The 206,221-nt window shown below is 63.0% G+C and carries 192 protein-coding genes, 3 pseudogenes and 1 riboswitch (1 of these 196 cut by a window edge); of the genes and pseudogenes, 105 read left to right on the top strand and 90 right to left on the bottom strand.

The annotated features are described in order from the left end of the window. Window positions 1-488 (bottom strand): annotated as a pseudogene (locus MKD49_RS21330) (NAD(P)(+) transhydrogenase (Re/Si-specific) subunit alpha); the annotation flags it as partial. A 166-nt stretch (window positions 489-654) separates the two neighbouring features. Between MKD49_RS21330 and MKD49_RS21325 the strand changes: the two are divergent. The 9 genes from MKD49_RS21325 to bfr all read left to right on the top strand — a co-directional run bounded on the left by MKD49_RS21325 (window position 655) and on the right by bfr (window position 6,114). Next, window positions 655-1,143 (top strand): NUDIX hydrolase, encoded by a 489-nt coding sequence (locus MKD49_RS21325; RefSeq protein WP_252697289.1) that lies wholly within the window; start codon window positions 655-657, stop codon window positions 1,141-1,143. 56 nt (window positions 1,144-1,199) lie between these two features. Then, complete coding sequence (gene mnmA, locus MKD49_RS21320) at window positions 1,200-2,306, top strand: tRNA 2-thiouridine(34) synthase MnmA (protein WP_039785924.1); 1,107 nt, start codon at window positions 1,200-1,202, stop codon at window positions 2,304-2,306. 219 nt (window positions 2,307-2,525) lie between these two features. Beyond that, window positions 2,526-2,714, top strand: a complete 189-nt coding sequence (gene hemP, locus MKD49_RS21315; RefSeq protein WP_008325641.1) for a hemin uptake protein HemP — start codon at window positions 2,526-2,528, stop codon at window positions 2,712-2,714. 98 nt (window positions 2,715-2,812) lie between these two features. Then, window positions 2,813-3,133, top strand: a complete 321-nt coding sequence (locus tag MKD49_RS21310; RefSeq protein WP_088754613.1) for a hypothetical protein — start codon at window positions 2,813-2,815, stop codon at window positions 3,131-3,133. A gap of 46 nt (window positions 3,134-3,179) precedes the next feature. Then, window positions 3,180-3,407: a bacterioferritin-associated ferredoxin gene (locus MKD49_RS21305; RefSeq protein ID WP_034332014.1), complete on the top strand. Its 228-nt coding sequence runs from the start codon at window positions 3,180-3,182 to the stop codon at window positions 3,405-3,407. Between the two features lie 9 nt (window positions 3,408-3,416). Further along, window positions 3,417-4,115, top strand: a complete 699-nt coding sequence (locus MKD49_RS21300; RefSeq protein ID WP_034332015.1) for an energy transducer TonB — start codon at window positions 3,417-3,419, stop codon at window positions 4,113-4,115. A gap of 95 nt (window positions 4,116-4,210) precedes the next feature. Further along, window positions 4,211-4,942, top strand: coding sequence for a MotA/TolQ/ExbB proton channel family protein (locus MKD49_RS21295; protein WP_252697288.1), 732 nt, complete (start codon window positions 4,211-4,213; stop codon window positions 4,940-4,942). Then, window positions 4,942-5,358: a biopolymer transporter ExbD gene (locus MKD49_RS21290; protein WP_034332017.1), complete on the top strand. Its 417-nt coding sequence runs from the start codon at window positions 4,942-4,944 to the stop codon at window positions 5,356-5,358. The genes MKD49_RS21295 and MKD49_RS21290 overlap by 1 nt, the downstream gene beginning before the upstream one ends. A 276-nt stretch (window positions 5,359-5,634) precedes the next feature. After that, complete coding sequence (gene bfr / locus MKD49_RS21285) at window positions 5,635-6,114, top strand: bacterioferritin (protein ID WP_008325625.1); 480 nt, start codon at window positions 5,635-5,637, stop codon at window positions 6,112-6,114. Between the two features lie 108 nt (window positions 6,115-6,222). Here the strand turns inward: bfr and MKD49_RS21280 are convergent, their stop codons facing one another. Next, window positions 6,223-6,837 carry a glutathione S-transferase family protein gene (locus MKD49_RS21280; protein WP_252697287.1) on the bottom strand — a complete coding sequence of 205 codons (615 nt, stop codon included), beginning with the start codon at window positions 6,835-6,837 and terminating at the stop codon, window positions 6,223-6,225. Between the two features lie 241 nt (window positions 6,838-7,078). Here MKD49_RS21280 and purB point away from each other — a divergent pair, with 241 nt between their 5' ends. The 6 genes from purB to MKD49_RS21250 all read left to right on the top strand — a co-directional run bounded on the left by purB (window position 7,079) and on the right by MKD49_RS21250 (window position 12,730). After that, window positions 7,079-8,446 (top strand): adenylosuccinate lyase, encoded by a 1,368-nt coding sequence (purB, locus tag MKD49_RS21275; protein ID WP_034332021.1) that lies wholly within the window; start codon window positions 7,079-7,081, stop codon window positions 8,444-8,446. Window positions 8,447-8,751: 305 nt separating this feature from the next. Next, on the top strand, window positions 8,752-9,276 hold the full coding sequence (locus MKD49_RS21270; RefSeq protein ID WP_039786260.1) for a cytochrome b: 525 nt from the start codon (window positions 8,752-8,754) through the stop codon (window positions 9,274-9,276). Between the two features lie 64 nt (window positions 9,277-9,340). Further along, on the top strand, window positions 9,341-9,913 hold the full coding sequence (locus MKD49_RS21265; RefSeq protein ID WP_252697286.1) for a YceI family protein: 573 nt from the start codon (window positions 9,341-9,343) through the stop codon (window positions 9,911-9,913). A 120-nt stretch (window positions 9,914-10,033) separates the two neighbouring features. Then, on the top strand, window positions 10,034-10,606 hold the full coding sequence (locus tag MKD49_RS21260) for a YceI family protein (protein WP_034332026.1): 573 nt from the start codon (window positions 10,034-10,036) through the stop codon (window positions 10,604-10,606). Between the two features lie 220 nt (window positions 10,607-10,826). Further along, a complete protein-coding gene (pdxH, locus tag MKD49_RS21255; RefSeq protein WP_034332028.1) occupies window positions 10,827-11,462 on the top strand; it encodes a pyridoxamine 5'-phosphate oxidase in 636 nt (211 codons plus the stop codon). 59 nt (window positions 11,463-11,521) lie between these two features. Further along, a complete protein-coding gene (locus MKD49_RS21250; RefSeq protein ID WP_252697285.1) occupies window positions 11,522-12,730 on the top strand; it encodes a class I SAM-dependent methyltransferase in 1,209 nt (402 codons plus the stop codon). 102 nt (window positions 12,731-12,832) lie between these two features. On the opposite strand, the gene msrA is transcribed toward MKD49_RS21250, so the two are convergent. Then, complete coding sequence (gene msrA, locus MKD49_RS21245; RefSeq protein WP_252697284.1) at window positions 12,833-13,366, bottom strand: peptide-methionine (S)-S-oxide reductase MsrA; 534 nt, start codon at window positions 13,364-13,366, stop codon at window positions 12,833-12,835. Window positions 13,367-13,571: 205 nt separating this feature from the next. Between msrA and MKD49_RS21240 the strand changes: the two genes are divergently transcribed. Further along, on the top strand, window positions 13,572-14,081 hold the full coding sequence (locus MKD49_RS21240) for a flavin reductase family protein (RefSeq protein WP_034339252.1): 510 nt from the start codon (window positions 13,572-13,574) through the stop codon (window positions 14,079-14,081). Window positions 14,082-14,173: 92 nt separating this feature from the next. Here the strand turns inward: MKD49_RS21240 and MKD49_RS21235 are convergent, their stop codons facing one another. The 10 genes from MKD49_RS21235 to MKD49_RS21190 all read right to left on the bottom strand — a co-directional run bounded on the left by MKD49_RS21235 (window position 14,174) and on the right by MKD49_RS21190 (window position 24,248). Continuing rightward, a complete protein-coding gene (locus MKD49_RS21235) occupies window positions 14,174-14,923 on the bottom strand; it encodes an OmpW family protein (RefSeq protein WP_121043043.1) in 750 nt (249 codons plus the stop codon). Window positions 14,924-15,321: 398 nt separating this feature from the next. After that, window positions 15,322-16,377 (bottom strand): L-threonylcarbamoyladenylate synthase, encoded by a 1,056-nt coding sequence (locus MKD49_RS21230; protein ID WP_252697283.1) that lies wholly within the window; start codon window positions 16,375-16,377, stop codon window positions 15,322-15,324. Window positions 16,378-16,389: 12 nt separating this feature from the next. Further along, window positions 16,390-17,595, bottom strand: coding sequence for a 5-(carboxyamino)imidazole ribonucleotide synthase (locus MKD49_RS21225; RefSeq protein ID WP_252697282.1), 1,206 nt, complete (start codon window positions 17,593-17,595; stop codon window positions 16,390-16,392). Continuing rightward, window positions 17,592-18,089 (bottom strand): 5-(carboxyamino)imidazole ribonucleotide mutase, encoded by a 498-nt coding sequence (purE, locus tag MKD49_RS21220; protein WP_034331809.1) that lies wholly within the window; start codon window positions 18,087-18,089, stop codon window positions 17,592-17,594. Before purE ends, MKD49_RS21225 begins: the two co-directional genes overlap by 4 nt. Before the next feature lie 12 nt (window positions 18,090-18,101). Then, window positions 18,102-18,998, bottom strand: a complete 897-nt coding sequence (locus tag MKD49_RS21215; protein ID WP_134135463.1) for a phosphoribosylaminoimidazolesuccinocarboxamide synthase — start codon at window positions 18,996-18,998, stop codon at window positions 18,102-18,104. 102 nt (window positions 18,999-19,100) lie between these two features. Next, window positions 19,101-20,165: a class II fructose-bisphosphate aldolase gene (gene fba / locus MKD49_RS21210; protein WP_006461735.1), complete on the bottom strand. Its 1,065-nt coding sequence runs from the start codon at window positions 20,163-20,165 to the stop codon at window positions 19,101-19,103. Window positions 20,166-20,191: 26 nt separating this feature from the next. Further along, window positions 20,192-21,625 carry a pyruvate kinase gene (gene pyk / locus MKD49_RS21205; RefSeq protein WP_252697281.1) on the bottom strand — a complete coding sequence of 478 codons (1,434 nt, stop codon included), beginning with the start codon at window positions 21,623-21,625 and terminating at the stop codon, window positions 20,192-20,194. 189 nt (window positions 21,626-21,814) lie between these two features. Next, window positions 21,815-23,005, bottom strand: a complete 1,191-nt coding sequence (locus tag MKD49_RS21200; protein WP_034331814.1) for a phosphoglycerate kinase — start codon at window positions 23,003-23,005, stop codon at window positions 21,815-21,817. A gap of 122 nt (window positions 23,006-23,127) precedes the next feature. Next, window positions 23,128-23,451: an AzlD domain-containing protein gene (locus MKD49_RS21195; RefSeq protein WP_039789151.1), complete on the bottom strand. Its 324-nt coding sequence runs from the start codon at window positions 23,449-23,451 to the stop codon at window positions 23,128-23,130. Beyond that, window positions 23,448-24,248, bottom strand: a complete 801-nt coding sequence (locus MKD49_RS21190; protein WP_252697280.1) for an AzlC family ABC transporter permease — start codon at window positions 24,246-24,248, stop codon at window positions 23,448-23,450. The genes MKD49_RS21195 and MKD49_RS21190 overlap by 4 nt, the downstream gene beginning before the upstream one ends. 210 nt (window positions 24,249-24,458) lie before the next feature. Here MKD49_RS21190 and MKD49_RS21185 point away from each other — a divergent pair, with 210 nt between their 5' ends. The 5 genes from MKD49_RS21185 (at window position 24,459) to MKD49_RS21165 (ending at window position 27,799) form a co-directional block, all read left to right on the top strand. Beyond that, a complete protein-coding gene (locus MKD49_RS21185; protein WP_252697279.1) occupies window positions 24,459-25,379 on the top strand; it encodes a branched-chain amino acid transaminase in 921 nt (306 codons plus the stop codon). Window positions 25,380-25,446: 67 nt separating this feature from the next. Further along, on the top strand, window positions 25,447-25,647 hold the full coding sequence (locus MKD49_RS21180) for a zinc-finger domain-containing protein (RefSeq protein ID WP_008325571.1): 201 nt from the start codon (window positions 25,447-25,449) through the stop codon (window positions 25,645-25,647). 68 nt (window positions 25,648-25,715) lie between these two features. Continuing rightward, window positions 25,716-26,150, top strand: a complete 435-nt coding sequence (locus MKD49_RS21175) for a nuclear transport factor 2 family protein (RefSeq protein ID WP_039789157.1) — start codon at window positions 25,716-25,718, stop codon at window positions 26,148-26,150. Window positions 26,151-26,208: 58 nt separating this feature from the next. Continuing rightward, the gene (locus tag MKD49_RS21170; protein ID WP_039789159.1) at window positions 26,209-27,201 is read left to right on the top strand and encodes a YheT family hydrolase; all 993 of its coding nucleotides are present in this window, start codon (window positions 26,209-26,211) and stop codon (window positions 27,199-27,201) included. After that, window positions 27,194-27,799, top strand: a complete 606-nt coding sequence (locus tag MKD49_RS21165; RefSeq protein ID WP_252697278.1) for a DUF2946 family protein — start codon at window positions 27,194-27,196, stop codon at window positions 27,797-27,799. The genes MKD49_RS21170 and MKD49_RS21165 overlap by 8 nt, the downstream gene beginning before the upstream one ends. An 18-nt stretch (window positions 27,800-27,817) precedes the next feature. Here the strand turns inward: MKD49_RS21165 and MKD49_RS21160 are convergent, their stop codons facing one another. Further along, on the bottom strand, window positions 27,818-29,362 hold the full coding sequence (locus MKD49_RS21160; protein WP_252697277.1) for a M48 family metalloprotease: 1,545 nt from the start codon (window positions 29,360-29,362) through the stop codon (window positions 27,818-27,820). Window positions 29,363-29,509: 147 nt separating this feature from the next. Between MKD49_RS21160 and moaC the strand changes: the two genes are divergently transcribed. Further along, window positions 29,510-30,016 (top strand): cyclic pyranopterin monophosphate synthase MoaC, encoded by a 507-nt coding sequence (gene moaC / locus MKD49_RS21155; protein WP_039789163.1) that lies wholly within the window; start codon window positions 29,510-29,512, stop codon window positions 30,014-30,016. A 104-nt stretch (window positions 30,017-30,120) separates the two neighbouring features. On the opposite strand, the gene MKD49_RS21150 is transcribed toward moaC, so the two are convergent. The 6 genes from MKD49_RS21150 to recA all read right to left on the bottom strand — a co-directional run bounded on the left by MKD49_RS21150 (window position 30,121) and on the right by recA (window position 36,074). Then, a complete protein-coding gene (locus MKD49_RS21150) occupies window positions 30,121-30,627 on the bottom strand; it encodes a pilin (RefSeq protein ID WP_121043020.1) in 507 nt (168 codons plus the stop codon). Window positions 30,628-30,829: 202 nt separating this feature from the next. Continuing rightward, window positions 30,830-31,564 carry a TerC family protein gene (locus tag MKD49_RS21145; RefSeq protein ID WP_121043018.1) on the bottom strand — a complete coding sequence of 245 codons (735 nt, stop codon included), beginning with the start codon at window positions 31,562-31,564 and terminating at the stop codon, window positions 30,830-30,832. 181 nt (window positions 31,565-31,745) lie between these two features. Further along, complete coding sequence (gene sucD / locus MKD49_RS21140) at window positions 31,746-32,627, bottom strand: succinate--CoA ligase subunit alpha (RefSeq protein WP_013232695.1); 882 nt, start codon at window positions 32,625-32,627, stop codon at window positions 31,746-31,748. Window positions 32,628-32,727: 100 nt separating this feature from the next. After that, the gene (gene sucC, locus MKD49_RS21135; RefSeq protein ID WP_121043016.1) at window positions 32,728-33,888 is read right to left on the bottom strand and encodes an ADP-forming succinate--CoA ligase subunit beta; all 1,161 of its coding nucleotides are present in this window, start codon (window positions 33,886-33,888) and stop codon (window positions 32,728-32,730) included. A 522-nt stretch (window positions 33,889-34,410) separates the two neighbouring features. Continuing rightward, the gene (recX, locus tag MKD49_RS21130) at window positions 34,411-34,875 is read right to left on the bottom strand and encodes a recombination regulator RecX (protein ID WP_121043014.1); all 465 of its coding nucleotides are present in this window, start codon (window positions 34,873-34,875) and stop codon (window positions 34,411-34,413) included. Between the two features lie 149 nt (window positions 34,876-35,024). After that, on the bottom strand, window positions 35,025-36,074 hold the full coding sequence (gene recA, locus MKD49_RS21125; RefSeq protein ID WP_034341268.1) for a recombinase RecA: 1,050 nt from the start codon (window positions 36,072-36,074) through the stop codon (window positions 35,025-35,027). Between the two features lie 460 nt (window positions 36,075-36,534). On the opposite strand from recA, the gene MKD49_RS21120 reads away from it, so the two are divergent. The 6 genes from MKD49_RS21120 to MKD49_RS21095 all read left to right on the top strand — a co-directional run bounded on the left by MKD49_RS21120 (window position 36,535) and on the right by MKD49_RS21095 (window position 42,210). Continuing rightward, entirely contained in the window at window positions 36,535-38,163 is a 1,629-nt protein-coding gene (locus MKD49_RS21120) for a response regulator (protein ID WP_121043012.1), read from the top strand. Between the two features lie 2 nt (window positions 38,164-38,165). Then, the gene (locus MKD49_RS21115; RefSeq protein WP_252697276.1) at window positions 38,166-38,771 is read left to right on the top strand and encodes a sensor histidine kinase KdpD; all 606 of its coding nucleotides are present in this window, start codon (window positions 38,166-38,168) and stop codon (window positions 38,769-38,771) included. A 390-nt stretch (window positions 38,772-39,161) separates the two neighbouring features. Continuing rightward, a complete protein-coding gene (locus tag MKD49_RS21110; protein ID WP_121043010.1) occupies window positions 39,162-40,148 on the top strand; it encodes an aliphatic sulfonate ABC transporter substrate-binding protein in 987 nt (328 codons plus the stop codon). Window positions 40,149-40,152: 4 nt separating this feature from the next. Next, a complete protein-coding gene (locus MKD49_RS21105) occupies window positions 40,153-41,049 on the top strand; it encodes an ABC transporter permease (protein WP_252697275.1) in 897 nt (298 codons plus the stop codon). Window positions 41,050-41,068: 19 nt separating this feature from the next. Next, window positions 41,069-42,052 carry an aliphatic sulfonate ABC transporter substrate-binding protein gene (locus MKD49_RS21100; RefSeq protein ID WP_121043006.1) on the top strand — a complete coding sequence of 328 codons (984 nt, stop codon included), beginning with the start codon at window positions 41,069-41,071 and terminating at the stop codon, window positions 42,050-42,052. Continuing rightward, window positions 42,049-42,210, top strand: a complete 162-nt coding sequence (locus MKD49_RS21095) for a hypothetical protein (RefSeq protein WP_252697274.1) — start codon at window positions 42,049-42,051, stop codon at window positions 42,208-42,210. The genes MKD49_RS21100 and MKD49_RS21095 overlap by 4 nt, the downstream gene beginning before the upstream one ends. 259 nt (window positions 42,211-42,469) lie before the next feature. Here the strand turns inward: MKD49_RS21095 and MKD49_RS21090 are convergent, their stop codons facing one another. Together MKD49_RS21090 and MKD49_RS21085 are read right to left on the bottom strand one after the other, a co-directional pair. Further along, the gene (locus tag MKD49_RS21090; RefSeq protein ID WP_252697273.1) at window positions 42,470-43,432 is read right to left on the bottom strand and encodes a Tim44 domain-containing protein; all 963 of its coding nucleotides are present in this window, start codon (window positions 43,430-43,432) and stop codon (window positions 42,470-42,472) included. A 214-nt stretch (window positions 43,433-43,646) separates the two neighbouring features. Further along, a complete protein-coding gene (locus MKD49_RS21085) occupies window positions 43,647-44,069 on the bottom strand; it encodes a hypothetical protein (protein WP_121043002.1) in 423 nt (140 codons plus the stop codon). 299 nt (window positions 44,070-44,368) lie between these two features. Here MKD49_RS21085 and MKD49_RS21080 point away from each other — a divergent pair, with 299 nt between their 5' ends. From MKD49_RS21080 to MKD49_RS21060, 5 genes are all read left to right on the top strand, one after another. Then, entirely contained in the window at window positions 44,369-45,079 is a 711-nt protein-coding gene (locus MKD49_RS21080) for a response regulator transcription factor (protein ID WP_252697272.1), read from the top strand. Between the two features lie 49 nt (window positions 45,080-45,128). Then, window positions 45,129-46,730, top strand: coding sequence for a sensor histidine kinase (locus MKD49_RS21075; protein WP_252697271.1), 1,602 nt, complete (start codon window positions 45,129-45,131; stop codon window positions 46,728-46,730). Window position 46,731: 1 nt separating this feature from the next. Then, window positions 46,732-47,016: a DUF4212 domain-containing protein gene (locus MKD49_RS21070; RefSeq protein WP_209533552.1), complete on the top strand. Its 285-nt coding sequence runs from the start codon at window positions 46,732-46,734 to the stop codon at window positions 47,014-47,016. Next, window positions 47,006-49,057 (top strand): sodium:solute symporter family protein, encoded by a 2,052-nt coding sequence (locus tag MKD49_RS21065; RefSeq protein ID WP_121042996.1) that lies wholly within the window; start codon window positions 47,006-47,008, stop codon window positions 49,055-49,057. Before MKD49_RS21070 ends, MKD49_RS21065 begins: the two co-directional genes overlap by 11 nt. Window positions 49,058-49,305: 248 nt before the next feature. Continuing rightward, window positions 49,306-50,685: an MFS transporter gene (locus tag MKD49_RS21060; RefSeq protein WP_252697270.1), complete on the top strand. Its 1,380-nt coding sequence runs from the start codon at window positions 49,306-49,308 to the stop codon at window positions 50,683-50,685. A 105-nt stretch (window positions 50,686-50,790) separates the two neighbouring features. Here the strand turns inward: MKD49_RS21060 and MKD49_RS21055 are convergent, their stop codons facing one another. The 4 genes from MKD49_RS21055 to MKD49_RS21040 form a co-directional block, all read right to left on the bottom strand. Further along, window positions 50,791-51,726 (bottom strand): transglutaminase family protein, encoded by a 936-nt coding sequence (locus tag MKD49_RS21055; protein WP_252697269.1) that lies wholly within the window; start codon window positions 51,724-51,726, stop codon window positions 50,791-50,793. Window position 51,727: 1 nt separating this feature from the next. Next, window positions 51,728-54,229, bottom strand: a complete 2,502-nt coding sequence (locus MKD49_RS21050; protein ID WP_252697268.1) for a circularly permuted type 2 ATP-grasp protein — start codon at window positions 54,227-54,229, stop codon at window positions 51,728-51,730. A 93-nt stretch (window positions 54,230-54,322) separates the two neighbouring features. Next, the gene (locus tag MKD49_RS21045) at window positions 54,323-57,715 is read right to left on the bottom strand and encodes a DUF2126 domain-containing protein (protein ID WP_252697267.1); all 3,393 of its coding nucleotides are present in this window, start codon (window positions 57,713-57,715) and stop codon (window positions 54,323-54,325) included. Between the two features lie 238 nt (window positions 57,716-57,953). Then, on the bottom strand, window positions 57,954-59,180 hold the full coding sequence (locus MKD49_RS21040) for a polyhydroxyalkanoate depolymerase (RefSeq protein WP_252697266.1): 1,227 nt from the start codon (window positions 59,178-59,180) through the stop codon (window positions 57,954-57,956). Window positions 59,181-59,515: 335 nt separating this feature from the next. On the opposite strand from MKD49_RS21040, the gene MKD49_RS21035 reads away from it, so the two are divergent. From MKD49_RS21035 to MKD49_RS21015, 5 genes are all read left to right on the top strand, one after another. Further along, complete coding sequence (locus MKD49_RS21035; RefSeq protein WP_034338352.1) at window positions 59,516-60,172, top strand: glutathione S-transferase family protein; 657 nt, start codon at window positions 59,516-59,518, stop codon at window positions 60,170-60,172. 86 nt (window positions 60,173-60,258) lie between these two features. Then, window positions 60,259-60,702: a cupin domain-containing protein gene (locus tag MKD49_RS21030; protein ID WP_252697265.1), complete on the top strand. Its 444-nt coding sequence runs from the start codon at window positions 60,259-60,261 to the stop codon at window positions 60,700-60,702. Between the two features lie 258 nt (window positions 60,703-60,960). Further along, on the top strand, window positions 60,961-62,388 hold the full coding sequence (locus MKD49_RS21025; protein WP_034338355.1) for a circularly permuted type 2 ATP-grasp protein: 1,428 nt from the start codon (window positions 60,961-60,963) through the stop codon (window positions 62,386-62,388). 1 nt (window position 62,389) lies between these two features. Continuing rightward, complete coding sequence (locus MKD49_RS21020; protein ID WP_034338357.1) at window positions 62,390-63,394, top strand: alpha-E domain-containing protein; 1,005 nt, start codon at window positions 62,390-62,392, stop codon at window positions 63,392-63,394. A gap of 171 nt (window positions 63,395-63,565) precedes the next feature. Further along, window positions 63,566-64,444 carry a peptidase gene (locus MKD49_RS21015; protein ID WP_204726069.1) on the top strand — a complete coding sequence of 293 codons (879 nt, stop codon included), beginning with the start codon at window positions 63,566-63,568 and terminating at the stop codon, window positions 64,442-64,444. A 160-nt stretch (window positions 64,445-64,604) separates the two neighbouring features. On the opposite strand, the gene purM is transcribed toward MKD49_RS21015, so the two are convergent. After that, a complete protein-coding gene (purM, locus tag MKD49_RS21010; RefSeq protein ID WP_121042984.1) occupies window positions 64,605-65,648 on the bottom strand; it encodes a phosphoribosylformylglycinamidine cyclo-ligase in 1,044 nt (347 codons plus the stop codon). 104 nt (window positions 65,649-65,752) lie between these two features. Between purM and MKD49_RS21005 the strand changes: the two genes are divergently transcribed. The 5 genes from MKD49_RS21005 to folK all read left to right on the top strand — a co-directional run bounded on the left by MKD49_RS21005 (window position 65,753) and on the right by folK (window position 70,459). Beyond that, complete coding sequence (locus MKD49_RS21005; RefSeq protein ID WP_134135485.1) at window positions 65,753-66,835, top strand: AI-2E family transporter; 1,083 nt, start codon at window positions 65,753-65,755, stop codon at window positions 66,833-66,835. A 123-nt stretch (window positions 66,836-66,958) separates the two neighbouring features. Beyond that, on the top strand, window positions 66,959-67,675 hold the full coding sequence (gene hda, locus MKD49_RS21000; RefSeq protein ID WP_034338369.1) for a DnaA regulatory inactivator Hda: 717 nt from the start codon (window positions 66,959-66,961) through the stop codon (window positions 67,673-67,675). After that, window positions 67,672-68,355 (top strand): HAD family phosphatase, encoded by a 684-nt coding sequence (locus MKD49_RS20995; RefSeq protein WP_034338372.1) that lies wholly within the window; start codon window positions 67,672-67,674, stop codon window positions 68,353-68,355. Before hda ends, MKD49_RS20995 begins: the two co-directional genes overlap by 4 nt. Then, window positions 68,352-69,968 (top strand): polynucleotide adenylyltransferase PcnB, encoded by a 1,617-nt coding sequence (gene pcnB, locus MKD49_RS20990; protein WP_252697264.1) that lies wholly within the window; start codon window positions 68,352-68,354, stop codon window positions 69,966-69,968. The genes MKD49_RS20995 and pcnB overlap by 4 nt, the downstream gene beginning before the upstream one ends. A 5-nt stretch (window positions 69,969-69,973) precedes the next feature. After that, entirely contained in the window at window positions 69,974-70,459 is a 486-nt protein-coding gene (gene folK / locus MKD49_RS20985) for a 2-amino-4-hydroxy-6-hydroxymethyldihydropteridine diphosphokinase (RefSeq protein ID WP_121042978.1), read from the top strand. 15 nt (window positions 70,460-70,474) lie between these two features. Here folK and MKD49_RS20980 read toward each other — a convergent pair whose 3' ends face one another. From MKD49_RS20980 to MKD49_RS20940, 9 genes are all read right to left on the bottom strand, one after another. Continuing rightward, a complete protein-coding gene (locus MKD49_RS20980; RefSeq protein WP_252697263.1) occupies window positions 70,475-71,737 on the bottom strand; it encodes an EAL domain-containing protein in 1,263 nt (420 codons plus the stop codon). Further along, window positions 71,715-72,890: a chemotaxis response regulator protein-glutamate methylesterase gene (locus MKD49_RS20975; protein WP_252697262.1), complete on the bottom strand. Its 1,176-nt coding sequence runs from the start codon at window positions 72,888-72,890 to the stop codon at window positions 71,715-71,717. The genes MKD49_RS20980 and MKD49_RS20975 overlap by 23 nt, the downstream gene beginning before the upstream one ends. Then, entirely contained in the window at window positions 72,887-73,876 is a 990-nt protein-coding gene (locus MKD49_RS20970) for a protein-glutamate O-methyltransferase CheR (RefSeq protein WP_371925500.1), read from the bottom strand. The genes MKD49_RS20975 and MKD49_RS20970 overlap by 4 nt, the downstream gene beginning before the upstream one ends. A 4-nt stretch (window positions 73,877-73,880) precedes the next feature. Continuing rightward, a complete protein-coding gene (locus tag MKD49_RS20965) occupies window positions 73,881-74,456 on the bottom strand; it encodes a chemotaxis protein CheW (RefSeq protein WP_121042974.1) in 576 nt (191 codons plus the stop codon). A 75-nt stretch (window positions 74,457-74,531) separates the two neighbouring features. Further along, the gene (locus MKD49_RS20960; protein WP_252697261.1) at window positions 74,532-76,352 is read right to left on the bottom strand and encodes a methyl-accepting chemotaxis protein; all 1,821 of its coding nucleotides are present in this window, start codon (window positions 76,350-76,352) and stop codon (window positions 74,532-74,534) included. A 41-nt stretch (window positions 76,353-76,393) separates the two neighbouring features. Then, entirely contained in the window at window positions 76,394-78,598 is a 2,205-nt protein-coding gene (locus MKD49_RS20955; RefSeq protein ID WP_252697260.1) for a chemotaxis protein CheA, read from the bottom strand. Then, window positions 78,595-78,909: an STAS domain-containing protein gene (locus tag MKD49_RS20950; RefSeq protein ID WP_252697259.1), complete on the bottom strand. Its 315-nt coding sequence runs from the start codon at window positions 78,907-78,909 to the stop codon at window positions 78,595-78,597. Before MKD49_RS20950 ends, MKD49_RS20955 begins: the two co-directional genes overlap by 4 nt. A 42-nt stretch (window positions 78,910-78,951) precedes the next feature. Then, a complete protein-coding gene (locus MKD49_RS20945) occupies window positions 78,952-79,320 on the bottom strand; it encodes a response regulator (protein ID WP_039785198.1) in 369 nt (122 codons plus the stop codon). 17 nt (window positions 79,321-79,337) lie between these two features. Next, window positions 79,338-80,450: a chemotaxis protein gene (locus MKD49_RS20940; RefSeq protein WP_252697258.1), complete on the bottom strand. Its 1,113-nt coding sequence runs from the start codon at window positions 80,448-80,450 to the stop codon at window positions 79,338-79,340. 424 nt (window positions 80,451-80,874) lie between these two features. Between MKD49_RS20940 and MKD49_RS20935 the strand changes: the two genes are divergently transcribed. Both MKD49_RS20935 and panB read left to right on the top strand, forming a co-directional pair. Next, window positions 80,875-81,516, top strand: a complete 642-nt coding sequence (locus MKD49_RS20935; RefSeq protein ID WP_204726072.1) for a deoxynucleoside kinase — start codon at window positions 80,875-80,877, stop codon at window positions 81,514-81,516. 7 nt (window positions 81,517-81,523) lie between these two features. Beyond that, complete coding sequence (panB, locus tag MKD49_RS20930; RefSeq protein ID WP_121042966.1) at window positions 81,524-82,351, top strand: 3-methyl-2-oxobutanoate hydroxymethyltransferase; 828 nt, start codon at window positions 81,524-81,526, stop codon at window positions 82,349-82,351. Between the two features lie 97 nt (window positions 82,352-82,448). On the opposite strand, the gene dnaJ is transcribed toward panB, so the two are convergent. From dnaJ to MKD49_RS20900, 6 genes are all read right to left on the bottom strand, one after another. Then, on the bottom strand, window positions 82,449-83,576 hold the full coding sequence (gene dnaJ, locus MKD49_RS20925) for a molecular chaperone DnaJ (RefSeq protein ID WP_121042964.1): 1,128 nt from the start codon (window positions 83,574-83,576) through the stop codon (window positions 82,449-82,451). A gap of 252 nt (window positions 83,577-83,828) precedes the next feature. Continuing rightward, a complete protein-coding gene (gene dnaK, locus MKD49_RS20920; protein ID WP_252697257.1) occupies window positions 83,829-85,766 on the bottom strand; it encodes a molecular chaperone DnaK in 1,938 nt (645 codons plus the stop codon). A gap of 155 nt (window positions 85,767-85,921) precedes the next feature. Further along, window positions 85,922-86,491, bottom strand: coding sequence for a nucleotide exchange factor GrpE (gene grpE / locus MKD49_RS20915; RefSeq protein WP_039785190.1), 570 nt, complete (start codon window positions 86,489-86,491; stop codon window positions 85,922-85,924). Window positions 86,492-87,092: 601 nt separating this feature from the next. Continuing rightward, window positions 87,093-88,202: a ferrochelatase gene (gene hemH / locus MKD49_RS20910; RefSeq protein WP_034341062.1), complete on the bottom strand. Its 1,110-nt coding sequence runs from the start codon at window positions 88,200-88,202 to the stop codon at window positions 87,093-87,095. A gap of 44 nt (window positions 88,203-88,246) precedes the next feature. Next, on the bottom strand, window positions 88,247-89,893 hold the full coding sequence (recN, locus tag MKD49_RS20905) for a DNA repair protein RecN (RefSeq protein ID WP_204726073.1): 1,647 nt from the start codon (window positions 89,891-89,893) through the stop codon (window positions 88,247-88,249). Between the two features lie 79 nt (window positions 89,894-89,972). Continuing rightward, window positions 89,973-90,890 (bottom strand): NAD kinase, encoded by a 918-nt coding sequence (locus MKD49_RS20900; RefSeq protein ID WP_039785185.1) that lies wholly within the window; start codon window positions 90,888-90,890, stop codon window positions 89,973-89,975. A gap of 36 nt (window positions 90,891-90,926) precedes the next feature. Here MKD49_RS20900 and MKD49_RS20895 point away from each other — a divergent pair, with 36 nt between their 5' ends. Continuing rightward, the gene (locus tag MKD49_RS20895) at window positions 90,927-91,655 is read left to right on the top strand and encodes an HAD family hydrolase (RefSeq protein WP_252697256.1); all 729 of its coding nucleotides are present in this window, start codon (window positions 90,927-90,929) and stop codon (window positions 91,653-91,655) included. 71 nt (window positions 91,656-91,726) lie between these two features. Then, the gene (gene hrcA / locus MKD49_RS20890; protein WP_034341051.1) at window positions 91,727-92,755 is read left to right on the top strand and encodes a heat-inducible transcriptional repressor HrcA; all 1,029 of its coding nucleotides are present in this window, start codon (window positions 91,727-91,729) and stop codon (window positions 92,753-92,755) included. A gap of 120 nt (window positions 92,756-92,875) precedes the next feature. Here the strand turns inward: hrcA and fur are convergent, their stop codons facing one another. After that, entirely contained in the window at window positions 92,876-93,301 is a 426-nt protein-coding gene (gene fur, locus MKD49_RS20885; RefSeq protein ID WP_034341048.1) for a ferric iron uptake transcriptional regulator, read from the bottom strand. 212 nt (window positions 93,302-93,513) lie between these two features. Here fur and MKD49_RS20880 point away from each other — a divergent pair, with 212 nt between their 5' ends. The 5 genes from MKD49_RS20880 (at window position 93,514) to MKD49_RS20860 (ending at window position 96,584) form a co-directional block, all read left to right on the top strand. Beyond that, window positions 93,514-94,062 (top strand): outer membrane protein assembly factor BamE, encoded by a 549-nt coding sequence (locus MKD49_RS20880; protein WP_134135512.1) that lies wholly within the window; start codon window positions 93,514-93,516, stop codon window positions 94,060-94,062. 45 nt (window positions 94,063-94,107) lie between these two features. Beyond that, window positions 94,108-94,914: a 4-hydroxy-tetrahydrodipicolinate reductase gene (dapB, locus tag MKD49_RS20875; protein ID WP_252697255.1), complete on the top strand. Its 807-nt coding sequence runs from the start codon at window positions 94,108-94,110 to the stop codon at window positions 94,912-94,914. Between the two features lie 159 nt (window positions 94,915-95,073). After that, entirely contained in the window at window positions 95,074-95,769 is a 696-nt protein-coding gene (locus tag MKD49_RS20870) for a MotA/TolQ/ExbB proton channel family protein (RefSeq protein WP_034341031.1), read from the top strand. A gap of 32 nt (window positions 95,770-95,801) precedes the next feature. Then, on the top strand, window positions 95,802-96,245 hold the full coding sequence (locus tag MKD49_RS20865) for a biopolymer transporter ExbD (protein WP_034341028.1): 444 nt from the start codon (window positions 95,802-95,804) through the stop codon (window positions 96,243-96,245). A 12-nt stretch (window positions 96,246-96,257) separates the two neighbouring features. Next, window positions 96,258-96,584: a barstar family protein gene (locus MKD49_RS20860; RefSeq protein WP_252697254.1), complete on the top strand. Its 327-nt coding sequence runs from the start codon at window positions 96,258-96,260 to the stop codon at window positions 96,582-96,584. Window positions 96,585-96,659: 75 nt separating this feature from the next. Here the strand turns inward: MKD49_RS20860 and MKD49_RS20855 are convergent, their stop codons facing one another. The 6 genes from MKD49_RS20855 to MKD49_RS20830 all read right to left on the bottom strand — a co-directional run bounded on the left by MKD49_RS20855 (window position 96,660) and on the right by MKD49_RS20830 (window position 102,466). Further along, complete coding sequence (locus tag MKD49_RS20855) at window positions 96,660-97,481, bottom strand: phosphodiesterase (RefSeq protein ID WP_252697253.1); 822 nt, start codon at window positions 97,479-97,481, stop codon at window positions 96,660-96,662. Continuing rightward, on the bottom strand, window positions 97,478-98,572 hold the full coding sequence (locus tag MKD49_RS20850) for an ABC transporter ATP-binding protein (protein WP_252697252.1): 1,095 nt from the start codon (window positions 98,570-98,572) through the stop codon (window positions 97,478-97,480). Before MKD49_RS20850 ends, MKD49_RS20855 begins: the two co-directional genes overlap by 4 nt. Next, window positions 98,569-99,372 (bottom strand): ABC transporter permease, encoded by an 804-nt coding sequence (locus MKD49_RS20845; RefSeq protein ID WP_121042949.1) that lies wholly within the window; start codon window positions 99,370-99,372, stop codon window positions 98,569-98,571. Before MKD49_RS20845 ends, MKD49_RS20850 begins: the two co-directional genes overlap by 4 nt. A 9-nt stretch (window positions 99,373-99,381) precedes the next feature. Continuing rightward, window positions 99,382-100,272 (bottom strand): ABC transporter permease, encoded by an 891-nt coding sequence (locus MKD49_RS20840; protein ID WP_121042947.1) that lies wholly within the window; start codon window positions 100,270-100,272, stop codon window positions 99,382-99,384. Between the two features lie 21 nt (window positions 100,273-100,293). Further along, window positions 100,294-101,301 (bottom strand): ABC transporter substrate-binding protein, encoded by a 1,008-nt coding sequence (locus tag MKD49_RS20835; protein ID WP_034338144.1) that lies wholly within the window; start codon window positions 101,299-101,301, stop codon window positions 100,294-100,296. Between the two features lie 67 nt (window positions 101,302-101,368). After that, window positions 101,369-102,466, bottom strand: coding sequence for a substrate-binding domain-containing protein (locus MKD49_RS20830; RefSeq protein ID WP_252697251.1), 1,098 nt, complete (start codon window positions 102,464-102,466; stop codon window positions 101,369-101,371). 523 nt (window positions 102,467-102,989) lie between these two features. On the opposite strand from MKD49_RS20830, the gene leuS reads away from it, so the two are divergent. The 17 genes from leuS (at window position 102,990) to MKD49_RS20745 (ending at window position 120,670) form a co-directional block, all read left to right on the top strand. After that, window positions 102,990-105,638: a leucine--tRNA ligase gene (leuS, locus tag MKD49_RS20825; RefSeq protein ID WP_252697250.1), complete on the top strand. Its 2,649-nt coding sequence runs from the start codon at window positions 102,990-102,992 to the stop codon at window positions 105,636-105,638. A 28-nt stretch (window positions 105,639-105,666) separates the two neighbouring features. After that, complete coding sequence (gene lptE / locus MKD49_RS20820) at window positions 105,667-106,212, top strand: LPS assembly lipoprotein LptE (RefSeq protein WP_252697249.1); 546 nt, start codon at window positions 105,667-105,669, stop codon at window positions 106,210-106,212. 18 nt (window positions 106,213-106,230) lie between these two features. Next, the gene (holA, locus tag MKD49_RS20815) at window positions 106,231-107,250 is read left to right on the top strand and encodes a DNA polymerase III subunit delta (protein ID WP_121042941.1); all 1,020 of its coding nucleotides are present in this window, start codon (window positions 106,231-106,233) and stop codon (window positions 107,248-107,250) included. Window positions 107,251-107,324: 74 nt separating this feature from the next. Continuing rightward, window positions 107,325-108,593 carry a glutamate-5-semialdehyde dehydrogenase gene (locus MKD49_RS20810; RefSeq protein WP_034340111.1) on the top strand — a complete coding sequence of 423 codons (1,269 nt, stop codon included), beginning with the start codon at window positions 107,325-107,327 and terminating at the stop codon, window positions 108,591-108,593. 20 nt (window positions 108,594-108,613) lie between these two features. After that, a complete protein-coding gene (locus MKD49_RS20805) occupies window positions 108,614-110,032 on the top strand; it encodes an AAA family ATPase (RefSeq protein ID WP_252697248.1) in 1,419 nt (472 codons plus the stop codon). Between the two features lie 60 nt (window positions 110,033-110,092). After that, window positions 110,093-110,653, top strand: a complete 561-nt coding sequence (locus MKD49_RS20800; protein WP_252697247.1) for a DUF4276 family protein — start codon at window positions 110,093-110,095, stop codon at window positions 110,651-110,653. 1 nt (window position 110,654) lies between these two features. Continuing rightward, window positions 110,655-111,080, top strand: a complete 426-nt coding sequence (locus MKD49_RS20795) for a CopD family protein (protein WP_008325441.1) — start codon at window positions 110,655-110,657, stop codon at window positions 111,078-111,080. Window positions 111,081-111,146: 66 nt separating this feature from the next. Further along, the gene (locus tag MKD49_RS20790) at window positions 111,147-111,752 is read left to right on the top strand and encodes a 2-hydroxychromene-2-carboxylate isomerase (protein ID WP_121042939.1); all 606 of its coding nucleotides are present in this window, start codon (window positions 111,147-111,149) and stop codon (window positions 111,750-111,752) included. A gap of 99 nt (window positions 111,753-111,851) precedes the next feature. After that, window positions 111,852-113,108 carry a class I SAM-dependent RNA methyltransferase gene (locus MKD49_RS20785; protein ID WP_252697246.1) on the top strand — a complete coding sequence of 419 codons (1,257 nt, stop codon included), beginning with the start codon at window positions 111,852-111,854 and terminating at the stop codon, window positions 113,106-113,108. Between the two features lie 181 nt (window positions 113,109-113,289). Then, window positions 113,290-113,703: a DoxX family protein gene (locus tag MKD49_RS20780; RefSeq protein ID WP_252697245.1), complete on the top strand. Its 414-nt coding sequence runs from the start codon at window positions 113,290-113,292 to the stop codon at window positions 113,701-113,703. A 195-nt stretch (window positions 113,704-113,898) separates the two neighbouring features. Next, window positions 113,899-114,756: a dioxygenase gene (locus tag MKD49_RS20775; RefSeq protein ID WP_134221339.1), complete on the top strand. Its 858-nt coding sequence runs from the start codon at window positions 113,899-113,901 to the stop codon at window positions 114,754-114,756. A gap of 56 nt (window positions 114,757-114,812) precedes the next feature. Further along, entirely contained in the window at window positions 114,813-115,724 is a 912-nt protein-coding gene (locus MKD49_RS20770; protein ID WP_121042932.1) for a LysR family transcriptional regulator, read from the top strand. 325 nt (window positions 115,725-116,049) lie between these two features. After that, the gene (locus MKD49_RS20765) at window positions 116,050-116,586 is read left to right on the top strand and encodes a 2,4'-dihydroxyacetophenone dioxygenase family protein (protein ID WP_252697244.1); all 537 of its coding nucleotides are present in this window, start codon (window positions 116,050-116,052) and stop codon (window positions 116,584-116,586) included. Between the two features lie 11 nt (window positions 116,587-116,597). Continuing rightward, a complete protein-coding gene (locus MKD49_RS20760) occupies window positions 116,598-117,332 on the top strand; it encodes an SDR family NAD(P)-dependent oxidoreductase (RefSeq protein WP_134221338.1) in 735 nt (244 codons plus the stop codon). A 239-nt stretch (window positions 117,333-117,571) separates the two neighbouring features. Further along, the gene (locus tag MKD49_RS20755; RefSeq protein WP_121042928.1) at window positions 117,572-118,861 is read left to right on the top strand and encodes an MFS transporter; all 1,290 of its coding nucleotides are present in this window, start codon (window positions 117,572-117,574) and stop codon (window positions 118,859-118,861) included. A 95-nt stretch (window positions 118,862-118,956) separates the two neighbouring features. After that, the gene (locus MKD49_RS20750) at window positions 118,957-119,682 is read left to right on the top strand and encodes an SDR family NAD(P)-dependent oxidoreductase (protein WP_252697243.1); all 726 of its coding nucleotides are present in this window, start codon (window positions 118,957-118,959) and stop codon (window positions 119,680-119,682) included. Between the two features lie 193 nt (window positions 119,683-119,875). Then, complete coding sequence (locus MKD49_RS20745) at window positions 119,876-120,670, top strand: IclR family transcriptional regulator (RefSeq protein ID WP_204726083.1); 795 nt, start codon at window positions 119,876-119,878, stop codon at window positions 120,668-120,670. A gap of 27 nt (window positions 120,671-120,697) precedes the next feature. Here the strand turns inward: MKD49_RS20745 and MKD49_RS20740 are convergent, their stop codons facing one another. After that, entirely contained in the window at window positions 120,698-122,326 is a 1,629-nt protein-coding gene (locus MKD49_RS20740) for an alkaline phosphatase (RefSeq protein ID WP_252697242.1), read from the bottom strand. A 354-nt stretch (window positions 122,327-122,680) separates the two neighbouring features. Between MKD49_RS20740 and MKD49_RS20735 the strand changes: the two genes are divergently transcribed. Further along, window positions 122,681-123,883 (top strand): ammonium transporter, encoded by a 1,203-nt coding sequence (locus tag MKD49_RS20735; RefSeq protein WP_039789938.1) that lies wholly within the window; start codon window positions 122,681-122,683, stop codon window positions 123,881-123,883. A 458-nt stretch (window positions 123,884-124,341) separates the two neighbouring features. Here MKD49_RS20735 and MKD49_RS20730 read toward each other — a convergent pair whose 3' ends face one another. Continuing rightward, on the bottom strand, window positions 124,342-124,536 hold the full coding sequence (locus MKD49_RS20730; protein WP_252697241.1) for a hypothetical protein: 195 nt from the start codon (window positions 124,534-124,536) through the stop codon (window positions 124,342-124,344). Between the two features lie 262 nt (window positions 124,537-124,798). Further along, window positions 124,799-126,841 (bottom strand): hemagglutinin repeat-containing protein, encoded by a 2,043-nt coding sequence (locus MKD49_RS20725; RefSeq protein ID WP_371925499.1) that lies wholly within the window; start codon window positions 126,839-126,841, stop codon window positions 124,799-124,801. Between the two features lie 148 nt (window positions 126,842-126,989). Here MKD49_RS20725 and MKD49_RS20720 point away from each other — a divergent pair, with 148 nt between their 5' ends. Further along, the gene (locus tag MKD49_RS20720) at window positions 126,990-127,745 is read left to right on the top strand and encodes a hypothetical protein (protein ID WP_252697239.1); all 756 of its coding nucleotides are present in this window, start codon (window positions 126,990-126,992) and stop codon (window positions 127,743-127,745) included. Window positions 127,746-127,831: 86 nt separating this feature from the next. Here MKD49_RS20720 and MKD49_RS20715 read toward each other — a convergent pair. Both MKD49_RS20715 and MKD49_RS20710 read right to left on the bottom strand, forming a co-directional pair. After that, window positions 127,832-128,979, bottom strand: a pseudogene (locus MKD49_RS20715) (MFS transporter). A 47-nt stretch (window positions 128,980-129,026) separates the two neighbouring features. After that, window positions 129,027-129,392: a RidA family protein gene (locus MKD49_RS20710; RefSeq protein ID WP_121042911.1), complete on the bottom strand. Its 366-nt coding sequence runs from the start codon at window positions 129,390-129,392 to the stop codon at window positions 129,027-129,029. Window positions 129,393-129,498: 106 nt separating this feature from the next. Here MKD49_RS20710 and MKD49_RS20705 point away from each other — a divergent pair, with 106 nt between their 5' ends. Further along, complete coding sequence (locus MKD49_RS20705; protein ID WP_121042909.1) at window positions 129,499-130,317, top strand: TrmB family transcriptional regulator; 819 nt, start codon at window positions 129,499-129,501, stop codon at window positions 130,315-130,317. A gap of 72 nt (window positions 130,318-130,389) precedes the next feature. On the opposite strand, the gene MKD49_RS20700 is transcribed toward MKD49_RS20705, so the two are convergent. The 3 genes from MKD49_RS20700 to MKD49_RS20690 all read right to left on the bottom strand — a co-directional run bounded on the left by MKD49_RS20700 (window position 130,390) and on the right by MKD49_RS20690 (window position 132,944). Further along, a complete protein-coding gene (locus MKD49_RS20700) occupies window positions 130,390-131,418 on the bottom strand; it encodes a methionine synthase (protein WP_252697237.1) in 1,029 nt (342 codons plus the stop codon). 26 nt (window positions 131,419-131,444) lie between these two features. Continuing rightward, window positions 131,445-132,428 carry a DUF1852 domain-containing protein gene (locus tag MKD49_RS20695; protein WP_252697236.1) on the bottom strand — a complete coding sequence of 328 codons (984 nt, stop codon included), beginning with the start codon at window positions 132,426-132,428 and terminating at the stop codon, window positions 131,445-131,447. A 300-nt stretch (window positions 132,429-132,728) separates the two neighbouring features. After that, on the bottom strand, window positions 132,729-132,944 hold the full coding sequence (locus MKD49_RS20690; protein WP_121043094.1) for a hypothetical protein: 216 nt from the start codon (window positions 132,942-132,944) through the stop codon (window positions 132,729-132,731). Between the two features lie 410 nt (window positions 132,945-133,354). Between MKD49_RS20690 and MKD49_RS20685 the strand changes: the two genes are divergently transcribed. Next, the gene (locus MKD49_RS20685; RefSeq protein ID WP_051156653.1) at window positions 133,355-134,107 is read left to right on the top strand and encodes a GAF domain-containing protein; all 753 of its coding nucleotides are present in this window, start codon (window positions 133,355-133,357) and stop codon (window positions 134,105-134,107) included. Between the two features lie 53 nt (window positions 134,108-134,160). On the opposite strand, the gene MKD49_RS20680 is transcribed toward MKD49_RS20685, so the two are convergent. The 5 genes and pseudogenes from MKD49_RS20680 to MKD49_RS20660 form a co-directional block, all read right to left on the bottom strand. Next, a complete protein-coding gene (locus tag MKD49_RS20680) occupies window positions 134,161-135,294 on the bottom strand; it encodes a bifunctional diguanylate cyclase/phosphodiesterase (RefSeq protein WP_252697235.1) in 1,134 nt (377 codons plus the stop codon). 230 nt (window positions 135,295-135,524) lie between these two features. Beyond that, window positions 135,525-135,803: pseudogene (locus tag MKD49_RS20675) on the bottom strand (GAF domain-containing protein); the annotation flags it as partial. Between the two features lie 165 nt (window positions 135,804-135,968). Then, window positions 135,969-137,537 (bottom strand): methyl-accepting chemotaxis protein, encoded by a 1,569-nt coding sequence (locus tag MKD49_RS20670; protein ID WP_209579969.1) that lies wholly within the window; start codon window positions 137,535-137,537, stop codon window positions 135,969-135,971. A 375-nt stretch (window positions 137,538-137,912) separates the two neighbouring features. Then, the gene (locus tag MKD49_RS20665) at window positions 137,913-139,073 is read right to left on the bottom strand and encodes a zinc-dependent alcohol dehydrogenase (RefSeq protein ID WP_252697234.1); all 1,161 of its coding nucleotides are present in this window, start codon (window positions 139,071-139,073) and stop codon (window positions 137,913-137,915) included. A gap of 67 nt (window positions 139,074-139,140) precedes the next feature. Next, on the bottom strand, window positions 139,141-139,329 hold the full coding sequence (locus MKD49_RS20660) for a hypothetical protein (protein WP_121042897.1): 189 nt from the start codon (window positions 139,327-139,329) through the stop codon (window positions 139,141-139,143). 330 nt (window positions 139,330-139,659) lie between these two features. On the opposite strand from MKD49_RS20660, the gene MKD49_RS20655 reads away from it, so the two are divergent. Next, entirely contained in the window at window positions 139,660-139,878 is a 219-nt protein-coding gene (locus MKD49_RS20655; protein WP_252697233.1) for a hypothetical protein, read from the top strand. A 350-nt stretch (window positions 139,879-140,228) separates the two neighbouring features. Here the strand turns inward: MKD49_RS20655 and MKD49_RS20650 are convergent, their stop codons facing one another. Beyond that, window positions 140,229-140,459, bottom strand: coding sequence for a hypothetical protein (locus tag MKD49_RS20650; protein ID WP_121042893.1), 231 nt, complete (start codon window positions 140,457-140,459; stop codon window positions 140,229-140,231). A gap of 429 nt (window positions 140,460-140,888) precedes the next feature. Between MKD49_RS20650 and MKD49_RS20645 the strand changes: the two genes are divergently transcribed. Further along, on the top strand, window positions 140,889-141,095 hold the full coding sequence (locus MKD49_RS20645; RefSeq protein WP_145606995.1) for a KGG domain-containing protein: 207 nt from the start codon (window positions 140,889-140,891) through the stop codon (window positions 141,093-141,095). Between the two features lie 89 nt (window positions 141,096-141,184). Next, the gene (locus tag MKD49_RS20640) at window positions 141,185-141,676 is read left to right on the top strand and encodes a ferritin-like domain-containing protein (protein ID WP_252697232.1); all 492 of its coding nucleotides are present in this window, start codon (window positions 141,185-141,187) and stop codon (window positions 141,674-141,676) included. Between the two features lie 67 nt (window positions 141,677-141,743). Here the strand turns inward: MKD49_RS20640 and MKD49_RS20635 are convergent, their stop codons facing one another. The 3 genes from MKD49_RS20635 to MKD49_RS20625 form a co-directional block, all read right to left on the bottom strand. Beyond that, the gene (locus MKD49_RS20635; RefSeq protein ID WP_121042891.1) at window positions 141,744-142,169 is read right to left on the bottom strand and encodes a DUF4399 domain-containing protein; all 426 of its coding nucleotides are present in this window, start codon (window positions 142,167-142,169) and stop codon (window positions 141,744-141,746) included. Between the two features lie 141 nt (window positions 142,170-142,310). Next, complete coding sequence (locus MKD49_RS20630) at window positions 142,311-142,883, bottom strand: hypothetical protein (protein WP_134135554.1); 573 nt, start codon at window positions 142,881-142,883, stop codon at window positions 142,311-142,313. An 11-nt stretch (window positions 142,884-142,894) separates the two neighbouring features. Then, on the bottom strand, window positions 142,895-143,857 hold the full coding sequence (locus tag MKD49_RS20625) for a ZIP family metal transporter (protein WP_252697231.1): 963 nt from the start codon (window positions 143,855-143,857) through the stop codon (window positions 142,895-142,897). A gap of 360 nt (window positions 143,858-144,217) precedes the next feature. Between MKD49_RS20625 and MKD49_RS20620 the strand changes: the two genes are divergently transcribed. From MKD49_RS20620 to MKD49_RS20610, 3 genes are all read left to right on the top strand, one after another. Beyond that, on the top strand, window positions 144,218-145,120 hold the full coding sequence (locus MKD49_RS20620) for a manganese catalase family protein (RefSeq protein ID WP_034337736.1): 903 nt from the start codon (window positions 144,218-144,220) through the stop codon (window positions 145,118-145,120). A 94-nt stretch (window positions 145,121-145,214) separates the two neighbouring features. Further along, on the top strand, window positions 145,215-145,727 hold the full coding sequence (locus tag MKD49_RS20615; RefSeq protein ID WP_209579973.1) for a ferritin-like domain-containing protein: 513 nt from the start codon (window positions 145,215-145,217) through the stop codon (window positions 145,725-145,727). Between the two features lie 58 nt (window positions 145,728-145,785). Beyond that, the gene (locus MKD49_RS20610) at window positions 145,786-146,178 is read left to right on the top strand and encodes a hypothetical protein (RefSeq protein ID WP_252697230.1); all 393 of its coding nucleotides are present in this window, start codon (window positions 145,786-145,788) and stop codon (window positions 146,176-146,178) included. Here the strand turns inward: MKD49_RS20610 and MKD49_RS20605 are convergent. Continuing rightward, entirely contained in the window at window positions 146,151-148,121 is a 1,971-nt protein-coding gene (locus tag MKD49_RS20605; protein WP_209568100.1) for a bifunctional diguanylate cyclase/phosphodiesterase, read from the bottom strand. The two genes, MKD49_RS20610 and MKD49_RS20605, sit on opposite strands and share 28 nt — an antisense overlap. Window positions 148,122-148,458: 337 nt before the next feature. Here MKD49_RS20605 and MKD49_RS20600 point away from each other — a divergent pair, with 337 nt between their 5' ends. Next, window positions 148,459-151,440, top strand: coding sequence for a PAS domain-containing protein (locus MKD49_RS20600; protein ID WP_252697229.1), 2,982 nt, complete (start codon window positions 148,459-148,461; stop codon window positions 151,438-151,440). On the opposite strand, the gene MKD49_RS20595 is transcribed toward MKD49_RS20600, so the two are convergent. Together MKD49_RS20595 and MKD49_RS20590 are read right to left on the bottom strand one after the other, a co-directional pair. Further along, window positions 151,441-152,355 (bottom strand): IclR family transcriptional regulator, encoded by a 915-nt coding sequence (locus MKD49_RS20595; RefSeq protein ID WP_252697228.1) that lies wholly within the window; start codon window positions 152,353-152,355, stop codon window positions 151,441-151,443. Beyond that, window positions 152,352-153,143 carry an IclR family transcriptional regulator gene (locus MKD49_RS20590; RefSeq protein WP_252697227.1) on the bottom strand — a complete coding sequence of 264 codons (792 nt, stop codon included), beginning with the start codon at window positions 153,141-153,143 and terminating at the stop codon, window positions 152,352-152,354. The genes MKD49_RS20595 and MKD49_RS20590 overlap by 4 nt, the downstream gene beginning before the upstream one ends. A gap of 345 nt (window positions 153,144-153,488) precedes the next feature. Between MKD49_RS20590 and MKD49_RS20585 the strand changes: the two genes are divergently transcribed. The 4 genes from MKD49_RS20585 to MKD49_RS20570 all read left to right on the top strand — a co-directional run bounded on the left by MKD49_RS20585 (window position 153,489) and on the right by MKD49_RS20570 (window position 157,934). Next, complete coding sequence (locus tag MKD49_RS20585) at window positions 153,489-154,448, top strand: MBL fold metallo-hydrolase (protein ID WP_252697296.1); 960 nt, start codon at window positions 153,489-153,491, stop codon at window positions 154,446-154,448. Between the two features lie 52 nt (window positions 154,449-154,500). Beyond that, window positions 154,501-156,246: an FAD-dependent oxidoreductase gene (locus MKD49_RS20580; RefSeq protein ID WP_252697226.1), complete on the top strand. Its 1,746-nt coding sequence runs from the start codon at window positions 154,501-154,503 to the stop codon at window positions 156,244-156,246. Between the two features lie 43 nt (window positions 156,247-156,289). Next, window positions 156,290-156,517 carry a DUF2783 domain-containing protein gene (locus tag MKD49_RS20575; protein WP_121042872.1) on the top strand — a complete coding sequence of 76 codons (228 nt, stop codon included), beginning with the start codon at window positions 156,290-156,292 and terminating at the stop codon, window positions 156,515-156,517. 67 nt (window positions 156,518-156,584) lie between these two features. Beyond that, on the top strand, window positions 156,585-157,934 hold the full coding sequence (locus MKD49_RS20570) for an MFS transporter (RefSeq protein WP_252697225.1): 1,350 nt from the start codon (window positions 156,585-156,587) through the stop codon (window positions 157,932-157,934). 77 nt (window positions 157,935-158,011) lie between these two features. Here the strand turns inward: MKD49_RS20570 and MKD49_RS20565 are convergent, their stop codons facing one another. Next, window positions 158,012-158,362, bottom strand: a complete 351-nt coding sequence (locus MKD49_RS20565) for a type II toxin-antitoxin system ChpB family toxin (RefSeq protein ID WP_252697224.1) — start codon at window positions 158,360-158,362, stop codon at window positions 158,012-158,014. Continuing rightward, window positions 158,356-158,607, bottom strand: coding sequence for an AbrB/MazE/SpoVT family DNA-binding domain-containing protein (locus MKD49_RS20560; RefSeq protein ID WP_204726104.1), 252 nt, complete (start codon window positions 158,605-158,607; stop codon window positions 158,356-158,358). The genes MKD49_RS20565 and MKD49_RS20560 overlap by 7 nt, the downstream gene beginning before the upstream one ends. A 312-nt stretch (window positions 158,608-158,919) precedes the next feature. On the opposite strand from MKD49_RS20560, the gene MKD49_RS20555 reads away from it, so the two are divergent. Both MKD49_RS20555 and MKD49_RS20550 read left to right on the top strand, forming a co-directional pair. Further along, window positions 158,920-160,665, top strand: coding sequence for an ABC transporter permease subunit (locus tag MKD49_RS20555; protein ID WP_134224015.1), 1,746 nt, complete (start codon window positions 158,920-158,922; stop codon window positions 160,663-160,665). Between the two features lie 14 nt (window positions 160,666-160,679). Continuing rightward, complete coding sequence (locus MKD49_RS20550) at window positions 160,680-162,023, top strand: nitrate/sulfonate/bicarbonate ABC transporter ATP-binding protein (RefSeq protein WP_121042868.1); 1,344 nt, start codon at window positions 160,680-160,682, stop codon at window positions 162,021-162,023. Window positions 162,024-162,074: 51 nt separating this feature from the next. On the opposite strand, the gene MKD49_RS20545 is transcribed toward MKD49_RS20550, so the two are convergent. Then, on the bottom strand, window positions 162,075-163,721 hold the full coding sequence (locus MKD49_RS20545) for a methyl-accepting chemotaxis protein (RefSeq protein WP_121042866.1): 1,647 nt from the start codon (window positions 163,719-163,721) through the stop codon (window positions 162,075-162,077). Between the two features lie 327 nt (window positions 163,722-164,048). Beyond that, window positions 164,049-165,503, bottom strand: coding sequence for an MFS transporter (locus MKD49_RS20540; RefSeq protein ID WP_252697223.1), 1,455 nt, complete (start codon window positions 165,501-165,503; stop codon window positions 164,049-164,051). Window positions 165,504-165,632: 129 nt separating this feature from the next. Here MKD49_RS20540 and MKD49_RS20535 point away from each other — a divergent pair, with 129 nt between their 5' ends. The 3 genes from MKD49_RS20535 (at window position 165,633) to MKD49_RS20525 (ending at window position 169,033) form a co-directional block, all read left to right on the top strand. Next, window positions 165,633-166,589 (top strand): LysR family transcriptional regulator, encoded by a 957-nt coding sequence (locus MKD49_RS20535; RefSeq protein WP_252697222.1) that lies wholly within the window; start codon window positions 165,633-165,635, stop codon window positions 166,587-166,589. A 22-nt stretch (window positions 166,590-166,611) separates the two neighbouring features. Continuing rightward, window positions 166,612-167,004 carry a VOC family protein gene (locus MKD49_RS20530; RefSeq protein WP_252697221.1) on the top strand — a complete coding sequence of 131 codons (393 nt, stop codon included), beginning with the start codon at window positions 166,612-166,614 and terminating at the stop codon, window positions 167,002-167,004. 145 nt (window positions 167,005-167,149) lie between these two features. Further along, a complete protein-coding gene (locus tag MKD49_RS20525; RefSeq protein ID WP_252697220.1) occupies window positions 167,150-169,033 on the top strand; it encodes an AI-2E family transporter in 1,884 nt (627 codons plus the stop codon). A 111-nt stretch (window positions 169,034-169,144) separates the two neighbouring features. Here MKD49_RS20525 and MKD49_RS20520 read toward each other — a convergent pair whose 3' ends face one another. The 7 genes from MKD49_RS20520 to MKD49_RS20490 form a co-directional block, all read right to left on the bottom strand. Beyond that, window positions 169,145-170,359, bottom strand: coding sequence for a VWA domain-containing protein (locus MKD49_RS20520; RefSeq protein ID WP_252697219.1), 1,215 nt, complete (start codon window positions 170,357-170,359; stop codon window positions 169,145-169,147). Between the two features lie 13 nt (window positions 170,360-170,372). Then, window positions 170,373-172,853 (bottom strand): DUF5682 family protein, encoded by a 2,481-nt coding sequence (locus MKD49_RS20515; RefSeq protein WP_252697218.1) that lies wholly within the window; start codon window positions 172,851-172,853, stop codon window positions 170,373-170,375. A gap of 19 nt (window positions 172,854-172,872) precedes the next feature. Continuing rightward, complete coding sequence (locus tag MKD49_RS20510; RefSeq protein ID WP_039789468.1) at window positions 172,873-173,964, bottom strand: AAA family ATPase; 1,092 nt, start codon at window positions 173,962-173,964, stop codon at window positions 172,873-172,875. An 88-nt stretch (window positions 173,965-174,052) separates the two neighbouring features. Further along, the gene (locus tag MKD49_RS20505; RefSeq protein WP_252697217.1) at window positions 174,053-175,627 is read right to left on the bottom strand and encodes a DUF5691 domain-containing protein; all 1,575 of its coding nucleotides are present in this window, start codon (window positions 175,625-175,627) and stop codon (window positions 174,053-174,055) included. Then, the gene (locus MKD49_RS20500) at window positions 175,624-177,042 is read right to left on the bottom strand and encodes an SWIM zinc finger domain-containing protein (RefSeq protein WP_209579994.1); all 1,419 of its coding nucleotides are present in this window, start codon (window positions 177,040-177,042) and stop codon (window positions 175,624-175,626) included. The genes MKD49_RS20505 and MKD49_RS20500 overlap by 4 nt, the downstream gene beginning before the upstream one ends. A gap of 351 nt (window positions 177,043-177,393) precedes the next feature. After that, on the bottom strand, window positions 177,394-179,256 hold the full coding sequence (gene ilvD, locus MKD49_RS20495) for a dihydroxy-acid dehydratase (RefSeq protein WP_209579998.1): 1,863 nt from the start codon (window positions 179,254-179,256) through the stop codon (window positions 177,394-177,396). 198 nt (window positions 179,257-179,454) lie between these two features. Beyond that, a complete protein-coding gene (locus tag MKD49_RS20490) occupies window positions 179,455-180,897 on the bottom strand; it encodes an MFS transporter (protein ID WP_252697216.1) in 1,443 nt (480 codons plus the stop codon). A gap of 409 nt (window positions 180,898-181,306) precedes the next feature. Here MKD49_RS20490 and MKD49_RS20485 point away from each other — a divergent pair, with 409 nt between their 5' ends. Both MKD49_RS20485 and MKD49_RS20480 read left to right on the top strand, forming a co-directional pair. Next, window positions 181,307-182,260 (top strand): 2-hydroxyacid dehydrogenase, encoded by a 954-nt coding sequence (locus tag MKD49_RS20485; RefSeq protein ID WP_134135567.1) that lies wholly within the window; start codon window positions 181,307-181,309, stop codon window positions 182,258-182,260. Window positions 182,261-182,328: 68 nt separating this feature from the next. After that, window positions 182,329-183,249 (top strand): LysR family transcriptional regulator, encoded by a 921-nt coding sequence (locus tag MKD49_RS20480; protein ID WP_121042852.1) that lies wholly within the window; start codon window positions 182,329-182,331, stop codon window positions 183,247-183,249. A gap of 2 nt (window positions 183,250-183,251) precedes the next feature. Here MKD49_RS20480 and mntP read toward each other — a convergent pair whose 3' ends face one another. The 4 genes from mntP to MKD49_RS20460 form a co-directional block, all read right to left on the bottom strand. Next, window positions 183,252-183,833, bottom strand: coding sequence for a manganese efflux pump MntP (gene mntP / locus MKD49_RS20475; protein WP_134135569.1), 582 nt, complete (start codon window positions 183,831-183,833; stop codon window positions 183,252-183,254). 8 nt (window positions 183,834-183,841) lie between these two features. After that, window positions 183,842-184,022, bottom strand: a riboswitch (yybP-ykoY riboswitch). 151 nt (window positions 184,023-184,173) lie between these two features. Then, window positions 184,174-184,875 carry a hypothetical protein gene (locus tag MKD49_RS20470; protein WP_252697215.1) on the bottom strand — a complete coding sequence of 234 codons (702 nt, stop codon included), beginning with the start codon at window positions 184,873-184,875 and terminating at the stop codon, window positions 184,174-184,176. Then, window positions 184,851-186,203 (bottom strand): DUF6402 family protein, encoded by a 1,353-nt coding sequence (locus MKD49_RS20465; protein WP_252697214.1) that lies wholly within the window; start codon window positions 186,201-186,203, stop codon window positions 184,851-184,853. The genes MKD49_RS20470 and MKD49_RS20465 overlap by 25 nt, the downstream gene beginning before the upstream one ends. A gap of 190 nt (window positions 186,204-186,393) precedes the next feature. Further along, entirely contained in the window at window positions 186,394-187,323 is a 930-nt protein-coding gene (locus tag MKD49_RS20460) for a cation diffusion facilitator family transporter (protein WP_252697213.1), read from the bottom strand. Window positions 187,324-187,590: 267 nt separating this feature from the next. Between MKD49_RS20460 and MKD49_RS20455 the strand changes: the two genes are divergently transcribed. Together MKD49_RS20455 and MKD49_RS20450 are read left to right on the top strand one after the other, a co-directional pair. Continuing rightward, on the top strand, window positions 187,591-189,228 hold the full coding sequence (locus MKD49_RS20455) for a DUF342 domain-containing protein (protein ID WP_252697212.1): 1,638 nt from the start codon (window positions 187,591-187,593) through the stop codon (window positions 189,226-189,228). A gap of 111 nt (window positions 189,229-189,339) precedes the next feature. Continuing rightward, on the top strand, window positions 189,340-189,738 hold the full coding sequence (locus MKD49_RS20450; RefSeq protein ID WP_121042840.1) for a hypothetical protein: 399 nt from the start codon (window positions 189,340-189,342) through the stop codon (window positions 189,736-189,738). 21 nt (window positions 189,739-189,759) lie between these two features. On the opposite strand, the gene MKD49_RS20445 is transcribed toward MKD49_RS20450, so the two are convergent. Next, the gene (locus tag MKD49_RS20445; RefSeq protein WP_034331884.1) at window positions 189,760-190,608 is read right to left on the bottom strand and encodes a LysR family transcriptional regulator; all 849 of its coding nucleotides are present in this window, start codon (window positions 190,606-190,608) and stop codon (window positions 189,760-189,762) included. 124 nt (window positions 190,609-190,732) lie between these two features. Here MKD49_RS20445 and MKD49_RS20440 point away from each other — a divergent pair, with 124 nt between their 5' ends. The 5 genes from MKD49_RS20440 to MKD49_RS20420 all read left to right on the top strand — a co-directional run bounded on the left by MKD49_RS20440 (window position 190,733) and on the right by MKD49_RS20420 (window position 194,354). Continuing rightward, a complete protein-coding gene (locus MKD49_RS20440) occupies window positions 190,733-191,746 on the top strand; it encodes a bile acid:sodium symporter family protein (RefSeq protein ID WP_134135574.1) in 1,014 nt (337 codons plus the stop codon). A gap of 126 nt (window positions 191,747-191,872) precedes the next feature. Next, the gene (locus tag MKD49_RS20435) at window positions 191,873-192,244 is read left to right on the top strand and encodes a VOC family protein (protein ID WP_252697211.1); all 372 of its coding nucleotides are present in this window, start codon (window positions 191,873-191,875) and stop codon (window positions 192,242-192,244) included. Between the two features lie 123 nt (window positions 192,245-192,367). After that, a complete protein-coding gene (locus MKD49_RS20430; protein ID WP_166675034.1) occupies window positions 192,368-193,117 on the top strand; it encodes a YafY family protein in 750 nt (249 codons plus the stop codon). A gap of 115 nt (window positions 193,118-193,232) precedes the next feature. Beyond that, a complete protein-coding gene (locus MKD49_RS20425) occupies window positions 193,233-193,655 on the top strand; it encodes a DUF2325 domain-containing protein (RefSeq protein WP_252697210.1) in 423 nt (140 codons plus the stop codon). Between the two features lie 177 nt (window positions 193,656-193,832). Next, window positions 193,833-194,354, top strand: a complete 522-nt coding sequence (locus MKD49_RS20420; RefSeq protein WP_252697209.1) for a hypothetical protein — start codon at window positions 193,833-193,835, stop codon at window positions 194,352-194,354. A 98-nt stretch (window positions 194,355-194,452) separates the two neighbouring features. On the opposite strand, the gene MKD49_RS20415 is transcribed toward MKD49_RS20420, so the two are convergent. From MKD49_RS20415 to MKD49_RS20405, 3 genes are all read right to left on the bottom strand, one after another. Beyond that, window positions 194,453-195,277, bottom strand: a complete 825-nt coding sequence (locus MKD49_RS20415) for a diguanylate cyclase (RefSeq protein WP_252697208.1) — start codon at window positions 195,275-195,277, stop codon at window positions 194,453-194,455. 250 nt (window positions 195,278-195,527) lie between these two features. Next, on the bottom strand, window positions 195,528-197,096 hold the full coding sequence (locus tag MKD49_RS20410; protein ID WP_252697207.1) for a methyltransferase regulatory domain-containing protein: 1,569 nt from the start codon (window positions 197,094-197,096) through the stop codon (window positions 195,528-195,530). Between the two features lie 54 nt (window positions 197,097-197,150). Further along, window positions 197,151-197,585, bottom strand: coding sequence for a nucleotide pyrophosphohydrolase (locus MKD49_RS20405; protein WP_252697206.1), 435 nt, complete (start codon window positions 197,583-197,585; stop codon window positions 197,151-197,153). Window positions 197,586-197,744: 159 nt separating this feature from the next. Between MKD49_RS20405 and MKD49_RS20400 the strand changes: the two genes are divergently transcribed. The 5 genes from MKD49_RS20400 to MKD49_RS20380 all read left to right on the top strand — a co-directional run bounded on the left by MKD49_RS20400 (window position 197,745) and on the right by MKD49_RS20380 (window position 201,770). Continuing rightward, on the top strand, window positions 197,745-198,338 hold the full coding sequence (locus MKD49_RS20400) for an attG domain containing protein (RefSeq protein ID WP_121042828.1): 594 nt from the start codon (window positions 197,745-197,747) through the stop codon (window positions 198,336-198,338). Window positions 198,339-198,739: 401 nt separating this feature from the next. Next, window positions 198,740-200,392: a PAS domain-containing methyl-accepting chemotaxis protein gene (locus tag MKD49_RS20395; protein WP_252697205.1), complete on the top strand. Its 1,653-nt coding sequence runs from the start codon at window positions 198,740-198,742 to the stop codon at window positions 200,390-200,392. Window positions 200,393-200,576: 184 nt separating this feature from the next. Beyond that, window positions 200,577-200,786, top strand: coding sequence for a hypothetical protein (locus tag MKD49_RS20390; protein ID WP_034331894.1), 210 nt, complete (start codon window positions 200,577-200,579; stop codon window positions 200,784-200,786). An 81-nt stretch (window positions 200,787-200,867) separates the two neighbouring features. Continuing rightward, window positions 200,868-201,494 (top strand): trimeric intracellular cation channel family protein, encoded by a 627-nt coding sequence (locus MKD49_RS20385; RefSeq protein WP_134221302.1) that lies wholly within the window; start codon window positions 200,868-200,870, stop codon window positions 201,492-201,494. A 123-nt stretch (window positions 201,495-201,617) separates the two neighbouring features. Continuing rightward, window positions 201,618-201,770 (top strand): hypothetical protein, encoded by a 153-nt coding sequence (locus MKD49_RS20380; RefSeq protein WP_166675032.1) that lies wholly within the window; start codon window positions 201,618-201,620, stop codon window positions 201,768-201,770. Between the two features lie 123 nt (window positions 201,771-201,893). On the opposite strand, the gene MKD49_RS20375 is transcribed toward MKD49_RS20380, so the two are convergent. Together MKD49_RS20375 and MKD49_RS20370 are read right to left on the bottom strand one after the other, a co-directional pair. Further along, entirely contained in the window at window positions 201,894-202,931 is a 1,038-nt protein-coding gene (locus MKD49_RS20375) for a TRAP transporter substrate-binding protein (protein ID WP_252697204.1), read from the bottom strand. Between the two features lie 79 nt (window positions 202,932-203,010). Continuing rightward, window positions 203,011-203,760 carry an SDR family NAD(P)-dependent oxidoreductase gene (locus MKD49_RS20370; protein ID WP_252697203.1) on the bottom strand — a complete coding sequence of 250 codons (750 nt, stop codon included), beginning with the start codon at window positions 203,758-203,760 and terminating at the stop codon, window positions 203,011-203,013. A 284-nt stretch (window positions 203,761-204,044) separates the two neighbouring features. Between MKD49_RS20370 and MKD49_RS20365 the strand changes: the two genes are divergently transcribed. Further along, window positions 204,045-204,932 carry a LysR substrate-binding domain-containing protein gene (locus MKD49_RS20365; protein ID WP_252697202.1) on the top strand — a complete coding sequence of 296 codons (888 nt, stop codon included), beginning with the start codon at window positions 204,045-204,047 and terminating at the stop codon, window positions 204,930-204,932. Between the two features lie 130 nt (window positions 204,933-205,062). Next, window positions 205,063-206,221, top strand: the 5' portion of a protein-coding gene (locus MKD49_RS20360) for a transketolase (protein ID WP_252697201.1). 845 nt of this gene lie beyond the right edge of the window; the window shows 1,159 of its 2,004 coding nt (coding positions 1-1,159); the start codon lies at window positions 205,063-205,065; its stop codon lies off the right edge, out of view.

Here is a 206,221-nt window from a genome sequence, read left to right as displayed (position 1 = left end):
TTGACGGTACCGGCGGCGGTCATCAGCATGGGCATGAAGCGTTGATAGGTATTGGCGGCCATCAGCACGGCCTTGTAGCCGGCAATGTTGGCCTGCGAGGACAGCACGTCCAGCGATTGCGCACGGGTGGTGCGGGGCGCGGCTTCGAGAGCGAAGGCGGTCAGGCCGGCGGCGGCCATGGCGGCGATGTTGTCGGCATCGAAGGGGTTCAACATGCCGATGACCACGGTACCCGGTTGCAGGCGAGCGCGTTCGGCCTCATCGGGGGCGCGCACCTTGAGCAGGATCTCGGCGGTATAGACCGCTTCGGCACTGCCGATGCTGGCGCCGACGGCCACATAGGCCTCGTCAGGAATGCTGGATTTGACCCCGGCGCCGGACTCCACCATCACTTCGTGCCGGGCCGCCACCAGTTTCTTGACGGTTTCGGGGGTGGCGGCGACACGGGTTTCTCCGTCCCGGCTTTCGGCGGGGATCGCTATCCTCATTCCTGACTCCTTTTTTGTGGATTCTTGGCCCAATCTTACACGACTCGCCTTGTCCGGCGAGAAATTGGCGGACAGGCAAGAAAGCCCGGCGATCCCTTGCCGTGGCGGCTCGCGCGCTGAAGAGTCGGCCCTGACAGGGTAAAATGGCGGATTCACGAGGTCATCTATGTCTGAAGTCTGGAAACCCTCTGTCACCGTAGCCGCCATCATCGAGCGCGACGGCCGCTTCCTGATGGTGGAAGAGCACAGCGCCGGCGGACTGCGCATCAACCAGCCGGCCGGCCACCTGGAACCGGGCGAGTCCCTGATCGAGGCCGCCGTACGCGAAACGCTGGAAGAATCGGCGCATGTCTTCACACCGACGGCGCTGGTGGGGACTTATCTTTCACGCAACGTCTCGTCCTCGCGCGGCGGCCTGTCGGTCACCTACCTGCGCTTTGCCTTTGCGGGAACGGTCGGCGAAGCCCTGGACCGGCCGCTGGACGAGGGCATCGTGCGGGCCGTCTGGATGACACGCGACGAACTGGCCGCCTGCGCCGAACGACATCGCAGCCCGTTGGTGTTGCGTTGCGTGGACGATTACCTGGCCGGCCAGCGCGCACCGCTGGAACTGGTGCATACGGATCCCAGCGCCATCGGCGCCCTGCCCGGCTGACTCGGGCGCATCACTTGGCGGACCTCTTTACGAGGGCCGCATTGAACGGAAACAACATGAGCAAGAAAAGAGTAGTCATCGGCATGTCGGGCGGCGTGGATTCGTCGGTTTCGGCATGGCTGCTGAAGGAGCAAGGCTATGAGGTCATCGGCCTGTTCATGAAGAATTGGGAAGACGACGACGATTCGGAATACTGTTCCACCCGGGAAGACTGGATCGACGCGGTCAGCGTGGCCGATGTGGTCGGGGTGGATATCGAGGCAGTGAATTTTGCTTCCGAGTACAAGGATCGCGTCTTTGCCGAATTCCTGCGCGAATACCAGGCCGGGCGCACGCCCAATCCTGACGTGCTGTGCAATGCCGAGATCAAGTTCAAGGCCTTCCTCGACCACGCCATGAAGCTGGGTGCCGACCTGATCGCGACCGGTCACTACGCGCGCGTGCGCCAGGGGCCGCAGGGCGACTTCCAGTTGCTCAAGGCGCTCGACGCCAGCAAGGACCAGAGCTATTTCCTGCATCGCCTGAACCAGGAGCAGCTCTCGCGCACGGTGTTCCCCCTGGGCGAGATCCACAAGACCGAAGTGCGCAAGATTGCCGAGCAGCTGCAACTGCCAAACGCGAAGAAGAAGGACTCGACCGGCATCTGCTTCATCGGCGAGCGCCCTTTCCGTGAATTCCTGAACCGCTACCTTTCCTACAAGCCCGGCCCCATCAAGACCGCCGACGGCCAGACCGTGGGCGAGCACGTGGGCCTGTCCTTCTATACGCTGGGCCAGCGCAAGGGGATCGGCATCGGTGGCCTGAAGGCGCACCAGAATGCCGATGGCCATGGCGATGCCTGGTACGTGGCCCGCAAGGACGTGGAAAACAACACCCTCTACATCGTCCAGGGGCATGACCACCCCTGGCTGCTCTCGCCGACCCTCTCGGCCGGCCAGATCAGCTGGGTGGCAGGCCATGCGCCGCAACTGCCGGCCTTGTCGGCCAAGACGCGCTATCGCCAGGCGGATGTTCCCTGTGGTTTTGCCGATGCCGGCAGCAGCTTCTCGCTGGCCTTCGACACCCCGCAATGGGCGGTCACGCCGGGCCAGTCGGCAGTGCTCTATGACGGCGACGTCTGCCTGGGGGGCGGCATCATCGAAAGCGGCGCACTGCCGGATTAAGATTTCATAGAGGCAACTATCGGATGCCCCGCGCGCGATCTTCGCGCCGGGGCCTTTTCTTTTGGGCAAGCTTGACAGCCTTGATAGGCTGGAAGTGTTTCCTGCACGACCCTAAATGATAAAAATTATCAATCACACCGATAAAAGGGCTTGCAATCCCGCCGCAAATCGCAAATAATCTAAATAAGAATTGTTCGCATTTAATAGGAGGTGATTGTAATGAGCCAACTGAACGACAACAGCATGGACCGTCGCAACAAGCCGGGCACGACCGCCAACGGAACGCCGATCACCCGCATCAAGAGTACGGACCTGTTCCGTCAGATGCGCGAGCTTGAGATTGATCACGGCGGTCGCATCTACAAATTGCGTCTGACCCAGCTGAACAAGCTGATCCTGACGGCGTAAGCCGGCAGTATCAAGACAAGGTGGATCCATAAACAGGCCAGCCAGCGTCGTTCGTCATGACGCACCGCCAGCCAAGCTAGCCCAGCGAGGAGAGTTTGATGGTCAACGAGAACATGACGTCCACGTTCGTGGAACCGAGCAACGCACCGGCCCAGCCTGAACTTCTGGTGTCCGCCGTGCTGCATCTGATGTCGCACTACACCGCCAACAACAGCCAGGAAACGCAGAGCTGCGTGAAGCTGGCCTCGGTGATCGAAAGACACCTCAAGGCCCTGGCGGACCTGCCCAACCTGGCACCGGTGCTGCGGGCCACCTGCCAGCAGCTGTCGGAACAATGGGCACATGTAGTGGAACGCACGATGCCGCCGCAGGAAAAATTCAACTTCTTCTCGCGCATGGTTGCAGGAGCGAGAACTTAGCCATCGTCAAGTCAAGAGCCTGATGAAGCAGGCAGCAAGGCGTAAAATGATCGTATGTGTTTGTAACAACATCTCTGAAGGCAAGATCCATCAGGCGGTCGATGCAGGCGTGTCGTCCATGGCCGAGCTGCGCAAGCAGCTTGGCGTGGGCACCTGCTGCGGCAAGTGCCATTCCTGCGCCAAGAACGTCCTGCGCGAATGCCTCAGCAGTTCCCGTCAAACACAGCAAGGTGTGCGTCCGGTAGTATTCCATCCGTCACTGGCCGCTGCCTGAACCAGATCAATGAACGCCATTTCACCGTCTCTCATGAGTGTCAGCCCACCCAGCGCCCTGATGCGCCAGGTACGCAAGATCGGCCCGCTGGGCCTGATCATCCTGTTGCACATCGCCTTTTTCTGGGCGTTGCAAAGCGGCCTGGTCCACCAGGTCGCCAGCGCCGTTCCCAAGGAAGTCATCGCCACCTTCATCGTCCCCGAGAAGGCCCCTGAGCCCGCGCCGCCCAAGGCCGAGCCGGCCCCGCCCAAGCAGGTGAAGATCGTCAAGAAGGTGGTGGCACCGCCCAAGCCGGTTCCCGTCACCGAAACGCCGGCACCAACTGCCATCACTGCACCGCCCCAGCCGCCGCAACCGGCCGCACCGGCTCCGCAGGTGGCTGCCGAACCGACGCCGGCCCCGGCCGCCCCGCCTGGCCCGGTCCTGCCCAAGCAGATCACTTCCGGCATCGAATACATCGAGAAGCCGAACCCGACGTATCCCAGCGTCTCGCGCCGCATGGGTGAAGAAGGCGTGGTGGAATTCCGCGTGACCGTCAACACCAGCGGCCGTGCCGAAAAGGTCGAGATCACCAAGTCCTCGGGCTATTCGCGGCTGGACGATGCCGCCCGCAGCGCCGTGATGCGCGCCGTCTTCAAGCCTTACATCGAGAACGGCAAGGCCATCACCGTCAGCACGGTCGGCAGCCTGGCCTTCCGCCTGAACTGAGCAAAGCATCTCGCCTGGCCGGGTCTTGCCCGGCCAGGCAGTCATTTCGTTTCATCATTCCCCTCATCTGATAGCCAAAAATAGAAGGAAACATCATGGAAGTTAGTCCGTACGGATTGGAAAGCCTCTGGGCCCAAGGCGATTTCGTTACCAAGGGCGTCGCCGTCCTGTTGCTGGCCATGTCGATCGCGTCCTGGTACGTGATCTTCACCAAGGCCTTCCAGCTGCTGCGTTTCCGCAAGGCCTCGGCTGCCGCCGGTCACCAGTTCTGGGATACCACCAGCCTGCCCGAAGGCGTGGCCACCCTGGGCCATGACAATCCCTTCGCCGAAGTCGCCAAGGCCGGTGTCACTGCCATGAGCCACCACACCGCCCACAAGGGCCACCTGCACGATCAACTGTCGGTGAGCGACTGGGTCACCCTGTCGCTGCGCCAAGCCATCGATGAAGCCTCCGGCAAGCTGCAGACCGGCATGGCCGTGCTGGCCTCGGTCGGCTCGACCGCACCGTTCGTGGGCCTGTTCGGCACCGTCTGGGGCATCTACCACGCGCTGGTCTCCATCGGCACCACCGGCCAGGCCAGCATCGACAAGGTCGCCGGCCCGGTCGGCGAAGCCCTGATCATGACCGCACTGGGCCTGGCCGTGGCCATTCCCGCCACCTTCGGCTACAACGCCCTGGTGCGCGGCAACAAGACCACCATCGCCAAGCTCAACAAGTTCGGCTTCGACCTGCACGCCCTGTTCGTCACCGGTGCCCGCGCCGCCGGTGAAGACGACCAGCCCAATGGCGGCAAGGCCAAGCTGACCGCAGTCGGGAGGGCATGATGGGTATGGGTTCCCTGTCCGATTCGGACGACGATTTCAATCCCGAGATCAACACCACGCCGCTGGTGGACGTGATGCTGGTCTTGCTGATCATCTTCATCATCACCATCCCGGTGATGAACCATGCGGTCAAGATCGACCTGCCCAAGGCCAGCAGCCAGCCGGACCAGGTCAAGCCGGAAAGCATCAACCTGTCCATCGATGCGGCCGGCAACGTGTTCTGGAATGAAGAAAAGATCGACAGCAGCGAACTGAGCGCCCGCATCGCCGTGGCCGCCCAGAAGCAGCCGCAACCGGAAATGCACCTGCGCGCCGAGCGCACCACCCAGTATGAAAAGGTGGCGCAGGTGATGTCGGCGGCGCAGTCTGGTGGGCTGACCAAGATCGGTTTCGTGACGGATCCTGACAAGAAATAAACTTCAGCAGTCGCTAAACCCAAGGGAGGTGCCACCCCGGCACTTCCCGGCAAGCCCTGCCCCACGGGCCTGCAACCGAAAACCTCCCTCGCCTGGCGACGGAGGTTTTTTGCTTTTTCCTTCATACGCCAACCAAAGTAAGAATGATTACCGATAATTCTTGCTGAACAATGCAGGCATCTGGACTATGATCCGTCGGTCCGCGGTCAGGCAGCTATACAGTCACCCATAATTAACGCGGTTTTCCTCTTACATCAATTTTTAAAGGTAATCCCCATGAAAGGCGATCCCGCAGTCATCAAGTTGCTCAATGCTCAACTGACCAATGAGCTCACGGCCATCAACCAGTACTTCCTGCATGCCCGCATGTACAAGCACTGGGGCCTGGACAAGATCGGTGCCAAGGAATACGCCGAATCCATCGGCGAAATGAAGCACGCTGACAAGCTGATCGACCGCATCCTGATGCTGGACGGCTTGCCCAACCTGCAGGCGCTGCACAAGCTGATGATCGGCGAGAACACCCAGGAAATGCTGCAGTGTGACCTGAAGCTGGAGCAGGCTGCCCACAAGACCGTCAAGGAAGGCATCGCCACCTGCGAACAGCATGGCGATTACGTCTCGCGCGAACTGTTCCAGATGATCCTGGACGACACCGAAGAACACATCGACTGGCTGGAAACCCAACTGGACCTGATCGACAAGGTCGGTATCCAGAATTACCTGCAAAGCCAGATGTCCCCGGCCAGCGAGTAATCGCAAGCAGTCCAAGGCAAACAAAAAGCGCGCTCCTCGGAGCGCGCTTTTTACGTCATCACCAAACTTGGTGAAAGACCGATGGCGAAGGGCCCATGGCCCTGCACCTCACAGATGCGGTACGGTTTCCTTGAAGCTGGCCCGTTCCGACACCTTGTCGAACAGCCGTGACAGTTGCGGATAATCCTCGCGCCAGGCCAGGTCCGGGAAGCGGAACGCCAGCCACCCCAGCGCACAGCCCACGGCCACGTCTGCCAGGGTGTAATGGTTGCCCACGCAGAAGGGCTTTTCGCCCAGGCCATCGGCCATCGCCTTCAACGAAGCTTCCACCTTGCTCCACTGGCGCTTGATCCATTCCGGGCTCTGCTGCTTGGTCGGACGCAGGGTCTTTTCCAAGCGCACCAGCACGGCCGCATCCAGGGCGCCATCGGCCAGCGCTTCCCAGCACTTGATCTCGGCGCGCTCGCGGCCATTGGGCGGCAGCAGCTTGCCGACCGGCGTCAGGGTGTCGAGATATTCGACGATCACCCGCGAATCGAACATGGCACCGCCATCATCCATCAGCAGGCAGGGCACCTTGCCCAGCGGATTGCTTTCCTGGATGGTGGTCGATGCACTCCAGACATCTTCCAGGATGAATTCGTAATCGATCTTTTTTTCGGCCATCACGACGCGCACCTTGCGCACGAACGGACTGGCATTGGAGCCGATGAGTTTTAGCATAGCGTGTGGAGTAATAATCTCATTCGATTATAACATTCGCATTTCCTGACAAATTTATGAAGAATCGCGCCAGGAACGGAATGCAACGGTCCATCAGGACTGGGCCGGACGGGAAAATTGGGCCAGCCGGCGTGCCGATGGTAAAATGCCGGGCTCAGGCGATTCGGGTTTTGGCATAAAAGCCTGCCAAAACTCGCCAATCTTCAGTCAACGCATCTCTTCCGTTTCCATCGTTTCCATCATGTCCCTCTCCGCTCTCTCGGCCCTGTCCCCGCTGGACGGCCGCTACGCCTCCAAGACCGATCAACTGCGTCCGCTGCTGTCTGAAGCGGGCTTCATGCACCATCGCGTGAAGGTCGAGATTGCCTGGCTGCAGGCGCTGTCCGAAGCTGGTTTCGCCGAGATCAAGCCGTTCTCGCCTGAGGCCCGCGCGCTGCTGGACAAGCTGGCTGCCGACTTCACCGAAGCCGACGCCGCCCGCATCAAGGAAATCGAAGCCGTCACCAACCACGACGTCAAGGCCGTGGAATACTGGCTCAAGGAACAAGTGAAGGATGTGCCCGAACTGGTGGCCGCCTCCGAATTCATTCACTTCGCCTGCACCTCCGAAGACATCAACAACACCTCGCACGGCATGATGCTCAAGGCCGCGCGCGACACCGTGCTGCTGCCCTCGCTGCAAGCCGTGATCGCCAAGCTGACCGCCCTGGCCCACGAGCACGCGGCAGTGCCGATGCTCTCGCGCACCCACGGCCAGCCGGCCAGCCCGACCACCCTGGGCAAGGAAGTGGCCAACGTCGTGGCGCGCCTGCAACGCGCCGCCAAGCGCATCGCCAGCGTCGAGATCCTGGGCAAGATGAACGGTGCCGTCGGCAACTACAACGCCCACCTGTCGGCCTATCCGCAGACCGACTGGGCGGCCTTCTCCAAGGAAGTCGTGGAAAAGCGCCTGGGCCTGACCTTCAACCCCTACACCATCCAGATCGAGCCGCACGACTACATGGCCGAACTGTTCGATGCCGTGGCCCGCACCAACACCATCCTGCTGGACCTGAACCGCGACATCTGGGGCTACATCTCCCTGGGCTACTTCAAGCAGCGCACCAAGGCCGGCGAAATCGGTTCCTCGACCATGCCGCACAAGGTCAACCCGATCGATTTTGAAAACTCCGAAGGCAACCTGGGCATGGCCAACGCCGTCCTGAAGCACCTGGCCGAGAAGCTGCCGGTGTCGCGCTGGCAGCGTGACCTGACCGACTCCACCGTGCTGCGCAACATCGGCGTGGGCTTCGGCTACACCCTGCTGGCCTACGACAGCTGCCTGCGCGGCCTGAACAAGCTGGAAGTGAATCCGCAACGCCTGGCCGACGACCTCGACGCCACCTGGGAAGTGCTGGCCGAGCCGGTGCAGACCGTCATGCGCCGCTATGGCATCGAAAATCCGTATGAGCAGCTGAAGGAACTGACCCGCGGCAAGGGCATTTCCAAAGACGCGCTGCGCGACTTCATCAATGGCCTGGCCATCCCGCAAGAAGCCAAGGACCACCTCCTGGCCATGACCCCGGCCAACTACATCGGTACCGCCGTGGAACTGGCCAAGCAGATCTGATAGTTCATATCAACGATCAGCAAAATGCACGAATGGCGCACAGCAATGTGCGCCATTTTTCATTTGTGCGGCCACAATCCTGAATCATTGTTAGGATTACTCGCAAAAACGGATGGCTGAAGTGCCATTTCGGCGAGTAATGCGAGCAGCGAAAGCTCTTTATACTCAGCAGGGTCAAAAAGAGTGGCATGATCGCTTGCCGCCCGGAATCTTTGCGGATTTCGCGACGCCAGCCCGGCCTGCCCGCCCTGCAGAACCATTGCAGAGCCAGCCGCTCCAAACGCCACCCACGCTCGCCACATCCTATGGAACGCTACACCAAACCCGCCGTGCTGCTGCACTGGCTGATTGCCCTGTTGATCATCTCCGCCTTCGGCCTGGGGCTGACCATGGTCGACATTCCCGGCCTGACCCCAACCAAGCTGAAGTATTTTTCCTGGCACAAGTGGCTGGGGGTGACCGTACTGGCGCTGGTCTGCGTTCGCCTGCTGTGGCGCCTCACGCACAAGGCCCCGGCCTATCCGGCGAACATGCCGGGCTGGCAACAGTCGGCGGCACACGGGCTGCACCTGGGCCTGTACGTGCTGATGTTCGCCATTCCCGTCTCCGGCTATTTCTACAGCCTGGCCGCCGGCGTACCGGTGGTCTACCTGGGCGTAGTGCCGCTGCCGGTGCTGATTGCCCCGAATCCGGAGTGGAAGCCGCTGCTCAAGGCCACCCACTACTGGCTCAACATGACCCTGCTGGCCGCCTTTGCCCTGCACGTGCTGGCCGCGCTCAAGCATCAGTTCATCGATCGTGACAATATCTTCAAACGCATGCTGCCCTGATCCCCTGCACGCCGCACGCTACGCAAGATCATTCATATTGCTCGTTTTTTTTACGGAACCCGACATGACCTCCACTCGCTCCACCCGCTTCCTCAAACCCACTCTGCTGGCCTTGGCCGCTGCTGCCTTCACCCTCTCCGCCCAAGCAGCCCCGCTGAAGGTGGATGCCGCCAAGAGCAGCGTCACTGCCACCTTCAAGCAGCTCAACGTCCCGGTCGATGCCAAGTTCAAGAAATTCAACGCCACCATCGACTTCGACGCGGCCAAGCCGGAACAAGGCAAGGCGTCGGTGGAGATCGACGTCGCCAGCTTCGACCTGGGTGAAGCCGAGTACAACAAGGAAGTGCAAAAGAAGGAATGGTTCAACGCCGCCCAATACCCCAAGGCCAGCTTCGTGGCCAGCAGCATCAAGGCCGCTGGCGCCGGCAAATATGACGTGGCCGGCAAGCTGACCATCAAGGGCAAGAGCACCGATGTCAGCTTCCCGCTGACCGTCAAGAAGGACGGAGCCGCCCAGGTCTTCGACGGTGCCCTGCCCATCAAGCGTCTGACCTACAACGTCGGTGAAGGCGAGTGGAAGGATACCGGCATGGTGGCCGATGAAGTGACGATCAAGTTCCACATCGTGGCCCAGTAATTCGTAGCAACAGCATCAGCAGCCTCAACAACATCAATAAAAGTCGTTCCGCGCCATGACGCACCGCCCTGCAAGGGGCGGGCTCCCCTGCGGTTTTTTTCACTCAAGGAATCCAAACAAATGAAACTGAATCACCTCCTGCTCGCCCTGGTCGCCGCCGGTGCCGCCGTCTCCGCCAACGCTGCCGACACCTACAGCATCGACCCCAGCCACACCTACCCCAGCTTCGAAGCGGACCACATGGGCGTGTCCATCTGGCGCGGCAAGTTCGACAAGACCAGCGGCACCGTGACCCTGGATCGCGCCGCCAAGACCGGCACCGTCGACATCACCATCGATACCGCCTCCATCGACTTCGGCATGGCCAAGATGAACGATCACGCCAAGAGCGCCGACATGTTCGACGTCGCCAAGTACCCGACCGCCCAATACAAGGGCAACATCAAGTTCAACGGCGACAAGCCGGCCACCGTCGAAGGCGAACTGACCCTGCACGGCGTGACCAAGCCGGTCACCCTGACCCTGAACAAGTTCACCTGCATCCAGCACCCGATGCTCAAGCGTGAAGTGTGCGGCGGCGATGCGTCGGCCTCCTTCAACCGCGCCGACTTCGGTATCGACTACGGTGCCAAGTATGGTTTCTCGATGGAGACCAAGCTGGCCATCCAGGTCGAAGCCGTCAAGACCAACTGATCCTGCCCGCGCTTGCCTGAAGCGGCCGGACCTGGTCCGGCCCCGGCAAACCACGAAAGCCGATGCGATAATGCATCGGCTTTTTTATTGGCGCGCCTTGCTTGCGATCATGGAGCAAGCGGCCGCCAGGCCGCACAATGGCTCGCATTCGCCGTTTTGCTGCTCTGCAAAACATTTTGAAACGCGCTAATCTAGCGCCACTCCCCAAGGAGCAAGAAGCATGTCGTTAGCTGACCTACGTAAAGACTACAGCCGCGCCAGTTTGTCCGAACTCGACACTGCCGCCGATCCCGTTGACCAGTTTGCAGTCTGGTTCGACGAAGCGACCAAGGCGCAGATCCCCGAGCCCAACGCCATGAGCGTGGCCACCGTGGGGGCTGATGGACGGCCGTCGTCGCGCATCGTGCTGATCAAGCAGTTCGATCAGCTGGGCTTTACCTGGTTTACCAATTACGACAGCCGCAAGGGCGTCGATGTGGCGGAGAATCCGTACGTGGCGCTGCTGTTCCACTGGGTCGAACTTGAACGCCAGGTCCGCATCGAAGGAAAGATCGAGCGCGTGACAAAGGAAGAGAGCGACGCGTACTTCTACAGTCGCCCTCTGGCCAGCCAGCTCGGCGCGATCGCCTCGCAGCAGAGCCGGACCGTGGCCAGCCGCGAGACGCTGGAACAGCAATATGAAGCAACCAAGCAGCAATTCGGGGACCACCCGACCCGCCCGGAACATTGGGGCGGCTACCGGGTGATTCCCGATCGCATCGAATTTTGGCAAGGCCGCCCCTCCCGCATGCACGACCGCGTGCTCTACACGCGCTCCGATGATGGCCAGTGGCAACGGCAGCGCCTGCAGCCCTGAGGACATCGCACGATGCCTGGCAGGGCCGATCAGCATTCATCACTGACGCGGAGGACATCGTGTTTTGGGAAAAGAAGCTAGACGCCTGGGTAGAAAACATTCGCAATGTGTCGGCCCTGCCACTGCGGCTGGAGCTGTGGAACGGACAGCATTACGACTTCAGCAGCGGTACGCCTGAAGTCACGCTCAAGGTTCCGCACGCTTCAGCCATCACTTCACTGCTCAAGCCGTCGCTGGCCAACCTGGGCGAGGCCTACGTCGAAGGCAAGATCGAGGTCGAGGGCAAGGTCAAGAGCATCATCCAGGTCGCCAACGGTCTGGCTTCCAACACCCTCAAGGCCGAGGGCCGGCTGGGCCGCATGGTGCGCAGCGTGACGCACACCAAAAAGCGGGACGCCGAAGCCATCCAGTATCACTACGACGTTTCCAACGATTTCTACAAGCTGTTCCTGGACGAGAACATGGTGTATTCCTGCGCCTACTTCGAGAACGGCGACGAGGATCTCGCCACGGCCCAGCTCAAGAAGATCGACCACATCCTGGAGAAGATCCAGCTCAAGCCCGGCCACACATTGCTCGACATCGGCTGCGGCTGGGGTGCGCTGGTCTTGCGGGCGGCGCAGAAATTCGGTGCGCGCTGCGTGGGCGTGACGCTTTCCAGGAACCAGTACGCCCTGGCGCGCGAGCGGGTGGAAGCGGCCGGGCTCGGCGACCGCATCGAGATTCGCCTGCAGGACTACCGTGACGTCACCGGCACCTTTGACCGCATCACCTCGGTGGGCATGTTCGAGCATGTGGGCATCAAGAATTTGCCGACGTATTTTGCCCAGATCAGGAAGCTGCTGGCCGATGGCGGCATGGCCATGAACCACGGCATCACCAGCACCGACATCGAGAATGGCGAGTCGCCCTATGGGGCCGGTGAATTCATCGACAAGTACGTATTCCCCGCCGGCGAACTGCCGCACATCAGCACGGTGCTGCGGACCATGCAGGAAGGCGGCCTGGAAGCCTTCGACGTCGAAAACCTGCGACGCCACTATGCCCGCACCTGCAGCCTGTGGGCCGACAATTTCGAAGCCAACGCCGACGCCATCCACCGCGTGACCGACGAGAAGCGCTACCGTATCTGGCGCGTTTACCTGGCCGGCAGCGCCTACGGTTTCGAACGCGACTGGATCTCGCTGTATCAGGTCATCTGCATCAAGGCCGGCCGCAGCGCACAGCAGCTGCCGTGGTCGCGCAAGTACATCTACGCACAACAATAAGCATTCGCCAGCCCCATCAAGCAACGGGCCTGCCCTTTCTTGGGCAGGCCCGTTGTGCGTTGTACGCCTTGTACGTGGAACCTCGTCACACGCAGCGGGAATTTATTCCGGCTTGCTCTTCTCGGCAAACACCTCCCGCAGCTTAGCCACCTTGGGCGCCACCACGAAGGCGCAGTAGCCCTGGAAGGGATGCTGCACGAAGTAGTTCTGGTGATAGTCCTCGGCGCGATAGTAGGTCTGCGGCGGCGACAGTTCGGTCACGATGGGCGCATCCCACACCAGGGCCATCTCGGCGATGATGTGGCTGGCCGTCTCGTGCTGGGTCTCGTCCTGATAGTAGATGACTGAACGATACTGCGTACCGACGTCATTGCCCTGGCGGTTCAGCGTGGTCGGGTCATGGATGGTGAAGAAAATTTCCAGAATCTCGCGGAAGCTGATCTGCTGCGGATCGAAGGCCAGCTTGACCACTTCCGCATGCCCGGTCTGGCCGCCGCACACCTGCTCGTAGCTGGGATTGACCACACTGCCGCCGGTATAGCCGGACTCCACCGACTGCACGCCCTTGACCTGCTGGTACACCGCTTCCAGGCACCAGAAGCAGCCGCCGCCGAGTACTGCAATTTCCGTGGCCATGATGTTCTCCCGTTAAGTTGCTTGTTATAAAACTTTACTCCAATTCAGCACCTCAAGTGAGGCCGATGTGAAGCATTCTCAAGCCATCCAAGCCCAGCCCGCACGGCAAGACTGCCCGCGATCCGTTATCATGTGCATCTCCGCGCATTGACCGGCTGGCCGCAAGGCGCCCGCCGCAGCGCTTCGACCTCCAAGCAGACTCCCGATGCACACACGCTTTCCCCGCGCCGAAGCGCGTCAGTTCGACGCGGCGCATTTCCGCCAGGCCCTGTCGCAGTTCGCCACGGGCGTCACCGTCATCACCACGCGGCTGGCCGATGGCAGCCTCCTGGGACTGACCGCCAGCTCCTTCAATTCGGTTTCGCTGGATCCTCCACTTGTGCTGTGGAGCCTCGGCACACGCGCCAACAGCCTGCCGGTGTTCTCCGGCAATTCGCATTACGTGATCAACATCCTCAGCGCCGAGCAGGCGCATCTGGCGCAGCAATTCGCCAGCAAGATGGAGAACCGCTTCGAAGGCGTGGCCTACACGCTCTCGCGCACCGGCCAGCCGATTCTGGATGGGGCCTCGGCCTGGTTCGAATGCCACAACCGCAGCCAGTATCCGGAAGGCGACCACGTCATCTTCGTGGGCGAGGTGGAACATTGCGAAGTCGACCCGCAGGCCGCGCTGGTCTTCCACAATGGCCGGTTCACGAAGACTGAAGCTTTCTGAACAGCGCGTCTGCTGTGCTTTGAGGCAGCTGCCCAAAAGAAAATGGCACCCGGATTGCTCCGGGTGCCATTTTTTTCAGCAGCGTTCCGGTCTTAGAACTTGTAGCCCACCGACAGGAAGCTGACGATCGGGTTGATCGTCAGGCTGGTGCTCGAGTGCGTCGTGCCACCTGCTGCAGCGGGCAGCTCGGTGGTGATGTCGGCATTGGTCTTGAGCGGGATGTAGGACACGGACAAGCCCACGGACCAGTTCTTGTCGAAGTTGTAGTTGGCACCCACGGTCAGCACCGGGGCCCACGACGAGCTCAGGGCGGCACTGGACTTGGCGCTGGTGACGGCGCCATTGGTGTACTTGCTGGAGATGGTGCGCTGGAAGTTGTTGCTCAGTTCGATGTTGTCATACCAGACATAGGTCACGCCGGCACCAACGAAGGGGCGGAAGGTGCTGTTGGCATCACCGAAGTGATACTTGGCGACGATCGCCGGGCTCCACTGCTTGGCCTGCCCGATCTGACCCACACCGGCCAGCGTGCCGGTACCGTCGAGCTTGAAGGTCGGCGGAATGCCCAGGTCGGCGGTCAGCGAGAAGTTGTCCGTCAGGAAGTGAGTGAAAGCGATGCCCAGGGTATCGGCGCTATTGACGGTTGCGCCGGAACCGGCGATCGGACCAGCGCCCGGACCGTCGTTCTTGCGCAGGGTTTCGCTGGAATCCTGGGGTGCCAGATGGAACCAGCCGAGATTGATGATATTGCTGCCCGCGGTCTGCGCCATGGCCGGTGCAGCGCACGCTGCCATCACGGACAATGCGGCGAGTTTGGGCAGGAAGGAAAATTGTTTTTGCATTGCTGTCTCCAAGAGTTGCGGGCAGTGCCCGGATTTTTTATTCCCGATGTCTGGCGATAGACGGGATTGCTGTCACGGCTGGTTACCGTTTTTCATTATTCAACGTAATCCTGCGTAACTGGTCCGTACGTGGTTTTTACGCTGACGAAACAAAAAGAACGCGCGTGCTATTCGGTGGAGATACTATGCCAGCTTTGTCACATTTTGTATAGAACATGTGAAGAGCACGATAGTGCATGTCTGCTTTTGGCAACCGCGTACTGACTGGCGAGTCAGTACTGGCATAGCAGGATGGGCGATGGCGGGAAGCACAAGTCAGCAACGTCGCACCGACCGATCATTGGCGGAGTGCCAAATGACCGGCGTTGCGGACGATCAGACTTTGGTTGAGCCGCCGTTCAGTCCTGGATCAGGCGCGCCAGCAAACCCTGCGAATCGAAGGCCGCGCGGCGCAGGCGGTCGTTGACGCCTTGCCAGTCTGCACTGAGGGGCAGAGATTCCACCACGATGAGGTCTGCGCCGGCATGGTCCATGTCGCGCAGGGCGGCATAGAGATCGTGGGCATAAGCATCGGCAGTGAGCGGCATGGGCCGGATCACTGTGACGCCGGGCACACCATCACCCCGGAATTCACGCTGGATCAACGCGACCTTCTGACCGATGCCAGCCAACTTGCCCAGGAGCGCTGGCAGCTCGGCCGACGCAACCTGCACCACCGGCGTATGCGGTGCGTAGTGCGCATCGAGCGTACCTGATGCGCGCGGTGCAGTGGCGTCGGGCGTGGCCAGGGGCACACCGAGCACGGCAGCGATACGATCCGCGCTGATCTGGCCGGGGCGCAGCAGCACCGGACCATGGGTCTCGATGCGGGACAGATCGACGATGGTGGACTCGATGCCCACTTCGCTCTGTCCGCCGTCGAGCACGTAAGCCACCGGGCTGTCGGCATTGCTGCCGAATTCCTCGCGCACGTGCTCGGCGGTGGTCGGACTGACGTGTCCGAACTTGTTGGCCGAGGGACCGGCGATGCCGCCTTTGCCGCCGCGGAATTCGCGCAGCAGCGCCTGCGCCACCGGATGCGAAGGGCAGCGCACGCCCACCGAATCCTGGCCACCGGCCACGGCATCGGGAATGTGCGCAGCGCGCTTGAGGATCAGCGTGAGCGGACCGGGCCAGAACGAGGCAATCAGGCGCCGCGCTTCCACCGGCACCGACGCGGCCCAATAGCCGATATCGGCTTCCGGTGAAACGTGCACGATCACCGGATGATTGGCAGGACGTCCCTTGGCCGCATAGATGGCAGCAATGGCGGCCGGGTTTTCGGCGTCACCGCCGAGGCCATAGACGGTCTCGGTCGGGAAGGCCACCAGTCCTCCCTGCTCCAGCTTGCGCGCGGCGTGCATGATGGCCGCGACATCGATGGGCACAGTGGAAGAAGCGCGCTTGTCGTTCATCGCCGGCCTCGCTTACAGCGTGATGCCGAGGATGGCGCAGGCGGCTGCCAGCTGGCGCTGTGCATCGGCCAGCGTGGCACCGGTGAAGGTGACATGGCCCATCTTGCGGCCCCGGCGCGCTTCCGCCTTGCCGTACAGGTGCAGGTGCGCGCCGGGCAGGGCCAGCACCTGATCCCAGGCCGGCTCGCGCTGCGCGTCCGTGTCACCCTCATACCAGACATCGCCGAGGATGTTCAGCATCACCGAGGGCGAATGCTGGCGCGTATCGCCCAGCGGCAGGCGCGCCATGGCGCGGGCTTGCTGTTCGAACTGGCTGGTGACGCAGGCATCGATGGTGTAATGGCCGCTGTTGTGCGGACGCGGGGCCATCTCGTTGACCACCAGCGCGCCATCGTCCAGCACGAAGAACTCAATGCAGAGCACACCGACGTAGTGCATCGCGCCGATGATCTGCAAGGCCGCCTGCTGCGCACGCGCAGCGGCATCGGCCTTGATGTTGGGACCGGGCACGGTGGTGGTGAAGAGGATGCCGTCACGATGCACGTTCTCGGCAATCGGATAGACCACAGCCTGGCCATCATGGCCGCGCGCCACCAGCACCGAGACTTCATAGGCCAGCGGCAGCATCTTCTCCAGCACGCAGGTCACGCCCTTCATGGCGGCGAAAGCGGCGCGCACCTCGTCGACAGTGCGCACGCGCACCTGGCCCTTGCCGTCATAACCCATGCGGGCCGTCTTGAGGATGCCCGGCAGCAGCTTGGCATCGAGACCATCGATATCGGCCTCGCTGTTGATCACCAGGTGCGGAGCCGGCAGCACGCCGGACTGCGATCCGCATTCGGTAAAGAAGGCTTTCTCGGCAGTACGGTGCTGCGCAATCGAGACGCCGGAAGCCGCCGGTGCCACGAAGGTCTGTGCTGCCAGCGTGGCCAGGCTCTTGGCCGAGACGTTCTCGAACTCGGTCGTGATGGCCGCACACAGCGCCCCCAGTTCGGCCAGCGCCGCACCATCGTCGTAGGCGGCGTTGATGAGGCGGTCCGCCACCTGCCCGGCCGGGCAGTCGGCATCGGCTTCCAGCACGGCGACCTTGAAGCCCATGCTCTGCGCCGCATGGGCGAACATGCGGCCGAGCTGGCCACCGCCCATCACGCCCAGCCAGGTGGCCGGCGTGGTCGAGGGAACGGCGGGACGAAGAGTGGAGGCGGACTGCTGGGTCATACAGGCAACTTCATGTCGAGGGCGACTTGCGTCTGGGTCTTGCGGAAGGCTTCCAGCTTTTCAGCCAGGGCCGCGTCAGTGGTGGCCAGCATGGCGATGGCCGACAGCGCCGCATTGGCGGCACCGGCTTCACCGATGGCATAGGTGGCCACCGGAATGCCCTTGGGCATCTGCACGATGGACAACAGCGAATCCTCGCCACGCAGATACTTGGAAGGCACCGGCACACCCAGCACCGGCACGATGGTCTTGGCGGCGATCATGCCCGGCAGGTGTGCAGCCCCGCCGGCACCGGCGATGATGGCGCGCAGGCCGCGCGTGCGGGCGCTCTCGGCGTAGGCGAACATCTGGTCCGGCATGCGGTGCGCGGAGATCACCTGGGCTTCGAAGGGCACGCCAAAGTCCTTCAGGATGGCGACCGCATTCTGCATCACCTCCCAGTCGGAGGACGACCCCATGACCACGCCGATCAACGGTTTGACAGTATCGTTCATGTCCGGTCCTCGTCAGTCCTTGAGCTTCTCGCCGGTAAGGCGTTCCAGCGCCTCGCGGTACTTGGCACCGGTCTTTTCGATCACATCGGCCGGAAGCGCCGGTGCCGGCGGGGTCTTCTGCCAGCCCTCGACGGTTTCCAGGTAATCGCGCACGAACTGCTTGTCGAAGGACGGCGGCGAGATGCCGACCTGGTAGCTGTCCGCCGGCCAGAAGCGCGAAGAGTCTGCAGTCAGCACTTCATCCATCAGGTGCAGCACGCCGTTGTCATCCAGGCCGAATTCGAACTTGGTATCGGCGATGATGATGCCGCGCGTGGCCGCATAGTCAGCGGCTTCCTTGTAGAGCTGGATGGCGACGTCGCGGATCTTGTGGGCCAGTTCGGTGCCGATGCGCTTTTCGGTTTCTTCGAAGCTGATGTTTTCGTCGTGTTCGCCCAGGTCGGCCTTGGCGGCCGGGGTGAAGATCGGCTGTTCCAGCTTGGAAGCCTGCTGCAGGCCGGCCGGCAGCTTGATGCCGCAGATCGCACCGGTGGCCTGGTAATCCTTCCAGCCGGAACCGATGATGTAGCCGCGCACCACGGCTTCCACCAGGATGGGCTTCAAGCGCTTGGCCACCACGGCGCGTCCGCGCACCTGCTCCACTTCGGCCGGGCTCACCACGGACTCGGGATCGACGCCGGTCAGGTGATTGGGCACGATGTGGCCCAGCTTCTCGAACCAGAAATCGCTCATCTGGTTCAGGACCTTGCCCTTGCCGGGGATCGGTTCGTTCATGATGACATCGAAGGCCGAGAGGCGATCGGTGGTCACGATCAACAGCTTGTCGTCACCGACGGCATAGTTTTCACGGACCTTGCCTGTGCCCAGCAGCGGCAGGGAAGTGATCGAGGATTTGTAGAGACTGCTCATGGTGGTCTTCTCGTAAAGTCAAAAACCGGAACCGCCATTTTCAGGGCGATTCCGGTCGGTGGGGCCTTGCGTCCGGCGTAGGCCGTTCAGCGGCTTGCGTGCTTACTGGACGATCTGCGCCAGTTCGCCGCTCTTGTACTTCTCGGCGATCTTTTCCAGCGAGACCGGCTTGATCTTGCCCGCCTGGCCTTCGCAGCCGAAGGACAGGAAACGTGCCTTGCAGACCAGCTTGGCGGCTTCGCGGGCTGGCTTCAGGTAGTCGCGCGGGTCGAACTTGGACGGGTTCTCGAACAGGTAGCGGCGGATCGCACCGGTCATGGCCAGGCGGATGTCGGTGTCGATGTTGATCTTGCGCACGCCGTGCTTGATGCCTTCCTGGATTTCTTCGACCGGCACGCCGTAGGTTTCCTTCATGTCACCGCCGAATTCGCGGATCTCGGCCAGCAGTTCCTGCGGCACCGACGAAGAACCGTGCATCACCAGGTGGGTGTTGGGGATGCGGGCGTGGATTTCCTTGATGCGATCGATGGCCAGGATGTCGCCGGTGGGCTTGCGCGAGAACTTGTAGGCACCGTGCGAAGTACCGATGGCAATCGCCAGTGCGTCGCACTGGGTGGCCTTGACGAAGTCGGCAGCCTGGTTGACGTCGGTCAGCAGCTGTTCGCGGGTCATGGTGCCGTCAGCACCGTGGCCGTCTTCCTTGTCGCCCTTCATGGTTTCCAGCGAACCCAGCACGCCCAGTTCGGCTTCGACCGTCACGCCGATGGCGTGCGAGAACTCGACCACCTTGCGCGAGACTTCGACGTTGTACTCGTAGCTGGCCACGGTCTTGCCGTCGGCTTCCAGCGAGCCATCCATCATCACGGAGGAGAAACCGGACTTGATGGCCGCCATGCAGACCGCCGGCGACTGGCCGTGATCCTGGTGCATCACCACGGGGATGTGCGGATAGGCTTCCACGGCCGCCGAGATCAGGTGGCGCAGGAAGGCTTCACCCGCGTACTTGCGGGCACCGGCGGAGGCTTGCATGATCACGGGCGCGCCGACTTCATTGGCGGCTTCCATGATGGCAGTGACCTGCTCCAGGTTGTTGACGTTGAACGCCGGCAGGCCGTAACCGTTTTCGGCGGCATGGTCCAGCAGTTGACGCATGGATACGAGAGGCATGATGAAAACTCCAGAACGATGAAAAATCAGTACTCGCCAACGCGCAGGATCTTCAGCGCATTGGTGCCGCCGACCTGGCCGATGGGCTCGCCCCAGGTCACGACGATCAGGTCACCCTTCTGTACCACGCCTTGCGCCAGCAGCAGATCCTGGGCGCCCTTCAACATGGCTTCGGTGTCGGGCGCCTGGGCCAGTTCCAGCGTATGCACGTTGCGGAACAGCGAAGCCTTGCGGCGCGTGGCGACATTGGGGGTGATCGCAAAGATCGGGATATCGATGTTGTGACGGCTCATCCACAGCGCCGTCGAACCGGATTCGGTGAGCGCAGCGATGGCCTTCACGCGCAGGTGGTGTGCAGTAAACAGCGCGCCATAGGCGATGGACTGGTCCACGCGGGTAAAGCGCAGGTTCAGGAAATCGGCGTCCAGCTGCACGTTCTCGGAGCGCTCGGCTTCCAGGCAGATGGCCGACATGGCTTCCACGGTTTCCACCGGATACTTGCCGGAGGCGGTCTCGGCCGAGGTCATCACGGCATCGGTGCCATCCAGCACGGCGTTGGCCACGTCCGAGACTTCGGCGCGGGTCGGCACGGCGTTGACGATCATGGACTCCATCATCTGGGTCGCGGTGATGGTCAGCTTGTTGGAGGCGCGCGCCATCTTGATCATGCGCTTCTGCAAACCCGGCACGGCGGCATTGCCCACTTCCACGGCCAGGTCGCCACGGGCCACCATGATGCCATCGGAGGCATCCAGGATTTCCTGCAGCAGGGGGATGGCTTCGGCGCGCTCGATCTTGGCGATCATCATCGGCTTGTGGCCGAAGGGCTCACCGGCCACGTTGGACAACTGGCGCGCCATTTCCATGTCGGTGGCGTTCTTGGGGAAGGACACGGCCACGTAATCGGCCTGGAAGCTCATGGCGGTCTTGATGTCGTCCATGTCCTTGGCGGTCAGCGCCGGTGCGGACAGGCCGCCGCCCTGGCGGTTGATGCCCTTGTTGTTGGACAGCTCGCCACCGATCTTGACCACGGTGTGGATCTCGTTGCCGATCACGCGCTCGACCTTGAGCACGATCAGGCCATCGTTCAACAGCAGGATGTCGTTGCCCTTCAGGTCACGCGGCAGAGCCTTGTAGTCCAGGCCCACCCGTTCCTGGTTGCCCATCTGGCAATCGGAATCGAGGATGAACTTGTCGCCGTTGGCCAGCATGATCTTGCCATTCTCGAACTTGCCCACGCGGATCTTGGGACCTTGCAGGTCGGCCATGATGGCGACCTTCTTGCCGCATTCGTCGGCCACTTCGCGCACCAGGGTGGCGCGGTCGATGTGGTCCTGCGGCTTGCCGTGCGAGAAATTGAGACGCACGACGTCAACGCCGGCGCGGATCATGCGGGTCAAAGTGTCACGGTCGCTGGAAGCGGGACCGATGGTGGCGACGATTTTTGTTGCTCTGGACATGAATACCTTCTGGTTGCGACTTGGTGATAGAAGCCCGCTGCCCGGCCCGATGCAGGGCCGATCAGGCGGAGAGCTTCCGCCCCGAACGCGCGTCTCGGACGCGTTCATCATTGGTGGTGCTACAGACTCAGAATTCGGATGGAACAGCCGGGCGCTGCGCCCGGCAACAGGGCGCAGCGCCGGTGAAGCTTACTGCGCGCGTTGCAGCAGGATCTCGACAGCCGGCAGGGTCTTGCCTTCCAGGAATTCCAGGAAAGCGCCACCACCGGTGGAGATGTAGCCGACCTTGTCGGCAATGTTGTACTTGGCAATGGCGGCCAGGGTATCGCCGCCACCGGCGATCGAGAAGCCGGACGATGCCGCGATGGCCTTGGCCAGGGTTTCGGTGCCACGGCCGAACTGGTCGAACTCGAACACGCCCACCGGGCCGTTCCAGACGATGGTGCCGGCGCGGCCGAGCTGTTCAGCCAGGACGGCAGCGGTCTGGGGGCCGATGTCGAAGATCATGTCGTCGTCAGCCACATCGGCAGCCGCCTTCACGGTGGCTGCAGCGGTCGGGGAGAATTCCTTGCCCACCACGACGTCCGTGGGGATAGGTACCGAAGCGCCGCGCTTGGCCATCAACTCGATGATGGCCTTGGCGTCGTCCACCAGGTCCGGCTCGGCCAGGGACTTGCCGATCTTCAGGCCGGCCGCCAGCATGAAGGTATTGGCGATGCCGCCACCGACGATGAGGTTGTCGACCTTCTCGGCCAGGGTCTTCAGGATGGTCAGCTTGGTGGAGACTTTGGAACCGGCCACGATGGCCACCAGCGGACGGGCCGGCTGGTTCAGGGCCTTGCCCAGCGCATCCAGCTCAGCGGCCAGCAGCGGGCCGGCACAGGCGACGGGGGCAAACTTGGCCACGCCGTAGGTGGTGGCTTCGGCGCGGTGCGCGGTACCGAAGGCGTCATTGACGTAGATATCGCAGAGCTTGGCGATCTTTTGCGCCAGCTCGTCGCTGTTCTTCTTTTCGCCCTTGTTCAGACGGCAATTTTCCAGCAGCACGACCTGGCCGGGCTGCACGTCCACGCCATCGACCCAGTCGGCGACCAGCTTGACTTCACTTCCCAGCAGCTCGGAGAGGCGCTTGGCCACCGGGGCCAGCGAATCTTCGGGCTTGAACTCGCCTTCGGTCGGACGGCCCAGGTGGGAGGTCACCATCACTGCAGCGCCTGCCTGCTGGGCATCGCGAATGGCCGGGACCGAAGCGCGGATGCGGGTATCTTCGGTGATGTTGCCGGCATCATCCTGCGGGACGTTCAGATCGGCACGGATGAAGACGCGTTTGCCTTGCAATTGCTTGGCAGAAATCAAATCGCTCAGTCGGTTGAATTTCATAGGTAGGAATTCGAAGAAGGGGGCGAAAAACGCCGTATTTTACTCCAGCCTGACCCGCTCCTGACGGCTTTTTGGCAGCCTCAACAACATCCGGAGCGCATCCTGGCGCTCTGCGCGAAACTTCATAGCAACCAGCGCAGCAGTGTAAAGAGTGACATTCCTGCCACAATAGTTCCCAAAAGATGACGCGTTGCCGCAAAGAAAACGCCGGCACCGATGCCGGCCAGCAACTTCGGGTTGGCCAGGCTCATCTCGATGGCCCCGCCTGAAGTCACCAGATCCGGGAAGATGATGGCCGCCATGGCCGCTGCCGGCGCGTAGCTCAGGGCATGCTTGACGCGCGGCGGCAGCTTGACCGCATGGCCGAACAGGAAGAAGCCGCTGCGGGTCACCACCGTGGAGATGGTCAGCAGCACGATGGCGCCCCAGACATACCAGTCGCTCATGCCGTCGCCTCTGCATCGCCCTCACTGCCGCTGCCGGGCAGCAGCTTGTCGGCCAGCATCGCCGCCGCCATGCCCAGCACCATGGCCAGCAGCAGGCCCAGCCGGTACGGCAGGTCCAGCGCCAGCACCGCCACCGTACCCGACACCACCACCCCGGCCAGGGCCGGCAGGCTGCTAGTCATGGGGATCATCACGGCGATCAGGGCCAGGGTGCCGGCAAAGCCGATATTCCAGCTTTCCGGAATCTGGCTGCCGAGGAGGATGCCGATGGTCGCGCCGAGCTGCCAAGCAACCCAGCCCGGATAGCAGATCGCCGCAAAATAACCGATCTTGCCGGCAGGTTGATGAAAAGTAGACGGAGGATAGCGCTGCGGAAAGAAGGCCATCGAGATATCGCCATTGAAGAAGCCGTACCAGACCCGGCGATACCAGGGCAGGTGTTCGAAATGCGGTGCCACGGCCGCCGAGAAGATCACGAAGCGCAGGTTGACGATCATGGCGGTGAAGAACACCACCAGCAGCGGCACTCCGGCCGCCAGCAGGGGCAGCGCCGCGAACTGGGCCGACCCGGCATAGACCAGCAAGCTCATGCCCAGCGACTGGTAGATCGTCAGCCCCGACTTGACCATGGCCATGCCCGAAACCATGCCCCAAGCCAGCACGGCGGGAATGGTCGAGGCACTGGCGCGCCAGCCTTCCTGGAAGGCTTCCTTCTCGATGCGGCGGGCAGCGTCAGGGTCGTGCGCGGGGGGATTGCTCCCGGCCCCTGATCGGTCCTCGCCTGTCTCCTTCTGCATTGTTCTTCCGTGGCGATTGAAGAAGCGGCCAGCCGCAAAGGGTCGGCGCGCGTGATGTTGTATGCATTTTCACTCAGTCTTTTCATTCTACAGATGAAAGTTTTTACTCGCGTGAATCCGCTAAAATGGTGCTCTTTGTTCAGTTCGATTTGTCAGAACGGAACAATCCATTTCGGGAAGTTTGCATTCACCGCACACAGGGAGACCACCATGTCCATGGCTGACCGCGACGGCAAGATCTGGAAGGACGGCGCACTGATCGATTGGCGAGACGCCACCATTCACGTACTGACCCACACCCTGCACTATGGCATGGGTGTCTTCGAAGGCGTGCGGGCCTACAAGACCCCGGAAGGCACGGCCATTTTCCGCCTGAAGGAACATACCCAGCGCCTGTTCAACTCGGCCAAGATCTTCCAGATGGAAGTGCCGTTCGACCAGGCCACCCTGGCCGACGCGCAGTGCCAGGTGGTGCGCGAGAACAAGCTGGAATCCTGCTACATCCGCCCGCTGATCTGGATCGGCTCGGAAAAGCTGGGCGTTTCCGCCAAGGGCAACCAGATCCACGTGGCCATTGCAGCCTGGCCGTGGGGTGCCTACCTGGGCGAGGACGGCATCAACAAGGGCATCCGTGTGAAGACCTCTTCCTTCACCCGCCACCACGTCAACGTCTCGCTGGTGCGCGCCAAGGCCAGCGGCTACTACATCAATTCCATCCTGGCCAACCAGGAAGCGCTGGCCGATGGCTACGACGAAGCCCTGCTGCTGGACACGGAAGGTTATGTCTCCGAAGGCTCGGGTGAAAATGTCTTCATCGTCAAGAACGGCAAGATCTATACTCCCGACCTGGCCTCCTGCCTCGATGGCATCACCCGCGACGCCGTGCTGACCATGGCGCGCGACCTGGGCATCGAGGTCATCGAAAAACGCATCACCCGCGACGAGATGTATTGCGCCGATGAAGCTTTCTTCACCGGCACCGCCGCCGAGGTCACGCCGATCCGCGAACTGGATCGCCGCGTCATCGGCAACGGCGGCCGTGGCCCCATCACCGAGAAGCTGCAGACCCTGTTCTTCGACGTGGTCTCGGGGCGGGCACCGCAGTACAAGCACTGGCTCACGCTGGTGTAAGGCGCGGCCGGATCAGCGCAGATTTTCACGTAACAACTTCAGTCAATTGCAAGCAACGGAGAACAAGATGAGCCAAGCTCAAGCATCGCAGGGCGTGATCCTGCTCGAAGGCAAGGACCTGCCGGCCCACTGCCCCAACCCCAGCATGTCGGCCTGGAACTCGCACCCGCGCGTGTTCCTGGAACTGGACGCGCACGGCGCGGCCAAATGTCCGTACTGCGGTACCCAGTACCAGCTGAAACCCGGTACCGTGGTCAAAGGCCACTAACATCGAGCTTTCGCACCAGACACGAGAGGGCCCACAAGGCCCTCTTTTCATCTGATCCGGAGATTGTCATGCCCCGCAACAAACTGATCCATGGTTCGCCCGATGAAATCGAAGCTGCCTACTACGACGCCCTGGCCCGTGCCGACCTGGAGGCGCTGATGGACCTGTGGGCCGATGACGAGGAAATCGTCTGCATCCACCCCGGCGCACAACGCCTGGTCGGCCACGCAGACATCCGCGCCGTATGGGAAGACATCCTTTCCAACGGCGGCCTGCACATCCGCCCGCGCCAGTTGCACGCCACCCAGAACATGATGACCGCCGTGCACAGCGTGGTGGAAGACATCGACCACGGCGGCGACCCGCAGCAGGATGTGCACGTCATCGCCACCAACGTCTACCTCAAGACCGCCCTGGGCTGGCGCATGGTGATGCATCACGCCTCGGTGGCGCCCGGCGCGGCACCGGTGGAGCCGGTGATCAGCGGGGCCATGCTGCATTGACGGCGGCCTGATTTATCCACAGGCGCTTGCGCCATCCGATTCCGAGCAAGGCTGCATCATGCTTTACGTCCCGCCCCGCTGGCTTCCCGGCGGCCATCTCCAGACCATCTATCCGTCCACCTTCCTGCCCAAGCCGAAGGTGGCGTTCCGGCGCGAGCGCTGGGAAGCGCCCGATGGCGATTTCATCGACATCGATTTCGTCGATGGCCAGCCGGGACGGCCGCTGCTGGTGCTGTTCCACGGGCTGGAAGGCTCGTCCGACAGCCACTACAGCCGCGCGCTCATGGCCGAGGTGCAGCGGCGTGGCTGGCATGGGGCGATTCCGCATTTTCGCGGCTGCTCGGGAGAGATCAACCTGGCGCCACGCTTCTATCACTCGGGCGATACCGCCGAGCTGGACTGGATCATCCGCCGCCTCAAGCTGCGCCAGCAAGACCTGGCGGCCACGCACCTGTATGCCTGCGGCGTCTCGCTGGGTGCCAATGCCCTGCTGCGCTGGCTGGGCGAATCCCAGCACGAGGCCGAGATTGTCGACGCCGCCTGCGCGGTGTCTGCCCCGCTGGACCTGGCCGGGGGCGGTGCGGCGCTGGCCAGTGGTTTCAACCGGCTCTATACCTGGGTGTTCCTGCGCACCATGCGGCCCAAGTGCCTGGCCAAGCTGGACCAGTTCCCGGGCCTGTTCGACCGCGAGGCCCTGCTGTCGGCGCGCGATCTCTACGCCTTCGACAACGTCGTCACCGCACCCCTGCACGGCTATCGCAATACCGACGACTACTGGGACCGCGCCAGCGCCAAGCACATCCTGCACGACATCAGCGTGCCCACGCTGGTATTGAATGCGCAGAATGATCCCTTCCTGCCGGCGCGCCACCTGCCGCGCTCGGCGGCACCGGAAGTGGTGCTGGAATATCCCGAACAGGGCGGCCATGTCGGCTTTGCCGCGGGTGGGCCGCCGGGCAGCCTGGCGTGGCTGCCGCAGCGGCTGCTGCATTTCCTGGAAGGCAAGGCGGAGAGCGCCTTCGTGGCCCGCGCGGAGTTGGCCCATGGATGAGATCGTCCGCCAGGCCATGGCCCGTTGGCCCAACGTGCCGTACTGCTTCGGCTGGCTGCGGCTGGATGCGCGCGGACAATGGCGCATGCGCGACGAAAGGGCACAGCAACTGGAACTGCCGGGAGACCCCATCCGCCACCCTGCCCTGCTGGCCTTCATCGACCGCAACTACGCCTGCGACGATAGCGGCCGCTGGTACTTCCAGAACGGGCCGCAGCGGGTGTACGTGGATCTGGAGTGGATGCCGCATATCCTGCGGACCCAGCCGGGCGCGGATGCGCTTGTGCCCTCCCTCATCCTGCATACCCACGCCGCGGTGGAACAAGTCGATGCCGCCTGGATGGATGAACGCGGCCGACTCTACCTGCGCAGCGGCGAGATCATTGCCGGCGTCGATGACCGCGACCTGGCCACCCTGCTGCCCTGCCTGCATCACGCCGGGCAAACAGATGAAGAGGCCCTGCTGCGCTGGCTGGAGGGCACTGAGGATTTGACACTTTCCTTCACCTGGAACGGGCAGGACCTGCCGCTGCAACGCATCGCCAGCGATCAACTGGAACAAACCTTCAGATTCGTCTGTAGCCCCCGTCCCGCCTGACTTTCCGGCGGGCAGGGGTCAGCGGTCTTTGAGCTCCTTCTGCTCATCCTTCCAGCGCGCCTTCCATTCGCGCTCGCGCGCATCGATCTGTGACTGATCGTAGAAAGTCGCATCCGGTGCCTTGCGCGCAATCCCCAACTGATCGATGGCCGCCAGCAGGCTCCCGTTGAGTGCATAGGATTCGGCCAGCGCCAAATGCTGCAGGGCCTGCTTGCCCTGCGCTGCGTAGACCTTGGCCAGCAGCTGCTGCACCTGGGCATCCGAACGATACAGCTGCGCTTGGTCGCGCAGGTAGGCCACGGCCTGGTCGTAGCGGTTGGCGGCGATCAGGGCATCGGCGTACTGGCGCGCGACGCTGCGCGAGATCGGGTACTGCTGGCGCATGCTCTCCGCCACCTGCAGCGCCTGCTGGGTCTGCTTGCGGGCGATCTTGATGTCGATGTCGAGGCTGCCGAAGAAGATGCCGGTCTTCATCGGGATGGCCGCTTCCTGGGCCTCCTTCAATGCGGCCTCGGCCTGCTCGAAGCGGTTCTGGCGGTAGTAGGCGAAAGCCAGGCCATACTTGGCGGCGGCCGTCATCAGCTTGGTATTGCCTTTGGCCTGGTCGGTGAATTTGGCGACGTTGTCGCGCAGGCCCTGCACGCTGTCATTCTGCAAGACCTGGGTACGGGCGCGCGCCAGCTGGAATTCCGGGTTGTCCACGCGCTGCTTGTAGCGCTGGTCGCGGATGCGGGCCTGGATGTCGGCGATACGCTCGGTGGTCAGCGGGTGCGTCATCAGGTAAGGCGGCACGGCATCGCTGTAATTGCGCGAGGCCGTCTGCAAGCGGCCGAAGAAGGTCACCATGCCCGACGGATCGAAGCCGCCATCACGCATGATCTGCAGGCCGATGCGATCGGCCTCGCGTTCGGCATCGCGGCTGAAGTTGAGCTGGCGCTGCACGGCCAGGCCGGTGCCGCCCATCATGGTGGCCATGGCGGCATCGCCCCCGGCCTTGGAGACCCCGGCCAGCGCGCCCAGCACGATGGCCGCCAGCTGGATCATGGAATTCTGCTTCTGCTGGCCCAGCATGCGGGCGATGTGGCGCTGCGCCACGTGGCCGATTTCGTGCGACATCACGCCGGCCAGTTCGGATTCGGACTGCGCCGCCAGCACCAGGCCGCTGTTGACCCCGATGAAGCCGCCCGGCAGCGCGAAAGCGTTCAGCATGGGATCGCGCACCATGAAGAACTGGAAATCGAAGCCAGCCTCGCCGCGTACCTCAGGATGAATGGAGACCAAGTTCTGGCCGAAATTGTTGAGGTATTCCGAGATCGGGCCATCGTCGACATAATCGCGGTCGGTGCGGATGTCGCGCATGATTTCTTCGCCCAGCTTGCGCTCCATCAGCGGCGACAGGCCTTCGCGTTCGGTATCGCCCAGGGTCGGCAGGCCTTGCGCCACGCCGGGATGCGGCAACAGCGTCAAGGGAGCGGCCGGCAGCAGCAGGAAGGTGGCACTGAGCGCACGCATGAGCAGACGGCGCAGGGGGCGGCGGGAAAGTTCAGGAACGGTTCGTTGCATGGACCCAGTCATCGATGGCAGACACATGGTGAAAGCAAGACAGCGGCAGCGGTGCAGGCGGTGCACAGCTCTGCGCTGGCGGCAAGCCGCAGGCTGCCTGCTATGATACCCGCTCCTTTCCCTTCATTTCATCATCAGCGAACCAGCATGAGCACATCCGGCGACTCCGCGCCCAACGGCGGCCTCACCCATTTCGACCAGGGCGGACAAGCGCACATGGTCGATGTCGGCGCCAAGAACGAGACCCATCGCGTGGCGCTGGCCACCGGCGTGATCCGCATGCAGCCGGCCACACTGGCCATCATCGAATCGGGCACGGCCAAGAAGGGCGACGTGCTGGGCATCGCCCGCATCGCCGCCATCATGGCGGCCAAGCGCACGGGCGACCTGATCCCGCTGTGCCATCCGCTGGCCTTGACGCATGTGTCGGTGGAGTTCGAGACCGATGCGGCCAGTTCTTCCGTGCGCTGTACCGCGCGAGTGGAAACCTTCGGCAAGACCGGGGTGGAGATGGAAGCGCTGACGGCCGTGCAGGTCGGGCTGCTGACCGTCTACGACATGAGCAAGGCGGTCGACAAGACCATGGTCATGACCGATATCTGCGTGACCGAAAAGCGCGGGGGCAAGAGCGACATCAGCATGGCGCGCCCTTGAAGCAGCACGCTGCAGCAAATTCGCTGTGGACAAGACAAATCAAAAATGACAAACGCGCCCGAGGGCGCGTTTTTTCATGCTGCCTGCGCTGCTGCAAGCGCAGATCAGCCGCGGCAGTTGGCCGGTGCAAACTTGGCCGGCAGCGTACCGGCGACGAAGCCGGTATTGGCGGTAGCGCCTTCGGGCGTGGCGGCCTGCTTCACATCCTTGGCAGCGCATTGCCACTGGATGGTGCCGGAGGCGATGGTGGGGGTCAGCGTGAGCGTGCCGCCGTCGCCCACGCGCGGGCTGTAAGTGATGGTGATGACACCGCCCACGCCGCGCTTTTCCATCGGCGAAACTTCGATCTTGCTGACGTTGTCGGTCGGGGTGAAGGCCGGCAGGCCCAGTTGCGCCACGGTGAAGACGCCGTTGTTGGAGCTGATCTGCTCGGTCACGGCCAGCTTGTAGGGTTCGGCCAGGTTGAAGCCTTCCGAGACGCGCGCGCGGGCGATGTAGTCCTGGTATTGCGAGGCGCCCAGCATCGCAAGAATGCCGACGATGGCCAGCGTGACCATCAGTTCGAGCAGGGTGAAGCCTTGTTGGGGGCGACGGGTGACGACGGGTTTCATGGGATCCTCGTAAAAATGAAAAGGGCGTTGCCAGTATCGGCAGCGCCGGTCATGCGTACCAGCGAAAAAATTGCAAAGCTATCAGGTTTGTCGTGCTGCGGCGCTGACCTGGCTCAAGCACGGCCGGGTATCGGGCGCCGCGGCACCGGTTCTGGTGTGCAGCGTGCCGGCCATCCCCATGGCCTGCACGCGCCTTTGCCGCTCAGGCGGCCGTTTTCTGGCGCTCCTGCTTCCTGCGCTTGAGCGTCAGGCCGGTCAGCACCACACCGAGCGCACCGACCAGGCCGGGCAGGCTCAGGTGCACCGCAGCGCCCGGCAACACGAATTCGGTGTCGCCAATGAAGCCCTCGATCCAGCCCTGTACCGCGACATCGCTGAAGATCATGCCACCGGCGATGTAGCCCAGCAAGGCTGCACCCAGGGTGACGATGACCGGGAATTTCTCCATCAGCTTCAACACCAGGGTACTGCCCCAGACGATGATGGGGATGCTGACCACGATGCCGAATACCACCAGCAGCAGCTGGTGCTCACCGGCCGCTTGCTCGGCGGCGCTGGCGATGGCGATCACGTTGTCCAGGCTCATCACCAGGTCCGCCACGATCACGGTCTTGACGGCGCCCCACAGGCGGTCGCTGCCGTTGATGTCGGTGTGCTCATCGTCTTCGTTGAGCAGCTTGATGCCAATCCACAGCAACAGGATGCCACCGATCAGCTTGAGGAATGGCAACTGCAGCATCGTCACGGCGAAGGCGATCAGGGCGATGCGGATACCGATCGCACCCACCGTGCCCCAGACGATGCCCTTCATGCGCAGCTTGTCGGGCAGATTGCGGCAGGCCAGGGCGATGACGATGGCATTGTCGCCACCGAGCAGGATATCGATCAGGATGATCTGCACCACGGCGACCCAGTTCAGGTTGGCCAGGAATTCCATGCATGTCCTCTTGGAAAAACAGCGCCTCGGATCGGGCGCATGGCTGGAAGACCGCGTTATGCGCGGTTAGTGCCTCCCATCGGGACGGCTTGCCAGAAATGACATGGGGAGCCGGAGCTCCCCATGCTGGTCTTGCGGTACTGCTTTACTGCCGTGGCTGAGCGAGTCAGCCCGTGGTCAATTACAGCACCGACTTCAGCAGACGGCCCATTTCGGACGGGTTGCGGGTGACCTTGATGCCGCACTCTTCCATGATGGCCAGCTTGGCTTCAGCGGTGTCAGCACCACCGGAGATCAGGGCACCTGCGTGGCCCATGCGCTTGCCCGGGGGCGCGGTCACGCCGGCGATGAAGCCAACCACCGGCTTCTTCATGTTGTCCTTGATCCAGCGTGCAGCGTTGGCTTCGTCAGGACCACCGATTTCACCGATCATGATGACGGCGTCGGTGTCCGGATCGTCGTTGAAGGCCTTCATGACGTCGATGTGCTTCAGACCGTTGATCGGGTCGCCACCGATACCGACGGCGGAGGACTGGCCCAGGCCCAGGGCGGTCAGCTGGCCCACGGCTTCATAGGTCAGGGTGCCCGAGCGGGAAACCACGCCGATGCGGCCCTTCTTGTGGATGTGGCCGGGCATGATGCCGATCTTGATTTCGTCCGGGGTGATCAGGCCGGGGCAGTTCGGGCCCAGCAGCAGGGTCTTGGAACCGGCCTTGGCCATGCGGTCCTTCAGGGCCAGCATGTCACGCACGGGGATGCCTTCGGTGATGCAGATGGCCAGGTCCAGCTCGGCTTCGACGGCTTCCCAGATGGCAGCAGCAGCGCCGGCGGGCGGCACGTAGATCACGGAGACAGTGGCGCCGGTGGCGTTCTTGGCTTCGGTGACGTTGGCATAGATGGGGATGCCTTCGAAGTCTTCACCGGCCTTCTTCGGGTTCACGCCTGCGACGAAGGCATTCTTGCCATTCGCGTAGTCGCGGCACATGCGGGTGTGGAACTGGCCGGTCTTGCCGGTGATACCTTGGGTGATGACCTTGGTGTCTTTGTTGATGAGGATCGACATTTCTCTTCCTTGACTGTGATGCCTGCGCCGCGGGCGGCGCCTGGGCTGCAATCGCTTGCAGCCGGCGGCTCGCGCCGCGCAGGCTTGCGTGTTGGGTTACTTACTTGGCAGCTGCCACGACCTTTTGGGCGGCTTCTTCCATGGAGTCGGCCGAGATGATCGGCAGACCGGAATCGGCCAGCAGCTTCTTGCCCAGGTCTTCGTTGGTGCCCTTCATGCGGACCACCAGGGGCACCTTCAGCGAGACGGCCTTGGAAGCCGCGATCACGCCTTCGGCGATCACGTCACAGCGCATGATGCCGCCGAAGATGTTGACCAGGATGGCCTTCAGTTCGGGGTTCTTCAGCATGATCTTGAAGGCTTCGGTGACCTTCTCGGTGGTGGCGCCGCCGCCCACGTCCAGGAAGTTGGCCGGCTCGCCGCCGAACAGCTTGATGGTGTCCATGGTGGCCATGGCCAGGCCGGCACCGTTGACCAGACAGCCGATGTTGCCGTCCAGGGAGATGTAGGCCAGGTCGAACTTGGAAGCTTCGACTTCAGCCGGATCTTCTTCGTCCAGGTCGCGGTAGGCGACGATTTCCGGGTGACGGAACAGGGCGTTGGAGTCGAAGTTGAACTTGGCGTCCAGGGCGATGACCTTGCCGTCGCCGGTCAGGATCAGGGGGTTGATTTCAGCCAGGGAAGCGTCGGTTTCCCAGTAAGCCTTGTACAGGCCTTGCAGGTTCTGGCGAGCAGCCGGGATCGATGCGGCAGGCACGCCGATCTTGGCAGCCACGTCGTCGGCTTGGGCGTCGGTCAGGCCATCGATCGGGTCGATGATGACGTTGTGGATCTTTTCCGGGTTGCTGTGGGCAACTTCTTCGATGTCCATGCCGCCTTCGCTGGAGGCCATCAGGACGACCTTCTGCGAGACGCGGTCGGTGACCAGGGAAACGTACAGTTCCTTCTTGATGTCCGCGCCTTCTTCGATCAGCAGGCGACGCACCTTCTGGCCTTCAGCGCCGGTCTGGTGGGTGATCAGCTGCATGCCCATGATCTGGTTGGCGTACTCCTTGACCTGCTCGATGGACTTGGCCACCTTCACGCCACCGCCCTTGCCGCGGCCGCCTGCATGGATCTGGGCCTTGACGACCCACACCGGGCCGCCGAGCTTCTGGGCAGCCGCTTCGACTTCGTCGACCGACATGCAAGGAATGCCGCGCGGCACGGTTACGCCGAACTGGCGCAGGATTTCTTTACCCTGATACTCATGGATTTTCATGGGAGCTTCCCTTTAGACACTGAATGAATGAAACTTGCCGGATTGAAATTCGGAAGCCGGCATTGAGCCGGCCGACCAGAAAGCAGACTGCAACCCGCAGGCGGGGGTCGCATCCGTTGCCGGATGGAGTCGGGCGCAGGCGTGAGCTGCGCGGGTTGCGAGTGAATTCGTCGAATTGGGCATATGCATGCCGTCTGCTTTAGTTGGTCTGATAGTCGAAACGCACCAGCTTGCGCCGAAGCGTTCGCATTATCCATTCCTGCTCCTGACGTGGGCCTTGCACCGTTGCGCCGTTTTAACAAACCGGCAACACGCGGTATCTCCTCAGGCTTGCGCGCCGCAGCAAAAACTTCCGAATTCTAGCACACGACAAACGGCCTGTTGGCCGGTAGCGCTAACACCGGGCGCAATGCGCAGGAATTACCATCGGGCAGGACAAGGCCGCACGCCGGTGGGAGATTTCGAGGAAAACGCGGGAAAAATGTGCTTGGCCGGGCCGGCCCTGCTGGATGCAGCTTGGGTTCAGGCGGATTCTTCGTCGTCGGCCCAGGCGGTCTGGAAGGCTTCGCGGATGCTGCGATGGGAAAAACCGCGCTGCTGGAGGAAGCGCATCTGTTTGGCGCGGGTCTCGGCATCCTCGGGAGGTGCGGCGTACTTGCGGCGCAGCACCTGCGCGGCACGCTCGCCCTCCCCGGCGGCCAGATCGGCCTTCAGTTCGGCGATGGCTTCACCTTCAATGCCATGGCCGTGAAGTTCGGAGATGATGCGCTGATTGCCGTAGCGCGCCGAGCGGCGATGCACGAGCGATTCGGAAAAACGTTCCTGGGAAAGGAAACGGGACTGCTCCAGCCATTGCAGGAGCTCTTCGATGTCATCGCCCTCTTGCGCGTAAGGGGCAAGCTTACGCGCAAGTTCCTGGCGACTATGCTCACGTGAAGAGAGATATTTGAGCGCCCTTGCTTTCAGGCTGATCGGCGGTCTTGGCATGTTGCGAACTTGCTGTACTGCGGTATTACCTCCCCCTGAGACCGCCAACACAGCACGGCACCAGCGAGATAAACAAGCCACCATCACGACACCCAGGGCTCAGGCAAACCCTGTCGCCGCGATGGCGCTTGAATCCTTTAAGCGCGGATTCAGGAAGCCTTGGCTTCCGCTTCGCCACCGGCCAGTTCCGGCACGCCCAGGGCGACACGGACCTTGTTCTCGATCTCGCGAGCCAGTTCCGGATGTTCCTTCAGGTAGTTACGGGCATTGTCCTTGCCCTGGCCGATGCGCTCGCCGTTGTAGCTGTACCAGGCACCGGACTTCTCGACCACCTTGTGTTCCGAACCCAGGTCCAGGATCTCGCCTTCGCGGGAAGTGCCTTCGCCATACAGGATGTCGAAGTGGGCTTCGCGGAACGGGGGCGCAACCTTGTTCTTGACGACCTTGACCTTGGTTTCGCTGCCGATGACTTCATCACCCGACTTGATCGAACCGGTGCGGCGGATGTCCAGGCGCACGGAAGCGTAGAACTTCAGCGCGTTACCGCCGGTGGTGGTTTCCGGGTTGCCGAACATGACACCGATCTTCATGCGGATCTGGTTGATGAAGATCACGGTGGTGTTGGTGCGGTTGATGCTGCCGGTGAGCTTGCGCAGCGCCTGCGACATCAGGCGGGCTTGCAGGCCCGGCAGGGAATCGCCCATGTCGCCTTCGATTTCAGCCTTGGGGGTCAGCGCGGCCACGGAGTCGACCACGATCAGGTCCACCGCACCGGAGCGCACCAGGGCGTCGCAGATTTCCAGGGCTTGTTCGCCGGTGTCGGGCTGCGAGATCAGCAGGTCGTTCAGGTTTACGCCCAGCTTTTGCGCGTAGGTGACATCCAGCGCGTGCTCGGCGTCGATGAAGGCGCAGGTGCCGCCCAGTTTCTGCATTTCGGCGATCGATTGCAGGGTCAGGGTGGTCTTGCCCGAGGATTCGGGACCGTAGATTTCGATCACGCGGCCGCGCGGCAGGCCGCCGATGCCCAGGGCGATGTCCAGGCCCAGGGAGCCGGTGGACACGGACTGGATTTCCTCAGCGATGACGCCATCTTCCATGCGCATCACCGAGCCCTTGCCAAACTGCTTTTCAATCTGTGCCAACGCGGCGGCCAGCGCCTTGCTCTTTTCAGAGTTGTTCGCAGCTTTTTTGTCGTCCATAAATCTCTCTCGGCAAAATGTCGTGAAGACGGGTGTCAGGGGGAGTCTTGCTGATGTTGCTTGAATGTTGCTTGGATCTTGCTCGCGGTGGCTGGCCATCGCTGGCAGGCCGCGGGTGTTGCCCGGGGGGCAGTGGATGACCGCCCCGATAGAGCGATACTGTATAAAAAAACAGTGCTTAGTGCAAGCGTTTTTGTCGGCCCTAATTCCATCCGTGGGCGAAAACCACAATTATACGAGAGCCCGCCCCGCCAAAAACTTCATAAATCGCAGACGAATGATGCATGGAAGGAAAAAAAACGGCACACTCGCGAGTTGGGGGGAATAATTCGTCAGCAATGGCTTAATTGGCAACAATAGTCGTCATCTTGCACGATATTGCGCTGCGGCAATTATTCAGCCCACGGCATTCCGCAATCCCGAACAGATCGCCTTACAGATCGCTTTACAGACCGTTCTCATGAGTTTAGTGCCCTTCAGCCACATCAGCGCCCTGCGCTGCCTGGTCATCGACGACATGCCGACGATGCGCCAGAACATTCGCATGCACCTCGGGCAGCTCGGCGTGACCAAGGTCGACCAGGCTGCCACGCCCGATGAAGCCATCCGCTTCGTGCAGTCCGGCACCTATGACCTGATCATCTGCGACTACAACCTCAACAAGGAAAGCAACGGGCAGCAGCTGCTGGAGTTCTTCCGCACCCAGAACATGCTCTCGCCGACCTGCATGTTCATCATGGTGACGGCCGAGAGCGGCTACAACCTGGTGGCCAGCGCCGCCGAGTTCCAGCCCGACGCCTACATGTTGAAGCCGCTGACGGCCAGCCGCATCGCCGAACGCGTGGACCGCCTGCTGGAAAAGCAGCACGCCATGCTGCCGGTGACCGAGAAGATGAAGCGCAAGGACATCACCGGCGCCATCATCGAATGCGACAACGTGCTCAAGTCGGCGCCCAAGTGGATCGTCGAGATCATGAAGACCAAGGGCACGCTGCTGATCGAACAGCGCCGCATCGACGAAGCGCGCGAGGTCTACAAGCAGGCCCTGGCCATGCGCGACGACCTGGTGTGGGCCAAGATCGGCCTGGCCCGCTGCAACATCGTGGCCGGCCAGATGGATGATGCGCGCGTGATCGTGCAAGACGTACTGGCGCAGAACAAGCAGTTCATCGCCGCCTACGACCTGATGGCGCAGATCGACGAAGCCCAGGGCAACCAGGAAGGCGCGCTGGAGGCGCTGACCAAGTCTTCCGAGATCATCCCCTCGGCGCGCCGCAGCCGCCTGGTGGGCGACGTGGCCTACCGCAGCGGCCATCTCGACCAGGCGCGCGAGGCTTATGACAAGGTGCTGAAGCACACCAAGGGTTCGCTCACCGCGCAACCGACCGACCTGCTCTCGCTGGCCCAGGTGCACATCGACAGCGGCGACCCGGATGCCGCGCTGCGTTTGCTGGAAAGCGCGCCGCGCCGCTACGAGGAATCCAACCTCTTCGTCTCCGCGCAGGCCGCCGTGCAGGCCCAGGCCTACGTCCAGCTGGGCGACACCATCTCGGCCCAGCAAGCCTTCGAGACGGCCCGCCAGGCGGCCGGCAAGGAAGCCTCGGACACCGCCACCCTGGCGCTGGCCAAGGCCGCCTTCTCGATGGGCAAGGATGAGGAAGGTGCCAAGCTGATCGCCGAGGCGGTCAAGTCCGACCACGAGAACAAGACCCTGCAGATGCTGGCGCGCAAGGTGCTGGCCGATACCGGCCGCGCCAACCTGGCCGAAGAGCTCATCGACGGTGCCGTCAAGCACTGCATGAGCATCATCGCCGAAGCCAATGCCCTCATGCGCAGCGCCAAGCCCGACGAGTCGCTGGCGCGGCTGGAAGAGGCGCTGGCCAGCATGCCGGAGAACACCGGCGTGCTGCTGGCGGCCGCCCAGCTGCATCTGCTGTGGATGAGCCAGCGCGGCTGGAACGAAGAATACGTCAAGCGCGTGCGCCGCTACCTGGCCACCCTGGACCGCCTGATTCCCGGCAACGATAGAGTCGCGAAGATGCACAAATTCCTGCGCGACACCCTGACCAAAGTAGCCCCGAAGAGCTGACCATGGATCCCAAGCTTGCCGCGATCATCATTCACGACATCAAAAACTCACTGGGCGTGCTGGAGGGGGAATTGCGCCGCCTGTCCGACGACGTGCCGCGCGTCCAGCAGGCCCATGTCACCTGCCTGGCCCTGCAGGAAAAACTGATCGCCTTCCTGACCCTCTACAAGGCCGATTCCCAGGGCCTGCGCGCGCAGGTCGAGGCGGTCTCGCCGCTGGACTTCCTCGATGCGCTGGTGCGCGAGCACGGCGTCTCCCGCAGCAGCGACATCACCCTGCGGGTGGACGAAACCGACATGCCGGTGATCGGCTTCTTCGATGAACACCTGGTGGCGCTGGCGCTGGAAGCGGCGCTGCAGAATGCCAGCCGCTTTGCTCGCTCGCAGATCGCGCTGGGCTGCCGCAAGCATCCGGAAGGCGGCGTGATCTTCACGGTGCGCGACGATGGCCCCGGCATCGGCACCCAGGAAAAGAAGCCGTCCACCGGATTGGGCATGGATCTGTGCAATGCCATTGCCACCGCCCACAACAAGGAGACCCGGCATGGCGAAGCGCGCCTGTCCAATCATCCGGATGGTGGTGCGCTGTTCGAACTGTGCCTGCCGTAAATCGATGAGGCGCGTACGGAGACGCATCTTCTCCGTGGCCTCATCGTCCGCCTCGTCCTCCTCTCTCTGCCTGGCCGGTCTGCCACTCCTGCAGCGGACTACATGACTGAAGGGCCGCATCCCGTCTCCTCTACACAACTGCATCTGTACATCTCTGCACCTCTGCACCTCTGCATCTCTGCATGAGGACATGACGGCCATCGGCCGCCATGGAATGCCCCCCGTTCGGGCCTGCGGCCACATGCGCCGCCCGCATATGCAAGCGCGAAAATAGTCGTTCTTCCGCCAGAGCTTCGTCCTTAGAGTGTCGGTTTGTCCCGCCTGTGCGGCCGGCCATGGCCGTGCTGCGCCACCTCGTGCGGGGCGATCCAACCAAGTGAGAACCCATTCATGCAACGCAGAGACTTCCTGCGCCTGGCCCCCGCCGCGCTCGGCGCTACCGTACTGGGCAGCGCGCCCCTGCTGGCGCGTGCCGCACAGCCGCCCAAGACCATCCGCCTGGACTATGCCTACTACTCGCCGCCCAGCCTGGTGCTGCGCAAGTTCGGCTGGCTGGAGGAAGACCTCAAGGCGCAAGGCACGGAAGTCAAATGGGTCCTCAGCGCCGGCAGCAACCGCGCGCTCGAATATCTCAACAGCGACAGCGTGGACTTCGGCAGCACCGCCGGCCTGGCTGCCCTGCTGGCACGGGCCAACGGCAATCCGGTCAAGGCGGTGTACATCTATTCGCGTCCGGAATGGACGGCGCTGGCGGTGGGCAAGGAGTCGACGGTGAAGTCCATCACCGAACTCAAGGGCAAGAAGATCGCCGCCACCAAGGGCACCGATCCGTATCTCTTCCTGCTGCGCGCACTGCATGAGAATGGCCTCAAGAAGAGCGACGTCGAAATCGTCCACCTGCAGCACGCCGATGGCCGCGCCGCACTGGAACAGGGCCGTGTGGCCGCGTGGGCCGGGCTCGATCCCCATCTGGCTGCCAGCGAACTGGAAGCCGGATCACGCCTGATCTACCGCAACGTCAACTTCAACACCTACGGTTTCCTCAACGTCAGCGACACGTTCGCCGCCCGTCATCCGGACCAGGTCAAGCGCGTGCTCGCCGCCTATGAACGTGCGCGCACCTGGATCATCGCCCATCCCGATGAGACCGTGGCCCTGCTGTCGGAAGAGTCCAAGCTGTCGGCCCCGGTGGCGCGCCTGCAACTGAAGCGCAACGATTTTTCCCAACCGCAGATCGGCCGCGAACACATCGAAGCGCTGCGCGCAGCCTCGCCCATCCTGCTGGAAGAAGACCTGGTCAAGAGCGGCACCGACCTGCCGCGCACCATCAATGCCTTGATCGATCCCAGCTATGCGCAGGGCGTGGTGAAGGCCTGAGGCCATGGCTGATCCCATCCCGCTTCCGGCCACGCTGCAGGCCACGCCCCAGCTGGACGGCGCCAAGCCGCCCGTGGCGCGCGCGGCCACCCCGCGCCGCCGGGGCTGGCCGCATGACGATGGCTATCGCCCGGGGCGTTTCACCGGCTGGATCGTTCCTTTGCTGTTCCTGCTGGCGGTAGAAGCCGGTGCGCGGCTGGATTGGATTCCCGCGCGCCTGCTGCCGCCGCCCAGCGAGCTGGCACACACCCTGTGGTCACTGGCGCAGCGCGGTGAATTGCTGCCGCATATCGCTGCCAGTCTCGCCCGTGTGGCTTCCGGCTTCGTGATCGGCAGCGTGCTGGCGGTGGCCCTGGGGCTACTGGTCGGCATCAGCCGCCGCGCCGAAGCCCTGCTGGAACCCAGTTTCCAGGCGCTGCGCGCCATCCCGAGCCTGGCCTGGATTCCGCTCCTGCTGCTGTGGCTGGGCATCGACGAAACGCCCAAGGTAGTGTTGATTGCCATCGGTGCGTTTTTCCCGGTGTACCTGAATCTGGTGGCCGGCATTCGCGACATCGACCACAAGCTGATCGAAGTCGGCACCAGCTCCGGCCTCAGCACCGGCGAACTGATCCGCCACATCCTGCTGCCAGCCTCCCTGCCCTACCTGTTTGCCGGCCTGCGCGGGGGACTGAGCCTGGCGTGGATGTTCCTGGTGGCGGCCGAACTGATCGCTGCCACCAAGGGCGTGGGCTACCTGCTCTCGGATGGGCGCGAAAGCAGCCGGCCGGACCTGGTGCTGTCCGCGATCCTGATCCTGGCCCTGCTGGGCAAAGTCAGCGACAGCCTGTTGCGCGCCGTCGAACAGAAAAGCCTGGGCTGGCGCGACGCACGCCGGCAATCCAGCCAGCAGAAATCCTGACCTACTTTTGAGCTTATCCATGTCCCTTCACGACCACGCATCCAACCGCCGCCGCTTCCTCAAGACCGGCGCGGCACTGGGTCTGGGCGCCCTGGCGCCGGCCAGCGTGCTGGCCCAGAGCAACCAGGCCATCCGCATCGGCTATCAGAAATCCTCGACGCTGCTGACCATCCTGAAAGCCAACGGCACCCTGGAAAAGCTGCTGGCACCGAGCGGGGCCAAGATCAGCTGGCATGAATTCGCCAGCGGCCTGCCGCTGCTGGAGGCGCTCAATGTAGGCGGCGTCGACCTGAGTGCCGACGTGGCCGATACCGTACCCGTGTTCGCCCAGGCCGCCGGCGCCAAACTGGCTTACATCGCGCAGGAATCGCCCTCGCCCGCCGCACAGGCCATCGTGGTGCGGGCCGATTCGCCACTGCGCACGGCCAGCGATCTCAAGGGCAAGAAGATCGCCGTGACCAAGGCGGCCGGCGTGCATTACCTGCTGATCGCCACGCTGGAAAAAGCCGGATTGAAATTCAGCGATGTGCAGCCCGCCTACCTGTCGCCGGCGGATGGCCGCGCCGCCTTCGAACGCGGCAGCGTCGACGCCTGGGTCACCTGGGACCCATTCCTGGCGGGCGTGCAGCGGCAGTCGCAGGTGCGCATCCTCTCCGACGGACGCGGCGTAGCCGATTACCAGCGCTACTACCTGGCCTCGGCCAGCTTCGCGCAGGCGCGGCCCGAGGTCTTGCGGGTGGTGTTCGATGAACTGAAGAAGACCGGCCTCTGGGTCAAGCAACAGCCGCGCGAGGCAGCCGCGTTCCTGGCCCCGCTCTGGGGACTGGATGCGGATACCATCGAACTGGCCAACAGCCGCCGCAGCTACGAGGTACGTGCGGTCAAGCGCGAGGCGTTGGGCGAGCAGCAACGCATCGCCGATACCTTCTTCGCCGCCGGCCTGTTGCCCAAGAAGGTCGACACGGCCGACGTCGCCATCTGGGCCGCCGACAAGGTGGCATGAGCATGGACGGACTGGACCAGATCACGCTGGTATTGCTGGTCATCCTGGTGGTGGTGGCGCTGCTGTTTCCCTTGTCGGACGGACGTCTTCCCCGACGCGACCGGGATCGGGAGCGCCCCGGCACTGCGCCGGACGAGCAATCTCACAAGCGCCGCTGATGCGGTGCTTTTTTTATGGGACGCTGCGATACGAAGGAAAAGGCCGGAACAGGAAAGATGATGCCCGCCACTTGGGCGGCTCCGGACCGAAATGAAGAAAACTTCAGGCGTGGAATGCAGAACAAAGCGAACAAAAAAAACCGCCGGCAAAAGCCGGCGGTAAAACGGACTGGCGACGCTCATCCACTAACCGCCGCCTTCCGCGCCAAACTGAACCTTGCTACATGAACGTTCTTGCCAATTTGTCCGGGCCGGTGACTCAGCCCTGGACCGGATCGAGCTGCTGGATACCTGCCAGCACCCAGCCGCCCTGGCCGGCAGCCGGCTTGGACAGGTTCCAGATCTCGGCAAACTGGGCCGGCGAGGCGGTCGGATCTTCCTTGATGAAGCCGAAGAACTTCACGCTGGCCAGGTAATCATTGCCCACGGTTTCCACGCCCAGCACTTCCGCATCCAGCGAGACCACGTCGGTCTGGTTGGCAGCAGCACCGCGTTCCTGGATCTGCAGGCGCAGCTCGGCAAACATCTCGGGCGTCGTGAATTCGCGGATGTCGTTGATGTCAGCCTTGTCCCATGCCGCTTGCAGGCGGATGAAGTAGGTCTTGGCATTGCGCACGAAGCCCACGGTGTCGAAACCGGCCGGGATACCGTAGGCAGGCGCTGCCTCGGCATTGCCGAAACCACCACCGAAACCGCTCTGGGTGGTCGAGGCGGCGGACTGGTCGGTCTTGAGCATGGAACCGATCTGCGGCGTGGACGATGCGTTGTCAGCCGCTTGCGGTGCAGCGCTGGCCCAGGCCGGAGCCGGTTGCGCGGACTGTGCCGATTCCGACTTGCGGCGGAACAGGCGGATCACGAACATGATCGCCAGGGCAATCAGGGCCACGGTCAGGATGGTGCTGATCATGCTGGCCAGTGCGCCACCCAGGCCGAAGTGCGACAGCAGCGCGCCCAGGCCCAGGCCCAGCAAGGCGCCACCCAGCAGGCCCTTCCACATGCTCGGCTTGGCGGCGGCTGCAGCCGGAGCGGCAGCAGGCGCGGCCGGCTTGGCAGCGGCGGCCTGGTTCTGCTGCATCGGGGCAGGGCTCTGCGCCTGACGGCTGGCGCTGGAAGACTGTTTGCCGATCGAACCGCCACCGCCAAGACGCTTGGCTTCGACGGCCGACATGCCAACAGACAGCGTCATGACCGCCACTATCAGCGCGACAAATGCTTTTTTCATGCTATCTCCTAAAGGATTCTGATGATGTGATGCGGTCACATCGGCCGTAATTCGGAATCACTGGAACAGGTGTGCCCTGGAGGATCAGCACCGGCGCGGGCAGGCCGACGCTGGCCGCGCACGCGCAGGGTCCTGCTGTCGCACGGCGCGAAGCCTCAATCCATCAGGGGCAGTTCAGCGGGCGCAGCAAAACCTGTCGCGCGTGGCGACGGGATCAGGCCCGGGGAGGACGTCCTGCGCGGGGCAGGAACGGGGGTTGCAGGGCGGCATCGCTACGCAGAGCGGGCGCCAGGCGGGAAGTTTGCGGCACCATGGCCAGGGATTGCATCAGCACGGGCTCGTCACCGATACCGGCGTGCGTGGAGAAATCTTCACCGCTGTCGGCGTAACCGGTGCTGTCGTCATCGCTGCCGGCGGCATCGGCCACCAGGGCGTGCGACTGGTCATCACTGAGTGAAGCGGCCTGGTCGGACAGGGAAACGGTCTTGGACACCAGATGCTGGGTCGCCACGGCGGCTTGCACCGGGGCCGGGACTGCGAAGTCGGTTGCGGCCATCGAGCTGGCGTACGTCAGCACCGCTGCAAATACTTGCACCGGGAGCAGACAGATCAGCAGCAGGACCCACAAACGTTTCATCAGATTTTCCAGCGGTTTTCCAGAAATGGATGCGAGAAATTATATCAACAAAAATTGCGCTGCCAGCAAGTAAATCTTGCTGACGCCTCCTACTATAAGGCCTAAGCTTCAGACTTCAATGCCCCGATCTGAATTGTTACACTTCAAACCCGCGACCTGACCTGTCTCAAGGACAGCGCTCATCAGGCAATCCCTGATTTGCATTGGGGGTTGAATTAGTGGAATATGAATGAAAAGGTATCACAATAATTCAACCATCCGAGACAATTCAGCCGGCCTTGCCTCGCTGACCGATTCTTATGCGCATCCTCCTTGCTGAAGACGACAGCGTACTGGCCGACGGGCTGACCCGTTCCCTGCGCCATTCCGGCTATGCCGCCGATTGCGTCAAGAACGGGGTGGAAGCCGATTCCGCCTTGTCCACCCAGGATTTCGACCTGCTGATCCTCGACCTGGGCCTGCCCAAGATGTCCGGCCTGGAGGTGCTGCGCCGCCTGCGCGCGCGCAATTCGCGCCTGCCGGTGCTGATCCTGACGGCCGCCGATTCGGTGGAACAGCGCGTGCAAGGCCTCGATCTCGGTGCCGACGACTACATGGCCAAGCCTTTTGCGCTCTCCGAACTGGAAGCACGGGTACGGGCGCTGACCCGGCGCGGTGCCGGCGGCGGGCCGACGGTCATCAAACATGGTCCGCTGTCCTTCGACCAGGTCGGCCGCATTGCCTACATCGGCGAACAGATGCTGGAACTGTCGGCGCGGGAACTGGGGCTGCTCGAAGTATTATTGCAACGCACCGGCCGCCTGGTCTCCAAGGAACAGCTGGTGGACCACCTGTGCGAATGGGGAGAGGAAGTCAGCAACAATGCCATCGAGGTCTATGTCCATCGTCTGCGCAAGAAAATCGAGGTCGGCGGCGTACGCATCGCCACCGTGCGCGGGCTCGGCTATTGCCTGGAGAAGCTGCCCGAGAACGGCGCTGCCCCGCTGGCGGCCTCCAACAGCGCGGGCTGAGGCCGCGTCCGCCTTCGCTTCACACTGGCAAGCCGCGCGCTGATCCCCCATGACCGCGCGCGATCCCTCCCCCGCTGCTTCATCCACTCCGTCGCCCGAGGCCGCGCCGGAGTCCACTGCCGCTCCCGCTGCTCCCACGCCCCGCAAGAAGCGCCGCGCCGCCCTGGCGACGCAACCGGTGGAACGCATCCAGCGTTCACTGTTCGGCGAGATCCTCGACTGGATGCTGGCCCCGCTGCTGCTGCTGTGGCCGATGAGCATCGCCATCACTTACCTGATTGCGCAGTCGATTGCCAACCAGCCCTTCGACCGCGCGCTGGAAGACAGCGTGACCGTGCTCGCGCAGCAGGTCTCGGAAGTCAACGGCAAGGTGGTGGCGCGCCTGCCGGTCTCGGCACGCGACCTGCTGCGCGCCGACGACATCGACAACATCTACTACAAGGTCACCGGCCCCAATGGCGAATATGTCGAAGGCGACGTCGACATGCCGCAACCGCCAGCCGACGAAGATCGCATCACACTTGGCACGGTGCAATTCCGCAACGACATCCTGCACGGCAGTGATGTACGCATCGCCACCCTGCAGGTAGACCTGCGCCGCAGCGCCGCCCAGCGCGCTGCCCAGCGCGAGCCGCGCATTGCCACCGTGCAGGTCGGCGAGACCCTGGAAAAGCGCGCGCAACTGGCCAATGAAATCATCAAGGGCGTGATCCTGCCGCAGTTCGTGATCCTGCCGGTGGCGCTGGCGCTGGTGTGGTTCGCACTCTCGCGCGGCCTGTCTCCGCTGTCGGAATTGCAGCAGCGCATCCGTGCGCGTCGCCCCGACGATCTCTCGCCCATCGACTCCGGCCAGGTGCCCGAAGAGATTTCCCCGCTGGTACGTTCGCTCAACGACATGCTGGCGCGGCTATCGCAGACCATCGCCATCCAGAAGCGCTTCATTGCCGATGCCGCGCACCAGATGAAGACGCCCTTGGCCGGCATGCGCATGCAATCCGAACTGGCGCTGCGGCAGGATGACCAGGACGACGTGCGCCGTTCGCTGGAACAACTGGCCAAGAGTTCGGAAACCGCCACGCGCCTGGTCAATCAATTGCTGTCACTGGCGCGCGCCGAAAACCAGCAATCGCAATCCGGCGGCATGGTCCCGCTGGAGTTGAACGAACTGGCGCGCAGCGTGGTGCAGGACTGGGTGCCGATGTCCTTCACCCAGCGCATCGACCTCGGTTTCGAGCAGCCGGATCACCCCATCCTCATCACCGGCAACCCGGTGATGCTGCGCGAACTGTTATCCAACCTGCTGGACAATGCCCTGCATTACACCCCGCACGATGGCAATGGCCGCGTCACCGTGCGCGCGCGCACCGATGAGGGCGGAGGCCTGGCCATCCTCGAAGTGGAAGACAACGGTCCCGGCATTCCGGTGGCCGAACGCACCAACGTGTTCGAACGTTTCTATCGCATCCTCGGCACGCCCAGCACCGGCAGCGGCCTGGGCCTGGCCATCGTGCGCGAGATCGCGCAGCAGCATGAGGCGATCGTCGAGATCACCCACAATCCGCGCAGCAGCGATCCCAAATATCCGGGCAGCCTCTTTCGCGTGAGCTTTCGCATGATGCCGCGCACGCCCTTCTTCGACGACATCACCTGACATGGACCACGGCACGCCTCCCCCGGACCCCGGCAACCAATGGCACCGCACCCGCCGCATGACGGCCTGGCTGCTGGTGCTGTGGTTCGCCGCCACGTTCTTCTTCATCTACTTCGCGCGCGAACTGGACCGGGTACACCTGTTCGGCTGGCCGGTCTCCTTCTACATGGCCGCGCAGGGCATGATGCTGATCTACCTGGCCATCGTGGTCCTCTACGTGCGCCGCATGCGCCGCATCGAACAACTGGTCCGACGTGAACAAGGCGAGCACTGGCATGGAGAGTAACAAGGACTTTTTCCGGCGGCTGTGCCGCTACTATGGTTTCTATACGCTGGGTTTCATCATCTTCCTGTGCGTGCTGGCCATCCTGGAGCGCGAGGGCATGCCGCGCTCGTGGATCGGCTACCTGTTCCTGTTCGTCACCATCGGCCTGTATGCCGGCATCGGCGTGGTCTGCCGCACCTCCGACGTGCCCGAATACTATGTCGCCGGACGGCGCGTGCCACCGCTCTTCAACGGCATGGCCACGGCCGCCGACTGGATCTCGGCGGCGACCTTCATCAGCCTGGCCGGCGGCCTCTACCTGCAGGGCTTCGACGGGCTGGCCTACATCCTCGGCTGGACCGGCGGCTACGTCCTGGTGGCCCTGCTGATCGCGCCCTACCTGCGCAAGTTCGGGCAATACACCATCGCCGATTTCCTGGCCGCGCGCTATCCGGGCAGACCCGGCAGCCACGGGGTCAACGTGATCCGCATCCTGGCCGTGGCGGCCACCATCCTGATCTCCTTCACCTATGTGGTGGCGCAGATCTATGGCGTGGGGCTGATCACTTCGCGCTTCACCGGCATCGATTTTTCCATCGGCATCTTCCTCGGGCTGGCCAGCATCCTGGTGTGCTCCTTCCTGGGCGGCATGCGCGCCATCACCTGGACCCAGGTGGCGCAATACATCATCATCCTGTTCGCCTACCTGATCCCGGTGATCTGGCTCTCGGCCAAGCATGCGACGGTACCGGTGCCGCCCGTGGCCTATGGCGCGGTGCTGCCCAAGCTCTCGGCGCTGGAACACAAACTGGAAGACGACCCCAAGGAAAAGGAAGTGCGCAAGATCTTCCAGGCGCGCGCCGATGACTACGACCGCAAGCTCAAGGGCCTGCCGCAATCCTGGCTCGATGGACGTGTGGAGGCGCAAAATCAGGCCGACCAGGTACGGCGTGATAGCCACGCTTCGCTGGCCGACATCAAGGCCGCCAGCCGCGCGCTATCGTCCTATCCCAAGTCCCCCCAGGAGGCAGAACGCAAATGGACCGAAGCACGCGCGGCCAATCTTGCACGCGCGCAGCCACCGGTCTCGCAGACCGAACCCTTCCCCGGTCGCGACCAGCAGAGCTCGGACATCAAACGCAACAATTTCCTGGCGCTGGTGTTCTGCCTGATGCTGGGTACGGCGGCGCTGCCGCACATCCTCATGCGCTACTACACCACGCCCACCGTGGCGGGGGCGCGCAGCTCGGTGTTCTGGACGCTGTTCTTCATCATGCTGATCTACCTCACGGTGCCGGCGCTCACCGTACTGGTGAAATACGACATCTACACTTCGCTGGTGGGCAGCAGCTACAGTCACTTGCCGGACTGGGTGTATTACTGGGCCAACATGGACAAGCTCAATCCACTGGTCTCCATCAACGATCTCAATCGCGATGGCCTGGTGCAGCTGGGCGAGATTTCCATGGATGGCGACATCATCGTGCTGGCCATGCCCGAGATCGCCGGCCTGCCGTATTTCGTCTCCGGACTGGTGGCAGCAGGCGGGCTGGCGGCAGCACTCTCCACCGCGGATGGACTGCTGCTGACGATCTCCAATGCGCTCTCGCATGACGTGTATTACAAGGTGGTCGACCCCAGCGCTTCCACGCAAAAACGCGTGACCATCTCCAAGCTGCTGTTGCTGGTAGTGGCGCTGCTGGCGGCCTATGCCGCCTCATTGAAACCGGGCGACATCCTCTCCATGGTCGGTGCGGCCTTCTCGCTGGCGGCTTCCACGCTGTTCCCGGCGCTGGTGCTGGGCGTGTTCTGGAAGCGCGCCAACCAGGCCGGCGCGATTGCCGGCATCGTCTGCGGCTTCCTGATGTGCGTGTATTACATGCTGCACACCAACCCCGCCTTCGGCGGCAGTGCCGCCGGGCAATGGTTCCACATCGCGCCGATCTCGGCCGGCATCTTCGGCGTCCCGGTCGGGATGGCTGCCATGGTCATCGTCAGCCTGCTCACGCCGCCTCCCGATGAAGCCACCATCGCCCTGATCGATCATATCCGTACCCCCTGAGCAGAACTGCCCGACGCCAGCGCCCATGGCTGGCTTGGGTTTTCGGACAGTTTCCTTCACCGTGCATTTCCTCCCCTGCCCGCTCAACGCCAGCGGCCGGGGGCCTTTGTGTTTTCTTTCACAAAACACGATTGTGTTCGCTAACCGCACATATGCGCACTGACCGCACAAATAACTTCTGCATTGTTTTATACTTTTCGCACAAAAAATAAAACAGCCGTACCCCCCAACATCCAGAAGAGAGAGACATGAGACCAGACACCCCTGCCCTGGACGTCCAGGCGTTCATCAACCGCGAGCCCTTCTCGCGCTATCAATGGCTGATCTTCGCGCTGTGCTTCTTCGTCGTCCTGCTGGACGGCTTCGACACCGCCGCCATCGGCTTCATCGCCCCCTCGCTGCTCAAGGACTGGGGCATCGCCAAGCCGGACCTGGCTCCCGTGTTGAGCGCCGCGTTGTTCGGCCTGGCCGCCGGTGCGCTGACGTCGGGCCCTCTGGCCGACCGCTACGGCCGCCGCAAGATCCTGCTGCTGTCGGTGCTGGTGATGGGCGTGGCCTGCCTGGGCTCGGCCTTCGCCGGCAACCTGCAGGAGCTGACCATCCTGCGCTTCCTGACCGGCCTGGGCCTGGGCGCGGCCATGCCCAATGCGGTCACGCTCACCAGCGAATACAGCCCGGCCGCGCGCCGCGCCATGCTGACCAATGCCATGTTCTGCGGCTTCCCGCTGGGCGCAGCGCTGGGTGGTTTCCTGGCGGCGTGGATGATTCCGCTGTGGGGCTGGCGCAGCGTGCTCATGCTGGGCGGTGCCGCCCCGCTGCTGCTGTTGCTGGTGATGCTGCCCAGCCTGCCGGAATCGGTGCGCCACATGGTGGCCAAGGGCTATGCGGCCGAGCGCATCGGCGCGGTTCTGCGCCGCATCTCATCCTCGGCCGCCGCTTTCAATCGCTTCACCCTGGCCGAGACCGGCCCGCAAGGCGAAGCCCCCACCGGCAAGAGCGGCATCGCGCTGCTGTTCGAACCGCGCTACCTGGTCGGCACCTGCATGCTGTGGCTGGCCTACTTCATGGGCCTGGTGATCTTCTATGCGCTGGTGAACTGGATGCCGGTGCTGTTCAAGGATGCCGGCCTGGCTCCCAAGACCGCCACGCTCATTGCTGCGCTGTTCCCGCTGGGCGGCGTGGGCGCCATCCTGTTCGGCTGGCTGATGGACCGCTACAACGCCAACCGCGTCATCGCGATCGGCTTTGCCGCCACTGCGGTGGCGGTGTTTGCCATCGGGCAGGCGGCGGGCAATGTGGGCGTGCTCACCGTCGTGGTGTTCGTGGCCGGTACCTTGATGAATACCGCGCAATCTTCCCTGCCGGCACTGGCCGCGGCCTACTATCCGACGCGGGGCCGTGCCACCGGCGTGGCCTGGATGCTGGGCGTGGGGCGCTTCGGCGGTATCGCCGGTTCCTTCCTGGTGGCCGAACTCACGCGCCGCCAGCTGGGCTTCAGCGAAGTCTTCGCCGTGGTGGCCGTGGCCGCGCTGGTGTCCACGGTGGCCTTGCTGGTCAAGCAGGCCTCCGACCGCAATCGTCCCGATGGCGGCAAGCCGCTGATGGTGGCGGACGCAGGGGCACATTGAGCGCAACCCTGAGCCTGGCGGAAAAACAAACATGGCCACTATTCTTTCGAATAGTGGCCATTGTGTTTTGTGGCGACGCTGCGGCGACAATACAGAAAATTGCGCTCAGATCGACAGCTGCAAACCCTGCGCCTCTTCCCCCGGCAACACCGTCACCGCCACCTGCATGCTCTGCTGCCCGCCGCCGATGAGCACGCCGCGCAAGGGCGAGATGTCGAGGAAATCGCGTCCCCAGCCCAGCGTGATGTGACTGGTATCGGGGAAGACGCCATTGGTCGGATCGGCGTCGATCCACGTCCCTTCGCCGCCGTCCACGCCGGGGCAATACACCGAGACCCAGGCATGCGAGGCATCGGCCCCGATCAGGCGCGGTTGTCCCGGGGGCGGCTCGGTGAGCAGATAGCCGCTCACATAGCGCGCCGCCAATCCGATGGAGCGCAGGCACGAGAGCATCAGGTGCGCGAAGTCCTGGCACACGCCGCGCCGGTTGACGAAGACTTCGGTCACCGGTGTGGACACAGTGGTGGCGGCCGGATCGAAGGCGAATTCCTCATGGATGCGCATCATCAACGCACGCACCCCCTCCACCACCGACAGGCCCGGGCTGAAGCACTCGGCCGCATAGCGGATGAACTCGCGCTTGATGCGCACGTGCGAGGATTCGAACAGGAAATTGGACGCCTCCAGCATGCCCGGTGCCATGATGCGGCCGCCGTGATAGGCCATCACCGTGGCCGCTTCCTCCCACTGCATGCCGGGCTGCGGCTGCGCACGCGGTGTGAGTGCGACCCAGGAATCGGCCTGCACGTCGAGACTGGTGTGGTCGGTATCGAGCGAGAAGGCCTTGATGACGTTGCCGAAATTGTCTTCGTAGCTGCGCACCAGTTGCGGCGACGGCAAGACGTTGACGGTGTGCGAGAGACATTGCTGCCACGGCAGTTCGCGCGGCGTCAGGTGCAGCACCTGGTGCGACAGCCGCACCGGCAGCGAATACTGGTAAGTGGTCTGGTGATGGATGCGGTAGACGGTGCGCTCGCTCATGTCATACCCCCTGGCTGACCGGTGCGGTCAGCGGCGTGAAGTAATGGCGCGAGAGATCATCCGAGAGCATGTAGCCGCCGCTGACGGCATCGCGCATCAATTGCGTCAGGCGCGCATTGGCCTCGGCGACGTTGGGATGATCGTGCGCAAACTCGGCCAGGTTCATCGCCTCCAGCTGACTGGTCAGGTGCGCCGGAATGGTCATGCTCAACAGACCCAGCTGCTGGGCGATCTCGGCCATGTATTGCTGCAGCATGCGGAACTGGTAGGCCATGCCATGCGGATTGCTGACGTCGAACACCAGCAGGTGCAGCACCGGCAGCCACTCCGGCGTGCGGCGATAGCGCACGCGATAGGTGACGATGCTGCTGGCCGCCTCCAGCAGCCACGACAGTGCCGCCGTCTGGCGCTGCGGCGGCAGGCGCAGGAAGTTGTCGAAGAGCGCCGCCATGTTGGCCATGCGTTCGATGTGGCGGCCCACCATCAGGAACTGCCAGCCGGCATCGCGCGTCATGTCATCCAGCGCATGACCGGCCAGGCCCGAGCAGGCATCGATGACGTTGCCCAGCACATGCTGTGCAGCGGCCGGTGTGTTGATGCGTTCCTGCACCATGGCCGGCATCTTGGTCAGGGCGTGCCAGTTGTCCAAGGACAGATGTTCGCGCACCTGGTAGGCGGCATTGGCGAGCTGGCGCAACTGCGTGGCCACGCTCACCGGCGCCGAAGGATCGACCACGGCCGCCTGCAGGCTCTGCTGCAGGCCGGTGATGGTCGGACGCGGTTCGGATTTGGGCATCTGCACGCCGAGCTGGCTGCAGATCCACGAGACACTGCCCAGCATGCCACGGCTCTCGGTCTGGCCATCCATGGTGTATTGCAGGGTGGTGCGCAAGAGGCGCGAGAGATTTTTCACGCGCTCCGAATAGCGCCCCATCCAGAACAGGTTCTCGCCCGAGTGCGAGGACACATCCACCGTGCCCCTGATGACCGTGACGTTTTTTGCACCATGGCTGTCATCGGCCATGGCCGGGTCCGGACGCTCCTCTTCACGCAGCACCCACACATCCTTGCTGGTACCGCCCTGCTGCATCGAGACCACGTCGCGCCGCTGGCGTGGCGCCACCCGCGTCAATCCGCCCGGCATGACCTGATAGCCACCTTCGCCATCGGCCACCGCAAACACGCGCAGGCTGATGGTGCGGTTCATCAAACGATAGTCGCCGCTGCGCGACATCACCGGCGCTTGCGACAGGCGCACCCATTCCTGGGCGGCATAAGCGTGCGGCTGCAGTTGCAGGCTTTCGATCAGGCGGCGGCGCGCGGTGCCCGTGACGGTATGGCCGAATACCGGCTGCATGCGCATCGAAGAAAACGCCGGCACGATCACCAGTTCATCCAGATGCGCCAGCGTGTAATCGAGCGCCGGCTTTTCGCCGCACCACCACGACGCTACTGAAGGCAGCAGCAACGATTCGCCATACAGGCGCTCGTTGATGGCCGGCAGGAAGCCGTGCAGTGCGGTGGATTCCAGCACGCCGCTGCCCAGCGAATTGGCGATGACTACATTGCCCAGTCGCGCAGCCTGTGTCAGGCCCGGCACACCGAGGGCGGAATCGGCGCGCAGTTCCAGCGGATCGCAATAGTCATCGTCCATGCGGCGCAGGATGGCGTGCACGCGGCGCAGGCCGTTCAGGGTCTTCAGAAATACCTGGTCGCTGCGCACCGTCAGGTCCACCCCTTCCACCAGCGGGAAGCCCAGCGTGTGCGCCAGGAAAGCATGTTCGGAATAGGTTTCGTTGTAGGGGCCGGGCGTGAGCAGCACGATCAGCGGCACTTCACCCTGGGCCGGGGCCAGGCGCGTCAACATCGCGCGCAGGGTGTGGAAGTAGCGGTGCGGCGACTCCACGTGCATGTCGCGCAGCGCTTCCGGCATGGCGCGCGACATGATCTGACGGTTCTGCAAGGCATACCCGGTACCGGACGGACCTTGCGTGCGGTCCGACACGACCCACCAGGTGCCGTCGGCCGAGCGCGCCAGGTCGATGGCATACGCATGCAGATGCACGCCACCGGGCGGCTGCCAGCCGTGGCAGGGCATCAGGTAGCCGTGCTGGCCGAACACCAGCGCGGGCGGCAGCAGACCTTCGGCAATCAGGTGCTGGGGGCCGTAGATGTCGGCGAGCAAGCCGTTCATCAGCCGTGCGCGCTGGGCCACGGCACGTTCCAGGAAATCCCATTCTTCGGAGGACACCAGGTGCGGCAGCAGGTCCAGTTCCCAGGGCCGGTTGGCCCCCTTGGGGTCGGCATAGACGTTGTAGGTCACACCATCGGAGGCGATGGCGTCACGTACCTCGTTGGCGCGCCGGCGCAGCATCTCCGGCGAGAGGTTTTCAAGCTGGTCGATCAGCGTTCGCCAGTGCGGGCGCAGGCGGCCGTCAGCCGCCAGCATCTCGTCGTAACGATCACTGGCGACGGGATAGCTTTCCAGGAGACGCTGGGGCATAAGTCATTGGCGGCCGGGTGGCGCACGCGCCGGGAGCAGGTCCCGTGCGGCGTGTCGCCTTGCAAGCGGCGCGGGGCCGCGGCCGGCTCAGTTTTAGAAGTAGCGTAAGTCTAACGTAAAAGGAAACTCGATAGACGCCCGCGCCGGGGTGACCTGCCATTTTCCCGGGGTATGGTTCATGCGGAAATAGCGCGCCAGGCGGCGGCTTTCCGCTTCGAAGGCATTGACCGGGAAGGTTTCGTAATTGCGGCCGCCCGGATGCACCACGTGATACTGGCAACCGCCCAGGCTGCGGCCATTCCAGGTATCGACCAGGTCGAAGGTCAGCGGCGAATCCACCGGAATGGTCGGATGCAGCGCCGAAGGCGGCTGCCAGGCGCGATAGCGGATGCCGGCCACGAACTGGCCGACGATGCCGGTGGGCTGCAGCGGCACCGAAACGCCGTTGCAGGTCAGCACGTAGCGATCGGAGGCCATGCCGCTGATCTTGACCTGCAGCCGTTCCAGCGAAGAATCGACGTAGCGCGCCGTGCCGCCGCCGCTGTTCTCTTCGCCCAGCACGTGCCAGGGCTCGAGCGCGGTCCGCAATTCGACCTGCATGCCCTTGACCGCATAGTCGCCGATCTTGGGGCAACGGAATTCCATGTGCGGCGCGAACCATTCGGCACGCATCGGATAGCCGGCCTCGTTCATGTCGGCCATCACGTCGGCGAAATCCTGTTCGATGAAATGCGGCAGCAGGAAGCGGTCATGCAGTTCAGTCCCCCAGCGCACCAGGCGCGCCGGCTTGTAGGGCTCCTTCCAGAAACGCGCCACCAGGCCGCGCAGCAGCAGTTGCTGGGTCAGGCTCATGCGTGCGTGCGGCGGCATTTCGAAAGCGCGCAATTCCAGCAAGCCAAGACGGCCGGTGGCGCTGTCGGGCGAATACATCTTGTCGATGCAGAACTCGGCGCGGTGCGTATTGCCGGTGACGTCGATGAGCAGATTGCGCAGCAGGCGGTCCACCAGCCAGGGCGGGCAATCGCCCTTGGCAACCTGCTTGTCCATCTCGCTGAAGGCCAGTTCGATTTCCACCGTCGAATCATTGCGCGCCTCATCGATACGCGGTGCCTGCGAGGTCGGGCCGATGAACATGCCCGAGAACAGGTAGGACAGCGAAGGATGGTTGTGCCAGTACGAGATGAGGCTGCGCAGCAGATCGGGCCGGCGCAGGAAAGGAGAATCACTGGTCGTGATGCCGCCCAGCACCATGTGATTGCCGCCGCCGGTGCCGGAGTGATGGCCGTCGAGCATGAACTTTTCGGTCGTCAGGCGCGAGGCGCGTGCGGCGTCATACAGGTGCGTGGTCTGCTCGACCAGTTCGCTCCAGTTGTTGGCCGGCTGGATGTTGACCTCGATCACGCCGGGGTCGGGCGTGACGCTGAACTTGCGCAGGCGCGGATCGTGCGGCGGCTCGTAGCCTTCCAGAAGTACCGGCTGCTTCAGTTCCTCGGCCACCGCTTCGATGGCGGCCACCAGTTCGAGGTAATGCTCCAGTTGCGACAAGGGCGGCATGAACAGGTAGAACACGCCATTGCGCACCTCGGCGCACAGGGCGGTGCGGGTCAGCCAGTTGGCCGATTCGAAGGGGGCCGGTACGGACTGGGTGGCGTTGCTCGTGGTAGCGGCATTGGCAGCATTGGCCGTATTGCCCGCCGCCTTGCCTTCCATGCCAAGGGCAGCCGCAGTGCTGGCCGCCTTCTTCAGGAGCGCAGCCGGCTCCTGCGGGCTGCCCAGCTGGCGGCGGATTTCGGCGCTGCTGGGCAATGGGCGGAAGGCCTGGGTCGGATCGGCCGGATAGACCACCGGCGCCTCGCCCTCCTTGACCCAGGGCAGCGAATCCAGCGGCAGGCGATAGCCCAGCGGCGAATCGCCCGGATACAGGTAGCAGCGCTCGCTGCGCAGGAACCACGCCCCGCTCTGCCAGCCACGGCCATCGTCGCGGCGCGCCAGCGGCAGCACATGGCCGACCGCGCTTTGCAGGCCCTGCGTGAAGACCTTCATCAGGCGCTCGCGCTCCTGCTTGTCATCCACGCGCGAATCAAAGGGATCGACATTGCCCGGCAGGCGGCGCTCGCGCCACATGTAGTAGAACACGTCTTCATAAGCCGGGAAGACGTTCTTGCCATCCACCTGCAGGCGCTGTGCCACGCGGTGCAGGAAGTGGCTGGTGACGATCTTGTCGCTGACGTTGGGCTTGGTCTCGTCGCCGATCAATTCAGGATTCAGCCAGATCGGTTCGCCATCGCGGCGCCAGTAGCAATTGAGCGCCCAGCGCGGCAGCTGCTCGCCGGGATACCACTTGCCCTGGCCGAAATGCGGCAGGCCCTGCGCGGCATACTTGTTGCGCATGCGGTGGTACAGCTCGGCGGCCAGCGGCTTCTTGGTCGCACCCAGGGCGGCGGTATTCCACTCCGGTTCGTCCGGATGGTCCAGCGACACGAAGGTCGGTTCGCCGCCCATGGTCAGGCGCACATCATTGGCCTGCAGGTCGGCATCGATGGCGTGGCCCAGCTTCTCGATGGCGGCCCACTGCTCTTCGGTGTAGGGCTTGGTCACGCGCGGCGCTTCCCAGATGCGCTTGACCGACATCAGGTGCTCGAACTCCACTTCGCAAGGATCGACCAGGCCGCTCACCGGCGCGGCCGAGGCCGGCTCCGGCGTGCAGGACAAGGGGATGTGGCCTTCCCCGGCAAACAGGCCCGAGGTCGGGTCCAGCCCGACCCAGCCGGCACCGGGCAGATAGACTTCGCACCAGGCGTGCAGGTCGGTGAAGTCGGCCTCGGGACCGGAGGGACCATCGAGCGACTTCTGGTCGGCTGTCAGCTGGATCAGGTAGCCGGACACGAAGCGCGCCGCCAGCCCCAGGTGGCGCAGCAACTGCACCAGCAGCCAGGAAGAATCGCGGCAGGAGCCGGATTTCAGTTCCAGCGTTTCTTCCGGCGTCTGCACGCCGGGTTCCATGCGGATGGTGTAGCCGATGTGGTCGGCCAGCTTCTGGTTCAGCGCCACCAGGAAATTGGCGCTGCCGATCTTCTCGCGCGGAATGCTCTTGAGGAATTTTTCAAACAGCGGCGACAGCGGCAGCTTCTGCCGGTAGGGCAGCAGTTCGTTCTGCAGGTCCTTGGCATACTCGAAGGGGAACTCCTCGGCATAGGGTTCGAGGAAGAAGTCGAAGGGATTGATGACCGACATCTCGGCCACCAGGTCGACCTCGATCTTGAATTCGGTGGTCTTCTCCGGGAATACCAGGCGCGCCAGGTAGTTCGATTCCGGGTCCTGCTGCCAGTTGATGAAGTGCGGCTCGGGCAGCACGCGCAGCGAATAGCTCAGGATGCGGGTACGGCTGTGCGGGGCGGGACGCAAGCGGATAACTTGCGGACCCAGGTTGATGGCACGGTCGTACTTGTAAGAGGTGACATGGTTCAGGGCCACGTGGATCGACATGGAATTCCTTTACGACAAGCAAATGGTCAAGCGCGGGGCTTGGTTGTTGGCGACATGCGGAGCAGATCTCCTGCATACCTTGTTTTTCTTACCGCCTGATTACTTTCCTGGTGACTTTCCGGTTGGGGCTGCCTCGTTGTGAGTGTATGTGAGAGTGTAAGTGCCGGGGGAAGAAAAACTTAATCTTTCGATCCTGAAAACTAAGTTTTTCACTCGCATTGGCAAGTACGCCGCAAGCTTACCTGTGATGCATGTTAATGAAATCCCGCAGGCGCGGATAGATCTCGTTGTCCCAGCGCCGTCCGTTGAAGACCCCGTAATGTCCCACGGCCGTCTGAACATGGTGCAGGCGCATGTAGGGCCGGATGTTGCTGCACATTTCCTGTGCGGCCACGGTCTGGCCGACCGCACAGATATCGTCCTTCTCGCCCTCGATGGTAAAGAGCGCCGTGCGGCGGATGGCGCGCGGGTCGACCACGCGCTCGCGATAGGTCAGCTTGCCCAGCGGCAGCGCATGTTCCTGGAACACCGTGCGCACCGTTTCCAGGTAGAACTCGGCCGGCAGGTCGGCCATGGCGAAATACTCTTCGTAGAAATCCTTGATTTGCGCGGCCTGCGCCTCCTCGCCCTCGACCAGATGGTGATACAGCTTGCGGAAGGCGTCGACGTGGCGGTTCAGGTTCATGTTCATGAACGCGCTCAACTGCACGAAGCCAGGATAGACGCGCCGCCCGGCCCCGCCATGGCGCGCCGGGACGGTGCTGATCATGTTCTTCTCGAACCAGCTGATCGGCTTGCTCTTGGCCAGCGCGTTGACGGCCGTGGGATTGACCCGGGTGTCGAGGGGCCCGGCCATGAGCGTCATGGTGCGCGGCTGGGCCGGATGATTGTCCTCGGCCATCACGGAGGCGGCGGTCAGCGCGGCCACGGTCGGCTGGCACACCGCCAGCAGGTGCGCACCGGGGCCCAGCTCGGCGAGGAATCCGATCACGTGGGACACGTATTCATCCAGGCCAAAACGGCCGTGCTCCAGGGCAACATCGCGGGCATTGCGCCAGTCGGTGATGTAGACGTCGTGATCGCGCAGCAGGGTCTTGACGGTGCCACGCAAGAGCGTGGCGAAGTGGCCCGACATGGGCGCCACCACCAGCACCTTGGGCTGCACGGCCGAGCTTTCCTTGCGGAAATGCAGCAGGCCACAGAAGGGCGTGGCGCTGATTTCCTCCTCGTGCACCGCAATTGTGCGTCCGCCGTCGAGCACCTCGCCGATCTCGAAGGGCGGGCGCGCATGGGTCAATTGCGTCCGCGCAAAAACCTCGCAGGCCGAGGCCATCTTGCGCAACGCCGGATTGACCGGAACGCCAGGCCAGGTCGCCCCCAGCAGGGGTGCCATCATGCGGGCACAGGCCCGCAGCGGATCGGTGGCGTCGGCGTAGTTCTGGTAGAGCTGATAGGTATTGATCATGAAGCGCCGCCCTCGGTTGTCTCTTTTTGGTGTCCGCTCGCCATGGCGACGATGCAATTGTCGTGCCATTGATGGGCCGCCAGCCCGCCTGCGCGCAGCTTTTGGGAGTTTTCCGGAGGCATTGGTGGCCGCGCGGAAATGCCGGCGGTGCGTGCCCTGCCGTTCCCGCGAGCTGGCACAAGCCTTGCAAGTAGTGGTACGCGGTCCGCTCCTGTGGCCCGTGTCCTTCCCGAGCGCAGACGGGGCGGACGATGAAGATGACCATGAACAAGACACCGCCGCTCACGCGGCCGCGTGCCCAAAGTCAACCTGCACAAAACAGATAAAGGACTGACATGCCTAAGACGACTTTGCGCATCACCAGCAAGAACTACTCCTCGTGGTCCCTGCGCGGCTGGCTCATGGCCAGGTTCGCCGGGCTCTCTTTCGAGGAAGACATCGTGCCGCCGGACGACCCGTCGGCACGGGCAGAGATCCTGCTGCTGTCTTCCTCCATCCTGGTACCCAGCCTCCACCATGGCGACGTACTGGTATGGGATACGCTGGCCATTGCCGAATATCTCAACGAAATCCGCCCCGGCGCCAAGCTGCTGCCGGCCGACCTCGCCGCCCGCGCGCATTGCCGCTCGGTGTGCGGCGAAATGCATTCGGGCTTCTCGGCCCTGCGCGCAGCGCTGCCGATGAACCTCAAGGGCCACTTCCCCAACTTCAAGGTGTGGTCCCGCGCCGAAGCCGACATCGTGCGCATCACCACCATCTGGAAGGAGTGCCTGGCCAAGTACGGCGGGCCCTTCCTCTTCGGCGAACAGCGCACCATGGCCGATGCCATGTATGCGCCGGTGGTGACGCGCTTCATGACCTATGACGTGAAACTTGATCCCATCTGCACCGCCTATGCCAAGCGCATCATGGCCATGCCGGAGATGCAGGAATGGATCACGGCAGCCAAAAAGGAACCGGAGGATATCGACGAACTGGACGTGGAATTCTAGGGCGCAGGAGCTATTGAAGGCAGCACAAGTCGCGCCCGTTTTTTGTCGCAGGCCCATGGCGGGAGACCGCAGAAAGGATGGATGTGATGAATACCGTAGCGGAGGCAAGCGTACTGGCGCAGAACACGTTTTCGCATGTCAGCGAAGGCGACACGCCCTATGAAACGGGAGGGCTGCGCGACTTCTTCCTGTATCGCGACCTGGGCATTGCCGCGGCCACCGGCGGCCAGGTGGTGGCGCAGCTGGTCAAGGCCAACATGGCCCCGGAAACGGGCACCGGATGGCATCGGCACGAGGCCAACTTCCACATCGTCATCATGTTGAAAGGCTGGGCGCGCTTCATGTACGAGACCGAAGTCACGCTGGTCAAGGCCGGCGATTGCGTGCACCAGCGGCCGGGCATCGTGCACTTCCTGTTCGACTATTCGCCCGACATGGAGTATCTGGAAATCGTTAGTCCGGCCGACTTCAAGACCATCGACATGCCGGCCCCCTGCGAGGTTCCCGCACCCACGCCATGGAATAACTGAAGCCGCTGCGGGTCTGCGTTTGATGGCAGCAGACCCGCGCGGGCGAGGAGCAAAAGCATGCAATTTTCCTCTGTCAAAAAATTCAAGCCTCTGTTAGTCTTTCTTCATGCACGCTGGCGCTGGCGTGCAGCGGCAGTCCCCTAGCGCCATCGCATTACGCTGTACCCACGCTGTAGTTTTGCCGTACCCACCGCCTCTGTTTTCGTTACAACCTACTTAGAAAGATTCCCGCTCCCCACGGGAACACGAAGCAAATCTATGGCACATTTTTTTGATGAGATGTATTCAGGAGGCGCAGGCAGCGAAGCAGGTCAAGTGCGTCAGCACTATGCAGAATTCGCCAGCTGGCTTTCGGCGCAGTCGCCCGAAATCATCGCCCGCAAACGTGCCGAATCCGACCTGATCTTCCGCCGCGTCGGCATTACCTTCGCCGTCTATGGCAACGATGCCGGCACCGAGCGCCTGATCCCCTTCGACATCATCCCGCGCATCATCCACAAGGCCGAATGGGCCAAGCTGGAAGCGGGACTGGTCCAGCGCGTCAAAGCGCTCAACATGTTCATCCACGACATCTATCACGAACAGAAGATCGTCAAGGCCGGCATCATCCCGCCCGAGCAGATCTTCCAGAACGCCCAGTACCGGCGCGAGATGCAGGATGTGAACGTGGTCAACGACATCTACGCGCACATCGCCGGGGTCGACATCGTGCGAGCGGGCGAAGGTGAATTCTACGTCCTGGAAGACAACCTGCGCGTGCCCTCCGGCGTGTCCTACATGCTGGAGAACCGCAAGATGATGATGCGGCTCTTCCCGGACCTGTTCAAGCGCCACAAGATTGCGCCGGTCGATCACTATCCCGACCTGCTGCTGGACAACCTGCGTTCGGTGGCGCCGGCCGGCGTGACCGATCCGACGGTGGTGGTGATGACCCCGGGCATGTACAACTCGGCCTACTTCGAGCACGCCTTCCTGGCCCAGCAGATGGGCGTGGAACTGGTCGAGGGACAAGACCTCTTCGTCAAGGACAACGTGGTCTACATGCGCACCACGCGCGGCCCCAAGCGGGTCGACGTGATCTATCGCCGCATCGATGACGACTTCCTCGATCCGCTGGCCTTCCGTCCCGATTCGGCGCTGGGTGTGCCGGGCCTGCTGCAGGCCTATCGCGCCGGCAAGGTGACGCTGACCAATGCAATCGGCACCGGTGTGGCCGACGACAAGTCGATCTATCCGTATGTGCCGGACATGGTGCGCTTCTACCTGTCCGAGGATCCCATCCTCAACAACGTGCCCACTTACCAGTGCCGCAAGAAGGAAGATCTTTCCTACACCCTGGCCAATCTCGAAAAGCTGGTGGTCAAGGAAGTGCACGGTGCCGGCGGTTACGGCATGCTGGTCGGCCCGGCTTCCACCAAACAGGAGATCGAAGACTTCCGCGCACGCATCATTGCCAAGCCTGATGGCTACATCGCCCAGCCCACGCTGGCCCTCTCCGTGTGCCCGACCTATGTGGAATCGGGCATCGCCCCGCGCCACCTGGACCTGCGTCCGTTCGTGTTATCCGGCAAGCAGATCACCATGGTCAAGGGCGGCCTCACGCGCGTGGCCCTGAAGGAAGGCTCGCTGGTGGTGAACTCGTCGCAAGGCGGCGGCACCAAGGACACCTGGATTCTGGAGAAATAAGATGCTGAGCCGTACCGCCGATCACCTCTTCTGGATGGCCCGCTACACCGAGCGTGCCGAGAACACCGCCCGCATGCTCGACGTGCACGTGCAGACCGCCCTGCTGCCGCAATCGGTCGACGACGCCGAGCAAGGCTGGCGCGCCGTGCTGGGCATCTCGGAACTGCTCTATGGCTACAACCAGAAATACGACAAGCTCACGCAGAAGGATGTCATCGACTTCATGGTGCGGGACCCCAACAACCCGTCCTCGATTGCCTCCTGCCTGCGCCAGGCGCGCGAGAATGCGCGTGCCGTGCGCGGCGCGCTGACGACCGAAGCGTGGGAGATCCAGAACGCCACCTGGATCAAGATGCAGTCCTATCTGCAAACCAATGCGCTGGAGCAGAACCCGAGCGATTTCTTCGAATGGGTCAAGCATCGCTCGCACCTCTCGCGCGGCGTGACCATCGGCACCATGCTGGAGGATGAGGCTTTCCACTTCATCCGCCTGGGGACCTTCCTGGAACGTGCGGACAACACGGCGCGCATCATCGACGTCAAGTTCCACGGGGCCAAGGAAACGCAATCGCAGAAGCAGAATGGCCAGTCGCAATCTCAATCCCAATCGCAAAGCCAGTCGGCGCGCGATGAAGCGGGACAGCTGGACTTCTACTACTGGGCCGCGATCCTGCGTTCGGTGTCGGGCTTCGAGATCTACCGCAAGGTCTACCGCGACGTCATCACGCCCGAGCGCGTGGCCGAGCTGCTGATCCTGCGGGCCGACATGCCGCGTTCGCTGCTGGCCTGCATGGGCAACGTGATCTCCAATCTGCATCATGTGCGCAATGATGTCTCGGCCGATACCGAGCGCTTTGCGGGCAAGCTGCATGCCGACCTGAAGTTCGCCCGCATCGAGGAAATCCTGGAAGCCGGGCTGCACGATACGCTCACCGAATTTTTGGAGCGCATCTTCGAACTGGGCAATCGCATCAGCCGCGATTTTCTTGTTCCTTTGGCAGCGTAAGCCGCCCCGGCTGTGCTTCGCGCGCAAGAAAGAAGCACAGCCGCTGTCATCTTTTCGGGAAACAGGCCGTTACTGTAGGTACGTCACGACAGATGCCCCCGGCGCGCACGCTCTGGCACCGGGCCTTACGGTAAAATCCGGCTTTCCGTTTCCACGTATCACGTTTCCATCATGACCTACTGCGTAGCCATGCGCCTCAACAGCGGCCTGGTGTTCCTGTCCGATTCGCGCACCAACGCCGGAGTGGACCATATCGGCACCTTCCGCAAGATGAGTGTTTACGAGAATCCGGGCGACCGCGTGATGGTCATGATGACCGCCGGCAACCTGTCGATTTCGCAATCCATCCGCCAGATGCTGACCGACCGCACCAACGCGGAAGGCCGCAGCATCTGGACCGCCACCTCCATGTACGAAGCCGCCCAGATCCTGGGCGATGCCATCCGCGCCGTGCATGACCGCGAGGCCGCCGAGCTGAGCAAGTTCGGTATCGATTTCAACGTCAGCATCATCTTCGGCGGCCAGATCCGTGGCGAGCGCTGTAGATTGTTCCAGATGTATTCGGCGGGCAACTTCATCGAGTCGCACGACGAGAACACCTACTTCCAGATCGGCGAATCCAAGTATGGCAAGCCCATCATTGACCGTGTCGTCACGCCGCAGACCTCGCTGGACGAGGCGGCCAAGTGCGCGCTGATCTCCATGGATTCCACGCTCAAGTCCAACATCTCGGTGGGCCTGCCACTGGACCTGCTGGTCTATGAAAGCGAAGACCTGGCCGTGACCCGCTTCGTCACCATCGACGAGCAGAACCAGTATTTCCAGATGATCCGCCGCAGCTGGGGTTCGCAACTCAAGCGCGTCTTCGAGGCCATCGACGATCCGGTCTGGGATGCCCCGCCGGAAGATACTCTGAACGTGCTCTCCACCGCTGCCGACATCAGCGAGCCGGTGCGCGTGCCGCCGCCCAATGGCGTGGCGCGTGGCCTGCAGGCGGCGCCGCGGCAGATCCTGGCGGAGCAGGATGGGGATGTCGGGCAGGCGAGTTGAACTCACTGTTAATTTTTTCTTGCTGGAAACTTAGTTTTTGTTTTAACAAAACTAAGTTTTCATCCGGCGAGAAATTCTCCACCGGAAATAAAAAAGGCTGCATTCCTGAGAATGCAGCCTTTTTACTTTATAAATCGTTAAAACGATTTACAGGGATCGATCAGCGCACGATGGTCTGTGCTTCGCCTTCGGCGCGGGCGCGGATGGTGCCGATACGGTAGACGGTTTCACCGGCGGCCTTCAGATGGGCTTCAGCGGCGTCGGCGTTTTCCTTGGAGACGATCACGGTCATGCCGATGCCGCAGTTGAAGACGCGGTGCATTTCCGCATCAGCCACGCCGCCATGCTGCTGCAGCCAGGTGAACAGCGGGGGCATGGTCCAGGACTTGGCGTCCAGTTCAGCCGTGAGGTGATCCTGCAGCACGCGCGGGATGTTCTCGACCAGGCCGCCACCGGTGATGTGGACCATGCCCTTGACTTCCAGCTTCTCCATCAGCGACAGCAGCGGCTTGACGTAGATGCGGGTCGGAGCCATCAGCACATCGGCCAGCTTGCGGCCGTGGAAGTCGGCTTCCAGGTCGGGCTTGGCCACGTCCAGGATCTTGCGCACCAGCGAGTAGCCGTTGGAGTGCGCGCCCGAGGAGGCCAGGCCCAGCACCACGTCGCCCGGGGCGATCTTGGTACCGTCGATGATCTTGGACTTTTCCACCGCGCCGACCGCGAAGCCGGCCAGGTCGTATTCACCGTCCGGGTACATGCTGGGCATTTCCGCGGTTTCACCGCCGATCAGGGCGCAGCCGGCCTGTTCGCAACCGGCGGCGATGCCCTTGATGACATCGGTGGCCGAGGGCACGTCCAGCTTGCCGCAGGCAAAGTAATCCAGGAAGAACAGCGGCTCGGCACCCTGCACCAGGATGTCGTTGACGCTCATGGCCACCAGGTCGATACCGACCGTATCGTGGCGGTTCAGGTGGAAAGCCAGCTTGAGCTTGGTGCCCACGCCGTCGGTGCCGGACACCAGCACCGGTTCCTTGTACTTCTTGCTGATTTCGAACAGGGCACCGAAACCGCCAATGCCGCCCAGCACGCCTTCGCGGGTGGTGCGCTTGGCGAACGGCTTGATCGCTTCGACCAGGGCGTCACCGGCATCGATATCGACGCCAGCGTCACGGTAGGAGAGGGAGACATTGGAAGGTGAAGTCATGATGAAATATTGCCAGTGAAGACGGTAAAATAGGGGATTCAGGGCGGAAGTGCCCCTGCCAAGCCGTGATTTTAACAAAACCGCCACCCGCGAACTCCGAATCCATGCCTTTTTCTTTGTCCGAAGAGCAAAAACAGAACCTGGCGTGGCTGATTGTCGGCATTTTGCTGTTGGCGCTGCTGGTGGCGCTGGGCCCGATGCTCTCGCCCTTCGTCGCCGCCGGCATCATCGGTTATGCGCTCAACCCGGGCGTGGACTGGATCGCCAGCCGCCGCATCGGCCCGCTGCGCATCCCGCGTTTCGTGGGCGTGACCGTGATGGTGCTGCTGCTGATCCTGGCCGGCCTGGCCCTGGTGCTGATCGTGGTGCCTTTGGTACTGCGCCAGATCCCGCTGCTGCAGGCCCAGGTGCCGCCGCTGCTGGACAAGCTGAATGCCTTCCTCTCGCCGCGCCTGCACCAGCTGGGCATCGACGTGCGGCTGGACCTGGCGGGTATCAAGGCTTTGCTCACGCAACAGATCAGCACCAGCGGCGACGAGCTGTGGAGTTCGGTGCTGGCTTCGGCCAAGGTCGGGGGCACGGCGCTGCTGGCCTGGCTGGCCAACCTGCTGTTCGTGCCGATGGTGCTGTTCTACCTGCTGCAGGACTGGCATCCCTTCCTCAAGCGCCTGCAGATCATGATCCCGCGGCGCTGGGCCGGTCGCGTCAATACCATGGCGGCCGAGGTCGATAGCCTGCTGGGACAGTACTTGCGTGGACAATTGCTGGTGATGCTGGTGCTGGCGGTCTATTATTCGGTTGCGCTCACTGTCGCCGGATTTGACAGCGCCCTGCCGGTGGGCGTCCTGACGGGCCTGCTGGTGTTCATTCCCTATGTGGGCTTCGGCTTGGGGCTGGTGCTGGCGATCCTGGCGGCCATCCTGCAATTCGATGGCGCCATCGGCTTGCTGTGGGTGGCCCTGATTTATGGCGTGGGACAGGTGCTGGAAAGCTTCATCCTCACGCCCAAGCTGGTGGGCGAACGTATCGGCCTGCACCCGCTGGTGGTAATTTTCGCGCTGCTGGCCTTTGGCCAGCTGTTCGGTTTTGTCGGCGTGCTGCTGGCGCTGCCGGCCTCGGCCATCGTCTCGGTGATCGCCATGCATGTGCGGCGCGAGTATCTGGCCAGCAATTTTTACAACCGTTGAAGAGTTTATGATTGATCACAGCCTCCCTGCCCTTGCAGGACGCTGCGCAGGCTCGGGCGCTTGGCGCCGTCCTGCATTAACTGGCCGCAAGCAGCTTGCGGCCCTCGTAGCTGATAGCCACCGATGAAACAGATTCCGCTCGATTTGAGCGCGGACCAGCCGCAAAGCTTCGACAGCTTCGTGACCGGCCGCAACGCAGAACTGCTGGAGCGCTTGAAGCTGCTGGCCACGGCCGGCGTGGACAAATCCATCCAGACCGGCAGTGCCAGCACCGACCGCTTCATCTATCTCTGGGCCGAAGCCGGTGCCGGCAAGACCCACCTGCTGCACGCCCTGGCCACCAAGGCCGGCCAGGAAGGCAACCGCGCCCGCCTCATCAGTGCCGACTCCCCCGAGTCGGCCTTCGACTACAGCCCGCAGACCAGCCATTACCTGCTCGACGACGTCGATCAACTGTTCGAGGAACAGCAGATCGCCGCCTTCAACCTGTTCAACCAGATCCGCGAACAGGGCGGCTGCATGGTCTGCACCGGCACCCTGCCGCCGACCCGCCTGGAGCTGCGCGAAGACCTGCGCACCCGGCTCGGCTGGGGCCTGATCTACCAGGTGCACGACCTGTCGGATGACGAGAAGATCGCCGCCCTGCTGCAGATCACCCTGGACCGCGGCCTGGAAATTCCCCCGGCCGTGATGATGTACATGCTCACCCACTACCGGCGCGACATGCCCTCGCTGTCGCGCATGCTCGACGCGCTGGACCGCTACTCGCTGGCCACCAAGCGCGCCATCACCCTGCCCTTGCTACGCGAACTGTTACAACAGGAATCCGGAGAACAATGAACCTCGCCCTTTTCGATCTCGACCATACCCTGCTGCCGCTCGACTCCGACCACGAGTGGGGCGAATTCATGGCGCGCATCGGCGCCGTGGATGCCGACAGCTTCCGCAAGGCCAATGACGAATGGTTCGCCCATTACCAGAACGGCACGCTCGATCCGGTGGCCTATCTGGAATTCGCGCTGGGCAACCTGTCGCGCTTCCCGCGCACGCAGCTCGACGAGATGCACCTGCAATTCATGGACGAAGTGGTCAAGCCCGCCATCCTGCCGCAAGCCGTGGCCCTGGTGAAGAAGCACCTGGATGCCGGTGACCTGGTAGCCATCGTCACCGCCACCAACCACTTCGTGACCAAGCCGATCGCCTCGCACTTCGGCGTGGAACACCTGATCGCCGCCCTGCCCGCGCTCGATGACGCCGGCAACCTCACCGGCAAGCTCGACGGCACGCCGACCTTCGGCCCGGGCAAGATCGTCCACACCGAAGCCTGGCTGGAGCGTCTGGGCTTCAAGCTGGACCAGTTCGAACGCAGCTATTTCTACAGCGATTCGCAGAACGACATTCCGCTGCTGGAACGCGTCACCGATCCGATCGCCACCAACCCCAACGACAAGCTGCTGGCGCACGCCCAGGCGCGCGGCTGGCCGGTGCTGAACCTCTTCGCCGACGGCCACGCGCAATGATCAAGAAACTGATTCGCTCCATCCTCGGCCGCGGCAAGGCTGCCGCCGCCGAGAGTGCCGAGCCCGTGAAAAAAGCGCGCGCCAAGGCCGCTGCCGCCGGCGGCAAGATCGAGCCCGATGTGCTCGGGCCCAAAGAGCATGGCATCGATCCGGCACTGGTCTCGCCCAATGCGGTGCGCGTGACGCAAACCCTGCAGGATGCCGGCTACAAGGCCTTCATCGTCGGCGGTGCAGTGCGCGACCTGCTGCTGGGCATCAAGCCCAAGGACTTCGACGTGGCCACCAATGCCACACCGGAACAGGTCAAGCAATTGTTCCGCCGCGCCTTCATCATCGGCCGCCGCTTCCAGATCGTGCACGTGATGTTTGGACAAGAGTTGATCGAAGTCACCACCTTCCGGGGTGCCTCGGCCGAAGCCGCGCCCAAGGACGAACATGGCCGCGTGCTGCGCGACAACACCTTCGGCGAGCAGCATGAAGATGCCACCCGCCGCGACTTCACCATCAACGCGATGTACTACGATCCGGCCAGCCAGGCCGTGCTCGATTACCACGGCGGCATCGCCGACATCCGCGACAAGAAGCTGCGCATCATCGGCGAACCCGAAGCGCGTTACCGCGAAGATCCGGTACGCATGCTGCGCGTGGTGCGCTTCGCGGCCAAGCTCAAGTTCACCATCGATCCCGCCAGCAGCGCGCCGATCCGCGTGATGGCACCGCTGATCGACAACGTGCCGGCGGCCCGCGTGTTCGATGAAATGCTGAAGCTCCTGATGAGCGGCCATGCGCTCGCCTGCCTGCAGCAGCTGCGCAAGGAAGGCCTGCATCACGGCCTGCTGCCGCTGCTGGACGTGGTGCTGGAACAGCCGCTGGGCGAGAAGTTCGTCAGCCTGGCGCTGGCCAATACCGACGCCCGCGTCAAGGAAGGCAAGGGGGTCTCGCCGGGCTTCCTGTTCGCTTCGCTGCTGTGGCACCAGGTGCTGGAAAAATGGCGCGCCTACCAGGCTGCCGGCGAGTATCCGATTCCCGCCCTGCATCTGGCCGCCGATGACGTGCTCGATGCCCAGACCGAGAAGCTGGCCCTGCAACGCAAGATCGCCTCCGACATGCGTGACATCTGGGCCATGCAGCCGCGCTTCGAGCGCCGCGTCGGCAAGGCTCCGTACAAATTGCTGGAACACCTGCGCCTGCGCGCCGGTTTCGATTTCCTGCTGCTGCGCTGCCAGTCCGGCGAACTCGATGCCGAACTCGGTGAATGGTGGGAAGCCTTCATCGCCGGCAACGGTGCCGAGCGCGAAGAACTGATCGCCCGCAAACCGGCCGATCCTGCCGGCAGCAATGCCGGTCCCAAGAAGCGCAAGCGCCGGGGTGGACGCAGCCGCAGCAAGTCGGCAGGGGACACCGTTGAGAGCAGCGACAGCGACAGCGGCAGCGAGCAGGAAGCCGCTGCCCCTGCGCCGGTGCGCGCACGCGCCCCCAAGGAAGCGGCCGATACGCCGGATGCACAAGCTGATGCCGGCACGGGTGAGGCCCCCAAGCGCCGTCGCCGCCGTCGCAGCAGCGGCAGTGCCGGTGGTGCGGGTGGGGACAGCGCGCCGGCAGGCGACGACTGATCAACGTGGAATCGTCCTCCACGCTGGCCTGGATTGGCATCGGTGGCAACCTGGGCGACGCCCGCGCCACTGTCGAAGAAGCCATCGACCATCTGGCCCGGCTGCCCGAATCGCAACTGCTGCGGAGCTCTTCGCTCTATCGCACCGCGCCCATCGATTCCAGTGGAGACGACTACGTCAATGCCGTCGCACTGGTCTCCACGTCACTGACCGCACTGGAACTGCTGCATGCGTTGCAGGCCATCGAGCTGCAGCACGGACGCGAGCGGCCCTATCGCAACGCCCCGCGCACGCTGGATCTGGATGTATTGATGTATGGAGAGGCGCAGCTGGAGGATGAAGAACTGATCGTCCCGCATCCGCGCATGGCGCAGCGCGCCTTCGTATTGGTGCCCATGCTGGAGATCGATGCGCAGGTGCGCATTCCGGGACTGGGCGCGGCGCGTGATTTCCTGGATGCCATCACCGATCAGCCGATCAGCCGGCTGTGATCTGAACCAGGCAGCTCAAACCGAGCCGCCCGTGGCGGCACCCTTGCCCAGCGGCCGCAATTCACTGAGGCGGCGATGATGTCCCTTCAGCCACAGCGGCAATTCATTGGCCGGCATGGGCTTGCCGATCAGGTAGCCCTGCCCCAGGCTGCAACCGAAGTCCTGCAGCAGACGCCAGTCTTCCATCGTTTCCACCCCTTCCGCCACGGTCACCAGTTCCAGCCGCTGGGCCATGTCCAGCGCCGATTGCAGGATCACGCGCAGGTTCTTGCGGTCATGCGCACCATGGACGAAGGAGCGGTCGATCTTCAGTTCGGTGAAGGGGATGCGCGCCAGTTGCTGCATCGACGAGAAACCGGTGCCGTAATCGTCAATCGACAGGCCGAAGCCCTTCAGGCGCAGCCGCGCCAGCATGCCCAGTGAATTGCCCTTGTGCGCCACCACCGAACTCTCGGTGATTTCCAGCACCACGTTCTCGGCCGGCAGCGCGTGCTTGTCCACCAGTTCCAGAATGCGATGCAGGAAGTCCGGCTGCTCCAGCGACAGCGGCGAGAGATTCACCGCCACCTTGATCGCCAGGCCCCGGCTATGCCAGACGGCCGCCTGCGCCATGGACTGGTCCATCATGCTGATGGTGAGATCGTGGATCAGGCCGCACTGCTCGGCCAGCGGAATGAAGCGGTCCGGCGGGATCATGCCGCGTTCGGGATGGATCCAGCGGGCCAGCGCTTCCACGCCCTTGAGGATGCCAGTCTGCACGTCCACCTTGGGCTGGAAATAGGGCAGTACCTGGCCGCCACCGATGGCGGTGCCGAGGTCGCTTTCACACATGGAAGGCTGGGGATCATCATCGGCGTGGGCACCGCCGCCACGCGGACGGAAGGATTGCAATGCGGCGCGCAGCTGGCCCTGGTTGAGCGGCTTTTGCAACACCCCGATCAGGTTCATGCCCAGGGCCTGGATCATGGTCTCCACCGACAGCAGCAGCGAGGTCTCGCGGCTGGAGGCGACGATCAGGGGAATGTCGATGCCCTTCTGCTGCAATTGCTGGATCAGCTCAATGCCATCCATGCCCGGCATTTCCAGGTCGATCACCGCCAGTCCGGGCGGCAGCTTGAGCAGCGCCAGCAGATCCAGCGCCTCGTTGCCGTTGCCGGCCTCGTAGATCAGATCGACGCCCAGCTCCTGCAGCAGCGACACGCTGTGCTGGCGCTGCAGGGCACTGTCGTCGACGACCAGCGCGGATTCGATCAGCTCATTGAGATTCTCTAGAGGCATATTGTTCTATCACTGCGGAGATATGATCGAGCGGGAGGACGTCACCGACGCCGCCCATGTGTATCGCTTCTTTCGGCATGCCGAAGACCACGCTGCTGGCCTCGTCCTGGGCATAGGTGGCGGCGCCGCAATCGGCCATTTCCCGCATCCCCCTTGCGCCATCGTCCCCCATGCCGGTCATGATGATGCCCACTGCATTGCTGCCCGCGGCCTTGGCCGCCGAGCGGAACAGCACATCCACCGAAGGCTTGTGCCGGCTCACCAGCGGGCCATCCAGCGTTTCCACATAGTACTGCTGGCCATCGCGCCGCAGGACCAGATGCCGGCCGCCGGGCGCGATCAGCACGCGCCCCGGCAAGACCAGATCGTAATGCTCGGCTTCCTTGACCTCGGCACCGGAAATGCGGTGCAGGCGTTCGGCAAAACTGCGCGTGAAACGCTGCGGCATATGCTGCACCACCACGATGCCCGGACAGCTGCCAGTCAAAGGCTTGAGCACCCGCTCCAGTGCCTGCGGCCCCCCGGTCGAAGCGCCGATGGCGACGATGCGCGCCGTCAGCGGACGATAGCCGTCCTCCGGCCCCGGCGCTGCCAATACCGCGTCGGCGGTATGACGCTGCAGCACCGCAGCCCAGCCGTCATCATGCAGCATTTCGCGAGCGGCTGCTTTGACCGGGCGCAGCTTGAGCACGGACGATACAGGCCGTGCCGCAATGGCCGCCATCGCGCCCCTGCCGCCGGCCCCGGCCAGCGCCGCGGCCCGGATGGCGCAAGCCAGTTCGTTGACCGCTTCATGCAGGAAATCACGCACGCCCAGTTGCGGACGGGCAATCACCGACACCGCACCGGCGGCCAGTGCTTCGGCGGTGATATCGCCGGCACCGCCGACCCGCGCACTGCACATGATGACCGGCGTGGGCCTGCTGGCCATGATCTGGCGCAGGAAGGTAATGCCATCCATGCGCGGCATCTCGATGTCGAGCAGGATCACGTCCGGCCACTCCTGCTGCATCTTGCGCAAGGCAAACACCGGATCGGGCGCGGTCCCGATGACGCGGATGTCAGCAGTCTGCGCCAGCAGCTGCTGTACCAGCTGGCGCACCACCGAGGAGTCATCGACCACCATGACGCGGATGGCTGATGGTGCGTTCATGGCGGCCTCCGGTAGATGGAAGGGGAATGCATCAGCAGATCGAGCTCCATGCCGTGCAGCGATTCCGAATGGCCGACCACCAGGTAGCCGCCCGGCCGCAGGCGCGCGATCACGTCGCGCAAGACCTGCAGCTTGGTCTCGCAATCGAAGTAGATGATGACGTTGCGCAGGAAGATCAGGTCATACAGGCCATCGTCGTGTTCGTCCAGCGCAGTCAGGTTGCGCTGGGCGAATTCGACCTTGGCGCGCAGGTCTGCCTGTACCAGGAAATGGCCTTCGTATTCGCCGGTGCCGAGCAGGCAATAACGGCGCAGATACAGGCGCGGAATGTTCTGCCCGCGCGCCATCGGATAGAGCGCGCGGCGTGCGAAGCGCAGCACGCGCGTGCTGATGTCGGAGCCAAATATCGACCAGCTGCCGGCGGGCCGGTGATGGTCCAGCAGCATGGCCAGTGAATAGGCTTCCTCGCCGGTGGCGCTGGCCGCGCTCCAGACGCGCAGATGCTGGCGGTCGCGCCAGCGTGGCAGGAGATCCTGCGTCAGGAAATCGAAATGGCCCTGTTCGCGGAAGAAATAGGTTTCGTTGGTGGTGATGAGATCGATGGCGCGCTGACGTTCCTCGGCCCCCTCGGCACTCGTGATGAGGCGGTGATACTGTGCCAGTCCGCGCAGGCCGAGTTCCTGCAGTCGATGGCTGAGGCGGCTCTGCAGCAGGGCCTTCTTGGACAAGGGCAAGTGCAGCCCGATATCCTGCTTGAACAATTTCTGGAACAGCAGCATGTCGTGATCGCTGACCTCGGGGTCGGCAGATCCGCTGGCCGGTGCGATGGCGGCCACCACCGGCGTCACCGGAATGACGGCAGCAGACGCCGCCTGAGCCCCACGCCCGGCATGCAGACCCGGCACGCTGCCAACAGCCGTGGCCACACCGGCACTGCTGCCGTGCGTGCTGTCGCTGCTGCCTGCCAGGTTGCCGGGTCGGGGCATGGGCCTACTCCCTTTCCGTTTCTGCCGAAAGCACCGGCACACCGCCCAGCGCATCCTCGGCACTCATGCCCAGCAGGCTCGCCAGTTCATCGACCGACAGGACGCGCTGCACATCGAGCACCACGATGAAACGCTCATTGACGTTGATCATGCCCTCGATGAAATCGGCGCGGATGCCGGCACCGAATGACGGACGCGGCTCGATGTGATCGACACCGATGCTCAGCACCGCGCTGACCGCATCGACCATCACGCCCAGCAACAGCAGCTGCTCGTCCTGGACCAGTTCCATGATGATGATGCAGGTACGTTTGGCCTCCACCGTGGGGGCACGGCCGAAGCGCACCGACAGGTCGATCACCGGGACCACCGAGCCGCGCAGGTTGATCACGCCGCGCAGGAAATCAGGCATCAGCGGCACTTCGGTCAGGCCCCCGAATTCGATGATCTCGCGAATGCTGGCGATGGGCATGGCGAAGCTTTCCGTTCCGACCAGGAAAGTCAGGAACTGGCGGCTTTCGATGACCTCTTCCTGCTGCCGCTTGCGGACGGATTCGCCATTCAACGATACGCTGGGCATGGCCTGCTCTCCTTGCTGCCGCGCTGTGCGCGCGGCGGATTGATACGGGACAAGTTCAACGCCATGGCACGCTCCTCAGAAACGCTTGAACGAGGATTCATCCACGCCCGGCGCATCCTCCTCCACATCCAGCATCGACAGGCGGCGCGTGCTCTCGCGCCCACCCTGCGCAGCGGAATGAGCGCGTCTGCCACGCCGCCCGCCGGATTCCGGTATGCCACCGGCCGTACCGCGCACGCCGGGCTTCTGCAATTCATCCACGCGGAAGAAACGCATCAGGTCCTGCAGATGGATGGCCTGTGCGCTCATCTCTTCCGAGGTTGCCGACAATTCTTCGGAAGCCGAGGCCGTCATCTGCGTGGTCTGCGCCATCTGGTGCACGGCATTGTTGATCTGTTCCAGACCGGTCGACTGTTCCGCCGAGGCGGCGGCGATTTCCTGCACCAGGTCGGCCGTCTTGCGGATCGAGGGCACCATCTGGTTGAGCAGGCCGCCGGCTTTTTCGGCCAGACCGACACTGTTCTCGGCCACCGCGATGATTTCCTGGGCGGCGGTCTGCGAGCGTTCGGCCAGCTTGCGCACTTCGGCCGCGACCACCGCAAAGCCCTTGCCGTGCTCACCGGCACGGGCCGCTTCGATGGCGGCGTTGAGCGCCAGCAGATTGGTCTGGTAGGCGATGTCATCAATGATGCCGATCTTGCTGGCGATCTGCTTCATCGCAGCCACGGTCTCGCGCACGGCGTCGCCGCCTTCGGTCGCCGCACTGGCCGAGAGGCTGGCGATGCCATCGGTGGTGCGGGCGTTGTCGGCATTCTGGGCGATGGTGGCGGTGATCTCTTCCACCGAGGCGCTGGTTTCCTCCACATTGGCAGCCTGTTGCGAAGCATTGTGCGAGAGCGCCTGCGAAGACGAGGAAATCTCTTCCGAGGCCGAGGCCAGCGCACTGGCTGTGCCGCTGACATCACCGATGACGTCGGTCCACTTGTTGACCATCTGCTGAGTGCTGTAGAGCACGCTGACCTTGTCGTTCTTGCGCAGTGGCACGGTGACTGTCAGATCGCCCTCGGCCACGCGGCGCAGGACGCTCATGGCATCGCGCGGCTCGCCGCCGATCTGCGAACGGATGGTGCGATAGGCAAACCCGAGGCAGGCGAACAGCACTACCACCGAGGCGGTCAGCAGCCAGAAGATCTTCTGTTCCAGTTCAGCATACTCGCGGCCGGCCCTGAGCACACGCGCCTGCGTGCGTTCGTCGACCTGGCGCAGGAAGTCATTGATCGGGGCCATTACGCGGCCGAACAGCGCACGGTAGGTCTGGTCGAAGACCAGCTCCTGCGCCATGGCCTGGTTGGGCGCACCGACCACGGTGAACTTGCCCTCGCCATCATCGAACTCGCCCTTGACCGCATGGAAGGCGGTGATCTCGATGCGCGAGAGCTGGTCTCCCAGCTTTAGGGCTTCCTGCATCTTGGCCAACTCCTGTTCGGTGAAACCGGCTTGCTTCATCAGCTCGCTCAGCGGCACCGTCTGGGCACCCGCCTCCACCGGCAGTTTGCGGGCACTGACCAGGTCCCAGTTGAAACGGTCGTAGTTGGAAGGCCGCGCGCGCTTGCCATTGCGGATGTCCAGGATCATGTAATAGCGATCCTCGTCATTGGGGTCGCCCGTGGTCACGTAGGCGCGCGCGAACTTGGTCATGTCCTCGGTGGTGCGGCGCAGTTCATTGGCCAGCGCGGCGGAGTCGTAGCGGGACTGATGCGCTTGCTCCAGCGCAGTATTGGCCTGGCGCAGCGTATCGGTAAGGCTGATCACCACCGCCACCAGGATGGACAGGACTACACCCAGCCAGATGAAGATCTGCTTGATGCTCATCCTGTTGGTCATCGATTCTTGCATGCTCGCTTCCCCTCGTGGTGCGGGTCCCTTGATCGGGCCCGTCATGGCGCCGACGCCACACTGCGTTCGGCGCAGGCCGCCGTATTGCCTTGTTCCTGTTGCTGGGTGTGCTGCACCAGGTGCGGAATATCCAGGATCAGCGCGACCCGGCCGTCACCCAGGATGGTCGATCCCGACAATCCCTTGACCTTGCCGAACAGCCGGCCCAGCGGTTTGATCACCGCCTGGCACTCGCCCAGCAGACCATCGACCAGCAGCCCGGCGCGCAATTGCCCGTACTGGACGATCACCAGACTCTTGCGCGCACGGGCCTGTTCCCGCGCAGGCAGGTCGAACAGCTCACGCAGCGGGACAAACGGCAAGGGCTCGCCACGGACCGCGACGATATGGCTGCCGTTCTGGCGCGGCGGCATGTCGATGCACTCCACCACCATGTCCAGCGGAATCACGAACACCGCATTGCCGACCACCACCTGGAAGCCCGAGATGATGGCCAGTGTCAGCGGCAGGCGGATGCGGACCACGGTGCCACGCCCGGGTTCGGTATCGATGGCCACCTCGCCCTGCAGGGCATCGATGTTGCGCTTGACCACATCCATGCCGACACCGCGTCCGGAAAGTTCGGTGACCTGCTCGGCGGTGGAAAAGCCGGGCTCGAAGACGAAGCGGTAGATCTCGGCATCGCTGAGTTCGGCCTCCGGCGTCGTCAGTCCTTGTGCGATCGCCTTTTCCAGAATGCGCGTGCGATCCATGCCCCGGCCATCGTCCATCACCTCCACCAGCACGCTGCCGGATTCATGCATGGCATTGAGCCGCAGCGAGGCCTTGGCCGGCTTGCCGGCGGCAATGCGCTCGGCGGCAGGCTCGATGCCGTGGTCGATGGCATTGCGCACGATGTGCATCAGCGGATCGGCCAGGCGCTCCACCATGGATTTGTCCAGCTCGGTCTCGGAGCCGGTCATGGTGAGATCGATATCCTTGTCGAGATCGCGGGCGATGTCGCGCACGATGCGCGGAAAGCGCTGGAACACCTCATTGATCTGCACCATCCGCAACGTGAGCGCGGCATCGCGGATCTGTTCCATCAGGCTGTCGATGGCCTGGGTGGCCTCCTCGAACTGGCTGTCCTTGCGGCGTCGGGCAATCAGGCGCGCACTGGCACCGGCGATGACCAGCTCGCCCACCAGGTCGATCAGCTGGTCCAGCTTGGAGACCTCGATCTTGATGAACTTTTGTTCCTGCGCACGCCGCTCGTCCAGCGGGCGCGGCCGCGCACCGGCGCCGGGCGCGGCCGCCGGCACTGCGGGGGCGGCGGCGTCAGCGAGCGTGGCTGCGCCCAGGCAGCGCCATTGGGCTTCGGTGAACAAGTCCAGGCTGCGCCATTGAGCGGCCAGGCGCGCCGCATCGTCGGGGGCGAGCCGCTGCAGCACCGTCGCATACGCCGCCAGGGGACTCTGCGGCGGCAGGATATCGATGCGGCTGTCATCGCGTACGAATTCGAACACGTCTTCCAGCGTCTGCCGGGTGGAGTCGGAGGCCAGGCAGATTTCCACGCCCAGGTAGCAGCTCTCGGCATCCATGGCCGCCGCTTCGGGAATGTCTGCCTCCACCGGCAGGATGGCGACGATGCGGCCCAGCGAACGCAGGTAGTGCAGGAAAGACAGGGGATCGAGTCCATCACGCAGGACATTCTCATTGAACTGCAGCGACAGGTGCCAGTAGGGATAATCGGCCGTCGCCTGCAGGGCCTCGTCCCGGTGAGCATCGCCGCCGTGGGCCGCGTCCGCGGAGGCACTGCCGGTGAGCCGCTGCAGCAGCCGTGCCGGCTCGCTGGCCGCCTCGCCCGGTGCGCTGGCCGACTGCGCGACCTCGGCCAGTTCAGCCAGCAGCGTGGCTCGGCGTTCGGCATTGGGTTCCTCGGCTTCCTGGTTGCGCTCGATGGCATCGACCAGGTCACTGACGTAATCGCCGCACTGCAGCAGCAACGACATCATGGGCGCGTTCAGGGGCAGGCGTTCTTCACGGACCAGATCCAGCACATGCTCCACCTGGTGCGTGAACTGCACGATGCTGTCGAAGGCGAAGAGGCCGGCCGAACCCTTGATGGTATGGGCGGCGCGGAAGATGGCGTTGATGCTGTCTCGGCTCGGTCCTTCCATCTCGATCTGCAGCAAGGCCGCTTCCATGGCCACGAGCAGTTCGCGGGCTTCCTGGACGACGGCATCGCGGGCGGAGTCCTTTTTCATGCGGCCTCCACGGCAGGGCTGAAGCGCTCATGCAATTGCAGCAGGTCCAGCGTGGCCAGCACGGCCGGACTGTAGACACCGATCTCCAGCTGCCGTCCACCGGCGGCCAGCTCGCGCCGCAACAGCAGCAGCAGCTGGATGCCGGCCGTATCCAGCTCATCCACGCCGGACAGGTCGAGCACCACCAGCGTCTGCGGCAGCGTCAGGGCGTGCAGCAGCTCCGGCTTGCGCTCGGCCGCCTGGAAAATGGTCAGTCCGCCGCTCACGGTGAGCAGCAGCCTGTCCTCTTGCACGGAATACGTCAGCGGCATCGTCGGGTTCTCGGCATTCTCTTCAAGGGTCCGTGGTATGGCTCACGGCTGTACCAGCTTGGCTACGGCATCGAGCAGCACCGGCGGCAGGAAGGGCTTGTGCACCCAGGCGCGGATGCCGGCGGCCTTGCCTTCCTGCTTGCGCGCTTCGCTGCTTTCGGTAGTCAGCATGATGACGGGGGTGAATTTGTAGGCAGGCATCTGCTTCATCTCGCGCACGAAGGACAGGCCATCCAGATTGGGCATGTTGAGGTCGGAAATGACCAGATTGAACTTGCGGCCATCCAGTTTCTTCAGCGCTTCCAGGCCGTCAGCCGCTTCTTCGACCTGATAGCCGGCGCTCTTCAAGGCCGCTGTGATGGTCTGCCGCAGGCTGAAGGAATCGTCGACGATCAATATGCATTTTTCCATCTCGGTGCCTCGTGATCTCAGAAAAAATCCACCTGCGACGGTGGCGCGGGATGGCCCTGCTGGCCGGCATGCATCTGGCGTTGTTCCTGGGTGGTATAGGTCTTTTCAAGATCAGTCAGCCACTGCTGCGGCGAGGGCAGCGCCCGCGCCTCGGCGGCCGCGTTGCGCAGGCGCAGGATGTCCTGCTGCACGTGATCCAGGATCTGGCTGATGCGGTCCTGGAATTGCAGGTGGACCAGGATGTCGCACACTTCGCGGTCGACTTCGCGGCCTTCGTCTTCCAGCGTTTCCATGGTCGTGGTGAGCTTCATGGCGGAGTGGCGGAAGTCGGCGATGATCTGGTCGATCACGGCGCGCGAGTTTTCGGCGATGCCTTCGGTATCAGCCGCATCCCCGGTGGCACCGATGGCCGCCATGATCTGCTGGCGCGCGCTCTTGGCGCGGGCAGCGATCTGGCGGCTGTTCTCGGCCGAGCGCTCGGCCAGTTCCTGCCAGCTCTGCTCGTCGCTGAGCAGATCTGTCACGCCGGTCTGGCCGGCCAGTTGCTCGTTCTGCTGGGCCAGGCGGCGAATCTCGTCATTGGCCACCATCAGGCTGTCGAACTTGGTCACCAGCACCTGGCGCGAGGCCAGCATGCCTTCCAGCGCCGAGGCAATCGCACCCAATTGTTCAGCAGCGTGCTGCACGGTCTGCAGGATCTCGCCGTTGGCGCTATGTCGGGCGGGGTCCAGTGCGCCGCCCAGGCGCTCGTGGATGCCGACGAAGCGGGCCGTCAAGCCGTCGATGGCCGATTGCGTCTGGGCCCGCGCCAGTTGCACATTGCCCTGCCACACCGGCAGCACTTCTCGGACCAGTTCGGCCAGTGGCGCGGTGCTCGCAACTGCGCCAGCCGGCTCGGCTGCCATCACCGGCTCTCTCTGCAGCCCGGCAGCAAGCGCTGCCGCAGGTGGCAAGGATGGCTGCGGCGCGGCCATGGCGGGCACCGCCGGGGCAGGCAGGCAAGTCAGGTAGAAGGCCCCGCCGATCAGCAGGCCGACCAGTGCCCCCAGCCACCAGTGCTGGGCCAGCATCATGAACAGCAGCAGATTCACCAGGCACAGCATCGGCAAGATATTGCGAAGCGATTTCACAGCCACGTTTTCCTGTTGGTTGTTGTCAGCTCGGGGCAAAGCGCACGGCCATGATCGCGATGCACACAGCCCGCCCTTGACGGTGTTTACGGCAACTACGGGCGCTTCTTTGGCAAAACCGCCCGGTGCGCAGGCGAAGTTGGCGGCGACAAAGGCGATTCAGCACCCCTGCACCCACTGCCGCCCGGCACTAATGCAGCTTGCAGCGGGTCTATCCTGCGCGCACTGACCCTCAGCCTATTGTGCTGGCTGCCCGGGTCTCGCCTTGCGTGGAATAAAGGCCGAATTCCGGTTGAGTTGTCTGCACCAACGGACAATCATCGAAAAGTTGCCAAGAATTAACAAAAAGCCAGGTCGGCCATTCAGGCCGGCCGCAATGAAATCAACTACAATGCCGCACCCGGCGTGCCGGGGGAAAGACACCATGGAACTGGAAAGCTATCGCTATATCGCAATCGACGGCCCGATCGGGGCTGGCAAGACTTCGCTGGCCACGCGCCTGTCGGCGCTCTGGGGCGCACAGTCGGTGCTGGAGCAGCCGGAAGGCAATCCCTTCCTGGCCGAGTTTTACCGGGATGCTGCACGGCATGCCTTCCAGACCCAGGTTTTTTTCCTCCTGCAGCGCATGGGGCAGTTGCAGGCACCGCTGGATCCGGCGCAGCTGGAGGGACGCTTCATTGCCGACTTCATGCTGGAAAAGAACATCCTGTTCGCCCAGTTGACCCTTGCCGGCGATGAACTGGCGCTTTATGACGCCTTGTATCGCCAGTTGCAGCCCAAGGCGCGGGTGCCGGACCTGGTGATCCACCTGCAGGCACCGGCCGATGTTTTGCAAACGCGCATCACAACGCGGGGGATCGCCATGGAGGAAGCCATCTCCCTGGATTACCTGCAACGGCTGTCGGAGTGCTACAGTCAATTTTTCTATCATTACCAAGACGCGCCGGTACTGACCGTCAACACCGAGCATCTGGATCCGGCCCACAGCGATGCCGATCTGGCCATCCTGCTGCAGCACATCCAGGAGATGCACGGGCCGCGCGCCTTTCTCAATCACGGAGGTTGAATCTTTCATGGCAGGCTATCTTCAGGAATCGGGCGCGGCACGCGCCAAGCCGGTGACCACCCACACCCTGCAGGCGATGCGCGCCAAGGGCGACAAGATCAGCATGCTGACCTGTTATGACGCCAGCTTCGCCACGCTCATGGAGCGCGCCGGGCTGGAAACGGTGCTGATCGGCGACTCCCTGGGCATGGTCTGCCAGGGCCATGATTCAACCCTGCCGGTGACGATCCAGGATGTGGCCTATCACACGGCGGCCGTCGCCCGCGGCACCCGCACCATGCTGATCATCGCCGACCTGCCCTTCGGCACCTACCCGACCCGCGAGGAAGCCTTCCGCAACGCCGCGCAGCTGATGCAGGCGGGCGCGCAGATGGTCAAGCTGGAAGGCGGCGTGTGGCTGGCCGATACCATCAAGTTCCTCACCGAGCGCGGCATCCCGGTGTGCGCGCACATTGGCCTGACGCCGCAGTCAGTGCACCAGCTGGGCGGCTTCAAGGTGCAGGGCAAGACCAGCGATGGCGCCACGCAGCTGCATGCGGATGCGCTGGCGGTACAGCAGGCGGGCGCTTCGCTGGTGGTCATCGAAGCGGTGCCGGCCACGCTGGGCAAGGAAGTGACCGACCGCCTGGCCATCCCCACCATCGGCATCGGTGCCGGTCCCGATTGCTCGGGCCAGGTGCTGGTGATGCATGACATGCTGGGCGTGTTCCCGGGCCACAAGAGCCGCTTCGTGCGCAACTTCATGGACGGGGCCAGCGGCATCGAGGAGGCGGTGCGCCACTATGTGGCGGCCGTGAAGGATGGCAGCTTCCCGGCACAGGAGCATTGCTTCTGAGGCCTTGATTCAGGCTGTGGACAAGAAAAAGGCCAGCGAGATCGCTGGCCTTTTGCTTTGCTGCTGGTGACGCCAATGCGGCTGTCGCAAACGCGGCTTACTCGAAGAATTCCTTGACCTTGTCCTTCCAGGTCTTGGTCTGCGGGCTGTGCTTGGCGCCGCCTTCGGTGGTGAGCTGCTCGAACTCGCGCAGCAGTTCCTTCTGGCGATCGGTCAGCTTGACCGGGGTCTCCACCACGACGTGGCAGAACAGGTCGCCCGCGTAACCGGAACGCACACCCTTGATGCCCTTGCCGCGCAGGCGGAAGGTCTTGCCGCTCTGGGTGCCTTCGGGAATGGAGAAGGACGCCTTGCCGTTGAGCGTGGGAGCTTCGATCTCGCCACCCAGTGCCGCCTTGGCGAAGGAGATCGGCATCTCGCAATGCAGGTCGTCACCATCGCGCTGGAACACGTCGTGCGGCTTGATGTGAATTTCCACATACAGGTCGCCCGGGGGACCGCCATTGACGCCCGGCTCACCGTTGCCGGAGGAACGGATGCGCATGCCGTCGTCAATGCCTTCGGGGATCTTCACTTCCAGCGTCTTGTTGCGCTTGATGCGTCCGGCACCGGCGCAGGTGGTGCAGGGTTCCGGAATGATCTTGCCGCTGCCGTGGCACTTGGGGCAGGTCTGCTGGATGCTGAAGAAGCCCTGTTGCATGCGCACCTGGCCATGACCGCCGCAGGTGGTGCAAGTGACCGGCGAGGTGCCGGGCTTGGCGCCGCTGCCGTGGCAGGTATCGCACTGGTCCCAGGACGGCACACGGATGGTGGTGTCGAAGCCGTGCGCAGCCTGTTCCAGCGTGATTTCCAGGTTGTAGCGCAGGTCGGCGCCGCGATAGACCTGCGGGCCGGAGCTGCGGCCGCGGCCACCGCCGCCGCCAAAGATATCGCCGAAGATGTCGCCGAAGGCATCGGCAAAGCCACCCGCGCCGGCACCGCCGCCGCCACCCATGTTGGGGTCGACGCCGGCATGGCCGTAGCGGTCGTAGGCCTCGCGCTTCTGCGGGTCCGACAGCATCTCGTAGGCTTCCTTGACCTCCTTGAACTTGTCTTCCGCGCCCTTGCTGTCCGGGTTGCGGTCAGGATGGTACTTCATCGCCAGCTTGCGATAAGCCTTCTTGATTTCGTCGTCGCTGGCGTTCTTCGCCAGTCCGAGCACTTCGTAAAAATCGCGTTTTGCCATGTTGTATAACCCACCTTGTTATTGTGTTCCGTCGCTGCTGCGATGGCCTGCATCTGCGGCCGCGCAAGCACGACCGGAAACCAACAATGTGAAAAAGCCGAGTTCAGCTTTTGACTGCGGACTCGGCGTACCGGCCTGGCCGAAAAAACAACCCGGCCGGGTGGATGCTTCTCAAAAATCTGCCCGGGCTGCGGAAAAACCGCACCCGGGCGCGAGCGCTGACCTCCGATGAAACGAGGCGTCAGTCCCGGATTACTTCACTTCCTTGAAGTCGGCGTCGACCACGTTGTCGTCCTTCGGGGCTGCACCGGCGGCACCGGCCTGAGCACCTGCGGCGCCCGCAGCACCACCGGCGGCGGCTTGCGCCTGCTGGTCGGCGTACATCTTCTCGCCCAGCTTCTGCGCCGCGGTCGACAGGGCTTCGGTCTTGGCATCGATGGTGGCCTTGTCGTCACCCTTCAGGGCTTCTTCCAGGTTCTTGATGGCGGCTTCGATGACTTCCTTCTCGCCGGCTTCCAGCTTGTCGCCGTATTCGCCCAGGGCCTTCTTGGTCGAGTGCACCAGCGCATCACCCTGGTTGCGGGTCTCGGCCAGTTCCTTCAGGCGCTTGTCTTCCTCGGCGTTGGCTTCGGCGTCGCGCACCATCTTTTCGATCTCTTCTTCATTCAGGCCGGAGTTGGCCTTGATGGTGATCTTGTTTTCCTTGCCGGTGGCCTTGTCCTTGGCGCCCACGTGCAGGATGCCGTTGGCGTCGATGTCGAAGGTCACTTCGATCTGCGGGGTGCCGCGCGGTGCCGGCGGGATGCCTTCCAGGTTGAATTCGCCCAGGGCCTTGTTGCCCACGGCCATTTCACGCTCGCCCTGATAGACCTTGATGGTCACGGCCGGCTGGTTGTCGTCGGCAGTGGAGAACACCTGGCTGAACTTGGTCGGAATGGTGGTGTTCTTCTTGATCATCTTGGTCATGACGCCGCCCATGGTTTCGATACCCAGCGACAGCGGGGTCACGTCCAGCAGCAGCACGTCCTTGCGGTCGCCCGAGAGGACCGAACCCTGGATCGCGGCACCGACGGCCACGGCTTCGTCGGGGTTCACGTCACGGCGCGGATCCTTGCCGAAGAATTCCTTCACCTTCTCGATGACCTTGGGCATGCGGGTCATGCCGCCGACCAGGATCACGTCGTCGATGTCAGACACCTTCACACCGGCATCCTTGATGGCGGTACGGCAGGGTTCGATGGTCTTGGCGATCAGTTCCTCAACCAGGGACTCCAGCTTGGCGCGGGTGATCTTCAGGTTCAGGTGGACCGGTGCGCCATTGGCCATGGCGATGTAAGGCTCGTTGATCTCGGTCTGTTGCGAGGACGACAGCTCGATCTTGGCGCGTTCGGCCGAGGCCTTGATGCGCTGCAGGGCAATGGCGTCCTTGGACAGGTCCAGGCCGTTGATCTTCTTGAATTCCTCGATGATGTAGTCGATCAGGCGCTGGTCGAAGTCTTCGCCGCCCAGGAAGGTGTCACCGTTGGTGGACAGCACTTCGAACTGCTTTTCGCCATCGACGTCAGCGATTTCGATGATGGACACGTCGAAAGTACCGCCGCCCAGGTCATACACGGCGATCTTGCGGTCACCCTTTTCAGCCTTGTCCAGGCCGAACGCCAGTGCCGCTGCGGTCGGCTCGTTGATGATGCGCTTGACGTCCAGACCGGCGATGCGGCCGGCGTCCTTGGTAGCCTGGCGCTGGGCGTCGTTGAAGTAGGCCGGCACCGTGATGACGGCTTCGGTGACTTCTTCGCCCAAGTAGTCTTCAGCGGTCTTCTTCATCTTGCGCAGGACTTCAGCGGAAATCTGCGGCGGGGCCAGCTTCTTGTCGCGCACGCCAATCCAGGCGTCGCCGTTGTCGGCGGCCACGATCTGGTAGGGCATCAGGTTGATGTCCTTCTGCACTTCCTTCTCGGTGAACTTGCGGCCGATCAGGCGCTTGGCGGCGTAGATGGTGTTCTTCGGGTTGGTGACGGCCTGGCGCTTGGCGGGAGCGCCGACCAGGATTTCGCCGTCTTCCTGATACGCAATGATGGAAGGCGTGGTACGCGCGCCTTCGGAGTTCTCGATCACCTTGGGCTGGTTGCCTTCCATGACGGAAACGCAAGAGTTGGTGGTGCCCAGGTCAATACCAATGATTTTTCCCATGATTTTTCCTTCGTTCTTTCAGCCCTGGATGTCGGGCTACAGGTGTTTTGAATGGTTTGAATATGTGGAGGAAAGACGGACTTTCAAGCGCCGGAACCACCGGATGAAGCAAAAATGATGCCGTTTGCCTCTTTCCCCTTCCGGCGCCGGTCCGCTTACTTTCCCTGGGCCACCGTCACCAGCGCCGGACGCAGCAGACGGTCGGAAATCATATAGCCTTTTTGCAGCACGGCAACCACCGTGTTGGCTTCCTGCTCGGCCGGCACGGCCGAGACGGCCTGGTGCTTCATGGGGTCGAGCTTCTCGCCGGCCTGCGGGCTGACTTCCTGCAGCTTGTTCTTCTCGAAGGCCGAGGAGAGTTGCTTCAAGGTCATGTCCACGCCTTCCTTGAGCGATTCCAGCGAGGCGTTTTCGATCTTCAGGGCCATTTCCAGGCTGTCCTTGACCGCCAGCAGCGACTCGGCGAAGCCCTCGATGGCGAACTTGTGGGCCTTGGCGATGTCTTCCTGAGCACGGCGGCGGATGTTCTCGCCTTCGGCACGGGCACGCAGGAAGGCGTCCTGCATCTCGGCAGCCTTGGCTTCGGCTGCGGCCAGCTTGTCTTCCAGTGTGGGCTCGGCAGCGGCGGCCGGAGCAGCCTGCTCGGCGGCAGTGGCAGCAGCGGCGTCAGCAGCCTGGTTGTCTTGCTGGACGGATGGGTTTTCCTGTTTTTCCATGTCTTGCATTCCTGAATTACCTCCAACAAATCAATGATTTACGTGCGTGCGGCAGCCTGATGTGAAGCGCCGTCCGCCAAGGGATGCGGCACAAGTAGGGCATGTCCCTGCTTTTTCAAGGGCTTTTTGGCACTTTCCGGCGACTTTTTGCCTGTTTCTGCGATTTCAAGAAGAAAAATGTTACGCGCGCTTACAGAACTTACGGGGTCTGACTTCAAGTTAATTCGACCCCGACCTAAACTGAATTCGAGTTCCCGCCCTTTGGGGCAGGCTCGTTTGACGGCATTCCCACTTCCCCTCATCGCTTGTCGCGCCAACAAGGTGTCATCATGAAACTGCCACTGATTGCGGCCATTATCTTCGTTGCCCTGTACAGCCTGCTGGCTACCGCCTGGATCAGCTATACGCATCTGGTGAGCGAATACACGCTCTGAGCGCCGCTACCCCCCGGTTTTTTTCTTGTATGAACGATCTGGACGCTTCAGACCAGGCAAGATCATTGCCGGACAGACAATATCAGCGACAGTAAAGACGTTCAGCCTGCCATTTTAGCAGGCTGAAGGCTGCAGACCGCCCCGGGCCGGCGGTCGATATGAAGCTTTCTGAAAAATCAGCGATCCGCGCCGAGTGCCTTTGCCCGCTCTGCGGCGATCGCCTGCTGGCGCGCCATCTCTTCGCGGGCGGCGGCATTGCTCATGGTCGGCCAGCCGGCCAGGTGCTGCTCGACGATCTCCACCATGCCGTTGATCCAGGCCGGTGATTCATTCAGGCAGGGGATGAAGTGAAACTCCTTGCCGCCTGCGTGCAGGAAGTCTTCCTTCACTTCCATGGCGATTTCTTCCAGGGTTTCCAGGCAGTCGCTGGTGAAACCGGGACACATCACGTCGATGCGGCGCACGCCCTGCCGGCCCAGTTCCTGGGCGGTGGGCGCGGTGTAAGGCTGCAGCCACTCGGCCTTGCCGAAGCGCGACTGGAAGGTGACCTGGTACTGCTCATCGGTCAGCCCCAGCGATTGCGCCAGCAGGCGTGCGGTCTTGTAGCACTCGCAATGATAAGGATCGCCCAGCATCAGCGTGCGCTTGGGCACGCCGTGGAAGCTCATCAGCAGCTTGTCCGGCCGGCCGTGCAGGTCCCAGTGATCCAGCACCGACTGGCGCAGCGCCTGGATGTAGGCATCCTGGTCGTGATAGTTGCGGATCAGGCGCAGCTCGGGAATGTTGCGCACCTGGCGGTAATGGTCGAAGACGGCATCGAAGATGGAAGCAGTGGTCGTGCCCGAATACTGCGGATAGGCCGGCAGCACCAGGATGCGCGTGCAGCCCTGTTGCTTGAGCTGGTCCAGCACTTCGGGCAGCGAAGGCGTGCCGTAGCGCATGGCATACACCACCTGCAACTGATGATGGCCGCGCCCGGCCAGTTGCACCGCCAGCGCAGCGGCCTGGCGCTGTGTATGCACGCGCAGCGGCGAGCCTTCCTCGGTCCAGATGCTGGCGTATTTCTCGGCCGACTTGGAGGAGCGGAAAGGCAGGATGATGCCGTTGAGAATGAACCACCACACCGCACGCGGGATTTCCACTACACGCGGGTCCGACAGGAATTGCTTGAGGTAGCGTCGCAGCGCGCCTGCATTGGGCGCATCGGGCGTGCCGAGATTGACCAGCACCACGGCGGTGGAGGCCGGGCTGCCGTGGGTGTAGGGAGGTTCTTTGCGGAAGGGCATGGTCGTTGAGCTTGGGTTTCTTGATGTTCTTGGTGTGAGGGCGATCAGGAAGCCAGCAGCTCGCGCGCGTGCTTGCGCGTGGTGGCCGTGATTTCCAGTCCGCCCAGCATGCGGGCGATTTCTTCCACGCGCGCCTTGGGATCCAGCCCGTCGATGTCGGAGAGGGTCTTGCCGCCCTCGCTGCGCTTCTTGACCTGGTAGTGCTGGTTGGCCTGGCTGGCCACCTGCGGCAAGTGCGTCACGCACAGCACTTGCCGTTCCTGGCCGAGACGCTTCAAGAGCCGTCCGACCACTTCGGCGACGGCACCGCCGATGCCGCTGTCGACTTCATCGAAGATCAGGGTCGGTACCGTGGTGGCGGCCGAGGCGATCACAGAGATGGCCAGCGAGATGCGCGCCAGTTCACCGCCCGAGGCCACTTTGGCCAGTGCGCGCGGCGCCACGCCGGCGTGACCGGCCACCAGGAATTCCACCTGTTCCAGGCCGTATGCCGCCGGCTCCACTTCATTGAGCGCGATCTCGAAGCGTCCACCGGCCATCGACAGATCCTGCATGGCGGCCGTGACCGCCTCGCCCAATGCGGCCGCTGCCTTGGCGCGCGCCTTGGAGAGTTTCTGCGCCTGCGCCAGATAGGCTTGCTTGAGCTTGTCTTCCTGCGCGCGCAGAGCATCGAGGTCGCTGGCATCGGCCAGTTGCTTCAATTCTTCGGAGAGCTTGCGATGCTCCTCGGGCAGCTCATCGGGCTGCACATGGAATTTGCGGGCGGTCGAATGGATGGCTTCCAAGCGCTCTTCCACTTCCTGCAGGCGCGCGGGATCGAGTTCAACGCGGCCGAGATAATCATTCAAGGCATAGACCGCTTCCTGCAGCTGGATCTGCGCCGGTTCCAGCGCGTCGAGCACCGGCTTCAAGGCAGTATCGACATCGACCAGCTTGGTCAGCTTCTGCGTGATCGAGGAGAGTTGCGAGAGGATCGGCGACTCCGATTCCGAGATCACGCCCAGCGCCTCCTGCGCGCCACCGATGAGCGCAGCAGCATGCGACAGGCGGCTGTGCTCGGTGCTGATGTCAGCCCATTCGCCGGGCTTGACGGCCAGCTTGTGCAGCTCGGCCACCTGCCACTCCAGGCGCTCGCGCTCCAGCAGCACATTGCGCGCGTCCTGCTCGAACTGCTCACGCTGGCGGGCCAGGGCGCGCCAGGTCTTGTAGGCCGCAGCCACTTCGCGCGCAGGTTCCAGCAGACCGGCCTGGCTGTCCAGCAACTGACGCTGGGCATCGGCCTTCATCAGCGACTGGTGCGCGTGCTGGCCGTGGATGTCCACCAGCATCTCGCCGACTTCGCGCAATTGCGCGGCGGTGGCGGCGCTGCCGTTGATGTAGGCCTTGCTGCGGCCGGCATTGTCGATCACCCGGCGCAGCAGCACGCCGTCGTGCTCGCCGCTGAATTCGTGTTCGTCCAGCCAGGCCATCACTTCCGGCGTGGCGGTGAAATCGGCGCTCACATCCGCCTTGGCCGCGCCCTCGCGCACCACGCTGGGATCGCCCCGTCCGCCCATGGCCAGCGCCAGGGCATCGATGAGGATGGATTTGCCGGCACCGGTTTCGCCGGTGAAGACGGAGAATCCGCGCGCGAATTCGAGCTCGATGGCATCGACAATCACGAAGTCGCGAATCGTTAAGGTACGCAGCATGGTGGTCTCGCAGCGGGTTGGACGGACAGGCCAGTAGGCTCAAGCGAGCCGGCACGCGATGGCCGGGCTTGATGCGCGCTTATTGTAATCGGCCTTCTATGGAGGGGTATTCATTCCAGTGCAGCTTCTCGCGCAGGGTATCGAAATAACTCCAGCCCTCGGGATGCAGGAAAGTGATCTTGTGCGCCGAACGGCGGATCACGATGCGGTCGCCATGCAGCACGCTGGTCAAGGATTGCATGTCGAAGTTGGCGCTGACCTCGCGCCCGGCCACCACCTGGATCACGATCTCGCAGGAATCCGACAGCGTGATGGGCCGGTTGGACAGCGAATGCGGAGAAATCGGCACCATCACGATCCCGTGCAGGCTGGGATGCAGAATGGGGCCACCGGCCGACAGAGCATAGGCGGTGGAACCGGTGGGCGTGGCCACGATGAGACCATCGGAACGCTGGTTGTACATGAAGCGGCCATCGACCTCCACCCGCAGCTCGACCATGCCGGAGGTGGAGCCGCGCGCCACCACCACATCGTTCAGGGCCAGCGCACGGAAGATCTCGCTGCCCTCGCGGTAGACCCGCGCTTCCAGCAGCGAACGCGACTCGGCTTCGACCTTGCCTTCCAGCATGTCGGCCAGAGCCGGTATCATGCGGTCCTGGGCAATATCGGTGATGAAGCCCAGGCGGCCCTGGTTGATGCCGATCAGCGGCACGTTGTAGGGTGCCAGCTGGCGCGCAATGCCGAGCATGGTGCCGTCGCCGCCGACCACGATGGCCACGTCGGCGTGATGCCCGATCTGCTCGGGCGTCATGCTGTCATAGCCTTGCAGGGCGATGTTCTCGGCGGTCTCGGACTCGAAGACCACGGTGTGGCCATGCGACTCCAGGAACACCGCGATGTCCGACAAGATCTGCGCGATGCCGACGGCCTGGAACTTGCCGACGATGGCGACGGTTTTGGGTACGGCTGCCTGAACGGGTAATTTGATGGGCCACATGCTGCGGATTAGACCATAATTTGAGATGACATTGTAATGAAACCAAGCGCTTCCTCCCTGCCCTCCTCGCCCGCCTCTTCGCCCATCGAGGCGGTCCTGTTCGATCTCGACGATACCCTGTGGGCCATCGAACCGGTGCTGGTGCGCGCCGAAGGCCTGCTCTACGACTGGCTGCGCGAGCATGCGCCCGCGGTGGTGGCGGCCCATACGATTGCCAGCCTGCGCGAACGCCGCATGGCCCTGATGAAGACCGACCCGATGTATCGCATCGACCTCTGGAAGCTGCGCCACACGGCGCTCTCCGAGGTCTTCCGCGAGCATGACGTGGACCTGGCGCTGGTCGACCCGGCCATGGCCCTGTTCTCCGAAGCCCGCAGCACGGTGGCGCTGTTCGATGACGTCGAACCGGCGCTGCTGCGCATGAAGGGCCGGCTCACGCTGGGTTCGGTCTCCAACGGCTTTGCCGACCTGGAGCGCATCGGCCTGGCCGGGCACTTCGGGGTCTCGATTGCGGCGCATCGCTTCGGCCGCGCCAAACCGGATCCGGCCATCTTCCATGCCGCCTGCGAGGCCCTGCAGGTCGCCCCGGCAGCCACCGTCTATGTGGGCGACGATCCGCTGCTGGACGTACAAGGTGCGCAGCGGGCCGGTTTGCGGGCAGTATGGATGAACCGTTTCGACCGCACCCTGCCCGAGGGCATCACGCCCGACGCCATCTGCCGCGACCTGCATGAGCTGCACGACTGGCTGCAGGCGCAAGCCTGAACCTTTGTTCAATTTTTGGAAGAACTGACGCGGCCGTCACATTTACCGGATATGCCGCTAGAATATGCCCCATGCAACTCGATAACCGCGCCCGCACACTCCTGAAGGCCCTGGTCGAACGGTACATCGCCGACGGCCAGCCAGTGGGCTCGCGCGCCCTGTCGAAACTGTCGGGCCTGGAACTGTCGCCGGCGACCATCCGCAACATCATGGCCGATCTCGAAGAGATGGGCTTCGTCGCCAGCCCGCACACCTCGGCCGGCCGCGTGCCCACGCCGCGCGGCTATCGCATGTTCGTCGACACGCTGCTCACCGTCGAGGCCATCGACGAGAGCGCCCTCGAAGGCCGCCTGCAGGCACGCCTGCAGCACAGCGGCTCGCCGCAGAAGATCATCACCAATGCGGCCCAGGTGCTGTCCTCGCTGTCGCAGTTCGCCGGCGTGGTGATGACGCCCAAGCGCGAATCGATGTTCCAGCAGATCGAGTTCCTGCGGCTGTCGGAAAAGCGCATCCTGCTGGTCATCGTCGACCAGGGTGGCGACGTGCAGAACCGCATGCTCCTGACCGACGTCGACTACACCCCGAGCCAGCTGACCCAGGCCGCCAACTACATCAACCAGCATTACGCCGGGCAGTCCTTCGACCAGGTGCGCATCCACCTGCAGGGCGAACTGCGCCAGCTGCGCGACGACATGACCGCGCTCATGCAGGCCGCCGTCGAAGCCGGCAGCGACGCCATGAACGAAGAGGCCGACAACAACGTGGTCATCTCCGGCGAACGCAACCTGCTGTCGGTGACCGACCTGTCTTCCAACATGAATTCGCTGCGCCGCCTGTTCGACATGTTCGAGCAGAAGACCGGGCTCTTGCAGCTGCTGGATGTGTCCAGCAAGGCCACGGGCGTACAGATCTTCATCGGCGGCGAATCGCAGCTGGTGCCCATGGATGACATGAGCATCGTCACCGCCCCCTACGAGGTCAACGGCCGCATCGTCGGCACCCTGGGCGTGATCGGACCGACCCGCATGGCCTACGAACGCGTCATTCCCATCGTCGACATCACGGCCAAGCTGCTTTCCAGCGCCTTGAGCCAGCACTGATCGCTGCCAGCACAACCATCGCGCCAGGACGCAAAAAAGCCATGTGAGACCTCACATGGCTTTTTTACATTTTCCTTCATGCAGCCTTGCCGGAATCAAGCCAGGCAAGCGAAAGCAAACTTACTTCTTCACTTTCTTGCAGTTTTTGCAATGACCGTAGAGGGCCAGGGCATGGTCGGCGATCTCGAAACCGTGCTCCTGGGCAATCTTGAGCTGGCGTTTCTCGATTTCGGCGTCGAAGAATTCCTCGACCTTGCCGCAATCCAGGCAGACCAGGTGGTCGTGGTGCGAGCCCTCGTTGAGTTCGAAGACGGCCTTGCCGGTCTCGAAGTGATTGCGCTGGAGCAGGCCGGCCTGTTCGAACTGGGTCAGCACGCGGTAGACGGTGGCCAGACCAACGTCGAGGTTGTCGGACAGCAATTGTTTGTAGACGTCTTCGGCGCTCAAGTGGCGCACGGAGGTGTTCTGGAAGATTTCGAGGATCTTCAGGCGCGGCAGGGTCGCCTTCAGGCCGCTGGCCTTCAGTTCGGATGGATTGTTCGGCATGGTAGAGTGGGTTCCCGGGTTTTACTGGTCTCGAACAGGCGCGGCGGTCCACTGGGAAGACCCGGCGGACCGTTCCGGCGGGGCGGTGGGGAACGCCCTTTTACACCCGGAACGCACTCATGCCTATTTAAGAAGTAAGTTCTAGCTTATCATATAGCGCTTTAGGCTCATGGCTCAACCCGGTTGAAATCTTTATGCGCATGCTTTCCCGAATGAAGTCCCGTCATCACACCACCGCCATCGGCGTCCTGGCTGCACTGGCCGTCTCGCTGGCCGGCTGCTCCTCGACCAAGGCACCGGAACAGGCAGCACCCACCGATACTTCGGGCGTGAAGGTGACCGGCAAGAGCAACAGCCTGTTCGGCTTCTTCAAGCCCTACCGCATCGACATCCAGCAAGGCAACTTCGTCTCCAAGGAAATGGTGGCGCAACTGCGCCCCGGCCTGACCCGCGACCAGGTGCGCTTCGTGCTGGGCACGCCGCTGCTGACCGACATGTTCCACAGCAACCGCTGGGACTACGATTTCCGTCTGGCCAAGGGCAACGGCGAGATCATGACCAGCCGTGTCTCGGTGTTCTTCAAGGATGACCTGCTGGATCACGTCGAAGGCGGCCAGAACCTGCCCACCGAAAGCGAATACCTGACCCTGATCACCGATGCCAAGGTCGGTGCCAAGGCCGGCTTCAGCGACAAACCCAAGGACGACAGCGAGATCAAGCCAGCCTCGCCGGTGGCGCCTTCCTCGGCCACCAACAAGTAAGCCAGGCAAGCCCCGTCCTTCGCACTTCTTTCTTCCGAGTTTTACATGACTGCACTGAATATCGCGGTGACCGGCGCTTCCGGGCGCATGGGCCGCATGCTGATCGAAGCCATCCTCAACGCCGAGGGCCTGCACCTCTCTGGCGCCCTGGATACGCCCGCCTCGCCTGCCATCGGCACCGATGCCGGCCTGTTCCTGGGCAAGACCACCGGCGTGATCATCGAATCCGACCTGGCACGCGGCCTGGCCGGTGCTGACGTGCTGATCGATTTCACCCGTCCGGAAGGCACGCTCAAGCACCTGGAATACTGCGCCGCCCACGGCGTGAAGGTCGTCATCGGCACCACCGGTTTCGAGGCTGAAGGCAAAGCCGCCATCGCCGAATTCGCCAAGCGCACCGCCATCATGGCCGCGCCCAACATGAGCGTGGGCGTCAACGTCACGTTGAAGCTGCTGGAACTGGCCGCCAAGAATTTCTCGCACGGCTACGACATCGAGATCATCGAAGCCCACCACCGCCACAAGGTCGACGCCCCCTCCGGCACTGCGCTGAAGATGGGCGAAGTCATCGCCGATGCGCTGGGCAAGAAGCTCGACGATGTCGCCGTCTACGCCCGCGAAGGCGTCACCGGTGAACGCGACCCGTCCTCCATCGGTTTTGCCACCGTGCGCGGCGGCGACATCATCGGTGACCACACGGTCCTGTTTGCCGGTATCGGCGAGCGCATCGAGATTTCGCACAAGTCTTCCAGCCGCGTCTCGTACGCCATGGGCAGCCTGCGCGCCGCACGCTTCCTGGCCGACAAGGACACCGGCCTGTATGACATGCAGGATGTGCTGGGCTTCAAGTAAGCCGAGCCCGCCACCACAGGAAATGCCCGACGCTGCCGCGCCCCACCAGGTCCGGCAGCGAATTTTTTTGGGGGCCGCCGCTCCAAGCGACTCACCCCCAGCCAACCGTCATTGACTCCCTGCCGCGTGCGCGCGGCGTCTTTCCCGAAAGCACCTACCATGGAACAGAACGTTGGATTTGCCCACTACTGGGCCCAAGGCGATGCCGTTTCGCACTCGGTGGCCTATCTGCTGTTGCTGATGTCGATCGCCAGCTGGTTCTACATCCTCTCCAAGGCCTGGGCCGCCTGGCGCATCCGCCGTGGCAGCAATGCCCTCGAACAATTCTGGCAGGCCCCGACCCTGGCCGACGCCACCGCCGCCATGCAGCGCCTGGACAGCGAACAGATCTACACCCCCATGGCCGAGCGTGCCGCCGAAGCGGCCGACATCGGCACGCGCCAGCAGGGCACGCCGTCGCTCAACGCCGCGACCGATCCGGGCGAACTGATCACGCGCACCCTGCGCCGTGAAATCAACCGCGTCTCGGCGCGGCTGGAACGCGGTCTGACGCTGCTGGCCTCGGTCGGCTCGACCGCGCCCTTCGTGGGCCTGTTCGGTACCGTCTGGGGCATCTACCACGCGCTGGTGGCGGTCTCGGCCAGCGGCACGGTGCAGATCGACAAGGTCGCCGGTCCCGTGGGCGAGGCGCTGATCATGACCGCGCTGGGCCTGCTGGTGGCGATCCCTGCCGTGCTGGCCTACAACGCCTTCACCCGCATCAACCGCGTGGTGCTGGCCGAACTGGATGGCTTCGCACATGACCTGCATGCCTACCTGACCACCGGCGAGCGCGTCGGCGGCATGCGCAAATAATTTTTCGACACCCGATCCGAGAGGAGTCCCACATGAGTTTCGGCGGATTCAACGACAACCAGAACTCGGCCCCGATGGCCGACATCAACGTCACCCCGATGGTGGACGTGATGCTGGTCCTGCTGGTGATCTTCATCATCACCGCGCCCATGTTCACCCACGCCCTGAAGCTGGACCTGCCCACCGCGCAGTCCAACCCGGCCCCGGAAAAACCGGAGACCATCACCCTGGGCATCGATGCCGCCGGCAAGCTGTACTGGAACGACCAGCCGGTCAGCGAAGCGGACATGGATGCGCGCCTGGCTACGGCTGCGGCCAAGAAACCGCAGCCCGAGCTGCAATTGCGCGCCGACAAGTCGACCCGTTATGAAATGATCGCCGAAGTGATGTCAGCCGCGCAGGGTGCGGGGCTGACCAAGCTGGGCTTCGTCACCGACCCCAAGGGCGGCGGCAAGAGCAACAGACAAGCAAACTGAAAGAGAGCAGGCATGGCCACCGTACAACTGGCGGGCGACCGCATCACCGACTGGGACAGTTTCCATACCGAGAGCGCAGCGGCCTTCGGCTTCCCGGATTTCTATGGCCGCAACATGAATGCCTGGGTCGATTGCCTGTCCTACCTGCGCGATGACGCCGGCATGTGCAAGTTCAGGCTCAAGCCCAAGGAAGTGCTGACCATCGAGATCAGCCACAGCGCCGACCTGCACCAGCGCCTGCCGGAGCTGGTGGAAGATGTGGAATTCTGCTGCACGGCCATCAATGACCGCTGTGAGGATTATGGCGAGCCGCCGGTCATTGCACTGGTGTGGAAGTAATCCTGGCGTTTTCCATTCATCTCCCCCATCGCTGCGGCGGCCCCGATTGATCTCTCAAAGAGATCAATCAAACCTTCAATCAATCAACTCATCCCCATCGTAAAACGGATACGGCCCATCGAATTGACCGATGAAGGCCGTATGGCTGACCAGGCTCTCTGCAGCCGCATCCCACCAGTGCAACTGGAATCCCGGCGGCTCCATCACGAAGCAGGAAGGTGCTTGCGGATCCAGGTCCAGCTGCACCTGGTGTGACACGCCCGGACAGGTCGTGGCCAGCGTCCCGCCAAAGCGGCGCTGGATGGAGCGATGCAGGTGGCCGCACAGGATGCGTTCAACCTGCGGATGCTTGCGCACCACCGCCTCCAATGCCTGCGGATCGGCCAGCCCCATGTCATCCATGTGCCCGATGCCGGTGGTAAAGGGCGGATGATGCATGGCGATCACGGTCGGCCGTTCCGGCTGCTGGGCCAGCACCTCATCCAGCCACAACAGGCTGGTGGCGGCCAGTTCGCCGCCGCTGGCGCGCGGAATCACGGTATCGAGCGCGATGATGCGCACCGGATGATCCTCGATCACATACTCGACGCGCTCGCCGCCCTGCTGCAGATAGGCGTGCTCCGGAAAGGCCGCGCGCAGCGCATTGCGCTCGTCATGGTTGCCCGGCAACAGGTAATACGGCATGGTCAGCGGTGCCAGCAGGTCACGCAGGCAGGCATATTCGGAGGGCTTGCCGAAGTCCACCAGGTCGCCGGTGATGACCAGCACGTCCGGCTTCTGCTTCAAGGCATTGACTTGCCGCACGCAGCGGCGCAGTGCTTCGGCGGTATCCACCACGCGATAGGATTTCTTGCCATCGGTCTTGATGTGCAGGTCGGAAATCTGTCCCAGGATCATGCGGTCTCCTTCTCGGCACGCGGTGCCAGTTTTACCAGTGCTTCGGCCGGCACGCGGATGGCGATCTGCTGGCCGGCTTCCCACCAGCCACGGCGGCTGGTCTCGGCAATGACCGGGCGTTCGATGCCAATTTCGATTTCAAAACGGGTACGGTCGCCGAGGAAGAAAGTGTTGAGCAGCTTGCCGCGCACGCACTGCGCATCGGCTTCGGTGACATCCACCACCTCGACATCTTCGGGACGGAACAAGGCACAGGACTGCTGCCCCTGCTGGGCCGCATCGAGCTTGTCGAGCAACGGCAGGCTCCCAGTCGGCAACAACAATCTATCTCCGGAAACGATACCTTGCACGCGATTCATCGCGCCGATGAAGTCGGCCACGAAGTCATTGGCGGGATGATAGTAGATCTCGCGCGGGGTGCCGATCTGCGAAATCTTGCCACGTTCCATGACCACGATGCGGTCGCCCAGCGCCATGGCCTCGCCCTGGTCGTGCGTGACATAGATGGCGGTGATGCCGAGGCTGCGCAGCAGCTTGTTGAGGTCACTGCGCACGGCTTCGCGCAGCTTGGCGTCGAGTGCCGTCAGCGGTTCGTCCAGCAGCAGCACGCGCGGCTCCATCGCCAGTGCGCGCGCCAGGGCCACACGCTGCTTCTGGCCGCCCGAAAGCTGGTCCACGCGGCGATGCGAAAGGCCTTGCAGATGCACCATCTCCAGCAGGCGCTCGACGCGCTCGGCACGTTCGCCGGCGGGGATCTTGCGGATCTTCATGCCATAAGCGATGTTCTCGCCCACGCTCATGTTGGGGAACAGCGCATAGTTCTGGAACACCATGCCCACGCCACGCTTTTCAATCGGCAGTGCGGTCACATCTTCGTCGCCGAAGAACACGCGCCCGCCTTCATCGGGAAACTCCAGCCCGGCGATCATGCGCAGCGTGGTGGTCTTGCCGCAGCCCGAGGGACCGAGCAGGACCAGGGTTTCACCGGGATGGATATCGAGGTCCAGCGGCTGCAGCGCACGGGTGCCATTGGCGAAGGACTTGGCGCATTGCTGCAGGCGGATGGAAACGGCTTCTTGCTTGGGCTTCATAGACTGACTTTCTTGCGTGTTGCCTGGGTCGCCCACTGCATGCCGATCAGGAGCGGAATGATCATGAAAAAGAAGATCAGCGTATAGGCCGATCCCACCTCCAGCCGCATCGATGCATAGGCATCGGCCAGGCCCACCGGCAGGGTCTGGGTCAGCGGCGTGTGCAGCATCCAGGTGATGTTGAATTCGCCGATGGAAAGCGTGACCACCATCAGCGCCCCGGCCAGGATGCCCGAGGCGGCATTGGGAATGACGATGCCGAAGAAGCGGCGCATCCGCCCCGCCCCCAGGCTGGCGGCGGCCTCTTCCAGCTGGGCCAGCTGCGAGGACTGCATCACCGCCAGTACCGGGCGCACCATGAAGGGCAGCGTGAAGATCACGTGGCCGACCAGGATGAACAGGATGCTGGCGCGGAACCCGCGCAACTGGCCGTAAGCCATGATCAGCGCCAGTGCGGTGGCCAGGCCCGGCACGGCCACCGGCATCATGAGCAACTCTTCGATCACGCGCGCCAGGCGGCTGTGGCCGCCGCGATAGCGCGCCAGCATGTAGGCCAGCGGCACGCCGGCCACCAGCGTCACCGCCAGGCAGGCCAGCGCGATGATGAGCGAGCGCCAGATGGTGGGCTGGTACATCTCCCACACCTGGGCCACCCAGCGCAGCGTCAGTCCGCTGGACAAGCCGACGAAGAAATTCTCGGTCACGCCGGCCAGCATCGACAGCACCACCGGCACCACGAGGAAGGCGCACACCAGCAGCGTGAATCCCAGCTGCACATAAAAACGGAAACGATTTTGCATGGCCCTTCCTTATGCCGCTGCGGCCACGCCGCTGCCGGTGAGCGAACGCGCCAGTGCCAGCACCGCCCAGGTGATCAGGCCCAGCACGATGGACAGCGAGGCCGCCGTGGCAAAGTTGGCGTAGCCGGTAAATTCGTTGTAGATGGTCATGGGCAGCACATCGATATTGGCCGCCAGCGTGAAGGCAGTCCCGAAGGCACCGACGCTGGTGGCAAAGCAGATCGCCCCCGATGAAATGAGCGCCGGCAGCAGTGCGGGCAGCACCACGTGCAGCAGCACCTGCCAGGGCTTGGCACCGAGCGAGCGTGCCGCTTCTTCCAGCGAGGGATCGAGTTTTTCAGCGGCGGCCACGACGGTGAGGATCACACGCGGAATGGAGAAATACAGGTAACCCAGGAACAGCCCCGCCAGCGAATACGCGAACACCAGCGATTCGCCAAAGAGCCAGTTGGTGAAGGCACCGATGAGCCCCTGGCGTCCGGCCAGCATGATGACCATGAAGCCGACCACCACGCCGGGAAACGCCAGCGGGAAGGTCAGCATGGCCAGCAACACCGACTGGCCAGGAAAACGATTGCGTTGCAGGAACAAGCCGACGAACACCGAGATGGCCAGCGTGGCGACCGTGACCACTGCCGACAGCGCCAGCGTGGACATCAGGCTGGTGAAGTAATGGCGGTTGGTCAGCACCGACAGATAGGCCATCGCGCCATCCGGTCCCGAGGCCCCCACGCCGACCAGCCGCACCATGGGCAGCAGCCAGAAGGCGCAGAACAGGGTCAGGCCGGGGACAGCGAACCACAGCCAGACACCGTTGCCGGCTGCGCGCGGACGCGCCGCCGGCGGCTGGCCGGCCAGCGGGGCCGGCGCGCCGGACGCCGGGGAAATCATGCTCTTCATGCTTGCTCCTGCGGTCTGCATTCAGCGTACTTCGGCCAGGTAGCGCTCGCCGAACTTGCGCTGGGCTTCGGCCATCTTGCCGTAGTCCACCGCCTTGGCACGGGCGTATTCCGAGGCCGGCAGGAAGCGCGCTTCGGCTTCCTTCGACATCGCCGCCGCACGCACCGGGCGCAGGTAGGCATTGGCCCAGATCGCCTGGCCCTGGTCGGACAGCAGGAAGTCCAGCACCTTCTTCGCTTCAGCCTGGTGCGGTCCGTTCTTCACCAGCGAGACCACGTAGGGCACGGTGACGGTGCCTTCCGAAGGAATCACGAAGGCGACGTTGGCGTGGTCCTTGTACTTGGCGCGATAGGCGTCGAAGTCATAGCCCAGCAGGATGGGAATTTCACCCGAGATCAGGCGTGCATAGGAAGTCTGCTTGGGCACGATGGGCTGGTTCTTCTGCAGGTTCTTGAAGAAGGTGATGGCCGGCGAGAAATCGTCCAGCGTACCGCCCATGGCCTGGTTGATCGCCACCGCGCCGACATAGCCGACGAAGGCCGAGGCCGGGTCGAGATAGCCGATCAGGCCCTTGTACTCGGGCTTCTGCAGGTCGGCCCAGGACTTGGGTACAGGCTTGCCCTTCAAGGCATCGACGTTGACCATGATGCCCATGGTGCCGGAGTGGATGGTGACCCAGTAACCGTCAGGATCCTTCAGTCCGTTGGGGATATCGTTCCAGTGGGCCGGCTTGTAGGCGGCCACCAGGTCCTTGTTCTTCGCTTCGATGCCGAAGGACACGCCCAGGTAGGTGAAATCAGCCACCGGGCTGGCCTTCTCGGCCGTCAGCTGGGCCAGGGCCTGGCCGCTGTTCTTGTTGTCGGGCGGCACGGTGATGCCGGTCTTGTCCTTGATGGCCTTGATCTGCGCAGCCCAGTCCGCCCACTCGGGCGGACAGTTGTAGCAGATCGCGGTCTGGGCCGAAGCGGCCAGGGAAGCCGACAGCAACAGCGCGCCGGCAGCAGTTTGAATAACACGTTTCAGGAACATGTCAGATCCTTTCCTAAGGGTTGAACAACGAGGGCACAACAAATTCTTGACGACATCAGCATCAGCATCAGCAAGAGGCCGGTGCAGGCGGTGCTACCGAGCCCCCTTCGCGCAGCGTATGCGGAAGGATATGGCGCACTCCGGCGATGACCGGCACCGGCGCCTCCTCGACCGCCGCAGCGGCAGCAGCCGCCGGCAGCGCACGCTCGATGGCATCGACCAGCGTACGCAGGGCGACGTCGCCGATCTGCTCGGAGGGCTGCACCACGCTGGCCAGCACCGGCTGCATCAGCGCCCCGACAGGAATGCCGTCGAAGCCCATCACCGAGATATCCTCCGGCACCTGCAAGCCCAGCGCGCGCAGGTCGCGCATGGCGCTCAGGGCCAGCAGGTCGTTGGAACAGAACAGCGCCGTCGGGCGATGCAAGGGGTCGGCCATCATCTGCTGGTAATCGGTGGCGGCGGTGAGCGTGTGGCGCTCGACCTCGATGGCCGGCAGCGGCGCCAGTCCGGCCGCTTGCATGGCATCGAGATAACCGCAGTAGCGCTGCATGGCGCGGTCGGACGCATTGAAGCGCCCCGACAGCATCTGGATGCGGCGATGCCCCAGCCCGATCAGGTGGCTGACGGCATCGCAGGCGGCAGCGCGGTTGTCCACCGAGACCGAAGCGCGATGCGTGGCGGCCTCGGCATCCGCATCGGCTGCGGCAGCGGCCAGCTGGTTGTAGGCCAGCACGAAGGGAATGCGCTCGCGCTCCAGCAGGTCCAGCGTGGCATTGGCACCGGCATCGGCCACCGTCAGGATCACGCCATCGACGCGATGGCCCAGCAGCAACTCCACCGCCGCCGACTCATCTTCGGGCAGGTATTCGGTGGTGGTGAACATGACCGAGTAGTCCAGCGCGCGCGCGGCCAGCTCGATGCCTTGCAGGCACTGGGCGAACACCGTGTTGGACAGGGTCGGCACCACCACCCCGACCGTGCGCGAATTGCCGGCGCGCAAGTTGCGGCCGGTGAAATTGGGACGGAACCCCAGTTCGGCGATGCTGCGGTGGATCTTCTCGGCGGTTTCCGCACTGACCGACCCCGGCTTGTTGAGCAGGCGGGACACGGTGGCAATGGACACGCCAGCCAGATGGGCAACTTGTTTGATGGACGGACGCACGGGGTTTCCGGGGCAAATGAAAACGATTTCATGATGCCGCCCGATTGTTACGCCCTCATGACCATCAAACCGTGTGGAATGTGAACGAAAACCTCACAAATGCTGGCTCACAGCGACTTTCCATCTCCCGTCAAACGAAGCAGCCAAATTCAAGCCAACCTCAATAAAAAATTGCTTTTTCACAATTTTTCGAGAATTAACAAGAAGTATTTCGAGAACACGCCACACCGCCGTTACCGATGGTTTCATACGTCACGCCAGCCTTCATGCTGGTCAGCGCACCATCCCAGTCCGTCGCCCCCTCGCAGGCGGGAACCGTGTAGCTGCTATCCCTGCTGCCGCCCTGCTCAGGCACAGGGGTCTTGGCCCGCCTCTTCACCGAGGCGGGCCTTTTTTCGGGCGGGGCGGCGCGGGGGCCGCGCAAGGGCGGGCCGGAATGCCGCGCCGGGGCGGTGAGCCGGTATAATGCAGGGTTTCGAATTGCAGTCCCCTCCCAACCGAATTCCATCCGTATCAGCCCGTCATGCAAGATAAATACAGCCCAGCCGAAGTTGAACAGTCCGCACAGCAGCACTGGAACGCCATCGACGCCTACAAGACCGTCGAAAACGCCCGCGACAAGGAAGGCCGCGACAAGAAGAAGTTCTACGCCTGCTCGATGCTGCCCTACCCCTCCGGCAAGCTGCACATGGGCCACGTGCGCAACTACACCATCAACGATGTGATGTATCGCTACCTGCGCATGAACGGCTACAACGTCCTGATGCCCATGGGCTGGGATGCCTTCGGCATGCCCGCCGAAAACGCCGCCATGGCCAATGGCGTGCCGCCGGCGCAGTGGACTTATTCCAATATTGAATATATGAAGTCGCAGATGCAGTCGATGGGCCTGGCCATCGACTGGTCGCGCGAGATGACGGCCTGCCGTCCCGAGTACTACAAGTGGAACCAGTGGATGTTCCTGAAGATGCTGGAGAAGGGCATCATCTACAAGAAGACCGGGACCGTGAACTGGGATCCGATCGACCAGACCGTGCTGGCCAACGAGCAGGTCATCGACGGCCGTGGCTGGCGCTCGGGTGCCGTGATCGAAAAGCGCGAGATCCCGATGTACTACGCCAAGATCACCGACTACGCCGACGAACTGCTGGAACACGTCGAGACCAAGCTGCCCGGCTGGCCCGAGCGCGTGCGCCTGATGCAGGCCAACTGGATCGGCAAGTCCACCGGCGTGCGCTTCGCCTTCCCGCACCAGATCAAGGGCGCGGACGGCCAGCTGATCAACGACGGCAAGCTGTTCGTCTTCACCACCCGCGCCGACACCATCATGGGCGTGACCTTCTGCGCCGTGGCCCCGGAACACCCGCTGGCCACCCTCGCCGCAGAAAACAACCCGGCCCTGCAAGCCTTCATCGCCGAATGCAAGCAAGGCAGCGTGATCGAAGCCGACATGGCGACCATGGAAAAGAAGGGCATGCCGACCGGCCTGTTCGTCACCCATCCGCTGACCGGCGAGCAGGTCGAAGTCTGGGTTGGCAACTATGTGCTCATCACCTACGGCGACGGTGCCGTGATGGGCGTGCCGGCGCATGACGAGCGCGACTTCGCCTTCGCCCGCAAATACAAGCTGCCGATCAAGCAGGTCATCGCCGTGGAAGGCAAGACCTACTCCACCGAAGCCTGGGAAGAATGGTACGGCGACAAGGAAGCCGGCAAGACCATCGCGTCCGGCAAGTACGATGGGCTGGGCTATCAGGCCGCCGTCGATGCGGTCGCCGCCGACCTGGCCGCACAGGGCCTGGGCGAGAAGAAGGTGACCTTCCGCCTGCGCGACTGGGGCATCTCGCGCCAGCGTTACTGGGGCACCCCCATCCCCATCATCCACTGCCCGGATTGCGGCGACGTGCCGGTGCCCGAGAAGGACCTGCCGGTCGTGCTGCCGGAAGACTGCGTGCCGGACGGCAGCGGCAATCCGCTCAACAAGCATGAGCAATTCCTCAAGGTCGACTGCCCCTGCTGCGGCAAGCCGGCCCGCCGCGAAACCGACACCATGGACACCTTCGTGGATTCGTCCTGGTACTACATGCGCTATACCTCGCCGGGCAGCAACGAGGCGATGGTCGACTCCCGCAACGATTACTGGATGCCCATGGACCAGTACATCGGCGGCATCGAACACGCCGTGCTGCACCTGCTGTACGCGCGCTTCTGGACCAAGGTCATGCGCGACTTCGGCCTGGTCAAGTTCGACGAGCCCTTCACCAACCTGTTGACGCAAGGCATGGTCCTGAACGAGACCTACTATCGCGAAGACGCCGCCGGCAAGAAGACCTGGTACAACCCGGCTGACGTGGACCTGTCCTTCGACGACAAGGGCCGTCCGGTCTCGGCCGTGTTGAAGGAAGACGGCCAGCCGGTGATGATCGGCGGCACCGAGAAGATGTCCAAGTCCAAGAACAACGGCATCGACCCGCAAGCGCAGATCGACCAGTACGGTGCCGATACGGCCCGCCTGTTCACCATGTTCGCCTCGCCGCCGGAACAGACCCTGGAATGGTCCGGTGCCGGTGTGGAAGGCGCCAACCGCTTCCTGCGCCGCGTCTGGGCCTTCGGCTACAACAACGCTGCGCGCATCACCGCCGCCGGTGCACTCGATGCCGCCCAGCTCGATGATGCTCTGAAGACCCTGCGCCGCGAAGTGCACAAGGTCCTGCAGCAAGCCGACAACGACTTCAAGCGCATTCAGTACAACACCGTGGTCTCGGCCTGCATGAAGATGCTCAACACGCTGGAAGCGGCCAAGCCTGCGGCCGGTGCGGCCGGTGATGCAGTGATCGCCGAGTGCTTCTCGATCTTCCTGCGCGTGCTGAACCCGGTGGCTCCGCACATCACCCATGTGCTGTGGCAGCAGCTGGGCTATGCCCAGGCGCAGGGCGACATCCTCGACGCCGCCTGGCCGCAGGTCGATGCGGCCGCGCTGGAACAGAGCGAGCTGAAGCTGGTGGTGCAGGTCAACGGCAAGCTGCGCGGCGAAGTCACCGTGCCGAAGGATGCCGACAAGGCCGCCATCGAAGCCGCCGCGCTGGCCAACGAAGACGTCAAGAAATTCCTGACCGGCGCACCGAAGAAGGTGATCGTGGTGCCGGGCAAGCTGGTCAACATCGTTGCCTGATCCGGCCCAACCTTAACGACGGAACTCCATGCACGCTCAAGTCCAAATCAAGCGTTTCTCGCAATGGCTGCTGCTGGCGGCGGCGGCCGTGATGCTCACGGCCTGCGGCTTCCATATGCGCGGCGCGGCTGACCTGCCCTTCAAGACCATCTACCTGGGCTTCGCGCCCAACTCGGCGGTCGGGGTGGAACTCAAGCGCAACATCGAGGCCAGCGGTGCCAAGGTGCTGTCCGAACCCAAGGAGGCCGAAGCCAACCTGAAGGTGCTGGCCGATTCCCGCGACCGCCAGGTGCTGACCCTGAACACCAACGGCCGCGTGCGTGAATACGCGCTGTTCCAGCGCTTCACCTTCTCGGTCACCGATGCCAAGGGCGTCATCCTGATCCCGCCGACGGCCATCACCCTGCGCCGCGTCATCACCTATGACGAGAACCAGGAACTGGCCAAGCAGGCCGAGGAAGTGCTGCTCTACCGCGACATGCAGTCCGACCTGGTGCAGCAGATCCTGCGTCGCCTGTCGGCCTCCAAGACCGCCATCAAGAACGAGAAGGCTGCGGCCGACTCGGACTCCTGAGCGGCACGCGGAATCAGCATGCAACTGCGCCACGACTCCCTGGACGCCCATCTCGGCAAATCGCTGGCCCCGCTTTACGTGATCGCCAGCGACGAGCACCTGCTGGCACTGGAAGCGGCGGACAAGATCCGCCGCAGTGCCCGCGCCAATGGCTATACCGAGCGCGAGGTACTGGTGGTGGAGCGCAGCTTCAAGTGGGGTGAGCTGCTGGCGGCCAACCAGTCGCAATCGTTGTTCGGCGACAAGAAACTGATCGAGCTGCGCATCCCCACCGGCAAGCCCGGCAAGGATGGCGGCCAGGCGCTGCAGGATTACGCCGCCAATCTCTCGCCCGACAATCTGACCATCATCAGCCTGCCCAAGCTGGACTGGGCCACGCAGAAAGCGGCCTGGGTCGGTGCCCTGCAGCAGGCGGCGGTCTACATCGACATTCCGCTGGTGGAACGCGCACAGCTGCCGGCCTGGATCGGCAACCGCCTGGCGGCCCAGCAGCAGAGCGCCGACCGGGCCTGCCTGGATTTCATCGCGGATCGCGTGGAAGGCAACCTGCTGGCGGCGCACCAGGAAATCCAGAAGCTGGCCCTGCTGCATCCGCCGGGCAAGCTCAGTTTCGAACAGGTGCAGGACGCGGTGCTGAACGTGGCGCGTTATGACGTCTTCAAGCTCAACGAAGCCATGCTCTCGGGCGACATCGCGCGCCTGACGCGCATGATGGACGGCTTGAAGGGCGAAGGCGAGGCGCTGCCGCTGGTGCTGTGGGCGGTCACCGAAGAAATCCGCACCCTGCTCAAGCTCAAATCCGGCATGGCCCAGGGCAAACCCGTGGGCGCCCTGTTGAAGGAATACCGCATCTGGGGCCCGCGCGAACGCCTGATGGAGCCGGCCCTGCGCCGCATCAGCCTGGCCGCGCTGGAACAGGCGCTGCAGGAAGCGGCCCTGGTGGACCGCATGGTCAAGGGCCTGCGTGCCCGCAGCTTTGCCGGCGACCCGTGGGACGCCTTGCTGCAACTGGGCCTGAAGCTGGCACGCGGACGCTGATCCGGCCGTACACCCGGCATATCGAATACCGAACATCGAACCCGACGCGCGCATCGCGCCCCGGAGAAAACTGCATGGAAAACATCGACCTCTACATGAACCGCATCGGCCAGCAGGCCCGTGCTGCCTCGCGCGCCATGGCGCGTGCCGATACCGCTGCCAAGAACCAGGCGCTGCTGCTGATCGCGGCCGCCATCCGCCGCGACGCGGACGCCCTGCGTGCGGCCAATGCGCTGGACCTGGACGCTGCCCGCGCCAATGGTCTGGCCGAAGCCATGCTGGATCGCCTGACCTTGTCCGACAAGGCCATCGCCACCATGGCCGAAGGCCTGGAGCAGATCGCCTCCCTGCCAGATCCCATCGGCGAGATCAGCAACATGAAGTACCGCCCTACCGGCATCCAGGTCGGCCAGATGCGCGTGCCGCTGGGCGTGATCGGGATCATCTACGAAGCCCGTCCGAACGTGACGGTCGATGCCGCAGGCCTGTGCATCAAGAGCGGCAACGCCACCATCCTGCGCGGCGGCTCTGAAGCCATCCACTGCAATCAGGCGCTGGCCAAGCTGGTCAAGGAAGGACTGGCCGGTGCCGGTCTGCCGGAACAGGCAGTGCAGGTAGTCGAGACCACCGACCGTGCTGCCGTGGGTGCGCTCATCACCATGCAGGAATACGTGGACGTGATCGTCCCGCGCGGCGGCAAGGGCCTGATCGAGCGCCTCATGAAGGAAGCCAAGGTGCCGATGATCAAGCACCTCGACGGCATCTGCCACGTCTACATCGACGACAAGGCCGACACCCGCAAGGCACTCGATGTGGCCTTCAATGCCAAGTGCCATCGCTACGGCACCTGCAACACCATGGAAACCCTGCTGGTATCGCGCAACATCGCTGCCGCCATCCTGCCGCCGCTGTCCGAACTGTATCGCGTGAAGGAAGTGGAACTGCGCTGCGATCCGGAAGCCGCCGAGATCCTGGCCGGCTACCCGCTGCTCAAGGCGGCCACCGAAGAGGATTGGGACACCGAATACCTGGCCCCCATCCTGGCCGTGAAAGTGGTGGCCGACATGGATGAGGCCATCGAGCACATCAATCGCCATTCTTCGCAGCACACCGACAGCATCATCACCGAGGACTACACGCGCGCCATGCGTTTCCTGCGCGAAGTGGATTCGGCCTCGGTCATGGTCAATGCCTCGACCCGCTTTGCCGATGGCTTCGAATACGGCCTGGGTGCGGAGATCGGCATCTCCAACGACAAGCTGCATGCACGCGGCCCGGTGGGACTGGAAGGACTGACCTCGCTGAAATACGTGGTGCTGGGCCAGGGACAGGTCCGCCAGTAATCCATTTCGGAAGAACTTAAATGCTGACTCGCTTAAAAGTTAGGGGATTCAAGAGTCTCGAAGATATCGAGGTCGCCTTCGGACCATTCACCTGCATCGCGGGTACGAATGGCGTGGGCAAATCCAATCTTTTTGATGCGATTCTGTTTCTGAAGGATCTGGCAGACAAGTCAATCATTGAGGCTGCCAATCGTGTCAGAAACCGGGATGGCAACAACCGCAGCGATATCCGTTCTTTATTTACAAAAACGATTTCCTCTCAGGCGGAAGAAATCGAATTCGATGCAGAGTTCATTGTCAGCCCGAAGGTGATTGATGACTACCGCAGGGAAGCCAGCCCCAAGGTCACCTATTTGAAATACAACTTGGTCCTGAGGTATCTGCCGGCCACGGATAAGGGCCCCGAAGGCATCGAGCTGACGCGAGAGGTGCTGACCTTCGTTCAAAAGGGAGAAGCACGAAATAGACTTGGCTTCGAACATAGCAAGGAGTTTTTTGATTCCGTTTACCACGGCGGGAGCAAAATCAATTTTATTTACACGGATATCGAAGACGGCCATCCGGTTCTGAAAGTCAGACAAGATCAGAAAGGCGGGAATCCCGTCACCATTCCGCTTGCGAACACTGAGAGAACCGCACTGAGCGGCATCAACAGCATCGATCGTCCGACGGCTCTCGCGGCTCGTCGCGAAATTCAGTCCTGGACTTTGTTGCAATTGGAACCCTCTGCATTGCGCCGTCCTGATGACTTTGTCTCTGTCAGCAAAGTTTCCCCCATTGGCGAGCATCTTCCGGCAACGCTTTCCAGATTGGAAAAGATCCCCGGGAAGAATGCCGAGATCGCAAATGAATTGGCCAATTTGCTTCCTGACGTGTCCAATGTCTCCGTTGACATTGACGAGCCTCGTCAGTCGAAGACTTTGTATCTGGAAACGACGACAGGCATCAGGCATGAAGCCAGAGCCTTATCGGACGGGACATTGCGGTTTCTGGCCTTGTCGATTATCGGAGCGGACTCCGACAGCGGTGGCGTCATCTGCCTGGAAGAGCCTGAAAATGGCATTCACCCAGCACGAATTTCCGCGATGATTCAATTGCTTTATCGAATGACGGCAGATCCTCTTGTACCGGTCGATAGCACGGATAATCCTCTTCGACAGGTCATCATCAACACCCATTCTCCATTGGTGATTGAGAAAATTGTTACTGACGATCTGGTCGTTTCACAAGCCATCAAGAAGGACGGCGCGCAGCTTTCTCGCTTTACCGCAGTCACCCAAACTTGGCGTGAAGCCGCAATGTGTGGCCTTGGCCACCCCCCGATAGGCTATGGCGCATTGCTGGACTTTCTCAACGTTGAGGATTCTGAAGAGCAAATGGAAGAGGGAAAAACGGTGCGTCATTTCTTGCGCCACCAGCTTGGCATGATCGGACGCTAAGGGGACAGTGAATTGATTTCGTATACGCTACTGGCTGATGGAACGTCCGACGCAGCCCTGATGCACGTCATCGATTGGGCCATCACCCAACAAGATCCTTCGATTGGCATCACGCCCCAATTTGCCCGTCATCTGGGACCCGTCGGAAACGAACTATCGGAGCGAGTATCGGCGGCAATCCGTGCGTATCCTTGCGATGTCTTGTTCGTGCATCGTGATTCGGAAAGTGAGTCACTGGAAAAGCGCGAATCTGAAATTGCATCGGCTTTCACGGAATTGACCCACAACCATGTCCCGATCATCCCAATGCGTATGACGGAAGCGTGGCTGCTGAGCGATGAGCATGCAATTCGCTCAGCAGCCGGAAACCCCAATGGAAAAGCCGAACTCGGCATCCCCGGCAAGAGAGAATGGGAACGAAGCAAAAATCCCAAACAGATTTTATTTGATGCACTCAAAGCGGCTTCAGAACTAAACGCTCGTGCCTTGAAGAAATTTTCGCCCGACAGGCAACGCTTGCGCGTCGCTGAACTCACCACCGACTTTTCCGGTTTAAGAGGACTTGCTTCATTCGATCAGTTTGAAGCGACTTTAAAGTCCAAGCTCTTTGGAGAAAAATAGCATGCTCTGGATCAAAGCCCTGCACATCGTCTTCATCGCCTCCTGGTTCGCCGGCCTGTTCTACCTGCCGCGCATCTTCGTGAACCTGGCGCAGGAGACCGACCTGGTCGCGCGCGAACGCCTGCTGGGCATGGCGCGCCGCCTGTACCGCTTCACCGGCATGATCTCGCTGGTGGCGCTGGTGCTGGGCGTGTGGCTGCTGGCCATCACCTGGTCGTTCTGGAAGGGCCCCGGCAATGGCTGGCTGCATGCCAAGCTGTTCCTGGTGGTGCTGGTGATCGGCTACCAGCACGCCTGCGGCTCGCTGCTCAAGAAATTCGAACACGGCAAGAACGTGCGCAGCCACGTCTGGTATCGCTGGTTCAACGAAGTGCCGGTGCTGCTGATGCTGGCCATCGTGATCCTGGTGGTGGTCAAGCCGTTCTGATCATTCTGCAACTATCCCAGCAGTCTTCGTCCGCTACATTCCACACTCATCCTTCCGGAGCCGGTCATGAGCAAAGTCTGTGAGTACTTCTTCGCGCCGCATTCACCCTTCGCCTACCTGGGCCACGATCGTTTCGTCGCCCTCGCCGAAAAATACCAGGTGCAGATCCTGCCCAAGCCCTTCGATCTGTCCAAGATCTTCGGTGTCTCCGGCGGCCTGCCGCTGGCCAAGCGCGCACCACAGCGCCAGGCCTATCGCCTCAAGGAACTGGCACGCTGGAGCGAGTTCCTGGGCAAGCCCATGGTGCTGCAGCCGACCTATTTCCCGGTCAACAGCGACAATGCGGCGCGCCTGATCATCGCCACCCAGCTGGCCCACGGCACCGCCGCCGCACTGCGTCTGACCGGCGCCATCATGCGCGCGGTGTGGGAAGAACAACGCAACATCGCCGACCACGACACCCTGGTCGCCATCGCCAATGCCAATGACCACGATGGCGCGGCCCTGCTGAAGTCGGCCGAAACGGCCAGCGTGCAGGCCGAATTCGACCGCTTCACCGACGAGGCCAATGCCGCCAGCATCTTCGGTGCGCCGTGGTACGTCTACGACGGTGAAGGCTACTGGGGCCAGGATCGCCTGGACTTCATCGAGCGTGCCTTCGCGAAAGGCTGAGCGGCCAGCGTACAATGACGCCGGACTGCGCAGCGACCCGCGCAGTCCGGCTTTTTTCATTTTTGTTACTTTGTTTTCCAACGGATAAAAGGTACTCCCATGCAAGCTCCCGACACCAATTACTCTTACTTCTGTCCCTGCCCGCGCGGCCTGGAAACGGCCCTGGCGGAAGAACTCAACGAGATCGCCCAGCACGCCGGCCCCGCCGCCAACCTCAAGGTGCACAACCAGGTGCCCGGTGGCGTGCACTGCTCCGGCACCCTGCTGGCGGCCTACCAGATGAACCTGCACTCGCGCATCGCCAGCCGCGTGCTGCTGCGCATGGGCCATGGTTCCTACAAGAACGAGAACGACATCTACGACCTCACCCTGGCGCAAGCCTGGGAAGACTGGTTCAAGGTCTCGCACACCATCCGCGTGGACCTGACCGCCGTGAAGTCGCCCCTGCGCAGCCTGGAGTTCAGCACCCTCAAGATCAAGGATGCGATCTGCGACCGCTTCCTCGACCAGTTCAAGCTGCGCCCATCGGTGAACACCCGCACGCCTGACATGCGCATCGCCGGTTTCGTCGATGCCCACAATTTCACGGTTTATCTCGATACCTCGGGCGAGGCGCTCTTCAAGCGCGGCTGGCGCGAAGAAACCGGTGATGCGCCGCTGCGCGAGAACCTCGCTGCAGGCCTGCTGCGCACCGCCGGCTGGAAGCCGGGCGTACCGCTGTTCGACCCCATGTGCGGTTCCGGCACCATCCTGGCCGAGGCGGCGCAGATCATCGCCGGCGTGCCGCCGGGCGCGCGCCGCCGCTTCGCCTTCGAGAAGTTCAGCAACTTCGATGCCGATGCCTGGTTCGCCATCAAGGGCGATTTCAAACCCAATCCGATTCCGACCACGCCCACGCTGTTCGGCAGCGACATCTCCGGCGACATGGTGGAACTGACCCGCAAGAACCTGGTACGCGCCGGCGTGCATTTCGAAGTGCCGCTCAAGCAGATCGAAGCGCAGGAAATCAAGCCGCCGGTCGATGCCGAGGGCAAGCCGCTGGTCGGCATCATCCTCTCCAATCCGCCCTACGGTGAACGTATCGGCGTGCGCGGCGACCGCGCCTTGCCGACCGAGGAATTGTTCACGCAGTTCTTCAGCGCCTTCTCCAGCACGCTCAAGCAGCGCTTTGCGGGGTGGAGCGTATTCCTGTTCTCGGCCGACCTCGGCCTGGCCAAGCTGATGCGCCTCAAGGAAGCCCGCAAGACCCCGTTCTTCAACGGCGCCCTGGAATGCCGCCTGTTCCGCTTCGACATGGTGGCCGGCTACAACCGCCGCGAGGAAGCCAAGCCGGTCTCGCGCGACAGCGAAGACTGATCCTCTCCGGCGCGGATGGATTGTCAACTTCTCCAAGACAATCCATCCCGCCGCCACCGGTTTATCCGGCCTGCCTTCTTCCCTACAGTGTGGACTTGGCGACTGCCGTTGCGCATGCAAGAAAAAGCAAAAGCGCAACGCTCGCCATCCTTCATCCACTCCACACTTTTCCGGGATCTCCATGACCACCGTTACCATCAACACCCGTGCCGACTACGCCGCCTTCCTGCTGCGCGTCACCATGGGCATTTTCTTCCTGGTCCACGCCGGCCTGAAACTGTTCGTCTTCACACCCGCCGGGACCGTCGGCTTCTTCGCCTCGCTGGGCGTGCCGGGCTGGTTCGCCTATCCGGTCATGGCACTGGAAGTGGTGGGCGGCATCGCGCTGGTGCTGGGCTTCTACGGTCGCTGGCTGGCCCTGCCGCTGGCAGCGGACCTGCTGGGCGCGATCGTGCTGGTGCATGGCAAGGCCGGCTTCTTCTTCACCAATCCCAAGGGCGGCTGGGAATACCTGGCGCTCTGGATCGTCGGCCTGATTGCCGTGTTCCTGCTGGGTGATGGCGCATTTGCCCTGAAGCGTGAAGCGCAGCGCTGATGGCGCATTGATGGCATCATCAGCCAACAATCTCTCGCAGGATCAGCGCCGGGCCCGTGCCCGGCGCACGCCATCCGGCGACAAAGTTTCAAACCGCATCAAAGCAGTCAATGTTCCAAACGTTTTAAATGTTTTAAATGTTTTAAATGTTTTAAATGTTTTATATCGTTTATAGCGATTCACAAGGAAACCATCATGTCCACCGTGTCCACTCTCTCCAGCACCGTCGATAGCCTTCCCCTGCCCTCGCTGTTCGTCTCGCACGGCTCGCCCATGCTGGCCGTCGAACCGGGCCGCACCGGGCCGCTGCTGGCCAGCATCGGTGCGACGCTGCCGCGTCCGCGTGGCATCGTGATGGTGTCGCCGCACTGGGAGACGTTCACGCCGCGCGTGGGCAACCAGGCCAAGCCGCGCGTGATCCATGACTTCGGTGGTTTCCCGCAGGAACTCTATGAACTGGACTATCCCGCCCCCGGTGCACCGGCGCTGGCCGAGCATGTAGCGCAACGCCTGCGCGACGGCGGCCTGCCGGCCAATACCGATGGCGGCTGGGGCCTCGATCACGGCGCCTGGGTGCCGCTGCGCTATCTCTATCCGCAAGCCGATGTGCCGGTGATCCAGCTGTCGCTGCAATCGCAGCAGCCGCCTGAATATCACTACCAGGTCGGCCGCCTGCTGGCACCACTGGCCAAGGAAGGCATCCTGCTGATCGGCTCGGGCAGCTTCACGCACAACCTGCGCGAACTGCGCCGCAACGAGATCGAGGGCGGCGATGCGCCGCATACGCTGGAATTCCTGCGCTGGTTCCTCGACCGCATGCAGGCCGGCGACCTGCAGGCCCTGTTCGGCTACCGGACCACCGCCCCGCATGCGGTGCGCACGCATCCCAGCGACGAACACCTGCTGAGCCTGTTCTTCGCCATGGGCGCGGCCGATGACTGGACACAGCTGGTACACCTCGACAGCGGTTCGACGTATCATAGCCTGCGCATGGACGCCTTCGCCTTCGGCACCGGTGCCCGCCTGCTGGCACAACTTCCGGCAGCTGCCTGAGCCGCCGTCTGTTCCGGGGGGGGGCCAGCGCAGCGCCCTCTCGGGGAAAACACGATTTGAACAAACTGCGTGAAATCGAATGCTTCATCGCCGTGGCCGACCTCGGCAGCTTCGTCAAGGCGGCCGACGCGCTGGGCATCTCCAAGGCCGCCGTCTCACGCACGGTACTGGAACTGGAAGCGCGCCTGGGTTCGCGCCTGATGCAGCGGACCACCCGGCGGCTCTCGCTGACCGAAGCCGGCAGCCTCTATCTGGAACGCTGCAAGCAGATAGTTGCAGCGCTGGAAGAAGCCGATGACCTGCTGCTGGCCGGCAGCGCCAAGCCCGCCGGCCTGCTGCGCATCAATGCTCCCGTGACCTTCGGCATCCTGCACCTGGCACCGCTGTGGCCGATCTTCCTGGAACGCCATCCGGAAGTGGAACTGGACATCACCCTCTCGGACCGCATCGTCGACATCATCGACGAAGGCTATGACCTGGCGATCCGCATCGCCCGGCTGGCCGATTCCACGCTGATCCACCGCAAGCTCACCAGCACCAGCCTGCCCATCTGCGCCTCGCCCGCCTATCTGGAAGCGCATGGCACGCCGCGCCACCCGCACGAGCTGGCGCAGCACCAGATCATCAGCTACAGCTACAACCACGGCAAGGACGAGTGGCAGTTCAGCGGGCCGGAAGGTCCGGTGAGCGTGCGCGTCAATGCGCGCATGCACGTCAACAATGGCGACAGCTGCGTGCAGGCAGCGCTGGGCGGCATCGGCATCACGCGCCAGCCGACCTTCATGATCGACCAGTACCTGCGCAGCGGACAGCTGGTCCCGCTGCTCACCGACTACACCGTGCCGGACCTGGGCATCTACGCGGTCTACCCCAGCCGTGCGCATCTCCCGGCCAAGGTCAGGGCGATGCTGGACTTTCTGTCCGAAGCCTTCGCGCAGGTGCACTGGTCCGGACCGGCCGAGGCCTGATCGCCTGATCCCACGGCGGCAGCAACGCAGCCGTTCTCGCAGCGCGCCCATGCTCTCCCGCAGGCTGGCTTGAACGGCAGCCATGCATAATTTTCATGCATCCTCACACAAGCTTGCAGGCTCGTCTTGCGGACGCTGCACACACGCCCAATTGCAGTGGAGCAGACCGGCGCATGTGATTCTGGCTCGCTTTCTGGCGGACCTGTCCGGGCCGAAGCGCCATTGACACACCGTCTTCTATCGTCGACATTGACCATATGGCGAACGCTTTGTCCATATATTGAACAAAGTCCGGATTCAACAGAAGAACATCAGGAGACCCCACATGACAGCCACCGGCACCCCCATGCCCGCCGATCTGAAGATAAAGCCCTACCAGTTCCCCAACCCCAAGGAAGCGCCACTGGAGATCGTGGTCAATCCGGCGGTCCCGGAGGACGAACGCGTGTGGGTGCCGCAAGCCGAGAATGTCTGGTTCCGTCCGCTCTGCCTGAATGTCTCGCAGGGCTACTGGACCAACCTGCTGCGCGTGCGCAAGTCCGGCGTGCTGTCGCGCCACCGCCATCCGGCGCCGGTGCACGGCATGGTGCTCAAGGGCCGCTGGCGCTATCTGGAACATGACTGGATCGCCGAACAGGGCAGCTACGTCTTTGAACCGCCGGGCGAGACCCACACCCTCTACGTGCCCGAAGACGTGGAAGAGATGATCACCTACTTCCACATCACCGGCGTGATGTTCTATTGCGACCCCTGGGGCAAGTTCGAAGGCTACGAGGATGTCTTCACCAAGCTCGACATGTGCCGCAAGCACTATGAAGCGGTCGGCCTGGGCAGCGACTACGTCGATCGCTTCGTGCGCTGAGGATGCATGACATGACTTATTCCCGCGCATCCCATGACTTTGGCGGCTGCGTGGCCGTGGTCACCGGCGGCCATGGCGGCATCGGCGCAGCCATCAGCGCACGCCTGGCCGCTGGCGGCGCGCAGGTCGTCGTCTGGGACCAGCTGCACGACCCGGCCTCGCCCTATCGGCAAGAAAGCCTCGACATCACCGACGCCGCTGCGGTCATGCAGGCCGCACAGCGATTGCTGGCCGACACCGGGCGCATCGATTTCCTCATCAACAACGCCGGTTACGCCGGTCCGACCGTGCCGCTGGACGAGTATGACGTGGGTGAGTGGCATCGCATCGTGCAGGTCAACCTGCTGGGTGTCTTCCATGCCTGCCGCAGCGTGACGCCGGCCATGCGCGCGGCCGGACGCGGACGCATCGTCAACATCGCCTCGCTGGCCGGCAAGGAAGGCACGCCCAATGCCTCGGCCTACAGCGCCGCCAAGGCGGGCGTACTGGCGCTGACCAAGTCCTTGGGCAAGGAGCTGGCCGAGACCGGCGTGCTGGTCAACGCCATTGCACCGGCCGCCGTGAAGACCGCACTGCTGGAGCAGATGTCGCCGGCCCATGTGCAGACCATGATCGCCAAGAGCCCCATGCATCGCCTGGGCAGCGTCGATGAGGTCGCCGACATGTGCGCATGGCTGTGCTCCGGTTCCTGCAGCTTCAACACCGGCGCGGTGTTCGATCTTTCGGGCGGACGCGCAACTTACTGAGCGGCTTGCCGCTCGGCCACCAGAATCATCCGGGCAAGCAAGGATCGCATGCCGGGGCAGGCAGCCGCCGCCCGGGCAGCGCCGGACAAGCAACACGCAGGGACGGACTCCACACCGTCCTTGCGACTGCATCCCTGCATGACGCTTCGAACCTGTCCTCGACAGCGAGCTGCGCGACAGACGCGGCCGTTACGAAGCACGCCAATGGCAGCACATCATTCACACTGGAGACGCACACCATGGAAGTCCAAAAGGAAAAGAGCCCCCGGCTCAAACGCATACAGCTCGTGGCACTGAGCTTCCTGATGCTGGCGGGCATCGTCAACTACCTGGACCGCAGCACGCTGTCCATTGCCAATCATTCGGTGAGCCAGGAGCTCAACCTCTCGGCCTCGCAGATGGGCCTGTTGCTGTCGGCCTTCTCGCTGGCCTATGCCTTCTCGCAACTGCCCATCGGCGCCATGCTCGACAAGTTCGGCGCGCGCGTGATGCTGGGCGCGGGCATGTTCGTCTGGTCGCTGGCGCAACTGGCGGGCGGCTTCGTCCATACGCTGCAGCAATTCCTGGTGGCGCGCGTGTTCCTCGGCCTGGGCGAAGCGCCGCAGTTTCCGGCGGGAGCCAAGGTCGTGTCCGAATGGTTCGCCATGCGCGAGCGCGGCGGCCCGACCGGCATCTTCGTGGCCTCCTCCACCATTGGCCCGGCACTGGCCCCACCGATCCTCACGATCCTGATGCTGTCCTTCGGCTGGCGCATGATGTTCATCATCATGGGCTTGCTCGGCATCGCCGTCTCGGTGGGCTGGTACCTGTTTTACCGGAATCGCAACGAAGTCCAGCTCACGCCTTCCGAAGTGCTCTATCTCGCCGATGACCACGACCAGGATCCCAACGCCAATGCCAAGCTGAGCTGGGCCGAATGGAAGAGTCTGTTCACCTACCGCACCACCTGGGGCATGCTGTTCGGCTTCATGGGCGTGATCTACATGGTGTGGCTGTACCTCACCTGGCTGCCGGCCTATCTGGAACACGAACGCCATCTCTCCATCGCGCGCACCGGCTGGGTGGTGGTGATCCCCTACATCTTCGGCACGCTGGGCATGCTCTCCTCCGGCTATATCGCCGATGGCCTGATGAAGCGCGGCATGCCCGCCATCCGCAGCCGCAAGTGGCCGATCTGCGCCGGCCTGATCGGCGCCGGCGCCTTCACCATTCCGGCCGCCTACACGCCCAGCACCACCATGGCCATCGTCTACATCTCGCTGGCCATGGCCTTCGTGAACATGGCGTCCGGCGGCGCCTGGGCGCTGGTGTCGGTGGCCATTCCGCGCCGCCTGGTGGCCTCGCTGGGCAGCATGCAGAACTTCGGCGGCTATCTCGGTGGCTCGCTGGCCCCGGTCATCACGGGCGTGGTGGTGGATCAGACCCACTCCTTCGTCAATGCCCTGCTGATCAGCGCCGCCGTGGCCTTTGCCGCTGCGCTGGTCTACATGTTCGTGGTGGACAAGCCGATCGAGGCGCACGCCGCATGACGCAATGCTTCATGCCCCAGTAGCCTGACCCGATGCCGCCGCCCGCTGGTAGCGGCATCCAGCCAGTCTCCTGCCACTCACCAGAAGGAACTTTCATGAGCTTCATTCCCGACCTGCTCCGGGGCAAGACCGCCCTCGTCACCGGCGGTACGCAAGGCATAGGCGCGGCCGTTGCACGTCAGCTCGCTGCCTTGGGCGCGCACGTCATTGCCGCCGGCCTGCCACCCTTTGCGCATGAGCCATTCGAGGGCAGCGGCATCACCCTGGCCGAGATGAACGTGGCCAGCGAGGACAGCGTGCGCGCAGTGCTGAGCGGTCTCACACAACTCGATATCGTGGTCAACTGCGCCGGCATCATCAAGCGTGGCGAGGAACTGGAAACAGATGTCTTCGAGCAGGTCATCGCCGTGAACCTCACCGGCACCATGCGCGTCTGCGCTGCCAGCCGCGCATTGCTGAAGCAATCCGGTGGCTGCATCGTCAATACCGCGTCCATGCTCAGCTTCTTCGGCGGCGGACTGGTGCCGGGCTACAGCGCCAGCAAGGGCGGCGTGGCGCAGCTGACCAAGTCGCTGGCCATCGCCTATGCGGCTGACGGCATCCGCGTCAATGCGGTGGCCCCCGGCTGGATCGCCACGCCGCTGACCCAGGCCCTGCAGGATGACCCGGTGCGTGCCGGCCCCATCCTCGCGCGTACGCCGCTGGGCCGCTGGGGCAAGCCGGAAGACATCGGCAATGTCGTGGCCTTCCTGTGTTCGCCGGCGGCCTCCTTCATGACCGGCGCCATCGTGCCGGTCGATGGCGGCTATCTGGTGGCCTGAGGCCAACGCAATCTTTTCACGTGCAATGCCATTTGCCCGCGCCGGCTCCAGACGGCGCGGGATTTTTTGCATATGGGCTCGGCTATAATCTGGCCCGAAATCAGTACCGAATTCTGTACGGATTTCCGTACTGAATCTTGTACGCAATCCTGCCCCTGTCCTTGATCCACTCCCGCCCCACGATCCCGCGCTCATGCCCGACCACGACAAACAAGCTGACGACAACAAGATCGCGGGCACTGCCGCCTTCTCCAAGTTCATGGCGGTACTGCAGCTGATCGCCGATCAGGAAGCGCCGCTCTCCATTGCACAGCTGGCGGCGCTGTCGGGCTATCCGCGTCCGACGGTGTATCGCATCCTGGGTGCGCTGATGGCCGAGGGCATGGTGGTGGAGAACCCGCGCAGCAAGCAGTATGAAGTCGGGCCACGTCTCATCCATCTGGCCAGCCGCGCCTGGGACCGCAGCGACATCCGCACCACGGCCATCGAGTCGCTACGTCAGCTGCGCGACATCACGCGCGAGACGGTGCACCTGGCCGTGCCCAGCGATCACAGCATGGTCTACATCGAGAAACTGGAAAGTCCCCAAGCCGTGCGCATGGATTCGCGCATCGGTACGCGCGTGACCTTGTATTCGAGTTCGGTGGGGAAAGCCTATCTGGCCGGGCTGGCGCAAGCGCAGCGCGAACGCCTGATGCGCACGCTGCATCTGGAAGCCTTCACATCCAACACACACACCACGCTGGAGGCGCTGCGCGCCGATGTCGAAGAGACCGGCACGCGCGGCTACGCCGAAGATCGTGAAGAAAACGAAGCGCAGATTTTTTGTTATGGTGCTGCCATCGTCGGTGCCGATGGCGTGCCGGTGGCCTGCGTGAGCGTGAGCATTCCGCTCTATCGCCGCCTGCCCGATGCGCAGCAGGCGTATGTGACACCGCTGCTGCAAGCCTGCGCGAACATCTCGCGCAAGCTTGCCGGACCTGGCTGAGTCCGGTCCGATTCGCTCCGCACGCGATCAGGCCTCGGGCGGCAATTCCACCTTGTAGATTTCCTTGCCGTCGGTGTTGTGCAGCGTGACGGTGAGGGCCTTGCTCTTCGCGTCGATCTTGCCGATGCCGAAGAACTGCAGCAGCTCGGCTGGCGAACGGTTCTGCTTCATGTCCGCCGGGATGCTGACGAAACGCACATCCGGACCAAAGGTGCGATCGATCTCGCCCGGTCCGAAAGTCCCCGCATTGATGGGGCCGCCGACGAATTCCCAGAAGGGCTTGAAGTCGGTGAACTGCGCACGCTCGGGCGCGTAGTGCGTGGCTGATGCGTAGTGCACATCGGCGGTCACCCACACCACGTTCTTGATGTCGTGCTGCTTGATGAAGCGCAGCAGTTCGGCTACTTCCAGTTCGCGCCCGGAGGGCTTGCCGTTGTCGGCATTGGCCCAGGCCTCGAAGGTTCCCTGGGGCACATCCGGGTTCAGGTCCGGCACCACGATGGAGAGCGGCATGTCGCTGGCGATGAGCTTCCAGGTCGAGCGCGAACGCAGCAGGGCCTGCTTGATCCAGCGCATCTGTTCGGGGCCGAGGAAATCGGCGTCGTGGCCGCCCTTCTGGCGATTGGGAGAATTGCGGCCGCGATAGCTGCGTTCGTCCAGCATGAACACGTCCAGCAGCGGACCGTGGTTGAAGGCGCGGTAGATGCGGAAAGGATCGGCGCTGTCGATGCGGAAGGGATTGTGTTCGAACATGGCCTGGCGCGCGCGCGCGGCGAGCACGTCGATGTTGCGTTCGTCGTAGCGCTTTTCGGCGACACCGATCACCTGGCCGGGATACCAGTTGTTGCGGACTTCGTGGTCATCCCACTGCACCAGGAAGGGCACCTCGGCGGCGAAGCGGCGCTTGTTGGCGTCCAGCATGTTGTAGGCGAAGTTGCCGCGATAGTCGTCCAGGGTCTGCGCGACCTTGGATTTGGCTTCGGTCACCACGTTGCGCCACAGCGTTCCGTCCTCCAGCTTCACTTCGGCCTGGATGGGACCATCGGCATAGATCTGGTCGCCCGAGTGGATGAAGAAATCCGGACGGAAGCGGCGCATGCTTTCATATACGCGATAACCGCCCCACTGTTCGTTGATACCCCAGCCCTGGCCCGCTTCGTCGCCCGAGAAGGCGAAGGTGATGTCGCGCGCCTGGGCAGGCGTGGTGGCGGGCAGCATGAGGCTGCCGGTCAGCGGTTCGCTCAGTGCGGACTCATGCACCAGATCCTGGAAGCGCACGCGGTAGTAGACACGCTGGCCGCCAGGCAGCCCGCGCAGGTCGACGCGGGCAGTGTAGTCCTCGCGCGCCAGTGCGGTGGGACCGGCGATGCGCACCGGGTTGCTGAAATCCTCGCGGGTGGAATACTCGACCAGCATGCGCGCATTGCGGTCGGCGCGCGCCCAGATCATGGCGCTGTCGCGGGTGACATCGCCGCTCATGATGCCGCCGGGGAATTGCGGGCGCAGGCGCTCGGAGGTGACGATGGCGGGGGCGGCGGGCGTGGCGGCGAGTACGGCAGGGCTGGCGATCACTGCGGCGCTGCCGACTGCGGTGGCGGCCGTGTCGCGCAGGAAGCGGCGACGGCGATGATCGGCGGGCGAATTCTGGTCGGGCATGGCAACTCCTGTGAGGGTGGTAAAGCAAAGAGGGAGTTGCAATTTAGCAATCTAGTATGACCGTTCCATGAAAGGCGCGTGACCGAGCCTGACCGGAGTGGCCCAATCCGCAAAATGACGTGATTTACATGAAAATGACGAGGCTTTTCATGTCTGCACCAAAATGCGGCTGACTGGTTTCCCGCCCACCACAAACGCACAGTATTCATGCAAGGCTCAAGCTACCCTTGCACAGACGCACCAATAAAATCCTTTCAAATCAATCCTCTGCAAGATTCTCCCCAAAATGGAACGGAAATTGCTTTAGTCGTGGCTTTCTAGCATTTCCTTGCACACTTTTTGGGAGATTTTCTGGTGGACGATCACAAAAACGGCGCAGACGCCCTCTTCATTTTGCTGGGGGCGATCATGATCCTGGCCATGCATGCCGGCTTTGCCTTCCTGGAACTGGGGACGGTGCGCAAGAAGAACCAGGTCAATGCCTTGGTGAAAATTCTGGCCGACTTCGCGGTGTCGACCATCGTCTATTTCTTCATCGGCTATTACGTGGCTTACGGCGTGAGCTTCTTTGCCGGTGCCGAAACGCTGGCCGAGCGCAGCGGTTTCGAGCTGGTGAAATTCTTCTTTTTGCTGACCTTCGCGGCGGCCATCCCGGCGATCATCTCGGGCGGCATTGCCGAGCGTTCCAAATTCAATCCGCAGCTGATCGCCACGGCGGTGCTGGTGGGACTGGTCTATCCCTTCTTCGAAGGTATCGCGTGGAACCAGCACCTGGGCGTGCAAGCCTGGCTGGCGGCCACCTTCGGCGCGGAGTTCCATGACTTCGCCGGTTCCATCGTGGTCCACGCGGTGGGTGGCTGGATCGCGCTGCCTGCGGTCCTGCTGCTGGGCGCACGCCGTGGCCGCTACAGCAAGGAAGGCGCGGTGGCGGCGCATCCGCCGTCCAACATTCCTTTCCTGGCCCTGGGTGCGTGGATCCTGACGGTGGGCTGGTTCGGCTTCAACGTGATGAGCGCACAGACCTTGGACAAGATGAATGGGCTGGTCGCCATGAATTCGCTCATGGCCATGGCCGGCGGCACGCTGGTGGCGCTGCTGATGGGCCGCAACGATCCCGGCTTCGCCTACAACGGCCCGCTGGCCGGCCTGGTGGCGGTGTGCGCTGGCTCGGACCTGATGCATCCGCTGGGTGCACTGGTTACCGGCGGCATTGCGGGGGCGATTTTCGTGTGGATGTTCACCCGCACCCAGAACAAGTGGAAGATCGACGATGTGCTGGGCGTGTGGCCGCTGCATGGCTTGTGCGGACTGTGGGGCGGACTGGCGGCGGGCATCTTCGGCTTGCAGGCGCTGGGCGGACGCGGTGGCGTGTCGTTCATGTCGCAGCTCATCGGCAGCATCATGGGAATCGCCATTGCGGCAGCGGGCGGATGGATCGTCTATGGCTTGCTGAAGAAGGCGGTCGGGATACGGCTGGATCCGGAGCAGGAATTTGAAGGGGCGGATCTGGCCATTCACAAGATTTCTTCTACGGCGGAGAGGGAGACCAGTTGGTAAGGCAGCGATGATAAATAAGAATAAAGTCTGTATTTCCGGAATAAAGTCTGTCGGACTTCGACCATCAACGTATCCGGCGCAAACTGTCCAGCTAAGTTTTTTCAACCGTCCAACTTTACGAGGTCAGGTCACCCACCAGCGGCACACTTGAGCGGATTCTGGCTATCGCCCGCGATAATTGAGAAGGAAGCTTACTGTGCTAAACCATCAGTAGGTTATCCTCAAAACTCCTTCTCCGCTATCGCCCCACTATTCAAGTGGTCTAATTAACCTCAAATAGTTACGCGCTTCGCAAGATGGGCAACTCAATTCACGTTCAATAACTGACGGATTTTCAACGCTACGAACATCTTTCACGAGCAACTTATTTTGTGCGCACACTGGACACTGCACCAATGCAGTTGGATCTTCAGCTAGCAGTTTTCCGGCTTCAATCCACAAAGAATTAATGTTCCGATTCATTTAATTTCCTTCAATGCCTTTGCTGCGAAGTCAGCGGCAGCTTTTGTCTCTTGCGCGGCAAGAGCGCCGGAGACACCATTAGCTGAATTACTGGTTGTCAAACGATACAGCTCATGCAATATAGTTTGTTGAAGTTCTTGCGTCGACGTAAATGCCTCTCTCCCAATCAAAAACCCGTTCTCTCCAAACATCGTCATTCCGGATGCTGGTAAACCTGGCTCGTACTGAATCAATCTACCGCCAACATTTACCGTAACGGGCTGACCAGCAGCATGTGCAGCTTGTATTTTCGCAAGTTCCGATGAATTCAGAATACCTTGAGCCTCATTAATGATTCCTGACTCTGTGACTGTAAATCCTGGGATAGACTTATTTACACTCCCCCCGCCCGATAACTGTACATTCCCACCGCTACTCCCCGCAGTATTTGTACCCGGCGATGGGGACGCACTACTACCGTTCCCATAATACTGATCCCGTGCGGAATTCGCCGAACCGGACGTAGTCCCGCTTAGATTTTTTAGCACTTTGGTTTTTGAGTGCGGAGGCGATGTCAGCCGCCGTGTCCGCCGCCGCAGCTTCGGCTTTAGCCGTAGCAATTTCGCTACTCGTCGCAACGGGCAAATTCAGTACAGGCGAAGGAGCTGCAGTCCCCAATGTGCTTTGTGCAGCGACGTCTACCGTCGCAACGCAAGTACCAGGATTAATCGAACAATACACTATCGGACCAAGACGGAAAAACGAGACCAACTCCGTTCCAGCCACTTTCCCAGCGTTGACTAGCGCCTGCAGACCGCTAGAAACAATCCCGATCGCTTCAGCGCTCGATGCGACTCCGCCACCGATCGTCGACAGAACAATTCCCATCGCCCGCATGCCAGCATCACCATGCGTTTTCAAAATCTTGGCATCACAATCAGCAGCACTCATTGCGCCGCAGACTAGATCACGGCCCTTCTGGATTGTCGCCACATTATTCAGCGCATTGGAAACTTGACTATCCGCCCTTGTTTGCTCCCCGCGGAAAGCAGTCGCTTCTCCTCCCACCAAACCTAGCGGCATCTCGCTCGGACTGGCGATGCTCTCCTTGATCTGCGCCAAGCAAGCCGCATCAGCACGCATCGCGCAGAAATTCAACGTCTCGATGTTTGCAGCAGACAATGCGCGGTACTGCGCAATCAACGCCTTGCGTTCATCCTCTGGACAACCACCTGACCTACTTTCGCAGCTATCGAGTTTTTGTCTGAACTGCGCTGCCTGGGTGTGATTCAGATAATTGAACTGCGTCGCAAGTTTAGCGGTGACCCCAGCAGCATTTCCATCCGCCCCACTTCCTGCCGAGAATTGAGCAACCGCTTTGCCAACCGTCAATCCCACCAACTGGATGAGCGCACTCTTCTCCTGCGGGGTCATGTCGCCGATACTACCCAACTGTTCCCCGAAGGCTTCGAGCGCTAGCTTGGCTGCCGCTGCTCCGGCCGCTCCCGCTCCAAAATTACCGCCGATGGCTTTTGCCATCAACCCGCCGACCAGTCCATGAACCAGGACCTTGGTTGGTGTCGAATCACCTTGCAAAAAGTCTCCTACCTGCTTGTACAAGTAGGGAGCCGCCTGCTGCGCCAGTTGGCTGGTGAGCTGGTCAATCTGCTGCTGCCGCTGGACCTTCGCAAGATCAAATATCTGAGAGATCGAACCATTGGCAGCGGCCGTATCACGGCTGATGCTGGCAATGATCTGATCTGCCGTCTGCCCTGTCTTGGCGAGTTGCCCGGCCTGATCAGTGATCGAAATATTGCCCTCACTGATCGCGCTCTTCGTTGTACCTGCTGCACTTCCCTTGATCGGATTCTGGCTATTGCCCGCCGCATTATCGACCGCATTGTTCAGAAGGTTGCCGATCGCCCCGGCATTGGTGTCGAGGCTAGCCCCCACATGACCGCTATCAGCACTATATTGGGCAACATTCTTTACATCGCTGACAGTCAGCGTTCCGGTGGTGAGATTATTCTTCGCCTTGTCAGCGCTACTGGCAATTAACCCACCGACCAGATCCGTATTGCCGTTGACCTTCACGTTATAGCCGCCATCGCCAGCAATGATCCCACTTTGCTGCTTGACGCTGGCGAAGGTGCTACTGATGTTCTGGCTATCCGATGACACACTACCTTGCACCATTGCGCCATAGCAAAACGGCGGAATGCACAGACTCATATTCACGCCGGAGTTGTTCTGAGCACTTTGGTAGGAAGAAGTATCCTGCTGGCTGCGAATGTTCAAATCACGTCCGACTGTCGCATTGACCGTGGTCCCTCTGACCTGCGCTCCAAGCAAACTGACGTCGCGTCCACTTGCCAGAGTCGTCGTCTGCGTTCCCGTGATGACCGTATTCTGATTCGTGACACTTTGACCGTTGGAATTGCCGTACGCTTTGGCGGCCGCCAGTTCTAATGTAAAGCCGTTCTGCTGGCCTCTCAAGGAGTGGTCAACGCACTGCACCGAATGAGAATGATCAGTCAGTGATTTGAAAGCCAGAGGCCGTATGATCGCTGCAGCTGTTTTGCCATCACAGCATTATCAATGCATTGACCGCATACATCTGCGCGACGCCAATTGCACAACAACAACGACCTCACGAGGATACTCGATGATAAAAACCCGTCCCATCATCGGCTATTTTGCTGCCAGCGCATCTCTGCTGTGCGCCAGTGCCAGTTACGCCCAAACTGCCGATGCGCCATCGTTGCAGGAGGGTGATGCCTGGGTCTATCAAGCCACCGAAGAACAAAACACGGCAGGCATACTCGGCTCTACCACCAGGAAATGGGACGTCGCCATTGTCCGCTCCGGCAGCAAGACCATGGTCATTTCCGCCAAGGCGGAAGACTCCAATCTGCCACCCAAGGAATTGTTGCGCAATGCCGACTGGGCCGTGGTGCAAAACATCAATGGCAAGAATACCGTTACCAATCGTCCCTATGATTTCCCGCTCAAACCGGGCAAGACCTGGAAAGTGGAATACGATACCGCCAACCCTGATGCACGCACGAAGGTGCAGCACATCACCAAAAATTACACGGTCTTGGGCTGGGTCGATATCAAAGTACCGGCTGGTACCTACCATGCAATCAAAGTGGAAATGGAGGGCGAATGGAGCAAGGAATTCAATCCGACTGCCGCCGTCGCCACTTCCACCGTCACCAGCAGCCAGGCTGGTTCAGTGGCCATTTCCGCCAGCCGAAACGCCAGCACGCAACAGTCGGCCAGCGGCAGAATGTACGACGCGTTCTGGTATGTTCCCGAACTCAAAACTCACGTCAAGTTGATTACCGAAAACTACCAGGCTGGCGGTGCATTGAATAAACGCGTGACCGAAGAATTGGCAGCATCACCAGTACATTGATCTGCTCGCGCAAGTTTCAGGCCCCCAACTCCCTGCGCGCCATCTCCGTCCGCGTCCTCAACGCACTGAGCTTGCCGGAGATGAGTTCAATCAGATCCATCGGCGCGAGAGAAAGCACGCAAACACGCACTGATCACTGCCGCTGCAGCTACCGCACACGCGGCCAACAAAGCGGTGGCCTCCCATCCGCCGCGCAGTGCGATGCTCCCCGCGATGGCCGTTCCCGCTGCGCCAGCGCCGTAATAGAAGAACAGATACGCAGAATTCAGAACCCCGGAGCGCAAGGGATCAATGGCAACGACACCAGCCTGATTGGCCACTTGCGCGGCAAAACATCCCGCGTCGAAAATGGCCAGCGCCACCAGCGTGGCCGGCACATGATCAAGAACGACGCCAAGGCGCTCGCCGCAAGTGATGCACAAAGCAGACCGCAGACCATCACGCGGCAATTCCCGAACCGGTCTGCCAGCCCGCCGGCAATCCGCGTCATGGCAAGGCCCGTCAGTCCGGCGAGACTGTAGAGTCCGATGCTCGCGGCATTCAGATGATAGGGCGGCGCGGCCAGACGCACGACCAGGCCCACCCAGATCAGATTGAAAGCAAAAAACCATAGCATCCCGGCGCAAATGCGCAGCCGCAGTTCCCTCGATTGCCGCAGCAGGGATGGCAACGCACGCAACGTCGAAAAGTATCCGATGTGACCAACTGGCCGCTGTGCCGGCAACAGCGGGAAAACGCAAAGCCCGCACACGGCCGTCAAGGCCGCCAATACCAGCAGCGCACTGCGCCAGCCAAGCCACTGCACGAGCAAGCCGCCGATGAATCGGCTCAGCAATATCCCTGCGGAGATGCCAGCGGAAATCGCCGCCATGCTCAGTGCGCGGCGAGATGCATCGGCCAGCTTGCCGACAATGGCGCTGCTTTGCGCTGCCACCGTGGTGGTGGCACCGATCAGAACAAAACATCCAATCAGGGCATCCGGGCTCGCTGCCCACGCAGCAAGCGCCAGAGACAGTGCCAGCGCGAGGAACTGCCCGGGGATCAGGACGCGCGGACTCACCCTGTCCACCAATGGCACCAGCAGCACCAGGCCAATCAGATAGCCGGCAATGGCGCCGGATATCACCGTGGTCAGCGACGCTACCTCCACGCCGAAATCAGCGGCAATCTCAGGCAGCGCCGGTTGCATCGCGTAATTGCTCGCAATGGCGCTGCCCGCTGCGACCGCGAGCATGAAGAGCGCGCGCCCCGCAAGACGGCGATCCTGTCCGGCGCACGTCGTCACTTGGCCGCCCTGACGGCGATGGCCTCCACCTCCACCAGAATCGCATCGTCGACGAACGGCAATGCATGCACCAGGGAGAACGCCGGCCGGATATCCCCGTAGACCTCGCCATGGGCACGGGCTGCGTCTTGCCAGTGCGCAAAGTCTGCAACCACAAGCCGGCTCTGCGCCACATCCGACAGCGCAAAGCCGTGCTCAGTGAGCACCTTCTCGATGGTGGCGAGCGCCTCCTTCGTCTGCGTGTAGGCATCCGGGCCTTGGCCGGCCGTGCCTGAAATGAAGATCGTATCGTTCACGATCACCGCCCGGGAGTAGCCGACCTTGGACTCCCAGGGAGAACCGGTGCTGACAAGCTGACGCATATGGACTTCCTTTCATGTGATTTTTAACTACTTGAGTAGTAGTTATATGAATCGTATACTACTACGGTAGTTAGTCAATCCCAGAAAAGAGAAAAATGAGTCGCGCATGACCACAGAAAATGAATTGATCGCTTCCATGACACGGCTGGGGTTCACCCAGTACGAGGCCCAGGCTTATACCGCATTGGTGGGTCAGGCCGCGCTCACCGGAGCCGAGGTGAGCCGACGGGCGTCGATGCCGCCCTCCAAGGTTTACGAAACGCTGGCCCGCCTGGAAACAAGGGGCGCGGTACTGGTGAATCGATCCGAGCCTGTGCGTTACAGTGCCGTGCCGCATGCGGCGTTGCTGGAAGAGCTGCGCACCCGCTTCGAGGCTGACCTGGAAGCGGCGGCATCGGCGCTGGATCAACTACCGGTGGAAGAAGAAGCCGGACTGGTCTGGTCGCTGAGCGGAAGGAAAGTGATCGTGCAGGCCTTTGCGCGCGCGATTTCAGGCGCGCAACACACTCTGTTTGCGGGGATCTGGGATGAAGAGCTCGACGAGCTCGGACCGCTGCTGGAAGAAGCCAGTGCGCGCGGTATCGAGACCCATGTCGCGATTTATGGCGACCGCACGCTGGACGGCCCTCACACCTACGACCTGGCCGAATGCGGTGCGAGTGCCAGGCTGCGGCTATCCGGCCGCCGCCTGGCCGTGGTGGTGGCCGATGATGCAGCGGCCGTGGTGGCGGAGCTGGGTGACTCCACCGCGGATCAGGCGACCCTGACTACCAATCCGGTCATCGCGCTGCTGGCCGTGGAATACATCAAAGCCGATGTCAGCGGTCGGCTGATGATCAATGCGATGTCGCCGGCGACCTACAAAAAATTGCTGGCCACGCCAGCGATGCGCGCCATGCTTGCACCTGTCGATCCAAGGGACTGAAACGGACGGCAGGCACGGAAACAGCAAGCGGCCTCAACCATGGGTCGGACTTCGCGACCTGGTTGAACGGCATCAGGCCCCCAACTCCCTGCGCACCATCTGAGCCCCAGCCCTCAACGCACTGAGTTTGCCGCGCGCCACTTCACGCGGCAAGGGTGCCATCCCGCAATTGGTACTCGGATACAGTTTGTCCGCCGCCACGAACTGCAAAGCCCGGCGCAAGGTCGCCGCCACTTCCTCCGGCGTCTCGACCGCGTAATTGGCCACATCGATGGCACCGACCATCACCTTCTTGCCGCGTATCAGTTCGATCAGGTCCATCGGCACGCGCGCGTTGTGGCATTCCAGCGAGACGATGTCGATGTTCGATGCCTGCAGCTTGGGGAACGTTTCCTCATACTGCCGCCACTCCGACCCCAGCGTCTTCTTCCAGTCGGTATTGGCCTTGATCCCGTAGCCATAGCAGATGTGCACGGCAGTCTCGCACTTGAGTCCTTCGATGGCACGCTCCAGCGCAGCTACGCCCCAGTCGTTGACCTCATCGAAGAAGACATTGAAGGCCGGCTCATCGAACTGGATGATGTCCACCCCCGCCGCCTCCAGCTCGCGCGCTTCCTGGTTGAGGATCGTGGCGAATTCCCACGCCAGTTTTTCGCGGCTCTTGTAGTGATTGTCGTAGAGCGTGTCGATCATCGTCATGGGGCCGGGCAGCGCCCACTTGATCGGCTGCTCGGTCTGGCTTCGCAGGAAGCGCGCATCTTCCACGAACACCGGCTTCTGGCGCGATACCGCACCCACCACCGTGGGCACGCTGGCGTCATAGCGATTGCGGATGCGTACCGTTTCGCGCTTTGCAAAATCCACGCCGTCGAGATGCTCGATGAAGGTGGTCACGAAATGCTGGCGCGTCTGCTCGCCATCACTGACGATGTCGATGCCGGCATGCTGCTGCTCCTGCAGCGACAGGCGCAGCGCATCGCGCTTGGCTTCCTGCAGTTCATCGCCCTGCAATTTCCAGGGCGACCAGAGTTTCTCGGGCTCGGCCAGCCAGACGGGTTTCGGCAAGCTGCCGGCGGTGGAGGTGGGCAATAATTTTTTCACGGTGGAGAACCTTGCAGGTGGAGAGTTCAATGAGCGCCGGCACGCGACCATTGTTCGAGTACGGCGCGATACGGCTTGATGAAATGTTCTTCGGCGAAGCGGCCCTGCTGGACCGCCAGACGGCTGCGCTCCTCGCGGTCATAGACGATGCGTGTGACGGAATAGTCCTCATGCTGCAGGCTGGGCCGGTAAGTCTTGCCGGCTGCGGAATTGGCGTTGTAGATCTCGGGGCGATAGATCTTCTGGAAGGTCTCCATCGTGCTGATGGTGCCGATCAGTTCCAGGTTCGTGTAGTCACGCAGCAGGTCGCCGCTGAAGTAGAAGGCCAGCGGCGCGGCGCTATCGGGGGGCATGAAGTAGCGCACCGTCAGGCCCATCTTGGCGAAGTAGGCGTCGGTCAGCGAGCTTTCATTTTGCAGGTACTCCACACCCAGCACCGGATGCAGGTTCTCCGTGCGCTCATAGGTCTTGCTGCTGGCCACGCTGAGGCAGATTACCGGTGGCTTGCTGAAGTGCTGGCGGTAGGCGGGAGAAGCGACGAAGCGCTTGAACAGGTTGCCATGCAGTTCGCCGAAATGATCGGGGACGCTGAAGCCGGACTGCTGCTTCGTGTGCTCCAGCAGCACCACGCTGAAATCGTAATCGCGCACATAGGAAGAAAAATTGTTGCCAACGATGCCCTCGATGCGCTCACCCGTGTGGTGATCCACGATGTTGGTCTTGAGCACCTCGATCAGCGGCAGCGCCTGTGCTGTGTCCTGTCCCGCCATCCCCATTTCCACGGAGATGATGTCCAGCTCCACTGCGTAGCGGTCGGCCTTGGGATTGTCCCAGTGTGCCAGCGCATTGAAGCGGTTGTTGATCATGCGGAAGGTATTGCGCAGGTTCTCCCGGCGCTGCGCGCCCCGCGCCAGGTTGGCGAAGTTGGTCGTCATGCGCGTGTTGTCGCCGGGACGATAGTCCTCGTCGAAACAAATGCTCTTGATGGCAAATGAGAAGTCGTTGCTCATGATGTGTCTGCGCCCCTTTGCGGAAATCGAATCTGCAAGGCGCGCGCCCATGACGAAGGCGGCGTGCGCAGCAGACTCGATGCGGTCAATGTTCAGGCTGGATTCTATGTCGCCGCATCCATGAATAAAAATGATTTGATCTCATCGATCAATGAGATTCACTCATGCCTCATTCTTCGCTGCGGCGCGCACAGGCAAAAAAAAGCCCCGCTCCTTGCGGAGCAGGGCTAACACCTTCTCGGGGGGATGAGAAGGCGGGACAGCGTTCCGGCACCGAAGGCGTGCCGGAGCAGTTGCGTTCTATGACTTGCCAGCCGTGGGCAACTGACCGAAAAAGTCGGCCATGTTGCCTTCGGTCCAATCCTTCACCAGTTCGCCGTCGCACCACACCCGATAGGCATAGAGCCGGTGCTCGTGAAGCCCGCCCAGCGTGCGGCTTTCAATCACGTAGGTCTGGTCGCCCACATTCATTTTCATCCGATGAGAAGCCGGGGCTACCCCGTTTTGCTTGCCCATGATCCTTCCCGTCTCTTTCCAACGCTTTGCCACCCTCCCCTTAGAACCGTCCTGCCAGCCCCCCAAGGCTTGACGCAGGTCAGCTTCCGGACAGAAGGCTGGCGCTTGTCCGACATCTTTTCGCAAGGGGCACTACAATGCCCGCTTGGCATGAACGTCACCCAAGATGACGCGGCGCAACACGTTCCCGCCATGCGAGAATGTCGCCACCACAAGGAACACGTAAGCTCCTCTGACTACAGTATGAATCTCTGTTTATTTCATATTTTGCACATAGCAGATCCCACAGAAAGGGAAAAATACTAAAGAATCTGTGATTCGTTGCATTTCTGCCATGCGAAAAAATATTAAATATGTGAAATATACAAATCTTATACCTGCACAGCTATACTTTTACAAGGATCAATCAAATGGGTCGAGCAGTACCATCTGATGACAAGGAGATGCCTCCTGGCGACCCGGCGATGACTTCGAGAGAAGCGGCCCGTCTGCTGGGGGTATCGATCACGACCGCCCAGATGTGGATGGAAAGCGGCATGCTGGCCTCCTGGAAAACCCCGGGCGGCCATCGGCGTACCCGGCTGAGTTCGGTCATGACCTTGCTCGGCCATCGTGAAGTGAAACAACCCGAGCCCACTGCCGGTCACGCTGGGCCACAGATCGAGGTTCCTTATCCGGTCAGCCCGAACGAGCCAGAACGTGCGCGCTTTGTTGAACAGACAATGGAAGACACACATTCCGAGGCCCGCTTTCATCGCCTGACATGGCTCGCCAGCGAACTGCTGGACGTACCCATTGCCCTGGTCACCTTCCTGACCACGGAGCTGCAGATCTTCCGTGCGGCACATGGCCTGAACATCACGTCCACGCCGCGCTCGTGGGCCTTCTGCAATTACGCCGTGATGCAGGAAGACATCTTCACCGTCTCCGATGCCACCAAGGACGCGCGCTTCGTCAACAATCCCATGGTCACCGGAGCGCCCTTCATCCGCTTCTATGCCGGCATCCGCCTGATGTACCAGGGCCGCGCGTTTGGCTCGCTGTGCGTAATCGATACCGAACCGCGCATCCTGCGCGCCCACGAACGACAGGCCCTGGAAGAACTGGCCGCTCTGGCCACCGACATCCTGTCGCTGCAACTGCTGGAAGCGAACCGGCAGTAATCCCCCGAGCAGCGCGCGGGCGTCAGCACACAAGTCCCGGCCCCAGGCGCTGCTCATTGCACCATCCCCAGCCATTCTTCCAGTTCCTCCGCCGGCATCGGCCGTGCGATCGCGTAACCCTGCGCGAAGTCACAGCCGAGGTGATGCAGGATCCGGGCGGTGCGCTCGCTCTCCACGCCTTCGGCCACCACGCTGAACCCGAGCTGGTGCGCCAGATGGATGATGGACGGCACGATCACCTGATCGGCCTCATCCTCGGCCAGGCTGCGGATGAAGGAGCGGTCGATCTTCATGATGTCGGCCGGAATGCTCTTGAGGTAGGACAGGTTGCTGAAGCCGCTGCCGAAATCATCGATCGCGACCTGCACGCCCAGTTCACGAATGGCCTGCACGCGCTGGCGCACCACCTCGGGATTGCTGGCCATGGCGCTCTCGGTGAATTCGATCTCGATCAGGCCCGGCGGCACGGCATGCTGTTTCAGCTGCGACGCCAGCAGGCGCAAGAGTTCGTCGGACTCGAAATCACGCGCCGAAGTATTGATCGCAATCGGCACCTCCAGTCCGCGCGCATGCCATTGCGCCGCCTGTGCCACCGCATGGCGCACCACCCAGGCCGTGATCTGGCGAATCTGCGCCGTCTTCTCCGCCAGCGCGATGAACACCGCAGGAGAAATATGCCCCAGCACCGGGTGCTGCCAGCGGATCAGCGCTTCCACCCCGACGCAGCTGCCGTCGCGCAGGCGCACCTTGGGCTGGTAATGCAGGCTCAGTTCATCGGCGGCCGTGAAGGCCATCGGCAAGGCCGAGAGCAGCCAGAAGGCATTGCGCTGGTTTTCCGCATGCACCGATTCGAACTGGCGCGGACACACGCCTTCTTCACGGCTCACATCGATCACCGTCAGCAGCGCGCGCACCACGTCGCTGCCGGCAATCTCGTCCACCGCCGGCAGCACGCCGATGGCGATGTCGAGCTGATGCGGAATGCCGTGGATCTCCAGTGACTGCACGAACTGCTGACGCACGTTGGCGATATGTTCCTGCCGCTCTGCCGCGCTGCCGTCGTGAAGAAAGACGAAGGTGGTGGTCGTGACCCGATACACGGGCTGGCCGTCCAGCGCCTCGCACAGCGCACGGCTGACCTGCACCAGGAAGGACTCGGCATAATCCCAGCCGAGCGCCTTGACCATATCGAACAGATATTCACGCGAACAGATGTCGATTCCCAGCGCCGCACAGGGGGGCCGCCAACGCCCTGTGCATGCGCCCGTGCGCGCAGTACTTCCATCAAGCGGGCGCGATTGGGCAAACTCGTCACATGGTCGGTATACCCGCGGTTGCGCAACTGTTCCAGCCGCTCCATGACCATGGCCGCGAGCTGCTCCAGCCGGTCCTGGTCGGTCGGACTGAAATATTGGCGCGGACGATGATCGATCAGGCACAGCGTGCCCAGCGCATGCCCCTGCTGCGAAAGCAGCGGCGCACCCGCATAGAAGCGGATGTGCGGCGCACCCGTCACCAGCGGATTGTCGCGAAAGCGCGGATCCCGACGGGCATCGAGCACCACCAGGCCATTGCGGGACAGGATGGCGTGGGCACAGAAGGACATCGAGCGCGGCGTCTCATGCGCCGGCAAGCCGGCACGCGACTTGAACCATTGCCGCTCTTCATCCACCAGCGATACCAGCGCAATCTCCACGCCAAAGAGCGTGCGGGCCAGTTCGGTGATCTGGTCACAGGATTTATCAGGCAGCGTGTCGAGCACGCAATAGCCCTGCAGCGCCGCCAGCCGGGTGCTTTCATCGTCCGGCAAGCGCGCCTGCACTGCGTAATCCGTGTACTCGGTAGGTTCAAAAAACACGAATCAGCCCATCACCCGTGCGGCCGGTGCCAGCTTGAAGGTCGAGACCAGGCGTGCCAGCGCACCTGCCTGCGAGGTGAGCGCCTCGGCCGCAGCGGCGGCCTGTTCCACCAGCGCTGAATTCTGCTGGGTGGCTTCATCCATGTGGCCGATGGCATCGTTGACCTGCTCGATGCCCTCGCTCTGCTCGCGGCTGGAGAGGCTGATCTCGGCGATCACGTCGGTCACCTTGCGCACGCTGGCGACGATCTCATCCATGGTCTGGCCCGCCCCCTTGACGCGCCCGCTGCCACTTTCGACCTTGGCCACGGAGGCCCCGATCAGTTCCTTGATTTCCTTGGCCGCTGCTGCGCTGCGCTGGGCCAGCGTCCGCACTTCCGAGGCCACCACCGCAAAGCCGCGTCCGCCTTCACCGGCGCGTGCAGCCTCGACGGCCGCATTGAGCGCCAGGATGTTGGTCTGGAACGCGATGCCATCGATGACGCTGATGATGTCCACGATCTTGACCGAGGATTGACGGATGTCTTCCATCGTCGCCACCACCTCGCCCATCATGTTGCCGCCCGTGACCGCAATCTCCGAGGCCGAGGCCGCCAGGGTATTGGCCTGCTCCGCATTGGCCGCACTCTGGCGTACGGCCGAGGTGATCTGTTCCATGGCGCTGGCGGTTTCTTCCAGCGAACTGGCCTGGCGTTCAGTGCGTCCGGACAGGTCCACGTTGCCGGAGGCGATTTCGGTGGACGCGCGTTCGATGGCATCGGTCCCCTGCCGGACTTCGCCGACGATGGCGGCGAGGCTGTCGCGCATCATGCGCAGGGCGTGCAGCAGGCTGCTCTGATCGTTGGGTCGCGTGGCCACTTCCACTGCCAGATCGCCATGCGCAATGCGCTGCGCGATCTCCATGGCATAGGCCGGCTCGCCACCGAGCTGGCGCAGCAGACCGCGCGTGATGAGGACGGCGACGGCCACCGCGATCAGGATCGCCACCACGGCCAGCGTGGCGATGAACTTCAGGGCATCGGTGGCGGAGCGCTCCGACTGCTCGCCCGCTGCCGTGCTCTGGCCAGCGATATCGGCGATGAGCTGGTTGATGTCGGCCACGATCTTGCGCCGCAAGGGGCTGCAATCATTGACCAGGAAACTGCGATAGGCCTCCATCGCTCCGCTCTCGCGATACTGGCGCGGACGCTTGAGTTCATCGGCCATCTGCAGCAGCCCTGTGCGTACCGGGGCGAAATGCGGGTTGCCGGCCAGTCGCGTTTCCAGCTTCTGCAGTTCGGCGAGATACAGCGCCTTTTGTTCATCGACGATCTTCAGTTCGGTCTGCGCATCGGCATCGCTGAGAAAGACATAGGCATTGCGCGCCGCGATGCCGGTCTGGTCCAGCGCTTCGCGGGCCACGTAGAGCGGCGCCAGGCTCTCGTTCTGGACTTCATTGGCGCGCTCGACGGAGGAGCGCAATCCATTGATGCCGACCATGGCCACCCCAACCAGCACCAGCATCATCACCAGCAAACTGGCGAACCCCAAGCTCAGCTTTGCGCCGATCTTCATGTTTGACAAAACCTTCATCTGCTTCCCCGACTAGCGTCTGCGACGCAAATATAAAAAATATGCAAATAATCACGAAACATCCCGAACTTTCGGTCGCATATTTCATAATTTTTGCAGTATTTACGCACACAAAGGTCTTACCAGCAAATGAAAATTGCGGCATTGTCGTATTTACATCACGTCGTGAGTATTTCTGTTGTGTAAACGCGAGTTTGCGCCGGACCAAGCATGCCGGGCACTGTCCGGATGAGAAGGGAGATCCGGTGCAGGCGGAACGCAGCGTTCCGAATGGCGCAGCATAAGCACCGCGAAAAATGAGCTGCAGAACAAGCCACGAAAAAAAAGCGACCGGATGCCCCGGTCGCTCGCCATGATGCCACTGCATTGATCCGATCACGCAGTAAGCACCACCTTGCGGCACTCCTCGCGCTTTTCATTGAAGATGCGATAGCCCTCGGCCGCCTCCTCCAAGGGCAGGCGATGCGTGATGATCGCCTCCGGACGGAGCCAGCCATCCTCGATGCTGGCCAGCAGCTCGGGCATGTAGTGCTGCACGTGGGTCTGGCCGGTCCTGATGGTCAAGCCCTTCTCGAAGATATCGCCGAACAGGAAACCGTGGATGAACCCGGCATACACGCCCGGCACGCTCACCGTCCCGCCGCGCCGCACCGAGGCGATGCAATGGCGCAGCGCCTGGCCGCTGCTGCCTTCGAGCTTGAGATTGGTCATCGCGGTTTCCAGCACGCTGCCCTTGGCCTCGAACCCGACGGCATCGATCACCGCATCCACACCCCGGCCTGCGGTGTTGGCGATGATGGTCTCGCCGGGATCGGTGTGGTCGAAATTGATCGGGATGGCCTTGTATTGCTCCGCTGCGAAGCGCAGCCGGTAATCGTGGTGATCGACGATGAAAATCTTTTCCGCCCCGAGCATGCGCGCACAGGCAGCCGCCATCTGGCCAACCGGACCCGCACCGTAGATGGCCACGCTGGAGCCCTCACGCACACCGGCGTTCTTCACCGCCTGATAGCCGGTCGGGAGAATGTCGCTCAGGAACAGTACCTGCTCATCGGCCAGCGGCGAGTCGATGCGGATGGGACCGACATCGGCCTTGGGCACCCGCACATACTCTGCCTGCCCGCCCGGCATGCCACCATACAGGTGGCTGTAGCCAAACATGGCTGCGCCTGAACGGATGCCCTTGCCATTCATGATGGCACCGCGGTCAGGGTTGGTGGTTTCGCAGGCGGCATACAGGTGCTGATCGCAGAAGAAGCACTGGCCGCAGGCGATGACGAAGGGCACCACCACGCGGTCGCCTTTTTTGAGGCGCTTGACGCCGGGGCCGGTCTCGACCACCACGCCCATGAATTCATGGCCGAGGATGTCGCCGGCCTTGGTGGCGGGAATCTTGCCACGATACAGGTGCAGATCGGAGCCGCAGATGGCGGTGGCCGTGACTTTCAGGATGATGTCGTCGGCCTCCTGAATGATGGGATCGGGAACGGACTCGACCCGCACGTCATGGGCGGAATGGTAGAGCAGTGCGCGCATGGGTTTTCCTTGATGAGCTGGTCACGGGCGGCGCGGGACGCGCCGGATAATCGACAACGCGGATGCGTCAGCGCGGCGCGCGGGCATCGTCCTGCACGATGTCGAACTCGGGCTTGGCGATTTCCTTGTTGGCGTTATCGGTACTCGTTTCACGCGCCTCGACGTGATCGCTGCGAGCGGGACGGTTGGTGGCCTCGCCACTGGATTGGGCGGGCGACGGATTTTCACGGGAAGGCAGTTTGGATTCGATGGCCATGCGGATCTCCTGGGTGGAAAGAAAAACGACGGAGAGATCACACTAACCACCCCCGCCCCGCACGACCATCAGCGCGCCACGCCTAGCCTTGTGGGTAGCGGCTGTCGGACGCGTCAGCGCGGCTTGATGAGCGCGCCCGCAGCCGGCAGAAACGAAGTCCTGGCTGCCGCACCTCCTGCATCGCTGTCAGCGAAGGTGGCCTGCACGCGCGGCACTGGCCGACATACACGGCGCGCTCTCCGCAGTAGCATCCTCAACGCCTTCCGTACTGCACCCGCCTCCCTGACGAGCGAGCGCGCAGTGCATCCATCCATGCACAAGGAGACCGCCATGACCGACGCACTGAACAAGCATACCCACCCCGCCGATACCTCCGGCCCGCAAGACCTGCAGGCCAACAACCCGCGCAGCGGTACCAATGAGCGCGACATGCTGGACCGTGGCCAGCAGACTGCACCGGGCGACAGCGACAAGGCTGCCTCGCGCAACAAGCCGGAAGGCGACAATTATTCGGAGCAGGACATGCGGGAGAACAGCCCGCAGCTTTAAGAAGTGCCTCGTCTCTCTCCCCAAGGGAGGAAGACTGATCCAGCCGACAGATCAATGAAGCTCATCTGATCAACACTAGGGCCTGTTCCCATTCAATCTGCGAGATGCGTTGCCCCCAGAAGGCGTGTTGGCAAGGCGCGCGTCAGGGCTGGTGGTGGTGCCACCAGCCCTGACGTGCAACGCGGCCAGCGCGCCTTCTGGGGGCAACCCTCCGGGAGAGGCCGCCAAGCGTCGCCTGCCGTTGTTGCAGCTCCTTGCCGTGGCACCACCACGGCGCGTCGCCGCGCCTAGGCAGTCAACGCTTGGCGACCTCTCGCACTCGCAGATTGAATGGGAGCAGGCCCTAGAGATCAATCCTCACGGTCGAACTCGGCCAGCACCATCTCCACCTGCAGGCACTGCAGTTTCAACTCCTTGATGGCCCGGCGATAGCGGCGGAAGTTGCGCCGCTCAGGTACACCCTCCCCACTCTTGCTGACCCGCACCACTTCATGCACGATGCCCTGCAGGATTGCTGCCGCCTGCTCGTGCGAGGCCTTGAGACGGTTCACTCCCTCGATCAGCGCTTGTTTCTTCTTCATGATGGAATCCTGTTTTTTGCCGGTATGGCAGAGCGTCCGACGGGCGACGTTCCAGCCCGGCCATGCACATGCGATGCATTGAACAAGCCATTGAGTGATTTGCCCCGTGTTGGTTCCGGGGCTCGCCTCCCCGCCTCCAGGCACACGATGACAGATTGATCGATGCAAGAGATGCGGCGGCATCCATTCATCGTTTCGATATATAGGTGCGATACCTCTGCGTTCTCTGCTGCCGTGCTGCGAGCCGCCGCGCCAATGCCAGAGCAAAGGCTCTTCTTCAGTGATGCTGGCAAGACTGACAGCACTCACCGCCCCCTGATCGGGAAAGAGACCGATATCACGTCAAGGGCCGGCTGCCTAAGATGAGGACTCGTAGGGAAGACAAAGCCCTGCGGAATTTCCACCCCTCATGACACAAGGAGATACATCATGGCAAACCAGAACCAAGGCTCGACCAGCAACCGCGGCTTCGCTTCGATGGACGAAAACAAGCAGCGCGAGATCGCCAGCCAGGGCGGCAAAGCCGCCCACGAAAAGGGCACCGCGCACGAGTTCAGCTCTGAAGAAGCGCGTGAAGCCGGCCGCAAGGGCGGCCAGAACAGCCACGGCGGTGGCAATCAAGGCAATAACCGCTAAGCGGTACGTTGCTGAAGGCAGAGGGCCCTGCGGGGCCCTTTTTGCTGCCCTTCCTTCCTCCCCCGATAACCCGTTGCAAGGAGAACCCCATGAGCGTCAAAACCTTGAAAGATCTTTTCATCCATAGCCTGTCCGACGTCTACAGCGCCGAGAAGCAACTCACCCGCGCCCTGCCGCGCCTGGCACGCGCCGCCACCACGCCGGAACTGCGGCAAGCGTTTGAACAACATCTGGAAGAAACCCAAGGCCAGATCGAACGCATCGACCGCCTGGTGGAAACAAGCGAGTTGCGCCTCAAGCGGATCAAGTGCGTGGCCATGGAGGGCCTGGTGGAAGAGGGCCGGGAGCAGATTGATGAAATCGAGAAGGGGCCGGTGCTCGACGCCGCGCTGATTGGTGCTGCCCAGAAGGTGGAGCACTACGAGATCGCCACCTACGGCACGCTATGCGCATTGGCCAAGCAGTTGGGCCTGGATGACGCCGCGCGCCTGCTGGACGAAACCCTGCAGGAAGAAAAGTCTACGGATGAAAAGCTCAGCAAGCTGGCACTGCAAAAGGTCAACCAGCAGCTGGCCGCCTGATCCGGGCACCCGCAACGCTGAGACGGGCCGGTCCTTCCTGAAAGGACCGGCCCGTCGTTCGTTCGGATTACTTGACGGTGATGTTGATCCCGTGCGCCATCATGTGGCCATAGGAGCGGTGCTCGCCGTCGGCGAACTGGGCCGTCAGCTTGTACTTGCCGGGAGGAAGCGACACCATCGTTTCGGTCTGCCCGTCATCAAGGTGGATATGGGTCTCGTCGTGCGGAATGACTTCGCCCTTCCCCACGGCACCGTGATTGATGAGCAGGTGATGATGCCCGGTGCCCTCCACCACCTTGCCCGCCGGCCGGGTCGTCATGGAATGCGCCGCCAGACGAACGCGGAAGGGACTAGTCACGGTCTGCCCGGTCTTGGGTTCGAGGATGCTGAGCGTAGGCTCATCCGCACGGGCGGGTGCGGCCTGCAAGGCCAGCATCAGCAGGCTGCCGCAAGTGGCGGTCAACAGGGTACGTCGGAAAACAGGGTTCAGCATGGTGGGCTCCTGGTGAGATGAAAGAAGAGGAATGACGTGCACATGGCGTGTACATAGCGTGCACATGGCGTGCATATGGCGTGAACAGCGCGTGGAATCGGGTCGCAGCAATCCGGCTGCGCTCATCCTTTGCGAACGTCTTCAGATGGACAAGGGGCTGCGCTCCTCTGGCGGCAGCCGCGCATGCAGCTTGGCCAGCAGGCTGCGCAACTGGGCGCGGTAATCGAGCACCACACTGCGCTCGCAATACGGGCTCCATGCCGGGTCGAGGGCCAGCTCGTCCGGGTCGCCTGCCATGGCGGAGAGCGAACGGCGCGCCGTCGATATGCCCGGCGGCGGCAGCCGTACCTGTGTTGCCTGGCCCAGGCTGTGACGCAGTTCCAGCAAGGTCAGCGCTACGGTGCGGTACTTGCGGGGTGGCTCCAGTTCCACGCCGCAGGCGGCGCAGATCAGCAGCAGCTTGCTCCGGGCGTCCTGCGTGCCATGCGCCTGCCGGCCTTCGTTCCAGCCGGCACCGAACAACAAGGGTCCAGCATGGTTGAGATAGGCTTCCAGGCAGAACGACAGCATCATCAGCACCGACAGATAGACCCAGCGCGAACCGGACTGCTCTTCGCCCGCTTTCCTGATGAGCACTTCGGCACCGCGCCAGAGTTCCACATAGGTGAGTGACCCAGGGGCGAAGTCCGGTTCGGCAACAGTGAGGTCGTTCATGATCGCATTCCTCATGACAAGGCCGTGTCCATCACCATCATCAGCACGAAGCCGATGATGAGGCAGCAGGTCGCCGCCAACGCGTCGCGTCGCCGGTGCGGATCGGGAATCACCTCATGCGCCAGCACGAACAGCATGGCACCGGCCGCCCCACCCAGCGCCCACGGCAGCATCGCTGCCGACAGCGACACCAGCCCCGCACCTGCCACCGCAGCCAGCGGCTCAACCAGTCCGGAGAGGATGCCGCAGCCGATCGCATCGGCGCGGGAATAACCGATCCCGCGCAAGGCAGTGGCCACGATCATGCCTTCCGGGATGTCCTGCAGCGCGATGCCGAAGGTCAGCACCGAGGCCTGCTCGGGTGCCACGCCGCCATACGCCACGCCGACGGCCAATCCTTCAGGCAGGTTGTGCAGCCCGACCGTCAGCACGAACAGCCAGACACGGCGCAAGGCTGCCTGGCGCGCGAGATCATCATGGCCCTGTCCGGCGCGCTGCAAGGCCAGTACCAGCAGCGCACCACACAGTACGCTGGCACCGGCGATGAGACTGGCCATCTGCTTGCCGGTCCCGGCTTCCTGCAGGCTGTGCAGGGCGGGCAGGATGAGCGAGAACACCGAGGCCGCCAGCATCACGCCGGCACCGAATCCGGTGCAGCAATCGGCCATGCGCGGCGAGAACCGACGCGAGAAGAACAGCGGCAGGGTGCCCGCTGCCGTCGCTGCGGCAGCGGCCATGCCGCCGCAATAGGCGCGCCAGATGCGTTCATCCTGCGCGCTCCACCAGCCGATGAGCGCCGCCAGCAGCAGCACGCCGCCGGCCACCATCGGCCAGCTCAAGCGGATCGCGGCAGGCTGCTCGGCCGCCCCTGCAACTTCGCTGGAAGAGGCAGAGGAGGTGGCGGTGGCAGCGGCCGGCTCCAGCGGTGCCAGGTGCGTCAGTGTGGTCACGGAGGGCTCGACTTTCTTGAACATGTTGTCCTTGCTTGCTTGTGTGCTGTGCTTGAGCCTGTCCTCCGTGCGGAATGATGACAGTCACGGAGGAGGATGAAAGTCTCCGAGTCTAGCGACGCTCCGCCGCGGCTTCCATCGGACTAACACTGAATGTCGGACCTGTGGTCGTCCGACGGCGGCCGCTGCCGCGCTAAGGATCTCCGACACGTTTCATCGTTACCGCGCACCGGAAGTTTTCCGCTCCCGCCGATGGTATGGCTGAGCACTCGCCTCCTAGCATGAAGGCTCTGTTGAACGTATCGCTTCAACGCCACGTGGCGAAGCGAATCGCGTCCGGCATCTTTCCCCGTTCAATCCCTCGACCTCAACAAGGAGTCCGACATGTTCGCTCACAACAAGCGCCTGCAATACACGGTACGCGTCGCCGGCCCCAATCCCGGGCTGGCCAATCTGATGCTGGAACAATTCGGCGGCCCGCAAGGCGAACTCGCTGCCGCCTGCCGCTACTTCACCCAGGCCATTGCCGAGGACGATCCCGGCCGCAAGGACATGCTGTTCGACATCGCCACCGAAGAACTGAGCCACCTGGAAGTGATCGGCAACATCGTCGTCATGCTCAACAAGGGAGCCAAGGGCAAGCTGGCCGAAGGCGTGGAAGAAGAAGGCATCCTCTACAAGGAAATCACTGGCGCCGGCAACGACAGCCACATCACGCAAGTGCTCTACGGGGCTGGCGCACCGCTGGTCAATTCGGCCGGCGTCCCGTGGAGTGCGGCCTATATCGACACCATCGGCGAGCCCACCGCCGACCTGCGTTCCAACATCGCCGCCGAGGCACGCGCCAAGATCGTCTACGAGCGGCTCATCAACCTCACCGATGACCCGGGCGTGAAGGAAGCGCTGGGCTTCCTGATGACGCGCGAGATCGCGCACCAGAAATCGTTTGAAAAGGCGCTCTATTCCATCCGCCCCAATTTCCCGCCGGGAAAGCTGCCTGGCGATCCGCGCTTCTCCAAGGTCTACGTCAATCTCTCGCAAGGACTGGGTGAACAGACCGGACCGTGGAATGACGGCAAACAGTGGGAACGCCTGGACGGTGCCGACGCACTGACCCCGGTCGACGGCGGCGATGGCCAGGCCACGGTCGAGCTCAATGCAGAGGAACAGGCCATGCTGGACCAGATGGCGGCGCGTACCGCATCGGCCCAGGATGGTGAGCCGCTGACCGGCGCCGAGATTGGCTCGGCCGATCCAGAGATGAACCTCAAGGCCAAGAAGCCCTGAGCACCCTGATTGCCCTGACCCCGGGCGTATCCACGGTGGTGCCTTGACACCGGCAAGGCACCACCTCGTCACCGAACCTGACAAGGAGAATGCCATGACCACCGACGTCAACGAAAATCTGCTCGCCTGGCTCAAGGATGCCCATGCGATGGAACAGCAGGCCGAGCACATGCTCAAGGCCCAGGCCAGCCGCATCGATCACTATCCCGAACTGAAGGCACGGCTGGAATCGCACCTGCAGGAAACGCTGGGCCAGCAGGCGCTGGTGGAGGGCTGCATCAAGCGGCTCAACGGCAGTGCCTCCGTCTTCAAGGACCTGGCCGGCCGCATGACCGCCTTCGCCCAGGCGGCCGGCGGCATGACCCAGCACGACGAAGTGGTCAAAGGGGCCATTGCCGGTTATGTCTTCGAGAACCTGGAGATCGCCTGCTACACCTCGCTGATTGCCGCTGCACGCGAGGCAGGGGACAGCGAAACCGAACGCGTCTGCGAAGGCATCCTGGAACAGGAAAAATCCATGAGCACCTGGATGTTGAACCACCTGCCCACGGTCACGCACGACTTCCTCGTGCGCTCGGCCACACCGGGCCAGAAGGCCAAGGTGTAGTGCGTCGGATGCGGTCCATCCGCATCCGGAACTGCGACAGTATTGCGAGGAGATTTCGATGACGACGCAGGAACCGACCGTGGCAGCCTTTCCCTTCCCCACGCTGGACAGTGCCCAGCGCGCCTACGACGCCTTGCGCGAACGCGGGTTGACAGTGGAGCAACTGGAATTGCGCGTGATGGATGACGAGGCCGGTCCGTCCAGCGGCAACTTCATCCTGGAATACAAGGAAACCGATGTGCACTTCGACAGCAGCTGGATGGACATGCTGGGCAGCCGCGATGATCCCAACGTGGGAGCGGGCCGGCAAGATGTGTTCTGGTCCTGCGAAGCACTGCTGCTGGTGAGCACGCGCGACCCGCACGTGCTCAATGCCCTGCAGGAAGTCTATGGTGCCAGCAGCACGGCGTTCGATGCCGCGCGTCAGCCGCGCAAGGGCAGGCCGGACTGAAGCACGGCCGTTTGCCGCGACTGCAGCCAGGGTTGGACCTGGTCCGCCGCCAGCGGCACCGCAAACAGGTAGCCCTGTCCATACATCGCCCCCAGGCCGCGCAAGCTCTGCAGATGCGCCGGCGTTTCCACCCCCTCCACCACACAGGCCAGTTGCATGTCATGCGTGAGTGCGAGCAGTGACTTCACGATCTTGTGGCTGACCGCATTGTGCTCAATGTCGGCGACGAAACTCTTGTCGATCTTGATGCGCGTCAGGGGCAAGGCGTGCAGGTGGCTCAGGCTGGCATAGCCGGTGCCGAAGTCATCGAGCGTGATGCCACAGCCCAGCTGACGCAAGGTCGTGACCAACTGGCGCGATTTTTCCAGATCCTGCAGCACCGCCGTCTCCGTGATTTCCAGATCCAGCCGCGCGGGATTGAATCCGGACGAGCTGATGACCTGTACGATCTGCGCCATGCCTTCGCTGGTGTTGATGTCGTTGGCCGAGAGATTGAACGACAGCCGGAGCGAGGGCGGCCAGCTCGCCGCAGCCTGCAGCGCCTTCTTCAGCAGGATCACGCTCAACTGGTTGATGATGCCCATGCGTTCGGCAGCGGGAATGAATTCCATCGGCGCCACGCTGCCCTTGACGGCGCTGTGCCAGCGCGCCAGGGCTTCAAAGGCGATCGGCTGGCAATCATCCAGGCACACGATGGGCTGGAAGAACACCGACAGTTCGCGATCGAAGTCGGCCAGTCGCAGGGCCTGCTCGATGTTGGCATTGCGCTGGATCTGCGCCTTGTCCTGTTCCGAGAACAAGGTGACGGTACCGCGCCGTTCGCGCTTGCCCTGATACAAGGCATAGTCGGCATGCTCATAGAGCGAGCTGGCATCCACCGCCATGTCGGGGAAGGTGGCCACGCCTACCGAGGCAGCAATCTGCACCGTCGCCTTGTAGAGTACGAAAGGCCGGCGCAGCGCGGCGCAGATACGGTCGCCGAATTCGGTGAGAACCTCATTGCTGAGATCGGCATCGATGATGATGGAGAACTCGTCGCCGCCCAGCCGTGCCAGGTGGAAACGCTCGTCCAGGCACACGGCCGTCAATCGCTGCCCCACTTCCACCAGCAACTGGTCGCCATGGGTGTGGCCATACAAGTCATTGACGGCCTTGAAGCCGTCGAGGTCGAGGATGGCCACGGCAAAGCGCTGTCCATTGCCGGTGGCGCGGGTACAGATCTCGTTGAGCTGGGCGAAGAACTTGCGGCGATTGGGAATCTGCGTGAGCGAGTCGAGGTTGGCCAGGCGCAGGTTCTCGTTGCCCAGCAGCGCCGTCTTGACCTGCGCTTCGATGAGCCGCGTGAAGTCGTTGTAGTGACTGTTGACGATGGCCAACATGCCGATGGTCACCAGCACCACGTTCATCGCTGCCGCCACGAAGGTCGGGATATGCGTATTGAGGAAGAAGACCGTGAAGATGCCGTTGACGATCAGCGCCACCGACAGCGCCGCCGAGCGCAGGTACATCAGGCAGAAGATGCAGCAGATGACGGTGATGCCCATGTAGAAGGCCACGTGGGCCTGGGCATAACTGTCGCCGTAGGGAAACAGCATCACCGACCACAGCGAGAAACTGAGCGCAATCGGGGTTGCCAGGAAATTGGTGCGCTTGAGCGCCGCCGCGGCCATGCCGGGCGTCGGGTCGACATGCCGTCCGCGCCACCAGAAGATCAGGCGCGTCACGCACAACACCGTCAGCATGGCCGGAAAGTACAGGCTCAGCCAGTGCGGTGCCAGCGGGTAATAGGTTTGTGCCAGTGCCCAGCTGTTGATCAGCAGGATCAGGTACATCATCGGCATCTTGCCGGAGAACGCACGGTACTGCGCGATCAGCAGCTCGGGCTGATCGTAGCCGACGCGCCAGTAGGCGCGCACCATGCTCATCAATGAAGAAGCAGACATCCTGTGCTCTGTGCCTTTTCTACTTGTATGCCGCAGCCAAAGGAGCCGCAAGGGTCGGCGTCAGCGATGCAACCATTTGTCGTCCGGGCTTCGATTATAGGCGGGAGCGGAACCCGGCAAACTCAGGAAAAGCCTGATGTAACCCCGCTTTCCGGCCGATGAGGCGACTTTGTCACGCATGCCGGAACGCTGCGTTCCGCGTGCACCCATGGGTCAGCACCCAGGAAGAGCGTGATCGCATTTTCGGAGCCAGCGGCCTGCAAGTCAGCCGCTTGTCCTACAGCATCCTCACAAAGGCTCATCTACAATCGGGCGACCACAGAAATCAAGGTCCGCCATGTCCGAGCATTTTTCTCGCGCTGATTCCTTGCCGCCTGCCGCCGGATCAGCCGTTGCCCTCCTCCCCGCCACGCCGCCGGCCCGCTACCCGGCCGCCTATCTTGCGCTCGATGCGCACTGGCGCGTGGTGTATGCGGACGACGCTGCGCGGGCGCTGCTGGGCTCATCGCCGGGGTCGGGCGAAGCGACGGCGGGTGCCGTGCTGTGGCAGGTCTGGCCGGCACTGGCCGGCAGCCTGTTGGAAGAGGCCCTGCGCGCGACCCTGGCCGATGGCCAGAGCCGCCAGTGCCTCTACACCCCCGCCGGGCAGACGCAATCGTATGAGGTGATCTGCACGCCGCAAGCGCAGGGCGTGGCGGTCAGCCTGCGGGCCGGCCGGCGCGAAGCCCAGCAGCTCCAGCAGCAGCGGACTGACCGCAAGCTGCACGAGAGCGAGACACGCTTCCGCCTCATGACCGGCGCGATTCCCCAGATCGTCTGGATCACCAATGACGCAGGCGTGCTGGAATTCATCAATGACCAGTGGCACCAGTACACCGGAGAGGCGCTGCACGAAGGGCTGGCCAGCCTCGACACCATGATCGCGCGCCACATCCATCCCGAGGACCGGGCGGACACCATGGCGGCCTGGCAACACGCACGCAGCGCCGGCCTGGAAGTCGCCATCGAACACCGCATCGCCGATGCCCGCGGGCAATACCGCTGGTTCCTCACGCGCGGCAAACCGCAGCTGGAGGCCGGGAGCGGGCGGATCCTGCACTGGTACGGCACTTCCACCGACATCCATGTGCAGAAGGAAGCCATCGCCGAACTGGCCTGCCTCACGCGTGAGTCCGAACGACGACGGCGCTTCTATGAATCCTTCCTCTCCACCACGCCCGATCTGGCCTATGCGTGGGATCTCAATCACCGTTTCACCTACGCCAACCGCGTCTTGCTGCAGATGTGGGGCAAGACCTGGGATGAAGCCATCGGCAAGAACTGCCTGGAGCTCGGCTACGAGCCCTGGCACGCCGAGATGCACAGCCGCGAGATCGAACAGGTGCGTGCCACCAAGCGCCCGGTGCGGGGCGACGTCCCCTTCAACGGGACCTTCGGCCGCCGCATCTATGACTACATCATCTTCCCCGTGCTCGGGCCTGACGGCGAGGTCGAGGCCGTGGCCGGCACCACCCGCGACGTGACCGAACGCAAGAACAGCGAGGCGCGCCAGCACGCCCTGTTCCGGCTGGCCGAAGCGATTCGCTCGGCCGGCTCCCTGGGCGACATCGCCAGCGCCGCCGCCCAGATCATCGGCGATGCGCTGACCGCACGCTGGGTCAGCTACAAATCGCTGGGGCCTGCGCAGCAGGTCGAGGAACTGGGCCAATGGAGCTTCCATCAGGACGACAGCGCCGTCGCCGCCCTGGCCTTGCATGACGAGAGACGCGTCGCGCAGACCGTGCGCAGCGGCAGCGTGATGCTGGTCGCTGACGTCGGCACTGATGCGCGCACCGCCACGCTGCGGCAGGAGCATCTGGCCTGCGGAGTGGTGTCGTACATGGACGTGCCGCTGCTCGACCACCAAAAACTGGTCGGCATCGTTCATGTCAGCAGCAATCTGCCGCGTACCTGGACCGACAACGAGCTGGCCATCGTGCGCGAGGTCAGCGAACAGACCCGCGCCGCCTTCGAACGCATCCGCAACCAGCAGGCGCTGGCGGCCAGCGAAGCGCGCCTGCGCGAAATCAACGAATCGCTGGAAGCGGAGGTCAGCGCCCGTACCAAAGAATTGATGGCTACCGAGGAGGCGCTGCGCCACTCGCAGAAGATCGAAGCCATCGGCCAGTTGACCGGCGGACTCGCGCATGACTTCAACAACCTGCTCGGCGGCATCACCGGCAGCCTCGACCTGATGCGCGTACGCCTGGTACAGGGACGCGGCGACGAGCTGTTCCGCTACATCGACCTGGCCGCGCGCAGCGCGCAACGGGCCGCCTCGCTCACGCAGCGGCTGCTGGCCTTTGCGCGGCGGCAGACGCTGGATCCGCGTCCCACCAACGTCAACGCCCTGATCGGCGGCATGGAAGAACTGATCCGCCGCACCATCGGCCCGGCCATCACGCTGGAGGTGGTCACGGCCGTTTCCCTGTGGCCGACCTTCGTCGATGGTCCGCAACTGGAAAGCGCGCTGCTCAACCTGTGCATCAATGCCCGTGATGCCATGCCCGACGGTGGACGCCTGACCATCGAGACCGCCAACAAGTGGCTGGATGACAAATGGGCGCAGGAGCGCGATTTGCCGGCGGGCCAGTACGTCTGCGTCTCGGTGACCGATAACGGCAGCGGCATGCCGCCGGATGTGCTGGCGCGCGCCTTCGATCCCTTCTTCACCACCAAGCCGATCGGTGAAGGCACCGGCCTGGGCCTGTCGATGGTCTATGGCTTCGCGCGCCAGTCCGGTGGCCAGGTGCGCCTCTATTCGGAAGTCGGACAAGGCAGCACGGTCTCGATCTACCTGCCCCGCCACCAGCAGAATGCGGACACCGAGGAAGCCGAACCGGCCCTGGCCCCGGCGGCCGCCGGCAGTGGCGAAGTGGTGCTGGTGGTGGACGACGAAGCCCCGATCCGCCTGCTGGTGGCCGAGGTGCTCAACGAGGCCGGCTACGTCACCCTGCAGGCGGAGGATGGCCCGTCGGCGCTGCGCATCCTGCACTCGGCGGCGCGCATCGACCTGCTCATCACCGATGTCGGCCTGCCGGGCGGACTCAATGGCCGCCAGGTGGCCGATGCAGCGCGGGCGGCACGGCCCGGATTGCAGGTGCTCTTCATCACCGGCTATGCGGAAAACGCCGCCGTCGGCAATGGCCACCTGCCCGCCGGCATGCAGTTGATGACCAAGCCGTTCAAGATGGACATGCTGGCGCGGAGGGTGCAGGACATCCTGGAAAGCCGCACCAAGGCCGAGCAATTAAAAAGCGATATAAATAATTATGAATGATTAATCGTTGCGATCGCTCTGGCCGTTCCCATCGTTCTCATCGTTCTCACCGCCCTGACCGCTCGCCTGCGGCGATGCTTGTGCAAACGCACCCAAGCGCCACGATACGTTATGCGCCGCCGCCCGCAGCAGGCGTGCCACCACGCCGTCGGCTGCGGTATCGAAACTGCCGCTGCTGCCCATGACGGCCATCACCAGCGCCAGTTGTCCGGCGTGATTGAAAACCGGCGCGGCCAGCGTATGGATGCCCGGCACCGGGCGGCCCAGTGCCTGGTCCAGGGACAGTGTGCGAATCTGCCGCAGGCGCTCGGCGTAGTCATGCCGCAGGCTGCCGTCTGGATGGCTGACGCTGTCGGGCTGGGCCCCTTCCATGCGGATCGGGTCCATCGCCAGCGCACCGGCCAGCATGTCCGGCGGCAAGTGCGCCGCGCACACGCGCCCGATGGCGGTGTGCACCATCGACAGCACCGTACCGATGCGCAGGCTCACATGCTGCGGCCGTGACGATTCCTCCAGCCGCACCACCGTCGGCCCCAGCGGACCAAACACCGCCAGCGCGACTGACAGGCCGGTGGCCTGCACCAGGGTAGCCACTTCGGCCTCGGCTTCGCGCAAGGGCGAGAGGCGCTGCAGCGCCGCCAATCCGAGGTCGAGCGCCAATGCCCCGGGAAAGAAATTGCCCTGCGCGTCGCGCGCCAGCATGCCGATCTTCTGCAGGCTCACCAGATGCGGAAAGGCCTTGGCCGCCGGCATCCCGGCCAGGCGGGCCAGATCGCCCAGCGGCAGCGGACGAGCGGCTTGCAGCAAGGCATCGAGCAAGGCACCGGTGCTGTCGAGCGACTGGATGCCACGCTGGCTGCGGGTGCCGTCCTGATCGTTGTCCTCCGGTTCGGCTGCGGAACGGGTGCGCTTCATGCCGCCTCCTCTGCGGCTGCCGAAGCCTCGGCCAGCGTGGCCGCGATGGCATCGATGCAGAGCCGCAACTGGCGCGCCACCGTGCCGCGCCAGCCGGCATCGATCACGCCGCTGGAACCGATCACGGTGACCAGCAGCAGCAACTGCTGCTGTCCATCCAGCAAGGGCATGCACAGACTGGTCACGCCCGGACTGGGCAGGTCGACGGCGCGCTCCATGCCCCGCTTGCGGATGCCATCGAGTTCTTCCTGAAATTGCCTGAAGCGGCTCTTCGGCTGGCCCGGATGCTGCACTTCCCACAGCGCGTGCCAGTGCGCGGGCGCAACGAAGGCGCAATAGGTGCGTCCGGTGGCGGTTTCCGACAGGGCCATGACGGTTCCCACATGCAGGTTCACATGCAGCGGTTTGCCGGCATGGGCGTAATGCACGATGGTCGGGCCGGCCGGGGTAGGCAGCGTGATGGCCACGCTCAGGCCAGTCTCCTGGCTCAGCTGCTGCACCTGCGGCAAGGCCAGCCGATAGGCCGGCTCCTGCGCCAGCCGCGCCATGCCCAGGCGCAGGGCCAGCGGGCCGGGTTCGTAGTGGCCATCGCCGGGGGTGCGCTTGATCAGGCCCAGCCGCAGCAGGCTCACCAGATAGGTATGGGCTTGTGCCGAGGACAGCTCGGCGGCAGCTGCCAGCGCCACCAGCGGCAAGGGCTGGCGCGCTGCTGCCAGCGCCTGCAGCAGACGCCCGGCCACTTCCACGCTCTGGATGCCACGTTGTGTCTTGATGGGGGATGCACTCATCCGATGTTTCCAGGTTGACGATTTGCAATGCGGCCAATGTGGCACAACGGTCACGCCAGCGCGCTTCCTGCCCCATGGCACGGGAGCCTGGATTTTAATCCAACTCACGTGCAGCGCAGCACAAACAAGCCTTGGTGCAGAAAACGTCAATTAATCTTCAACAAGCATATTTGCCATTGACTAATCAAATGGCGCTGACTAAGATGCCATCACCCTGCTCACCACAGGCAACAACAACAAGATTTGACCTGCATTGATCCATGACGGGTTGGACGGAGACCTCCCTTGATGGCGCAAGCCATGTCCAGCCACGTCTCCAACCCATCGACACTGAACGAGGCAGACATGGCCAAGGCTTTTGCATCCCAGGCGGATCTCGACGCCAAGAAGATCACCTTTGAACGCATCTCGGAAAACGCCTACGCGTACACCGCCGAGGGCGATCCCAACTCCGGCGTCATCATCGGCGACGACAGCGTGATGGTCATCGACACCACCGCCACCCCCGCCATGGCGCAGGATCTGATCGCACGCATCCGCAGCATCACCGACCTGCCCATCAAGTACGTGGTGCTGACGCATTACCACGCCGTGCGCGTGCTGGGGGCCTCGGCCTACTTCAAGGAAGGCGGCGAGCAGGTCATCGCCAGCCGCGGCACCTACGAGATGATCGTCGAGCGCGGCGAGGCCGACATGAAGTCCGAGATCGAACGCTTCCCGCGCCTGTTCGCGGGTGTAGAAACGGTGCCGGGCCTGACCTGGCCGACCATGGTCTTCGAGAAGGAAATGACGATCTTCATGGGCAGCCTCGAGGTGAAGATCGCCCATCTCGGGCCGGGCCACACCAAGGGCGACACGGTGGTGTGGATCCCCGGCCAGAAGGTGCTGTTCTCGGGCGACCTGGTGGAATACGACGCCGCCTGCTACTGCGGCGACGCCCAGCTCGAACCTTGGCCAGCCACGCTCGATGCGCTGGCCGCGCTGCAACCCGAAGCCCTGGTGCCGGGCCGCGGACCGGCGCTGCGAGGGCGCGAACAGGTGGCGCAGGGCATCGCCTACACCAAGGATTTCGTGTCCACGCTGCTGCGTGCCGGGCGCGAAGCGGTGGCCGGGAAGATGGGCCTGAAGGAAGCCATGGCCCACACGCGCCAGCTGATGGATCCCAAATTCGGGCAAGTCTTCATCTATGAGCACTGCCTGCCCTTCGATGTCACGCGCGCCTATGACGAGGCGTCCGGCATCAGCCATCCGCGCATCTGGACTGCCGAACGCGACAAGGAAATGTGGGCCGCACTGCAGGCCTGACCCGATTTGCCCGCGCCAGAACACAGAAGAGAAAGGACAGCGAGGAGACACCATGCATTCCACCCCAGCCATCGATTACCAGCAGCAACGTTTCATGTACCAGCCCTGCCTCGAACAAACCCGTCCCGCCGATGCGGCCTTGCATCCGGTGGTGGTGATCGGGGCCGGTCCGGTCGGGCTGGTGACCGCCATCGACCTGGCCCGCCAAGGTATCCGCGTGGTGCTGGTGGACGATGACGACAGCCTCTCCACCGGCTCGCGCGCGATCTGCTTTGCCAAGCGTACGCTGGACATCTTTGACCGCATCGGCTGCGGCCAGCGCATGGTGGACAAGGGGGTGGGATGGAACCGGGGCAAGGTCTTCCTGCGCGAGGAGGCCATCTACGAGTTCGATCTCTTGCCCGAATGCGGCCATGCGCGCCCGGCCTTCATCAATCTGCAGCAGTACTACGTGGAAGGCTATCTGCTGGAGCAGGCGCGGCAGCACAGCCTGATCGAGCTGCGCTGGAAGAGCCGGGTCAGCGCCATTGCCCATCATGCCGATCACGAGGCGCTGACGGTGGAGACTCCCGAAGGCAGCTATCTGCTCAAGGCGCGCTACGTGGTGGCAGCCGATGGCTCGCGCAGTCCGCTGCGCAAGATGATGGGGCTGGAGAGCGTGGGCCATACCTTCCGCGACCGCTTCCTGATCGCCGACGTCAAGATGGCGGCCCCCTTCCCGGCCGAACGCTGGTTCTGGTTCGATCCGCCCTTCCATCCCAACCAGTCGGTGCTGCTGCATCGCCAGCCCGATGATGTCTGGCGCATCGATTTCCAGCTGGGATGGGATGCCGATCCGGTGCTGGAGAGAACGCCCGAACGCGTGATCCCGCGCGTGCAGGCGCTGCTGGGCAAGGACGCTCAGTTCACCCTGGAATGGGTGAGCGTCTACACCTTCTCCTGCGTGCGCATGGACCGCTTCCGCCATGGCCGGGTGCTGTTCGTGGGCGATGCCGCGCATTGCGTCTCGCCGTTCGGCGCGCGCGGTGCCAACAGCGGCATACAGGATGCCGAGAACCTGGCCTGGAAGCTGGCCTTCGTCCTGCAGGGCAAGGCCCCCGACAGCCTGCTGGACAGCTATGCCAGCGAGCGAGAATTCGCCGCCGACGAAAACCTGCTCAACTCCACCCGCTCCACTGACTTCATCACGCCCAAGAGTGCGGTCAGCCGCTGCTTCCGCGATGCCGTACTGGCGCTGGCGCGCGAGCATGCCTTCGCGCGCAGGCTGGTCAACAGCGGACGCCTCTCGTTGCCGGCCACGCTGCACGGTTCGTCCCTGAGCAGCGCCGACAGCGCGCCTTTCCACGGCGCGATGCAAGCCGGCGCCCCTTGCACTGATGCGCCGGTGCTGACCGACACCATACCCGGCTGGCTGCTGCCGCATCTGGGCGACCAGTTCGTGGCGATGATCTTTGCCCCGCCGGCCTCCCTCTCTGCCGCGCTGCTGCCGGCGCTGGTGCGGCTGACCGAAGGCAGCCTGCCGCTGCGCCTGCTGTTCGTCAGCGGCGCACAGGCGAGTGCGGAAGACCACACCGTGCTCTCGGCACTGGGAGACGGTGCCGTGCAGGTACAGGACATCGAGGGCCTGGTGGCACAACGCTATGACGGCCAGCCGCACACCTGCTACCTGATCCGCCCCGACCAGCACGTCTGTGCACGCTGGCGCACGGTCGATGCGGCGGCGCTGGCGCAGGCCCTGCAGCGCGCCACCGGCCACGAGCCCGCTGCGCAGCCGGCCACGGTGCTGGACGCGGCCTGATCCCTTTGCATGACCTGACAACACTTTCAACAAGGAGACGAGCATGAGCCTCAATACCGCCCCCAACCTGACGCGTCCGGACGACTTCTATGAAGCCCTGATCGAGATGCATCGCGGCCTGGACGACGCCACCAGCCAGGACGTCAATGCCCGCCTGATCCTGCTGCTGGCCAATCACATCGGCGGCCACGAGGTGCTGATCGAAGCCATGCAGCGCGCGCGTGCCGGGGTGGACCCGGCAGCATCGGCTGCGCTGGCCGAAGCAGCCTGAGCGACCCACCTCTTTCATCGACATCCACAAGAGCACCGCCACAGGTGCCTGTTCAACGGAGACTTTCATGATGACCCCATCCCCGGGTGCCGGCACGCTGGCCGCCCCTTCCGCACTCAAGCTGAGCGTGGCGGCCGAAGACGCGATCTATCGCAAGGTCTGGCTGCGCATCATTCCCTTTCTTTTCATCTGCTATGTGGTCTCCTTCCTGGACCGCATCAACATCGGCTTCGCCCAGTTGCAGATGAAGCAGGACCTTGGCTTCAGCGACGCCATGTATGGCCTCGGCGCGGCGGTGTTCTATGTCGGCTACGTGCTGTGCGAGGTGCCCAGCAACATGCTGCTGGCCCGCTTCGGCGCACGCCGCACCTTTTCGCGCATCATGGTGCTGTGGGGCCTGGCGTCGGTGGGCATGATGGCCGTCAGCGACGCGACGCATTTCTACGTCTTGCGCTTCCTGCTCGGCGTATTCGAGGCAGGATTCTTCCCCGGCATCGTGCTGTATCTCAGCTACTGGTTCCCGGCACGCCGCCGCGCGGCGGTGATGGCGATCTTCTTTGCCGGGGTGGCGGTAGCGGGTGTGTTGGGCGGACTGGTCTCGGGCTGGATCATGCGTGACATGGCGGGCGTGATGGGCCTCTATGGCTGGCAGTGGATGTTTGCCATCGAGGGCGCACCGGCGGTGGTGCTGGGGGTGCTGGTGATCTTCCTGCTGGCCGACGGACCGGCGCAGGCCACCTGGCTCACGCCGGAAGAACGCAGCTTCCTGCAGAACCGCCAGAGCCAGGATGCGCTGCGCACGCATCACGTGAGCGCCCACTCGCTGACGGCGCTCAAGCAGGCGCTGTCGCATCGGCCCACCTACCTGTTCGCCTTCATCTACTTTGCGCTGACCTGCGGCTCGCTCACGCTGAACTTCTGGATGCCGCTGATGATCCGCGACTTCGGCATCAAGGATGTGGTGCAGGTCTCGCTCTACACCGTCATTCCCAATGCCATCGGTGCTATCGGCCTGATCCTGATCGCGCGCCGCTCGGATCGCCGCAATGAACGTCACGGCCACTTCCTGGTATGTACCACCGGCGGTGCGCTGGCACTGGCGGCGCTGACTCTGCATCCGTCGAGCTTTGCGGTGTCGCTGGGGCTGCTGTCGGTGGCGGCGGTCCTGATCTTTGCGGCCCTGCCGATCTTCTGGTCGCTGCCGCCGGGCTTGCTGCCGTCCCAGACCATCGCGCCCGGCATCGCCTTCATCTCCAGCGTGGGCATCACCAGCGGCATCGTCAGTCCCTGGCTGATCGGCCTGGTCAAGACGCGGACCGGCAATATCGATATCGCGCTGTATATCCTGGCGGGATTGCTGTTGCTCAGCGGCTTGACGATGTGGACGATGATCCCGCGAAAATCTGATAAACACTGAATTCAACGGCACCTACAGCCAGCGGCATGGAACTGAAGATGGAAGCGGCTCAAGCAAAAGCAAGAACCGCTTCCACCTCAGTCAAGTATTGCCTGCAGCCGTGCCAGCGCATCGTCGATGACGAAATCTGGAGCGGTTTCCACTTTCTTTGCGCCACGCGCCTCCAGATCCAGCATGCGAATCTGGTTGACCAGCGCAGCGCCCTGAGTCCTGGTCGCAGCTCCGCTCAAGGTGACGGCAAAACCAGCGTGACGCGCAAAATCTCCTCCCTGAGTAATCGGAGCAATCAGTACCGTTCCCATGACGTTGAATACTGAGGTCGACAACACCAGAGCCGGTCGATGCTCACCTCTCTGCTCCCTCCCCTCAGTCGGCTCAAGGTTGACGACCACGATATCGCCGCGGTCAAACTTGACGCGCCTTACCATTTTTCCCGTCCCACTGGCTTCAACTTACGCCAAGCGCCCATGTCTTCGGGTTCGGCCGCATCCAGATCGCATTGAGCTACGAGCTCTTCCAGCGCATAGACGTGCCGCTTGGGCTTGAGCAACGCACCCTCTGGACGGATATCAACGGTCAGCTTGTCACCGAGCTTTACGTTCAGCAGGCTCAGGAATTCAGTCGACAGCCGAACAGCGGCGCTGTTGCCCCATTTCTGAATCGATAGTTCCATAATTTCTCTCCATGATGTAGATACATTGTATAAACCTCCCATTTCAAGTCAATGACCACGTATATACAAAGTATCTACTTTGCAACAACCTGATCGTGGTTCTTTACACGAATCCGGACCTCGATGACATGCTGGTCAAGAAACTGTCAGAATTCCTTGATACAGTGACGCGCCGGTCCCGGGGGCTGACGGATCGGTCATGAATGGATCGCGCACGACCGGTCTCGGCGCGCCTGACCATGCCTTGCCAAGCCAACACCGCCACAACCGCACTTACCGCCAACACCGCCATCCAGCCTCGCCGCCATGACAATGAAGACCACCTCGCCGCAACTGACGGCCTATGAAGAAGTCAAGCCTGGCTTCGGCTGGATCGATGCGCTGGTGCTGGCGGTGCTGTTCGGCCTGCTGTGGAGCGCCCTGCACTTCGGCAAGGGCATGCTGGTGCACTTCGATCCGTCCGACCAGCTGGAGGTCGACAGCTCGCCCGCCATGATCCCCTATTACGCCGGCCGCACGCTGCTGCGCATGTGGATCGCCTTCGCGTTTTCGTTATTCTTCGCCATCGGCACCGGCTACCTGGCCGCCAAGAGCCGCCGCGCGCGCGCCTTGATCCTGCCGGCACTGGACATCCTGCAATCGGTGCCGGTGCTGGGCTTCCTCTCGGCCACCGTGGCCGGCTTCATGGCACTGTTCCCGGGCAGCCTGATGGGCGTGGAATGCGCGGCCATCTTCGCCATCTTCACCGGCCAGGTGTGGAACATGGCCTTCGGCTTCTATCACTCCATGGTCACCATCCCGACCGACATGCAGGAAGCCGCTTCCACCTACCGACTCACCGCGTGGCAACGCTTCCGCACGGTCGAGCTGCCGGCTTCGGCGCACAGCCTGATCTGGAACTCGATGATGTCCTTCGGCGGCGGCTGGTTCTTCGTGGCGCAGAGCGAAGCCATCAGCGTCATGAACAAGGACCTGAAGCTGCCCGGCCTCGGTTCCTACATGGCCCAGGCCATCGACCAGGGCGACCATACGGCGGCACTGTGGGCGGTCATCGCCATGCTGGCGCTGATCCTGGTGAGCGACCAGCTGGTCTGGCGGCCGCTGCTGGCCTGGGCCGACAAGTTCAAGATCGAACTGACCGAATCGACCTCGCCGCCGACTTCGTGGGTGTATGACCTGCTGCGCGGCTCCTACGTCTTTACCTGGCTTGATGAAAAACTGTGGCTGCCGCTGGGCGACTGGCTGGCGCGCCGTCGTCCGGCCACCTCGGCCGCGCCCACGCCGGCCCGCATCACCCGCGAGCGCTGGACCAAGCGCGTCATCACCGGCGTGATCTGCGGCCTGCTGATCTTTGAAGCGCTGCGCGGGCTGGTGGCCGCCATCGATGCCCTGCACGGCGCCATGAGCTGGAGCCTGTTCGGCCACATCGTCTGGCTGGGTTTCCTGACCATGCTGCGGGTGCTGGCCATGACCGTGATTGCCACCCTGATCTGGACCCCGGTGGGCGTGTGGATCGGCTCCAAGCCGCACATCGCCCGCTTCGCCCAGCCGCTGGCGCAGATCGGCGCGTCCTTCCCGGTCAACATGACCTTCCCGCTGGTGGTGGGCTGGTTCGTGGCCGCCAACGTCAGCATGAACTGGGGCAGCATCCTGTTGATCGCCATGGGCACGCAGTGGTACATCCTCTTCAACGTGATCGCCGGTGCCATGGCCATTCCCAATGACCTGAAGGAAGCCGCCCGCATGTATGGCCTCTCGCGCTGGAATTTGTGGAAGACCCTGATCCTGCCGGCCATCTTCCCGTTCTGGGTGACCGGTGCCTGTACCGCCGCCGGTGGCGCATGGAATGCCTCCATCGTGGCCGAGCTGGCCAGCTGGGGCGATGTCTCGCTCAAGGCCGATGGCCTGGGTGCTTATATTTCGGCAGTCACCAAATCCGGTGACACGCCCCTCATCATCGCCAGCATCGGCGTGATGTCGATGTTCGTCGTGTTGATGAACAAGTTTGTCTGGCGTCGCCTGTATGCCTTCGCCGAACGCCGTTTCCGCCTCGATTGACCTTGAGCCACGCCATGACCATGACTTCTCCGCAACAACGTCCCGCCGTCGCTGAACTGTGCGCCGTCAGCAAATCCTACAACACCGCCGGCGGCCACGAGCTCAAGGTGCTGGACAACATCGACCTGGCCGTCCACGAAGGCGAACTGCTGGCCCTGCTGGGCCAGTCCGGCTCGGGCAAGTCCACCATCCTGCGCTGCCTGACCGGCCTGGTCGAACCCAGCTCGGGCCACACCATGGCCGCCGGCAAGCCGCTCTATGGCGTCAATCGCGATGCCTCGGTGGTGTTCCAGACCTTCGCGCTCTACCCATGGCTGACGGTGGAACAGAACGTGGCCGTGGGCCTGATGTCGCACAACCCGACCCGCGAGGAACGTGATGCGGCAGTGGACCGCGCCATCGAACTGATCGGCCTGGGCAACTACCACAGCGCCTATCCGCGTGAGCTCTCGGGCGGCATGCGCCAGCGCGTGGGCATTGCGCGCGCGCTGGTGTCCAAGCCCAAACTGCTGTGCCTGGACGAAGCATTCAGTGCCTTGGACGTGCTGACCGCAGAGAACCTGCGCCAGGAATTGATCAGCCTGTGGCGTGCCCCGGACAGCGGCCTGACCTCCATCTTCATGGTCACCCACAACATCGAGGAAGCGGTGGAAATGGCCACCCGCATCGTGGTGGTGTTCCCGCGTCCGGGCCGCCTGGGCCTGGTGCTGGAGAATCCGCTGCCCTATCCGCGCGACTCCAAGAGCCCGGAATTCCAGCGCCTGGTCAACATCATCCACGAAGCCATCACCACGCTCTCCCTGCCCGACCTGCCGCCGGAAGTGCACGTGCCGGGCGAGCCGATCTCGCGCGGACGCAAGCGCATGGAATCCATCCCGCTGATCCCGGTGGGCCAGATCCTGGGCCTGATGAGCTTGCTGCACGACGAGCCGGAACTGAACAACATCTACGACATCTCGGACGAGATCGGCAAGGAATTCGGCGAGACCATCGGCACCGTGAAGGCCGCCGAAATCCTGGAACTGGTGGATACGCCCAAGCAGGAGGTCTACCTGACCGACCTCGGCCGCCGCTTCGTGGCCGCCGACCGCAAGGGCCAGCGCGCCATCTTCGCCGAGCAGGTCTACAAGCTGCGTCTGTTCCACATCATCCTGGCGGTGCTGGGCGAAGCGGAAGAAATCGAGGCCGAGCGCGTCTTGAAGGACATCGGCAGCGCCCTGCCCTACGACAATCCCGAAAAGACTTTCGAGACCATGATCGCCTGGGGCCGCTATGCCGGTCTCATGGATTACAACGCCAAGACCGGCATGGTCTTCGTCCCCAAGGACGAAGACGAGGAAGACGGCGGCCAGGGCTGAGGCTCGCTGGGCCGGCAAGCGCCGGCCTGCAGCTGCTTCGCGCAGCCAGTCTCAGTGCAGGGCCGCCAGCGGCGCGCCCTGCAAGCCCGGTGCAGCAGGCGATGCATGGCCACTGCCGGGCATGGTCGAGGCATCCTGGCGGATCTTGAAGATCGACACCACCTTCAGCAAGCCACTGGCCTGTTGCGACAGTGACTGCGCTGCCGCACTGGCTTCTTCCACCAGTGCCGCATTCTGCTGGGTCACCTGATCCATCTGCACGATGGCCGTGTTGATCTGCTCGATGCCGCTGCCCTGTTCCTGGGTCGCGGTGGCGATCTCGTTCATGATCTCGCCGAAGCGCTGCACCGAGGCCACGATGCCGCTCATCTGCTGACCGGCGCTGGCCACCAGTTGCGAGCCAGCGCCAACATGCGCCATCGATTCCCCGATCAGGTCCTTGATCTCCTTGGAGGCCACCGCACTGCGCTGCGCCAGCGAGCGCACTTCCGAGGCGACCACCGCAAAGCCGCGCCCCTGCTCACCGGCACGGGCCGCTTCCACCGCTGCGTTGAGGGCGAGGATATTGGTCTGGAAGGCGATGCCTTCAATCACGCCGATGATGTCGGCCATCTTGCCCGAGCTGGCCGAGATCTTGTCCATGGTCGAGACCACGCGATCGAAGGCTTCGCTGCCGGTGGCTGCCGTCTCGGCCGCACCACCCGACAGGCGCAGCGCCTCGGCGGCGTGGCTGGTGTTCTGGCGCACGGTGGTGGTCAGCTCTTCCATGCTGGCGGCGGTTTCTTCCAGCGAGGCGGCTTGTTCTTCGGTACGTTGCGAGAGGTCGAAGTTGCCCTGTGCGATCTGGCCGCTGGCCACCGAAATGGTCTCGGCCGCCGACTTGATGCCGTGTGCGATCACGTTCAACTGGTAACGCATCTGCTCGATGGAAGCCATCAGGCTGGAGCCGTCGCCGTCCCGCAGGCGCACCGTGGCGGTGAGATCGCCCGAGGCAATCTCGCGCGCGATGGCCTGCGCCTCCGACGGCTCGGCTCCCAGCTGGCGCAGGATGCTGCGCGCAATCAGGGCCGAGGCGGCAATACCCACCAGCAGCGCCAGCGCGACGGCGGTCAGCATCACCGTGCGCAGCCAGGCGTAGGTAGTACGTGCATCGGCGGCAGCTTCCTCATTGAGCTGGTCTTCAAAATCGGCCAGCTCGGTAAGCGAATTGATCCAGGCCAGTTGCTTGGGGCGTACTTCAGTGATGAGCACCTTCACGGCATCGGCCGGCTTGTTGTCCAGACCCAGTTGCAGCGCCTTGGCCATCAGCGGCACGGTGGCGGCTTCATCGGCCTTGATCTTCGACAGCAGCTGCTTCTCGCGCTCGGTGGTAGCGGCTTCCGTGCTGAACATCTTGTCGAGCGCAAGCAAGGCATCGGCGTAAATCTTTTCCTGGCGCGCCAGTGTCTGCGACTCCACGCGCATGCTTTCCTGATCTTCCAGCAAGGCAATGTTGCGAATGGCGATGGCGCGCTGACTCAATGCGTTGCGCAAGACGGTAACCAACTTGGTTTCGGCATTATTGATGGCAGTGATGTCGGTGAGTGCATCATTGATGCGCGACATGCCTGCCATGCCCAGTACGGAGATGCCCAGCAGAAACACGAGAATCAGGCCGAAGCCCAACGCCAGCCTGGTCACGACTTTCAACTTGCCCATGGTATTGCCCCCTTTTGCGGTATCCCCCGGCCGATGGAAGGTGAGGCCGGAGAGAGTTTGACGGAGCTTGCCCGGGAAGGACTGCGGGACCTGAACGCTTGAGTGGGCGAGGAGGGGTGAAGCGGGACGCTGTTGTGATTGTGGTTCGCCCTGTTGCAGTCAGTCCGCCGGCAAGCAGAACCAGTCTATGCTCCTGCCTGCCGGGACAAAGCGAGAATCAGCGAGGATTTATCGGCTCACTAAAAAGTTACCAATTTGGGTACATTTCAGTCAATGATGAGCTCGGCGGGCGTTGACGTTTTCTGCACCATGGCCCGCGAGGGCAGATCAGGCGGGCGATTGCGCCTTGCGCCGAAGACGGCTGGCGCTGACCGCAGTCGCCAGCGCCGTGGCCAATACCGCGATCCACAGTGCGAGACGAATCGCCTCGCCATCCTGGGCCGCGCTCATGCGCACTTCCCCTTGCGCGACGGCACCGGCGGTGTAAATCGCCAGGACCGTACCCAGCAAGGCGGCTCCCAAGCACTGGCCGAAGGTGCGCATGATGGCCAGCACGCCGGAGGCATTGCCGCTGCGTTCGCGGGCAACGTTGGACAACATCTCGCGATTGTTGGGACTCTGGAAGAAACCGAAGCCCATGCCGCACACCAGGGCACGCCAGCCGATGTCCCAGGCCTGGGCGTGATCGGGCAGCAGCGCCAGCAAAGCCAGGCCGACCGTAAAGAGCGCCAGGCCCAGGCTCGACAGCAGCGCGGGGGAATGGCGGTCCGCCAGTTTGCCCGCATGCGGCGCCACCAGCACGATGCCCAGCGGCCAGGGTGTGAACAGCGCCGCCGATTCAAACGCGGTATAGCCATAGCCGTTCTGGAACAGGAAGGGCAAGGCCACGAAGGCGATGCCCTGCCCCACGAAGGACGCCAACGAGGTCAGTGCGGCCAGCGAGAAACGCGCATTGGCAAAGATGTCCAGCGGCAACAGCGGCTCCGGCACGCGGCGCTGCCCGCGCACGAAAGCGGTGCCGGCCAGCAGCGCCACCAGCGCGTAGGCTGCCGCCTCCAGCATGGCATGAGTGCCCTGCCCCGGTTCGGCAAAGCGCGCACAGGTGTCGGCGGCCATGATGATGGCACCCATGGCCAGCGCCGACCACAGCGCACCGGCCACGTCGAAGGGGGCCTGGGCCGGTTTGCGTGTTTCCGGAATGGCACTCCAGGACAGCAGCACGGCGACGATGCCCAGCGGGACGTTGATGAGGAAGATCCACTCCCAGCCCAGCGCGGCCAGCAAGGTGCCGCCCAGTACCGGACCGACGGCGGTGCTGGCGGCCACCAGCACGGCATTGAGGCCAAGGATGCGGCCCAGCAGGCGATTGGGAAAGACGGTGCGATGGATGGCCGGCGCAATGCTCAGCATGGCCGCGCCGCCCAGCCCTTGCAGCACGCGCATGACAATGAGCAGATCCACCGAGCGCGACAGGGCGCAGCCCAGCGACGCCAGCGTAAACACGGCGAGCCCGGCCGTGAACTGGGTACGAAAGCCCAGCCGTGAGGACAGGGCCGCAAACGCGGCCAGCGTCATCGCGGTGGCCAGCAGGTAGGCGTTGGCCACCCACACGGAAGCCGCGGCCGAGGTCTGCAGGGCCAGGCTGATCTGCGGCAGGGCGACGTTGATGATGGTGCCGTCGAACACGGCCATGGTGGTGGCCATCATGACAGCCAGCATGGCGCGGCGGCGCTGCACGCCCGGCAGGCCTTCGTCGCCGGGCAGGTCGGTAAAGAGTGACATGGGGATCGCTTGGGAAGATCGAATCAGGTCTTCACTATAGCCAGCCGCGAGACAAGGCGGAAGACGCATGGCTTGCATTGGATCATTGCACGGGACGCCATGTCACCCTTCGCATGCTAGGATGCCGCCATGCCCGATACCGACCTCAACCTCCTGATCGCCCTGGATGCCCTCATCGCCGAAGCCAGCGTGGCCGGGGCCGCGCGCCGCCTGGGCCTGAGCGCCTCGGCCATGAGCCGCACCCTGACGCGCCTGCGCCAGGCGACCGGCGACCAGTTGCTGGTGCGCGCCGGGCGGCAGATGGTACTCACCCCCTGCGCGGAAGCTCTGCAGGAGCGCGTGCGCAATGTGGTGCATGAAGCGCGCTCGGTGTTGCGTCCTTCGGTACCGGAACTGGATGTGGCGCGGCTGGAGCGCGACTTCACCATCCGCGCCAACGAGGGCTTCATCGAAGCCTGTGGTGCCGCGCTCATCCGTGCCGTCACCCGCGAAGCGCCGCTGGTGCGCCTGCGCTTCGCGCCCAAGGTGGAGCGCAGTCCGCTGCCCCTGCGTGAAGGCAGTGCCGATCTCGAAATCGGCGTGGCCAGCGAGATGGGACCGGAGGTGCGCCTGCAGACCCTGTTCCGTGACCGTTTCGTCGGTGCGGTGCGGATCGGCCATCCGCTGGCGGCCCTGCGGCGCGTGAGTGCCGAGCGCTATTGCGCCTATGAACACGTGAGCGCTTCGCCGCGCGGCGACCGCGCCAGTCCGCTCGATGCCGCGCTGGCCGAGCGCGGTCTGGTGCGCAAGGTGGTGGCGGTGGTGCCGAGTTTTCCCGGTGCGCTGGCGGTGGTGCGCAACTCCGACCTGGTGGCCATGGTGCCGCGCTCCTTCCTGACCACGGCCGGCGCGCCGCGCAAGGATGGCAGCGCGTCCGGCATCCATCTGTTCGAATTGCCGATCGCGACCGCTCCCATCATCGTCTCGCTGATGTGGCATCCGCGCGTGGAGCTGGACCCGGCACATCGCTGGCTGCGCGACAAGGTGCGCGCGGTCTGTGCCGGGCTGGCGCAGCACGGTGCGGGTGCCAAAGGCCGTCCCGGCTGAACCCTTTTCCTGAAAGCATTCCATGCAACTGCAAGGCATTCATCATGTGGCCGTCATCTGTTCCGACTATGCCGTCTCCAAGGCCTTCTATGTGGACCTGCTGGGTCTGCGCGTGATCGCCGAACATTACCGCCAGGCGCGCGATTCCTGGAAGCTGGACCTGGGCCTGCCCGATGGCAGCCAGATCGAGCTGTTTTCCTTCCCTGCACCGCCGCCGCGTCCTTCGCGCCCCGAGGCCTGCGGTCTGCGCCATCTCTCCTTTGCCGTGGCCGACGTGGCTGCCAGCAAGGCTGAGCTGGAGGCCAGTGGCGTGGTGGTGGAAGAGATCCGCGTGGATGAATACACGGGCCGGCGCTTCACCTTCTTCGCCGATCCGGATGGGCTGCCACTGGAACTGTATGAAGTGATCCGCTGAACTGGCCCGTCCGCAAGCCGCGCCACAGCTGAGCTTGCGCGGCATGGTGCAGAAAACGTCAAGCCGCCATGCGCGCACCGCAAGGGCAACGGCTATACTCGCGCTGCATTCCTGACCGGCCTGCCTTCCTGCCCACATCCACGCCATGCAAAACCTCAAGACTTCCGCCTTCTCGCGCCTGAGCTCCACTACCCTGCTGGGGGCTGCCGTGGTGCTGGGCATGCTCTACTTCGGCCGCGAGATCCTGGCTCCGCTGGCCGTAGCCGGCATCGCCAGCCTGATCATCCTGCCGCTGGTGAGGAAACTCGATGCCCTGGGCCTGAACCGGGCGGCGGCGGCCATGGTCTCGGTGCTGCTGGTCGGTGGCTGCCTGGTGGCACTGGCGGTGGTGCTGACCTTCCAGCTGGTGAGCGTGACCAGCGACCTGCCGCAATATCGCGAAGGTATCCAGGACAAGGTGGAAAGCGTGCGCGCCATGGCCGAGCGCCCCTTCGCCCGGCTGGAAGCCGAACTGAGCGCGGTAATCCCGCAGCCGGTTCCGGAGAGCGCGCGCAGCGGCAAGAAAAACAGCCGGACCGCAGCCGCCGCCGCTGCAGCGGCGGCCACGCCCGAAGCCGATACCCGCATGTCGGTGCGCGGTGCCTTGCGGCGGCTGTTTGCGCTGGCCTGGGGGCCGATCGGCCAGGCCGGCATCGTGCTGGTGCTGCTGGTGTTCATCCTGCTGGAACAGGAGTCCCTGCGCGAACGCCTGATCCGCCTGGCCGGGCTGACCGAGATGAGCCGCACCATGCAGGCGCTGGGCGATGCTGCCGAGGGCGTGTCGCGTTTCTTCTTTTCGCAGTTCGTGGTCAACCTGGTGTTCGGACTCATCATGGGCGCGGTGCTGGCCGCCGGCGGCGTACCGCACGCGGTGCTGTGGGGTGCGCTGGCCGGGGTGCTGCGTTTCGTTCCTTACCTGGGCGCGCTGGCGTCCGGACTGATGATTTCGGTCTTCATCGCCGCCATTGATCCGGGCTGGTGGCTGGCGCTGTCCTTCCTCGCCTTCTACGTGGGGCTGGAAGTGATCGTGGCCAACTTCATCGAGCCGCGCGTGTATGGTCACAGCTCCGGTCTCTCTCCGCTGGCGGTGATCGTCTCGGCGCTGTTCTGGGGCACGCTGTGGGGCCCCATCGGCTTGCTGCTTTCCACCCCGTTGACGCTGTGCCTGGTGGTGGCCGGACGCCACGTGGCCGCACTCGAACCGATCACCATCCTGCTGGGCGAAGCGCCCGACATGACTCACGCGGAGCGCTTCTACCAGCGCGCCCTGGCCGGTGAATCGGAGGCCATCATCCGTGATGCACGCGGCCATCTTCAGAAGCAGAGCTTCGCCAAGTATTGCGACCAGATCCTGCTGCCGGGCCTGGCCTTGGCGGCATTGGACCTGCGCCATGGCCGCATCGAGGGTGCGCAGCAGGAACGGCTGCTGCATTCGGTGTCGCAGCTCACCGAAGTGCTCACGCAAAGCCCGGGCGCACCACGCAGCCTGCGTCGCCGGCGCGAAGTGCCATTGCTCAACAGCGGCGTCGGCGCACACCTGCGCGAACTGCGTCAGGCGCGGCTGGGCCGCTGGCAGGGTTCGCTGGATGTGCCGCAGGGCTCGGTGGTGCTGTGCGGCGGCTTGCGCGGGGAGCGCGATGACCTGCTCTCCGAACTGCTGGTGCATGCGCTGCGCGTGACCGGCATTGATGCCCGCAGCATCACGCTGGACCAGCCGGAGGAAGAACAGCCAGATACCAGCAAGGCGGAACTGGTATCCATCGTATTCCTGGTCTATCCGGTGCGCGAGAAGCTGGAGGCGTGGATGGCGGTGGTGCATGACCTGCGCGAGAACCTGCCGCATGCGCTGCTGGTCACCATCCGCCCCTCATTCTTCAATGAAGAGGTAGAGGCCACGACCGTGAAAGAACAGGTGGACATGGTGCTGTCATCCTTCGAAGAAGGGCTGGCGTTTGCGTCTACGCATATGCGGCCGGCGATCAAGGCCTGATGCGCTTGTCGCTGCGACCTGACGGCACCGGGACGGCAAGGAGACAGCCGGTGCGCAGCCGCTGGTGGTCAGTTGCGCAGCATCAGCTGACCGCCAGCATGCAGGACGTCTTCAAGCTGCACGGCTGGTTTTGATGCCTTGCCCTGCAGCCCAGGCGTTCACATCGTCGCGCCGGATCGCCGCAGCCATCAAGCCAGGAAAAGCATCGGGAGTGCACGCAAAACTGGGCACACCCAGGCTGGCCAGTTTGGAGGCCAGCTCCTTGTCGTAGGCAGGAGCGCCTTCATCACTGAGGGCCAGCAGCGCGATGAACTGCACCCCTGACTCGACCAACTCCTGCGCACGGCGGAGCAAGCCGGCTTCCACCCCGCCCTCGTACAGATCGGAAATCAACACGAGGATGGTGTTGCGTGGCTCCTTGATGAGAGTCTGACAGTAGCCAACGGCACCGTTGATGTCGGTGCCGCCGCCCAACTGCACGCCAAAGAGAAGATCAACCGGATCCTGCAATTGCTCGGTCATGTCGACCACCTGGGTATCGAACACGACCAGCTTGGTGGCTACCGAGGGCAGGCTGGCCATGACCGCGCCGAAAATGCTGGAATACACCACGGACGCCGCCATGGAGCCGCTCTGGTCTATGCACAGGACCACCTCGCGCTGCGGGCGACGCGCCTTGCGACCGTATCCGATGAGTGTCTGGGGCACGATGGTCCGGTAGTCCGGTTGCCAATGGCGCAGATTGGCGCGCAGGGTGCGGTTCCAGTCGATCTCGGCATGGCGCGGGCGGCGATTGCGCTGGCTCCTGTCCAATGCGCCGGTGATGGCACTGCGCATGGGCTCGTCCAGCAACTTCAGGAGCGCATCCACCACACGTCGCACTACCATGCGCGCTGTCTCGCGCGTCTCGGCAGGAATGACGCTGTTGAGCGAGACCAGGCTCGCCACCAGGTGCACATCCGGTTGTGCCGATTCCAGCATTTCCGGCTGCAGCAGCATCTCGCGCATGTTCAATCTGTCGAGTGCGTCGCGCTGCATGACTTGCACGATGGAACTGGGAAAGTAGTTGCGTATGTCGCCCAACCAACGGGCCACGCTGGGAGCCGAACTACCCCGACCGCCCTTGCGTTGCAGCCCCTGGCCGCCCTGGGGGTCGTACAAGGCATTGAGTGCCTGGTCGATGCCGTTCAGGCTATCCGACAGGCAGCCGCAGCTTTTCTCGGCTTGCGTGCCAAGTACCAGACGCCAGCGTTGCAGGCGGTCGGTGGGCGGTGCCTCGGGGGAGGCTACGGAGGCCGTAGCGGGATTCGGAATGTGGCTTGTCATGGGAATTCCTCAGTCATTCACTCTTGCCTGGACGGTCAGCCGGCTCGGCCGTCAGGCCCAGTAACAGACGCAGTGTGGGAAGGGCCATGGCTGCACGCTCTGCACTCCAGCTCCCGGCACTGGCTTGTGGGGCTGCGGCACCGGCGGCACCGTGGGAAGCGCGTACGCCCAGGTCATGCCGTTCACTTTGGGAAAAGCGGGCAAAGCTGCGTCGCACCAGTGGAACGATCTGCACGAAATGCTCGTCGCTCAGGTTGGCCAGCCAGTGATCGACCAGGCTCCATACCTGCACATCATGCAGCAAGACCATGGCGTTCTGGTTGAGGAATCCCTCCAGCCAATACGCCGCGTCCAGCGGTTCCATGCCGGACGAGAGGTGACGGGCCAATTGCGTGGCCACTTCTTCCTGTGACAGATGATGTGCATCGAGCATCAGGCGACAGCACAGGCCGCGCAGCAAGGCATGCGCAGATTCACCCAAGGCGATCTGCTTCAAGGCTCCCTGCCAGGCGGCGACCTGCTCTGCGCCTTCATGCAAGGCCACCGCTTCGTGTGTGGCGAGAATGGACTGGCGCAATGACTGTGCTGCCGACTCATCCACGCCCTGGCATGCCAAGGGCAGGCCAATGGCACCACGTACGATCAAGCCATCCAGGAGCTGCGCGAGCAATGCGCTGTCGGTCTGGCGCACGCTGCCGTAGCGGAACACGCGCACCAGGGGAGGTACCGCTCCGATGAGCTGTATCGCATCCCCGGTAAGCGCAGCGCGCGCCTGCAATGCGGCGCTCACCACCTCCACGGCACCCGCCAATTCGGCCATGAGCACCTGGTCGATCAGCTCGGCCAGGTCTTCCAGGAGAGTGAGCCGGACACATTGCTCGGCAACGCAAGCGCATGCGGCTTGCTCCAGCGTCGCGCCGTAGCGGCTGGCCTCGATCACGCGGATGGCAAACCCGGGTTGCCACTCCAACGCCCAACTCTCACGGAAAGTGCCCCGGTTGCCGCGTGTTGCGCGCGCGGGCTCTCCCCAGTTCACGCCGATCAGGCGCAGGCGATGCAGGAAGTGACTGCGTGCGAGGTCCATCTCCTGCCGCAGATCCAGGTCCAGCAGGCGATGCGCTGCCTCGACCTTGAGACGCAGCTTTTTCTGCGCTTGTTCGATGTCACGCTGCAAGGGAACCGCGGGCACATCGACCGGCACCTGCCCCATGACATCACCGACCGTGAGCGCAAGATGGATGAGCCGCAAAGGTGCTGATTCCCCCATGCACATGACGGTACGCACGGCCTCGTCCAGTTCATCCAGCCCCGGATGGGCACGGCCTCGCATGACGGCCAGGGTATTGGCCAGCCGCGTGGCCTCGATGACGTGGGCACTGGAGCAATCCACCTGGTGCTCGCGCAACACCCTTGCCACGCGGGCGAGCCAGCGGGTGGCACGGTCAGGCTGGTGGCCGGCGTGTTGCATCTCCTGCCCATGCGCAGGAGATGCATGCCACAAGTGGTGGTACCAGCCCGGCGCGGCCACTCCCGCGCCATAGCCGCTGTCCAGCGTAAGGTGGTGATAGGTCCAGGGCACCCAGGTTGCCTCGGTCTTGACCTTCGGCAAACCTTTCAGGATCGCCGCATCCGCCTTGGCGGTATGTGCCGCCATCAACGCCGGGGTATGCCAGGCACCACACACGACGGCGATACGTTGATGCCCCTCCTTGATCGCCTCGCGCACGCATTGACGCATGTGGGCTTCACGCTGGGCCTCGCGCTGCTCATCCTCGGCAGAGCGTTCATGCGGCCAGGTTTCACGCAGGCTCGTCATCGCTTCGGTGATGCCACTGAACAAGTCCTCGCCATCGCCGCGCTCTTCAATGAGCTGATTCCACCAGCTTTCCCCGTCGGCAAAACCGGCGGCGTGGGCCAGCGCATCCAGCGGATCATGTCGCCACGGCTGGAAGCTCTTCTGCGCCCCATCTGCCGGCTGCGCGTCGGCCGGAAGCCGGGCAACTTCCTCTTCAGGCGAGGCGGATGGTTCAGGGGATTCCGGGGATGGCGGGACTGACAAGGGCGTCATCAATGCAGGTACCGCACTCGCTTCAGCAGACAAGGAAGAACGTCGCGCCTGCTCCTGCGCCAAACGGACTGCCTGGGGCAAATCGATGAAACGCGTGGGTATGCCCTCGCGTACACCGAACTGCAACGCCTGCCACTCGGGCGAATACTCCGCGAACGGGTAAAAGACCGCGTCTTCTCTGCTGCCGGGGGCATACACCAGCAGGGCAACAGGCGGTTTGATTTCCTGGTGCAAGACGTAGGGAATGAGCGCATTGGCGTCCGGCGGACCTTCGATCAAGATACAGTCAGGCTGCAGGCTGAGCAGCACATGCCGCAGGCTGCGGGCGCAGCCGGGTCCGTGGTGGCGGATGCCGAAGTAGTGCACCGGACCCGGCGTTGATGCAGGGCCGGATGCCGCTTTGGTGGTCGAAGACAGGTCTGCCATGGCAGATTCGGCGGCGGGATCAGAGTTGCTCACGGCAGGCGCGGTAGAGTTCCATCCAGTCGGGGCGTTCCTTGACCACGGTCTCCAGATACTCCTTCCACACCACTTGGTCTTGCACGGGGTCTTTCACGATGGCACCGATAAGGCCCGATGCAATGTCGGCGGCATGCAGGGAGCCGTCCCCAAAATGCCCGGCCAGGGCCATGCCGCTGTTGATCACGGAGATAGCCTCTGCCGTGGAGAGCGTGGAGGATGGCGACTTGATGCGGGTCTTGCCATCTTCCGTCTGGCCATTGCGCAACTCACGGAAGATCTGCACCACGCGGCGAATTTCGCTGAGGCCCGGCGGTTCGGCAGGCAACTCCAGGGCACGGCCGAGTTCGGCCACGCGCTTGGCGACGATCTGCACTTCCTCCTGTTCACTGGAGGGAACGGGCAACACCACCGTGTTGAAGCGCCGCTTCAAGGCACTGGAGAGTTCGTTGACGCCCTTGTCGCGGTTGTTGGCCGTCGCAATGACGGAGAAGCCGCGTGTGGCCTGCACTTCGCTGCCCAATTCGGGAATGGGCAAGGTCTTTTCCGAGAGTACCGTGATCAGGGTGTCCTGCACATCTGCGGGGATGCGGGTCAATTCTTCCACGCGGGCGATCTTTCCCAATTTCATGGCCTGCACCAGAGGACTGGGAACCAGGGCGTTTTCGGAAGGGCCATGCGCCAGCAACTGCGCGTAATTCCAGCCGTAACGCAATTGCTCCTCGCTGGTCCCTGCAGTCCCCTGGATCAGCATGGTGGAGTCGCCGCTGATGGCGGCCGCCAGATGTTCTGACACCCAGGATTTGGCGGTGCCCGGCACGCCGTAAAGCAAGAGCGCACGGTCGGTCGCCAGGGTAGACACGGCGATCTCCATCAGGCGTGGCGATCCGATGTATTTGGCGCTGACTTCAAAACCGTTGTCGAGCTTGCCGCCCATCAGGTAGGTGACCACCGCCCAGGGCGAAAGCTTCCAATTCGCGGGGCGCTGGCGTTTGTCTACCTTTTGCAGGTTCTCCAGCTCCTCTGCGAACTGGTGCTCGGCGTGCTGACGTAAGACTTGCTGTGTATTGGCATTCATGGATAGGGCTCTGGTCTCGATTGAAGGGGAGCAGTGATTGATACCTGCGGTCTGGGAGGTCGGTTCTCGATAGGGATCCGTGCGGGTTTCAGTTGCCCTCAAGCGGAGGCGACACCAACTGTGCGAGGCGTTCGCGGCAATCCCGCACCTGGATGCACTGCATCAGGCAGGTCGCCAACGCATCGATTTCGTGGAGGCTGTGCTCAAGGTCGATGAGACGCAGGCTGTCGGGGTGCAAGACGCACATCAATTCCGGCAAATGCTCACGCAGGGCATATTGGTCATGCTGATTTCCCTTGGCCAGGCTGGTCCGCAAGATGGGGAGCAATTTCATCGAAAAAACGGATGACAACTGCTGGCCCACCGGACAACCCGCCAGAATCAGCCCGAGCAAGGAGTAGAGGTACTTTTTGTCGGACAGGCGTCGCTCATAAAATTGCTCGCGCTGCGCCGGTGCAAGCAACGCCAGCATGGCTTGCGGGGAGCCCAAGTCTTCCTGGTCGACAAGTTCGATCAATGCCTCGCACCACGCCGCATTGCGCTGACGAACGGCTGCCTGCGACCATGCGCGCAGGAGTGCGTCCTTCCAATCGCTCTGCATGCTCCAGACAAGGATTTGCACGGGGCTTCTTCCAGTGTGTTGTTCCCACCAGGACAAGGGCGTACGCCGCACCAACTGGAACAACCACCACGCACGTTCCCCCAGTTTTTCATAGGCGGGGCGTTTGATTTCGAGTTGATCGGCCTGCCAGTCTTCACCCACATGCATCGGCGCGTCCATCGTTTCGCCAACCAGTGGGCGCAGACGTTCCACCATGCGCAGCGCATAGGCGCTGCCGGGAAGATCCGACAGCAACTCTGCAGCAATCCGGCGTACATCCTGGGAGCGGTCCTTGCCGAGTTGGGTTTGCAGGAAGGATTCATCAGCGGGATTCAAGCGGGTCGCCAGGCATTCGATCAGCGCGGCGCGCTCCTTGGCGGGCAAGCTTCCCCACTCCTGATTCAAACGTTCACGTGCGGCATCGGGGTCCGTGGCACGCTGGCCAAGCAAGACCTGGCGGCGCTGCTCCAGACTGCCTTCACGCCACAGGGTTTGCGTATCCGCCTGTTGATGCACACCCGCTGCATAAGCCCATTGGGGATTGCACTTCGCCAGCCAGCGCCCGCGCTCACCGATGACTGCGCCGATCTCCCCGCGCAGCGCCGTGTTGCCGGCTCCCAGTTGCAGCAAGAGGGGCAGCTTGACCGAAGGCACATGCAAACCCGCCCGGTCCATCTCCCGCAACACTTGCACCTGCAGACGCAGCAAACCGATGGACATCACCCGCTCAAGCAAAGGCAGCCATGCTGGCGGAGCCCGCCTGCGCGATTCTGGTGCCGCCACCTCGGCTGGCACGGAGACGTCGGAGGCAGGCAGCCATGCCACCCGGCGCGCCAGCGCCAATGCACCGGCAACGCGCAACAACTGTCCGGGCGCGGCAGAGGGCTCTGTGGACAGGCGATCATGGAGCGCCAATGCGATCGGGTCCCGCGCCGTGGCAGGCGGCAGCGTCCAATGTCTGTCCGCCCCGACCAAGGCCACCTTGACCAACGCATCCCAATGGTCAAGGCTCCCGATATCCAGCGCCCCGTTTGTTGAAGTTGTTGAAGTTGTCACCGTCATTGCTCCTGTGGCGCGTGTGTGGCCGCCCAATACTCCGCAGCGTTCCACGCCAGCAGCGGGGTGAGTCGCTCACCATTCCATTCGCCAAAGACATTGAAGGCCTCTCCGCCGGACAGCGCCATCATTTGCCATGCATGTGCATCCACTATGCGCAGGTCCACGCTGGGTCGGACCTGGCTGCCTGGGTCGGCGCTGAGATGCAAGGTCCATTCCGGCACTGCATCGGATCCGAGGCCAGCCTCCGTCTTCTGGGGTTCATGGTGCATCAGGTGCACATCCCTGAAACATACCGGGCTTTGCATCAGCCACGGATTGGCCAGGCATTGCTTCGCCATCGCCATCCATTCCTGGCCTTCGTCACGACAACATGTGGCGGCGAATGCTTGCGCAAGTACCACGTCAGCGGCTCCCTCTGCCGCATCGTCCGTACCTGCCGGGATAGCAGCGCCTACGGCCAGCGCCCGCAAGGCCTGATCGCCCGGATAGAAAGCCAGCTCGGCTCCAACCAGCTGGCCCACGGCCCAACCCATCTCCACGGGTCTGGTCGCATGCGCATAGTCCAGCAGCAAGGCACGTCGCTGCGTGTGCGTGCCTTGCAACCACACCCGGTGTTCGGTCAAGCGGTTCTCCAGCTCGGTCACCACATTGGCCAATACCCGCCATTGATCGGTGACCCGTTCACCCGCCACAAGCACCTCATCGCGGTCATACGACCAGCCTAGCGCCTGGCGCACATGCGCCTGCATGCTCGCTGGCAGCTGCTCATAGCGTTGCAACGCATCCAGCAGCAATTGCAGGCTGCCCAGCCGCTGCAGCAGGCGAGCAGGCCAATCGCGGCCCTGGCCCACCAGCGTCATCGCATTGGTCAGCAGCTGCCCCAGCCTGGCTGCCTGTGCGTCCACCATGCGTGCAGCCATGGCATGCCAGTTCTGCTCTTGCTCACTGCTCAGCGTGGCCAGCCCCTGGCGCATCAGGTCATCCAACCACAATGCCAATTCGCGCGCCCCTGCGCACATGCGCTGCAGACGCTGTGCCTGACGCTTGAGCACAAGTGCCGGATCCGGCGGCGCTGCGCTGGCCGCCACGGCGGCCTTGATCTCTTTCTTTTCTGCGCGGTCTCTGCGCGAACTGAGCCACTCGGTGACCCAACCAGGCTCGACCGCCGTGAACGCACTGCTGTCGCGCGCCAGGAAAAGGAGCAAAGCCAAACCATGTTTGCAGGGGAATTTACGACTGGGGCAACTGCATTTGAAACTCGGGACGCCAGCCACGAAATGGACTTGCGTTTGATAAGGCTTGCTTCCGCTACCTTGGCATTCGCCCCATACGGCTTCATCGCTTGCCCCCAGCGCAGGCCACTTGGCCGGGACCACCAGGCCCTGTGCGGCCTTGGTCGAAGACGCGTCTGGCGACATGGCCAGCACTTGATCAGTGCTCAGCGTAGGACGACTCAATGCACTCCCCCTGGACAGATTGATGTTGGAACCGCAACCGGCTCATTGGAACACCGTCAGCAGATCTTCCCGACTCCGTTGCGAGCTGGAAATTCTACCAAAGTGGGACGAGCGCTTGTGCCCATTCAAACCGCCGGCACGATTCAACGTACATATCAACGTACATATGCGGTAAACATTCGGTCATCAAGGTCCGTTCCCGTAATGATCTCCGCGACGGGTTGCTCGCTTCGCACCCGTCCGCCCAAAACAAAGCCGCCCGGCTTGCACCGGGCGGCTTGGTCATATCAGGCTGATGAGACTGGTGACGGATCAGCGCTTCAGTTGCGACAGGTCACGCACGGCACCTCGATCAGCCGACGTGGTCAGCGCCGCATAAGCCTGCAGTGCCTGCGACACCACGCGCTGGCGGTTGCCCGGCTGCCACGCGGCATCGCCACGGGCGTCCATCTCTGCACGGCGCTTGGCCAGTTCGTCACCGGAGATGCGCAGGTTGATGGTGCGGTTGGGGATGTCGATATCGATCATGTCGCCCTCTTCCACCAGGCCGATGGCACCGCCTTCGGCCGCTTCCGGCGACGCGTGGCCGATCACCAGGCCCGAGGAACCGCCGGAGAAGCGGCCATCGGTGAACAGCGCGCAGGCCTTGCCCAGGCCCTTGGACTTGATGTACGAAGTCGGGTACAGCATTTCCTGCATGCCGGGGCCGCCCTTGGGGCCTTCATAGCGCACGATGACCACATCACCGGCCTTGACCTTGTCGCCCAGGATGCCTTCCACAGCCGCATCCTGGCTCTCGAAGACGCGTGCGGTGCCGGAGAACTTCAGGATGCTTTCATCCACGCCAGCGGTCTTGACGATGCAACCCTTCTCGGCGATGTTGCCGTACAGGACCGCCAGGCCGCCGTCTTGCGAGTAAGCGTGTTCGCGATCGCGGATGCAGCCGTTGGCGCGGTCCAGGTCGCTGTCTTCAAAACGCTCTTCCTGCGAGAAGGCCGTCTGCGTGGGCACGCCACCGGGGGCGGCACGGAACAGCTTGTGCACGGCCGGATCGCTGGTGACGCGGATGTCGAATTTCTCGATGGCTTCGCCCAGGGTCTTGCTGTGCACGGTCGGACGCGAGGTGTCCAGCAGGCCGGCACGGGCCAGCTCACCCAGGATGGCGATGATGCCGCCGGCACGGTGCACGTCTTCGATGTGGTACTTGTTGGTCATCGGCGCGACCTTGCACAGGCAGGGGACCTTGCGCGAGATGCGGTCGATGTCGGCCATGGTGAATTCCACCTTGGCTTCGTGGGCTGCGGCCAGCAGGTGCAGCACGGTGTTGGTGGAGCCGCCCATGGAGACGTCCAGGGCCATGGCGTTTTCCCAGGTTTCCTTGGTGCAGATGTTGCGCGGCAGGATGCTGTAGTCGTCCTGTTCGTAGTGGCGCTTGGCCAGTTCGACGATCAGGCGGCCGGCGCGCAGGAACAGTTCCTTGCGGTCGGCGTGGGTAGCGAGAACGGTGCCATTACCCGGCAGCGACAGGCCCAGCACTTCGGTCAGGCAGTTCATCGAGTTGGCGGTGAACATGCCCGAGCAGGAACCGCAGGTCGGACAGGCCGAACGTTCCACTTCGGCCACGTCGGCGTCGGAGATGTTCTTGTCACCGGCCTGGATCATGGCGTCGACCAGGTCGAGCTTGATGACCTTCTTGTCGGTGTTGACGGTCTTGATGACCTTGCCGGCTTCCATCGGCCCGCCGGAGACGAAGACCACGGGGATGTTCAGGCGCATGGCGGCCATCAGCATGCCCGGGGTGATCTTGTCGCAGTTGGAGATGCAGACCATGGCGTCGGCACAGTGGGCGTTGACCATGTATTCCACCGAGTCGGCGATCAGGTCGCGCGAGGGCAGCGAATACAGCATGCCGTCGTGGCCCATGGCGATGCCGTCATCCACGGCGATGGTGTTGAATTCCTTGGCCACGCCGCCGGCCGCCTCGATCTCGCGCGCCACCAGCTGGCCCAGGTCCTTCAGGTGCACGTGGCCGGGCACGAACTGGGTGAAGGAGTTCACGACCGCAATGATGGGCTTGCTGAAATCGCCATCCTTCATGCCGGTGGCACGCCACAGCGCACGCGCGCCGGCCATGTTGCGGCCTTGGGTGGTGGTATAGGAACGGTAGGTCGGCATGATGGGTGTCTCCTCAGGGCTGCTTAGGGAAAAAGGGAGCACAAGAGTGCCTTCGGGGAGAGTGTTTGTCCAATATATAATTCGATGCCTATTAATATCCGTTGGATATTATTCCAAAACAACATGGATAGCCTCTTCAGGCAAGCAAAAGGCCCGCACCATGGCGGGCCCTCAGCGCTTTCACGGCTCAGATGAGACTCAGGCTTCCTCTCCGGCCTTCCTCACGGTAATCGGTTCTACCACGCTCAGCAGCAGCACCAGGCACAGCAGCGAGGTGCCGACCATGTAGAGGAAGACACTGGTCCAGTCATAGCGATCCAGCAGCATGCCCACCGCCAGGGGGGCGCAAGCCCCACCGATCTGCCCCAGCGAATTGACGATGCCGAACGCGGTCGGATAGGTGGACTTGGTCGCCAGCCCCATGGGATAAGCAGAATACCCGGCAAAGCCGATACCCAGCATCAGGCCCGACAGCATCAGCATGGCCCCGAGATACAGCACGCTGTCCGGCGCTTCCACCAGCATCAGCGTCATCACGGCCGTGCCCAGCGCACCCAGCAGCATCATGGGCTTGCGGCGGCCACCGAGCAGGCGATCCGAGATGATCCCGCCCAGCATGTTGCCGGCCACCGCACCGATGAAGGGAGCCGAGGCCAGGAAACCCATCTTCACCGAGGCAAACCCCTTGACCGTCACCAGGTAGGTCGGGATCCATGACATGAAGATGTTGCTGATGCCGATCATGCAGCCATAGCCGATGGCCACGCCGATCACGTTCCAGGAGGTGAAGACCTGGCGCAGCGTTTCCAGACGCGGCACGCGGCGGGTGCGGTTGATGCCGTCCAGCCAGGGCATCGGTGCCACTTGCGCGCCCTGGGCCGGGCGTGCGCCGCTGCTGGCCGAACCGGCCGGCAGGTCCTGCGTGATGTAGCGGCGTTCGGCCTCATTGCAGAAGCGATTCTCGGCCGGCGAATTGGTCACCAGAAAGAACCACAGAATCGCCAGGAAAATGCCCGGCACCGCAAATACGTAAAAGATTTCGCGCCAGCCCCAGAGCTGGATGACGATGATGCAGACCGTCGGCACGATCAGCGGGCCGAGCTTGGAGGCGGCAATCCAGAGCCCGGTGGCCGTGCCCTTTTCCTCGGGCGGGAACCAGCGATTGATGACGTTGGTACAGCCGATGCCCAGCGGTCCTTCCGACAAACCCAGGCCCACGCGGTAGAGCTGCAACAGCAGCACCGAGGAGGTCGTGCCCATGAGGCCGGTGAACAGCGAGGTCAGCAGCATGAAGACCGAAAACAGAATGCCGGTGGTCTTTTCGCTCAGGCGCTTGTACATCAACCCGACCGGAATCTGCACGATGCCGTAGGCAAACGAAAACAGGCTCACGATCAGCCCGGCTTCGGTATTGGAGATGCCGTACTCCTTCTTCATGTACGGCAGGGCGATACCGAAATTGGCGCGATCCGCGCAGGCGATGGCCCAGATCATGAAGATCAGGCCCATCACCACCCAGCGATAGCGGGTCGGTTTCTGCTGGGCCAGCGGTGCGGACGCGCTGGCGGCCGGGGCTGCGGATGAGGCGGATGCGGCGGAACTGCGGCGGCCGACCGGGTCGGCGGCGTCGACGTGATTCATCGTCGGACTCCTTGGGCGTGTCTCGTGTTTATCGTTATGGATGGCGGCAATGGCGTGGCACTGCCGCGCTCAGGACGGCAGCGTGCGGCCGGTCCGGGGTGATCCCAGGTTCATGCTTGTCTCCTGTGCGGGTGGCGGGCTTTGTTGTGTGTCCCCGGAGGGATCTGTTGACGCCCGGCATTCATTGCGGCTCCTGCGTGTCTCGGTGGCCGACGCTGGGAATCATGGCGGCGGCCCTGCATGGCGTCCAATCTTTTCTGGCTATCAGGTGATGTGCGGATTGAATCGATACTGATACCGAATCAGTCACCATTTCGTGAATCAATTGATAGCCTTTTCGGATTGGACGCCCTGCCCGAATGCCCGCATCATCCGCCGGCATTGCCACCGAACGAGAAGGAGTCCCCCCATGAAACGCCACGTGCTGCAGCTCAATCCCATCCTGGTCCCGGCCATCAACGACAAGCTGGAAAGCCTCTATCACATGCACCGCCTGTTCGAGCAGGACGACAAGGAAGCCTATATCGAGCGCCATGGTGCGGTGATCGAAGGCGTCATCACCGGCGGCCACACCGGCATCAGCAATGCGCTCATGGATCGCCTGCCGGCGTTGAAGGTGGTGGCGGTCAATGGTGTCGGGACCGATGCGGTGGACCTCAACCATGCGCGCAGCAAGGGCCTGCCGGTGACCGGCACCTTCGGCGCACTGACCGAAGATGTGGCTGACCTGGCCTTGGGGCTGATGCTGGCGGTGAGCCGGCAGATCTGTCCGGGCCATGCCTTCGTGCAGCGCGGTGACTGGGTGCGCCATCCTTCGCCGACGGCCATTCCACTGTCGCGCCGCCTGAGCGGCAAGCGCGTGGGCATCGTCGGCATGGGCAAGGTGGGCCGCGCCATCGCCCAGCGCGCAGCGGCCTTCGGCTGCCCGATCGCCTATACCGACCTGCGCGCCATGGAGGACCTGCCCTACACCTTCCAGGCCGAGCTGCTGCAACTGGCGCGCGAGAGCGATGTGCTGGTCCTGGCGGCCGCCGCCGACAAGGCGCAAGGCATCATCAATGCCGCCGTGCTCGATGCGCTCGGACGCGAAGGCATCCTCATCAACATCGCGCGCGGCAAGCTGGTGGTGGAAGAGGATCTGGTGGATGCCCTGCAGCGCGGCGTGATCGCCGGTGCGGGTCTGGATGTGTTCGTGGATGAACCCAACGTACCGGCGGCCTTGTTGCAAATGGACCAGGTGGTTCTGCAAGCCCATCGCGCCAGCGCCACCGTGGAGTCGCGCACGGCCATGGGCGAGATGGTGCTGGCCAGCCTGGCGCAAGGTCTGGCCGGACAGCGGCCGGAGGGCAGCCTCACCACCTGAACAGGATCATGGCCGTGGCCGGGAGCGTAACTGCCTATAATGCACGCTCCCCTTACCGGCGAATCCCCATGCTCGATCTGGCTCAAGTCCGTTGTTTCGTGGTCGCTGCGACCGAACTCAATTTCCGTCGTGCAGCGGCGCTACTGAACATGACCCAGCCGCCCCTGTCGCGGCAGATCCATCTGCTGGAACACAGGCTGGGCGTGCAATTGTTTGAACGGGTCGGACGCACCGTGCGCCTGACCACCGAAGGCCGGGTGTTCCTGGCCGATGCTTCACGCCTGCTGCAATTGTCGGAACAGGCCGAGAGCACGGTGCGCCGCGCCAGCCAGGGCAAGACCGGGCGGGTGCGGGTCGGCTTCACCGGTGCGGCCGGCTATGAGCTGATTCCTGAGCTGCTGATGCAGGCGCGCAAGAGCCTGCCCGAAATCGACGTGGTGCTGTTCGAACTGATTTCGGTGTCGCAACTGGAAGCCTTCACCGCCAACACCATCGACATCGGCTTCCTGCGGCCGGTCTCATCACGCCAGCCGCTGGAATTGCAACTGGTGGATGACGAGCCACTGGTGCTGGCCATGCCGCAAGGCCACGCGCTGGCCGCGCATGAGCGCATCGCCACGGCCCAACTCGATGGCCAGCCCTTCATCATGCATTCGCCCACGCATGGAAAATATTTCTACGAACGCATCATGGCCATGCTGGGTGCGGCGGACGTCAAACCCGATTTCACGCAATACATCGACCAGAGCCACACCATCCTGTCGCTGGTGCGTGCCGGGCTGGGCGTAGGCATCCTGCCGGCCTCGGCCCAGCGCTTCCATTACGACCGGGTGGAATTCCGACCGCTGGCAGGCGAGGTGCCGCGCGCCGAGATGAGCATGGCCTGGCGTGCGGACCAGGACAATCCGGCGGTCACGGCCTTCCGCCTGATGGCCGCCGACTACTGTGCCGAACGCGCAGCCAGGCTGCGTCCGGCGGCACCAGCCTGATATCAGCCGCCCACGCGGCTCAGGTGTTCATAGAGGATCGCCGCGCCCACGCCAATCAACACCACGCCACCGATGATCTCGGCGCGCTTGCCGATCAGGTGGCCCAGCACGCGGCCGACCATCACGCCGATGGTGACCATGGTGGTGGTGGCCAGGCCGATCAACAGCGCGGCTTCGAGGATGTTGACGTCGATGAAGGCCAGGCCCACGCCCACGGCCATGGCGTCGATGCTGGTGGCCACCGCAGTGAGGGCCAGCATGACCACGGATTGCTTCTGCGGGGTAGCACTGGCCTCTTCTTCCTCATCATCGTCGCTCAAGCCTTCGCGGATCATGCGCGCACCCAGCACCAGCAGCAACACGAAGGCGATCCAGTGATCCCATTCCGAGACCCACTTGGTGGCGACAGAACCGGCGAACCAGCCGATGAGGGGAGTGATGGCTTCGATCACGCCGAACAGCAGGCCGATGCGCAATGCCTGCAGGAAGCGAGGCTTCTGCATGGCGGCGCCCTTGCCGATGGCGGCCGCAAAGGCGTCCGTGGACATCGCCAGCGCGAGGAGAAGGAGAGCGGGGAAATTCATGAGCGGGGATTCCTTGGCCGGGCGAAAAGTCCATGGACGCGCCTGCGCGCCCAGCCTGGCCGCAGGATACGTCTATGGTCTCGCCTACCTGGATGGCTACCCGCGCCACGGCAGCGATGCTGCCGAGAATGTTGACACGGGCTCTTCCGGATGACCCGGAAGCTGGCTACTCCCCAAAGAGAAGCCCGGATTTTAAACGAAGACGGCCGCGCTAGACAAGTTGTCGTGCCGGGTTCGTCAGAATGCTGCGGCGTACGCTACACAATGTATTGCCATATGGACATTCTGACGAAATGTACGACGCGACTCGCACAAGCATGCACACCAGACCGTGAGTGGTTCAGTCCAGCAAAGGAATGCGCGCACGAATCCAATCGAAGCGTGAAGGCGGGATCGGGATGCGGATATCCGGCCCAAACGCATTGGGCGCAATGATCGCCTCATCGTCGATTTGCAAGGGCTCATGGAATGAAATACCGGCTTGCCAATTAACCGAATAATGCCGCCGCGCCAGTGTTTCCCCGTGCTCGTCCAGCACGCTGAGTTCGAGCTGGTCATTGTCACCATCCTGGGGGCGCGGATTGGAACCGCATATCCGGATCTCATAAGTAACGCCGTTGAAGTCCTTGCGGCCTGCATTGAGCGTAGTGGGAGAATTGTAGAACTCGCAGCGGCCATATTGCGGGCCGAACAAACTGGTAGCCGAGACGATCAGCCCATACGAAAGCAACAGAGCATACGCAACGGTCGCGGTCCGATATCCACGTCGCAGAGAGGGCGATGCCACGACGGACGTTTCCCTTGCCATCCGCGCCAGGAAGCCTAAGAGCGCAATGATCAATGCACCCGCTTGACTGATCGCCATGAGATTCCAGCTTGCATCCTCGCTGAGGTGCCACATCAGGACGGGAGTCCTGACATCGAACAGCGGTGGGACGATGAAAAGCAATATCAGGATCGCCGGTGGCACAGCAACCACGAAGAGTACCGTGCAAAGGGTACCTAGCAGCAAACGCCTCACATAGGTTCCGGGGCGCAACATAGCGTCTCCAGCTTGAATCGAATAGCTTGTTTCAGCTTCAGATACTTCGGTTTTGAATACACCATGAAATCGCCACCTTGCTCGTGCCGTTCTCGCCATTCGTTATACGTTCGGTTGAACACGGGAAAATAGATGTCTTTCGCGCGCTGCCTGCGTATCCACCCTTGCCGGGTATCAACCAGCAGTTCGATTCCTTTATCGGTGAGATAGGGAGTATGCAAACCGCTGCGATCTTGTTTGGCACTCCCTAAATCTGTTTGTACGTCCACATGAAGATTCCACGTAGGTGGAATCACTTGCGCCAGATATCTCCCATCGACCCGATCACTGAACATGCCACCCACGGTAACGATGACGCCGGTTTTATTCCAGTGGCCGAGATACTGTGACTTGAGCTTGCCATCAGCGTCATTGAATGAATAGTTATCTTTGACATAGACGAAGACGTGGGTGATCTCCACGATGGGATCCATACAAAACGTCTTGGTTCTTCCTTTGTTGTCATATCGATGGTACCGCTCGCCGGTCACTGTGAAATTACCCACAGCAGCATAGATATTGAAGTTGGCCAAAGCACCAGTCAAATCCGACATGGCATTTCCATTTGCCGTATCGGAGGTCGACACCGCGACGAACTGGAATTGCCAGTCGTTAGCAAACTGTCTCAAGTCCTTGGTTTGATCGCCTGTGTTGAAGCTCATTGCGCTCATGCTCTTTTCTGCAAATGCCTCCCTTAGATAACGGCTGATTTTCTTGCGAAGTACCAGCAAACTGTTTTCGCTGTAAATCCCCTTGGAAAGCAACTCTTCATACCGCTGCCTGACCTTTCCAAATCCCAAGACCCAATCCAGGGTGACGGTCGTATCGTCGATGGGTTGTATCGAAGAACTGTCATCGTCATAGACATGTCGCTCTCGACCAAACCAGCTTCGTGCCAATGCAGCTGCGACGGGCCATCGTATGTTCTCCATCGCGATGGGGACATCCTGAAGATCAAACACGGGGGGCTTATCACAGGTCTCGATAGAGTCTTCTCGGCCTGATACCGCTTCAGGCAATACTTCGGAAGATTTCTTCCGGCTGCGGTCAGCCAGCTCTTTTTCTTGGCCTTTCGTCATTGGGGCCTGTTGTTTCTTTTGCTGCCCCTCTCGAGAGGAAGGCACCGAAGATTTCTTTTCGCGACCAGGCGGCAGGCGGTCCAGACTCACGCCCGAAGGGGAATCGAGGGGAACACATCCGCGCTCAGTGCGACGAAAGCGCAAAATATTTCCACCGGAACCGCGAGAGTAAGCATCGAGCTGGAAGTAAGGTAATTTTCTTGAACCCATCGAAATTCTCGAAAGAAGAGAATTTGCGATGGTATTTCTTGGCAGATAGCCAATTCAAGGTAGTTGAAGGTCGCCAGAAATGAACGTTTTGGGTAGCCCCCATTTGCCATGTGTCATATCAGGCAACCTGATGCATGAGAAATTCACGGATCGGTTCAAGCGAAACGGAACAGATGCAGCGGTACCCCGTTTATGATTGTTCCACCGGATCCACATGCGTCATCACATCCAGCACAGGATGCGCTTCCAGCACCCGGCGCCGCGCGTCGATGGCAATGGCATGGCCTTCGGTGACGGTGAGCGTGCCATCGATTTCCAGATGCACGTCCACCAGCGTGAGATCGCCCATGCGCCGTGTGCGCAAGTCATGCACCCCCTGCACTCCGGGCGTGGCGAGGATGGTAGTGCGGATGGCCTCGCCTTCTTCAGCGGACACGGCGCGGTCCATCAGGTCATGCAGCGCGCTCCAGAAAAATCCCCAGCCGGTGCGCACCACCATCAAGCCCACCACCGCCGCGGCCACCGGATCCAGCAAGGTGAAGCCCGCCAGGCTGCCGACGATGCCCAGCGCCACCACCAAAGAGGAAGCCGCATCCGAACGCGCATGCCAGGCATTGGCCACCAGCATGCTGGAACGCACGCGCTCGGCGATGCGCAGCATGTAGCGGAACAGCAGTTCCTTGGCCAGCAAGGCCGCCAGCGCCACCCACAAGGCCGCCACATGGACCGGCGGCGTCTCGCCATAGTGCTGGATCTTCTGGGCCGCCGACACCAGCATGCCCAGGCCCACCGCCAGCAGCAATGCACCCAGCGCCAGCGAGGCCGCCGTTTCGTAACGCTGGTGACCATATTGGTGATCGTCGTCAGCCTGCTTGCGGCTGTGATGGCCCGCCAGCAGCACCACGAAATCGGAAATGAGATCGGACAGCGAATGAATGCCGTCCGCAATCAGGGCCTGCGATCCGGAGAACACGCCGGCCGTGACCTGCAGCATCACCAGCGCGATGTTGACCACGATGCTCACCAGCGTACTGGTGCGGCCAGCGCGATAACGGGCCGCACTCAATGCCTCATCGCGAGGATCTTCCCCCTTGAAGTCTTCTATTTGGGTACTTAACATAAAACCAACGATAAGAGCCTAATCTAGATTCAAAATTGGCAAAACTTGTGCTATCGAACAAATTACTGGATCATCTTGCCACATTACAATGTCATCCGTATTGCGTCAGGGGGACTGCCGCCGCTTTTTTGCCGGTGCGGTCAGCAACGCGCCGGATCACGGCCCGCACCTCCATCGCACGACAAGACATCCCCGCGTACCTGGCTGGCGCCATGACACGCGAGCGATCCGAGACAGACCCGGTGCAGCCTTACATCGAGGAACAGCATGAACCAAGCAACTCCGCAACCGCTGTCGTTTGCGTTCGACAGGGCCAGCGGCGAACTGAGCGCCACCTGGCAACCCGTACAGGGATTCCCGCCGCTGACGCTGGCCTTCCTGAAACAGGCCATGACCGATCATGGGCTGACCAAACTGTTTTTCCAGGATTCGGTCCTCAATGGCTTCGTGCGCAAGGCCGAGGATGCCAAGGAACCCGTCACCCAGGTCATCGCCGAACGGCGCGATGGCGAATTCTCGCTCGATGTGTCCGATGACCTGATGATGGCCTCGCTGACCCTGGTGCCGCCCTACGGTGGCCGCGCCAAGAGCGTGGAAGTGGTCAACGCCATCCGCGCCGCCGGCATCACTTACGGCATCCTGCACGAGCAACTGCGCGGCGCGCTCTCGGCCGGCTTCTGCAACAAGCTGGTGGTGGCGCAGGGCCTCATGCCCACGCCTGCCGAGCCGGCCCGTTTCGAGAGCCTGCTGGAAGAAAAGGAAGAAGAGCTGGCCGACATCGACGAAGATGCCGTGGTCTCCTATGCCGACATGGGCCACATCCTGCTGGTCAAGGTCGGTGATCCGCTGATGCGCCGCATTCCCCCGGTGCCGGGCCAGGATGGCATCGACATCCGCGGCGGCAAGGTGCCGGCACGGCCGATTGCCGACGTGCCCTTCTCCAAGGAATGCATCGGTGCCGAACCGAGCGAGGAAGACCCCGACCTGCTGGTGGCCATCGTGCCGGGCCAGCCCACGGTCATCAAGAATGGCGTGAAGGTCAACCCGGTTCTCGATGTGGAAAACGTCGACCTCTCCACCGGCAACCTGAGCTTCGAAGGCACGGTGCGCGTCTCCGGTGACGTGCTTACCGGCATGAAGATGAATGTGGGCGGCGACGTGGTCATCAACGGCACCGTGGAAGCGGCCGAGATCGTGGCCGGCGGCAGCGTCACGGTCAAGGGCGGCGTGATCGGCCACAGCGAGGGCGTCACCGCCCAGGCCGGCACCACCGCCATTGCCTCGCGCATCAGTTCACAGAAATCGGTGCAGGTGATGTTCGCCGAGAGCGCCCACATCGAAGCTGCCGACGACATCCTGGTGCTGGGCAACGCCCGTCACTGCGAGCTGCTGGCCGGCAACGAGATCACGGTCGGCAAGGGCAATCCGCGTACCGGCCACATCATCGGCGGCCGCGTGGAAGCGACCAACATCATCCGCGCCAACGTGATCGGTGCGTCCACCACCACGCATACGCGCGTCCAGGTCGGCCTCGATCCCTATCTGGAAGAGAAAATCGCCATCAAGGAACAGGAATACACGCGCAAGGTGGCCGAGCTGGATCGCACCATCAAGCAGCAGAGCTACTACAAGCTCAATCCCGAAAAGGCCACCCCCGAACTGCTGCATGAAACCAGCGACAAGCGCAAGGCGCTGGCCTACGAGGTCAAGGTGTTGCTGGAAGAAGTGAGCCAGATGAAGGAAGGCATGGTCGCTGCCGAAGACGCACGCATCATCGTCGCCAAGGCCGTCTACGAAGGCACGGAATTGCGCATCGGGCACGAAGTGTGGCCGGTGCAATCCGATCTGGGTGGCGGCACCGCACAGCTGTTCGAAGGCGATATCCGCTACAACCCGAAAAAGTAGTTTTCCAAGGTTTTTCTTGTTTTCCGCCAGCCTGTGGATAAATCGTTTATATCATTTGCACTTCGGTTATCCACAGGCCGTTCCGCGCTCACGCACTGATAGCTCCCGCTCATGCAAGACCTGCTCCCCCATCCGGACCTGGCGCAACTGCGCGCCCTGGCGGCCGACAGTGCGGCCATCACTATCGATTGCAATTGCCGCGCGGCCGACAGCAGCGGCTGGATCAGCCTGCCCCTGTCGCTGCCGGAAACGCAACTGGTGGACGTGGCCACGCTCATTGCCGATCCCTACGACGAACCAACCTTCACCGAATACCATCCGCAGGGCACCCGCTACGCCTCGCCCGAGGCTCCCATCGCGCCGGCCTGGTATCCGTACAACCGCTGCAATATCGCGCGTTGCACGCAATGCGCACGCCACTACCTGCGCTACATGGAAGCCGGTGGTTATTTCGTGGATCGCCGCATCCGTTCACTGAATGCTCCGGCGCTGATCGTCGAGGCGGCCTGAAAACCGCTCCCGCTGTGCTGTTCAGCCCCGGCTCAAGCGGCTGGCCATCAGGATCTGGTACAGCGTATCCGCCGGCCGCGACAAGCGCCGCGCGGTGAGCGCCACATATTCGACATCCGGCAGGCGCGGCAGTGCCGCATGATTCAACGGCACCACCAGATCACGCGAGGCCAGATGCTGCGGCAACGCCGCCAGCCCCAGCCCGCCGCGTGCCGCCGCCATGCAGCCCGCATGACTGCCGCTGGTGCAGACGATGCGCCAGTGATGGCCTGACTTGCCCAGTGCCTGCAAGGTGGCCGCACGCGTGATGCTGGGCTCGGGTAGCAGGATCAGCGGCAAGGGTTCGGTGAGGTCAACCAGGGTATCGGGCCGCGTGAGCCACTGCATGGGCGTGGAGAACATGCTGTGCCCGCGCGATTCGCCGGCCCGCCGCTTGCCGACCAGCAAGTCCAGCTTGCCCTGGTCCAGCGAGGCATAGAGCTCGCTGGTGAGGCCGATGGTGATTTCCAGTTCGACTTCCGGATGCTGGCTGCGAAAGGCCGCCAGCATGTCCGGCAGCGGGCCCATGGCGAGGTCGTCGGAGGTGCCGAAGCGCACCCGGCCACGCAGGCGCGGGGCGCTGAACTGCGCTTCGGCGCGGGCATGCGCCTGCAGGATCAGGCGCGCATGGACCAGCAGGCTTTCGCCATCAGCGGTCAGTGCCAGCGAATGCGTATCGCGCACGAAGAGGCGACGGCCCAGGCTCTCTTCCAGGCGGCGGATGTGGTCGCTCACCGTCGATTGCGTCAGCCCGAGCTGGCGCCCGGCCTCGGTGAAGCTGGACGAGGTCGCGGCAGTAGCGAAGGTCTGGAGCCAGAGCGGATTGAGCATGAGGCCATTATCATCGGAGTTTCCGATGACAGTCAACGTGATCAGAGGGGTTCCCGATGGCCGTGCGCTTTCCTATCATGAGGGCAAACCCGAATCGTCCCTTCATTTTTTCCGCGAGCGCGCCATGAACCGCTTTCTCCCCGACCGCTTCACCCAGTTGCTCATCGGCACCGTGCTGCTGGCCACCTTCTTCCCGGCCACCGGCAGCTTCGAGCACTTCATGCACATCGCCAGCAATGCGGCCATCTCGCTGCTGTTCTTCCTGCATGGCGCCAAGCTCTCACGCGAGGCGGCCCTGTCCGGACTGAAGCAACCGCGCCTGCACCTGCTCACGCTGGCCTCGACCTTCCTCCTGTTCCCGCTGCTGGGCCTGGCCTTGAAGAGCATCGTGCCGGATCTGCTGACGCCGCAACTGTGGATGGGCGTGCTGTTCGTCTGCACGCTCTCCTCCACCGTGCAATCCTCGATCGGCTTTACCTCCATTGCACGCGGCAACGTGCCGGCGGCGATCTGCGGTGCCACTGCATCGAACCTGCTGGGCATCGTCATCACGCCGCTGCTGGTGACCTTGCTGCTGCATCGTCATCACGAAGCCAACGGCATGTCGCAGGTGCTGAGCATCCTGCTGCAACTGCTGCTGCCCTTCGTGCTGGGCAACCTGATGCGTCCCTGGATCGGTGACTGGATCAATCGCCACAAGGTCATCGTCAATGTCGTCGATCGCGGCGGCATCCTGTTGTCGGTCTATGCCGCCTTCAGCGTGGCCGTGGCACAGGGCGTGTGGCACCTGTTCCCGCCGGGGCAGCTGGCCTTGCTGGTGCTGGTCAATGCGGTGCTGCTGGGGACCGTGCTGCTGGTGACCACCTATGGCGCCCGCGCCCTGAAGATGCCGCGCGGCGATGAAATCGTACTGGTCTTCTGCGGCTCCAAGAAATCGCTGGCCTCGGGCATCCCCATCGCTTCGGTGCTCTTTGCCGGCAGCGGGGCGGCGGTGGTGCTGCTGCCGATCATGCTGTTCCACCAGATGCAGCTGATGCTGTGCGCGGTACTGGCGCGGCGCTATGCGGCTCGCAAGGAAAGTGAACAAAGCGGCGAGCACCCGCAGCAGGAGGGCGTGGCGGCGGCGGCGACGCGCTGATTGCTGACCGTTTCTTCCCGGGGGCGCGAGGGCTACTGACAGGACGTTGTCAGTAGCCCTCGCGCATGATGCCTTCCATGCCAGCCGGCATAGACAACGCCCCCTCCCAAGAAAAGGAAGACCACCATGCAAACCCAAGTCAACTGGTTCGAGATCGCCACCAAGGACCTGCAGCGCGCCACCCGCTTCTACGAAGCCGTCTTTGCCACCAGCCTGCGCCAGGAGCAGCTGTCCGAGGAAGGCCCGATGGCCATCTTCGTGCGCGATGACGGCCAGTCCATCGGCTGCCTGACCGGCCCCGGCTGGCTGGAGCCGACCCGCCAGGGCACGCTGATCTACCTCGATGCCGGCTCCTCGATCCAGGCCGTGCTGGACCGCGTCAAGGCGGCCGGCGGTGAAGTGACCATGGAGCGCTTCCAGCTGCCCAACGATATCGGCTACATCGCCCAGTTCATCGACAGCGAAGGCAATCGCCTGGCCTTGCACGCGATGCATTGAACGGACCGGATCGGCTCGCCAGGCCAGCGCCATGCCCGCATCTTGCACAGCAGCATCGAAGTTCGTGGCGGGCCGGGAGCATGCGTGCCAGAATGGCGCGCATCATTTTTTCCTCTGCCTGTCATGCGTCGAGCCGACCGCCTGTTCCAGATCACCCAGTACCTGCGCGGACGCCGTCTCACCACGGCGCGCCAGCTGGCGCAATGGCTGTCGGTGTCGGAACGCACGGTCTATCGCGACATCCGCGATCTTTCGCTGTCGGGCGTGCCGGTCGATGGCGAAGCCGGGGTCGGCTACCGCATCAAGCCTGGCTATGACCTGCCGCCGCTGATGTTCAACGCCGATGAAATCGATGCGCTGGTGATCGGCATGCGGATGGTGCAAGCCTGGGGCGGCCCGCAGCTGGGCGCCTCGGCGGCCTCGGCACTGGCCAAGGTGGTGCTGGCCCTGCCCAAGGAAAAACGCGATTTCGTTGAGGCCACGCCGCTCTTTGCGCCGGCCATGCAGGACGACTGCGGCCAGGGCGAGCGGCTGGAAGCCATCCGCCAGGCCATCAACAGCCGTCACAAACTGCTGCTGCATTACACCGATGCCCAGCAACGCAGCAGCCAGCGGGTGGTGTGGCCGCTGGCGCTGGCCTTCTTCGGCGGCACCTGGCTCTTGGCCGCCTGGTGCGAAACGCGTGACGATTTCCGCTCCTTCCGCCTGGACCGCGTCCGGCAGATGAGCGAACAAGGCCATTATCCTGACCGCAATGGCCGCCGCCTGCCGGACTTCGTGCGGGCCATGCAGCGCCAGGTGCGCGCACAGCAATCCTCCGCGGCAGCTCCGGCAACACCACCGGCGCCTGCCGCCCCGCCGCCCGCTGCCTGACCGGGCGTGGCGCTGCGCCAACGCAAAGCGCATATGCTGCTGCAAATTGATTCGTTCGCAAGCCGGGGCACCGGGGTTAGGCTGGGACCGTCACTCACTTCCTGCGAGTCCCTTCATGCGTGCTGCTGCCTCTGCTTCCGCTTCGGCCTCCACGGCCGGCCCCATCGCCTTGTCCCTCGACGACCGCTGTGTGCTCTGCGTCGGCGGCCTGACCGGTGCCCGCAATCACTACCGGGCCGAGATCGAAACCCGCGCCGGGCGCTTCCTGCATCACGATGGCGGACGCGAGGACAACCTGCACCGGCTCACGCCCATGCTGGCCGCCGCCGACATCGTCATCTGCGCCTCCGGCAACATCAGCCACAACGCCTACCACCTGGTCAAAAGCACCTGCAAAAAGCTGGGCAAGCCCTGCGTGCTGGTCAAAGGCACCGGCATCGCCTCTTTCCTCGATGGCCTGGGCCACCTGGCCGCCAGCGAAGCACCGCAGGAAGGACGCTCGGCCCGCGGCGACCGGGTGTTGCGCGGCAAGCGCTAGGGCCTGTTCCCATGCAATCTGCGAGATGCATGGGAACAGGCCCCAGACGATTCCTGCCAGCAACAAAAATATCCTGCTGTTTGGAAAAAATCTCAAATCCCCCCTACAATCGACTCCCCGGCCCGCCCTGCGTGCCGTACCGACAACATGCCAAGACGGCAATTTCCGGGAGTTCGTTTGAAGATCGTATCTCGCCTGCGCACCTGCCTGCGCCCGCGCCTGGGCGCGCTGGTGCTGACGCTGGCCGGTGCCGTGACCGGCGCACCGGCGGCGCAGGCCGCGCCACAACCCAGCTTCGGCATTGAGGTCGGCAATGCCTTGCTGTGCCTGAACCAGCTCAACAGCAAGTATTTCTTCGATTACCTGGTGGCCGCCTTCGGCCCGCCTTACAAGACGGAGGGCGGGGCCTACTGGTTCAAGGCCACCAATGTCACGCTGTGGGGCATGCAGGCCACCGATTTCCTGGTCAATGACAGCAGCAGCCAGGCCGACTTCATCGGCGCGTATTTCAACACCACGCCGGTCAAGCTGACCGATGCCATCAAGGGCGCACTGGGCATTCGCTTCACCCCCGAGGATGATTCGGCCTATCCGATGAGGCAGTCGCAGGCCGGCAGCAAGATCGTCTACAACGATACCAACGCCAAGATGTATTGCGCCAAGTCCAAGTTCCTGGTGCCGGGGCCCGAGCAGCCCTGAACGCGGAGCGTCGAAGAACCATGAAAAATGCGGCCCGGTGGGACACCACGGGCCGCATTTTTCATTGGGGCAGCGGGTAGCGGCTAGCGCTATGCAGCTCAAGCCTTGCGGAAATCGTTGGTGGTGCGGATGCAATCGCGCCCCGCTGCCTTGGCCAGGGCCAGCGCCTTTTCCGATTCGCGCAGCACGGTATCGGGTTCGTCGACCTGACGCTGCGGAGCCACGGCGGCGATGCCGATGCTGATGGTCACGCGGCCGGTCGGGCTGGCACTGTGCTCGATGTTGAGCTGTTCGATCGACTTGCGGATGCGTTCGGCCACGATCAGTGCGCCGTCCAGGCGCGAACCCGGCAACAGCACGGCGATCTCCTGGGTACCGAAACGCGAGAGCAGATCTTCCGGACGCACGTTGGTATCGCGGATGGCGCTGCCGACCCGGCGCAAGACCTTGTCGCCGGCCATGCGGCCATAGCTGGCGTTGTATTCATCGAAGAGATCGATGTCGATCATGATGATGGCCAGCGACAGGTTGGTGCGCGCCGCGCGGTTGAATTCTTCCAGCAGGCCGCGCTCGAACTGGCGGCGGTTGGCCAGGCCGGTCAGCGCATCTTCCAGGCCGACGCGGGCCAGGGTCTTTTCCATTTCTTCCAGGTGGGTGCGGGCATCATCGCGTTGCTCCACCAGTTGCTTGTGCTCTTCCTGCAGTTGCTGCATGCCGGCCTCCAGACCGGACAGCGGTTGCAGCAGTTGCCGCGCCAGCACCCAGGACAGCAGGGCCGACACCAGCACCAGGACCACGGCGGCGACCGCCAGGCCCTGCGTGCTGCCGTTCATGGCCATGGCGGTCAGCACGATGGCGGTGAGCAGCGCAGCGGCGGTGCCGGACAGGGTCAGGCGTGTTTGGAGTTGACGGGACAGGGACATAAGCTGAAAACCGACTTTCCTAAAAGAGAGGTTCGGCACCGGCAGGTCAGGCGCGGCAGGCACGGCAGTGATGGGCGGCAATATGGCCACGCGAAATCGTACAGGCTAGTTCGCTGCGATGCAACGCGATTGCCGCCCTGCACGCAGGATAGGCGTGCTTGTCAGGGCGCTGTCATGAGGACGTCAGGCCGGGTGTGAGGAATTCACGACAAACGCGGCGGCAAGCTCATCCATGGCATCGGCACGCGCATCACGCCACCTGCAGCGCCCGCAGCAAGGGCAGCCTGGTACGCGCGAAGAGCCGCGCCTGCGTCGCCAGTTCAGCCAGGTTCTCGTCCTCGGCTTCCAGCCGCACGCCATCGCGCACCAGCCGCTTGCCCTGCGCAGCGATGTGCTGCCAGGCCTGGGCGGGCCAGGCTTCGACATCGTCACCGCAGACTTCGCGCGCCAGCAGGAACAACTGCTCGACCCGGTCCACCTTCACGCCACTGCCGGTCAGCGGGCTGACCAGATGAGCGATGTCGCCCTCCTGGCTCTCCGGCAGCACCAGCGCTGCGCGGTGCAGGAGATAGGCATTGAGGTCGGCCGTGCGGCGCGCGATCTGGGCCTGGGTGGCGGCATCCAGCTCGGGAGGCAGCGGGGCCGCGTGGCCGGTGCCGATCAGCATCAGCGCCGAATCGATCACCTGCGACAGGTTCAGGTTGCGATGCGCCAGCGAGGCCGCCAGATCCACCAGCGTGTGCGGCTGGTAGTCCGAGAGCGCCTGCAGGATGGGTTCGTAGATGAGCCGGTTGAGGGTGATCTCGGCGGCCACGTTCTGAATCGTCAGCGGCACCTTGTCCGGCTCGGTCAGCAGCACCACGCTTTGCAGCGCCAGCGCCTGCACGCGCTGGCGCTCATCCAGCACCTGCCCGCCGCGCACCCAGTAATCGCGGCGGAAGGTCTGGTTGACCATGAAATCGCGCGTGCTCTGGTACAGCACCGGGTCGTCGATCTCGGCCAGGCACTGGCGCTGCGCCGGGGTCAGGTTGGCCATGTCGAGGTGATCGATGTAGTGCGCCGGGCAGGCGAACTGCAGACCGGCCTGCGAAAAGCGGCGATGGATCTCGGCGAAGGGCTCGGCGTGCCAGTCGCGATTGAAATATTCGTGCGCGAGGTAGCTGCGCGACTGCTGCTGCAGCATCTTGAGGCGGTCGCGCATGAAGGGGTTGGCCTGGGCATAGACCGGGTCGGTCTCGAAGAGCCGTGTGGCAAAGGCCAGCGCGGCCTCGATGCGGGCGGCCGTGGGCAGGCCGCGTTCCTCGTTGCCGGCCAGTTGCGTGTGCTGCACCAGCAGGTCGCGCAATGGCATGAAGGCCGACCAGCCGGGCTGGGTGTTGTAGCTCAGGTAGAGCACGCCGCCCGGCTTGAGCTTGCGGTCGATGAAATCGAGGAGGATCTGGCGGTTGTCCTCGGAGACCCAGCTCCAGATGCCATGCAGGGCGATGAAATCGAAATCCGGCAGATCGTCGCGGCGGCAGAAATGCGAAAAGCTGGAATCCTCCAGCTGCGCGCCACTGCCACTGGCCGCCGCCAGTTCCTGGGCGAAGGCCGCCTGCAAGGGATTGAAGTCGTTGCCCCACCAGCGCGTGGTGGATGCCGCTGCGTGAAAATTGGTCGACAGGCCCTGCCCGAAACCGAGCTCGCAGGCGGTCTGGATGGCCGGTGCCTGCAGGCCGTGGAAGGCGAAGGCCAGCGGCAGGCGGGCCGGATTCATGCCGGGGTAATAGCCGTAGGTGTAGGCGATGTCGACGACGTAACCGTCATTCCAGTTGGTCAAGGCGAGCTCCGGGCAGCGAACATGAGAGGGAGGAAAGCAAGGGCAGCGCCAGCCTCAGCCAGCACCGGAGGCATCATCGCCGGCGTCGGTACCGGCAGCCGGCCCGGCCAGTGCGCTGTATTTGCGCGCATTGCCACGGGCCAGTTCAACCGGATACTTGCGACGATTCAGTTCCATTTTTTCCAGCACGGCGCTGCGCAGGTCGACGCCGGTATGGTCGGCCAGCTGGATCAGATAGACCAGCACATCGGCCATCTCATGACGGATGCCTTCGCGCGCGGCGTCATCGAGTTCATGATCGGCCCCCGTCGGCAGCCACTGGAAGTGCTCCATCAGCTCGGCCACCTCCACCGAGAGGGCCATGGCCAGGTTCTTGGGCGTATGGAAACGCAGCCAGTCGCGTTCGCTGGAAAAGCTACGGATGATCTCGCGCAATTCGTGCAGATCGGAGGGGGCAGCAGCGGGCTGGCCGGAGGGGGAAGCGGTCATGGGCTTGGCGTGGGTCTGGATGTTGTCGTCTTGGCCTTGTTGTCGGCAAGGTACTTTATCACCAACCCACACAAACCGGCCTCCACACTTGATCTGCGACAGCTTGTATCCCACCGGAATGATGCACAATGTAGCGCAACACACGACATTCTGACGAACATGCTGACACTTTTACGATCTCCGCTGCGTCTTCTGTCCTGCACCCTGCTGGCCACCACGCTGCTGGCGGCCGGCTGCGACCGCCACATCGACCAGGAGCTGGCGGCCCACGAAGCCGCCCAGACCACGCTGGGCCTCACCCCCAAGCAATTTGCCGATCGCTTCAACAACCGGCTGGCCGATGTGCTCAGGGACATGAAGGTGGAAGAGCCCGAGCACATGGCCCACCTCTACATGCTGGACGCGTCGCGCCTGCATCCGGGCAAATATGAATACGTGCTCGACACCCAGGTCGGCCCGGCCCGGACCACGCTCATCGGCACGCTCAACAAGAAGGGTGAGCTGCGCAACGTGGGCGTGATGATGACCAACAAGGTGCCCGGCGCCCGTGACGAATTCCTGATCTGCGCCTCCAGTGCCGCGCGCAGTTTCATCTCCGGCAGCGAGGACAAGCTGCTGCCCCTGATTACCCGCCTCACCACGGTCGCCCTGGACAATCCCGGCCAGCGCATGACCGAGGTGGTGGCCGACCAATTGCTCTCGGTAGAACTGGTGCCGCAAGGCGTGCTGTTTCAGGTACAGCCGCGCCAATAAGCGACCACCGTAATGCCGATGACGATGATGAACGGAAACAGTTTCCGTTCATCATCGCCCCTGCCCGGCCCTGACCGGCAGGAATGCTGCTCCCGTTTCTGGTTCACCCGTGGAAAGGCCCGCCTTTTTGACCGATTGAAAGCGCAGTGCAGCGTTTAGATTCTGGTCATCGTGGCTTCCGTGTCGCGCCGCCCAAGCCGGAGAAAGGCTGGCGTCGTACATCTTTCGCGGAAATGCCATGGAACGCCATGACACCGACTCGCAATTCCACACCAGGCCGCGCGCGGCCCGGTATGAAAACGGGGTCGCCGCGCTTGGGGACGAAGCGCGGCGGCTTTCTACAACAGCGGCAGGACCGTGACCCAGCAAGGTCAGCAACGGTCAGGGCAACGGGGGCAAGCATGCGCACGAATCTACCGATCACCACCACCGAACGGTTGCTGGAGGATGGCAAGTCCATCGTCTCCAAAACCGACCTGCAGGGCAACATCACCTACGTCAATCCTTACTTCGTGGAAATCAGCGGTTTCGACGAAGAAGAACTGATCGGAGCGCCGCAGAACATCGTGCGCCATCCCGAGATGCCGCGCGAGGCCTTCGCCGACATGTGGGCCACGCTCAAGGAAGGCCTGCCCTGGAACGGGCTGGTCAAGAACCGCTGCAAGAATGGCGATTACTACTGGGTCCAGGCCAACGTCACGCCGGTGCGCGAGAACGGCCGCGCGGTCGGCTACATGTCCGTGCGCACGCGTCCTTCGCGGGAGCAGGTGCAGGCGGCCGACAGCGCCTATCGTGCCTTCGTCGGCGGGCAGGCACGCGGCCTGCGCATCCGTCGCGGCGCAGTGGCGCGCACCGGCTTCATCGGCTGGCTGCAGGGCCTGCGTGATCTGCCGTTGGCCAAGCGGCTGGGCTGGATGATGGGCGTGCTCACGCTCATGTTCATCCTCGGCGGTGCGGTCGCGGGCAGTGCCGTGCAGACGGCCGGAGGCAGCCCCTATGCGGTGTGGCTCGGCACGCTTGGTGGCGCTGCGCTGCTGCTGGGCTCGTGGGCGGTGCTGCATGCGAGCGTCGTGGCGCCCTTGCAGCGCGCCATCAAGTCCGTCCATGGCCTGGCCGGCGGCGATCTCGACCTGCATATCGATACCGATGCGCGCGGCGACATGGGCTTGCTGCTGCAAGCGCTGCAGCAGCTCAACGTCAACCTGCGCGCCATCATCGGCGACGTGCGCCGCAACGTGGAATCGATGACCATCTCCACCGGCGAGATCGCCAGCGGCAACATGGATCTCTCAAGCCGTACCGAATCGCAGGCCTCGGCACTGGAAGAAACCGCATCCAGCGTCGAGCAGTTTGCCGCCACCGTGCGCCAGAATGCCGACTCGGCGGCCAACGCCGATCGCCAGGCGCAATCGGCCTCCTCCATTGCGCAGCGTGGCAGCCATTCGGTGCAGCGCATGGGCAAGACCATGGAAGAGATCGACGCGGCTTCGCACAAGATCGTGGACATCATCGGGCTGATCGACGGCATCTCCTTCCAGACCAACATCCTGGCGCTCAACGCCGCCGTGGAAGCGGCGCGTGCCGGCGAACAGGGACGCGGCTTTGCCGTGGTCGCCTCGGAAGTACGCACGCTGGCGCAACGCTCGGCGGCCGCCGCCAAGGACATCAAGGGCCTCATCGACGACTCGCGCGCGAAAGTCGAGAGCGGCAATCAACTGGTCCGCGAAACCGCGCAAGCCATGGGCGACCTCGGGGGCGCGGTGGAAAACATGGCCGTCACGATGGCCGAGATCACGGTGGCCAGCAATGAGCAGAGCGGCGGCATCGAGCAATTGAATCAGGCCGTCAACGCCATCGACGAAACCACCCAGCAGAATGCCGCCCTGGTGGAACAGGCTGCCGCCGCTGCCGAGAACCTGCGCGACCAGTCGATCAAACTGAGCCAGGCCATGTCGGTGTTCAAGATCAGCTACGGCGGCCCGCGCTCACCGGCCTCTGCGAGCGCGAACACTGCCACGCGCCAGAAGGAAAACACGCTGGCACTGGCGCAGTAAGGCCCGCTGGTACGCCGTGCAAGCGGCATGCCTACACCGCTTTACAAGGCATTGCATTTCTTTACCCGATAAGGGGGTGTTCGCATCTTTGCACGGCCACCGCGCTTGCCTATGATGAACTCCTGTCCGCATCTCCCTCATCAGAGGGGGATGCTGGCTGCCTACCACTACAAGGGAGTTTCACATGAGCGTGTCTTCGGTCTCCTCCGGCAACAGCAGCTTCTACAACACCATCATCCAGCCCATCAAGAACGTCGCCTCCGAAGTCGGTGACGAGATTGAAAGCGCCTACGACACCACGGTCGATGCGGTTTCCTCGGCTGCGCATTCGGTGGCCGACAGCGTGACCTCGGGCGTCAAGGCCATCGGCAACATCATCGATACCTCCGCCTGATCTTGGGTGCCGCAGCATGGCGCCGGGACCGCGCCATGCAATAATTCGGGCTTCGCGACTACCGCCAGCCCGGACCCTGCCATGCTGCTGCATACCATCTACCTCATCGCCATCTGCGCCGAAGCCATCTCGGGCGCGCTCATGGGCATCCGCAAGGACATGGACATCTTCGGCATCTGCCTCATCGGCACGGTGGCGGCGCTGGGTGGCGGTACCGTGCGCGACATCCTGATCGGCCACTATCCGCTGGGCTGGGTGGCGCATCCCGAATATCTGGGCTTCACCATCTGCGCGGCGATCGTGGCAGCAGTCGCGGCGCGCGCCCTGCATCATTTCAAGTCCGCTTTCCTGGTGGTGGATGCACTGGGGCTGGTGGCTTTCACCATCATTGGCTGCGATATCGCGCGCAGCTTCGACAACTTCCACCCGGCCATCGTGGTGATGCTGGGCATGGTCACCGGGGTCTTCGGCGGCCTGCTGCGCGATGTGTTGTGCAACGAGATTCCGCTGGTCCTGCGGCGCGAGATCTATGCCAGCGTGTCGCTGCTGACCGGCACCCTGTATGTGCTGATCCTGCACTGGCAGATCGATGGCCGCATCGCCACCCTGAGCTCCCTGCTGCTGGGATTTTCGGTGCGCCTGCTGGCGATCCGCTTTCACTGGGAATTGCCACGCATGGACAAGGAGCGCGTACGCGGCTTCGACTGAAGCGAACGCCCTCCCTTGGCAAATGACATCCTTTGTTGCAATTGCCTGACTGCGCTTAGCAGACTCACGTAGTTCAATGCTGCCTCACTGCATCTCTTTCCATTTCTTTGCATGAGGTTGACCATGAAACGATTGACGACGCTGCTGGCTGCAGCGCTGCTGCTGACCACGCTGGGGGGCTGCGTCTGCGCGCCCTGGTTCTGCGGGCCCGGCCCGGGCGGAGGCGGACCGCGCGGCGGCTGGGGTGACGGCGGACATGGCGGTGGGCCACGCTGAGATTTTTCACCGGTGTCAAACGCAAAAGGCCGGAGCAAACTGTCTCCGGCCTTTCTCTTTTCCGTATTCTTTATTTTGTATTCCGTATTACGTATTCCCTCTGCGGAGTTCTGATGCAGCTCCTCAGCCCAGTGTGCCGACACTGGATTCCAGCAGCTTCCACGCCTCCTCGCCAAACCTGGCGCGCATGTCCTTGTAGAAATTGGCCTGCGCCAGTGCCTGTTTGAAGGAGTCCTTGTCCGCATCGACGATCTGCAAACCCTTGCCGGCCAAGTCATTGCGGGCCATGCCGGAGAAGCTGGCGATGTCGGCGCGCTCATCGGTGGCGGCCTGATCGAGTTCGCGGCGGACGATCTCCTGGATGTCCTTGGGCAGCTTGTCGAAGGCGCGGCGGTTGCCGAGAATCCAGTAGGCGTCCCAGACGTGATTGGAGAGCGTGCAGAACTTCTGCACTTCGTAAAGCCGTGCGGTGCTGATGATGGCCAGCGGATTTTCCTGCCCTTCCACCAGCTTGGTCTGCAGCGACGAATAGACCTCGTTGAAATTGATCGGCGTGGGACTCGCACCCAGTGCCGAAAACAGCGAGGTCAGCATCGGTGCTGCCGGCACGCGCAGCTTCAGGCCCTTGACGTCGGCGGCACTCCTGATCGCCTTGGTCGAGGTGGTGATCTGGCGGAAGCCGTTGTCCCACGGTTTGGACATGGTCAGCAGACCGACCTTCTCGATCTGCGCGCGCACGTGCGCGCCCAGTTGGCCGTCCATGGCCTTCCACACGGCCGCGTAATCCTGGAAGGCAAAACCGGTATTGACGATACCGGCGGCCGGCACCAGCGTGGAGAGCACGGTATTGGCCTGATTGAAGAATTCCACACCGCCATTGCGGATCTGCGACATCAGGTCGGTATCGGAACCCAGCTGGTTGGCCGGAAACAGCTTGATCTCCATGCGCCCGTTGGTGGCGTTGCGGATGCGGTCGATGGCTTCCTGCGCGCGCTTGTTGACCGGGTGCGAAGGATCCTGGCCGGTGGCGAATTTATAAGTAAACTCGGCCGCATTGGCGGGCCGCGTGAGGATGGAAAACAGCGGCAGTGCAGCGCCGACAGCGCCTGCCTTCAGGATCTGGCGGCGGCTCATCTTCTTTGATGCGATCTCGTCTTTCATCTTTTGTCTCCTGGCATTTTTTATGGTGGGAATCGATGAAACCGCGCCGGGCCACACGACCGAGCGGCGCGTGAACAACTCAATGGATCAGCATGCCGCCGTTGACGTCCAGCGTGATGCCGGTGCAGTACTGCGACAGGTCGCTGGCCAGGAACACGCAGACGCCGCCCACGTCATCCGGCCCGCCCAGGCGGCCCAGGGGAATGGTCTGGGCGATCTCGGCTTTCTTCTCGGCACTGAGGATGTCCTTGTTGATGTCGGTCGAGATGAGGCCGGGCGTGACGCAATTGACGCGAATGCCGTCCGGTCCGAACTCGCGCGCCATGGCCCGCGCCAGACCCAGCACGCCGGCCTTGGCCGCCGAATAGTGCGGACCGCCCAGGATGCCGCCACCGCGCTGGGCCGACACCGAGGAGATGCAGACGATGGAACCACCCTGCTGCGCACGCATGGCCGGCAGCACTGCCTGCGACATGTAGAGCGTGCCGCGCAGGCTGACATCGAGGATGCGGTCGTAGTCCTTGCCGCTGATGTCGAGGAATTTGGCGAGCTGGGTAATGCCGGCATTGTTGACCAGGATGTCGATGCGGCCGAACTGCTGCAGGATCGCTTGCGCTGCGGCCTCGCAGGAGGCCTTGTCGGTGACGTCGGCCACCAGGCCGAGATGGCCCTCGCCCAGACGGGCAGCAGCGGTGGAAGGCTCGGCGCGTTCAAGGTCGAGGATGACGACGCGCGCGCCTTGCGCAGCCATCAGGCGCGCGGTGGAAAATCCCAGGCCGTTGAGCCCGGCACCGCCGGTAATGACGGCAACTTTGTTCTTGAGCAGCATGGTGTGGTCTCCTGAAAGTGGCATGCGAATGAGCAACGGTGAAGACCTCCGCGCATTCCTCCTGCGAGCGGATGCCGCGCCAGATAGCGCGCATGGACGGATGTCTCCCTGTTGTTCTGGCGGCGATCTTCGAACTTTCATCCGGCTGCGACAAGTGATGCTTTGTCATGAAAATGTGACGAAGCTTCATCTGCCGGATCGATGCGCTAAAATCGGCCGCGAGCCCGCGCCCGCGCATGCCGTGACGCAGCAGAAACATTCACAAGACCAAAAACCGAGACACCATGATTCCTCCACTGACCTCTCTGATGGCCTTCGAAGCGATCGCTCGCCGCAAGAGTTTCAATCTTGCGGCGGCTGAATTGCATCTCACGCCGTCGGCCATCAGCCACCAGGTGGCGCGTCTGGAAAAGCTGCTGGGGCTGCGCCTGTTCGAGCGTTCCACCAAGGGGGTGGAGCTCACGCCGGCAGGACAGAGCTATCTCAACCGCGTGGCCGGTGCGCTCGGGGCGATCAATTCGGCCACCGACGATTTGCGGCATGGCGTGGAAAATTCGCTGCAGATCCATTCCAGCCCCAGCTTCGCGAGCCTGTGGCTGATGCCGCGCATCGGACGCTTTACGCAGCGCTATCCGGAGATCGCCTTCGGCTTGTCGGCCTCGCCGGAAATTTCCGATTTCGAGATCGGGCAGGTGGATCTGGACATCCGCTGCGGCGTACCGCACTGGCCGGATCTGGAAATCGAACCGGTACTGTCGGAGCAGGTGATCCCGATGGCCAGCCCGGATTTTCTCGCGCGCCATCGCATCGAGACCCCGGAAGACCTGGTGCTGGCCCCGCTGATCCAGTCGCGCGGCAGCCTGCTGCAATGGCCGGAATGGTTTGCCCGCTACGCGCCGGATCTGCGTCCGGAACGCATCGCGCTGCGCTTCGACCGCGCGATGATGAGCATCGAAGCGGCGGTACAGGGACTGGGCGTGGTCTTCGAGAGCGATGCCTTCGGCGCCGGGCATCTGGCCAGCGGACGGCTGCAGCCGGTGTTTTCGGACGGCATGACGCTGGAGATCACGCAACACTTTGCGGTCTGCCCGGCACGCAACAAATCGCGGCCGGAGGTGGTGTTGTTCCTGCAGTGGTTGCGTGAAGAAAGCGGGAAACTTGCGTCTACTTGACGCCAATTCAGCCAAGCCTGAATTTTCATCGCTTGCCTGCACCCGTACCGACCGCCAAGAATAAGTCTCCACCATTACAACGGAGACTGACGCATCGCCCTGTTCTGCCGGGCAGATGCGTCTTGCTGTCATGACCCCACATCCCCTGCAGCCGCTGGCGCATGCCATCCGCTTTCTTTCCATCGACGCCATCGTGCGCGCCACTGAAGGCCATCAAGGCGTGCCGCTGGGCATGGCCGAGATCGCCACCGCCCTCTACGCCCGCCACCTGCGCTTTCATGCGGCCGATCCGACCTGGCCGGACCGCGACCGCGTGGTGCTCTCCAATGGCCACGGCTCGATGCTGCTCTACAGCCTGCTCTACCTCACCGGCTACGAACACATCACGCTGGAGCAGGTGCGCAACTTCCGCGAATTCGGTTCGCACTGTGCCGGCCATCCGGAATACGATCCGCAACTCGGCATCGAAGTGACCACCGGTCCGCTCGGCCAGGGCATCGCCAATGCCTTCGGGATGGCGGTCGCCGAGGCTTACCTGAATGCGCGCTTCGGCGATGGCATCGTCAATCACCGCACCTACGCCTTCGTCGGCGATGGCTGCCTGCAGGAAGGCATCGGACAGGAAATGATTTCCCTGGCCGGCCATCTGCGCCTCGCCAAACTGACCCTGCTGTGGGACGACAACCAGATCACCGATGACGGTGCCACCGAACTCTCCATCAGCGAGAACGTGCCCGAGCGCTTCCGCGTGGCCGGCTGGCATGTTGTGGAGGTGGACGGGCATGACATCGAGGCGGTCTCGCGCGCACTCGACGCTGCACGTACCTCGGACCGTCCCTCGATGATCGCCTGCCGCACCATCATCGGCCGAGGCATCCCGCGTGTGCAGGGCCAGCGCGGCGGCCACAGCGCACGGCTCCATGCGGAGGATGCACAAGCCGCACGCGATCTGCTGCAATGGCCGCATGCGCCCTTCGAGATCCCGCAGGACATCCTTGCGCCGTGGCGCAACTTCGGCCAACGCAATCGCGATGAACATGCCGCTTGGCATCAGCGCCTGCAGGCCCTGCCGCCCACGCAGCGCGCCGAATTCGAACGTGTCCTGCGGGGTGACTTGCCCGATGGGTGGCAGGATGTGTTGCTGCAATTCAAGCGTAGCGCGCACGAGCCTGCGCAGGCGCAGGGCGGCATCCTGATCTCGGCCGCGCTCAATCAGCTGCTGGCCGAAGTGATCCCTGAACGCATGGTGGGCTGCGCCGATCTTGAAGCGCCCACGGCGCACAAGGGCT

Source organism: Herbaspirillum sp. WGmk3 (assembly GCF_023952535.1).
GTDB classification, from domain to species: Bacteria; Pseudomonadota; Gammaproteobacteria; order Burkholderiales; family Burkholderiaceae_D; genus Herbaspirillum; species Herbaspirillum huttiense.
Note: the sequence above shows the minus strand (reverse complement) of the source record. Positions and strands in the feature narration are given on the sequence as shown.

Coding starts and splice junctions, on each gene's coding strand:
- MKD49_RS21325 (WP_252697289.1), top strand. CDS start 655: ATGTCTGAAGTCTGGAAACCCTCTGTCACCGTAGCCGCCATCATCGAG.
- mnmA (WP_039785924.1), top strand. CDS start 1,200: ATGAGCAAGAAAAGAGTAGTCATCGGCATGTCGGGCGGCGTGGATTCG.
- hemP (WP_008325641.1), top strand. CDS start 2,526: ATGAGCCAACTGAACGACAACAGCATGGACCGTCGCAACAAGCCGGGC.
- MKD49_RS21310 (WP_088754613.1), top strand. CDS start 2,813: ATGGTCAACGAGAACATGACGTCCACGTTCGTGGAACCGAGCAACGCA.
- MKD49_RS21305 (WP_034332014.1), top strand. CDS start 3,180: ATGATCGTATGTGTTTGTAACAACATCTCTGAAGGCAAGATCCATCAG.
- MKD49_RS21300 (WP_034332015.1), top strand. CDS start 3,417: ATGAACGCCATTTCACCGTCTCTCATGAGTGTCAGCCCACCCAGCGCC.
- MKD49_RS21295 (WP_252697288.1), top strand. CDS start 4,211: ATGGAAGTTAGTCCGTACGGATTGGAAAGCCTCTGGGCCCAAGGCGAT.
- MKD49_RS21290 (WP_034332017.1), top strand. CDS start 4,942: ATGGGTATGGGTTCCCTGTCCGATTCGGACGACGATTTCAATCCCGAG.
- bfr (WP_008325625.1), top strand. CDS start 5,635: ATGAAAGGCGATCCCGCAGTCATCAAGTTGCTCAATGCTCAACTGACC.
- MKD49_RS21280 (WP_252697287.1), bottom strand. CDS start 6,837: ATGCTAAAACTCATCGGCTCCAATGCCAGTCCGTTCGTGCGCAAGGTG.
- purB (WP_034332021.1), top strand. CDS start 7,079: ATGTCCCTCTCCGCTCTCTCGGCCCTGTCCCCGCTGGACGGCCGCTAC.
- MKD49_RS21270 (WP_039786260.1), top strand. CDS start 8,752: ATGGAACGCTACACCAAACCCGCCGTGCTGCTGCACTGGCTGATTGCC.
- MKD49_RS21265 (WP_252697286.1), top strand. CDS start 9,341: ATGACCTCCACTCGCTCCACCCGCTTCCTCAAACCCACTCTGCTGGCC.
- MKD49_RS21260 (WP_034332026.1), top strand. CDS start 10,034: ATGAAACTGAATCACCTCCTGCTCGCCCTGGTCGCCGCCGGTGCCGCC.
- pdxH (WP_034332028.1), top strand. CDS start 10,827: ATGTCGTTAGCTGACCTACGTAAAGACTACAGCCGCGCCAGTTTGTCC.
- msrA (WP_252697284.1), bottom strand. CDS start 13,366: ATGGCCACGGAAATTGCAGTACTCGGCGGCGGCTGCTTCTGGTGCCTG.
- MKD49_RS21240 (WP_034339252.1), top strand. CDS start 13,572: ATGCACACACGCTTTCCCCGCGCCGAAGCGCGTCAGTTCGACGCGGCG.
- MKD49_RS21235 (WP_121043043.1), bottom strand. CDS start 14,923: ATGCAAAAACAATTTTCCTTCCTGCCCAAACTCGCCGCATTGTCCGTG.
- MKD49_RS21230 (WP_252697283.1), bottom strand. CDS start 16,377: ATGAACGACAAGCGCGCTTCTTCCACTGTGCCCATCGATGTCGCGGCC.
- MKD49_RS21225 (WP_252697282.1), bottom strand. CDS start 17,595: ATGACCCAGCAGTCCGCCTCCACTCTTCGTCCCGCCGTTCCCTCGACC.
- purE (WP_034331809.1), bottom strand. CDS start 18,089: ATGAACGATACTGTCAAACCGTTGATCGGCGTGGTCATGGGGTCGTCC.
- MKD49_RS21215 (WP_134135463.1), bottom strand. CDS start 18,998: ATGAGCAGTCTCTACAAATCCTCGATCACTTCCCTGCCGCTGCTGGGC.
- fba (WP_006461735.1), bottom strand. CDS start 20,165: ATGCCTCTCGTATCCATGCGTCAACTGCTGGACCATGCCGCCGAAAAC.
- pyk (WP_252697281.1), bottom strand. CDS start 21,625: ATGTCCAGAGCAACAAAAATCGTCGCCACCATCGGTCCCGCTTCCAGC.
- MKD49_RS21200 (WP_034331814.1), bottom strand. CDS start 23,005: ATGAAATTCAACCGACTGAGCGATTTGATTTCTGCCAAGCAATTGCAA.
- MKD49_RS21195 (WP_039789151.1), bottom strand. CDS start 23,451: ATGAGCGACTGGTATGTCTGGGGCGCCATCGTGCTGCTGACCATCTCC.
- MKD49_RS21190 (WP_252697280.1), bottom strand. CDS start 24,248: ATGCAGAAGGAGACAGGCGAGGACCGATCAGGGGCCGGGAGCAATCCC.
- MKD49_RS21185 (WP_252697279.1), top strand. CDS start 24,459: ATGTCCATGGCTGACCGCGACGGCAAGATCTGGAAGGACGGCGCACTG.
- MKD49_RS21180 (WP_008325571.1), top strand. CDS start 25,447: ATGAGCCAAGCTCAAGCATCGCAGGGCGTGATCCTGCTCGAAGGCAAG.
- MKD49_RS21175 (WP_039789157.1), top strand. CDS start 25,716: ATGCCCCGCAACAAACTGATCCATGGTTCGCCCGATGAAATCGAAGCT.
- MKD49_RS21170 (WP_039789159.1), top strand. CDS start 26,209: ATGCTTTACGTCCCGCCCCGCTGGCTTCCCGGCGGCCATCTCCAGACC.
- MKD49_RS21165 (WP_252697278.1), top strand. CDS start 27,194: ATGGATGAGATCGTCCGCCAGGCCATGGCCCGTTGGCCCAACGTGCCG.
- MKD49_RS21160 (WP_252697277.1), bottom strand. CDS start 29,362: ATGCAACGAACCGTTCCTGAACTTTCCCGCCGCCCCCTGCGCCGTCTG.
- moaC (WP_039789163.1), top strand. CDS start 29,510: ATGAGCACATCCGGCGACTCCGCGCCCAACGGCGGCCTCACCCATTTC.
- MKD49_RS21150 (WP_121043020.1), bottom strand. CDS start 30,627: ATGAAACCCGTCGTCACCCGTCGCCCCCAACAAGGCTTCACCCTGCTC.
- MKD49_RS21145 (WP_121043018.1), bottom strand. CDS start 31,564: ATGGAATTCCTGGCCAACCTGAACTGGGTCGCCGTGGTGCAGATCATC.
- sucD (WP_013232695.1), bottom strand. CDS start 32,627: ATGTCGATCCTCATCAACAAAGACACCAAGGTCATCACCCAAGGTATC.
- sucC (WP_121043016.1), bottom strand. CDS start 33,888: ATGAAAATCCATGAGTATCAGGGTAAAGAAATCCTGCGCCAGTTCGGC.
- recX (WP_121043014.1), bottom strand. CDS start 34,875: ATGCCAAGACCGCCGATCAGCCTGAAAGCAAGGGCGCTCAAATATCTC.
- recA (WP_034341268.1), bottom strand. CDS start 36,074: ATGGACGACAAAAAAGCTGCGAACAACTCTGAAAAGAGCAAGGCGCTG.
- MKD49_RS21120 (WP_121043012.1), top strand. CDS start 36,535: ATGAGTTTAGTGCCCTTCAGCCACATCAGCGCCCTGCGCTGCCTGGTC.
- MKD49_RS21115 (WP_252697276.1), top strand. CDS start 38,166: ATGGATCCCAAGCTTGCCGCGATCATCATTCACGACATCAAAAACTCA.
- MKD49_RS21110 (WP_121043010.1), top strand. CDS start 39,162: ATGCAACGCAGAGACTTCCTGCGCCTGGCCCCCGCCGCGCTCGGCGCT.
- MKD49_RS21105 (WP_252697275.1), top strand. CDS start 40,153: ATGGCTGATCCCATCCCGCTTCCGGCCACGCTGCAGGCCACGCCCCAG.
- MKD49_RS21100 (WP_121043006.1), top strand. CDS start 41,069: ATGTCCCTTCACGACCACGCATCCAACCGCCGCCGCTTCCTCAAGACC.
- MKD49_RS21095 (WP_252697274.1), top strand. CDS start 42,049: ATGAGCATGGACGGACTGGACCAGATCACGCTGGTATTGCTGGTCATC.
- MKD49_RS21090 (WP_252697273.1), bottom strand. CDS start 43,432: ATGAAAAAAGCATTTGTCGCGCTGATAGTGGCGGTCATGACGCTGTCT.
- MKD49_RS21085 (WP_121043002.1), bottom strand. CDS start 44,069: ATGAAACGTTTGTGGGTCCTGCTGCTGATCTGTCTGCTCCCGGTGCAA.
- MKD49_RS21080 (WP_252697272.1), top strand. CDS start 44,369: ATGCGCATCCTCCTTGCTGAAGACGACAGCGTACTGGCCGACGGGCTG.
- MKD49_RS21075 (WP_252697271.1), top strand. CDS start 45,129: ATGACCGCGCGCGATCCCTCCCCCGCTGCTTCATCCACTCCGTCGCCC.
- MKD49_RS21070 (WP_209533552.1), top strand. CDS start 46,732: ATGGACCACGGCACGCCTCCCCCGGACCCCGGCAACCAATGGCACCGC.
- MKD49_RS21065 (WP_121042996.1), top strand. CDS start 47,006: ATGGAGAGTAACAAGGACTTTTTCCGGCGGCTGTGCCGCTACTATGGT.
- MKD49_RS21060 (WP_252697270.1), top strand. CDS start 49,306: ATGAGACCAGACACCCCTGCCCTGGACGTCCAGGCGTTCATCAACCGC.
- MKD49_RS21055 (WP_252697269.1), bottom strand. CDS start 51,726: ATGAGCGAGCGCACCGTCTACCGCATCCATCACCAGACCACTTACCAG.
- MKD49_RS21050 (WP_252697268.1), bottom strand. CDS start 54,229: ATGCCCCAGCGTCTCCTGGAAAGCTATCCCGTCGCCAGTGATCGTTAC.
- MKD49_RS21045 (WP_252697267.1), bottom strand. CDS start 57,715: ATGTCGATCCACGTGGCCCTGAACCATGTCACCTCTTACAAGTACGAC.
- MKD49_RS21040 (WP_252697266.1), bottom strand. CDS start 59,180: ATGATCAATACCTATCAGCTCTACCAGAACTACGCCGACGCCACCGAT.
- MKD49_RS21035 (WP_034338352.1), top strand. CDS start 59,516: ATGCCTAAGACGACTTTGCGCATCACCAGCAAGAACTACTCCTCGTGG.
- MKD49_RS21030 (WP_252697265.1), top strand. CDS start 60,259: ATGAATACCGTAGCGGAGGCAAGCGTACTGGCGCAGAACACGTTTTCG.
- MKD49_RS21025 (WP_034338355.1), top strand. CDS start 60,961: ATGGCACATTTTTTTGATGAGATGTATTCAGGAGGCGCAGGCAGCGAA.
- MKD49_RS21020 (WP_034338357.1), top strand. CDS start 62,390: ATGCTGAGCCGTACCGCCGATCACCTCTTCTGGATGGCCCGCTACACC.
- MKD49_RS21015 (WP_204726069.1), top strand. CDS start 63,566: ATGACCTACTGCGTAGCCATGCGCCTCAACAGCGGCCTGGTGTTCCTG.
- purM (WP_121042984.1), bottom strand. CDS start 65,648: ATGACTTCACCTTCCAATGTCTCCCTCTCCTACCGTGACGCTGGCGTC.
- MKD49_RS21005 (WP_134135485.1), top strand. CDS start 65,753: ATGCCTTTTTCTTTGTCCGAAGAGCAAAAACAGAACCTGGCGTGGCTG.
- hda (WP_034338369.1), top strand. CDS start 66,959: ATGAAACAGATTCCGCTCGATTTGAGCGCGGACCAGCCGCAAAGCTTC.
- MKD49_RS20995 (WP_034338372.1), top strand. CDS start 67,672: ATGAACCTCGCCCTTTTCGATCTCGACCATACCCTGCTGCCGCTCGAC.
- pcnB (WP_252697264.1), top strand. CDS start 68,352: ATGATCAAGAAACTGATTCGCTCCATCCTCGGCCGCGGCAAGGCTGCC.
- MKD49_RS20980 (WP_252697263.1), bottom strand. CDS start 71,737: ATGCCTCTAGAGAATCTCAATGAGCTGATCGAATCCGCGCTGGTCGTC.
- MKD49_RS20975 (WP_252697262.1), bottom strand. CDS start 72,890: ATGAACGCACCATCAGCCATCCGCGTCATGGTGGTCGATGACTCCTCG.
- MKD49_RS20970 (WP_371925500.1), bottom strand. CDS start 73,876: ATGCCCCGACCCGGCAACCTGGCAGGCAGCAGCGACAGCACGCACGGC.
- MKD49_RS20965 (WP_121042974.1), bottom strand. CDS start 74,456: ATGCCCAGCGTATCGTTGAATGGCGAATCCGTCCGCAAGCGGCAGCAG.
- MKD49_RS20960 (WP_252697261.1), bottom strand. CDS start 76,352: ATGCAAGAATCGATGACCAACAGGATGAGCATCAAGCAGATCTTCATC.
- MKD49_RS20955 (WP_252697260.1), bottom strand. CDS start 78,598: ATGAAAAAGGACTCCGCCCGCGATGCCGTCGTCCAGGAAGCCCGCGAA.
- MKD49_RS20950 (WP_252697259.1), bottom strand. CDS start 78,909: ATGCCGCTGACGTATTCCGTGCAAGAGGACAGGCTGCTGCTCACCGTG.
- MKD49_RS20945 (WP_039785198.1), bottom strand. CDS start 79,320: ATGGAAAAATGCATATTGATCGTCGACGATTCCTTCAGCCTGCGGCAG.
- MKD49_RS20935 (WP_204726072.1), top strand. CDS start 80,875: ATGGAACTGGAAAGCTATCGCTATATCGCAATCGACGGCCCGATCGGG.
- panB (WP_121042966.1), top strand. CDS start 81,524: ATGGCAGGCTATCTTCAGGAATCGGGCGCGGCACGCGCCAAGCCGGTG.
- dnaJ (WP_121042964.1), bottom strand. CDS start 83,576: ATGGCAAAACGCGATTTTTACGAAGTGCTCGGACTGGCGAAGAACGCC.
- dnaK (WP_252697257.1), bottom strand. CDS start 85,766: ATGGGAAAAATCATTGGTATTGACCTGGGCACCACCAACTCTTGCGTT.
- grpE (WP_039785190.1), bottom strand. CDS start 86,491: ATGCAAGACATGGAAAAACAGGAAAACCCATCCGTCCAGCAAGACAAC.
- hemH (WP_034341062.1), bottom strand. CDS start 88,202: ATGCCCTTCCGCAAAGAACCTCCCTACACCCACGGCAGCCCGGCCTCC.
- recN (WP_204726073.1), bottom strand. CDS start 89,893: ATGCTGCGTACCTTAACGATTCGCGACTTCGTGATTGTCGATGCCATC.
- MKD49_RS20900 (WP_039785185.1), bottom strand. CDS start 90,890: ATGTGGCCCATCAAATTACCCGTTCAGGCAGCCGTACCCAAAACCGTC.
- MKD49_RS20895 (WP_252697256.1), top strand. CDS start 90,927: ATGAAACCAAGCGCTTCCTCCCTGCCCTCCTCGCCCGCCTCTTCGCCC.
- hrcA (WP_034341051.1), top strand. CDS start 91,727: ATGCAACTCGATAACCGCGCCCGCACACTCCTGAAGGCCCTGGTCGAA.
- fur (WP_034341048.1), bottom strand. CDS start 93,301: ATGCCGAACAATCCATCCGAACTGAAGGCCAGCGGCCTGAAGGCGACC.
- MKD49_RS20880 (WP_134135512.1), top strand. CDS start 93,514: ATGAAGTCCCGTCATCACACCACCGCCATCGGCGTCCTGGCTGCACTG.
- dapB (WP_252697255.1), top strand. CDS start 94,108: ATGACTGCACTGAATATCGCGGTGACCGGCGCTTCCGGGCGCATGGGC.
- MKD49_RS20870 (WP_034341031.1), top strand. CDS start 95,074: ATGGAACAGAACGTTGGATTTGCCCACTACTGGGCCCAAGGCGATGCC.
- MKD49_RS20865 (WP_034341028.1), top strand. CDS start 95,802: ATGAGTTTCGGCGGATTCAACGACAACCAGAACTCGGCCCCGATGGCC.
- MKD49_RS20860 (WP_252697254.1), top strand. CDS start 96,258: ATGGCCACCGTACAACTGGCGGGCGACCGCATCACCGACTGGGACAGT.
- MKD49_RS20855 (WP_252697253.1), bottom strand. CDS start 97,481: ATGATCCTGGGACAGATTTCCGACCTGCACATCAAGACCGATGGCAAG.
- MKD49_RS20850 (WP_252697252.1), bottom strand. CDS start 98,572: ATGAAGCCCAAGCAAGAAGCCGTTTCCATCCGCCTGCAGCAATGCGCC.
- MKD49_RS20845 (WP_121042949.1), bottom strand. CDS start 99,372: ATGCAAAATCGTTTCCGTTTTTATGTGCAGCTGGGATTCACGCTGCTG.
- MKD49_RS20840 (WP_121042947.1), bottom strand. CDS start 100,272: ATGAAGAGCATGATTTCCCCGGCGTCCGGCGCGCCGGCCCCGCTGGCC.
- MKD49_RS20835 (WP_034338144.1), bottom strand. CDS start 101,301: ATGTTCCTGAAACGTGTTATTCAAACTGCTGCCGGCGCGCTGTTGCTG.
- leuS (WP_252697250.1), top strand. CDS start 102,990: ATGCAAGATAAATACAGCCCAGCCGAAGTTGAACAGTCCGCACAGCAG.
- lptE (WP_252697249.1), top strand. CDS start 105,667: ATGCACGCTCAAGTCCAAATCAAGCGTTTCTCGCAATGGCTGCTGCTG.
- holA (WP_121042941.1), top strand. CDS start 106,231: ATGCAACTGCGCCACGACTCCCTGGACGCCCATCTCGGCAAATCGCTG.
- MKD49_RS20810 (WP_034340111.1), top strand. CDS start 107,325: ATGGAAAACATCGACCTCTACATGAACCGCATCGGCCAGCAGGCCCGT.
- MKD49_RS20805 (WP_252697248.1), top strand. CDS start 108,614: ATGCTGACTCGCTTAAAAGTTAGGGGATTCAAGAGTCTCGAAGATATC.
- MKD49_RS20800 (WP_252697247.1), top strand. CDS start 110,093: ATGCACGTCATCGATTGGGCCATCACCCAACAAGATCCTTCGATTGGC.
- MKD49_RS20795 (WP_008325441.1), top strand. CDS start 110,655: ATGCTCTGGATCAAAGCCCTGCACATCGTCTTCATCGCCTCCTGGTTC.
- MKD49_RS20790 (WP_121042939.1), top strand. CDS start 111,147: ATGAGCAAAGTCTGTGAGTACTTCTTCGCGCCGCATTCACCCTTCGCC.
- MKD49_RS20785 (WP_252697246.1), top strand. CDS start 111,852: ATGCAAGCTCCCGACACCAATTACTCTTACTTCTGTCCCTGCCCGCGC.
- MKD49_RS20780 (WP_252697245.1), top strand. CDS start 113,290: ATGACCACCGTTACCATCAACACCCGTGCCGACTACGCCGCCTTCCTG.
- MKD49_RS20775 (WP_134221339.1), top strand. CDS start 113,899: ATGTCCACCGTGTCCACTCTCTCCAGCACCGTCGATAGCCTTCCCCTG.
- MKD49_RS20765 (WP_252697244.1), top strand. CDS start 116,050: ATGACAGCCACCGGCACCCCCATGCCCGCCGATCTGAAGATAAAGCCC.
- MKD49_RS20760 (WP_134221338.1), top strand. CDS start 116,598: ATGACTTATTCCCGCGCATCCCATGACTTTGGCGGCTGCGTGGCCGTG.
- MKD49_RS20755 (WP_121042928.1), top strand. CDS start 117,572: ATGGAAGTCCAAAAGGAAAAGAGCCCCCGGCTCAAACGCATACAGCTC.
- MKD49_RS20750 (WP_252697243.1), top strand. CDS start 118,957: ATGAGCTTCATTCCCGACCTGCTCCGGGGCAAGACCGCCCTCGTCACC.
- MKD49_RS20745 (WP_204726083.1), top strand. CDS start 119,876: ATGCCCGACCACGACAAACAAGCTGACGACAACAAGATCGCGGGCACT.
- MKD49_RS20740 (WP_252697242.1), bottom strand. CDS start 122,326: ATGCCCGACCAGAATTCGCCCGCCGATCATCGCCGTCGCCGCTTCCTG.
- MKD49_RS20730 (WP_252697241.1), bottom strand. CDS start 124,536: ATGTTTGGAGAGAACGGGTTTTTGATTGGGAGAGAGGCATTTACGTCG.
- MKD49_RS20720 (WP_252697239.1), top strand. CDS start 126,990: ATGATAAAAACCCGTCCCATCATCGGCTATTTTGCTGCCAGCGCATCT.
- MKD49_RS20710 (WP_121042911.1), bottom strand. CDS start 129,392: ATGCGTCAGCTTGTCAGCACCGGTTCTCCCTGGGAGTCCAAGGTCGGC.
- MKD49_RS20705 (WP_121042909.1), top strand. CDS start 129,499: ATGACCACAGAAAATGAATTGATCGCTTCCATGACACGGCTGGGGTTC.
- MKD49_RS20695 (WP_252697236.1), bottom strand. CDS start 132,428: ATGAGCAACGACTTCTCATTTGCCATCAAGAGCATTTGTTTCGACGAG.
- MKD49_RS20690 (WP_121043094.1), bottom strand. CDS start 132,944: ATGGGCAAGCAAAACGGGGTAGCCCCGGCTTCTCATCGGATGAAAATG.
- MKD49_RS20685 (WP_051156653.1), top strand. CDS start 133,355: ATGGGTCGAGCAGTACCATCTGATGACAAGGAGATGCCTCCTGGCGAC.
- MKD49_RS20680 (WP_252697235.1), bottom strand. CDS start 135,294: ATGGTCAAGGCGCTCGGCTGGGATTATGCCGAGTCCTTCCTGGTGCAG.
- MKD49_RS20670 (WP_209579969.1), bottom strand. CDS start 137,537: ATGAAGGTTTTGTCAAACATGAAGATCGGCGCAAAGCTGAGCTTGGGG.
- MKD49_RS20665 (WP_252697234.1), bottom strand. CDS start 139,073: ATGCGCGCACTGCTCTACCATTCCGCCCATGACGTGCGGGTCGAGTCC.
- MKD49_RS20660 (WP_121042897.1), bottom strand. CDS start 139,329: ATGGCCATCGAATCCAAACTGCCTTCCCGTGAAAATCCGTCGCCCGCC.
- MKD49_RS20655 (WP_252697233.1), top strand. CDS start 139,660: ATGACCGACGCACTGAACAAGCATACCCACCCCGCCGATACCTCCGGC.
- MKD49_RS20650 (WP_121042893.1), bottom strand. CDS start 140,459: ATGAAGAAGAAACAAGCGCTGATCGAGGGAGTGAACCGTCTCAAGGCC.
- MKD49_RS20645 (WP_145606995.1), top strand. CDS start 140,889: ATGGCAAACCAGAACCAAGGCTCGACCAGCAACCGCGGCTTCGCTTCG.
- MKD49_RS20640 (WP_252697232.1), top strand. CDS start 141,185: ATGAGCGTCAAAACCTTGAAAGATCTTTTCATCCATAGCCTGTCCGAC.
- MKD49_RS20635 (WP_121042891.1), bottom strand. CDS start 142,169: ATGCTGAACCCTGTTTTCCGACGTACCCTGTTGACCGCCACTTGCGGC.
- MKD49_RS20630 (WP_134135554.1), bottom strand. CDS start 142,883: ATGAACGACCTCACTGTTGCCGAACCGGACTTCGCCCCTGGGTCACTC.
- MKD49_RS20625 (WP_252697231.1), bottom strand. CDS start 143,857: ATGTTCAAGAAAGTCGAGCCCTCCGTGACCACACTGACGCACCTGGCA.
- MKD49_RS20620 (WP_034337736.1), top strand. CDS start 144,218: ATGTTCGCTCACAACAAGCGCCTGCAATACACGGTACGCGTCGCCGGC.
- MKD49_RS20615 (WP_209579973.1), top strand. CDS start 145,215: ATGACCACCGACGTCAACGAAAATCTGCTCGCCTGGCTCAAGGATGCC.
- MKD49_RS20610 (WP_252697230.1), top strand. CDS start 145,786: ATGACGACGCAGGAACCGACCGTGGCAGCCTTTCCCTTCCCCACGCTG.
- MKD49_RS20605 (WP_209568100.1), bottom strand. CDS start 148,121: ATGTCTGCTTCTTCATTGATGAGCATGGTGCGCGCCTACTGGCGCGTC.
- MKD49_RS20600 (WP_252697229.1), top strand. CDS start 148,459: ATGTCCGAGCATTTTTCTCGCGCTGATTCCTTGCCGCCTGCCGCCGGA.
- MKD49_RS20595 (WP_252697228.1), bottom strand. CDS start 152,355: ATGAAGCGCACCCGTTCCGCAGCCGAACCGGAGGACAACGATCAGGAC.
- MKD49_RS20590 (WP_252697227.1), bottom strand. CDS start 153,143: ATGAGTGCATCCCCCATCAAGACACAACGTGGCATCCAGAGCGTGGAA.
- MKD49_RS20585 (WP_252697296.1), top strand. CDS start 153,489: ATGGCCAAGGCTTTTGCATCCCAGGCGGATCTCGACGCCAAGAAGATC.
- MKD49_RS20580 (WP_252697226.1), top strand. CDS start 154,501: ATGCATTCCACCCCAGCCATCGATTACCAGCAGCAACGTTTCATGTAC.
- MKD49_RS20575 (WP_121042872.1), top strand. CDS start 156,290: ATGAGCCTCAATACCGCCCCCAACCTGACGCGTCCGGACGACTTCTAT.
- MKD49_RS20570 (WP_252697225.1), top strand. CDS start 156,585: ATGATGACCCCATCCCCGGGTGCCGGCACGCTGGCCGCCCCTTCCGCA.
- MKD49_RS20565 (WP_252697224.1), bottom strand. CDS start 158,362: ATGGTAAGGCGCGTCAAGTTTGACCGCGGCGATATCGTGGTCGTCAAC.
- MKD49_RS20560 (WP_204726104.1), bottom strand. CDS start 158,607: ATGGAACTATCGATTCAGAAATGGGGCAACAGCGCCGCTGTTCGGCTG.
- MKD49_RS20555 (WP_134224015.1), top strand. CDS start 158,920: ATGAAGACCACCTCGCCGCAACTGACGGCCTATGAAGAAGTCAAGCCT.
- MKD49_RS20550 (WP_121042868.1), top strand. CDS start 160,680: ATGACCATGACTTCTCCGCAACAACGTCCCGCCGTCGCTGAACTGTGC.
- MKD49_RS20545 (WP_121042866.1), bottom strand. CDS start 163,721: ATGGGCAAGTTGAAAGTCGTGACCAGGCTGGCGTTGGGCTTCGGCCTG.
- MKD49_RS20540 (WP_252697223.1), bottom strand. CDS start 165,503: ATGTCACTCTTTACCGACCTGCCCGGCGACGAAGGCCTGCCGGGCGTG.
- MKD49_RS20535 (WP_252697222.1), top strand. CDS start 165,633: ATGCCCGATACCGACCTCAACCTCCTGATCGCCCTGGATGCCCTCATC.
- MKD49_RS20530 (WP_252697221.1), top strand. CDS start 166,612: ATGCAACTGCAAGGCATTCATCATGTGGCCGTCATCTGTTCCGACTAT.
- MKD49_RS20525 (WP_252697220.1), top strand. CDS start 167,150: ATGCAAAACCTCAAGACTTCCGCCTTCTCGCGCCTGAGCTCCACTACC.
- MKD49_RS20520 (WP_252697219.1), bottom strand. CDS start 170,359: ATGACAAGCCACATTCCGAATCCCGCTACGGCCTCCGTAGCCTCCCCC.
- MKD49_RS20515 (WP_252697218.1), bottom strand. CDS start 172,853: ATGGCAGACCTGTCTTCGACCACCAAAGCGGCATCCGGCCCTGCATCA.
- MKD49_RS20510 (WP_039789468.1), bottom strand. CDS start 173,964: ATGAATGCCAATACACAGCAAGTCTTACGTCAGCACGCCGAGCACCAG.
- MKD49_RS20505 (WP_252697217.1), bottom strand. CDS start 175,627: ATGACGGTGACAACTTCAACAACTTCAACAAACGGGGCGCTGGATATC.
- MKD49_RS20500 (WP_209579994.1), bottom strand. CDS start 177,042: ATGTCGCCAGACGCGTCTTCGACCAAGGCCGCACAGGGCCTGGTGGTC.
- ilvD (WP_209579998.1), bottom strand. CDS start 179,256: ATGCCGACCTACCGTTCCTATACCACCACCCAAGGCCGCAACATGGCC.
- MKD49_RS20490 (WP_252697216.1), bottom strand. CDS start 180,897: ATGAATCACGTCGACGCCGCCGACCCGGTCGGCCGCCGCAGTTCCGCC.
- MKD49_RS20485 (WP_134135567.1), top strand. CDS start 181,307: ATGAAACGCCACGTGCTGCAGCTCAATCCCATCCTGGTCCCGGCCATC.
- MKD49_RS20480 (WP_121042852.1), top strand. CDS start 182,329: ATGCTCGATCTGGCTCAAGTCCGTTGTTTCGTGGTCGCTGCGACCGAA.
- mntP (WP_134135569.1), bottom strand. CDS start 183,833: ATGAATTTCCCCGCTCTCCTTCTCCTCGCGCTGGCGATGTCCACGGAC.
- MKD49_RS20470 (WP_252697215.1), bottom strand. CDS start 184,875: ATGTTGCGCCCCGGAACCTATGTGAGGCGTTTGCTGCTAGGTACCCTT.
- MKD49_RS20465 (WP_252697214.1), bottom strand. CDS start 186,203: ATGGGTTCAAGAAAATTACCTTACTTCCAGCTCGATGCTTACTCTCGC.
- MKD49_RS20460 (WP_252697213.1), bottom strand. CDS start 187,323: ATGTTAAGTACCCAAATAGAAGACTTCAAGGGGGAAGATCCTCGCGAT.
- MKD49_RS20455 (WP_252697212.1), top strand. CDS start 187,591: ATGAACCAAGCAACTCCGCAACCGCTGTCGTTTGCGTTCGACAGGGCC.
- MKD49_RS20450 (WP_121042840.1), top strand. CDS start 189,340: ATGCAAGACCTGCTCCCCCATCCGGACCTGGCGCAACTGCGCGCCCTG.
- MKD49_RS20445 (WP_034331884.1), bottom strand. CDS start 190,608: ATGCTCAATCCGCTCTGGCTCCAGACCTTCGCTACTGCCGCGACCTCG.
- MKD49_RS20440 (WP_134135574.1), top strand. CDS start 190,733: ATGAACCGCTTTCTCCCCGACCGCTTCACCCAGTTGCTCATCGGCACC.
- MKD49_RS20435 (WP_252697211.1), top strand. CDS start 191,873: ATGCAAACCCAAGTCAACTGGTTCGAGATCGCCACCAAGGACCTGCAG.
- MKD49_RS20430 (WP_166675034.1), top strand. CDS start 192,368: ATGCGTCGAGCCGACCGCCTGTTCCAGATCACCCAGTACCTGCGCGGA.
- MKD49_RS20425 (WP_252697210.1), top strand. CDS start 193,233: ATGCGTGCTGCTGCCTCTGCTTCCGCTTCGGCCTCCACGGCCGGCCCC.
- MKD49_RS20415 (WP_252697208.1), bottom strand. CDS start 195,277: ATGTCCCTGTCCCGTCAACTCCAAACACGCCTGACCCTGTCCGGCACC.
- MKD49_RS20405 (WP_252697206.1), bottom strand. CDS start 197,585: ATGACCGCTTCCCCCTCCGGCCAGCCCGCTGCTGCCCCCTCCGATCTG.
- MKD49_RS20400 (WP_121042828.1), top strand. CDS start 197,745: ATGCTGACACTTTTACGATCTCCGCTGCGTCTTCTGTCCTGCACCCTG.
- MKD49_RS20395 (WP_252697205.1), top strand. CDS start 198,740: ATGCGCACGAATCTACCGATCACCACCACCGAACGGTTGCTGGAGGAT.
- MKD49_RS20390 (WP_034331894.1), top strand. CDS start 200,577: ATGAGCGTGTCTTCGGTCTCCTCCGGCAACAGCAGCTTCTACAACACC.
- MKD49_RS20385 (WP_134221302.1), top strand. CDS start 200,868: ATGCTGCTGCATACCATCTACCTCATCGCCATCTGCGCCGAAGCCATC.
- MKD49_RS20380 (WP_166675032.1), top strand. CDS start 201,618: ATGAAACGATTGACGACGCTGCTGGCTGCAGCGCTGCTGCTGACCACG.
- MKD49_RS20375 (WP_252697204.1), bottom strand. CDS start 202,931: ATGAAAGACGAGATCGCATCAAAGAAGATGAGCCGCCGCCAGATCCTG.
- MKD49_RS20370 (WP_252697203.1), bottom strand. CDS start 203,760: ATGCTGCTCAAGAACAAAGTTGCCGTCATTACCGGCGGTGCCGGGCTC.
- MKD49_RS20365 (WP_252697202.1), top strand. CDS start 204,045: ATGATTCCTCCACTGACCTCTCTGATGGCCTTCGAAGCGATCGCTCGC.